Source organism: Plantibacter sp. LMC-P-059a (genome assembly GCF_030209505.1).
Lineage (GTDB): Bacteria > Actinomycetota > Actinomycetes > Actinomycetales > Microbacteriaceae > Plantibacter.
Window position 1 is genome coordinate 228,281 of the sequence record NZ_JARVRZ010000001.1, and the last position, 226,402, is coordinate 454,682.

The window sequence follows — 226,402 nt, forward strand, 5'->3', positions numbered from 1 at the left end:
CGCGTCCCGGTTCGCCGCGCTGCAGAGCGGTGACGTCGACATCATCGACAATGCGCAGCCCGACACGATCGCGCAGGCGAAGGATTCGAAGACGATCGTCGACCTGGACGCACCCCGTCCGGGCGCTTCGAACCGCATCGAGTTGAACTCCGGTCAGGCGCCGTTCGACGACCAGCGCGTCCGTGAGGCCTTCGTGCGGTCGACGGATGTGAACGCCGGGATCGAGTCCCTGTTCTTCGGGACGGCGAAGCGGTCCTACTCCCCGCTCTCGAGTGCCGAGACGACCTCCTACGGCGACGAGAGCCTGTTCGGATACGACGTGGACGCCGCGAACAAGCTGCTCGACGAGGCCGGTTGGACCGAGAAGGACGCCGACGGGGTCCGGACGAAGGACGGGGTCCGCCTCACCGTGCGGTTCCCGGTCAGCACCAACCAGTCGATCCCGGCCGAGCAGTCGTTGTTCGAGCAGATCCAGGCGGGCGCCGGCGACGTCGGGTTCGACGTACAGCTCGAACTGCTCGACCTCGCGAGCTGGTACGAGGCGCTCGGGAGCAACGCGTACGAGGCCGTCAGCGCGCCGTACACGAAGGTGGGCCCGGATGTGCTCCGCGTCCTCTACGACTCGTCAGGCATCGTGCCGGCGCCGAGCGGCTACTTCGCGAACCACGCCCAGCTCGTCGACCCGGCGCTCGACGACATCCTCAAGCAGGCCAGCGACACGCTTGACCCCGAGGAGCGCGCCTTCCTCTACGAGCAGGCGCAGCAGATCATCCTCGACGGCTACTACATCCTCCCGCTCTACGACCAGCAGAACCACTTCCTGCTGAGCACCTCCCTGCAGGGCGTCCGCGCCCTGCCGACGGTGTCGACGCCGGTCTTCGGGGACGCCTGGCTCGTGGAGTGACGGGCATCGGCCGCGAGGGACGCGACCTCCGCCCCCTGGCCGCGCGGATCGGGGCGCGTGTGGCCGGCGCGGTGTTCGTGCTCTGGGCGGTCGCGACGGTCACCTTCTTCGCGGTCCGACTGATCCCGGGCGACCCGGCGCAGGCCTATCTCGGCGGCCCGGGCTCACAAGCGTCCGCGGAAGCGCTCGAACGGGTTCGCGAACAGTACGGCTTGAACCAACCGCTCCTCGTCCAGTACCTCGCGCAACTGGTCCGACTGGTCCAGGGGGATCTCGGCGAGTCGGCGTCCCTCCGGACCCCGGTCGCCCAGGTGCTGGCCGAGCAGCTCGGCGGCACCCTGGTGCTCGCCTCGGCGTCGCTCGCCGTCGCCTGGCTCCTGGCTCTCGGGCTGGCGGTCTGGTCGACCCGTGGCGGACGGGTCTCCGCAGCGCTCGGATCGGCCGTCGAACTCGTGGCGGCGTCACTCCCCCAGTTCTGGCTCGCGACCGTCCTCATCACGCTGTTCAGCACCTGGCTCGGGTGGGTTCCCCCGGTGAGCACGGGTGATGCGGTCGGACTCGTGCTCCCGGTGCTGACCCTGGCGATACCCGTCGCCGGATTCCTGGCCCAGGTGATGCGCGAACCACTCCTGGACGCGGGTTCAGCGCCGTTCGCCGTCTCTGCGGCCGCGCGCGGCGAGACGACGACCGGTCTGCTCCTCCGGCACGGCCTGCGTCACGCCGCCGTGCCCGCCGTCAACCTCTCGGGGTGGGCGTTCGGGTACCTCATCAGCGGCGCGGTCGTCGTCGAGACCATCTTCGCCCGGCCCGGTCTCGGACGGACGCTGCTCCAGGCGGTGACGGCCCGCGACGTCCCGGTGGTGACCGGCGTCGTGTTGAGCTCGGCGGTCGCCTACGTCGTCATCATGTTCCTCGCCGACCTCGCGTCGGAGCTGCTCGACCCCCGCGACCGGATGCGGCAGGCCGGATCATGAGCGGGCTCGCGATCACGCCGGCGTCGGGAAGCCCGGACGCGAGGATCCGGCGCGGACGACGCCGTCCGTCCGGCTTCGGCACACCGGAGATCGTCGCGGCAGCGGTGGTGCTGTTCCTCCTCGGTTGCGCCCTCGCCCCGCAACTCTTCGCGACGCAGTCGCCGACGGCCGTCGACCCGCGGAGCGCGTTCTCGGCGCCCTCTCTCGTGCACTGGTTCGGGACCGACGAGTCCGGCCGCGACGTCTGGAGCCGGGTCGTCCACGGTGCAGGCACTTCGCTCCTCATCGGCGTGGCCGCGACCGGCATCGGGCTCGTCCTCGGCGCCGGACTGGCCACCGTCGCCGCGGTCGGCGGACGGATCGCCGATTTCACCGTCGGACGGGTGCTCGAGGTGCTCTTCGCGTTCCCCGGCCTCCTGCTGGCCCTCCTCGTCATCGTCATCGCGGGTCCTGGCCCGGTCACGGCCACGATCGCCGTCGGGCTCTCCACGGCCCCGGGATACGCCCGCCTCATCCGAGGCCAGCTCATCCAGGTCCGCTCCTCCGACTACGTCGAAGCCGCCCGCGTCCTCGGACACCGGCCCGCGCGGATCCTCATCAGACACATCCTCCCGAACGCGATCGCCCCGCTCTTCGTCCTGGCGACCCTCGGTATCGGCCAGGCGGTCGTCTGGGCGTCCGCGCTCAGCTATCTCGGTCTCGGCGCGCAACCGCCCGCCCCGGAGTGGGGTGCCATGCTCGCCGGAGCCCGCACCTACCTGTCGACGGCCTGGTGGCTCACGGCCTTCCCCGGCCTCATGATCGTCGCGACCGCTCTGTCGACGACGGTCCTCGGGCGCGGACTGCAGCGCAGGACACGGGGAGACGGCCGATGAACGCGACGACACCACTCCTGCGCGTGGACTCCCTCTCGGTCGCGTTCGGCACGACAGAGCCCGTCGTCTCGGGGGTCTCCTTCGACGTCGAGCGTGGCCGCTGCGTGGCCATCGTCGGCGAATCGGGTTCGGGCAAGAGCGTGACCGCCCGCACCCTCCTCGGGCTCGCCGGTGCGTCCGCACGGGTGGACGCGGCCCGGCTCGACTTCGACGGCGCCGACCTCAGGGGGCTCGGCGAGCCGGCTTGGAGACGCCTGCGCGGCCGCCGCATCGGCCTGGTCCTGCAGGACGCGCTCGTCTCACTCGACCCGCTCCGTCCGATCGGCCGGGAGATCGACGACGCCCTCCGGCTCGGGACCGGGCTCTCCCGGGGGGAACGCGCCGAGCGCGTCCTCGAGGTGTTGGAGGCCGTCGGCATGCCCGAGCCGTCCTCCCGCGTCGGTCAGCGTTCCGGTGAGCTGTCGGGCGGGCTCCGGCAGCGCGCCCTCATCGCTTCGGCGATCGCCCTGGACCCCGACCTCCTCATCGCAGACGAACCGACCACCGCGCTCGACGTCACCGTCCAAGCGCGGATCATCGGACTCCTCGACCGCATCAAGCAGCGCGGCGCTGGGCTCCTCCTCATCAGCCACGACCTGGCCGTCGTGTCGTCGATCGCGGACCACATCGTCGTGATGCGCGGCGGCGCCGTCGTCGAGCAGGGTCCGGCCGCTGAGGTGCTCACGACCCCGAAGCACCCGTACACCCAGGCCTTGATCGACGCCGTGCCCACCGATCGACCTCGCGGCACCCGACTGAGCAAGGGCCGCGCCACCACCCCCGACGCGATGGCCGGACGGACCCCTCGGACCCGGATCGAGCCCTCGGCCGTGCCCGCGATCGAGGTCCGCGGGGTGACCCGTGCCTTCGACCGTTCCGGAGGAGCGTCTCCGATCCGCGCGGTCGACGACGTCTCGCTCCGCCTGGAACCGGGGACGACCCTCGGCGTGGTGGGCGAGTCGGGCTCGGGCAAGACCACGCTCGCTCGACTCGCGCTCGGTCTCACCACACCGCAGTCCGGGACCGTCCTGTTCGAGGGCGGACCGTGGTCGGAAGCGCCGGAACGCGTTCGGCGGTCCCGACGCCACCGGCTCGGCTGGGTCTCGCAGGACCCCTTGAGCTCCTTCGATCCACGATGGCGTGTCGGCGCCATCCTCGCCGACGCCGCTCGTGGTCGCGGCACCGCCGACCCGGACACCGCGAAGCCCACCGTGGCCGAACTCCTCACCGACGTCGGGCTCGATCCGGCCCTGGAGCGGGCACGCCCGCGGACGCTCTCCGGAGGGCAACGCCAGCGTGTGGCGATCGCGCGGGCGCTCGCCGGCAGACCCTCGACCCTCATCCTCGATGAACCGGTGTCGGCGCTCGACGTGACCGTCCAGGCCAGGATCCTCGACCTCCTCGACGAGCTCCAGGAGCGTCATGGGCTGAGCTACCTCCTCATCTCGCACGACCTCGGTGTCATCCGGCACATGAGCGACCGGGTGGCCGTCATGCAGCACGGGCGCGTCGTGGAGTACGGCGACACCGAGCAGGTCTTCACCGCTCCGCGCCACCCGTACACCGCTCGACTCGCCGCCGACGCGCCGCGCCTCACACGACCGCCGACCGGATCAGGGGCCGACGCCGTCTGACGTCGGCGGCGGGAACCGATCCAGCATCGCTTGCACCGCCGGGGCGAGGGTCATGGCGTACACCCAGCTCAGATGGTGCGGATCCCGGTACGCCAGCACGCCACCGACCACCGGCGAACACCGCTCGGGCGCGCACAGGGCGTCGGTGAGATCGACGGGCGTGACCCGCGGATCGCGGCTCGCCACCGCCGCCTCGTACTGCGGGTCCTCGACGAAGGCGTCGCCCCGACTCCGGGCGCAGCCGTCCGCCGGCGCAGACGCGTCACGGACGCACGCCAGGACGTCCTCGGCCATGGTCGGGGTGTCATGCAGCACGAGGATCTGCTCGACCGTGCTCGGTACGCGTGCCCAACGCTCCGCGTAGGCGTCCTCGGCGACCTCGCGCCAGTCTCGATCCCCCTCGGCGACCACCGGGTTCCTCGCCCGGGAGGAGACGACGAGCGTGTCGATCCCGGGTTGGTCCTGCAGCAGGGCGAGCGCCTCGCGGTTCCAGCTCACGCAACCGACCCGCATCTCCGCGAGGACGGCCGCACTCGTCCCCGGTTCCGTGCGCTCGGCGTCGCTGAACGGGCACGAGCTCTTGGCCGCGACCAGCAGGCGCCACCCGTGCTCCTCGGCCGCCGTGGCGAACGCCGGCAACCACTGCTCGGCGTGGGAGTCCCCGAGAAGCACCACCGTCCTCGTCGCCCGATCCGCAGAGGCGCCGTAGGCACAGACCTCGAACGCCGACGCGCGGATGTCGGTGATGCAGCGCTCCGGCGGCACGTCGGCGAGGGAGAGATCAGGGATGACGCCCGTCGGCGCCTCGGTCGCAGGAGCGGCGCCCGCCGACGTCTCGCCGTCGGAGGGCCTGGCCGGGCCGGACGCGACGGCACCACGGGAACACGCCGGGGCGCCCAGGAGCACCGCGGCTCCGAGACACTCCGTCTGAGTCGTGACGAGCGCCTCGATGCGCTCCTGTTCGGCGGCGATGCGCGCCTGCGCGCCGGGCAGGATCCCGACCGAGGCGATCAGGACGACCGTCATCGCGACGGCGGTCGCGCCGAGCACGCGCCGAGGGGGCCAGTCGGCAGCTCGCCCGAAGCGGATCGGACGCTCCACGAAGCGCGTGGTCAGCTCGGCGAGGATGCCGGTGACGAGGAGCATGAGGAGTTGTTCGGGCACCGTGGCGGACCGGGCGAGGACGATCCCGCCGAACACGATGACGGGCCAGTGCCAGAGGTACACCGCGTAGGAGCGGTCCCCCAGCCACCGGACCGGCGCCCACCCGAGAAGCGACGTCGGTGACCACCGGACGGCTGGCGCTGACGCCCAGATCACGGCGATCGTCCCTCCCACCGGGAGCGCGGCCGTCAGCGCAGGGAACGGTGTCTCCCCCGAGTACGCCATCGCGGCCGTGCCGATGGCGACGAACCCGAGCCAGGCGACGGTCGTCCGAACCCCCGGTCGCACCGACTGCCGCCGGGCTCCCCCGGCCACCAGGATCGCCGTCAGCCCACCGGCGGCGAACTCCCAGGCCCTCGTCGTCGTCGCGAAGTAGGCGGGCGACGGGTCCTGCAGCGTGAAGAGGAGCGACCAGGCTCCGGAGGCGACGCAGACCGAGCCGAGAGCGACCGCCACACCCCGACGCCGCGTCGTGGCATCGGCGACAGCGTGTCGCGCCACCCGCGCCGCGATCCATCCGGCGAGCAGGACGAGGATCGGCCAGACGAGGTAGAACTGCTCCTCCACCGACAGCGACCAGAAGTGCTGCACGGGCGACGGTGCGTCGTCGGCGGCCAGGTAGTCGACCGCGGATCCCGCCAGCGCCCAGTTCTCGATGTACAGGGCCGACCAGGCGATCTCGCGCAGGAACCTGGGCAGGTCCCCGAGCGGGGCGAGGCACCAGCTCGCGACGACGGTCGCCGTGAGGACGGTGAGCGCCGCCGGGAGCAGCCGTCGCGCCCGCCTGGCCCAGAACCGTCCGAGACGCACCGTGCCGGACCGCTCGACCTCGGAGAGCAGGTGTGCCGTGATCAGGAACCCGGAGATCGCGAAGAAGACGTCGACACCGACGAACCCGCCGGGCACGAGCCCCGGCCACAGATGGAACAGGACGACGAGCGCCACCGCCACGGCGCGGAGGCCTTGGAGGTCGGCGCGGACGGTGCGAGGCGCGGCGCTGGTCGACACGGTCCGATGCTAGCGGCGGCGCGGATCCCGGGCGTCCGTCGATCCGGGCGGTGCCTGCGATAGCATGGGACGTTCCCACACACTCAGGCACGCAGACACGGTGCCGCACATATCAGCAGGAGATCCCCTCATGACCGCTGCCAGCATCCCGGACAAGCCGGCCCTCGAAGGTCTCGAGCAGAAGTGGGGCTCCTCCTGGGAGTCCGCGGGGACGTACCGGTTCCAGCGCGAAGGCGCGACCCGCGAGTGCATCTACTCCATCGACACCCCGCCGCCGACCGCCTCCGGGTCGCTGCACATCGGGCACGTGTTCAGCTACACCCACACCGACGTCGTCGCCCGCTACCAGCGGATGACGGGGAAGCGCGTCTTCTACCCGATGGGCTGGGACGACAACGGTCTCCCGACCGAGCGTCGTGTCCAGAACTATTACGGCGTCCGGTGCGACCCGACGCTCCCGTACGACGCGGACTTCACGCCGCCGTTCGAGGGCGGCGACAACAAGAGCACGAAGGCCGCCGATCAGATCCCGATCTCCCGCCGCAACTTCATCGAGCTCTGCGAGCGCCTCACCGTCGAGGACGAGCAGCAGTTCGAGGCCGTCTGGCGCGCGCTCGGACTCTCCGTGGACTGGACGCAGAGCTACCGGACGATCGGCGACGAGTCGATCACCGCCAGCCAGCTCGCGTTCCTCCGGAACCTCGAGCGGGGCGAGGCCTACCAGGCCATGGCGCCCACGCTCTGGGACATCACCTTCCGCACGGCCGTGGCCCAGGCCGAGCTCGAGGACAAGGAGCAGCCGGGCACCTACCGCCGTCTGTCCTTCCACCGCCCCGACGGTGGCACGATCGAGATCGAGACCACGCGTCCCGAACTCCTCCCCGCGTGCGTCGCCCTCGTGGCCCACCCCGACGACGAGCGGTTCAAGCCGCTGTTCGGCACCACCGTGACGACCCCCGTCTTCGGTGTCGAGGTCCCCGTGCTCGCGCACCACCTGGCCCAGCCCGACAAGGGCGCCGGCATCGCGATGGTCTGCACCTTCGGCGACATCACCGACATCGTCTGGTGGCGCGAACTCGACCTCCCGAACCGCGCGATCCTCGGCTTCGACGGTCGGATCATCTCGGAGGCACCCGAGGCGATCACGACCGAGGCAGGCCGCGACGCTTACACGCAGCTCGCAGGCAAGACGGTGTTCAGCGCCAAGCAGGCCGTCGTCGACCTCCTCGCCGCGTCCGGCGACCTCATCGGCGAGCCGAAGCAGATCACGCACCCCGTCAAGTTCTTCGAGAAGGGCGACAAGCCACTCGAGATCGTCTCGACCCGCCAGTGGTACATCCGCAACGGCGCGCGAGACGAACAGCTCCGCGGCCGACTGCTCGAACTGGGCGCCGAGCTGGAGTGGCACCCCGAGTTCATGCGGGTGCGCTACGAGAACTGGGTCGGCGGCCTGTCGGGCGACTGGCTGATCTCCCGCCAGCGGTTCTTCGGCGTCCCGATCCCGCTCTGGTACCCGCTCGACGGTGACGGCAATCCGGTCTACGACCAGCCGATCGCGCCGGACCACGCGTCCCTGCCGGTCGACCCGTCGAGCGACGCGGCTCCCGGCTACGACGAGTCCCAGCGCGGCGTCCCCGGCGGCTTCATGGGCGAGGTGGACGTCATGGACACCTGGGCGACGTCGAGCCTCACCCCGCAGCTCGCCGGCGGCTGGGAGCGCGACCCCGAACTCTGGGATCTGGTGTTCCCGTACTCCCTGCGCCCGCAGGGCCAGGACATCATCCGCACGTGGCTGTTCTCCACCATGCTCCGCAGCGTCCTCGAATACGACCGGAAGCCGTGGGAGCACGCGTCCGTGTCCGGCTTCATCGTCGACCCCGACCGCAAGAAGATGTCGAAGTCGAAGGGCAACGTCGTCACCCCGGCGGCGATGCTCGAACAGCACGGTTCGGACGCCGTCCGGTACTGGGCGGCCTCGAGCCGTCTCGGCACCGATGCGGCCTTCGACCCGCAGAACCCGACGCAGATCAAGATCGGCCGACGCCTCGCCATCAAGGTGCTCAACGCCTCGAAGTTCATCCTCGGCTTCACCGGACGTGAGGACGCCCCGGTGACGGAAGCCGTCGACCTGGCCATGCTCAACGTCCTCCGCAAGGCCGTCGCGGACGCGAGCACCGCGCTCGCCGGGTACGACCACGCACGGGCCCTTGAGCTCACGGAGGCGTTCTTCTGGACCTTCTGCGACGACTACCTGGAGCTCGTGAAGGAGCGCGCGTACGGCGAGGAGAGCCCCGAGCAGGCGTCCGCGGTGGCGGCGTTGCGGATCGCGCTGTCGACGCTGCTCCGCCTCTTCGCCCCGTTCATCCCGTTCGCCGCGGAGGAAGCCTGGTCGTGGTCGCACGACGGTTCGGTCCACGTCGCCGCCTGGCCGTCGGACGACGAGTTCGCCGGCCTCGCCACGGGCGAACCCCAGGTGCTCGCGCTCGCGAGCGAGGCCCTCACCGGCATCCGCCGCGCGAAGACCGACGCGAAGGCGTCTCAGAAGACGCCTGTCGACTCCGCCGTCATCGCCGGACCGGCGGCCTCGGTCGAGCTGCTCGCCCAGGTGGCGGACGACCTCCGTGCCGTCGGACGCATCGCCGTCCTCGAGTTCCGCACCGCGGACACCCTGTCGGTATCGGACATCGTCTTCACGCCGGCCGCCGAGAGCATGGAGGCCGGAGCATGAGCGTCGTCATCCGCCCCGTCGTCGAGAGCGACCTGTTCGCCTGGCACGCGCTGTACTCGGGGTACGGCGAGTTCTACGGCAACCCGCTCACCGATGAGAAGGCCGTCCTCGTGTGGGGCTGGCTGAGCGACCCGAACCACGGGTTGACGGCGCTCGTCGCGGAGGACACGCAGGGGGCTCTCGTCGGGCTCGCGCACTACCGGGTGTTCCCACGAGCCCTCGCCGGCGGCACCGGCCTGTACCTCGACGACCTCTTCGTCGCCGAGGAGGCACGCGCGGCCGGCGTCGGGACCGCGCTCATCGAGCACGTCCGCGAGATCGCGAAGGCCGACGGCCACAGCGTCGTCCGCTGGATCACCGCCGCCGACAACGAACGCGCGCAAGCCGTCTACGACAAGCTCGCCACCCGGACGAGCTGGGTCACCTACGAACTGGAGCCGTGATGCAGCTCGGAACGCGATGGGCGGTCGGAGCGGCCGCGCCCGAGGCGGTGCCGCCGGCCGTCCGTGTCGCCATCGCCAGCGAGGAGCAGATCCTCCGCGACCAGCAGGTGGACACCACCGCCTGGCGATGGACCCTCACCTGGCTCGAACGCCGACCGGTGGTCGAGCTCGACGACGGCACCACCATCCGTCAGCACGCCGACGGCTCCATCGGCCTGACCCGCCCAGACCCGGACGACGACTGAGCCGTCGCCCGGGCATGCTGGATAGGGTGAGGTATGGAATCACACACGAATCCGTTCCTCCAGCCGAGTACCCTCCCCTACCAGCTTCCGCCCTTCGCGGAGATCCGCGAGGAGCACTACCGACCCGCCTTCACGGCCGGATTCGAGCAGCAGCTCGCCGAGATCGCGGCGATCACCGCACAGACGGATCCGCCGACCTTCGAGAACACCTTCCTGCCGCTCGAGCGCAGCGGATCGATCCTGGGACGCGTCGCCGCCGTGTTCTTCAACCGGAGTTCGGCGGACAGCTCGGACTTCACGAACGAGCTCGAGGAAGAACTCGCCCCGCAGCTCGCAGCGCACGAGGACGCGATCCGGCTCGACCCGGCCCTGTACGCCCGCATCTCCGCCGTGCATGCGCAACTGGAGCATCTGGACCTCCCTGCTGAAGCCGCCTACCTCGTGCGGCGGGTCCACACCGAGCACACGCTGGCCGGGGCAGGCCTGGACGATGAGCAGAAACAGGAACTGTCGGAGCTGAACCTCCGCCTCTCGCGTCTCACCACCCGGTTCGAGAAGCAGCTCCTCGCCGACACCAATGAGCTCGCCGTCCACGTGACGAACGACGCCGACCTCGACGGACTCAGCGCGGGCGAGCGGTCCGCCGCAGCGCAGGCCGCTGCCGAGCGTGGACTCGAGGGCTGGCTCATCACGCTCGTCCTCCCGACGGGACATCCGGCACTCTCGGCGCTCACCGATCGCCGGGTCCGCGAACGGATCATGACCGCGTCCCGAGCCCGCGGCACACGCGGCGGACCCAACGACAACCGTGCGCTGGTGCTCGAGATCACCCACCTCCGTGCCGAGCGTGCGGCCCTGCTCGGCTTCCCGTCCCATGCGGCGGCCGTCACAGCGGACCAGACCGCCGGGACACCCGAGGCAGTCGCCGAGCTGTTGTCGCGCCTGGCGATCCCCGCCGCTCGCAACGCCGACCGGGAACAACGCGAGCTCGAGCGGGTGTCCGGCCTGGAGACCATCGAAGCCTGGGATTGGCCCTACGCGACGGAACAGGTGCGAGCCGACCGGTTCGACGTCGACACCGCCCGGATGCGCCCCTACTTCGAGGCCGAGCGGGTCCTCTTCGACGGGGTGTTCGCCGCTGCCACCAAGCTCTACGGCATCACCTTCGCGGAACGGCCGGAGCTCACGGGCTACCACCCGGACGTGCGGGTCTTCGAGGTCTGGAACGAGGACGGTTCGGGCCTCGGCCTCTACCTCCTCGACCTCTACACCCGTGACAGCAAGCGTGGCGGCGCCTGGATGAACGCGCTCATCTCGCAGAACCGCCTGCTCGACCAGCCCACCGTCGTGGTCAACAACCTCAACGTCCCGAAGCCGGCCGCCGGTGAAGCGACGCTGCTGAGCGTCGACGAGGTCACGACCTTCTTCCACGAGTTCGGTCACGCGCTGCACGGACTGTTCGCGGAGGTCGAGTACCCGCGATTCTCCGGGACGAACGTCTTCCGGGACTTCGTCGAGTTCCCGAGCCAGGTCAACGAGATGTGGATGCTCTGGCCGGAGGTCCTCGCCGGGTACGCACGGCACTACGAGACCGGCGAGCCGATGCCGGAGGAACTCGTCTCCAAGCTACAGGCGTCCGCGGGCTTCAACGAGGGCTTCTCGACCAGCGAGTACCTGGCGGCGGCGATGCTCGACCAGGCGTGGCACAGTATCGGCGCGGACGACCGTGTGGACGACGTCGAAGCCTTCGAAGCGGCCGCCCTGCGTTCCGCGGGGCTCGACAACCCAGCCGTCCCGCCGCGCTATGCGAGCACGTACTTCGCCCACACCTTCTCGGGCGGCTACGACGCCGGGTACTACTCCTACATCTGGAGCGAGGTGCTCGACGCCGACACCGTCGACTGGTTCACCGAGAACGGGGGCCTGACCCGGGCGAACGGCGACCGGTTCCGGACGAGGCTGCTCGGCGTCGGCGGATCGAAGGACCCTCTGGAGGCCTATCGCGACTTCCGCGGCCGCGACGCGGCGATCGAACCGCTCCTGCGGCGCCGCGGCCTCGAAGGCTGAACGACGAAGCCGCCGCGACGAAGCCGGAATCCGGTTCGTCGCGGCGGTTTCGCTCCGCAGCGTGTCGGCTAGGCCGACTTCTCCTGACGGCGCGCCGCGCGGGGAACGATGGTGGGGGCCGCGTTCTCGACGACGGACTCCCTGGTGATGACGACCCGGGCGACCTCGTCGGTGGAGGGCACTTCGAACATGATCGGCCCGAGGACCTCTTCCATGATCGCCCGCAGACCTCGTGCGCCGGTCTTCCGGAGGACGGCGAGATCGGCGATCGCTTCGAGCGCCGCCTGATCGAACTCCAGCTCGACCCCGTCGATCTCGAACATGCGCTGGTACTGACGCACGAGTGCGTTCTTCGGGACGGTGAGGATCTCCATGAGCGCGTGCTGGTCGAGTGGCGTGACGGTGGTGACCACCGGCAGACGACCGATGAACTCGGGGATCAGACCGAACTTGTGGAGGTCCTCGGGGAGCACCTCACCGAAGAGGTTCACGTCGTCGCCCTTGCTGTGCAGCGGGGCTCCGAAGCCGATGCCCTTCTTCCCGGCGCGGGAGGAGATGATCTCCTCGAGCCCCGCGAACGCACCGGCGACGATGAACAGCACGTTCGTCGTGTCGATCTGGATGAACTCCTGATGCGGGTGCTTCCGCCCGCCCTGCGGCGGCACCGAGGCGACGGTGCCCTCGAGGATCTTGAGCAGCGCCTGCTGGACGCCCTCACCCGACACGTCGCGCGTGATGGACGGGTTCTCGGCCTTCCGCGCGATCTTGTCGACCTCGTCGATGTAGATGATGCCGGTCTCGGCGCGCTTGACGTCGTAGTCGGCGGCCTGGATGAGCTTCAGGAGGATGTTCTCGACGTCCTCCCCCACGTAACCGGCTTCGGTCAGCGCGGTGGCGTCGGCGACGGCGAACGGCACGTTGAGCCGTTTGGCGAGCGTCTGCGCGAGGTAGGTCTTGCCGCAACCGGTCGGGCCGATGAGCAGGATGTTGCTCTTCGCGATCTCGATGTCGTCGTGCACCGTCTCGGCCGGAGCCAGGGTCGCACGCGAGCGGACACGCTTGTAGTGGTTGTACACCGCGACGGACAGCGCCTTCTTCGCGCTCTCCTGGCCGATGACGTACTCCTCGAGGAAGGCGAAGATCTCCTTCGGCTTCGGGAGGTCGAACTCGCTCACGGTCTCTTCGCTCGCCTCGGCGAGTCGCTCGGCGATGATCTCGTTGCACAGCTCGACACACTCGTCGCAGATGTACACGCCGGGACCAGCGATCAGCTGCTGGACCTGCTTCTGGCTCTTGCCGCAGAACGAGCACTTGAGCAGATCGGCGCTTTCGCCTATCCGTGCCATGTCTTTCCCTCTCCCTGGAGATTCGGTGCTCCGAGCCTAACCTGTCCCTGCGACAACTCGGCGCGCCACCCCGCTGGGATGACGCGCCGAGTCGTGAGCACGGGAACCGGGTCAGGCCGTGATGGCCGCGACCGGGTTCTTGCGCGAAGTGAGCACCTGGTCGATGAGACCGTACTCGAGCGCCTCGGCGGCCGAGAGGATCTTGTCGCGGTCGATGTCCTTGTTGACCTGCTCCACCGAACGGTTGGAGTGGTGCGACAGCGTCGACTCGAGCCAGCCGCGCATGCGGAGGATCTCGGCGGCCTGGATCTCGATGTCCGACGCCTGTCCGTGGCCAGCCTCGCCGACGGCGGGCTGGTGGATCAGGATCCTGGCGTTGGGGAGCGCCAGGCGCTTGCCTGGCGTGCCGGCGGCGGTGAGCACGGCGGCGGCGGAGGCCGCCTGACCGAGGACGACCGTCATGACGTGCGGACGGATGTACTGCATCGTGTCGTAGATCGCCGTCATCGCGGTGAACGAACCACCGGGCGAGTTGATGTACATGACGATGTCGCGGTCCGGGTCCATGCTCTCGAGCACGAGCAGCTGAGCCATGATGTCGTCGGCGGACGCGTCGTCGACCTGCACGCCGAGGAAGATGATGCGGTCCTCGAAGAGCTTCGCGTACGGGTCCTGGCGCTTGTACCCGTAGGCCGTGCGCTCTTCGAAGCTCGGGAGGATGTAGCGCGCACCCGGCATCTGCAGCGAGCGGCCCGCCGCACTGAACGTTGGAGTCTCCATGTGTTGCATTCCTGTCTGTCGAAGCCGGGTCACTTGTCGCTGTCGACGGTTCCGCCGCCGCCGGCCACGTCGAGCGCGGACTCACGGAGGTGGTCGACGAAGCCGTACTCGAGCGCTTCCTCGGCGTTGAACCAACGGTCGCGGTCGCCGTCGGCGTTGATCTGCTCGACGCTCTTGCCGGTCTGTGCCGCCGTGATCTCGGCGAGACGACGCTTCATGTCGAGGATGAGCTGCGCCTGGGTCTGGATGTCGCTCGAGGTTCCGCCGAACCCGCCGTGAGGCTGGTGGAGGAGCACCCGGGCGTTCGGGGTGATGTACCGCTTGCCCTTCGTGCCCGCCGTGAGGAGGAGCTGGCCCATGGAGGCGGCCATGCCGATGCCGACCGTGACGATGTCGTTCGGCACGAACTGCATGGTGTCGTAGATGGCCATGCCGGCCGTGATGGAACCACCGGGCGAGTTGATGTAGAGGTAGATGTCGCGCTTCGGGTCGTCCGCGGCGAGCAGCAGCAGCTTGGCCGCGATCTCGTTCGCGTTCTCGTCGCGGACCTCGGCGCCCAGCCAGATGATCCGGTCCTTCAGCAGGCGGTCAAAGACACTGGGCGAGAACTGTGGTTCGGCCATTATCGCTCCGTTTCGGTTGTGCAGTGGTTCGAATCTATCGGAGGCGACGCATGACCAACGCCCTGTTCGCCCTCGGCAGACTCCCGGGTGGCGGGGTTCGCCGGAGGCGGACGGAGCGTCCGGACCTCAGGGCTCAGCGGGGTGGTAGCTGCTCGAGTTCGTCGGCGTAGGCATGGACCGAGCGGTGGTAGCGGGGCAGATGGGGCACGAGGGCTCGCAGGGCGACCGCGGTCGCGCGGTGGGGGTCACCGGAGCTGGCGAGCGCCAGCGCCAGGAAGGCGGCCGTGGCGTCCGCGTAGGGACCTGTCGGCTGAGCAGCGAGCTGCTCTTCCAGCAGCTCGACGCTCTCCGCGACCCGGCCGAGGTTCCGCAAGGTGCTCGCCAACTGGATGACCGCCTGAGGACGATGCTCGTCGTCGAGTCCGGCGTCGAGGGCGGCACGGTAGAACGCCTCGGCCTCGACCTCGTGCCCAGCGGAATCGCGAGCGCCCGCCGATTCGAAGAGCGCTCGGGCATCTCCGTGAGGCCGTTCCGTGGCGAGGGCGTCGATCGCCACGATGCGCTCCTCGTCGCTGAGGACTGCCTCATCCCAGACCGCCGCGACCCGCGCGTCCCAGCCCTGCGTCTCGTCCATCCCGCGTTCCCTTCCGTTCGTGTCCGGAGACGACAGTAGGGGCGGAATCGCTTCCGCCCCTACTGTCACTGCTGGTGAGTGCTACTCGGCTGCAGCCTCGTCGGTCGCCGCCTTCTTGGCCGGAGCCTTCTTGGCGGGCGCCTTCTTGGCCGGAGCCTTCTTGGCAGCTGCCTTCTTCGGCTCAGCCTCGACCGGAGCCTCTTCGGCGGTGTCCTCGGACGCGGCCTCGGTGGTCTCGTCGGCAGCGGGCTCAGCCGCGGCGTCTTCGTCCTCGACGACGGCGACGAAGTCGCTCAGGTCGACGGGCTTGCCGTTCGAGTCGACGACCTCGGCCTTGCCGAGCGCGATCGCGATGGCCTTGTTGCGGGCGACCTCGCCGACCATGGCGGGGATCTGACCCTGCTGGCCGAGCGCCTCGATGAACTCGCCGGGCTCCATGCCGTACTGCGACGCGCTCTGGATCAGGTACTCGGTGAGCTCGTTCTGGTTGACCTGCACGTTGAGCGACTCAGCGAGGGCGTCGAGCAGCAGCTGCGTGCGGAGCGCCTTCTCGCTGGACTCGGTGACCTCTGCGCGGTGCTCGTCGTCCTCGAGGCGGTTCTCGCCCTCGAGGTGACGGTGCACCTCATCCTCGATGACGCTCTCGGGCACGGGGATCTGTGCGGCCTCGAGCATGGCGTCGACGAGCGCGGTGCGTGCGTCGCGGCCCTGCGTGATGACCTGCTGGCGCTCGACGACCTCGCGCAGCTGCGCCTTGAACTCGTCGATGGTGTCGAACTCGCTCGCGATCTGCGCGAAGTCGTCGTCGGCCTCGGGAAGCTCGCGCTCCTTGACGGCGGTCAGGGTGACCGTTACCTCGGCGTCCTCGCCCTCGTGCTCGCCACCGAGCAGCGGGGAGGTGAACGTGGTGGTCTCGCCGGCGGTGAGGGAGTCGAGCGCCTCGTCGATGCCGGTGAGCAGCTCGCCCGAACCGATCTCGTAGGAGACACCGCTCGCGCGGTCGACCTCGGCGTCGTTGATCGTGGCGACCAGGTCGAGCTGCGCGAAGTCGCCCTTCTTGGCCGGGCGGTCGACGGTCACGAGCGTGCCGAACCGGGCGCGGATGCGGTCGAGCTCGTCCTGGACGTCGGCCTCGCCGGCCTCCTGGGCGTCGACGGTGAGCTTGAGGCCCTCGTAGGCCGGGAGCGTGATCTCGGGGCGGACGTCGACCTCGATGTTGACCAGCAGGTCGCCGGAGAAGTCCTTCTCGTTCGGCCACTCGACGATGTCGGCCTGCGGGCGGCCGAGCGGACGGAGTTCGTTCTCCTCGAGCGCCTTGCGGAAGAAGCCGTCGAGGCCCTCGTTGACGGCGTGCTCGATCACGGCGCCCTTGCCGACGCGCTGGTCGATGATCGCCGGTGGCACCTTGCCCTTGCGGAACCCGGGGACGTTGATGTCCTCCGCGATGTGTCCGTACGCGTGGGTGATGCTCGGCTTGAGCTCCTCAGGCGTCACCGCGATGGCGAGCTTGACGCGAGTGGGGCTCAGCTTCTCGACCGTGGTCTTCACGTGATTACTTCTCCTGTGTCGGGGATTCTGCCTCAGTTGAGGACGCAAAACGGAGTCGGGGCGACAGGATTCGAACCTGCGACCTCCCGGTCCCAAACCGGGCGCTCTACCAAGCTGAGCTACGCCCCGGATCGGCGACAATCCGGCCAGCCGGACCGACCGACGAGCGGTGGGCGAAATGGCCTCGGTCAGTCTAGCCCAGAATCTGGGCGCGACCTGTGCGGTTTCCCGGGCTGCAGGCCGCGCAAGACCCATGCTGCACAGACGTACCTCCGGCATGCAGTAGCATTGCCAGGTGAGTTCGTCGCATCGCGGCGCCTCGGGGATGTAGCTCAATGGTAGAGCCTCAGTCTTCCAAACTGATTACGCGGGTTCGATTCCCGTCATCCCCTCTGTATTCATCAGAACCAGGCGGAGTTCCTCGGACCAGCGCCCCTCCGGCTTTCCTCGGAACCGGCGTGCCTGCAGAGGACCGGTCCCTGAGCCTGTCGAAGGGCCGCAGTGGTCGGATGATCGCGCGCGACCGACGCCCTAGGCTGAGCGCATGCGACTCGACGCCCTCTGGCCCCACGTCTGGACCGTGGCCGGCGCGGTCGTCTTCTTCATCGGCGTGTACGCCCTCGCCACCGGCCGCCTCGGCGTCGGGCTCATCTGCATGATCGGCTGCGTCGTCTGCCTGTCCGGCTCGCTCGCCGCACAGCGTCGTCTCAAGAAGCGCGACGCACGCCGCCGCTAGTCGTCATCCACCGCCGCTGCGTGGACCGCTCTCAGGGCCACATAGTGGGCGGCGTTCTGCCGGATCGCCTCCTGCTCATCGGCGGACAGCTCACGCCGCACCTTGGCAGGGACCCCGGCGACGAGCGAGCCGGGCGGCACGATCATGCCCTCGAGGACCACCGCTCCCCCGGCCACCAGCGACCCGGCCCCGATCACCGCGCCGCTCAGCACGACCGATCCCATGCCGATCAGACAGTCGTCCTCGACCGTGCAGCCGTGGACCACCGCGTTGTGTCCGACCGAGACGTTCCGCCCGATGACCGTCGGGTGGCCGCTGTCCGTGTGGACGGCCACGCCGTCCTGGATGTTGGACCCCGCTCCGAGGGTGATCGAGTCCGAGTCCGCGCGGAGCACCGCGTTGTACCAGACGCTCGAATCGGCGGCGAGGGTGACGGCCCCGACCAACACCGAGCCCGGCGCCGTGTAGGCGGTCGGGTCGAGTGCGGGCGCGCGTCCACCTGGGAGCTTCCTGACAGAACCGTGAAGAGTCATGGGCCCCACGGTACCCCAGGCGTCGTCGAGCGCCGGAGAACCGCGTCGTTCCGGCCCGGATCATCGGTATGGCCAGGTTTCCTTCGTGAGTGCAGCCTTCGTAAGCCGAGCCTCGACTTCCTTGCGGAATGTCTGGGCCTGAGTACCGTTATATCCAAGCAGACCGGCGAATACGCCCGACCAGGGCCTCACTCGTCAACGAAGGGGAACACCATGACCGACATCACCACCTCCATTCCGCAGGCCGTCGCCAACCCGGACGTCGCAGCAGGCACCGCGCAGTTCCTGAGCCCCGTCGTCCTCGACCTCACCGCCATCGTCGTCAACGGCAAGCAGGCCCACTGGCACGTGCGTGGCGCGAACTTCATCGGCGTCCACGAGCTGCTCGACGACATCGTCGACCACGCGCAGGAGTGGGCCGACCTCGCCGCGGAGCGCATCGTCGCCCTCGGCCTCCCCGTCGACGCCCGTCTCAGCACGGTCGCTGCCAAGACCACCACGCCGGAACTCAGCGAGGGCTTCCAGCAGTCCGACCGCACGATCGCCGAGGTCATCGCGCTGATCGACGCCGCTTCGGCCTCGGTCAACACCGCCGTCAACGAGCTCGACGAGCTCGACCAGACGAGTCAGGACATCGCCATCGAGATCGCTCGCGGCCTCGACAAGGACCGCTGGTTCCTCTTCGCGCACCTCAGCCGCTAGGCGAGCGCCGGGAGCGCCGGCACGCACCACCCGAAGGGGCAGTCATCCGTGACTGCCCCTTCGTGCTGTCAGAACCCTCGAAGGTCCCGCAGCCCGTCGCTCCGGATCGGGCTATCCCCCCGACGGCGGTGGCGCCAGGACGGCGGTCACTCGTCCCGCGAGCAGCGTGGCACGCACCGGCATGGTGCGGAGGACCTCCGGAGGGCAGGTGAACGGATCGGCGGACACGACGACGAGGTCGGCGGGGCTCCCCTCCGCCACGACATCGTCGTCGCCCCTGGTCGAGGCGGCCAACGCCTCCTCCACCGTGATGGCCTGCTCGCCGTGCCAGGGCTCGCGGCCGTCGCGACTCCGCGTCACGGCGGCGGCGATGGACACCCACGGGTCGAGGGGTGCGACCGGTGCGTCGGAACCGAGTCGCAGCGTCGCCCCGGCGTCGAGGAGGCTCCGGAGCACGAAGGCGCGGTCGGTGCGGCCGGCCCAGTGCACCTCCGCGATGTCCCGATCGTCCATCGCGTGTTCCGGCTGGACACTCGCGGCCGTGCCGGTCCGGGCGAACCGTTCCAGGTCCGACGCCCGCAGCAGTTGGGCATGCTCGATCGTCCCCCGCGCACCCGTGGTCTCGATGGCGTCGAGCGCGAGGGCGTTGGCCCGGTCGCCGATGGCGTGCACCGCGCAGTGGAGCCCGTTGGCAGTCGCCAGGGCGAGCAGGGCGGTCAGCCGCTCCGGTGGGACGTTGAGCATGCCGTGCGCATCCGACCCTGGAGCGGAACCCGGGTAGGGCGTGTCGCAACAGGCCGTGCGGGTGTTGAGCGAGCCGTCGGTGATGACCTTGAAGGGGCCGACCTGCACCAGCCCGTCCGTTCCCGCCAACACCCCGCCGGTGACGAGGCCCGCGTCGATCGCCCGCTCGAGGTGTTCGGCGTAGATGCCGAAGGAGATTCGGAGCGCACGCGTGCCGTTGCCGACTCGCCGGACCCAGTCCGCGGCGTTCCACCGCATCTCGAGGTCGACGACCCCGACGACGCCCCGTGACGCCGCCTGATCGGCTGCAGCGTCGACCCATCGGTCGGAGAGCTCGGCCGCCACCTGGTCGAGTTGTTTGAGGACGGCGAACGACTCCTCCTCCCGGAGCAACCCCGTGGGGTGGTCCCCGAAGCCCGTGGCCCGCAGCGCGGCGCTGTTCAACCAGCAACAGTGCAGGTCGGCGCTCACGAGCACGACCGCGCGGTCGGGAGCGATCTCGTCCAGCACCGCGAACGTCGGCAGGTCGGGCCAGAGGGCGTCCCGGAACCGGGCGCCCTCGATCCAGCCGTCGCCGTCGGGCTCCTGCGCGATGCGTTCGGCGACCAGCGCTGCGGCCTCGGTGGCGGACGCGGCCGACGACAGGTCCACGCGCCTCGCCGTGCGCGCCCACTGCGTGAAGTGCACGTGATGATCCCAGAGGCCCGGCAGCAGGAAGCCGCCGCCGCCGTCCAGGACGCCGGGGTCGCCGTTGCGCAGGACCTCGGGGTCCGCAGGACGGATCGCGACGATGGCACCGTCCTCCAGGAGGACGTCGACCCGTTCGGTGTCGGACGCGCCTCCGCGGCGCGGACCCGACAGGTGGACGTCGGCGATCATCGTGACGACGTCGCCGACGGATCCAGGGCGGTGCTCGGTCATCACATCGGTCCTCGTCGGTTCGTCGGGCGGGTTCGGATCAGCGTTGGCAGTTCGGGCACCAGTACAGCTTCCGGGCGCCCATCTCCTCGAGCAGGATGTTCGTCCCGCAGACTCGGCAGGGCAGCCCCTCGCGCTTGTACACCCAGTGCCGATCGGCACGGTTGGCCATCGCGAGTCGGTAGTCGGCCGGCGAGAGGTCGTCCATCGTCATCATCTGCCCGGTCTCCACCCCGATCGCGAGCAGTCGCGTCCAATCGGCCCAGAGCTCGCGGAGCGTCTCCTCCGGAACGGTCTTCCCCGTGCGGTGCGGATCCAGCCGCGCCCGGAACAGCAGTTCAGCCCGGTAGACGTTGCCGATGCCGCTGACGATCTGCTGGTCCATCAGCAGGAGCCCGATCGGCGAACCCTTGCGGTGCGCTCGGGAGACGAACCGTTCACCGGCCTCGGCGCTCGGGTCGAGCAGCGGGTCCGGTCCGAGCCGGTCGATGACCGCCTGGACCCCGGCCGAGTCGATCACCTCGCACGCGGTCGGTCCGCGGAGATCGGCGACGGTGGTGTCGGTCAGCAGCCGCACGCGTACCTGTCCGACGGGCTCGGGCGGGAACCGCTCGTCCAGCTCGGCGAGAGGACTCGACTGCTCGGACATCCGGACGCGGGCTCGACGAGGCGCTCCGATGCTGTGCAGTGAGTTCTCCCCGTCGAGGTCGAGGATCGGGTCGTCGTCGTCGACGGTCCCGCGCTGGTTCGTCTGGCCCATGCGCCCGTTCGCAGCGGCGATGGTGGGATCGGAGTGGATGTCGCCGGCGAAGTCCCACGCGCCGTAGAGCCCGAGGTGGACCCGCAGCCACAGCCCGTCGTCGAATTCGAGGAACATCTGCTTGCCCACGGCTTTGGCGTCGGTGACCGTCCGTCCGTCGAGCACCGAGGCACCTTCAGCGAACCGTCCCTGCGGTGAGGACACGGCGACGCGGTGGCCCACGAAGTTCTGCCGGAACTGGCGGGCGATGCGATGGACGGAGTGCCCCTCGGGCATGGTGACTCCTCACTCGGGTGGCGGCGCGGTCGAGCGGCGCCGCAATGGCGATGGCGGACGCGTCAGTCGTCGACGTGCTTGCCGGCGATGGTGCCGGTCGCCTCGTACTCCGCGAGTTGGGCGATACGACGGGCGTGGCGTTCCTCGAGGCTGAACGGTTCGGCGATGAACGCGTCGATGAACGACACCGCCTCGTCGACCGAGTGCTGGCGAGCACCGATCGAGATGACGTTGGCGTCGTTGTGCTGCCGGGCGAGCTGAGCCGTGCTCAGGTTCCAGACGAGCGCGGCGCGGACACCGAGGACCTTGTTCGCAGCGATCTGCTCGCCGTTGCCCGAACCGCCGAACACCACGCCGAGCGCGTCCACACCAGCCTGCTGGTCGCGCACGACGGCCTTCGCTGCGTTGATGCAGAAGGAGGGGTAGTCGTCCAGGGCGTTGTACACGGTGGGACCGTGGTCGACGACGTCGTGACCCGCGGCGCGCAGGTGGTCCTGGAGGGTGCGGCTGAGCTCGAGACCGGCGTGATCGGTGGCGATGTGGATGCGCATGGGGAAAGTCTAGGGTTCCGGACGCGCAGCTCGGGTCAGTCGAAGATCGGGTCAGCGGTGCGGCTGCGCTTGAGCTCGAAGAAGCCAGGGTAGGCGGCCGCGGCGACGACGCCGTCCCACAGGGCGAGGGCCTGGTCACCCTTCGGTGCGGGCGAGATGACCGGACCGAAGAAGGCGACGTCGTCGATCGCGATGACGGGCGTGCCGACGTCCTGGCCGACCCGCCCGATGCCGTCGAAGTGGCTCTCGCGCATGGGGCCGTCGTACGCGTCGGTCTTCGACGCTTCGGCGAGCGCCGCGGGGAGTCCGGTCTCCGCGAGGGCTTCGGCGATGACGGCGTCGACGTCCTCGGCGCGTCCTCCCGGGTGGATCCGGGTGCCCAGGGCGTCGTAGAGCGGCTTGACGACCTCCTGGCCGTGTTCCTGCGCCGCTGCGGCGACGAGCCGGGTGTACCGGAGCGCACGCGGGAAGAACGCGCGGTAGTCGTCGCTCACGTCCTGGTCCTCGTTGAGGACGGCCAGGCTCATGATGTGCCAAGTGACGTCGAGGTTGCGGGCCGCGGTGACCTCGTCGACCCAACGCGAGGTCATCCAGGCCCACGGGCAGGAGGGGTCGAACCAGAAGTCGACGCGGGTGGTCTCTGCAGCGGAAGTCGTCATGCCGCAACCCTACGCTCCACTCGCCCCGATCACTCCGGGACCGGACACACACCGGGTCTAGGCTGGTTGCTCGTGCCGGGGTCGTCACAAGCGACCACGTGCAGTCCACACGTCACGTGTCCATCAACACATCAGGGAGCAGCTGTGCCAGGAGAGAACCTCACCCGAGTCGAAGCCCAGGAGCGCAGGGCGCTCGTCGACACGTCGAGCTACGAGGTCGTGCTCGACCTCACGACCGGTCCTGAGGTGTTCCGCAGCACCACGACGGTCCACTTCGCGGGCGAACCCGGTTCCTCGACGTTCATCGACGCCATCACCCGCACGGTCCACTCCGTCATCCTGAACGGTGTCGAGCTCGACCCGGCGACGGTGTCCGACGGCATCCGCATCCAGCTCGACGGCCTCGCCGCCGAGAACGTGCTCGTCGTCGACGCGGACGCCGAGTACACCAACACGGGCGAGGGCCTCCACCGCTTCGTCGACCCGGTCGACGGCGAGGTCTACCTGTACAGCCAGTTCGAGGTCCCCGACTCGCGCCGGGTGTTCGCCGTCTTCGAGCAGCCTGACCTGAAGGCGACGTTCGCCTTCACCGTCACCGCCCCCGCGGCCTGGCAGGTCGTCAGCAACTCCCCGACGCCCGAGCCGGTCCCAGCACACGACGGCGCGGCGACCTGGACCTTCGCGCCGACGCAGCGCATCTCCTCGTACATCACCGCGATCGTCGCCGGCCCCTACGACGTGGTCCGCAGCGAGCTCACCTCGAGTGACGGCCGCACCATCCCGCTCGGCGTGTTCGCGCGGAAGAGCCTCGCCGAGTACCTCGACGCCGACTACATCTTCGAGAAGACGCGGCAGGGCTTCGCCTACTACGAAAAGAAGTTCGCTTACCCGTACCCGTTCGAGAAGTACGACCAGCTCTTCGTCCCCGAGTTCAACGCCGGCGCGATGGAGAACGCCGGTGCGGTGACGTTCACGGAGACCTACGTGTTCCGCTCGAAGGTGACCGACGCCATCAAGGAGCGTCGTGTCGTCACGATCCTGCACGAGCTCGCCCACATGTGGTTCGGCGACCTCGTCACGATGAAGTGGTGGAACGACCTGTGGCTGAACGAGTCGTTCGCCGAGTGGGCGTCGACGATCGCCACCGCCGAGGCCACCGAGTGGACCGAGGCCTGGACGACGTTCAACGCGATGGAGAAGACCTGGGCGTACCGCCAGGACCAGCTCCCCTCCACGCACCCCATCGTCGCGACGATCAACGATCTCGAGGACGTGCAGGTCAACTTCGACGGCATCACCTACGCGAAGGGCGGCTCGGTCCTGAAGCAGCTCGCGGCCTGGGTCGGGATCGAGGCGTTCTTCGCCGGTGTCGGCAACTACTTCCGGAAGCACGAGTTCGGGAACACGGTGCTCGACGACCTCCTGGTCGAACTGGAGGCGACGAGCGGTCGCGACCTCCGCGAGTGGTCGAAGCTCTGGCTCGAGACCTCCGGCGTCGGGACGCTCAGCCCCGAGTTCACGGTCGACGCCGACGGCGCGTTCACGGCGTTCGCGGTCCGTCAGACGGTTCCCGAGGAGTACGCCACCCTGCGGCCCCACCGCCTCGCGATCGGCCTCTACCGACTCCAGGACGGCAAGCTCGTCCGCACCGAGCGCGTCGAACTCGACGTCGACGGCTCCCTCACCGAGGTGCCCGAGCTCCTCGGCAAGACGCAGCCCGACCTCGTCCTGCTGAACGACGACGACCTCGCCTACGCGAAGATCCGTCTCGACGAGCGGTCCCTGGCGACGGCGATCGACCACCTCGCCTCGATCGAGGACCCGCTGGCCCGCTCGCTCGTGTGGGGCGCGGCGTGGGATGCGACGCGCGACGCCGAGTCCACCGCGTCCGACTACGTCGACCTCGTGCTCGGCAACATCGCGACCGAGACCGAGTCGACCACGCTTCGCACGACGCTCGGACAGCTCGGTCTCGCCGCGCGGAACTACGTGGCTCCCGAACGCCGCCTCGAGACCGTCGAGCGCGTCGGCGACGCCCTCTGGGCCCTCGCCCAGGACGCCGAGGCCGGATCGGACGCGCAGTTCCAGTTCGTGAAGTTCTTCGCGGCCCTCGCGTCGACGCCCGAGCACGGCGCGCACCTGAAGGCACTCCGCGACGGCACGGCCTCGCTCAAGGGGCTCGAGATCGACACCGATCTCCGTTGGGAGCTGCTCGAGGGCCTGGTGCTCCTGGGCCTCGCGGACGGCTCCGACATCGACGCGGCGTTGGCGGCGGACAACACGGCCAACGGCGCACAGGCGGCCGCCCGGGCGCGCGCGACCATCCCCACGAACGAGGGGAAGCGCGCCGCGTTCGACTCCGTGGTCGAGCAGGACGACCAGCCGAACGCCATCGTCCGGAACGTCGGGCTGGGGTTCGGCCACGTCATCGACCCCGCCGTTCTCGAGCCACTCGTGGAGCCCTACTTCGCCGCGTTGACGACGGTCTGGGAGTCGCGGAGCTACAAGATCGCCGAGTACATCGTCGAGGGCCTCTACCCTTCGGCGCTCGCCTCCACCGAGCTGCGGGACCGCACCCGTGCCTGGTTGGACGCCAACCCGGAGGTTCCGGCACTGCGTCGCATGCTCGTCGAAGCGCTCGCGGGTGTCGAACGGGCGCTCGCGGCGCAGGCACGGGACGCCGCGTGACGTCCGCCACCGGATAGCACCGCGGTACCAGACGCTTCACCCGAGAACCCCTCCACGGCACGACCCGCCGTGGAGGGGTTCTCCGTATCCTTGGAGGATGAGCGGCCCCGTGAACGATGTCCGGCCCACCGGGTCATCGTCGCGATGACCGATCCGGTGCAGCCGTCCGTCCACGACCGCTCTACGACAGAGGCCTCGCTGATGCTTCCCCGTCCACCGGGGGTCGTCCGGCGTTGGTGGTCGAGGCACCCCTGGACAGCCGACTCGCTGATCGCCGCCGGGTACCTCCTCGTCGCGCTCTCCGTCAGCACGGCGGAGTGGTTCGACGTGGACCTGGCGACCCAGCCGTCACGGATCGCCCTCGCGGTGGCCATCGTCGCCGTCACGACCCTCGCCGTCCTCCTGCGGCGCCGTCGGCCGCTCACGATGGCGCTGATCGTGATCGCGGTCGGACTCGTGTCGGTCGCGCAGACGGTGGCCGTCGACGCCTTCGCCGTGCCGGTCCTGCTGTACTCCGTGGCCGTCTACCGCGGGGTCGCCCACGGCTGGCGGGCGTTCGCGGCAGCGGCGGTCGTGGCGATCCTGGCTCCGTTCCTCCCATGGGCTGCGCCGCAATCGCCAGGCGAGCCGGAGCAGACGATCATCTCCGTCGTGCTCTTCGCCCTGTTCGGCCTCCTCGTCGGCATCAACGTCGGCAACCGGAAGCGCTACGTCCAGGCCCTCGTGGACCGCGCAGCCCAGCTCGCACGCGAGCGCGACCAGCAGGCCCAGCTCGCCGCCGTCGCCGAACGCACCCGCATCGCGCGGGAGATGCACGACATCGTCTCCCACAGTCTCACGGTGATCGTCGCCCTCTCGGAGGGCGCCCTCGCGACCAAGGACCCGACGGCGTCGCGAGCCGCCATGACCGCGGTCACCGACGCCGCGCGCACCTCACTGGTCGACATGCGACGCATGCTCGGCGTGCTCCGCGAGACCGGGAGCGCACCCCTCGCACCACAGCCTGACGCAGCTTCGATCCCCGCACTCGTGCAGACCTTCCGTGGGCTCGGACTCCCGGTCACCCTGACCGACTCCGGTCCGCCGACCGACGACCCCTCGATCCTGCTCGCCGTGCACCGCATCACACAGGAGGCGCTCACCAACGCCCTGCGGTATTCGGAGCGGCCGAAGCGGGTCGACGTCGTCATCACCTCGTACGACGACCGCATCGAGCTCATCGTCGAGAACGACGGCTCCATCCCCGACGCGCCCTCACTCGGCGCCGGGCAGGGCCTGCTCGGGCTGCGGGAGCGTGTCGCGTTCCAGGGAGGCTGCGTCACAGCCGGTGTGGTCGGCGATCGCCTGTGGCGCGTGCACGCCGTCCTCCCGAGAGATCCCGGTGCAGCACGATCCCGTCCGACCCCCGATCCACGAGGAACCACCCCATGACCGACCCCATCCGCATCCTGCTCGTCGACGACCAGCAGCTCATCCGTCTCGGCTTCGGCCTGGTCCTCGGCGCCGAGGACGACCTGAGCGTCATCGGCGAGGCGTCCAACGGTGCCGAGGCGATCGACCTCGCCGCCAGACTGCGACCCGACGTGATCCTGATGGACGTCCGCATGCCGGGCCTCGACGGGATCGAGGCGACCCGGCGGATCGTCGCGGCGCACCCCGACAGCCGCATCATCATCCTCACGACCTTCGACCTCGACGAGTACGCCTTCGGGGCGCTGCGGGCCGGCGCCAGCGGCTTCCTGCTGAAGGACGCCCTCCCCCACGAGCTGACGTCTGGGATCCGCGCCGTGCACGCCGGCGACGCCGCCGTGTCCACCCGGGTCACCAAACGCATGCTCGACCTCTTCGCGACAGCGCTCCCCGGCACTGCGGCCGACACGGCCGAGGGGTCGGCAGCCGGACTCGCCGACCTGACCCCGCGCGAGCACGACATCCTCGTCGCCATGGCGGAAGGACTCAGCAATGCGGAGATCGCGGCGCATTTCATCCTCTCCGAGTCGACCGTCAAGACCCACGTCGGGCGCGTCCTCATGAAGCTGCAATTGCGCGACCGCGTGCAGGCCGTCATCTTCGCCTACAAGCACGGGCTCGTCCGTCCATGACCGTCCGTCCGCTCGACGTGCGGCTCCCGTCCGGCCCGCTCACACGATTCACTCCAGCACGCTGAGTACACTGATCCGGATATGAACTGGGATGAACTCTGGCCGGACGTGACCGCCTTCCTCTGGACGGCGGGTTGGAAGATCATCGGCGTGGTGGTCGTGATCGGGTTGGCCTTCGCCGCCGCCTGGGTGTTGCGCTTCGTGATCCGGCGGGTCGTCGGACGCATCGTCAGCGGGGTCAAGAAGAGCGCCGACGTCACCGACACGCAGTCCCTGCTCGCCTCGCCGCTCGCGGCGGTCAGACTCGTGCAGCGCACCCGGACGCTGGGCACCGTCCTCAGCAACATCGTGAACGTGACGATCGTCATCGTCGCCGCCATCCTCGTGGTGAACGTGATCGATTCGAGCATCATCGGATCCTTCGCGCTCCTCACCGCCGCGGTGGGCGCCGGTCTCGGTTTCGGGGCACAGAACATCGTCAAGGACATCCTCAACGGGCTGTTCATGGTGGTCGAGGACCAGCTCGGGGTCGGTGACGTCGTCGACCTCGGACCGGCGACCGGCGTCGTCGAGACGGTGGGTATCCGGATCACCCAGGTGCGCGACGTCAACGGAACACTCTGGTTCGTCCGCAACGGCGAGATCCTCCGCGTCGGTAACATGTCGCAGGGCTGGTCACGGGTCATCATCGACCTGGCGATCCCCTACGACGCCGACGTCGAAGCCGTTCAGGAGCGCATGCTCACCACCGCGAACGACCTCGCCCACGACCCGAAGTGGCGTTCCCGCATCCTCGAGAAGCCTGAGCTGTGGGGCCTCGAGTCAGTCTCGGCCGACGCCCTCGTCATCCGTCTCGTCGTCAAGACGCGCACGAGCTCCAAGGACGACGTCGCCCGCGAACTCCGGATGCGACTGAAGCGCGCCGTCGACGAGATGGGCGTCAAGCTGCCGGCCCTGAACAGCATCGTCCTCTCCGGTTTCGAAGGCGCCGCGAGCGTCACCGGCTCGCGGCCACCGCGGACCCACCCGACCACGGTCGTCCCACCCAGGGCGCCCAAGACCAAGCGACCTCCGAGAGCGGAACGATGACCGACCAGCAACCGCCCGGGATGTCCTTCTACGAGCAGGTCGGCGGTCGCCCGACGTTCCAGCGACTCGTCGACGAGTTCTACCGCGGTGTCGCCGGCGACCCGGTCCTCAAACCGATGTACCCGGAAGAGGACCTCGGCCCGGCGGCCGACCGACTCATGCTGTTCCTCGAGCAGTACTGGGGCGGCCCGGGGACGTACAGTGCGGAACGCGGGCACCCACGGCTGCGGCTCAGGCACCAGCCCTTCCACGTGAACCCCGACGCCCGGGACCGCTGGTTACTCCACATGCGCAGCGCCGTCGACAGCCTCGACCTGGCTCCGGTCCACGAGGCGACCCTCTGGGACTACCTCGAGCGTGCAGCCCACGCGATGGTGAACACCTTCGACGACGATCCGGGGGCACCGCGCCGCAGCCTCCTCTGATTCCGACGCCGACACCACGCGTTCCGACACGGCGGCCGTAGGATCGGACGCACGTCCGTGCCGAAGGAGTCACCAGATGTCCGCAACCGCCCCGCCCTCCCCGTCCGCCGATCGAACCGAGGCCGATGCGATCGTCATCGGGAGCGGGCTGGCCGGCCTCGTCGCCACCGCCGAACTCGTCGCCGCGGGGAAGCGGGTCATCCTGGTGGAACAGGAGCCGGAGTCGAACCTCGGTGGACAGGCGCACTGGTCCTTCGGCGGCCTCTTCCTCATCGACTCCCCCGAGCAGCGCCACCTCGGGGTGCGGGACTCGCTCGAGTTGGCGACACAGGACTGGTTCGGTGCTGCCGCGTTCGATCGGCCGGAGGACCACTGGCCGAAGCGTTGGGCGGAGGCCTACCTCGACTTCGCCGCGGGCGAGAAGCGCGCCTGGCTGCACGAGCAGGGCATGCGGTTCTTCCCCGTCGTGGGCTGGGCGGAACGCGGCGGCTACGGCGCCATCGGACACGGCAACTCCGTCCCACGGTTCCACATCACCTGGGGCACCGGCCCCGGCGTCGTGGAGCCCTTCGTCCGCCGCGTGAACCAGGGTGTCGCCGACGGCTCGGTGTCTCCGCACTTCCGGCACCGCGTCGACGAGCTCCTCACCGAGGACGGCGCGGTCGTCGGCGTCCGAGGGTCCGTCCTCGCCCCGTCGGCCCCGATGCGGGGCGAGAGCAGCTCACGCGACGTGGTCGGCGAGTTCACCTGCCGCGCACCGGCGGTACTCGTGGCGAGCGGTGGTATCGGCGGCAACCACGACCTCGTCCGCGAGCACTGGCCCGCCCGTCTCGGCCAGCCGCCGACGACGATGCTGTCCGGGGTCCCCGCACACGTCGACGGTCGCATGCTGGGCATCAGCGAACGCGCGGGCGGCCGCCTCATCAACCGCGACCGGATGTGGCACTACGTCGAGGGCATCACCAATTGGGACCCGATCTGGCCGCAGCACGGCATCCGGATCCTGCCCGGGCCGTCGTCGCTCTGGTTCGACGCGACCGGTCACCGTCTCCCGGTACCGCTCTTCCCCGGGTTCGACACGCTCGGCACCCTGGAGCACCTGCGCGCCACCGGCCACGATCACAGCTGGTTCGTCCTCACCCAGCGGATCATCGAGAAGGAGTTCGCGCTGTCGGGGAGCGAGCAGAACCCCGACCTGACCGGCAAGGACCTCGGCCTGCTCGCGAAGCGCATCGGCCCAGGTGCCCCCGGCCCGGTCGAAGCGTTCAAGGAACACGGTGTGGACTTCATCGTCGCCGACACGATCACGGAACTCGTGGCGGGGATGCAGGCGTCCACCCCCGAGACGGCGATCGACGGCCGCAACATCATCGCGGAGGTCGAGGCGCGCGACCGTGAAATGGACAACCCGTTCACGAAGGATCTGCAGATCACCGCCCTCCGCGGCGCGCGCGCCTACCGAGGCGACAAGCTCATCCGCGTCGCGGCACCGCACCGATTGCTCGACCCGAAAGCCGGCCCGCTCATCGCGGTCAAGCTGCACGTGCTGACCCGCAAGAGCCTCGGCGGGCTGGAGACCGACCTCTCGAGCCGCGTCCTCGGCGCCGACGGGAACCCGGTGCCCGGCCTCTTCGCGGCGGGAGAGGCTGCCGGGTTCGGCGGAGGAGGCGTCCACGGCTACCGCGCGCTCGAGGGGACCTTCCTCGGCGGCTGCCTATTCACCGGGCGTGTGGCCGGCCGCGCGATGGCCGGCGTCTGAGCGTCAGGAAACGGCGTTGGCCAGCACGTGACCACGCCGGGTGCTCAGTCGCACCCACCCACCGGAACGGAACACCGTCGCTCGCTCCGGTTCCGCGATGAACCCGAGCCCCACCGCCGCGAACGCCGCCCCGGTCGGAAGACCGAAGCCGTCGCCGAGTGGCCTCGACCACACCTGCGACCGCACCTTCTGGACGATCTGGTCCCCGACAGCCGTCGGAAGCGCCTCGGCGATCTCCGTGGCGCCCGTCCTGGCGACGAGTTCGAGCTCGATCGTGTCCACGTCGCCGACGCGTTCCCAGCCGCCGCGCGGCGGCGCCTGGCCGACCCACGGGGCCGTCCTGGTCGACGGCGGGAGCTCGAGCGACGCCGACGCTGATCCGTCGGGTCGTCCGGTCGTCGAGCCGCCGAGTGTGCGCACGATCCGGTCGATGAGTTCGCGCGGGGTCGCCAGGACGTCGGCCGAGGCGGCGTGGGCGAGGGCGAAGGTGCGCATGCCGATGATCGTCGGGCTGCGATCGAGCAGACCCTGCGGGTGCAGCACCGGGGCGGAGACCGCCAGGACGTGGCCGGCGGCGAGGAGCCGGACTCCGGAATCGTCGATCCGGCTGGCTCGCGCGAGGAAGGTGCGGAGGTCGGCGAGCGAGTCGGCGTCGAGGAGGTGCAGGGTGGTGGACATCTCCTCTCAATGTACGCCACCGCCGCGTCGGCTCCGGGACATCGGGAGCCCGCCGTGGATAGACTCGGCGGGTCGGATCGGGCGTCGCTGTGGTGCGCCGGTCCCCGACGGAAAGGCGTGTCCCCGTGAAGGAACCGATCGAATCCCTACTCACCGCGCTCGACCTGAGCGCGCCCGGCGTCCGCACCGATGAGGACATCTTCACCGGACCATCGCAGTGGATGCCGCAGGGGCGGGTGTTCGGGGGCCAGGTCCTCGCGCAGTCCGTCGTGGCCGCGACGCGGACCGTCGACGCGGAGCGCATCATCCACTCGATGCACGGGTACTTCCTGCGTCCTGGCGACGTCGACCAGCCGATCACCTTCGCCGTCGACCGCATCCACGACGGCCGGTCGTTCGCGACGCGGCGCACCCAGGCCTACCAGAACGGCGTACCGATCCTCTCGATGATCGCCTCCTTCCAGACGCAGGACGACGGCCCAGAACACCAGATCAACCTCCCGGAGGGCCTTCCCGATCCGGAGACGCTGCCGTCCGCCGCCGAGATCCTCCACGGGATCGACCACCCGGCGGCCGAGGCCTGGGCCACCGGGCGACCGTTCGACCTCAGACACGTCGGCTCCCCCGTGTACCTCCGGGTGGACGGCGAACGCACGGCCCAGCAGGCGGTCTGGTTCAAGACCATCGGCGAGCTGCCCGACGACCCGGCGCTCCACCGCGCGGCACTGGCCTACGCGAGCGACTACACGATCCTCGAACCGGTGATGCGACGCCATGGTGTCCCATGGGCCACCCCCGGCATCAAGATCGCCAGCCTCGACCACGCCATGTGGTGGCACCGGCCGGCCCGGGTGGACGAGTGGCTCGTCTACCTGCAGGACTCCCCCAGCGCGACCGGTGGCCGCGGGCTGTCACTCGGCCGCATCTACGACCGGGCCGGGTCGCTCGTGGCGAGCGTGGCTCAGGAAGGCATGGTCCGCTTCCCGACACCCCGCTGATCCGGTGTCATGACGAGATGCCGCGCTCAGCGACGCGAGAACTCGATCGGGTCCTCGATGAACGGTTCCCACACGGCGCGCTCCGCATCTGAGATCCGTCGAGGCTTCATGGTCTTCGCATCGACCATGACGACCGTCGTCGCGGCGCGCGCGTAGAGCGTCTGCGGCTCGGTACCGCGCGGAGAGTAGACCTCGTAGGCGACCTGCAGGCTGGCTCCCCCGATCTTGCCCATCCAGAGCTGGACGTCGAGCGGATCGCGCTGATACGGGATCGGGGCCAGGTATTCGATCTCCTGATGGGCGACGAGCGTGATCGTCTCCGCGTCGAGGCTGGCGTCGATCACCGCCGTCGGCGGCGCCTCCTCCGATGAGAGCGTCGGGATCCAGAACACCCTCACGCGCGCCTCTTCGAGGAGCTTCAGCATGGACGCGTTGTTCACGTGGTTGAAGGCGTCGAGGTCGCCCCATCGCAACGGGATCGGCACGTGGAGTCTGGTCATCGGTGAACCTTCCCTGCTCAGGCTGGTGGGAGACGGACGAGTGACGGCCCATCAGCCGGAGCCGATGGGCCGTCCTCGTCACACTCAGTCGCGGGTGAGCTTCCGGTACGCGGAGCGGTGAGGCTTCGCGGCGTCCGGGCCCAGGCGCTTGATCTTGTCCTCTTCGTAGGACTCGAAGTTGCCCTCGAACCAGTGCCAGTTCGACGGGTTCTCCTCGGTGCCCTCGTAGGAGAGGATGTGGGTCGCGATGCGGTCGAGGAACCACCGGTCGTGCGTGATGACCACGGCACAACCCGGGAACTCGAGGAGCGCGTTCTCGAGGCTCGACAGCGTTTCGACGTCGAGGTCGTTGGTCGGTTCGTCGAGCAGCAGGAGGTTTCCACCCTGCTTGAGCGTCAGCGCGAGGTTGAGGCGGTTGCGCTCACCACCGGACAGGACGCCGGCCTTCTTCTGCTGGTCTGGGCCCTTGAAGCCGAAGGTCGACACGTAGGCGCGCGACGGGATCTCCTGGTTGCCGACCTGGATGTAGTCGAGTCCTTCGGACACGACCTCCCAGAGCGTCTTGTTGGGATCGATACCCCCGCGGGACTGGTCGACGTAGGAGAGCTTCACGGTCTCGCCGACCTTGAGCTCGCCGGCGTCGAGCGGCTCGATACCGACGATGGTCTTGAACAGCGTGGTCTTACCGACACCGTTGGGGCCGATGATGCCGACGATACCGTTGCGCGGCAGGCTGAACGACAGGTCGTCGATGAGGACGCGTCCGTCGAAGCCCTTCTGCAGCTTCTTGGCTTCGAGGACCGTCGAGCCGAGGCGCGGGCCGGCGGGGATCTGGATCTCTTCGAAGTCGAGCTTCCTGGTGCGCTCCGCCTCAGACGCCATCTCTTCATACCGGGCCAGACGAGCCTTGGACTTCACCTGGCGGCCCTTGGCGTTGCTGCGGACCCACTCGAGTTCGCTCGCGAGGCGCTTGGCGAGCTTGGCGTCCTTCTTCCCCTGGACGTTGAGGCGCTCGCCCTTCTTCTCGAGGTAGGTCGAGTAGTTGCCCTCGTAGGGGTAGAGACGGCCGCGGTCGATCTCGCAGATCCATTCCGCGACGTGGTCGAGGAAGTACCGGTCGTGGGTGACGGCGAGCACGGCGCCTGCGTACTGGGCCAGGTGCTGCTCGAGCCAGAGCACGCTCTCCGCGTCGAGGTGGTTGGTCGGTTCGTCGAGCAGCAGGAGGTCGGGCTTCTGCAGGAGGAGCTTGCAGAGCGCGACGCGACGCTTCTCACCACCGGAGAGGTGGGCGACGGTGGCGTCGGAGGGTGGGCAGCGCAGGGCGTCCATCGCCTGCTCCAACTGGGAGTCGAGATCCCAAGCGTCTGCGGCGTCAATCGCCTCCTGCAGCACGCCCATCTCGGCGAGCAGGGCGTCGAAGTCGGCGTCGGGCTCCGCCATCGCCAGGGAGATCTCGTTGAAGCGGTCGATCTTGCCCTTGATCTCGCCGACGCCCTCCTGGACGTTCTCGAGCACCGTCTTGTCCTCGTCGAGCTCCGGCTCCTGCATGAGGATGCCGACGCTGAAGCCCGGCGTGAGCTTCGCCTCGCCGTTCGAGGGGGTGTCGATTCCCGCCATGATCTTCAGGATCGTGGACTTACCGGCACCGTTCGGGCCGACGACGCCGATCTTCGCTCCGGGCAGGAACGCCATCGTCACGTCGTCGAGGATGAGCTTGTCGCCGACCGCCTTGCGGGCGCGGACCATCGAGTAAATGTATTCAGCCATGTCGCCGTCCAGTCTACGGGCGCACCCTCCGTTTGCGCTGCACGACGACGCCCAGGCGCCCCCGCTATGCCGTCGGCGCGGCCTCGCTATCCGGTACGGGCACCGGCAGAAAGGTGCCCACTTCTGTCGACCTTGAAGAAACTCCCTGCAGCATCCGAGTTCAAGTACGACGCTGATTTCCAAGGCCACATCACCGCCAAGATTGACGGCGAAGACGTCGACCTCGCGGCCGGCGTGCACCGCGACCTCAAGCGCGACTTCAAGCGGCGAGGACCTCGGCGCACAGGTTCTCAATTCGCCGACAGCCGCGATCTGCGCGGGCGGCGGGCGGTGCTTCGATGAAGGACATGCCCGCAAGGACGTCCGTGGCATGCGCAGCCGCCGTCCTCGCGAAGGACTCCACGTTACTCCGAACGGCGCTGCGGCCGCCCGTGTAATTGCCAACGCACGCCTGACCGCAGTTCGTGGCTCAGGGTTATATGGAGAATCTTCTCGACACCCCTGCAGGCACTTGAACCGCCGACGGCGAGGTCCGAGGCTTCCGCGTGTTTTAGGCGAAGCGCCTTGCCGCAGACGAGATCGCCGCCCTCGACCAGGATGGGTTCGCCCCGGCCATGCGAGCCCGCACCGTCCCCCGCGGCGCAAGTTTCGGCGCGTCGGACGTCGAGGCTGGCTTCGCGCTCCGATGGCTCAGGAGCGTGGACCCGGCTGTCGTCGCGGAACGCTCGCTCATGTCGACAGTCGTCGGCGTCCCGCCGCTCCCTCTCTCTGTCGACGGTGAATAACGGCACCATTGCCTTCGTCGAGCACAGTGGCACGACCCGCTCACTGACGAGCAAGTGAGTGACGGGCCGTGCTTTCGTAGTGATGGGTACGCCCCTTGTCTCGCCCTCCACGAGCATCGTCGACACTCTCCTGTTGCGGCTGCGGCGGAAAGTGCGCCGCCCGAAACCTCTACGCCGCAGCATGCCCGGCCTCCTGCATCGCGGTCTGAATGCACCCCGCGGACTCGGTGACTGACAACCTAGGTCGCGAACTATTTCCATGAAGACACTAAACGAGTCGACAACTTCAATACCGCGACGACCAGGTCCGCGAGATAGTCGAGTCCGGCCCGTCTCAGACTCGGCCGACCAGCTGTCCGCCCGGGGGCTTGCGGGCGTCTGAGTCGATTCACTGCGAAGCTCGGCGTCTCTCCTGACAAGGTGTTTCGCCGATTTCACGCAGATTTACGTGCGACAACCGTCGGTGTTTGAGAGCTCGACGGCGTCGCGCCAATGGGGTGCCACGGCGTGGATTCGGCCCGCGAACCTAAGCCCCACCCGACGCGAGCTGTGGGCTAGGAATTACCAGGGCTTTCGTATATCCGCAGGTGGAGACCAAGGCATGGTGGCGCAGAGGCGCCAAGCAACGCTGCCTACTAGCTGGAGTATCCGCCGAATCCATGTGCGCAGCCATGACGCGCGCCTCAGGCAAGCTCGAGAGCCCATAGTCGAGTGCACTTGATTCGCATCCGAGTGCTCAAGTTAGCACTCTGCATGAGTGATCCAGGTGTGCATCACACGGGTCGCGACGTTAATGCAGAGGCTCAGTCCGGCTGAACTGGCAAGTCCGGGAAGTGGTCCAGATCGGCTCGTTCAGCATTCCTGGATCGAAGTCTCTGGACGACAGATCGACCACGCAGAACCGCATCCTCGGCGGCGTCTATGTCAGGCAGCACCAGCAATGCCGCCACATCACGCCCCAGCTCAGTGAGAACAAAAAGCGGTACTTTCGACCAATCTCTGCGAATACGCTTGATTAAACCCTTTTCCATGAGTCGGGTGGGCCTTGACACGAACTTAATACCCGGACCGAGGCTTGATTCCTGGAATTCCAAGTGATCTTCAGCAAGCCCGATCAGCTCGTCTACTTCGTCTTCATCCAGTGCCTCGAGTGCCGAAACTGCCATCTCCCGCCGCTGCCCATTGGGTACCTGCAACGGGTCCCACTTCTTCTTCGGCGTTGCAGATCGGGCCGCGTCACCACTGCTGACGGGTGTAAAGGCGACATTCAACTCGGGTGAACTCAGGGTTGCCAAACCCAGCGCGCTAGATTCGTTCACCTCGCCGGGAGCAATTCCCTTCTGTAGGAGCGATTGGAGCACCCGATCCTGAAGGGTATTGACCATTTGCTTCGTACCCTCGGACTTTTCCTCAATACTGGCTAATGCCGCCATAGTTGCGCCATGAAGTTCTTGCGCACGGACACGCTGCGTGGCGCCGGATGTCTCCTGGATAACGAATACTAAAAGCTGAGCGATGAACGCCAGGATAGCTAGAGAGAGCGCGACGACGGAGAGGATATCCGCATCCTTTGTTGCGACCACCACGATGACCGTGGCAAGCGCTACCAACATTAGAAGGGTGGCAATCATCGCCACGATCTTCCAAGGGACAGTCAAGTTTGAATCGGATCCGGAGGAAGAGCGCATGGCCTTGATGATATCGGCCTCGGTCGATCAATGTCCCTACTCGACGGCAACCACCGAGAGTATTTTGGTCACTGACTTCAGCGCCATAGGTGCAGCGCTCCAGTGCTCCGCGAGAGGGCTGACTGCGCAAGAGGAGATCCGGAGGCGACGACGAGCCTGGCGTGGTCATCTCGCGAAGTCCGCCAACTAGTCCCGAATTGCAGTGCCCGCTGATGCGCAGGGCAAAACTACGACTGTCTAAATCGGTAGCTGACGCAGGAATCCCCTCCCCTCCGTTGCCGACCGCCGGTCAGGCTTGCCTAGCCAATCACCAGGCTCGGCCATGACTCGATGTGGTCGGAGGACGGTCGCCAGTGTCTCTCTGGGCACCTTCGCAGTCGCTACAGCTCGGTCTAGATGCATCGGATTGTATTCCGCTATGCCGACGTTCAGCCGCCGGGCGGACCCTCCGTTTGTGCTGCACGACGACGCCCGCGGCGACGGCCGCCGCCGCGATCGCGCAACTCGTCGTCACCTCGAGGAGCCGGGCGGGTCCGCCTAAGAACATCGACACCAGCAGCGCGACAAGCGCGACGATTACCACGACCGTGAGCCACGGGTGTCCCCATGCGGATCCCGCCGACGCGGTCGCTGCTCTCCGACGCCGAGATCTGATCGAACCGTCGGCTGCGCAGTTGGTCCACGGCGATCACGATCCACACGAAGATCGCGATCGCGCCGGTGGAGTCGACGAGGAACGTGAAGACCTCGTCCGGTGTGAGGTAGTTCAACGGGACGCGCACGAGCCCGATGACGGCCGAGCACAGGATCGCTACCGCCGGTGTGCCGCGTCGCGTCCTCGCGCGGACCGCTCGCGGGGCCTCCCCGCGGCCGCCGAGTGAGAACAGCATGCGCGACGCCGTGTACAGCGAGGCGTTGAGCGTCGACAGCAGAGCCGTGAAGACGATGATGTCCATCGCCACCCCGGCACCGGGGATCCCGACTGCGTGCAGCATGGTGACGAAGGGACTGATTCCCGGCGCGATCTCCGTCCACGGCACCACGATGAGGACGACCAGGATCGAGCCAATGTAGAACAGCAGGATCCGCCAGACGACCGAGTTCGCCGCTCGCCGGACGGCACCCTTCGGGTCCACCGATTCTCCCGCCGCGATCGTGGCGACCTCGGCACCGAACATCGAGAAGATGATCGGTAGCAGCGCCGCCAGGACGCCGCCGACACCCAACGGCAGGAAGCCCCCGTCGGTCGGAGTGAGGTTGGCGACGGTCGCCGTCTCGGCCGGGATGACGCCGACGATGATGAGCAAGCCGAGCGCGATGAACAGGATCACGGCCGTGATCTTGATCGACGAGAACCAGAACTCGAACTCTCCGAACGACTTCACCTAGACGAGGTTGGCGGCGAGGAACGCGACGGTGATCATGAGCGCCGGGATCCACTGCGGGAGACCGGGCACCCACTAGCTGACGATCTGCACCGCGGCCGTCGCCTCGATGCCGACGACCACAACCCAGAACCACCAGTAGAGCCATCCGATCGCGAGACCGGCCCATGGACCGATGAATCGCGAGGCGTAGGCGGAGAACGACCCGGTCTCGGGCGACGCGGAGGCCATCTCCCCCAGCATGCGCATGACGAGCACCACGACCACGCCGGCCAGGGCGTACGCGAGGATCACGCCGGGCCCTGCTGTGAGGATCGCCGTGCTCGACGCAACGAGGAGCCCGGCGCCGATCATGCCGCCGAGGGCGATCAGCGCCAGATGCCGAGCCTGGAGCGCGTGCGCTAGCGCCGTCGCCGCCACGTCCAGACATTCGTCGGCCAGGAAGACGGCCTCGGCGGCAGGTTCCCCACCAGGTGATGGGTTGGCGGTCATGCAAGCCCTCGATTCCGGATCGAGCCGCCCGGGAGGTGGCGATATCTGAAATGTCAGGTTATGGAATGCCCACCGCTTACATCAGCTCGGAAGCGGACGGCGGCTCTACCAGTCAATCGGACGCGTGGCGCCGATGAGGCACCGGCCGGTGTCGAGCAGCGGGACCACGGAGGAGTGATACCCCGTCGCCGGCCCGTTCTGCCCAAGGATGCACTGTCCCTGCCACCGGATGGAGAACTGGATCGAGTCCGCCGGCTCACCGATGCTCGTGGTGTCGGAGGAGACCTCCATCTCCGCCTTCGGGAACCCTGCCGCCACGAGCCCGTCGATGATGGCCTGGCCTCCGGCAGCCGGATTCGCCGCCAGGGTTTCCGCGTTCACCGTGTCGAAGAAGGGCAGGTTGTCGGCGGCGGTACCCCCCGGCTGCAGCACGGGTGCCGCTGCCGGCGTCTCGGTGGGCGTCGGCGCCTGGGTCGCCGTGGGCGTCGGGACTGGCGCAGGCTGCGCGCAGCCGGTCAGGCCGAGACCGAGGGCACCGAGCACCACGACCACGCCGAGTCCGACCGACGACGAGCGACGACGGACCGGGCTGACGACGGAGGCGGGGCGATCGCGAGGGCTCTTCTGCACGTCGAGCAGTCTACGCGGCGCGTCAGAACGGCGTGTCCTGGGGCGGTGCCGGCGCCCACTCCGCCGCCGCGCCGGCCGACGCCGGTCCTGCCGGAGAGCCCGCCGTGCTCGTCTCGCGCGCGCCGGACGACTCCGATGCGGCCCTCGGCTGCCAGGAGATGTCGGAGCCGAGGTGATCGGCTTCGATGTCGACCGAGGTCCCGCGTCGTTCACCCTGCTCCCAGTCGCGGATCCGCAGCCTCCCCAGCACGATGACGCGCTGGCCCTTCACCAGCGACTCGGTGGCCGCGGTCGCCAGGCCTCGGAAGGCGCTCACCGTGTACCAGTTCGTCTCCTGCGCGACCCACGTGCCCTGCTTCTGGTCGTAGCGACGCTGCTGGCACGCGAGACGGAAGCTCGTGATATCCAGCCCGGAGGCGGTTCGGTGGTGCTTCGGTTCCGTCGCGACGTGTCCGCAGACGGTGATCTGGTCATTCATCTGTTCCTCTCAGCTCGGTGTCTCGATCCATGCGGCGGACCGGCCGTGCGTCCGGGGCGGGTCCGTGCCGTTCACCGCCCCGGACGCACCGTCAGCCTCTCCGATCACGAGCGCCCACCGGTCGGCCAACCGCAGCTCGTCGACGTCCACAACCCCCGGCGCACCTGTGGAGGACGCTCGCACGATTCCGCCGAGCCCGATGTCGGTGGTCGGTCATACGCTGAGCCATACCAGCCGGCACTCGCCGGGAGGCCGCGCCGATCGATACACGAGGAGTCCCCATGCCCAACGCGCTGAGCATCCGTCCCGGGTACTGGCGCGTGACGAGCGCCGACGGCCGCGTCCTCGGCAACATCGAGGCCGTCGGTGCCGAGGGCGGGGCCGAGTACCGCGCCAGTCGGTTCCGCCCTGCCGCACTCGCCTACGCCCCGCTCGGTAGTTTCACCGATCTGGCGGTCGCGATCGACGCGTTCCGCAGCTGATCCCGGGCGCCAGGGCGGATCCCGTCGCCTGCGGGGCGTCGTCCGCGTTCACGCCCGAACGAGGGGTAACGTTCGGCGCATGCAATGGTGGAATGATCTCGTCGAGTGGGTGACCTCTTCGGAGGTCCGCCCCATGCTGTTCGCTGCGGCCCTCTTCATCGTGGCCGTCGTGGTGTCCTCCCTCGTCGCCGCCGGCGCCAGTCGTCGTGCGCTCCGTGGCATCGTCGATCAGCGCGATCGCGAGCAGAAGCAGGCGGCGATCATGGCGCTCGTCGACGCAGCCACCGAGGCGAGCGTCTGGAACTCGCTCACCCCGCAGGAGCAAGTGCTCAGCGATCGCGCGGTCGCGCAGACCGACACCCTCGTCCGGCTCAGCCCGGTCAAGGGCGCGGCGGTCGCCGCCGACTGGGCGAACCATCAGCTGCACGAGATGAAACGCAACTCCGCGACCTACGGGTACGAGCTCGACCCCGTGGTCGAGGAGTTCCGCGACCGTCTCGTCGAGTGGTCGAAGAAGCCTGCGCGGGCGCGGAAGGACTTCGAGGCGGACCTCCGTCGTTGGCGCGCCGAGTCGGCAGGGTCGGAGCAGGCCCTCATCGCCGAGCAGGAGTCCTGGGTCGCCAAGCAGCACCACGAGCAGTACGCCGAGGTGAAGCCGGCGGCCACCACAGGATCCCGGCCCGGGGACATCACCCGCTCCACCGGCGGCACCATCAACACCAGCACCACCCAGCGCATCATCGACGACGTCAAGGTCCTCGAGGCCGAGCGCAAGCCGTCCAGCGTCAGCTGACGACTCGACGACACGCGAGAACGGCGGCCCGATCATCCGATCGGGCCGCCGTCTTCATCTCAGGAGAACCGGCTCAGTGCCACCAGCTGTCGAACTTGCTCACCGGGAGCTGGCGCTTGTGCTCGGTGGTCGCGTAGCGAGCCTCGATCGCTTCCGCGGCCGCAGCATCGATGTCGTGTCCCTCGAGGAAGTCGTCGATCTGCTGGTAGCTGAGGCCCAGGTTGTCCTCGTCGGTCTGTCCGGGCGTGCCGTCGAGCAGATCGGCCGTCGGAGCCTTCAGGTAGAGCCGCTCCGGGGCGTCCAGCGACTCCAGGAGCGCCCGCCCCTGGCGCTTCGACAACCCGCTCAGCGGTAGGACGTCGGCACCGCCGTCACCGAACTTGGTGAAGAAGCCCGTGACCGCCTCCGCCGCGTGATCCGTACCGACGACCAGGAGGCCCTGCTGTCCGGCGATCGCGTACTGCGCGACCATCCGAGCGCGCGCCTTCGCATTCCCCTTCACGAAATCACTGAGCGGCTGACCGGTCGCGTCCGCGAACTCAGCTTCGAATCCATCGACCGCCCGTTGGATGTTGAACACGATCGACTCGTCCGGGCGGATGAACGACAGCGCCAGCTGGGCGTCCTCCTCGTCGTGCTGCACGGCGTAGGGCAGCCGTACGGCGACGAACCGCGCTTCGCCACCCTCTGCCCGGACCTCCTCGGCCGCGAGCTGGCACAACCTCCCGGCGAGCGAGGAGTCCTGCCCGCCGCTGATCCCGAGGACGAACCCCTTCGTGTGCGTGGCCTGCAGGTAGGACTTCAGGAAGTCGATCCGCGAACGGATCTCCGCCGCCGGGTCGATCGTGGGGCTGACATGGAGTTCCGCAATGATGCGGGCCTGGATCTCGCGCATGCGACCAGGCTACCCGCTCTACACGGACCGGCACGGAACTCCGAGGCAGCCGCAACACGCTGGAAACACTCGCCAGCAGACAGGACGACGGTCAGGCCCACCCGAGCTCGTGCAGGCGTTCATCGTCGATGCCGTAGAAGTGGGCGATCTCGTGGACGAGGGTGGTGTGGATCTCGTCGGCGAGTTCGTCGAGCGACTCGCACGCCGCCAGATGGGGCTCGCGGTAGACGATGATCCGATCCGGCATCTCACCGAAGCCGTAGCGGTCTCGTTCTGTCAGGGCCACACCGTCGTAGAGGCCCAGCGTGTCGAGCGTGCCGTTCTCGGGGCGATCCTCGACCACGAAGACGACGTTGTCGAGCCCGTCCACCATCTCATCGGGCAACCGGTCGAGTTCCTCGACGACCAGCGCCTCGAACGCCTCGGTGTCCAACTCCAGCATGCCTGTGCTCCCCGGATACGACAGAAGCCGGAGGAGTCCTCCGGCTTCTGTACGACATGGGGTGAGTAACGGGGCTTGAACCCGCGACCTCCTGGACCACAACCAGGCGCTCTGCCAACTGAGCTATACCCACCATGCGACCTGCTCCGCGGAGACCGCGTCACAAGCGACTGGACGAGTCTATTACATGTTCGGGGAGTATCGTGACACGACCGCCTCCGAAACCTGCTTCGCATCGTCCGAGCTCGGGCCGGGCAGGTCGACGAACAGCGCACCGCGGTAGTACGCGAGCTCGCGGACCGACTCCAGGATGTCTGCCAGGGCACGGTGACCACCGTGCTTGGACGGAGCGTTGAAGTACACCCGCGGGTACCAACGGCGGGCGAGCTCCTTGATGGAGGAGACGTCGACGTTGCGGTAGTGCAGGTGCGCGTCGAGACGCGGCATGTAGCGGGCGAGGAACGCGCGGTCCGTCCCGATGGTGTTGCCGGCCAAGGGCGCCTTCGACTCGTCGGGCACGAACCGCTGGATGTACTCGATCACCTGGAACTCCGCGTCGGCGACACTCACGCCGTTCGGGATCTCTTCGAGGAGCCCCGAGGTCTGGTGCATGTTCGTGACGAACTCGCCCATGTTGTCGAGAGCCGACTGGTCGGGCTTGATGACGACCGAGTAGCCCGGATCGAGGATGTTCAACTCGAAGTCGGTGATCACGACGGCGATCTCGACGAGTTCGTCGACCTCCAGCTCGAGTCCGGTCATCTCGCAGTCGATCCAGACCAGTCGGTCCCCAGCTGTGCTCATGGGTCGAGTCTACTCAGCACCACCGACGCGGCCGCTTCCGTAGACTCGAGCGGTGATCATCGCCGTCTCCGTCCTCCTGCTCATCAACGGTGTCTACAACGTCGTCGTCTGGCCGCGCTTCCTCAAACGGATCGTCGCCGACCCGCGCGCACGGGACGCACAGGGCCGCGCCACCACCTTCCTCCGCGTGCACGTCATCCTCATCAGCATCGCCCTCGTCCTCGCCGCCCTGTCGCTCGTGGCCGGCGTCCTCGGCATCGTCGTCGGCTGACGTCCCGCCGGCGTCACTCCGTCCTGCCCTGAGCGGAACGCCGCTCACACGGCGGAGGTGCGGAGACGGCTCCGGGTCGTGAGGATCCGCGGCGCCGTGTACAGACCCGGAACCCGGCGCGTCAGCCTCCAGACGACCAGGCTCGACACCACCGCGAGTGTCGCGACCACCGGCGGCAGGACCGCCTGGACGGGTGCGGGCACCTCGGGGAGCAGGAGCAGCGCCCTGGTGATCCCTCCGATGACCAGCACGTGGATCACGAAGACCGGGAGACTGTGACGCCCCACCGACTGCAGGATCCGGGCGACGGACGTCCCGTCGATGGCACGGAGCGCCAGCACGGCGGCGAGGACGGCCGGGACACCGAGAGCCGTCAGCACCCCGGGCACCTGGTCGAGGTCGACCGCGAAGATCAGCCCTGAAGCGAGGACCACTGCCGCGAGGAGACCGGCAGCGACGAGCGGGCGACGGCGCTCGGCCAGAGCGACGATCCGTTGACGCCCGTGCAGACCAAGCAGGAAGAAGAAGAGATAGCCTGCAGCGCGCTGATAGCTCCCGCTCTCACTCCCGAGGGCACCCAGGGCGACGGCCGACAGGACGGCGGCTCCCGACAACTGCAGCCAGACGGGCACTCTGCCGTTCATCACCTTGCCGGCGACGAGGTAGAGGGCGAGCGCCTGCAGGAACCAGAAGATGCCGGTCGGCCAGAGCGGGCTGATGAGCACGACGCCCGGGTCGGCGTAGTGCGGGAACGAATCGATCGGGAGGAGCGAGAACCAGGCGAACCGGATCACCGTCCACACCAGGATCATCCAGAGCAGCAGGGCGAGCCTGCGGTCCCAGAGGTCCTTCCACGGCCGGTTGACGATCCGGATGGCGAGCATCCCGGAGAGTGTGAAGAACAGCGGCATGCGAATGGCGAGCGCCAGCTGCGACAGGACATACCAGACCGGGGAGGACACCCCTTCCTCGACGAGGATCATCGTCGCGTGCCCGAGCGCGACGAGGACGACGGCGAACCCGCGAGCGGTGTCGAACCAGGGAATTCGATCTGTAGTCATAAATACTAATATATAGTATTCGCGAACGGCTGACAAAACGAGGTTGAGCGCGCCGTGCGGTATCGTTGGATGCCCGCCTCCGTAGCTCAGGGGATAGAGCAGGAGCCTTCTAATCTCTTGGTCGCAGGTTCGAATCCTGCCGGGGGCACCCAGAACATCTCGCGGACCCTTCTCATCTCTTGGTCGCAGGTTCGAATCCTGCCGGGGGCACCCCTTCGACAAGCTCAGGGACCGGAGATGGACCCTCGGCCCCGCGTCAAGCGTTGTATGCCCGTGTGCGGAGTCAGAAGCGAGACCGTCACCGGCCGCGTCCGCATCAGGCGCGGAGCCAGGGCCGCCAACGGTCGTCACGCTCGAGCACGCTCAACACGCGGGCACCGACCGCCGCCGCCGACCCCGTCGCCTCGACCACCAGATCGGCGTCGCGATCGGGACACTCCCGTTCAATGAACGTATCCTCCTGGAGCGTCCACGCTGCGAGCCAGTCGACGCCGTCGTCGCGGCCGACGAGCCGGTCGGTGCGCTGGTCCACCGGCGCGTCGAGCCACAGCACCGTGTCGGCGAGGACCCGCGACGCGCTCGACGAGGACCCGCAGCCCTCCACGATGAGCGGCCGGTCGGCCACGACGGTATGCCGCTCCGCACGCTCCGACCGTTCCCAGTCCCACCGCCACCACTCCCCCGGCCGCCGATCGGCGAACGGGGTCAGGATCCACTCCACGAGGAGGCGCGAGCCATCGTCGAGGCCGTCCCATCCCGGATACAGGTCGTCCATGTGGACGACGGTGCTCGCCGTCAACGATGCAGCCACCGAGGAGGCGAGCGTCGTCTTCCCGGTACCCGACCGCCCGTCGATCAGGAGGACGGGCGCTGGAGCACTCATTGACCCACGAACCGGAACGTGCCGGCGAGGACGGCCATGGACAGGGCGACGGCCATGATCGCGACCGCCACCAGGACCGCCACGAGATCGATCACGCCGAGCCGCGACGGCCTCGCCCACGTGCGTTCGACCGGGGCGCCGAAGCCCCGTGCCTCCATCGCCGTCGCGAGCTTGCTCCCCCGGCGGATGGCGAACACGAGCAGCACGAACGCCATCGATGCGAAGCGCCGGACAGCCCCACGGTCGCCGAGCCCTCGGGCACGGCGGGCGAGTGCCAGACTGCGCCAATCGTCGATGAAGAGTCCGAGCATCCGCGCCCCCGCAAGGATCCCGAGGACGAACCGCGACGGGAGCTTCGCGATCTGGGACAGCCCGTCGCCCAGGTCGGTCGGATCCACCCGCGCGAAGAGCAGGATCGTCGGCAGGCCGAGTGCCAGCACCCGGATGGTCACGGCGACGGCCAAGTCGATCGAGTTGTCGGTCACCCGAACGAAGCCGAGCGACAGGTACTCCGTCCCGCCCGGCTTGGCGTACAGCAGCATGCTGATCCCGCCGATGGGCGCGAAGACGAGCACCGGGATCGACCGCTTCAGGAACGTCGACAGCCGGAGACCGGACAGCGGGAGCAAGGCCATCTCGAGGAGGACCGCCGCGGTGGCGCTGACCCAGTCGAGCGTGAGCAGCAGCGGGATCGACAGGATGAGCACCGCGAGCACCTTCGTCACCGGGTTCACCCGGTCGAGCGGCGCTTGACGAGGCAGGGTCGAGCGACGGTCCGGTGCTGTGACGCGCGTCATGCGGCGCGCCCCGCAGCCGATCGCGGCTCGAGCAGGATCCGATGGTCGCCCAGATGCTCGATGACCCCTGGATCATGGGTGACCGACACGATCGTCGCGCCCCGTTCGAGCTCCAGCTGCAGCAGCCGCATGAGCGACAACCACGTCAGCCGGTCCTGGCCGAACGTCGGCTCGTCGAGGACGAGCACAGCAGGTCGTGCCACGAGCACGGTGGCGACCGACAATCGCCGCTTCTGTCCGCCAGAGAGACTGAACGGGTTCGCTTCGGCGAGTCCGGCCAAGCCGAGCGCTTCGAGGACGGCGGAGACCCGCTCGTCGATCGCGGCGCGTGTCCATCGCAGCGCCTGCAGGGCGACGCCGAGCTCCTTGCGCACGGTCGCGGCGACGAACTGATGCTCCGGGTCTTGGAAGACCGTCCCGATGCGGGTGAGCAGCTCGGTCGACTTCCAGCGGATGGGCCGTGGACCGATCCCCCCGGCGAGCCGGCGGCCAGCGTCCACGGTTCCGGCGAGCTCGGGCAGCAGACCGGCCAAGGTGAGGGCCAACGTCGACTTCCCGGCCCCGTTGGGGCCGACGATCACCGTGGCGGCGCCCTCCGGCACGGCGAGGTCCAGGTGCGCCTGCACCGGCTGGGAGCGGACCCGTCCGATCGTCAGATCGGACGTCGTCAAGACGGCTGCGTTCGGCTGCACTATCCGGCGGGGCGGCAGCCCCAGCGGGATGCCCGGTACCCAGACGCCGGCGTCGGCGAGCCTGCGCCCGACATCGTCGAGGACCACGGAGGGAGCACCGTCCGCGAGGACCCCTCCATCCGCATCGAGCACGACGACCCGCGTCATCAGATCGCGCCAGACGTCGACCCGGTGTTCGATGACGACCAGGGTCGACGAACCGTCGTCGACCACCCGCGCGACGGCGTCCCTGACCTCAGTGACGCCGATCGGGTCGAGGTTGGCGGTCGGCTCGTCGAGCAGGAGGAGCGAGGGCTGCATGGCAAGCACCCCGGCGAGGGCGAGCCGCTGCTTCTGTCCGCCCGACAGCGCCGAGGTCGGGTGGTCCAACGGGAGGTCGAGGCCGACGGCCTGCAGCGACGAGACGACCCGTCGCCAGATCTCCTCGCGCTCGACCCCGAGGTTCTCGCAGCCGAACGCGACGTCGTCGCCGAGCTTGGACAGGATGACCTGCGAATCGGGATCCTGCAGCACGAGGCCTATCCGACCCCTGGCCTGTTCCGGCGGGACCCCGTCCACAAGCAGCGACCCGCGAGCCTCACCCTCGTCCGCTCCCCCGAGGACACCGGCGAGCGCATGGATCAGGGTCGACTTGCCGGCGCCGGACGCGCCCAGGAGGAGGACCCGCTCCCCCGGTTCGATGACGAGGTCGAGGTCGCTGACCGCCCATGCCTTCCGACCGGCGTGACGCCACCCCCAGTCCTGGGCGACGACGCGCGCCGGACCGGTCGCACCGACCACGCTCAGACCTCGCGCCGCGCGTCCCGCCCTGAGGCGAACCGGCTGAGCGCGCCCGTAGAGGCGAGCGCCTTGACGAGGACCCAACCGACGACGCCAGCGAGGATCGCGCCGGAGACGAGCAGTGAGCCGAGGTAGATCGCGTTGAACTCGGCACCCTTCTCCAGGTTCGCCGACATGAACAGCTCGAGCAGCCATGCGCCGGCACCGGCGCCCGCACCGGCGAGGATGGCCGGGACGAGGCCGAAACGCTTGTAGGCCAGCGCGGCGAACATGAGCTCGGCTCCGAGCCCCTGGGCGAGGCCCGAGTACACGGTGGTGATGCCCCACGCGTTGCCGATGAGCGCGGAGACGACGGCCCCGATGGTCTCGACGAGGACGGCCGCGCCGGGCTTCCTGATGATGAGCCCGCCGAGGACGCCGCCGAGCAGCCAGATGCCGACGGCGATGCCGCCGAAGCCGGGCGTCACGGCACTCGCTCCGGCGTACCAGAGCGATCCGAGCGTGTTCCACGCCCAGAAGATGAGGCCGGTGGCGACGCCGAGGACGGCGACCACGACGATGTCGACGACCCTCCAGCGGAGGTTCCGCGCGGCGGCGCGTTCAGACGAGGAGATTTTGGTCGATGCTGACACGATACGTGCCCTTCCTGTAGACGGAAAAGAGCACGGGATAGCGAGAAATGGTCTCCCTGCGCTGGCATGATCCAGATCAGGTTCGACGGTCGAAGGCGAATACCTTCCTCTCAGCCCGGTTCACCGGACTCCCGTGGTGGCACGAGTCTAACCCCTGCCGCGCAGGATCACTCGACAGGGGTTCGACGGGGGAAGGCTACTTCTTGAGCGCCTTGATGAGCCCGGACAGGGCCTTGCCGCTCACCCAGATGAACGGGATGGCGACGGCGATCAGCGAGATGAGGTTCGGGTCGAACCGGAGGCCCTCGTCCGTCTTGATGTAGGCGCCGACGGGGATGGAGACGCCGCCGCCTCCACCGCCACTGGGCGCGTCGTCGCCGTCTCCCTCGGACCCGCCACCGAAGCCGTAGTACGTCAGCGCCACCGGCACGAGCTTGGTGCCGTCGATGTCCTGCTGCTCTCCGTAGGCCGCGGTCACGCCGAGCCCCTTGGTCTGTTCTGCCAGCTTCTCCACGAGATTCGTCATGCTGCCACGCTACCGCTGCGCATCCGCCGGTCCAAGGGGTTGATCCGTGCTCCCAGCACCCTGCGAGTCGCCTCGACTCCCGAGGCCTCGTCGCCGCGGTTTCCCGAGGAGCGAGGCTGGAGCGATCGCGAGGTCGCCGAAGCGGCTGGCCACCCGATCGATGGTCTGTTCGGCACCGCGCCACTCCTCGTCGGGATCCCACAGCGCCGAACCGGCCTCCTCGGCGGGCACCAGTTGATCGACCTTCACGCCGACGAGGCGGACCAGACGCCCACCCCGATCGAGGTCGTCGAAGAGCGACGCCGCCTCGTCGTAGACGCGGCGCCCGACGTTCGTCGCCTCGCCGATGGTCCGTGACCGGGTCACGAGGCTGAAGTCGGCGTAGCGGACACGGATGCTGATGGTCCGGCCGGCGTACCCGCCCTTCCGGAGGCGGATCGCGACGAGTCCGGCCAGGTTCAACAGCTCGCGTTTCAACACGGTGGGATCCGCGACGTCCGTCGGGAACGTCACTTCGTGGCTGACGCTCTTCTCCCGCCGCGCCAACTCGATCCCGCGCGGGTCGATGCCGTTCGCGAGCTCGAGGAGCCGGCGTCCGGACGCCTCGCCGACGGCGCGCTGCAGCATGGACAACGGAGTGGAGGCGAGCTGACCGATGGTCCTGATACCGCGGTTCGTGAGCTGTTCCTCGGTTCGTCCCCCGACGCCCCACAGCGCTCCCACCGGCAACGGGTGCAGGAAGGAGAGCGTCTCGGCAGCCGGCACGACGAGGAGGCCGTCGGGCTTCGACAGCCCGGACGCGAGCTTCGCCACGTACTTCGTCGCTGCGAGGCCGACCGAGCACGGGAGCCCGGTGGCGTCGAGGACCCGTTGCTTCACGAGCGCCGCGATCGTCCGCGGACTCCCGAGCAACCGGACCGCCCCGGAGACGTCGAGGAACGCCTCGTCGATGCTCAGCGGCTCGACGAGCGGCGTCACCGACTCGAAGACCTCCATGACGCGATCCGAGTACTCGCGGTATCGGCCGTGATGCGGCGGGAGGACGACCGCGCTCGGGCACAGCCGCATGGCCTGGGACACCGGCATCGCTGCGCGCACGCCGTACTTGCGGGCCTCGTAGCTCGCGGAGGTGACGACCGAGCGGCCCTCCTTGTTGCCGACGATGATGGGCAGGCCACGCAGCTCGGGCCGCTCCAACAGTTCGACCGAGACGAAGAAGGCGTCCATGTCCACGTGCAGGATCGGCGTACCGCTGTCGTCGGCATCGTCCGCCGACACGCGGCGCGACGCTCCATCCTGCCGACTCATGCCCCCATTGTCGCAGCCGCCACCGACACGCGGTCCACAGGGGCCGATACGCGACGCCCCGGCGGCGCTAGGCTGTCCGGCGATGAGCACGCCAACGACGACCGGGCAGGCCCCGGCGGTCCCAGATCTGTCCGGGCGGGACCTCGCCCTCGACCTCGTGCGCGTCGCGTGCGTCGTGACGGTCGTGATCGTCCACCTCCTCATGGTCGCGGTGGCGGTGGCACCGGACGGCACCATCGGCATCTCCCGAGCATTGGAGCAGCAGCCCTGGTTCGACACGGGCACCTGGTTCGGCCAGATCATGCCGCTGTTCTTCATCGTGGGCGGCTTCGCGACGATCACCGGCTGGCGCAGCACCGTCCGACGTGGTGGCGGGACCAGCGACTTCCTCCGGTCCCGGGTGTTCCGACTCGCCCTGCCGACGATCCCGGTCCTGCTCTTCCTCGCCGCGGGGCTGTGGCTCGCCGGGGCGCTCGGTGTCGACCCCGCCATCATCGAGGCCGTCGCCGCAGGCGTCGGGTCCCCGCTCTGGTTCCTGGCCGCCTACCTGCTGTGCCAGGCGGTCGCCCCGTTCCTCGCCACCCGCCACGACCGCCACCCCTTCCTGACCTGTGCGGCACTGCTGGCCGGCGTGATCCTCGTCGACGTCGTCCGTTACTCGACCGGCCTCCTGGGCATCGGTCTCGTCAATCTCGTGTTCGTCTGGCCGCTGTTGCAGCAGTTCGGGTTCTTCCTGGCCGATGGCCGGCTCCGCGCCGTTCCGCGTCTCGTCCTCGTTGCCGTGGTGCTTGCCGCCTACGGTGCGCTCGTGCCGATCACGACCTGGCTGCCGTACTCGACCAGCATGCTCGGCAACCTCAATCCGCCCACGCTCCCCCTCGTCGTCCTCGGCGTCGGGCAGCTCGCCCTGCTCGCCCTGGTGCACCCTCTGCTCACCGCCATCATGCGGACACGCGTGGCCCGGGCGGTCGTCTTCCTCATCGGGTCACGACTCATGACGGTGTACCTCTGGCACCTGCCCCTCATCATCGCCGTCGCGGGTCTGCAGCTCGCCCTCGGCATCCCCTTCGCGGAGCCGTTGACCGCCGCGTGGTGGTGGACCCGACCGGTCGTGCTCCTCGTCGTCGCGGTCCTCCTCGCGGGCGTCGGAGCGCTCCTCGGTCGCGTCGAGCACCCCAGGAGACTCCGCCTCGACCCGGAGCGGAAGCCGGCGCAGGCCGCCGTGTGGATCGCACTCGTGAGCGCGTTCATCATGCCCTTCGCGGAGATCTCCCACCCGCTCACCGCCCTGATGGCCGCTGCCGGAGCCGCCGGTTCGATCATCGCGGTCGCGCTCCTGAACCCGACCCGCAGGCCGGTCGCTCGCGTCTCGAGCGGATCAGACCAAGCCGTGGACCAGCGGGCGTAGCCACTCGCGAAACGCCTCCCGGTCGTCCCGGAGCGACTCGCTGACCACGATCGTGTCGGGTGCGACGACCCAGGCACCCGGTCGGCAGATCGGAAGCACCTCGAGGTCCAGTCGGAACGAGCTGGATTGCCGACGCAACTCGAACTGGCGCTCGCGGATGAGCTCGTAGACGTCGGCGAGTCTGCTCGGTGAGCGTGCGGCCAGAGCGATCTCGTACTCGCGGATCCTGTCCGTGGCCCACCGGTGGGCGTCATCATAGGCACGATAGGCGAGTTCCTGCAGTTCGAGGGCGCGATCGAAGACCTCGAAATGGGGAGGACGGACCTCCGGCATGAACAGCCGCGTGTCACGCCGCGCGATCCCCGTCCACCAACCGTCGAACTGGAGCGCCAGGGCCTCGCGGTCGAGGTCGGTGACGTAGACCGGATCAGGTGCGGGGGCCACTGCTGGGAGCTGGCCGACGCATCGGCTCCCGAGACCGGCCATGGAACGGAAGGCGAGCGCGAGCATGAGGGCCATCGGGGCGTCCTCGGTGACCTGCCAACGCATGGTGCCTTCGACCAGCATGGCCGAAGTGTATGCCGCACCCGAGACGCGCGCCAGGGCTTCCCAGCGGCGGAGAAACGGGCCCGGACGGCAGTGCGCGACTGCCGTCCGGACCCGATGTCGCTGGCGCGGGAGCTACTGCCCGGCGCGCTCCAGGACGAGCTCGCGGACCCGTGCGGCGTCCGCCTGTCCGCGCATCGCCTTCATCACGGCACCGATGACCGCACCGGCGGCTTGGACCTTGCCGTCGCGGATCTTCGCGAGGACGTCCGGCTGGGCGGCCAGCGCCTCATCGATGGCGGCGATCAGGGGGCCGTCGTCGGACACGAGCGCGAGGCCTCGCGCGTCGATGACCTCCTGCGGGGTCCCCTCGCCGTCGATGACACCCTCGAGCACCTGTCGGGCGAGCTTGTCGTTGAGCGTCCCGTCCTCGACGAGCGCAGCGAGGGCGGCGACGTGCTCAGGTGAGACCAGGCTCGTCGCCTCGACGTCGCGCTGGTTCGCGAGCCGGGAGATCTCGCCCGTCCACCACTTGCGCGCAGCGGTCGGCGTGGCGCCCGCCGCGACGGTCGCGGTGATCTCGTTCAGGAGGCCACCGTTCACGACGTCCTGGAACTCCAGGTCGGTGAAGCCCCACTCGCCCTTCAGGCGGCGCCGACGGACGGCAGGCTGCTCAGGGAGCGCTGCGCGCAGTTCCTCGATGAGCTCGGGCGACGGCACGACCGGGAGCAGGTCGGGCTCCGGGAAGTAGCGGTAGTCGTCGGCGTCGCTCTTCGGACGCCCCGCGGAGGTGGCGCCGGTGTCCTCGTGCCAGTGACGCGTCTCCTGGACGATGGACCCGCCGTCCTTGAGGATCGCGGCCTGACGCTGGATCTCGTAGCGCACGGCACGTTCCACCGACCGGAGGGAGTTGACGTTCTTCGTCTCCGTACGCGTGCCGAGCTTCTCCTGGCCACGCGGGCGCAGCGAGATGTTGGCGTCGCAGCGGAGGTTCCCGCGCTCCATCTTCGCGTCGGAGATGCCGAGCGCCACGACGATGTCGCGGATCGCGGAGACGTAGGCCTTCGCGATCTCCGGCGCCCGGTGCTCGGTGCCGTAGATCGGCTTGGTGACGATCTCCACGAGCGGCACGCCGGCGCGGTTGTAGTCGACGAGCGAGTACTCGGCACCCTGGATGCGCCCGGTCGAACCGCCGATGTGCGTGAGCTTGCCGGCGTCCTCCTCCATGTGCGCGCGTTCGATCGGCACGGTGACGATGGTGCCGTCGGCGAGCTCGACGTCGACGGAACCCTCGAAGGCGATGGGCTCGTCGAACTGCGAGATCTGGTAGTTCTTCGCGAGGTCGGGGTAGAAGTAGTTCTTCCGCGCGAAGCGGCTCGACGGGGCGATCGAGCAGCCGAGGGCGAGCCCGAGGCTGATCGAGTACCGCACCGCCTGCTCGTTGACCACTGGAAGCGAGCCGGGCAGACCGAGGCACACCGGCGAGATGTTCGTGTTCGGTGCGTCGCCGAATCCGTTGGGCGCCGAGGAGAACATCTTCGTCTTGGTGTTGAGCTCGACGTGCACCTCGAACCCGAGCACGGGCTCGTACAGTTCGAGGGCTTCCTCGTAGGAGAGGAGCTTGTCCTTGGCCATGGTTACCGACCTCCGAGAGCGGGTGCCTGCGAGATGAGGGTGTGCCCCCACGTCGATTCGAGGAGCGCCTCGAGAGCGGCGCCGACCCGGTAGAGCCTGGCGTCCTCTCGTGCTGGCGCCATGAACTGGATGCCGACGGGCAGGCCGTCCTCCGGGGCGAGCCCGATCGGGACGCTGATGCCCGGGACCCCGGCGAGGTTCGCCGGGATGGTGGTGACGTCGTTGAGGTACATCGCCAGCGGATCGTCGATGCGCTCGCCGAGCTTGAACGCCGTCGTGGGCGCGCTCGGGCTCACGAGGACGTCGACCTGGTCGAACGCCGCGGCGAAGTCGCGCTGGATGAGTGTCCGCACCTTCTGGGCGCTCCCGTAGTAGGCGTCGTAGTACCCGGCGCTCAGGGCGTAGGTGCCGAGGATGATGCGGCGCTTCACCTCGGGGCCGAACCCGGCCTCGCGGGTGGCGGACATCACCTGCTCGACCGTGCCGCCGCCCTCGGGGGTGACGCGCATACCGAACCGCACTGAGTCGAACTTCGCGAGGTTGCTGGACGCCTCGGCGGGGAGGATCAGGTAGTAGGCGGCGACCGCGTACTCGAAGTTCGGTGCCGACACCTCCACGATCTCGGCGCCGTTCGCCTCGAGTACCGCGAGGGCCTCCTGGAAGCGGCTCTTCACGCCGGCCTGGAAGCCGTCGCCGTTGAGTTCCTTGACGACGCCGACGCGGAGACCGCGCAGCACGTCGCCGCGGGCACCCTCCCGAGCCGCTGCGGCCATCGAGGGCCAGGCGTCGCGGAGGGAGGTCGAGTCGAGCGCGTCGTGCCCGGCGATGACGTCGTGCAGCAACCCCGAGTCGAGGACCGTCCGGCTCACCGGTCCGACCTGGTCGAGCGAGGATGCCAGGGCGATGGCACCGTAGCGGCTCACCGCTCCGTAGGTGGGCTTCACGCCGACCGTCCCGGTGACGTGCGCCGGCTGACGGATCGAGCCGCCGGTGTCGCTCCCGAGCGCGATGGGTGCCTCGAACGCGGCGACCGCTGCGGCCGAGCCACCTCCGGAACCACCGGGGATGCGGTCGAGGTCCCACGGGTTGTGGGTCGGGCCGTACGCGGAGTGCTCCGTGCTCGACCCCATGGCGAACTCGTCCATGTTCGTCTTGCCGAGCGGCACCAGGCCCGCGGCCCGCGATCGGGCGACGACGGTGGCGTCGAAGGGCGACAGGTATCCCTCGAGGATGCGGCTGCCCGACGTCGACGGCATGTCGGTGGTGACGAGCACGTCCTTAATCGCGAGGGGGACGCCGGCCAGTTCTCCGAGTTCCTCACCGGCTGCACGACGCGCGTCGATGTCGGAGGCGACGTCGAGCGCGTGGTCCGAGACGTGCAGGAAGGCGTGGACGTCGCCGTCGACCTGGGCGATGCGGTCGAGGTGCGCCTGGGTGACCTCGACGCTCGACACCTCACCGGCGCGGAGCTTGGACGACAGTTCGGCTGCCGTCAGACCGATGAGGCCGCTCACTGCTCCTCCCCCAGGATGGCCGAGACCTTGAACCGGCCGTCGGCCGACTCCGGTGCGTTCTGGAGTGCCTGCTCCCGGGTGAGCGTGTTGCCGACGACGTCGTCGCGGTACACGTTCTCGAGCGGGATGGGGTGGCTCGTCGCCGGGACGTCAGGTGTGGCCACCTGCTGCACCTTCGCGATGTTGTCCACGATGGAGTCGAGCTCCGTGGTGAGGTGGGCGATCTCGTCCTGGCTCAGGGCGATGCGAGCGAGGGTCGCGAGATGTGCGACCTGCTCGGTGGTGATTTCCGACATGCGTCTCCCGTACGTGTAGCGGTGGCGGTCGCTCCAGTCTATTCGCCAGGGACGTGGTCGTCGGTCGGCCTCCGCCCCTACAGTGGGACGGTGAGCCAGAACGACTCGAGCAGCCGTCCCCGTCCCCCGCACGAGCGTCCGTGGCTGGCGAGCTACGCCGCCGACGTCCCGGACGACATCCCCGAGCAGACCGGCAGCCTCGGCGATCTCGTGGAGGCCTCCGCGGCGAGCTACCCGGACGCGGTCGCGCTCGAGTTCTTCGGCTCGACGACCACCTACACCGAACTCGACGCCCTGATCGCACGGGCTGCGGCCGGCCTGCGAGACCTCGGCGTCCGGGCCGGCGACCCGGTCGCCCTCATGCTCCCGAACTGTCCGCAGCACATCATCGCGTTCTACGCCGTCCTCCGACTCGGTGCCGTCGTCATCGAGCACAACCCCCTCTACACGCCGCAGGAGCTCCGTCACCAGTTCGAGGACCACCGCGCCCGGTTCGCGATCGTCTGGGACAAGGTCGCCGGTCACCTGCAGGACTTCCCGGCAGATCTGGCGGTGGACGGGCTCGTGACGATCGACGTCACCCGTGCGATGCCGATCCACATGCGCCTGGCTCTGCGGCTCCCGATCGCGAAGGCTCGTGCCTCCCGCGCGCAGCTGACCGCGCCGGTCTCCGGCACGGTGGTGTGGGAGCGGCTCCTCACCGCCGGGTCACTCCCGGCGACGCACCCGAAGCCGACGACCGACGCGCTCGCGCTCATCCAGTACACCAGCGGCACGACGGGCTCGCCGAAGGGTGCGGCCCTGACCCACGGGAACCTGCTCGCCAACGCCGCACAGTCCCGCGCCTGGGTGCCGACGGTGAAGCGCGGGGAGGCCGTCGTGTACGCGGTCCTCCCGATGTTCCACGCCTACGGACTGACACTGTGCCTCACGTTCGCCATGAGCATGGGCTCGCGACTCGTCCTGTTCCCGAAGTTCGACCCGGCGCTCGTCCTCAAGGTCATGAAGAAGCACCCTCCGACCTTCCTGCCCGCAGTGCCGCCCATCGCCGACCGACTCCTGGCGGCCGCGACGGAGCAGGGCGTCTCGCTGCAGGGCACCGAGATCGCGATCTCCGGGGCCATGCCGCTGCCGCACGAGCTCGTCGTGCCGTTCGAAGCGGCGTCCGGCGGGTTCCTCGTCGAGGGCTACGGGCTCTCCGAGTGCTCGCCGGTGATCTCCGCCAACCCGGTGTCGGCCGCGAGGAAGCCAGGCACCATCGGTCTCCCGCTGCCGAGCACCGAGGTCAGGGTCGTCGACCCCGACGATCCGGAGACGGATCGGCCGGCCGGTGAACCCGGCGAGCTCCTCGTCCGCGGACCCCAGGTGTTCCGGGGCTACTACAACAAGCCCGAGGAGACCGCCGCCGTGCTCCTCCCTGGAGGTTGGTTCCGCACCGGCGACATCGTGTCGATCGACGACGAGGGGTTCATGATGGTCGTCGACCGCATCAAGGAGCTCATCATCACGGGCGGGTTCAACGTCTCCCCCAGCGAGGTCGAGCAGGTCCTCCGCGGGCACGCTTCCGTCGCTGACGCCGCCGTCGTCGGGATCCCCGACCCGCACTCCGGCGAGCAGGTCGTCGCGGCCGTCGTCGCCGCTCCGGGCGCCACGGTCGACACCGAGGCGCTCCGCGCGTGGGCTCGCGAGATCCTCACGCCCTACAAGGTGCCGAAGCGGGTGGTCGTCGTCGACGAACTCCCGAAGTCGCTCATCGGCAAGGTCCTCCGCCGCCAGGTCAGGGACGACCTCCTGGATGCCGCCGGGCACTGACCTCAGTCGGCCGCCGGAGCCTCGTCGGACGGAGCCTCGTCGCCGGGTGCCTCGTCGTCGGGTGCCTCGGGCTCGCCGAGGGCTGCCGGCCCCTCCGAGACCAGGATCGCGAACTGCTCCGCGTCGATGATCCGCAGGCCGAGCGCCTCGGCCTTGGCGAGCTTCGACCCTGCTCCGGGACCCGCGGCGACGAAGTCGGTCTTCTTCGAGACGCTCGATGCGGCCTTCCCCCCGGCCTGCACGATGGCCTCCAACGCGCCCTCGCGGGTGAACCCGTCAAGAGAACCGGTCGCGACGACGGTCACGCCAGAGAGGACGCCTCCCGCCGCGACGGCGGCACCCGGGCCGGGGTGGCCGGGCGTCGCCCACTGCACGCCGGCGGCCGTCCACTCGTCGACGATCTCGCGGTGCCAGTCGATCTCGAACCAGGCCATGAGGGCGTCGGCGATGATCCCGCCGACACCGTCGACCTCGGCCAGTTCCTCGCGGCTCGCAGCCCGGATGGCGTCGAGCGAGCCGAAGTACTCCGCGAGCGACCTGGCCGCCACGGGCCCGACGTGCCGGATGTTCAGCGCGACGAGCAAGCGGGCGAGCGGGCGCGTCTTGGCGGCGTCGAGATTGGCGAGCAACTCGACCGCGTTCTTCGAGGGCACCGAGGACTCGTCGCCGTCGAACTCCGACGCCTCAGGGTCGTGCACGCCGTCCTTCTTCGCCCGACGGCGGCGGAACGGCGTCACGCGCTTCTCGGAGCCGTCCTCGTTGAGCTTCGGCAGGCCGGTCTCGTTGTCGCGGACGACCACCGTCACCGGGAAGAGGTCGGCCATCGTCAGCGAGAAGAGCCCAGCCTCGGTGGTCAGCGGCGGCTCTGCGGGTTCCAGGGGCTGCGTCAGCGCCGCTGCGGCCACCTCACCGAGTGCTTCGACGTCGAGCGCTCCGCGTGAACCGATGTGCTCCACCCGGCCACGGACCTGCGCCGGGCAGCTCCGCGCGTTCGGGCAGCGCAGGTCGATGTCGCCCTCCTTCGCAGGGGCGAGCGTGGTACCGCATTCCGGGCAGTCGTCCGGCATCACGAACTCGCGCTCGGAACCGTCGCGCAGTTCGACCACGGGACCGAGGACCTCGGGGATGACGTCGCCTGCCTTGCGGAGGACGACGGTGTCGCCGATGAGCACCCCCTTCGCCTTCACGACGTCCTGGTTGTGCAGCGTGGCCTGGCGCACCTCGCTGCCGGCGACCAGGACCTTCTCCATGACGGCGAAGGGTGTGGCCCGGCCGGTGCGCCCGACGCTCACCACGATGTCGAGGAGCTTGGTGTTCACCTGCTCCGGCGGGTACTTGTAGGCGATGGCCCAGCGCGGAGCCCTGCTCGTCGCGCCGAGTTCCCCGTGGAGCGCCAGATCGTCGACCTTCACGACGACCCCGTCGATCTCGTGCTCGACGCTGTCGCGGTGCGCTCCGAAGTACTCGATGAACTCGGCCGCCCCCGTCGCTTCGTCGTGGACCCGGTAGTGCGACGAGGTCGGCAGACCCCACCGGTGGAGGAGCTCGTAGACCTGCGACTGACGCGCGACCGGCGGGCGCTCCCACGCGCCGATGCCGTGGACGAGCATCTGCAGCCGGCCGAGCCGGTCGTGCATGAGGGCGAGCTGCGCCGGGTTCTTGCTCTCCGCCTTCTGACGGAGCGACCCGCTCGCCGCGTTTCGGGGGTTCGCGAACACCCGTTCACCGGCGGCCGCCTGGTTGGCGTTGAGCTCGCGGAACGCCTCGACGGGGAAGAAGATCTCGCCGCGCACCTCCACGACCTCGGGGACCTCGACGTCTGTGTCGGCGGTGGTCAGCACGCTCGGGATGGAGCGGATGTAGCGGACGTTCTCCGTGACGTCCTCACCGACCACCCCGTCGCCGCGGGTCGCCGCACTCACGAGGCGCCCTCGCTCGTACCGCAGGTTGATGGCGAGGCCGTCGATCTTCAGCTCGCACAGGTACTGGACGGCGCCGTCCGCGTCGCGCTCGACCTTCGCCGCCCAAGCGAGGAACTCCTCGATCGAGAAGACGTTGTCGAGGCTCAGCATGCGTTCGAGGTGGGTGACCGGTGCGAAGAGGGTCGTCTCCGCCCGGCCGCCGACCGTCTGGGTCGGGCTGTCCTGGCTCTGCAGCTCGGGGAAGAGCCGCTCGAGCTCGTCGAGCCGCTTGATCATGGCGTCGTACTCCTGATCGGAGGCGAGCGACTCGTCCCGCTCGTAGTACGCGTCGCGCAGCTCGAGGATCCGCGAGGTGAGCTCCTCCGCCTCGGCCGATGCCTGCTGCAGGGTCTGTTCGTTGCTGTTCGCCACCTCGTCAGTCTATGAGCGCCCTCCGACACTCGAGAGCGCTTGACACACCGCACGTCCTCCCCGATCGGGGCAAGCGGGTCGGTGAGCCGCTGATCGAGGAGTAGGGTGTCGCAGTGCCGCAGGAACCATGCGCGCGGAATCGGAGGAACCATGTCCCAGTCCAGCAGGCCAGGAACGGGGGCGGCTCCTACCAGTAAGCAGCTGACCGCGCGCGTCATCGGCATCTCCGTCTCCGCCGCGGTCGGTGGCTTCCTCTTCGGCTTCGACTCCTCCGTGGTCAACGGCGCGGTCGACGCCATGCAGGACCACTTCCAACTGAGCGAGGGGCTCATCGGATTCGCCGTCGCCTCCGCACTCCTGGGCTGCGCACTCGGGGCCTACCTGGCCGGCCGGATCGCCGACAGCCGCGGACGCATCTTCACGATGCTCCTCGGTGCCGGCCTCTTCTTCGTCTCCTCCTTCGGCGCCGGCTTCGCGTTCTCCCCCTGGGACCTGATCCTGTGGCGGATCGTCGGCGGTCTCGGCATCGGCATCGCGTCCGTCGTGGCTCCGGCCTACATCGCCGAGATCGCGCCGAGCGCCATCCGCGGACGCCTCGCCTCCCTGCAGCAGCTCGCCATCACCCTCGGCATCTTCGCCGCCCTCCTGTCCGACTCCGTTCTCGCGGGCGTCGCCGGCGGCGCGTCCAACCCGCTGTGGTTCGGCGTCGAAGCCTGGCGCTGGATGTTCATCGCCTGCGCCATCCCCGCCGTCGTCTACGGCCTCCTGGCCATGCGGCTCCCCGAGTCGCCACGCTTCCTCGTCCGCAAGGGCAAGGCCGATGAAGCCCGCCGCATCTTCGCGACGGTGTGGCCGCAGGAGGAGGTCGACCGGGCCGTCAAGCTCGCCGAGCAGGCGGTGAAGGACGACGAGCAGCAGAAGAAGGCCTCGCTCTGGGGCGGCAAGTTCGGTCTGCTCCCGATCGTGTGGATCGGTGTCATCCTCTCGATCTTCCAGCAGTTCGTCGGCATCAACGTCATCTTCTACTACTCGACGACCCTCTGGAAGGCGGTCGGATTCCAGGAGTCCGACTCGCTGCTCATCTCGGTCATCACCTCGGTGACGAACGTCGCGGTCACGATCGTGGCGATCCTGCTCGTCGACCGCATCGGTCGCCGGCCGATCCTCCTCGCCGGATCCATCGGGATGACGGTCTCGCTCGGGGCCATGGCGATCGCCTTCACCCAGTCGGTCACCGACAGCGCGGGCGAGGTGTCGCTGCCGCAGCCCTGGGGCACGATCGCACTGATCGCTGCCAACGTGTTCGTCGTCGCGTTCGGCGCCTCCTGGGGTCCACTCGTCTGGGTCCTCCTCGGCGAGATCTTCCCGAACCGGCTGCGTGCCAAGGCCCTCGGTGTGGCGGCGATGGCCCAGTGGATCGCCAACTTCCTCATCACCGTGAGCTTCCCGGGTCTCGCCGCGTTCTCGCTCCCGGTGACGTACGGCATGTACGCGTTCTTCGCCCTGCTCTCGTTCGTGTTCGTACTCGCGAAGATCCCGGAGACGAACGGGCTCACCCTCGAAGAGGCCGAGACGCTGTTCGTCAAGAAGCCGAAGAAGGCCAAGGCGTCGAAGTCGGGGACGACCGCCGGAGCCTGAGCATCGGACGCGGAACGCCCGGCGAGCATCGCTCGCCGGGCGTTCGGTCGTTCCGGGGTGTCAGGCGCCGACGCCGGCGGGTACAGCGCTGACGGTGCGGTCGATCGTGAACTGTCCCAAGACGCGCGTTCCGCTGTAGAGCACCGCGGTCTGTCCGGGCGCGACCCCGTCGAGCGGCGTCTCCGGGTGGACGACGAGTTCGCCGTCGACCAGGGCCAGCGCGGCCGGGACCGGGTCGGCGTGGGCACGGATCTGGACGTCGCACGGGATCGGGTCCACGCCGACGGCCGGAGCACGGCCCGCCCAGGTGTACCGGGAGCCGGCGATCTCGCCGATGGCGAGAGCCTCCTTCGGGCCCACCACGACGGTGTTGTCCTTGGGACGCACCTCGAGGACGAAGCGCGGACGTCCGTCCGGGGCCGGTACGCCGAGGTGCAGCCCCTTGCGCTGTCCGACGGTGAAAGCGTGCGCGCCCTCGTGCGAACCGACGACCGCGCCGTCGCGGTCGAGGACCTGGCCGGTCTCGGTGCCGACCCGCTCCCCCAGCCAGCCCTTCGTGTCGCCGTCGGGGATGAAGCAGATGTCGTGGCTGTCGGGCTTGTTCGCGACGGTGAAGCCGCGCTCCGCGGCCTCGGCACGTACCTCGGCCTTCGACGGCGTCGCACCGAGCGGGAACATCGAGTGCGCGAGCTGCTCGGCGGTGAGCACGCCCAGGACGTACGACTGGTCCTTCGCCCAGGCGCTCGCGCGGTGCAGCTCGCGATCGCCCTCGGGGCTCGTGACGATCGTGGCGTAGTGGCCGGTCACGACCGCATCGAACCCGAGGTCGAGCGCCTTCTCCAGCAGTGCGGCGAACTTGATCTTCTCGTTGCAGCGCATGCAGGGGTTCGGCGTGCGGCCCGCACGATACTCCGCGATGAAGTCGTCGACGACGTCGAGCTTGAAGCGCTCGGAGAAGTCCCAGACGTAGTACGGGATGCCGATGAGGTTCGCCGCCCGCTGGGCGTCCATCGAATCCTCGATGGTGCAGCACCCCCGGCTGCCGGTCCGGAGCGTGCCCGGCATCCGGCTGAGGGCCAAGTGGACCCCGACCACCTCATGGCCCGCATCGACGGCGCGTGCCGCTGCCACGGCGGAATCGACCCCACCACTCATCGCTGCCAGAACCTTCACCGGGCAAGTCTACGCGCCAGTCGCCGGACAGCCACCCGCAAGTGACCGGGCGCGTGGCGACTCAGGGCCGAGCACCGAGCGCCGTGTCGCGATCCGCGGAGCCGGCCCGGCTCGCCTGTGCATAGGCCGAGGGAAGCGCCTGCAGGAAGCGGTCGACGTCGTCCTCGGTCGTCGTCCTGCCGAGCGTGATCCGCAGAGCCGCGCGGGCGTCCGACTCCGAGCGCCCCATGGCGAGCAGGACGTGGGACGGTTCGGGTACACCGGCCTGACACGCAGAGCCCGTGGACACCGCGACCCCGGCGAGGTCGAGGAGGAACAACATGGAGTCGCCCTGGGTCCCCGGGAGGACGAGGTGCACGTTCGAGGCCAGTCGTTCCACGGGGTCGCCGGTGAGCTCAGCCTCGGGCACCGCGGAACGTACGCCCGCGATGAGCCGGTCCCGGAGCGCCTGCAACCGCTGCTGCTCGGCAACCCGTTCCCGCTCCGTCGCCTCGGCGGCGACGGCGAACCCGATCGCGGCTGCGACGTCCTGGGTACCGGAGCGGAGGCCACGCTGCTGGCCGCCACCGTGCTGCAAGGGCTCCACGACCGCCGCCCGGCTGACCACCAAAGCGCCGACGCCCACCGGTCCGCCGATCTTGTGCGCGGACACGCTGATGGCCACGAGACCGCCGGCCCCGGTCGAACCGGACGCGGCACGCAGGCCGGCCAAGTCGATCGGCAGATGTCCGTATGCCGACACGGCGTCCAGGTGGAACGGCACGCCCGCTGCTGCGGCGAGCGCCGCGAGTCGTGCGGCGGGCTGGATGGTGCCGACCTCGTTGTTCGCCCAGAGGGCCGTGGCGACGGCGATGTCGTCGCCGTGTTCCGCGTAGAGCTCCTCGGTGCGTTCGAGCGAGACGGCTCCGAGGTGGTCGAGCGGGGCCCACAACGGCGTCGCGGCCTCGTGGCGTTCGAGCCATTCGACGGTGTCCAGGGTGGCGTGGTGCTCGCCGGCGGGTGCGAGGACCGCGGTGCGGCGACGGTCCCGTTGGCGGTGCCAGTAGAGCCCCTTCAACGCGAGGTTGATGGACTCGGTACCGCCCGAGGTGAAGACGAGTTCGATCGGATCGCAGCCGAGGGTCTGCGCGATCCGCTCCCGAGCCTCCTCGAGGAGCCGGCGAGCCTGTTGCCCGGGTCCGTGGATCGACGCTGGGTTCCCGACGGTGGCCATGGCGGCCGCGTAGGCGTCGATGACCTCGGGACGCACGGGGGTCGTGGCGGCGTGGTCCAGGTACACCACCATGCCGCCCCTCCTCTCGTCGCCGCGTCCGCGGATCTCGGCGACTGCTGCACTCACTACTGTAGAACCCATGAACGCTGGTGACCCCCTCCACGATCTCGGCGTCCGCCTCGGCCCGTCCGGTGGTGAGCTCCGTGTGTGGTCGGAGCATGCAGATGCACTCGAACTCGTGATCTTCGACGACAAGGATCTGAACTGGATCACCCAGTCTGTCGAGATGACCCGCGACGAGGGTGCGGTGTGGAGCGCCCGGTCCGAGGAGCTCGTGCACGGTCGACGCTACGCCGTCCGTGCATCTGGGCCGTCGACGCCGAACAACGCCTTCGACCCGCACCTGCTGCTCCTCGATCCGTATGCCCGCGGTCTCGCGCGGGTGTCCGCCGAGCAGTGGCGCTCCGTCGTCGTCGACGACGCGTTCGACTGGGGTGGTGTGCAGAAACCGCGTATCCCGCTCGACCGCACCGTGGTGTACGAGGCGCACGTCAAGGGGCTCAGTAAGTTGCACCCCGACGTCCCCGAGGAGCTGCGCGGAACCTACGCTGGTCTCGCCCATCCCGCGATGATCGCGCACCTGCACGAGCTGGGCGTGACGAGCGTGGAACTCCTGCCGGTGCACGCGTACACCTCGGAGCAGCGCCTCATCAAGCAGGGCCTCGTCAACTACTGGGGCTACAACACCCTCAACTTCTTCAGCCCACACGCCGCGTACGCCACGAAGGCCGCCCAGGCGGGTGGCGCCGACGCGGTGCTCCGTGAGTTCAAGGGCATGGTCAAACTGCTCCACGAGGCGGGGCTCGAGGTCATCCTCGACGTCGTCTACAACCACACCGCCGAGGAGGGGCCGGGCGGCCCACGCACGAGCCTCCGCGGGATCGACAACGCGAGCTACTACCGCCAGGATGCCACCGGCGCGTACATCGACGTGACCGGGTGCGGCAACACCGTCGACTTCGGCCACCCGGTCCCCCAACGCCTGGTGCTCGACTCCCTGCGCTACTGGGCGGACGAGGTGCAGATCGACGGGTTCCGCTTCGACCTCGCCGCGACGCTCGGTCGGAACGAGGCGGTCGAGTTCACCCCGGACCACCCGCTGCTCGGGGCGATCATCAGCGATCCGGCACTCGTCGACGCGAAGATGATCGCCGAACCCTGGGACGTCGGGATGGGCGGTTGGCAGACCGGCAACTTCCCGAGCGGTTGGCATGAGTGGAACGACCGGTACCGCGACCGCGTGCGCAACTTCTGGCTCTCCGACATCGACTACGCCAGACGCGCCGACGCCCCCGTGGGTATCGGCGGCTTCGCGACACGATTGGCCGGATCGAGCAACACCTTCTCGGCCGAGCGCGGGCCGCTCGCGTCGGTCAACTTCATCACGGCCCACGACGGCTTCACGCTCGCCGACCTCGTGTCGTACGACGTGAAGCACAACGTCGGCAACGGCGAGTCGAACCGGGACGGGACGGACAACAACCGGTCGTTCAACCACGGCGCCGAAGGTCCGACAGACGACGAGGCGATCCTCGCGGGCCGCCGGAAGGCGATGCGCAACCTGCTCGGGACGCTCCTGCTGTCGGCCGGCATCCCGATGATCACCGCGGGTGACGAGTTCGGACGCAGCCAGCGCGGCAACAACAACGCCTACTGTCACGATTCGGAACTGACCTGGGTCGGGTGGACGCGGGAACCCTGGCAGGATCAGCTCCTCGCGCACAGCCGCAGGCTCCTCGAGCTGCGGCGCGAGCATCCCGCGCTCCGCCCCGAGCACTTCGCGACCGCCGGCACGACGGTGCCAGGCGCGAGCGCCATGGACTGGTTCGACGCCACCGGCGGGACGATGAGTACGGACGACTGGACGAGCCCCCGGAACCGCACCCTGCAGTTCTTCTCGACGAGCACGCCGGAGTCCGAGGCGCTCGACCGCGTCCTGCTCATCGTGCACGGGGTCGAGCAACCGGTCGACGTCACGTTGCCGGAACACGACGGGGTGACCGCCTACCGACGCATCTGGAACTCCGCGGACGACGTCCCGGTGGCCGGCGAGGACGAGTTCTCCCCCGGACGCACGGTCTCGGTCGCCGCCACGTCCATGCAGCTGTTCCAGGCCGTCTGACGGTGGCGCGACGGAAGGCCGAGGGCGCGAGCACGCCGGCGACGCTGGCGTTGATCGAGCTCGGGATCGCCTTCACCCCGCGGCCGTACCAGCACGACCCGTCGACGACCGCGTTCGGGCTCGAAGCCGCCGCAGCCCTCGGCGTGGACCCGTCCCGCGTCTTCAAGACCCTGATGACCGAGGTCGACGGGTCGCTCGTCGTGGCCGTCGTCCCGGTCTCCGGGCAGCTCGACCTGAAGGCACTCGCCACGGCGGTCGGCGGGAAACGCGCACGTCTGGCCGATCCGGCTGTCGCGGAACGCAAGACCGGCTACGTGGTCGGTGGCATCAGCCCGATCGGGCAGCGGGCATCGCTACCGACCGTCCTCGACGCGAGCGCGACGGACCACGAGACGGTGTTCGTGTCAGGTGGACGGCGGGGCTTCGACCTCGAACTCGCCCCGGAGGGGCTGCGCACGGCGGTCTCCGCCCTCCTGGCCCGGATCGCGCGCTGACCCCGCCCCTACTGGTCCGCCAGGGCGACCAGTCCGAGCTCCGCCGGCGTGAGCAGCAACTCGTGCTTCGGAACGATGCGGACCGTGTACCCGAAGCCACCCGCGCGATCGAGTGGCAGGGTGCCCGCGTATTCGAGGGTGTGCTCCGGTCGGCTCGTGGACGGAGTCTGCTGCTGATCGAGCGGCTGCGAACGGACGTCGAGCAACTCGCCCGTGGCTCCAGGGACCCCGGAGACCACCTCGACGGTCACATCGTCCGGTGACAGCGAGCCGAGCTGGACGTACGCTCGCAATCGCAGCACGTCGCCGACCTGCGGCACCTCGTCGACACCGCCGCTCTCGACGTGGGCGACGGCCAACTGCGGCCAGGCGTCCCGCACGCGTCGTTTGTAGGCCGCCAGATCGCGGGCGCCGAGCTGATCGGACGCGGACAGCGCACGTTCCATCGCCGCCGCCGGAAGGTACATCCGCTCGGTGTACTCGCGCACCATCCGGTCGGCGCTCAGCGGCTCCGACAGCGTGGAGATCGTGTGCCGCACCATCTGCAACCAGCGCCACGGCGGTGCACCGTGCTCGCGGTCGTAGTACCGGGGCGCGAGCTGGTGTTCGATGACGTCGTAGAGCGACGCCGCCTCGAGGGCGTCGCGCTCGTCGTCGTCCGGCGTGCCGTCGGCGGACGGGATCGCCCACCCGTTCTCCCCGTCCGCGTACTCGTTCCACCAGCCGTCGAGGATCGACAGGTTGAGCGCTCCGTTGAGCGCGGCCTTCATGCCCGACGTCCCGCAGGCCTCGAGTGGCCGGAGTGGGTTGTTCAACCACACGTCGCACCCCGGGTAGAGGGTCTTGGCCATCCCGATGCCGTAATCCGGCAGGAAGACGATGCGTGCGCGCAGGAGCGGGTCCTGGGCGAACTGCACGAGTCGTTGGATGAGGCGCTTCCCCTCGTCGTCCGCCGGATGTGCCTTCCCGGCGACGACGATCTGGATCGGTCGATCCGGGTGCAGGAGCAGCGAGCGCAGTCGGTCGGGGTCGCGCATCATGAGGGTGAGGCGCTTGTACCCCGGCACCCGCCGGGCGAACCCGATGGTCAGGACCTCCGGGTCGAGGAGTTCGTCGATCCAGGACGGCACGACGGCGAGCGGATTCTGCGCACGGTATCCGTCGGCGATCCGACGGCGCACGTCGGCGACCAGCCGCTCGCGCATCCCCCGCTTGAGCGCCCAGAGCTCGTCATCGGAGACCGACGGACCGGCCCAGTCGGCGCGGCCCGGCTCGATCCCTCCCCACCGTTCGTCGGCGAACCCGATGAGAGCCGGGTCCGTCCAGCTCGGGGCGTGCACGCCGTTCGTGATCGAGGTGATGGGCACGTCAGAGACGTCGAATCCCGGCCAGAGGCCTCGGAACATCGCACGGCTGACCTCCCCGTGGAGTCGGCTCACGCCGTTCGCGCGCTGCGCCAGACGGAGTCCCATGATCGCCAGGTTGAACACCTCCGGCGAACCGCCGTTCGCGGTCTCGTCGCCGAGCGCGAGGACGTCCGGTGCGGCCACGCCGGGGAGCAGGTCGCCCGAGAAGTACCGCTCGATCGCGTCGTTCTCGAAGCGGTCGATGCCGGCGGGCACCGGCGTGTGGGTGGTGAACACCGTGCCGCCGCGAACGAGCTGCAGCGCCTCGTCGAAGGAGAGGCCGTTCCCGACCAGGTCGCTGATCCGTTCCAGACCGAGGAACCCGGCATGGCCTTCGTTCGAGTGGTACACCTGCGGGAGCGGGTGGTCCGTCAACTCGCTCCACTGTTTGATCGCCCGGACGCCGCCGATGCCGAGCAGGAGCTCCTGGTGGAGTCGATGCTCGCCGCCGCCGCCGTAGAGCCGGTCGGTGACCGCACGCAACTCCGCGACGTTCTCGGGGATGTCGGTGTCGAGCAACAGGAGTGGGACGCGGCCGACCTCGGCGATCCAGACGCGCGCGGACAGGCTGCGGTCCTCGGGCAGAGCGAGCGTGACGGTGACCGGCGTCCCGTCCGGTTCCCGGAGGACTGTCAGTGGGAGCCCGTCGGGGTCCTGCACCGGATAGGACTCCTGCTGCCATCCGTCGTTCGTGATCGACTGGGCGAAGTACCCCGAGCGGTACAGGAGACCGACACCGACGAGGGGCACCCCGAGGTCCGACGCGCTCTTCAGGTGGTCTCCGGCGAGGATCCCGAGCCCGCCCGAGTACTGCGGGAGCGCGGCGGCGACACCGAACTCCGGGGAGAAGTAGGCGATCGTCTGTGGCTTCGGGTCGGGGATGCCCTGGTACCAGCGCGGCTCCTCCAGATACCGGCGGAGGTCGGCGTGGAGCGCTTCGGCGCGACCGACGAAGTCGGCATCCGCGGCGAGCTCGGCCAACCGTTCGGGGGTGACGAGGCCGAGGCCCGTGATCGGGTCGTGCCCGGACTCCCGCCAGACGTCCGGGGCGATCTCGTCGAAGAGGCGCTGCGTCGGCTCGTGCCAGGACCAGCGGAGATTGGCCGCGAGGGCGGTCAGCGAGGTCAGGGACTCCGGGATGAGTGCACGGACGGTAAACCTGCGGATAGCCTTCACGCGCTCACTCTATGGCACCCCCACCGGCCGTCCGACCGGCCGCCGGCCCGGCCGCCGCGACGGCGCCACACCGGACGCCTTAGCATGACGCGCGACACCCCGCGCGGCCCTTCATCCGCCCACGTTTCGCGGTACGGTCGGACGAGTGGCACCGAAGGAGATGGAACGCACTATGCCGAAGTCAGTACCGCAGTCCTCCACCGTCGACGACGCCGGAACGGTGTCGCTCACACTCACCCCGAACATCGGGCGCATCCCGATCCTCGATCCGACCCCCTCCGTCGAAGGCGGACGTTGGCCGGCCAAGGCGTTCGCAGGAGAGGTGGTCCCCTTCGGGGCGACCGCGTTCCGAGAAGGCCATGACCTCATCGGGGTCGAACTCCTGCTCACCGACCCCCGCGGGAAGACGGCGGCCCATCGGATGGCGCCGGGCGCCGCCGGCACTGACCGCTTCGAGGTCCAGGTCCAGCTCGCCACCGAGGGGACGTGGAGCTACCAGGTCCGCGCCTTCGCCGACGAGTTCGCCACCTGGGAGCACAACGCCCGGGTGAAGATCGAGGCCGGCGTCGACGTCGACCTCATGTACCTCATCGGAGCGGAACTGCTCGAGCGGGCCACGACCGACAAGCTCCGACCAGCGAAGGACCGCCGGTTCCTTACGACGGCCGCCAAGCTGCTCCGCGACGCCGATGCCGATCCCGACGCGAGGTTCGCCGTCCTCGACGATGCGGAACTGCTCGCCATCGCCGCACGACGTCCGTTCGCCGGGCTCGCCAGCACCAGTGAGCAGCGACGCATCAGGGTCGAACGCACACGAGCCGGCGTCGGCTCGTGGTACGAGTTCTTCCCCCGGTCGGAGGGCGCCGAGCAGCGCCCAGACGGATCCTGGGCCTCCGGCACGTTCCGGACGGCCGCAGCGCGCCTCCCCGCCGTGGCCGCGATGGGCTTCGACGTCCTGTACCTGCCGCCGATCCACCCGATCGGCGAGACGTTCCGCAAGGGACCCAACAACACCCTGACCCCCGGCGAACAGGACCCGGGATCGCCCTGGGCCATCGGTGGTGCCGCCGGCGGCCACGACGCGATCCACCCCGACCTCGGGACCGAGAAGGACTTCGTCTCCTTCGTCCGTCAGGCGAAGAAGTTCGGCCTGGAGATCGCGCTGGACCTCGCCCTGCAGGCCTCGCCCGACCACCCCTGGGTGATCGAACACCCCGAGTGGTTCACGACGCTGCCCGACGGCACCATCGCGTACGCGGAGAACCCACCCAAGAAGTACCAGGACATCTACCCGGTGAACTTCGACAACGATCCCGAGGGCATCCGGACCGAGGTGCTGCGCATCGTCCGCCACTGGATCTCGCTCGGCGTCCGCATCTTCCGCGTCGACAACCCCCACACCAAGCCGCTCGACTTCTGGGAGTGGCTCCTCGCGACGGTCAACCGCACCGATCCCGACGTGGTCTTCCTCGCGGAGGCGTTCACCCGACCGGCGCTCCTGCAGGGACTCGCGAAGGTGGGCTTCCAGCAGAGCTACACGTACTTCACCTGGCGGAACACGAAGGAGGAACTCGAGGAGTTCCTCGGCGCGGCGGCCACCGAGACCGCCGACTTCCTCCGCCCGAACCTGTTCGTGAACACCCCCGACATCCTGACGGAATACCTCCAGTTCGGTGGACGCGCCGCGTACAAGGTGCGTGCGGCCATCGCGGCGACGGCAGCACCCACCTGGGGCGTGTACGCCGGATACGAGCTCATCGAGAACGTCGCCCGCCCGGGTGCAGAGGAGAACATCGACAGCGAGAAGTTCGAGTACCGTCCGCGGGACTGGGCGGCGGCCGAAGAGGCCGGGACGTCGCTGTCGCCCTATCTCACCCTCCTCAACCAGATCCGACGGACGCACCCCGCGCTCCGGCAGCTGCGCAACATCAGCTTCCACTGGAGCGACGACGACCAGATCCTCGTCTTCAGCAAGCATCTCGACGAGCGGTTCACCGGGACGGGCGAGCCGGACACGATCGTCGTCGTCGCCAACCTCGACCCGCACTCCGTGCGACAGACGATGGTGCACCTCGACCAGACGGTCTTCGGTGGCGTGCCAGGAGGCACCTTCGACGTCACCGACCTCGTGACCGGGGCCGAGTGGATCTGGTCCGACAGCAACTTCGTGCGCCTCGACGCCTTCACCGAACCCGTGCACATCCTGAGCGTGAGGATCCGACCATGACGACCATCCCCCCATCCGCCGACGGTGCCGCAGCTCCGAAGCGCTCGGGTCGCCGGGCTGCCGCTCCCCCGGCCGCCGAGGCGGCTCCCGCACCGCGCGAGCTCCCGCTGCCGTCCGTCGACGACTGGGTCCTCGACGCGGTCTCGGAGGGCCGCTACCACGATCCGCACCAGATCCTCGGGCAGCACCTCGTCGATTTGGGCGGGGTAAGCGACCCCCTCGTCGTGGTGCGCGCGCGTCGTCCCCTGGCCGAACAGGTCACGGCGGTCCTCGCGAACGGAGCACGCGTGGAGCTCGCCCACGTCCGCTCCGGCATCTGGCAGGGCTTCCACGTCGACGGCATCCTCGACTACACGCTCGACGCGCGCTATGGGGACGGCTCGACCTGGAACGCCGACGACCCCTACCGCTTCGCCCCGTCCATCGGCGAGCTCGACCTCCACCTCATCGGTGAGGGACGCCACGAGCGGCTCTGGGACGCCCTCGGTGCACACGTGACCGAGCAGCAGGGTGTCGCCGGCACCGCGTTCGCCGTGTGGGCACCACACGCGCGGGCCGTCCGCGTCATCGGCGACCTCAACTCGTGGGACGGCACCGCACACGCGATGCGGAACATGGGAGCCACCGGGGTCTGGGAGCTGTTCATCCCCGGCGTCGGTCCCGGAGAGCTGTACCGGTTCGAGATCCTGGCCCAGGACGGCCGCTGGGTCCGACGATCCGACCCCATGGCCCGGTTCACCGAACGGTCCCCCGCATCCGTGACGGGTGTCAGCGACCACCACTGGAACGACGCCGACTGGATGGAGCGTCGGGCCGCGAGCGACCCGCACAACGGCCCGATGAGCGTCTACGAGCTCCACGTGGGGTCGTGGCGCCCCGGCCTCGGCTACCGCGACCTCGCCGACCAGCTCATCGAGTACATCGGCGAGCTCGGGTACACGCACGTGGAGTTCATGCCGCTCGCCGAGCACCCCTTCGGTGGCTCGTGGGGCTACCAGGTGACCGGCTACTACGCACCGACGAGCCGCTTCGGTTCGAGCGATGACCTGAAGTACCTGATCGACCGACTCCACGGCGCCGGGATCGGCGTCCTCATGGACTGGGTGCCCGGCCACTTCCCGAAGGACGAGTGGGCCCTCGCCAACTTCGACGGCCAGCCGTTGTACGAGCACCCCGACCCGCGACGCGGCGAGCAGCCGGACTGGGGCACGCTCGTGTTCGATTTCGGCCAGCCGCAGGTCAAGAACTTCCTCGTCGCCAACGCCCTGTACTGGCTCGAGGAGTTCCACGTCGACGGTCTCCGCGTCGACGCCGTCGCCTCGATGCTCTACCTCGACTACTCGAGGAAGGAGGGCGAGTGGCTCCCGAACGTCCACGGAGGACGCGAGAACCTCGAGGCCATCAGCCTGCTCCAGGAAGCGAATGCGACCGCGTACCGCCGGAACCCCGGCATCGTGATGATCGCCGAGGAGTCGACCAGTTGGCCCGGCGTCACTGCGCCCACGAGTGAGGGCGGCCTCGGCTTCGGCCTGAAGTGGAACATGGGTTGGATGCACGACTCGCTCGAGTACATGCAGTACGACCCGCTCTACCGCTCGCACCACCACGGTGAGATCACGTTCTCGATGGTCTACGCCTTCAGCGAGAACTTCCTCCTGCCGATCAGCCACGACGAGGTCGTCCACGGGAAGGGCTCGCTGCTGGCGAAGATGCCGGGTGACCACTGGCAGCAGCTCGCCAACATGCGCGCGTACCTCGCGTTCATGTGGGCCCACCCCGGCAAGCAGCTCCTCTTCATGGGCCAGGAGTTCGGCCAGCCGTCCGAATGGTCGGAGGAGCGCGGTCTGGACTGGTGGATCCTCGACCAGCCGAGCCACCGCGCCCTGCTCGGGCTCGTCGCGCGGCTCAACGCGGTGTACACCGAGCATCCCGCGCTCTGGGCGCTCGACCACGACCCAGCGGGCTTCGAGTGGCTCGACGCCGGCGACGCGCAGAACAGCGTGCTGTCATTCCTCCGCTCCGACGATGAGGGCAACGTCATCGCCGCGCTCGTCAACTTCTCCGGAGCGACCGTCGGGCCCTATCGCGTCGGCCTCCCGCGCGCCGGCCGGTGGGAGGAGCTCCTCAACACCGACGCCGTCGAGTACGGCGGCTCGGGTGTCGGGAACTACGGATCGATCGAAGCGACGGCGGCACCGTGGGCCGGACGTCCGGCCTCAGCGGAACTCACCCTCCCCCCGCTCGGCATGATCTGGCTGAAGCACGTCGGCTGAGCCGGGGCGGTCGCATCCCGACCGCGGCACGAAGGCCCGCCTCCTGAGGGAGGCGGGCCTTCGTCGTTCGCTGGATCGGGACGGATCAGTAGAGCAGGCTGGTCAAGCGTGCCCGTGCGCGCATGACGCGGGGATCCGTGACGCCGGCGACCTGGAAGAGCTCGAGCAGGCGAGTCCGGACCGTGTCCATGTCGGTCTGGTCGAGCTCGGGGAACATCGTGAGCAGTCGGTCGAAGGCGTCGTCGACGTGTCCGCCGGACAGGTCGAGGTCGGCGACCGCCAACTGGGCGTCGAGGTCTTCGGGAGCCGCCGCAGCCCGACTGCGGATCTGCTCGAGCGTCTTTCCGCCGAGACGGTGCAGGAGTCTCACCTGAGCGAGGCCGGCAACGGCCATGTCGTCTTTCGGGTTCTGGGCGATGGCCTTCTCGTACGCGGCGATGGCCGTCGGGTAGTCGGCGCGCTCGATGGCCTCGTACGCCTCGGCGTGCAACGGCGGCAGGGGCGGTTCCACCGGCTCCGCCTCGGCTGCGGCCGCTCCGTCGGCGACGATGGCGCGGCCTGAGACACCGTTCTGCGCGGCCAGTTGGAGCAGCTGCTCGATGACCTCCCGCACCTGGGACTCGGGGATCGCACCGTTGAACATCGGCACGGGACGACCACCGACGACCGCGACGACCATCGGGATCGACTGGGCCTGGAACGCCTGCGAGAGCTGCGGGTTCGCATCGACGTCGACCTTGGCGAGCACGAACCGACCGGCGTACTCCGTGGCGAGGCGTTCGAGCACCGGCGAGAGCTGCTTGCAGGGCCCGCACCATTCGGCCCACAGGTCGATCACGACCGGGACGACGGAGGAGAGTTCGACCACCTGGCCGAATCCGTCGTCCGTCGCGTCGAAGACGAGGGACGGGACGTCGACGGTCTGTCCGGTGGTCGCGCCTGGTGCCTCGGCGGGGGCGCCCGGCTGGCCCGGCTGAGCCGGTGCTCCCGCAGGCGGTGCCTGGTGGCGACGCGCGAGGCCGGAGAGGTCGACGGCGCCGCGCAGGTGCGCCGCGCTCGGCTCCGCGGCGCTCACGGGAGCTCCGATGCGGCGGTGAGGGTCTGGGTGAAACCGAGCAAAGTGATCTTCTCTCCGGAATTGACGGCTGGCACGTAGAACAGGAGCTGGTCGCCATAGGTGGCCTGCGTGCCCTTCGCGCTCTCGGTGATCCCCGAGAGCGCGGCGACAGCACCCTGAGGTTTCACGGTAGCACCGGCGGTGACGACGCTGACCGTCTCACCCTCCTGGACGTTGACCGCCACGATCGCACCCGAGTCGTTGGTCGCCAGTGCGACGTTCGGACCGGTCCCGGCGGCGGCCGAGAAGGCGATGCTCGCGGTCGTCGGCAGGCCGGCGGCCTTCGTCGCGCGGTCGGCGGCGACCTGCGTGCGGAAGACGTCGCCGTCGGCGTCGAAGAGGCCGGCGAACGAACTCGCGTCACCGTTGGTGATGATGTCGGCGTACGCCGCCGCGATCTGCTCGGGTGGCATGACGAGCAGCTTCGAATCCGGCGGGACACTCGCAGCGCCGATCGTCGCCGGAGCCACGTTCTCGAGCCGTGCGCCTTCGAGGAGCTTCTCCGCGTAGACGACCTGGTAGTTCGACCGCGGGTCCTCCTGCGTCATGACGAGGACCGTCGGCGACACCGTCTCGTCCGACTTGTCCTGGATCGCGGTCATCACGGTGCGGGGCCAGGCGTCGGTCGCCTGCGGCAGGGTGAGGGTGACGGGCGACGCCGGGATGGGCGTCGCACCGGCGGCGTCGGCGACCTTCGCACGGAGGGCGTAGTTGGCGGTGCGTTCCGCGAGCGCCGGACCGGCGAACCGGACCGCTGCGGCGGTGCCGTCGAGCGCGGCGTCGGCCTCGGAGGCAGCGGTCGAGATGCGCGACACGATGCGCTCCACCTGCGGAACGGTGACGACGGGGGCAGCGAAGTCCTGGTCCTGGCTGTCGGCCGGGAGGTCGGTCGCGGTCACCGTCGGCGTCGGGGACGGCGCACCGATCGTGGGCCAGTAGTCCTGCGAACATCCGCTCAGCCCGAGCGTCCCGACGAGGACGAGGGGCACACCGACCACCAGGGAACGGCGGAGCGGACCGCGCTTGGTCTTGCCTGCACCGAGCTCTCGGGGACGACGCGGCTTCGGCTGTCTCGACATCTTGGTGAGGCCCTTCTGTCCTTGGCCGGGACCCTTGCGGCGCGGGCCGCGGGAGCGACGCATCCGCTGGATGCCCGAGAGGTACAACACGATGCCGGCCAGCAGGACGACGATGCCACCCGCGATCAGCGGCCCAGCCCACGGCGTGGCGTTGTCGAGCGGCCAGGAGAGGCGGAGGGAGTCCGGGGCGGCCGCGCTGCCGTCGGTCGCGATGAGGACGTCGATGTCCTTCGGAAGGTTCACCGTCGCGATGACGGCGCCCGCCTCGTCGTACTCACCGAGCCAGAGGTCCGACCCGCGCGGGTCTGGACCCTTGTCGTCGGTGGGGGTGGCTGCGGTCGGCTCCGGTGAGGGAGCGGTCGAGGGCTGGTCGCTCGGTGACGCATCGCCGTCGTCCGCGGAGTCGTCGGCGTCCGGGACGACGCTCGTCGTCGTCAGCGCGGTCCCGGCACTATTCACGCCGACCCGGCTGTACGGTTCGTCCCCCAGCCAGGCGGTGATGTCGTCCGCGCGTCCGTAGCTCATGAACACCTGGGTGTCACCGCCGGCACTCGCGACGATGGACTGCGCACCCGGCTGCGACTGCAGCACACTCCCGGGGACGACGATGAAGCGGTCGCCGTCGTCCACCGTCGCCGACAGGCTGAACGTGCCCGGTTGGAGGAACACGGTCCGTTGCGCGATGCCGGTCACGATCATGACGGCAGCCACGACGAACGCGGCGATGGCGAGAACGAAACGCACGGAATACTCTCCTCTGGCGCCGGGGAAGACGCGGGTGATCATGCGCCCGACGGGCTCCGGCGGGTCGGGCCGGCACGAGACGCAGGTGGTTCAGGCTATCGGACGTGACTGGGAGGCGGCTAGACGGCCGCTGAACGGTCGGGAGTCGGCCACTGCGTCGGCAGCGGTAACGCCTCGGGGTGCACCGCCGCCACGATTTCAGTGAGGACGCGTCGGGTCTGGCTCTCCCCCACCCAGAGGTGCTTCGCACCGTCGACCGGAACGAGTGTCGCCCGAGGGAGGACGCCGAAGCGCTCCGTCGCCTCCGGAGGCCGGAGGAAGTCGTCGAACTCCGGGACGAGCACGATCATCGGGCGTTCGTCGTCGGCCCACGCCCGCAACTCGTCGTCGGAGGTGCGGTGGAGCGGCGGCGAGAGCAGGATCACGCCGTCGACGGCCGCCTCGCGTCCGTACTTCAACGCCAGCTCGGTTCCGAACGACCACCCGAGCAACCAGGGGTGCGGGAGTCCGCGCTCCGCGACGAAGGCCAAGGCCGCCTCGACGTCCGCCCGTTCGGCGACGCCGCCGTCGAAGGCGCCGTCGCTCGTCCCGCGCGGCGACGAGGTACCCCGCGTGTTGAAGCGGAGGACGGCGACCCCCGCCAGGGCCGGCAGGCGCGCAGCGGCCTTCCGGAGCACATGGGAGTCCATGAATCCGCCCGCGGTCGGCAGCGGGTGCAGGGTCACCAGGGTCGCGACGATCGGGCCGTCCGCCGGCACGGCGAGTTCGCCGACGAGGGTCAGGCCGTCGCTGGTGCGCAACTCGATGTCCTCGCGGACGGCGGGCAGCTCGGTCCCGCCGCGGATCTCGATGGTGTCGGTCATGGGGTGTCTCCTCCTCGGAGCGGAACGTTCGCGTCTCCGGTCGACCGGACCGGGCTCAACGGATCCGCCAACAACGGTCATGCCAATGGCGACGGGCGGCGATGTCCGCCTGATCCCCCAGCACCCCGTCCGCACGCCAGGTCACCACGTGCGCGGTACCGGGCGGGATCGTCTGCCCGCAGCCCGGGCAGATGTAGGTCTTCTGGGCGCTGGAACCGGACACCGGCTGGACATGCCAGGAACCGTCCCGGTGGTCTTCGGTGCGCTTCCACCCCGCCAGCAGCCGGTCGAGCCCGTTGCCCTCGTCGTCGCCGGGCCGTGGCCGGTGGCGGTGATGTCGAGGCATGGGTCAAGTCTAGGCACAGCCTCTCCGACACCCGTCGAGCGGGCGCGCGGGTCGGATCAGTACCAGCCGTTCGACTCCGAATGAGCCCACGCACCGCAGGGCGTGCTGTAGCGGCTCGTGATGTACCCGAGCCCCCAGGTGATCTGCGTGGCCGGGTTGGTCGCCCAGTCCGCACCCGCGGAAGCCATCTTCGAGCCCGGCAGCGCCTGCGGGATGCCGGTCGCGCCGGAGCTCGCGTTATACGCGTACACGTTCCAGCCGGACTCACGGTTCCAGAGGGAGACGAGGCAGCTGTACTCTCCCTCTCCCCAACCGTTCGCCATGACCATGTCATACGCGATGGCCTGAGCCGTACCGGGGTCGGGCGTTCCTGCCGCAGGCGCACTGCCCGACGAGGAACCCTTGTCCGTCGCGGCCGGAGCGGCCACGGGTGGCGGCGGGGGCGGCGGGGCGACGACCTCGTAGCTGTCGCGAGCGAAGGTGTACTGGAAGTTCGAGCTGGCGACCACCGACTGCGCGGCGTTCCCGCCGAACTGCGCCTGCTTCTCAGCGTAGGAGGATGCCACCACGCTCGAGGTCGGGTCGACCATCGTCACCGCCACGAAGCCGAACGCCGCAGTGGCCGCGAAGATCCCGAGGACCTTCTTGCCACGCGAACGCGGACGACGGTAGGACTGAACAGCCTTGCCGGAGTTCGGCTGGGCTGATGGTTTCCACGGAGTCACGTCAGTTGAGTGTTGAGGCACGATGCATCGATGGTAGCCGAGAACGATGGAACAGGCCACCGGAGAGGAGGACCCTCAGCGAACCGCCAGCATGACGTCGACGACGCTGTCGAGGAGGGCGTCGACCTGCGACTCGCGATAGCCGGCCCATTCGTTGCGGAACACGGCGGTCCGGACTCGGTCGACACTGAGCGGCGTCCCGTCGTGGAAGTAGGCGACGAGGCGGTCGGCCAAGGCGTCGACGTCCTTCCGGCTGTACCCTCGCGCGAGGAAACTCACCCGGTTGAACCGTTGACCCTCGGGGCGGGTCAGCCGGTTGAGGATGACCTGCGCGGTGCCACGCGCGTCACGGAGCCACTCCTTGGCACCCCGCTCCTCCACGGACCGCTCGCGCTCTCGGAGGGAGAAGGCGTCCTCGAGACGCTCCAGCGCGGCGTCGACGTGCTCGGTGCTGTACCCACCGCGCACCAGTCGGAAGGCCACCTGGCGGATGTCCTCCGCGGAGAGCAGCGTGTCGGCGTCGGCCTCGGCGTCCTGTGCGTAGGCCGCGCGAGCGCGGTCGAGGAACTCGTCGACCTCGGCCGGATCGTAGCCACGCTTCGAACGCTTGGAGGTGGGGAAGATCGTGCTCACCGGACCATTCTCCCCCATGACGGACTGATCGGGCGAAACCGAGGTGGCCGACGGCTCAGCTCGCGAGCCCGCCGAAGAGCAGGTAGACCACGTAGGCGACGACGGCCGAGGGCAGGATGGAGTCGAGTCGGTCCAGGAATCCACCGTGCCCGGGAAGCCACGAACTCATGTCTTTGACGCCGATGTCGCGTTTGATGAGCGACTCCGCGAGGTCGCCGACCGTCGCGCTCCCGAGGAGCAGAAGACCGAGGAGGACGCCCACCCACCACGGGACGCCGAGCATCAGGATGGCGAGGAGGACACCTGCCACGACCGCCGCGACACCGGCCCCGGCGAAGCCCTCCCACGTCTTGTTCGGACTGATCACGGGCGCCATCTTGTGTTTGCCGAACGACAGACCGCTCGCATAGGCGCCGACGTCGACGCAGATGACAAGGATCAGGAAGGCGAGCGTCCACCACTCGCCGTCCGGTTGGGCGACGAGGTAGACGGCGAAGGACGCGAGGAACGGCACGTAGACCTGGATGAAGGTCCCCGACGCCAGATCCCGGACGAGTGTCGGGAGATCCGTGCGCCTGGTGGCGATGAGCTGCTCGGCCACCCGCCAGACGATGACCAGCAGGATGCCGAGGAGGACGACCGACCACCGCCACACGTCGTGCAGGAAGAAGGCGGCCGGTTGCATGGCGACCGCCGAGATCACCGTCGGGATCGCCGGAACCCGACGGCCGGTGTGCTCCAGGGCCTTGCGGAGTTCCAGCGTTGCGAAGGCCACGACGGCCGACGCGAGCACCACGAAGATCACCTTGAAGATGATGAGGCTCACGAGCATGATGCCGCCGGCTGCCACCCCGATGAGGATGGCGTTGACCAGGTTGCGTCCGACGCGAGCCTCGATGCGCTCGTTCGTCGCGTCGAACTGCGCCTTCGTGGCCTGGACCTGGCGCTCGATGTCGGCCCTGGTGACCTCGACCTGGCGCTCGAACTTCGCCCGACGGTCCTTCAGCTGCGACCGCAGCTCCTGCGATCCGAGCTTGCCGGCTTTGCCGGGTTCCGGCGTCGCCGGTTCAGTCGACCGCCCGGAAGCGACATCGTCTTCCACAGGTACCTCCAGCGGGCCGGCCGTCGATCGATTGACCGGGCGGCGAACGGAATCAGCAGACGGACAGCGGCTCAGATCGAGAGCAGCTCGGTCTCCTTGGCCTTCAGCGCGGCGTCGACGGCGTCGATGTGCGACTTGGTGACGGCCTCGAGCTCCTTCTCCCCGCGTGCGACGTCGTCATCGCCGACCTCGCTCTTGAGGGCTTCGAGGTCGTCCTTGCCCTTGCGACGGATGTTCCGGATGGAGACCTTGGCGTCTTCACCCTTGCCGCGGACGATCTTCACGTACTCTTTGCGACGTTCGGCGGTCAGCTCCGGCATCGTGACCCGGATGACCGTGCCGTCGTTCGTCGGGTTGGCACCGAGGTTCGGGATGTCCCGGATCGCCTGCTCGATGTCGCGCAGCGCGGTCTTGTCGTAGGGCGTCACGACGATGGTGCGCGCCTCCTGGTTCTGCAGGGAGGCGAGCTGGGCGAGCGGGGTCGGCGTGCCGTAGTAGCTCACCAGCACCTTCTGGAACAGCTGGGGGTTGGCGCGACCCGTACGCACCGTGGCGAAGTCATCCTTCGCGGCCTCGACGGCCTTCGACATCCGGGTACCAACATCCGAGAGGACATCCGCGATCACGAGCACTCCTTTGATTGCATTACTGGGTTCAGTCTAGTCGGGCGACGGCGCAGAGCCTGGCCGCCCTGCCGCCTATGCGGAGGTGACGAGGGTGCCGATCGCGGCGCCACGGATGGCCGCCGTCACGTTCCCGGCGGGTTCCATGCCGAAGACCCGCATCGGCATGCCGTTGTCCATGCAGAGGCTGAACGCCGTCGAGTCGACGACCTTGAGGCCCTGCTGGAGCGCCTCCTGGTAGGAGATCGTGTCGATCTTCGTCGCGGTCGGATCGACGCGCGGGTCGGCGGTGTAGACCCCGTCGACACCGTTCTTCGCGACGAGCACCTCGACGGCGCCGATCTCCAGCGCGCGCTGCGCGGAGACGGTGTCGGTCGAGAAGTAGGGCAGCCCGGCGCCGGCGCCGAAGATCACGACGCGACCCTTCTCGAGGTGTCGCTCGGCACGGAGCGGGATGTACGGCTCGGCGACCTGCGTCATGGCGATGGCGGACTGCACGCGGGTCGCGGCACCGGCCTGCTCCAGGAAGTCCTGGAGTGCGAGGGCGTTCATCACCGTTCCGAGCATGCCCATGTAGTCGGCTCGCCCGCGGTCCATCCCGCGCTGGCTGAGTTCCGCACCACGGAAGAAGTTACCTCCTCCGACGACCACGGCGACCTCGACCTCGGCGGTCGCTTCGGCGATCTCCCGGGCGATCGACCCGACGACGTCGGGGTTGACGCCCAGCTGGCCGCCTCCGAACGCCTCACCTGACAGCTTGAGCAGTACCCTGCGCTTCTTCTCCGGCATCCGCCTGTCCTCCCTCGTCCCTCACACAACTTAGTGCCCGGAGCCACCCGCTGTCCGCGACAACCGGCGACTCCTCGGCTGGATCATCACCGATCCGGCGTGCACGGATATGCCCGTGCACGCAAAGGGGTCCGGATCGCCACTGGCGATCCGGACCCCGTCACAACTGCTACGCGCCGACCTTGAAGCGGGCGAACCCGGTCACGGTGAGGCCCGCGTCAGCGAGCACCTTCTGCACGGACAGCTTGTTGTCCTTGGCGTAGTCCTGCTCGAGGAGCGCCACCTGCTTGAAGTACGAGGTCACTCGGCCTTCGACGATCTTCGGCAGAGCCGCCTCGGGCTTGCCCTCGTTCTTCGAGATCTCGGTGACGATCTCGCGCTCCTTCTCGACCTCGTCGGCCGGGACGTCGTCGCGGCTGAGGTAGGACGGGTTGGCGAAGGAGATGTGCTGCGCGATGCTGCGAGCCGTCTCCGCGTCGTCACCCGTGTAGCCGACGACCACGCCGACCTGCGCGGGCAGGTCCTTGTTGGTCTTGTGGAGGTACACGGCGAAGTGCTCGCCCTGGACCACCGCGAGGCGGCGGAGTTCGAACTTCTCACCGATGATCGCTGCGGAGTCCGCGATGACCTCGGCGACGGTCTTGCCGTCGGCCGGAGCCGCGTTCCCCTCTTCGACGGTGGTCGCGCCGGCGGCGACGACCGCGTCGAGGACGAGGTCGGCGAGGGCGAGGAACTTCTCACCCTTCGCGACGAAGTCGGTCTCGCAGGCGAGCTCGATGAGGGTGGCGGTGTCGCCGTTCTCCTTCGCGGCGACGAGGCCCTCGCTCGTGGAGCGGTCGGCACGCTTCGCGTTGCCCTTCGCACCCTTGAGGCGGAGGATCTCGGTCGCCTTCTCGACGTCGCCATCGGCTTCGACGAGAGCGTTCTTGGTGTCGACCATGCCGGTGCCGAGCTGCTCGCGCAGCACCTTCAGGTCAGCAAGAGAAAAGTTTGCCATTGCTGGGGATCTCCTTGATTACTTCTCGTCGGCGACGGGCTCGGCTGCAGCTGCACCCGCGGCGTCGTCGGCGGACTCGGTTGCGGCGACCTCGACGTCTTCGACGGCGGGGGCGGACTCGACGGCGTCGGTCGCGGCGATCGCCTCATCGGCGACCTTCGCGGTCTCGGCGGAACCCTGCTCGCCGCCCTGGAGCAGCTCCTGCTCCCACTCGGCGAGCGGCTCGGCCGGGGCGTCGCCCTCGGTCGGCTTCTGGTGGCGCTGGATGAGCCCCTCGGCGGCGGCGTCGGCGATGATGCGCGTCAGCAGGCCGACGGAACGGATCGCGTCGTCGTTACCCGGGATCGGGTACGTGACCTCGTCGGGGTCGCAGTTGGTGTCGAGGATGCCGATGACGGGGATGCCGAGCTTGCGCGCCTCGTCGATCGCGAGGTGCTCCTTCTTCGTGTCGACGACCCAGAGGGCGGACGGCGTCTTCGAGAGGTTGCGGATACCACCGAGCGACTTGTGGAGCTTGTCCAGCTCGCGCTTCTTGATGAGGAGTTCCTTCTTGGTGAAGCCGCTCTTGGAGGCGTCTTCGAAGTCGAGCTCCTCGAGCTCCTTCATGCGGGCGAGTCGCTTCGACACCGTCTGGAAGTTGGTGAGGAGGCCACCGAGCCAACGCTGGTTGACGTAGGGCTGGCCGACGCGCGTCGCCTGCTCGGCGATGACTTCCTGCGCCTGCTTCTTCGTTCCGACGAAGAGGATGGTGCCACCGTGGGCGACCGTCTCCTTGACGAAGTCGAAGGCCTGGTCGATGTAGCCGAGCGACTGCTGCAGGTCGATGATGTAGATGCCGGAACGCTCGGTGAAGATGAAGCGCTTCATCTTCGGGTTCCAACGGCGGGTCTGGTGCCCGAAGTGCACGCCGCTGTCGAGCAGCTGGCGGATGGTTACGACGGCCATGAGCCGTTCTCCTGTTCTGCGCTCGCCACCGCACCGCTGACGCGGACGGGTGGGAGTGCCTCGGTTGTCTGACGGACCGGATGGCCTCGTCCCTGGTGCCCGGCGCACGTCCGCCACGCTCCGGAGAGCGAGGACCGATTGGAAGTGGAGGCCGAAATGGCACGCGTAGTCACCCCGACGAGCGAGGTGCTCCGTTCAGCATAGCAGCAGGTCACTGCGACGACCGCGCTCCACAAGCGCCTCGACGTCTCGCACTCTGCGCTCCCCCGATCTCCTGAAGAACCAGGGTGTCCTACTTCCGGGAGCCTCGGACGATGACCATCTCCATCGCGCTCCGCCTGCTCTCCGTCTGCCTGCTGCTCGGCACGCCGTCGAGCGGCTCCGCCGCGACGCCGGCCTGGTCCTGGCCCGTCGCTCCCCCGCACCCGGTCGTCGCCCCCTTCGTGGCTCCTCCGGATCCGTACTCGGCTGGCCATCGAGGGATCGACATCGCAGCGAGTCCAGGAGCGCAGGTCCTGGCCGCGGCCGCCGGCGTCGTGACCTTCAGCGGGACCGTGGTCGACCGCCCGTTGGTCGTGATCCGGCACGACGACGGACACGTCTCCAGCATCGAGCCGGTGGTGGGTTCGGTGGAGGTCGGCAGCTCAGTGGCCCGCGGAGCGCCGATCGGGTCGGTCGGCACGGGCGGGCATTGCGCGGACGGCTGCGTGCACTTCGGGGTCAGGGTCAACGGCGTCTACGTCAACCCGATGCTGCTGCTCGGCGAGGTGCCACCGGCCGTCCTGCTCCCGCTGGCCCCGGCAGCGGCGGCTCAGGCCCGTGGGTGAGCGCTGCGGTAGCTCTCCTTGATGCGCTCGACGGAGACGTGCGTGTAGATCTGCGTCGTCGCGAGGCTGGCGTGCCCCAGGAGTTCCTGGACCGCTCGGAGGTCTGCCCCGCCGTCGAGGAGGTGCGTCGCTGCGGTGTGACGCAGGGCGTGGGGTCCCGCCGGACCGCCGCCTGGCACAGCGTCGAGGAGCCGGGCGACGAGCGTGTACACGGAGCGCGAGCCGAGCCTCCCACCGCGGGCGCCGAGGAACAGGGCCGCGCCGGGCGCCGGGCGACCGTCGCTCGAGCGGGACCGAGCCGCGAGCTGCGGTCGAGCGCTCGTGAGGTAGTCGACGATCGCCGACTGCGCGGGGACACCGAACGGCACCACGCGTTCCTTGTCACCCTTCCCGGTCACGCGGACGGTGAGTCGGTCGAGATCGAGGTCGTCCCGGTCGAGACCGCAGAGCTCGGAGACGCGGAGCGCCGACGCGTACAGCAGTTCGACGACGGCGAGGTCACGGAGCGCGTTCGGTTCCCCCGACGCTGCACGGTCCTCGAGCCCGGCGAGCAGCTCGTCGAAGGGCCCGCGGCCGACGACCCGGGGAAGGGTCCGACCGGTCTTCGGGCTCCGGAGGCGTGCCGCGACGTCCGCGTCGATCCTGCCCGTTCGGAGGAGCCAGGCGCTCCAGGCCTTGGCCGTGGCGGTCCGTCTGGCGAGCGTCGCCTTGGACGAGCCCGATTCGGACGCCATCCAGAGCCAGTCCCGCAGGAGGTCGAGGGTCACACCGCTCACGTCGTCGATGTCGCGCTCCGCGGCGAATGCGGCGAGCTGTCGCAGATCGGATGCGTAGGCGCGAACGGTCTGCGGCGAGAGCCGACGTTCGGAGGCGAGGTGCTCCGAGAAGGCGGCTGCGCTCGTCTCGATGTCCACCTGCACAGCTTGCCGCACGGGTGCGGCGCCGCGTCCCTCCCCCGCCGGTCGTGCAGGTCAAGCTCGTCCGGCGTCGAGCACCCATCCGTGTTCCCGCTCCGAGACCACCCCGGCGAGGTCCAGCGCGCCGAGCACGCCGGTCACCTCGCGCACGCTCAGACCGCTCTCCTTCGCGATCGCGTCGACGCTGCGCGCCGAGCGGACGCTCATGGCGTCACGGACACGGCGTTCCTCGACGGAGGCGTACGCCTCGCCCGTGTCGTCCGAGGCACTCCATCCGGCGAGTTCGGCCATCTGTTCGGCGTTGGTCACGCACGTGGCCGCGTACTCGCGGATCAGCCGGTGACAGCCCGCCGAGGAGGGACTCGTGACGGGGCCCGGGACAGCCCCGAGCGGCCGTCCGAGCGACGCCGCGTGGCCTGCCGTGTTGATCGACCCCGAGCGACTCCCCGCCTCGAGGACGACCGTCGCCGACGAGGCGGCGGCGATGAGTCGGTTCCGCTGCAGGAACCGCCACTTCGAGGGCACCGAGCCGCACGGAGACTCGCTGACCACGGCACCGCCCGATTCGCGGATCCGACGGATCAGGGCGTCGTGACCCGCCGGATACGGACGATCCACGCCTCCGGCGAGGTAGGCCACGGTCGTCCCGCCGCTTCCGAGTGCGGCCCGGTGGGCGGCGCCGTCGATACCGTACGCGGCACCGGAGACGATCGTGAAGGCCCGGTCGACGAGGCCTGCCGCAGCCTCCGCGGTCACGTGCTCGCCATAACCGGACGCGGCTCGCGCACCGACCATCGCGATCGAGCGGGCGGAGACGGGTGCTCCGGGATCGCCTCGCAGCCACAGCGCGTGAGGGGCATGCACGTCGAGATCCCCGAGACCCGGATGCCAGCCGAGACCCCCGGGCAGGACCAGCCGGGCACCGACGCTGATCGCCGTCTCGCAGGCGGCGACGAGGTCCGCGGACACGAGTCTGGGGCGCCAACGCTCGAGCGCGTTACCGAGCACCCGGGAGGCAGGAGGTGCTACCGGCTCATCGGCGTCCGATGACGCCGGGTTACCCGCTCCCGGCCAACCGCTCGCCAGGATCCGGCGCTGCAGCTCCGTCGGCCCTGCCCGCTCGATGACCGCCGAGAGCGCCTCCGCCGGACCGAGTGCGGCGACCACGAACCCGGAGACACCGTCGCCGGGTTCCGCGATCATCGTCCACGCGGCCCTGGCGAACGCCTCGCGCAGGCTGTCGGCGTCGGAGGCCATGCCTGCCGGGTCGGCATCCGGGCCGTCCCTGAGTCGCCGGACCAGTCCTTCGATCAGCGTGCTGTCCAATCCGAACCAGGAGCTCATGAGATGCCTTTCCGGAGGAAGAGGGCCCGCCCGAGATGCTCCGCCGTCGGGCTGTCGGCGCCATCAAGGTCGGCGAGCGTCCACGCCAGTCGGAGGATCCGGTCGTACCCGCGCATCGTGATCCCACCGCGCTCCAGCGAACGGTCGAGCGCGGCCGTGACCGATCTGGCGAGACGCATCCGCGGACTGCGGAGCCAAGTGCCGCTCGCCTGTGCGTTCGTCGTCCAGCCGGTGCCGGCCAATCGTTCGGCGCTCGCGCTCCGGACGGCTTCGACCCGGGCGCGGGCCTCGGCGGTCGAGAGTCCGCCCTCCTGCGAGAGTCCGGACAGCGCCGAGGTGATCCGTTGGACGCGGACCCGGATGTCGATGCGGTCGAGGAGCGGACCCGACACGCGTCCGAGATACCGCCGCCTGGCCTGCGGCGGACACGTGCAGACACCGTCCGCCGTGCCGTACTGCCCGCAGGGGCACGGGTTCGCAGCGAGGACGAGCTGGAAGGCGGCGGGGAACGTGGCGCTGCCGTGCGCGCGGTGGACGGTGACGGCACCCGACTCGAGCGGTTGCCGCAACGAGTCGAGGACGTCCGCCCGGAACTCCGGCGCCTCGTCGAGGAAGAGCACCCCGTGCGCCGCCCGCGCCGCAGCCCCCGGCCGGATCTGCCGAGAGCCTCCGCCGATGATCGCCGCAGCCGAGGACGAGTGGTGCGGGCTCTCCCAGGGCGGTCTCCGCACGAGGGCCCCGTCCGGCGGGAGGCCGATCAGGGACCGGAGACAGCTGACCTCGACGGCGGCGTCCGGGCCGAGATCCGGCAGGATCTCCGGCAGCCGGGCCGCGAGCATGGTCTTCCCCGCGCCCGGTGGTCCGACCATCATGACGTGGTGACCACCGGCGGCCGCGGCGACCATCGCGTCGACCGCGTCCGGCTGACCGACGACGTCGGCCAGGTCGAGCGGGTCCGGCTCCGGCAGTTTCTCGATGCGCTGCCGGACCGGCTCCAGATCGATGGGCGTCAGTTCGGCGCCATGCCAGATCGCAGCGTCGCGGAGCGACGTCGCGCCGATGACGGTGACCCCGGGGACGAGCTGTGCCTCCGCGACGTTGGCGGTCGGCACCATGACCGCGTCGTAGCCCGCGCGAGCCACGGCGAGCACCGCGGGGAGCACACCCGTGAGCGGCCGCAGCCGACCGTCGAGTCCGAGCTCACCGAGATGCACCACCCGCTCGGCGGACTCCCGGCGGACGAGGCCGCCGACGGCGAGACAGGCGATGGCGATGGAGAGGTCGAACGCGCTCCCCTGCTTCGGCAACGACGCCGGCGACAGGTTGATCGTGAGCTTGCCGCCCGGCAGCGGGCAACCCGAGTTCGCCGTCGCGCTCTTGATCCGATGCGCGGCTTCGCCGAGGGACTTGTCGGGGAGTCCGACGATCGCCATGCCGGGGACCGTCGCGGACGCCGACGCCTCGACCTCCACGATCGACCCCGTGAGACCGGCGAGGGCGACGGACCAGGTACGTGCCACGGCCATCAGGACACCCCTCGGAGGTGCTCGAGACGCACGCCGCCCTCCGGCGGCAGCACGATCCCGACGACGTCGACGCGCATCCGCCTCGAGCGTGGATGGTGCTCGGCGCACCAGGCCCCTGCCAGGCGGCCGATCCTCGCGAGCTTGCGAGCGGTGACCGCCTCCGTCGGGTCTCCGAACCCGACACCGGAGCGAGTCTTCACCTCGACGAAGACGAGGGTGCCGTCGTCGTCGGCGACCACGTCGAGCTCGCCCTGCGGGCATCGCCAGTTGCGATCGAGGATGCGGAACCCGCACGCCTCGAGATGTTCCGTCGCCACCTGCTCGCCGCGTCGGCCGAGCTCGTCCTTCCGTGCCATGTGCACCTCCTGGCACCCAGCCAAGCGGGGCGGAGGAGGCTCGGATGCGCGGAGTGACGTGGGAGCGAGGACCGGGGCGACGGACCGTCCTGTGGAGCGGAGTCGGCGGCGAGCGAGTGCCGGCTACTCGTCGAGCGTGAGTTCCTTCGGGAGCTCGAAGTCGCGCGAGGAGAGCTGCTCCACGTTGACGTCCTTGAAGGTGAGGACGCGGACGCTCTTGACGAAGCGGTCGGAGCGGTACACGTCCCAGACCCAGACGTCGGTCATCGAGAGCTCGAAGTAGAAGTCGTTCGCCGTGTCGCGTCGAACGAGCTCGACCTCGTTGGCGAGGTAGAACCGGCGCTCGGTCTCGATCACGTACTTGAACTGCCCCACGACGTCGCGGTATTCGCGGTAGAGGGCCAGTTCGACCTCGCGGTCGTAGTCTTCGAACTCGTCTTCGTCCATGGTCTCTCTATCCTACGTGTAGGCCGGCAGCCAGCTGCTCCGGTGGTGGAGCGTCAGGCCGTGCTCCGTCAGCGCCGCCAGGTGGTGGACCGAGCCGTACCCCTTGTTCCCCTGCCAACCGTATTCCGGCAGCGTCTCGTGCAGCTCGATCATGAGCCGATCCCGATGCACCTTCGCGAGCACCGACGCCGCCGCGACGGACGCGCAGTCGCGGTCCGCCTTCACGCGAGTGGTGATCGTGAGCGGGCGATGGAGCGAACGGCTCAGCCAGTCACTGTTGCCGTCGAGGAGCACGGTCGACCCCGTGACGTCGGCTCCGACGGCGTGGAGCTCGAGCAACGCGCGGCGCCCCGCCAGGCCGAGGCAGGCCGTGATGCCGAGTTCGTCGACCTCCGCCGGACTCGCCAGCCCGACCGCGCCGTAGAGCACCCACTCGCGCGTGAGCGGCTCCATGCGGGTCCGGGCTTGCTCACTCAACAGCTTGGAGTCGCGGAGCCCGACGGGGAACGGACCACACGCCGGGGCGACGACCGCCGCGCCGACCGCCACCGGTCCCGCTATGGCACCCCTGCCGACCTCGTCCATGCCGATGACCGACGGGACCCCGGCGGCGAACAGTCCGTGCTCGACCTCGAGGGTCGGTTCGCTGACCGCCATCACTCCTTCTCTGGAGCGGGGATGCCCTGGAACACCGAGGGGTAGTTGTCGAGCCAGGCCCAGTTGCTGGACGGCCAGGTGATGACGAACGCCCGCCCGACGACGTTGTCGATCGGGACGAACCCGCCACCGGGCGTGTCGGCGTTGTACCGGGAGTCCTTCGAGTTGTAGCGGTTGTCGCCCATGACCCAGAGCGAACCCTCGGGCACCACGATGTCGAACGCGTCGCCGGACACCTTCTCGGTACCCGCCGGGAGCTTCACGTACGGCTCGTTGAGCGGCACGCCGTTGACCGTCATCTGGCCGAGCGGATTGCAGCAGGTGACGTGGTCGCCCGGAAGCCCGATGACGCGCTTGATGAGGTGGTCGTCGCTGTCGGGGGCGACGAGGCCGAAGATCGACAGGACCCATTCGACGGCCGCGGTGGCCGGCGGCTGCGGGGGCTCGACCGTCTGCGGCAGCCAGCCGCCCGGGTCCTGGAAGACGACGACGTCGCCGCGGTTCAGGGCGACCACGTCGGGGACGAGCTCGTTCACCAGGATGCGGTCCTGGATCTGCAGGGTGTTCTCCATCGACCCGGACGGGATGTAGAACGACCGGACGAGGAAGGTCTTGATGAGGAAGGAGACCAACAACGCGACCACGAAGATGATGAGGAGGTCGCGAAGGAAGAGCAGCGCTCCGCGTTTCCCGCGTGGGCGCTGCTTGTGGTCGGGCGACGCGTCTGCCGCCAGGGAATTGTCTGTCATTTAACCGCCTGAGCTCCCCACCAGCTTATCCGGTGGGGAGCTCAGGAATGATCGCGCAGGCGACCGGGAGGACGACTAGTTGTCGCGCTTCTCCTTGATCTTCGCCTTCTTGCCACGCAGTTCGCGCAGGTAGTACAGCTTGGCGCGACGGACGTCACCGCGGGTGACGACCTCGATGTGGTCGATGTTCGGGGAGTGGACCGGGAAGGTGCGCTCGACGCCGACCTGGTAGCTCACCTTGCGAACGGTGAAGGTCTCGCGGACGCCCTCGTTGGAGCGGCCGATGACGACACCCTGGAAGACCTGGATACGGGACTTGTTGCCCTCGATGATGTTCACGTGCACCTTGACGTTGTCGCCGGCGCGGAAGTCGGGGATGTCCGACTTGAGGGATGCTGCATCGACTGAGTCGAGAATGTGCATGATGATTCCATCTCTGCGACCGCCACAGGTCGACCGCTGAATACGTTCGGAAGGAAGAGTGTGCCCGTTGCCGGCGTTCCCCTGTGGCAGAACTGCGGAGGCACAAACAGCAATTGTGTCATGAAAGCGTTCCGGATGGGTAACCGGGCCGGTCGGGGGCGGCGCGGCGGCGCGCGCCACGCCTTCCTCAGCGGCGTTCGTCGGGCTTCTTCTCCTCGATGACGATGAACTCGCCGCCATCGATCGGCCCGGGTTCGAACCGTTGCGCGGGCGGGATTGAGGATCCGGGTACGGTTCCCGGAGCGGCGGCGGCCATGCGCTCGAACTCCGCCATGGTCTCGCGTGCACGACGCGTCGTCTCGGAGATGAGCTGGGCGATGACGCCCCAGAACGCGGCGAGCCCGGCGACGACGCCGAGCACGGCCCAGAGGGCAACGCCCGAGCTGAACGACCCGAAGCAGATGATCGTGAGGTGCCAGAGGGCGAGCAGGCCGACGTCGGTCCAGGAGACGAGGCGTGTCGTGCGGACACTCGCACGCGCCGAGATGAGGAAGGCGATCGCGGCGAGCGCGATGGCGAGGATCGGCATCGCGATGAACAGCCCGAAGAGGCTCCAGCCGCTCTCGCCGAACAGGCCCCAGCCGACGAACGGCCAGGCGGGCAGGACGAAGATCGCGATGAATCGCCAGTAGAAGAACGCCCGCCGGATGATCATGTCCCCAGGGTACCGTCGGGTCCCCTGGCGTGCGCTGGGCGTTCGCTCACGGCCGAGCCGCGACACTCCAGGCCTCGGTCGGACCCGTCAGAGCAGTTTGCGTTGCAGCGCCCAGGCGGCGAGCTCGTGGCGCGAGGACAGCTGGAGCTTGCGGAGGACGCTCGAGACGTGGGTCTCGACGGTCTTGACGGAGATGAACAGCTCGGTCGCGACCTCCTTGTAGGCGTATCCGCGCGCGATGAGCCGCATGACCTCCTGCTCGCGGGCGGAGAGGCGGTCGAGTTCGTCGACGGACTGGGCCGTCTCCCCCGCCACGGCACCGAAGGCGTCGAGCACGAAACCGGCCAGACGCGGTGAGAAGACGGCGTCGCCGTCGTCGACGCGTCTCGCCGCCTCCGCGACCTCCGCCCCCGAGGAGCTCTTCGTGATGTAGCCCCGCGCTCCCGCCCTGATGACCCGGACCACGTCTTCGGCGGCGTCCGACACGCTGAGTGCGAGGAACCGCGTGGCGGGCACGATCGCAGCCGAACCGGCGATGACGTCGGCGCCACCACCGCCGGAGCCACCCGGCAGGTGGACGTCGAGCAGCACGACCTGCGGGCGGGTCTCGGCGATGACCCGGATCGCCTCCTCCACGTCTCCCGCCTCACCGAGGACGTCGATCCCCGGCCCGAGCTCGCTGCGGAGTCCGGAACGGAAGATCGAGTGGTCGTCGACGATCACGACGGTCAACTGTCGGGCACTCATGGTCGGCTCCTCAGCGGGGTCGGGACGGCGGGGGCAGGGGCGGCCGGCGGCGCCGCCGAAGCACCGTCGTGAACGGGCAGCACGAGGCGGACCTCGGTGCCTCGTCCGCCAGGCCGCGAACGGATCGTCGCCTCGCCACCGATCCGTTGCATGCGGCCGATGATCGACTCCCGGACCCCGAGGCGGTCCCGCGGGACCTGCTCCAGGTCGAAGCCGGGGCCGCGGTCGGAGATCGACACCTCGATCCGCTGCGGTGCCGTCTCGAGATAGACGGAGACGTCGCCGCCGGCATGACGTGCCGCGTTGAGCACGGCCTCCCGCGCGGCGGCGAGGAGCGGCTCCGGAGCGTCGGCGACCGCCTGCCCGACCGCCACGACGTCGACGCGCACCGCGTGGTCGGCTTCCACCGCGGCGGCGATGGTCCGCAGCTCGGTCGCCAGATCGCCCGTCGGTGCAACCCCGCCGGAGAAGAGCCAGTTCCGCAGCTCACGCTCCTGCGCCCTGGCCAGACGGGACGCTTCACTGCCGGGCCCGGCCTGCTGCTGGATGAGCGCGAGCGTCTGGAGCACCGAGTCGTGCAGGTGCGCCGCGATCTCCGCACGGTCGGCCTCACGCATCCGCGCGGCACGCTCGTCCGCGAGGTCGCGATTGAGCTGGAGCGCCCAGGGGGCGATCACCACCGCGACCCCGAGGAGTACGGCGAGCGCGGCGACGATGACCGTCCACATGTTCGGGCGATCGCCGGTCACGAAGAACAGGAGGATACCGAGGACGACGAGGACGAGCGCTCCGAGCACGCGGATCAGGAGCGCCCGGGAGCCCTCGCCACGACCACGCTCGCCGAACTGCCTCCATGCCAGCGCGGCACCCGCGAGGACCACGATGACCGGGATGACGGCCTCGAGCGGGATGTCCAGTCCGGTCCGCGTCGCGATCAGCGCGGTCCCGGCCGCGAGCAGGGCGATCCCGAGGAGCACCTCCGTGATCGGCGCCCGACGAGGGACGTCGGAGTCCGCTGCGCCATCAGTCGAGGCAGGCCGCAGCAGGTGCTCCCGGGGATCGATCGGTCCGTCGACACCCTGCGTCGGCGTCATCACCCACAGCCACACGTAGAGGAGCAGGCCCGCTCCGCCGCAGCAGGCAAGGATGACCGTCGCCGTCCGCACCGCAGCGACGGGGAGACCGGTGTGCTCGGCGAAGCCGGCGCAGACGCCGCCGAGCAGGCGGCGCCTCGGACGGATCATCACCTCGGTTCCCATGGAGCCATCCAAGCAGTTCAGGGTGAGGTCGGCACCCTGGGACGGCAGGTTCAGGGTGCGCTCAGGGTCATGCCGGATGGGCCGGACCCGGACGCTTCGCCAGAATCGGACCATGACGAACCACAGCACGCCACCCGCCGGAGCAGAACCGGGTGCACCCGCCCCGCAGGATCCGACGACCCGCTTCTTCGACTGGTGGCGGTCCACCGGTCTCCGTCGCTCGGCCGACTCCTGGCTCGGCGGTGTCGCCGGCGGTGTCGCGACCCGGCTCGGCCTCGATCCGATGATCGTGCGAGGTGCCCTCATCGTCATCGCGATCCTGGGCGGACCGGTCCTCTTCGTCTACGCCGCGGGCTGGGCGCTCATCCCCGACCAGCAGGGTCGGATCCATCTCGAACGCGCGATCCGTGGGGTGTTCGACCCGGCGATCATCGCCATCGGCGTCCTCGCGGTGCTCACCGCCGTGCCGTTCATGCGCGGACTCTGGTGGGACGGCGTGCCGCACGCCTGGAACCTTCCGGGCTGGTTGGAGTCGACCATGACCGCCGGCTGGGTCATCGCCCTGATCGTCGCATCGGTGTGGTTGATCGTGATGTTCGCGCGACGCGACCCCGAGCGGACGACTCCCCCCGAGACACCGCCGCAGCGCGACCCGTGGACCAGCGACGCCTCGATCCCGAAGCCGTCGGCACCTTCGGCAACGTTCTCCCCGTCCAGCCCTCCCGGTCAGGCGCCGGAGTCCCCCGGTGCCACGGCCCCGGTGTCGCTCGCGAAGGTCTCCGGTCCGCAAGGCGACCCTGGCGCGACCATGCCGCTCGCTGGCGCCACGCCCACCACCGTCTGGGACGGGGCTCCGAGCCAGCAGCGAGGCTGGACCAGCCAGGAGTTCCGGGACGAGATGAGCCGCCAGCGCGCCGAACAGCAGGCCGAGCGCGAGACGAAGGCTCGAGAGCGGCGCGCGCAGCACCCGGGGGCGGCCTTCGTGGCGATCACCCTCGGACTGGCGCTGCTCGCCGGTGCCGGCGCGGCCGTCGTCGCAGCGAGCGCCGGATTCTCGATCCCGGTCGTCGTCGTCATCGGCCTCGCCGCAGCGCTCGGTGCGCTCGCCGTCGCGACGATCATCGCGGGGATCAGCGGACGGGAGAGCGGTTGGCTCGGACTCTTCACCTGGGCCGCCGTGATCTCACTGCTCGCCACCGGGGTGTTCCCGCTCGGCTCCTCCTTCCTGCCCGTCGGACGCGCGACCTGGACCGTGACATCGACCGATGCGGACGACCGGCGCGGATACGTCATGATCGCCGGCCAACCCACGCTCGACCTCGGTGAACTCGCCGACGACGACGCGTTGCGCGGTGGGACGATCGACGTGTGGATCGTCGCCGGCGAGGTCGACGTGCTCATCCCCGAGGACGTGCCGGTGATCGTCGAGTTCTCGGCCATCGCGGGCACCCTGGACACGGGTCGCGGTGATCGGGACGGAACGGACCGACGCGGCGGAGCCCTCTTCCAGGACGAGGCCCGCTACGGACGGACGACGTCGGCGGACACGACGCGGGTCCGGGTGTGGACGATCGCCGGCAGCGCGGTCGTGACCGAGGAAGCGGAGGCGGGACGATGAGCGAGCAGGACGACCGGACCGAGCCGACGACGAAGTCGACTCCACCGGCGACCGACCAGACGACCACGTCCGAGCGGACGAGCCACGAGGCGGAGAGCGGTTCCGATCAGACGGGTCGAGGCGGTCGGGCGCCGCGGTTCGGCACCATCCTCTGGGGCGTGCTCCTGCTCGTCTTCGCCGGGGCCATGCTGGTCACCAACCTCACCGAGGTGCGCATCGACCCGCTCGGCTGGATCACTGGTGCGATCATCGCGACCGGAGCGGTCCTCGTCGTCGCAGGCATCGCGGCCGCGGTGCGCCGGCGACCCTGAGACCAGGACGCTCGAGCGCGAACCGCTCAGCCGCCGGTGACGTCGTCCGGCAGCAGGTCGGGCCGGACCTCTCGGGTCCGCTCGAGCTGCTGCTGGCGCCGCCACGACGCGATGGCCCCGTGGTTGCCACTCAGGAGCACCGGCGGTACCGGCAGCCCCCGCCATTCGGACGGCTTCGTGTAGCTCGGGTATTCGAGCAGACCGTCCTCGTGCGACTCCTCGACGAGGCTCTCGGGATTGCCGACCACGCCGGGGACCAGCCGACCGATCGCCTCGATCATCGCCATGACCGCGACCTCGCCGCCGTTGAGGACGTAGTCGCCGAGGCTCACGAGGCGGACACGAGCCCGGCTGGCCGTGTGCTCGAAGACGCGGTGGTCGATGCCCTCGTACCGACCGCAGCCGAACACGAGATGCGGCTCGAAGGCGAGTTCGCGGGCCATCGCCTGGGTGAAGACCTCACCCGCCGGCGAGGGGAAGATGACGAGCGGCTCGTCCTCGGTGTCGTCACCCAGGATGCCGTCGAGCGCCTCGCCCCAGGGCTCCGGCTTCATGACCATCCCGGCCCCTCCGCCGTACGGAGTGTCGTCGACCGTGCGGTGACGGTCGTGCGTCGAGTCGCGGAGATCGTGGACGTCCAGCTCGATCAGGCCGCTCTGCTTGGCCTTGCCGAGCAGCGAGAGGTCCAGGGCATCGAAGAAGGTCGGGAAGATCGTGACGATGTCGATGCGCATGAGGAGCAGTCTATTCGCGCGAGGGTCGGCCTCCCGGTCGCGTCGATCAGTCGGACAGCCCGGCCGACGCCTCCTCGTAGCGGTCGACCACGAGGTCGACGATGCCTGCGTCCGGCGCCTCGCCCGGGTGGAGGAGTGGAGGCGTCACCGCGTCGGCCCCGGCCTCCTCGAGCAGCCGCGCGAAGTACCCGGGTGCCAGGAGATAGGTCGCGATGACGACTCGACCACGCGGCCGGCTCGCTCGGGCGTCCGCGACCGCGTCGGGTACCGCCGGGCGGGCGGCGGAGACGAACGCGGTCACCACCGGGACACGCAACCGTGCCTCCAGACGCCGTCCCATCTCGAAGCAGTCCGCGACGGCACGCGCATCCGTCGAGCCGGCGGCGGCGAGGACGATGCGGTCGTCGGGTGTCACGCGCAGCGCCTCGAGCCGGCGGGCCAGCACCGCGACGAGGCGATCGTCAGGCCCCATGGCGCGTCCTAGGGCGGTCGATCGCTCCGTCGCCTCGAGGTCCTCCACGAGGTCGACGTGGACGTGGAAGCCCGCGGACAGGAGCAGCGGTACGACGACGGCCGGACGGCCCGACTCCACGGAGCCGAGCGTGGCGGGGACGTCGGGCTGCTGCACGTCCACGAAGCCACCGGCGACATGGAGGTCGGCCCTTTCGCGCTCGACGGCGGCGACGAGCGCGGCGACCGACGCTTGACCGATGGGACAGCTCGTGCCGTGCGAGACGGCGACGAGGGCCGGCGTCGTCAGGGTGGCGGGCCGAGCTCGACGGACACCTGGAGCGAGCAGGGTCATCGCTCCTCCCCCAGCTCGATCTCGACGAAGCCCCCGACGATGCGGGTGCTGAAGGTCCTGAGGAACAGGTTCGGGTCGGTGAAGCACTCGCCGGTTCCGAGGTCGTAGACCTGCTTGTGCAGCGGCGAGGCGATGGTCGGACGCTCTCCGCGGGAGCCGACGATGCCGCGGGCCATCACCGGTGCCGCCGTCTGGGGGTCTCGGTGGTCGACCGCGTACACCTCCTCGGCGCCGATGCGGAAGACGGCGATCTGGCGGGCGCGGAGCAGCGCCACCTCGCCCCACGACAGCTCGAGATCGTCGATGGCGCAGACCCGCCGCCAGTCGGCGAGCGCCGTCCGCGCGGTCTGCTCCGGTGTCGTCACGCTCATCGTCGGCCTCCTGCTGGTCGTGCGTCGGAGCACCGACGCTACGGGCGGGGTGTTTCGGCTGATCACCCACGAGGTTTCGGTGAGGTGAAACCGACCTCACATCGCGTCTCACCGTCTGTGCGGTCCTCGACCCGTCGGGGACACATCCGGGCAACGGTCCGGAAACGCCGCCTCAGTACGCTCGCTGGAACACGAGCCGAGGGGGCCCACGATGACCGATCGCACTCCACAGGGCGGACCACGCCGCATCGTCGTCGTCGGCGGCGGACCGGCCGCGCACCGGTTGGTCGACGCCCTGCACAGCCGTGACGGCGGGGAACGGACGCACATCACCGTCATCTGCGAGGAGCTGCACCGCCCCTACGACCGCGTCGCGCTGAGCAAGCGACTCGACGATGCCTCGATCGACCTCACGCTCACCCCGTCCGCCGTCTGGGACGAACGCCACGTGTCCCTGCTCCTGGGCGAGCGTGCGGAGCGCATCGATCGTGACGCACGGACGGTGCACACCTCGCTCGGTCGGCTCGTGGAATGGGACGAGCTGATCCTCGCGACCGGGTCCTCGGCGCCGGTGCCGGAGATCGACGGCGCGGAGCACGCACTCGTCTACCGCACGCTCGACGACGTGGACCTCCTCGTCTCCGAGATCGAGCGCATCGGAAGCCTGCGGGGACGTCCCGCTCGCGTGATCGTCGCCGGCGGTGGACTCCTCGGGCTCGAGGCCGCGGGCGGCGCGGCTCGCCTCGGCGCCGACGCGAGCGTCGTGCACTCCGGTTCGTGGCTCATGTCGGCACAACTCGACGAGGGTGCCGGGCGGGCACTCGGCCGGATCATCGGTGCGCAGGGCATCGCCTTGCATCTGGGGACCCGTCCTCGCTCCATCCTCCTCGACGAGGAGGGCGCCGTCTCGGGGGTGAAGTTCTCGAGCGGCCAACAGGTCGAGGTGGACATCGTGGTCTTCGCGATCGGCATCCGGGCGAGGGACGAACTCGCGCGTGACGCGGGGATCGCACTCGGCGAGCGCGGCGGCGTGGTCATCGGGACCGACTGCAGGACGTCAGCGGCCGGGGTCTGGGCGATCGGGGAGGTCGCCTGCTTCGAGGGACGCTGTACCGGGCTCGTGGCGCCGGCGAACGCGATGGCGGAAGTCGTCGCCGACCGGCTGCTCGGCGGCGAGGCGGAGTTCACGACGGTCGACGACGCAACGAAACTGAAGCTCTCCGGCGTCGACGTCGCGAGCTTCGGCGACGCCCTCGCGCGGACGGAGCACAGCCTCGAGATCGTCTACGCCGACCCGGCACGGGGGCTGTACCAGAAGCTCGTCATGACCGACGACGCGAAGACGCTCCTCGGTGGCATCTTCGTCGGCGACGCGTCGCCCTACGCCGCGTTGCGCCCGCTCCTCGGGAGTGAGCTGTCGAGCGAACCCGCGGCCTACCTGTCCGCCTCCGGCATCGAGGCACCGGCCGGGGACGAGCTGCCGGACGCGGCGCTCGTCTGTGCGTGCAACGCCGTCACCGCGGGCTCGGTCCGCGAGGCGATCGCCGGCGTGCACGGCGAGGCCTGCACGGAGCTCGGCCCGCTCAAGACCTGTTCACGGGCCGGCACCCAGTGCGGCTCGTGCGTCCCACTCGTCAAGAAGATCCTCGAGACGGAGCTGACGAAGTCCGGTGTCGCCGTGTCGCGCGCCCTCTGCGAGCACTTCGCCCTGTCTCGGCAGGAACTGTTCGAGTCCATCCGGGTGCTCGGCCTCACCTCCTTCGACGACATCCTCGCCCGGTTCGGCGTCGGTCGCGGCTGCGACGTCTGCAAGCCCGTGGTCGGCTCCATCCTCGCCAGTCAGCAGGGCGGCTACATCCTCGACGGCGGGCGCGGCACACTCCAGGACACGAACGACCGTGCGCTCGCGAACATGCAGAAGGACGGCACCTACTCGGTGGTCCCGCGGATCCCCGGCGGTGAGATCACGCCCAAGAAGCTCGCGGTGATCGCGCAGGTCGCCACCGACTACGGGCTCTACACGAAGATCACGGGCGGGCAGCGCATCGACCTCTTCGGGGCCCGACTCGAGCAGTTGCCGGAGATCTGGCGCATCCTGGTCGACGCCGGGTTCGAATCCGGCCAGGCCTACGGCAAGTCCCTCCGCAACGTGAAGAGTTGCGTCGGGTCGAGCTGGTGCCGGTTCGGGGTGCAGGACTCCGTCTCCATGGCGGTCTTCCTCGAACTCCGCTACCGGGGGCTCCGGGCGCCGCACAAGTTCAAGTTCGGCGTCTCCGGCTGTGCCCGTGAGTGCGCTGAGGCTCGTGGGAAGGACGTCGGGATCATCGCGACCGAACAGGGGTGGAACCTGTATGTGGGCGGGAACGGCGGGTTCCAGCCGACGCACGCGCAGCTCCTCGCGGGTGACCTCGACGACGAGACGCTCGTCCGGTACATCGACCGGTACCTCATGTACTACATCCGCACGGCCGACCGTCTCCAGCGCACGGCACGGTGGATGGAGGACCTCGAGGGCGGACTCGACCACGTCCGCGAGGTCGTCGTCGAGGACTCGCTCGGGCTCGCCGCCGATCTCGAACAGGCGATGGCCGCCCATGTCGAGGGCTACGAGGACGAATGGGCCGCCACCCTCGCCGACCCGGAGCGCCTCCGACGGTTCCGTTCCTTCGTCAACGAACCGGGCGAGGCGGAGCCCGGGTTGGCGCGCGTGGCCGAACGCGGCCAGTACCGACCGGCCACGGCTGCGGAGATCGAACGCGGCGAGGCCGTCTACGTCGCAGGGCCTACCATTCCAGTGAGAGAAGGGGCGTAGATGTCGCGTGTAGGCAGGGTCACCCTCGTCGGTGGCGGACCGGGCGATCCCGCGTTGCTGACCGTCGCCGCGGTGGAAGCCCTGCGCGACGCCGACGTCGTGCTCTACGACCGACTCGCCCCGCACGACGCCCTCCCTTCCCTCGCACCGAACGCCCTCCTCGTCGATGTCGGCAAACGCCCGGGCCACCACCCGATCGGGCAGGAGGGCATCGAGACCGTCATGGTCCAGCACGCCCTGGACGGTGCGACCGTCGTCCGGTTCAAGGGCGGCGACCCGTACGTCTTCGGCCGCGGCAGTGAAGAGGTGCTCGCCTGCCACCGTGCCGGCGTCCCCGTCCGCGTCATCCCGGGCGTCTCGAGCGCCGTCGCCGTGCCCGCCGCCGCCGGGATCCCGCTCACCCATCGGAACCTGAGCCGGCTCTTCACGGTGGTGAGCGGTCACGTGCCGCTCTCCGATGACGAACACCGTCACCTCGCCGGGCTGGGCGGGACGATCGTCGTCCTCATGGGTGTCGGCACCCTGCCCTCCGTCTCCCAGGGACTGCTCACCGCGGGGCTCGCCGCCGACACCCCGGTCGCGATCATCGAGCGCGGGTACAGCGAGACCCAGCGGACGACGATCGCGGACCTCGGTTCGATCCTCCACGTCGCGGCGGCTGCCGGGGTGCGATCCCCGGCGGTCATCGTGATCGGCCACGTCGTCTCCTTCGCGTTCGACGGCGACGCCGAGGCCGCCGAGCTCCTGGAGCGGGCAGAACGCCTGGCGGCGACGGTATGACCGACGCCACGGTGGGATCGCCGGACGCCGGCCCCGACGTGTCCTCGCCGGTACCGGGGTTCCGCGCGGACCAGCTCGAGGGGTTCCGGATCGGTGTGACGAGCGACCGCCGGTCGCAGGACCTCATCGACGCCTTCGAGCGGCGCGGCGCCACGGTCGTGCACGCCCCGACGCTCCGGATCGCCCACGCCCAACACGACGAACCTCTGATCGACGACACGCGCGACATCATCGCGGCACGTCCGGACGTCCTCCTCGCCACGACCTCGTACGGCGTCCGCCGGTGGTTCGAGGTGGCCGACGCCGCCGGACTCGGCGACGAGCTCGTCGATGCGCTCGCCGACACGGACATCCTCGTCCGCGGCCCGAAGGCGCGAGGGGCGGTCCGGGCTGCAGGCCTGAACGACGTCGGCATGAGCGACCGCGAGACCACCGCCTCCCTCGTCGACAAGGTCCTCGCCGAGTACCCGGCCGGCCTCCGGGTCGCCGTCCAACTACACGGGTACACCGACGAGCGACAGCTCGAGCGCCTCCGCGCCGTGCATCCGGAGGTGCACACGGTCGCCCCGTACCGGTGGACGGACCCGGACGCCACCGACGAACGCGTGCGCCGGCTCGTGGACGCCATCGTGAGCGGATCGCTCGACGCGGTCACATTCACGAGTGCACCATCGGTCGTCGCCCTCTTCACCGCCGCCGAGGCCCTCGGACTCGAGGACGCCGTCGTCGACGCCTTCAGGCACGATGTCCTCTGCGCGGCGGTCGGCCCCGTCACGGCCGCACCCCTGCTGGCGCAGGACATCGAGCCCATCGTCCCCGAGCGGTTCCGCATGGGGGCGCTCATCCGACTCCTCTGCGAACACCTGAAACAGCACGCGATCCTGCGCGCCGAGACGCTGCACGGTCCCATCGCCATCCGTGGTGCCATCGTCGAACTCCCCGGGTCCCGCGTGCGGCTCCCCCCGAACTCGCTCGCGCTGCTGCGAGCGCTCGTGCGCGCCAACGGCGCGGTCCTCTCACGGTCTGCCCTCGCCGACGCCCTGCCGGCGGCGGCCGACCACCACGCCCTCGAAGTGCAGATGAGCAGACTGCGCCAGGCACTCGGGGTCCCCGGCCTCATCAACACCATCGTCAAGCGCGGCTACCGACTCGACGTCTGACCCGTTCGAGCCGACGCGCGCGTCCGACCGAGCCCGACCGCGTCCCGACGGTCCGCGTCCTCACGGTCGTCGACGAGCGGTGTGAGCAGGAGGTGACGCAGGTGTTACGTGGGCGGTCGGACGCCGAAACACGGCGTCGATAGCGTCGGAGACAGCACCTCTCCCGCTTCACCGAACGCTCGGAGCAGTCATGACCACGAACCTCGACGCAGCAGACACGACGCCGACCACCGCCCCGACGGCCGGAGCCCCGGTCGCCCTGATCCACCGCCCGGGGCGCTGGATCGACGGCTGGAACCCTGAGGACACGGCCTTCTGGGAGCGTGAAGGTCGGAGCATCGCCGGGAGGAACCTCCGGTGGTCGATCTTCGCCGAGTTCCTCGGCTTCGTCGTCTGGCAGCTGTGGAGCATCGTCGTCGTGATGCTGCCGAGCGCGGGGTTCTCCTTCTCCACCGCCGAGACGTTCTGGCTGATCTCCATGCCGAGTCTCGTCGGCGCCACCCTGCGGTTCCCGTACTCGTTCATGGTCCCGAAGTTCGGCGGACGCAATTGGACGATCATCTCCGCCGGGCTGCTCCTCATCCCGTCGATCGCGCTCGCGCTCTGCGTGGGCAATCCGGACACCCCCTTCGGCGTCATGCTCGTCGTCGCCGGACTCGCCGGCTTCGGCGGCGGCAACTTCGCCAGCTCCATGTCGAACATCACCTACTTCTACCCGCAGCGGGAGAAGGGATGGGCGCTCGGCTTGAACGCGGCCGGCGGCAACCTCGGCGCCGCCGTCGCACAGTTCGTCGTGCCCATCGCGGTCACGATCGGTGCAGCGGCCACCCTCAACCTGAGCCTCGCCGGATGGATCTGGGTGCCGCTCATCCTGGTGGCGATGGTCGGCGCGTACCGTTCCATGGACAACCTGTCGTCCGCGAAGGCCGATCTCCGCGGGTCCGCGGCCGCACTCCGCGAACCGCACCTCTGGCTCCTCGCCGTGCTCTACATCGGCACCTTCGGATCCTTCATCGGCTTCGCGAGCGTCTTCCCGAAGCTCATCGCGGACCAGTTCCCCGCATTCTCGACCTTCGCGGTGGGTTCCGCCTCGATCTCCCTCGCGTTCCTCGGAGCCTTGATCGGCTCCCTGGCGCGGCCCTTCGGCGGACGGCTCGCGGACCGCTTCGGCGGCGCGGTCGTGACGATGAGTGCGTTCGCGGTCATGGCGCTCGGAGCGCTCGCGGTGCTGTGGACCCTCCCGATGGCGAACTTCTGGCTGTTCCTCGGGTGTTTCCTGCTCCTGTTCGTGGCCGCCGGCGTCGGCAACGGCTCGACGTACCGGATGATCCCCAGCGTGTTCGCCGCCCGTTCCGGTCTGCACGACGCCCACCACCGGGGTGGTGACGTGACGACGCAGCGGAAGGCGGCGGCCGCCCTGGGACTCATCTCCGCGATCGGCGCGTACGGCGGTTTCGTGATCCCGCAGATCCTCGGCCTCTCCCACGGCGCCACCGGCAGCTACTCGTCCGCGTTCATCGGGTTCGTCGGGGCGTACGTCGTCCTCTTCGCGATCACCTTCCTCGTCTACTTCCGGAGGAACGCCTCGCTGGCCGGTCAACGGCTGTGAGCGACCGTCCCGTCCACGTCTGACCGAAGGACACCGCATGCCGCGTTCCACCGCCCCGGCGACCGACACCCACTGCCCCTACTGCGCCCTCCAGTGCGCGATGTCCCTCACCCGGGCACCCACGGTGGACGGCGTGGCTCCGCGGCTCCCACTCGAGGTCTCGGGACGGGACTTCCCGACGAACCGGGGAGGCCTCTGCAAGAAGGGGTGGACGTCCGGCGAGCTCCTCGGGCGGGGCGACCGCCTCACGGCCCCGCTCGTGCGGAACGCCGCCGGGGCGCTGGTCGAGACGAGCTGGGACACCGCGTTGGATCTCGTCGCCTCGACCATCCTGCGGATCCGCGAGGCACGCGGAGCGGACGCCGTCGGGGTGTTCGGAGGCGGCGGACTCACGAACGAGAAGGCCTACCAGCTGGGCAAGTTCGCGAGGATCGCGATCGGCACGAGTCGGATCGACTACAACGGGCGGTTCTGCATGTCGTCCGCGGCGGCCGCGGGCAACCGGGCGTTCGGGATCGACCGGGGGCTGCCGTTCCCGCTCGAGGACCTCGACGGCGCATCGACCGTCCTCCTCCTCGGGTCGAACGTCGCGGAGACCATGCCGCCGTTCATCGGTCATCTCACGGGTGCGCAAGCCGCCGGCGGTCTCATCGTCGTCGACCCGCGTCGTTCGGCGACCGCCCGACTGACCGAGCAGCAGCGTGGCATGCACGTGCAACCCGCCCCGGGCACCGACCTCGTCTTCCTGCTGGGGCTGACGCACCTCGTCCTCGCCGAGGGGCTCGCCGACCTCGACTACCTCGAGCGCCGCACGACGGGGCTGGGTGCGCTTCGGCGCAGCGTCAGCGCCTGGTGGCCGGAACGGGTCCAGTCGGTCACGGGCGTGCCCACCACGGTGCTCCGCGAGGTCGCGCATCGACTCACCACGGCCGGCGGGGGCACCTACATCCTCACGGGTCGGGGCGTCGAGCAGCATGTCGACGGCACCGACACGGCCACCGCGGCCATCAACCTCGCGCTCGTCCTCGGCCTGCCTGGCCGGCCGGGGTCCGGCTACGGCACCCTCACCGGTCAGGGCAACGGCCAGGGCGGTCGGGAGCACGGGCAGAAGTGCGATCAGCTGCCGGGGTATCGGAAGATCACCGATCCCGAAGCGCGCCGTCACGTCGCGGGTGTCTGGGGCGTCCCCGTCGAGTCGATCCCCGGCCCCGGTCTCCCGGCCGTCGCCCTGCTGAACACGCTCGGAGATGCCGACGGCGTGCACGCGCTCCTCGTCCACGGCTCGAACGTCGTCGTCTCGGCACCCAACGTGCAGACGGTCCGCGATCGCCTGGAGCGTCTCGAACTCCTGGTGGTGTGCGACTTCTTCCTCTCCGAGACCGCCGCGCTCGCCGATGTCGTCCTCCCCACCACCCAATGGGCTGAAGAGGAGGGCACCATGACGTCCTTGGAGGGCCGGGTCATCCGCCGGCGGCTGGCCGTCGATCCTCCGGCGGGTGTCCGGAGCGAACTCTGGATCATGCGCGAGCTGGCGCGTCGACTCGACGCCCCCGGTCGGTTCGACGTGGACCCGGCCCTGGTCTTCGACGAGCTGGCGGCAGCGTCGGCCGGTGGTGTCGCCGACTACTCGGGTCTCAGCCATGCCCTGCTCGACACCGGCATCGCCGCCCATTGGCCGTTCCCGGCGGGCGGTTCCGGCACCCCACGGCTGTTCAGCGAACGGTTCGCCCACGACGACGGTCTGGCGCGTCTCGTCCCCGTCCGTCCCGCCGTCGGATCGGAGTCCGTCGACGCGGAACACGAGCTCACCCTCACGACCGGTCGGCTGCTCGAGCACTACCAGTCCGGGACCCAGACACGCCGCGTCCCGGAGCTCGACGACGCCCGCCCCGCCGTGTTCGTCCAGCTCCACCCGGCGACCGCTGCACGTCTCGGCATCGTCGAGGGCGGAATGGTCGAGTTGTCGAACCGTCGTGGAACCCTCACTGCGCGGGCGAGCATCGACCTCGACATCCGTCACGACACCGTGTTCCTTCCGTTCCACTTTGCCGGTGCGGCCTCGGCGAACCTCCTGACGCAGGACGCCGTGGACCCGGTCTCCGGCATGCCCGACTTCAAACGCGCGGCGGTCCGCGTGCGTCCGGCCGTCCACGGCGGATCCCCCGTGCCCGCTGCCGCCGGGGTCGGTGCACGATCATGAACGCCCAGCGTCGCGGCCCACTCCGGATCGTCCTCATCGGCTTCGGGCCGGTGGGCGCGCGGTTCGCCGAGGAGCTCGCCCCCGGTGTCCGCGCAGGCGACGTCGCGCTGACCGTGATCGGCCAGGAGCCCGTCGACGCCTACAACCGTGTCCTCGTCGCCGAACACGCCACCGGTTCCGCACAGCTCGCCGACATGACCCTCGTCAGCGCCCGGGACTTGGCCGACGACGGCATCAGGGTGCTTCTGGGAGCAACCGCGACCCGGATCGATCGCGCGGGCCGGACAGTGGAACTCGACCGTGGAGACGCACTCCCCTACGACCATCTCGTCCTCGCGACCGGAGCACGGGCGAACGTCCCGACCCTCGACGGCGTCGATCGGTGGAGACGCGACCTCCCGGCACTGGAGAAGTACGGTGCGCGTCTCATGGGGTCGGATCACGCCCTCCCGGCCGGGGTGTGCGCCATGCGCGACCTCGACGACGCCGACACCGTCGCTGCGGTCGTTCGGACTGGCGGACGGATCGTCGTCCTCGGCGCGGGTGTGCTGGGCCTCGAGACGGCTCTTGCGGCGGCGAGGGCCGGGGCCGACGTGGTCGTCGTGCACCACGGCCCGACGCCCATGCCACGCAACCTCGATCGCGGTGCGGGCTCCGTCCTGTCCACAGCGCTGCGCGCGGCGGGTGTCGAGGTCGTGGCGAACAGTCGAGCGGAGGCGGTGGGCTACCGGGACGACCCCACCGGCGGTCGCCGGTTCGACGCGCTCATCACCGCGGACGGCAAACGGATCGCGGGAGACCTGCTCCTGTTGTCGTGCGGCGTGAGCGCCAGGTCCGACCTCGCGGTCCTCGCCGGGCTCCGAGTGGGCGCTGGCGTCCTCGTCGATGAAGCGCTCACTAGCTGGTCCGACGAGCGGATCTCGGCGATCGGAGACTGCGCGCATGTCCTCACCCCGACGCCGGAGCGCCGCACTGAACGGGTCGTGCCCGGTGGCCCCTCCGGGCTCATCGGTCCGGGGTGGCGGCAGGCGGAGTGGCTCGCCGCCCACCTCCTCCGAGCGGGTGCGGCGGCCGACGACCGGCGAGGTCTGCTCACGCCCCCACCCGTCGAGCGATCGAGTCCGGTCGCACTCAAGGCCACAGGAGTCGACGTGGTCGCGGTCGGGGACGTCCAGGTCGACCCCTGGGACGTCTCCCCTGAGGCTGCGGACCCGTGCGGGCTACACGTCTCGGCGAGGCGCAGCATCTCGGTCTGGGCGGACCCCGACCACGGCCGGTACGTGAAGATGGTCACCCGCGCCGGCGTCTTGAGCGCGTTCGTGGCGGTCGGGATGCCTCGGGCCGCCGCCGAGCTGACCCTGCTCTACGAGAGCGGTGGCGAGCTGCCCGCGGACCGTTCCGTGCTGCTCCGTCTGGACGGGCCGGACGCCGTCGGCGCGACGTCAGCCGACGCCTTCGCGCCGACCACGACCGTCTGCAGCTGCAACGGCGTGACGGTCGGCAGGATCCGGGAGGCTGCGGAGGCCGGCAACATCACGGTCTCCTGCATCGGGAAGGCGACCCGCGCCGGCACCGGGTGCGGCGGGTGCACCGACCGGATCACAGCGGTGTTGGAGCGGGTCGCGGCGGGCGAGCACCAGGGCGAGCCGATCGCTGTCTGAGGCCCCCGGGGACGACGACGGCGGAGGCGCCTGCTGTTTCCAGCTGACGACTCCGCCGTGCGGTTCGAGCCGGTGTACGGCTCGGAACGGTGTTACTCGGGCTTCGGCGTCCCGGTCTCCTCCGGAGCCGTCTCCGACTCCTCGGATGCTTCTGCCTCCGGGGCGTCCGGGGCATCGGCAACCGATGCGTCCGGAGCGTCGTCCGCCTCGGGGAGCTCTTCGAAGAGCCCGGTCGGCGGCGTGACCGTCACGATCCCGGCAGCGACGTCCACAGCCGGAACGATGGCCTTGACGAACGGGACCATGACCTCGCCGTCTCGCGTCTTGACGATCAAGAGGTCCTGCGACGGGAAGTGCTCGACCCGCGCTACGGTTCCGACCGACGCACCGTCACGATGCACTGCCAGACCGACGAGCTGGTGGTCGTACCACGCGTCTTCCTCGGCCGGCAGCTCCGTGGGGTCCTGCTCGACCCACAGGATGGCCTTGACCAACGTCTCGGCCTCGCTTCGATCGGTGATCCCGACGAAGAACGCCACCGGCTGGCTGTTGTACCAGCGGAGCTCGATGAGCTCGAGCGACTTGCCCCGCCATTTCGAGCCTGCAGGGACCTGCAGCGTGAAGCTCGCACCCGGGGTGAACCGGTGTTCCGGCTCGTCCGTGTAGAGCTCGACCTTGAGAGCGCCCTTCAGCCCATGTGCCTTCGTGAGCCGGCCGACCCGCAATTGGGTCTTCGGCTCCGTCTCCTCGGCCACCTAGGCGCTTGCGCCGGTGGCGTCCGTGTCGACCACGTCGACGCGGACCCGCCGGCCGTCCGCCAACGCAGCCACGAGGGTGCGGAGGGACTTGGCCGTCCGGCCGGCACGACCGATGACCCGGCCGAGGTCCTCGGGGTTCACACGAACCTCGAGGACCTCGCCACGGGCGGAGTTCTGTGCCGTGACGCGAACGTCATCCGGGTGATCCACGATCCCCTTGACGAGGTGTTCGAGCGCGGGAGCGAGCAAGACTACGCCTGCTCTGCTTCGGCGGCGTCAGCGGCGGGAGCCTCGGCCTCGGCCGGAGCAGCCTTGGCCGGAGCCTCGGCCTTCGGCTTGAGGACGGGCTTCTTCTTCTCGTCGGCGACGAAGGCGGCCTTCGGCTCCTTGACGCGGACGGTGCTGACCGCGTCCTTGTCGCCCTTGAACTTGCCCCAGTCGCCCGTGAGCTTGAGGAGCGCTGCGACCTGCTCGGTCGGCTGCGCGCCGACGCTCAGCCAGTACTGTGCGCGCTCGGAGTCGACCTCGATGAACGAAGGCTCCTCGGTGGGGTGGTACTTGCCGATCTCCTCGATGACACGGCCGTCGCGCTTCGTGCGCGAGTCGGCGACGACGATGCGGTAGAACGGCGCGCGGATCTTGCCGAGACGCTTGAGACGGATTTTGACAGCCACGATTCTCCTGAATGATGTGATGTTTGATGTGCTCGCTGCCGAAAGGTGGGGCCACACGCTCGACGCGAAAACTGTGGTTGCTGCGGGCGTCGGATAGAGGGTCGAACTCCGCGCAGACTCAACTCTCTATTCTGCCAGACATCGGGCGATCTGGGTAATCCTGCGACACGGGGGCGGAAGGACCGCTGTGCCGCGTGGAAGGATGGGCTGGCGCGCGGCACCCGGCCGTGCCCTGCGGGAGGTCGACGCCAATGCCCATCGAGTTCGCCAACTCCGAGCGTTCGACCGTCGGCCTCGAGTGGGAGGTCGCCCTCGTCGACCGCGACACCGGCGATCTCGTCGCATCCGCCGACACCGTACTCTCGGAACTGCGCGGCGAGGACGGTTCCGACCACACCCAGATCACGAACGAACTGCTGCTCAACACCCTCGAACTCGTCTCCGGGGTGCACCACACGGTGCCGGAGGCGATCGCGGACCTCGAGGGACAGCTGGCCGAGGTGCGCGCCATCACCGATCCCATGGGCGTGGAGCTCATCTGCAGCGGTTCCCACCCGTTCGGGCAGTGGTACGACCAGCAGGTGACCGACAAACCGCGGTACCACAAGCTCATCGACCGCACGCAGTGGTGGGGCCGGAACATGATGATCTGGGGCGTCCACGCCCATGTCGGCGTCGAGACGGTCGACAAGGTCCTCCCGATCATGAACGGACTGCTGACGTACCTCCCGCACCTCCAGGCGCTGTCCGCGTCGAGCCCCTACTGGGGTGGTGTCGACACGGGGTACGCGTCGAACCGCGCACTCATGTTCCAGCAGCTCCCGACGGCAGGCCTCCCCTATCAACTCTCCGACTGGGAGCAGTTCGAGGCGTACGTCGACGACCTGACGGTGACGGGCATCATCGAGGACCACACCGAGGTCCGCTGGGACGTGCGCCCCTCGCCCCAGTGGGGCACCGTGGAGATGCGCGCCTGCGACGGCGCGTCGACCGTGGGCGAGTTCGCCGCGCTCGCCTCCCTCATCCACTGTCTCACCGAGCACCTCTCCGATCGCCTGGACGACGGCGAGCGGCTGCAGACCCTGCAGCCCTGGTACGTCCGGGAGAACAAGTGGCGCGCGGCGCGGTACGGGCTCGACGCCGAGATCATCCTCGACTCCTCCGGTCACGAACGGTTGGTGACGGACGACCTGCACGACCTGCTCGACACCCTCGCGCCGATCGCGCGCCGGCTCGGCTGCTCGGAGGAGCTGGCGAGCATCGCCTCGATCATCGACCACGGCGCGAGCTACCAGCGTCAGCTCGCCGTCGCCCACGCGAACGGCGGCAGCCTGCAGGCCGTCGTGAGCGCGCTCGCGAAGGAGCTGCGACACGGGGTCCAGCCGACCACCTGACGAGGCGGCGTCACTCGTCGCGGTCGAGCGTTCCGATCCGCGTGCCGGCGTCGTCGGTCACGATCAAGCGCTCGCCGTCGTCCGAGAGGGCGACCTCGGCGACGCCCCGGAGCCACGTGTCGACATCAGGGCACGCCATGAGTGTGCCCGCGACATCGGAGACCGCGACCGAGTCGTCCTCGGCCCGCCAGGAGCCGGAGAGGCTGTTGCACCCGTCGGAACCGGTGACCCGACCGTCGTCGGAGAAGACCAGGTGGGGCTCCGCTGCGCCGGTACCGTCGCCCCACGTTCCGACGACGCGCTCTCCGACGCCACCGGTGGAGCAAGCGGCGAGCAGCGCGGCCACGAGGACGACGCCGATCGCCGTCGCCGGCACCCTCAGCGCACGCATCCAGCCACCGCCGGTGTCAGCGACCCAGGAACTTCTGGAGTTCGGCGAGTTCAGCCTCGGTTGGGGCCTTCGTGCCCGCCGACGCGCCGCCACCGAGTCCGAAGCCCGCACCGGTCGCCGGGGCCTGCGCCTCGACGACACCGGCGTTCTCCGCTGCCCGCTTGGCCGGGTTCCCTGACCGGGAACCCTTCTTCTTCGCCTGGGGCTTCGGACGGTTCGTCCGTGCGCCGGGGACCGGGCCCATGCCGGGGATGTTCGGAACGCCGCCCTTGGCGACCGTCTTCATCATCTTGGCGGCCTGCTCGAACCGGTTCACCAGGGCGTTGACCTCGGTCACCGTCATGCCGGAACCCTTGGCGATCCGCAGCCGGCGCGAGCCGTTCAGGATCTTCGGGTTGGTGCGCTCGGCGGTCGTCATCGACTGGATGATCGCCTCGGTGCGCACGATCTCCCGCTCGTCGAAGTTCTGGAGCTGCTCCTTCATCTGGCCCATGCCAGGGAGCATGCCCATCATCTTCTTGATGGAGCCCATCCCCCGCAGCTGCTGCATCTGCTTGAGGAAGTCGTCGAGCGTGAACGAGTCGGTCGCGAACTTCTCGGCGACCTTGCGCGCCTCGTCCTCGTCGAAGTTCTGCTGTGCCTGCTCGATGAGGGTGAGGATGTCACCGAGGTCGAGGATCCGGCTGGCCATGCGGTCGGGGTGGAAGGGCTCGAAGTCGTCGAGGCCCTCGCCGGTCGACGCGAACATGATGGGACGGCCCGTGACCGAGGCGATCGAGAGGGCGGCTCCACCGCGGGCGTCGCCGTCGAGCTTCGACAGCACAACACCGGTGAAGTCGACACCGTCGAGGAAGGCCTTGGCCGTCGCGACCGCGTCCTGTCCGATCATCGCGTCGATGACGAAGAGCACCTCGTCGGGGTCCACCGCCTTGCGGATGTTCGAGGCCTGCTTCATGAGCTCGGCGTCGACACCGAGTCGACCGGCGGTGTCGACGATGACCGTGTCGTAGAGCTTCTGCTCGGCGAACTTGACGCCGTCGCGCGCGACCTTCACGGGGTCGCCGACGCCGTTGCCCGGCTCGGGGGCGTAGACGGGGACGCCCGCCTGTTCACCGACGACCTGGAGCTGCGTGACGGCGTTCGGCCGCTGGAGGTCCGAGGCGATGAGCAACGGAGTGTGGCCGTCCTTCTTGAGCCACTTGGCGAGCTTGCCCGCGAGCGTCGTCTTTCCGGCACCCTGGAGGCCGGCGAGCATGATGACGGTCGGTGGCTTCTTCGCGAACTCGAGCCGGCGCTGCTGGCCGCCGAGGATCGTGATGAGCTCGTCGTTGACGATCTGCACGACCTGCTGCGCCGGGTTCAGCGCCTTGCTCACCTCGTCGCCGAGTGCGCGTTCGCGGACGCGACCGGTGAAGTCCTTGACGACGTCGAGTGCGACGTCCGCGTCGAGGAGTGCGCGGCGGATCTCGCGGACGGTGCCGTCGACATCGGCAGCGGAGAGCTTGCCCTTGGTGCGGAGGTTCTTGAACGTGTCCGCGAGGCGGTCAGAGAGGGTACCGAACGTTGCCATGATCCCTCCAGTTTAGGGCAGTCGGCGTCCTGGTCCCGTCGAACGGCAGGAACCACCTTCGGCGAGTATTTGTACGGCGTCCAAGAATGCTATCGTGGCCGCCATGACAGAGCTCCTCCTCGCCGGGCTCGCCCCGGCGTTCGTCCCCTACCTCGACGGCTGGGCGCTGCAGCGCCGGGTACATGCGGCCGTGGTCGCCGGCACCGGACCCGAACAGTTGATCCTCTGCGAACACGAGCCGGTGTACACGGCAGGCAAGCTGACGCGCGCCGACGAACGCCCGGACGACGGAACTCCGGTCGTCCCGGTGGACCGCGGTGGGCGGATCACCTGGCACGGCCCCGGACAGCTCACCGGCTACCCCATCGTCCGCCTGCCGGAGCCCGTCGACGTCGTCGCCCACGTGCGTCTGCTCGAGGAGGTCATGCTGCGGACCATCGCCGAGCTCGGGGTCACCGGGCGGCGGATCGAGGGACGATCCGGTGTCTGGGTGGATCCCGCGGGCGGCGGCCCCGCGGCGAAGATCGGCGCCGTCGGCGTGCGCGTCCAAGCCGGGGTCGCGATCCACGGCTTCGCCCTGAACTGCAGCAACTCGCTCGAGCCGTTCGAGCACATCGTCGCCTGCGGCATCGCCGACGCCGGTGTCACCACGATCAGCAAGGAGCTCGGCCGCACGGTCACGCCGGGTGACGTGGCTCATCGCGTGGCGGAACGGTTCGCAGACCTCCAACACGGTTGGCGGTTCACCTCCGCCCCTGCGGTCGGAGCGGTCGCGTGAGCGCCTGTGGTGCACCGGCACCCGATGCCGCGGCGGACACCGGCGGTCGCAAACTGCTGCGGCTCGAGGTCCGCAACGCGCAGACGCCCATCGAGCGGAAGCCCGACTGGATCAAGACCCGCGCGACGATGGGCCCCGAGTACCGGCAGCTCCAGACCCTCGTGCAGGAGGAGGGGCTGCACACGGTGTGCCAGGAGGCCGGGTGCCCGAACATCTTCGAGTGCTGGGAGGACCGCGAGGCGACCTTCCTCATCGGCGGCTCGCAGTGCACCAGGCGGTGCGACTTCTGCCAGATCGACACCGGCAAACCCGCCGACTACGACCGCGACGAGCCGCGCCGGGTCGCCGACTCCGTGCAGCGCATGCGGCTCCGCTACGCGACCGTGACGGGTGTGGCTCGCGACGACCTCCCCGACGAGGGCGCGTGGTTGCACGCCGAGACCGTCCGCCGCATCCACGAGACCAACCCCGGCACGGGTGTGGAGATCCTCGCGACCGACTTCTCCGGCAACCCCGACCTCCTCGGCGAGGTGTTCGCCTCACGTCCCGAGGTGTTCGCGCACAACGTGGAGACGGTGCCCCGCATCTTCAAGCGGATCCGGCCCGCGTTCCGGTACGAGCGGTCGCTCGACGTCCTCACCCAGGCCAGGGCCGCGGGGCTCATCACGAAGTCCAACCTCATCCTGGGCATGGGCGAGGACCGGAGCGAGATCAGCCAGGCGCTCGAGGACCTGCACGAGGCGGGCACGGACATCATCACCGTCACGCAGTACCTGCGCCCGACGCCTCGGCATCTCCCCGTCGACCGATGGGTGAAACCGCAGGAGTTCCTCGAGATCAAGGAGGAGGCCGAGGAGATCGGGTTCCTCGGCGTGCTGGCCGGTCCGCTCGTCCGCTCCTCCTATCGGGCCGGTCGCCTCTGGGCGCAGTCCATGACGGCGAAGGGTCTGCCGGTCCCCGAGGGCCTGCGCCATCTCGCGGACTCCTCGCTCGGGTTCGCCCAGGCGGTCTGAACGCCTGGGCTGCGTCCTGGGGCTGAGGCTCCGGGGCTCAGTCCTCGCTCGTGACCCCGGTGACCTCGCCGTCGGAGCTGTACGCCACCATGAGCACGCCGTCGAGCTGGTCGGCGTCGAGCGAGTACTCGAAGATCGCGAACGCCTCGTCGCCGTTGTGCTGATGCGGAGCGAACCCGACGCTCAGCAGGGTCATCGATCGGATGACGTCGACGTCGCGGTCGCCGGACTCGTCGACGAGGACGTCCGGCAACGACTCACCCAGCTCCTCGACGGCCTGGATGATGTACTCCGTCACCTCGGAGGTGCGGTCGTCGACCTCGCTCAGCATCGCCTCACGGGAGCGGAGGTCGAAGCCTTCGAGGGCCAGGATCATCGCGGCTGCGAGATCGAGCGCATCGGCCGGGATCTCGTCCTCGTCGGGCGCGCTGAGCGAGATGGACACGGACTGCTCGCCCACGTCGATGTTGTCCGACCAGTACACGCCGCCGCCCGGCTCGGTCGCGATGATGCCGAAGTAGTCGTGCTCGATCGCCATCAGTTGCCCACCAGGTTCTGTGCGAAGACGTGGGGCGTGAAGCCGGTGAGGTCCCCGATCCCCTCACCCTGTCCGACGAGTTTGATCGGGATGCCGGTCTTCTCCTGGACGGCGAGGACGAACCCGCCCTTCGCGGAGCCGTCGAGCTTCGTCAGGACGAGCCCCGTCACGCCGGCGTGCTCGATGAACGCCTGCGCCTGCGACAGGCCGTTCTGCCCGGTCGTCGCGTCGAGGACGAGGAGCACCTCCGAGATGGGCGCCTGCTTCTCGACGACGCGCCGGATCTTCGACAGCTCGTCCATCAGCCCGCCCTTGGTCTGCAGCCGGCCCGCGGTGTCGATGATGACGATCTCGGTCCCCGTCCGCTTGGCGTACTCGATCGTCTGGAACGCGACCGAAGCCGGATCCTGACCCTGCTGCTGGGGGCGCACGATCTGTGCCCCGGCGCGCTCCGCCCAGGTCGCGAGCTGTTCGACCGCCGCGGCACGGAAGGTGTCGGCCGCACCGACCACGACGCTGCGATCGTAGTTGCGGAGGAATTTCGCGAACTTGCCGATGGTCGTGGTCTTGCCGACCCCGTTGACGCCGACGACGAGGACCACCGCCGGACGCTCACTGAGCTTCAGGGTCGTGTCGAACTTCGACAGCCGCTCCTCGACCTCCTCGCGGAGCATCCGCTGCAGGTCGCGCGGGTCGGTCGTGCGGTAGCGGTCGACGGATGCGTGCAGACCGGTGACGATCGACTCCGTGACGTCTGGGCCGAAGTCGGCGCCGATGAGCGCGTCCTCGAGGTCTTCCCACGTCGTCTCGTCGATCGTCGGACGTTGGAACATGCCTTTGAGGGCACCGGAGAGCGACCAGGGTGTGCGTGCAGCCATGGTCTCAGCGTAGCCGTCGGCGAGGCGGTCCCGTCGCGGGACGGGGAACGATCAGCCGGCCCGTTCCTCGGCGACGCGTTGACCGACCACGGCCGAAACGCCGTCTTGACGCATCGAGACGCCGTAGAGGGCGTCCGCGATCTCCATCGTGCGCTTCTGGTGGGTGATCACGATGAGCTGACTCGTCTGTCGGAGGTCCTCGAAGATGGTGAGGAGCCGCCCGAGGTTCGCGTCGTCGAGGGCCGCCTCTACCTCGTCCATGATGTAGAACGGGCTCGGCCGGGCTTTGAAGATGGCGATGAGCAGAGCCACCGCGGCGAGCGAGCGCTCACCACCGGACAGGAGTGACAGGCGCTCGATCTTCTTGCCGGCGGGCTTCACCGACACCTCGATGCCCGTGGTGAGCATGTGCTCGGGGTCCGTGAGCGAGATGCTGCCGGTGCCGCCGGGGAACAGGATCGGGAACACCTCGGTGAACGCGGCTTCGGTGTCGGCGAACGCCGAGGCGAAGATTACCTCCATCTTCCCGTCGATGTCCTCGATGATCGACAGCAGGTCGGCGCGGGTGCTGGTGAGGTCGGCGAGCTGTTCGGTGAGGAAGCGGTGCCGTTGTTCGAGCGCGGCGAACTCCTCCAGGGCGAGCGGGTTGACCCGGCCGAGCTGCGCATAGGTGCGCTCGGCCGCGGCGAGTCGTTTCTGCTGCTCGGCGCGGACGTACGGGGTCGTCGGCACCTCGGACGCGTCGGGGTCCGACGTCTCGGCGGCCGGCCCCACCTCGGCAACCGGGTCCGCAGGAGTGTCCGTCGCCTCAACGGAGGGTTCGGCGGGACCGGCATCCTCGGGTTCCGGAGCCGTCCGGGCGGTTGCTCGCGGTGTCGGAGGGTCGACCGGCACCGGGACGTCGGGCCCGTACTCGGCGACCAGGATGTCCTCGACGAGTCCCAGCTCCGAGCCGGCGCGCTCGAGGAGACCGGACAGGTGCAGCTTCTTCTCGTAGATCTGGAGCTCGAGCCCGTGGACGCTCTCGGTGACGACCTGCAACCGTTGCCGGAGCGTGTGCTCCTCTCCTCGCAGGCGCACGAGTTCGGCGTTCCGGCTGGATCTCGTCGCCTCGGCTTCCGCGAGGGCGACCCGCGCCTCGGTGACCGAGCGGTCGACCGAGTCGAGGACGGGCGGCAGCGCGTCGGTGACGGAGGTGGCCGCCGCGGCCTGCCGCGCCCGGATGACGGCCCGCCGTGCCGCCTCCTCCGCGGCGGCCTCGTCGGCCTGCCGCTGCCGCTCGAGGTTCGCGACCGCGAGCTCCTCCGCCCTGACGCGTTGCCGAGCGGTCTCCAGGAGCAGTCGATGCTGCACCTCGGACTCGCGCGCCGCGTCGAGTTCGGCGGACAACGCGTCGCGGACCGTCACGTCGAGCAGCGGGCGTGGACGCGCCCGGGCGGTGTCGTGTTCCTGCCTCGCGCGGTCGGCCGCCACGACGGCATCGGCGACGGCGGCGTCGGCGTTCGCCGCAGCCGCGAGGAGACGGTCGTGTTCCGCCTGGGCGGATTCGTATCGGACGGTCACCCGGTTGACCCGTTCGGCCTGCGAGGCGCGGTTGGCGTCGAACTCGCGCAAGGCGTTGAGGGCGGCCTGCGCCGTCTGCTTCGCCTCCTGCAGGATCGTCCGCTGCTCGCCCAGGGCGAAGCGGGCCCGTTCGATGAGCGACTCGACCTCGCCGTGTCGATCGGCGGCCGCATCACGTTCGGCCAGGAGCTCGATGCGACTCTGCGCGCCGCCGCTCCCCCCGCGGACGATGCTCTCCGTGACGACGGCGCCGTCCCTGGTCACGATCGTGAACGCCGCCAGGGCTGAGCCGAGCCGGTCGTACGCGTCGATCGCCTCGTCGAGGGAGTCGACGACGAGGACCGTCGCGAGGATGCCGAGGACACCGGGAGGTGCGTCCACCAGTTCGGCCGCCGAGGTGAAACCGGCCGGAGCGTCCGGCACCTCGCGGATGCCTTCCGCGATGACGATCTCGACCCGACCCAGCCCGCGGTCCGCGGCGTGGTCGAGCGCTCGGCGCGCGGCCTGTCGGTCGACCGCGACCGCCGCCTCGGCGAGCGTCCCGAGCGCTGCCGCAACGGCCGCCTCGTTGCCGGGCCGGACCTGCACGCGGTCCGCGACGATCCCGTCGATCCCGTGGAGGCCGCTGCCGGCGAGTTCCGCCGACCCGGTCTTGAGGTCGAGGGCACGCGAGAGCGCGCTCGTCTTGGCACCGAGCGAATCGCGTTCGCGTTCGAGCGTGTGCAGCTGCTCGCGCAAGCCCTCGATCTCACCCTCCGCGGCGGTCGCACCGCGCTGGGCCGCCTCGTAGGCGTCGTCGAGGCCGGAGTCGGCGGCGTCGGCGAGGGTCGGGTCGTCCCCGAGCGCTTCGACCTCCAGCCGGGCGGCGTCCAGACGGAGGACAGCCGCGTCGATGGCGTTCTGCTGCCGCAGCGCCTCGCCGCGGACCGCCGCCAACTTGGACGAGGCGGCGTCCACCGCACCAGCGAGTTTCGACAGTTCCAGGTCGTGCCGCGACACGAGGGCGCTCTGCGCGGCGATCTCGACGTCCACCGCGTCGAGCGCGGCGCGCTGCTCGGCGGTGGTCGCCTGCGCCTGTCGCAGGGCGAGTTCCGCTTCGACGACCGCCGCGCGAAGCCCGTCGATCTCCGCGGTGGCGTCGGCGACCATCTGTCTCGTGATCCGTGGTTCGGCAGTGACCTCGTCGGTCGCGGGTCCGAGCAGCGCGAGCCGCTGATTGGCGAGCGTGTAGAGGTTCCGGAGCCGCTCCTGCACGCTCTCGAGCTCGAAGGTGATCCGTCGCGCGTCGTCGACCGCATCGCCCAGTTGCGTCTGCTCGATCCGGCGGATCCGCGACTCCGCCTGCTCCAACTGCTCCTGGAGCACGAGGCGCTCGCTGTGCCGTTCGCTCTCCGACCGATTGTGCTCGTCGAGCGAGCGCCGGAGCCCGACGACGTCGTCCGCGAGGATCCTGGCGCGGGCGTCACGCACGACCGCTGCGATCGTCTGTGCCTCCCGTGCGATCTCCGCTTGGCGTCCGAGCGGCTTCAGCTGCCGCCGGATCTCCCCGGCGAGGTCGCTCAACCGGGTGAGGTTGGTCTGCATCGCCTCGAGCTTCCGGAGGGTCTTCTCCTTGCGGCGACGATGCTTGAGGATCCCAGCGGCCTCCTCGATGAAGCCGCGCCGCTCCTCGGGCGTCGCACGGAGGACGGCGTCGAGCTGTCCCTGGCCGACGATGACGTGCATCTCGCGACCCAGGCCGGAGTCGCTGAGCAGCTCTTGGACGTCCAGCAACCGGCAGGTGTCGCCGTTGATGGCGTACTCGCTGCCGCCGTTCCGGAACAGGGTCCGGCTGATCGTCACCTCGGTGTACTCGATGGGCAGGGCACCGTCGCTGTTGTCGATGGTGAGCGTGACCTCGGCCCGTCCGAGCGGTCCCCTCGTCGACGTGCCGGCGAAGATGACGTCCTCCATCTTGCCGCCGCGGAGGGTCTTCACCCCCTGCTCCCCCATGACCCAGGCGAGTGCGTCGACGACGTTCGACTTGCCGGAACCGTTCGGGCCGACGACGCAGGTGACGCCTTGCTCGAACGCGAAGGTGGTGGGGTGCGCGAAGGACTTGAACCCTTTGAGCGTCAGGCTCTTCAGGTACACGCGCACCTCCTCTCCCGCGTCGCGGATGCTGTCCACTACGCTAGCGAATCCCTGGCCAGGGCAGGGACACCACGCTGTGCCACCCGGTGGCGCCGGTCGTAGCATGGACGCCACCGCCCATGACGGTCGGCCGAGGACGGGGAGCAGGCATGCTGGTCGAGATCGACGAAGTGGACCTCACGACGGCCGGTGCGTCGGTGGGGTCGGACGGCGCGGTGTTCGACGCCGTCCAAGCGGTCGCCAACACCCTCGAAGCCGAGGTCTGGAAGAACGATGACTTCTCCCTGACCCCGACCATGGTGCTGCCGGAGTACCTCGACCAACGGTTCAACCGCCGAGTCCTCCTCGCTGCACGACTGGACGGAGAGGTCGTCGGTCGAGGCTGGCTGGGCTACGGGCTCGAACCGGCTGCAACGACCGCGTCGCTCAGTGTCGGTGTGTTGCCGCCTGCCCGAGGGCGCGGTGTCGGAACGGCACTCCTCGGCGAACTCGAGGCGCGCGCGGCCGCTGCCGGGCGTCCGACCGTGACGACGTTCACCCAGCACGCCCTCGCGGACATCCCCCTCGACGAGCCGCTCCTCGGCGCGAGCGTCGGCGATCGGGTCGTCCCCGCACGCGCCGAGGCGACCCGCTTCGCGCTGGCACGCGGGTACACGCTCGGGCAGGTGGAACGCACGAACCGATGCGAGCTGTCGGACATCGCCGATGAGCTCCCGTCGATCCTCGACGAGGCTCGCTCGCGGGCCGAGCCCGAGTACGCACTCGTGCACTGGATCGACAGGACCCCGGACGAGTTCCTCGCGTCCCTGGCGACGGCCCGAGAGCACATGGCCACCGACATCCCCGCCGCGGACCTCGAGATCGATCCGGAGGTCTGGACACCCGAACGGATCCGAGCCCGCGAACGACAGTTGGCCGATGCCGGGGATCATGCCCTCGTGGTCGCAGCGGTGCACCGCGCGAGCGGATCGGTGGCCGGGTACAGCGAGCTCGTCCTGACGGAGGGCAAGGAGCACGCGGAGCAGTGGGACACCCTCGTCCGCTCGACCCACCGCGGACACCGACTCGGGCTGTGGATGAAGGCTGCCAACCTGCTGGCGCTGACCGAGCAGGCGCCGGAGCGGTCGCGGGTCTACACCTGGAACGCGGACGAGAACGACCACATGCTCGCCATCAACGACCGACTCGCGTTCCGCATCATCGGCTACTCGGCCGAATGGCAGCGACGACTCGACTCCTGATCGTCAGGTGCGGCGCTGGCACACGGGACAGCGATGCGAGCCACGGTTCATGAACTGCTCGCGCACGATGAACGTCCCGCAGCGCGCGCACGGCTTCCCCTGCCGGCCGTAGGCGTTCAGGCTGTGTGCGAAGTAGCCGGCCTGCCCGTTGACGTTCACGTACTGGGCGTCGAAGCTCGTGCCGCCCTCCGCCAGCGCCTTCGCGAGGACCTGCCGCACCTCGTCGAGCAGGCGCGCTGCGCGCGGACGGCTCAACCGGGCGGTCTCCTGCTCGGGATGGATGCGCGCTGCCCAGAGCGACTCGTCCGCGTAGATGTTGCCGATCCCGCTGACGAGGGTCTGGTCGAGCAGCGCCCGCTTCACCCCGGTCCGTTTCTCGCGCAGCCGCCGGAGGAAGACGGCGTCGTCGAAGGCGGGGTCCATCGGGTCTCGGGCGATGTGCGAGACCTGATCGGGCACCATCGCGACGTCGTCCCCGAACCCTCCGGCAGCTCCGTCTGGCGTGGGGACGAGCGCGGTCACCGCCATGGACCCGAAGATCCGCTGGTCCACGAAGTGCAGCCAGAGCTCGCCGTGCTCGGGATGCTCCAACTGCAAGCGGATGCGCAGCAGTCGGTCGGCGTCGTCGCCGGGCGACCGGAGCAGCATCTGCCCGCTCATGCCCAGGTGGCCGACGATCGCCTCGTCGTCGTCGAGGGGGAACCAGAGGAACTTCCCGCGCCGGACGGCTGATCGGATCGTCCGACCCGTCAGCCGCGCCGTGAAGTCGGCGACACCACTCGCGTGACGGCGCAGGGAGCGTTCGTCGAAGACCTCGACGCCGGCGATGGTCGCTCCGCTGACGGCGGGCTCGAGGCCGGCGCGGACGACCTCGACCTCAGGGAGTTCCGGCACTGATCCTCGACCAGGCTTCCAGGGCGGCCGCCATCTCGGCGTGCTTCTTGCTCGTGCCGGAGCCCGTCGCCGTGACGGCGGTGCCCACCGTGACCGTCGCGACGAACCGACGGTTGTGGTCGGGACCGGAGCTGGCGATCTCGTACACGGGTGCCGGTGCACCGATCGCGGCGGCGGCCTCCTGCAGGCTCGTCTTCGGGTCCATGGCGGCCCCGAAGCGCTCCGGGTTCTCGAGCAACGGTGTCACCAGGCGCAGGACGAGCGCCGTGGCCGCGTCGGGACCGGCGGACAGGTAGGTCGCGCCGATGACGGCCTCCATCGTGTCGGCCAGGATGGACGCCTTGTCGCGGCCGCCGGTCTGGTCCTCGCCCTTGCCGAGCTTGATGCGTTCGCCCAGCCCGACCGAGCGGGCGACCTCGGCGAGGGCGATCGTCGACACGAGGCTCGCCCGTCGCTTCGCGAGCTGCCCCTCGTCGAGGTGCGGGAAATCGCGGTAGAGCATCACCGTGACGGCCTGCCCGAGGATGGAGTCGCCGAGGAACTCGAGGCGTTCGTTGTGCGGGAGCCCGCCGTGCTCGTACGCGTACGAGCGGTGCGTCAGCGCGAGGTCGAGGAGCTCGTAGGAGACGTCGACACCCAGCTGCCGGGCACAAGCGACGACACCGGGGTCGGGCTCCGAGATGGAGCCGACCCCGGTGTGGTCGGAATGATTCGTGTTCACGCTGTTCGAACGCGGACGTTCAACAGAGCGATCAGACGTCTGCGACCTTGCGGCCCTTGTACTCGAGGTAGAGGGCGGCGCCCTGCGAGTCCTCGACGACCTTGGCGCGGTGCGGCAGGCTGTACGTGACGCGGCCGTTCTCCACCGTCTTCACGAGCGTCGGCACGGCGGCCTTCCACTGCGAGCGACGCGAGCGGGTGTTCGAGCGCGAGACCTTCCGCTTCGGGGGGTTTCCAGCCATGATCTATCTCTCTTCTGTGTCTGCAGCCGCGCCCGGGGCGCTGCTGGCGTCTGTGTCAAGTTCGGAGTCTGAGGACAAGCCCGCGAGCGCAGACCAGCGAGGATCTGCGACGTCTTGGGGGTGTCGTTCCGGACGTTCGGCCAGCCGCTCACCGGTCTCGGGATCGAGTCCGGGGCAATCCGGCTGGCACACCGGCTGAAACGGTAATGCGAGAACTACCGCATCTCTGACCAGAGGTTCAAGATCCACGTGGTCGTCGTGAACCTCGAAGTCAGACGCTTCCGAATCAGGATACGCGAAAAGTTCCTGAATCTCGACTTCGACGGGCAGTTCGATGTCGCGGAGGCACCGACCGCACTCGCCGGTCGCCGTCGCATCGACGTCCACGGAGACGAGGATGCCCTCGTGCACAGACTCGAGACGGACCTGCTCGGAGAGCGTCGTGCCCTCCTGGACGGCGACGAGACCCTCGCCCCAGCGCTCGGCGAGCACCACCTCGAGGTCGTGCTCGCGCATCTCCCCAGGACGGTTCACCAGATCGCGTACGTTGACGCTGAACGGGGAGTTGTTGGTTCTCTTTCTAGCCACGATCGACGATTCTACGCCGAACAGGACGGATGGGACGCCCTAGCCCTCCTGCAGGAAGGAGGCGACGACCGGCGGGACGTACGGGCTGACGTCACCGCCGAGTGCGGCGACCTGCCGGACCAACGAACTCGAGACGTGGGCGTGCGCCGGGTCCGGGAGGAGGAAGACCGTCTCCACGCCGGCGAGGCTGCGGTTCATGATGGCCATGGGCGTCTCGTAGGCGACGTCGACCTGCGAACGGATGCCCTTGACGAGCACACTCGCGCCCACATCGGTGCAGTAGTCGACGAGCAGCCCGACGTTCCACTGCGCCACCACGATGTTGTCCGGCAGGCCGCCACCCGTGATGGAGCGTTCCAGGAGCGACACCCGCTGCGGCATCGGCAGCAGCGCCGACTTGTCCGGGTTGTGCACGACGAGGACGTGGAGTTCGTCGAAGATCCGCGCCGCCCGCTCGATGACATCCAGGTGCCCCAGGGTGACGGGGTCGAACGATCCGGGGACGACGGCGATCCGCTTCATGGAGCCAGCCTAGCCGTGCTCAGTTCTTGGCGAGGGCGGCGCGGTCGGATTCGTCGAGGCGGCGCTGCAGGGCCTCCGCCAGGGCAGGGTGGTCGACAAGGTCCGGATCCGTGGCGAGGAGCTCGGCGGCGTCCGCCCGAGCCTCGATGATGACCTCGCTGTCGTGCACCACCCGCAGCAGCTTGAGGGATGACCGACCACCGGACTGCGTGCTGCCGAGGACGTCGCCCTCCCGCCGGAGCTCGAGGTCGACCTGCGCGAGGTCGAACCCGTCGAGCGTCGCGGCCACGGCATCGACGCGTTCGCGGGCGGTGCTCTCCATCTCGGCCGCGGTGACGAGCAGACAGAGTCCGGGCACTCCGCCTCGCCCCACGCGGCCGCGGAGCTGGTGCAACTGGGAGACGCCGAAGCGGTCTGCGTCGAGGACGACCATGGTCGAGGCGTTCGGGACGTCGACGCCCACCTCGATGACGGTGGTCGCCACCAGGACGTCGATGTCTCCGGCCGCGAAGGCACGCATCGTCCGGTCCTTCTCCTCGGCGCTCATGCGTCCGTGCAGGACCTCGATCCGCCGGGCGGCGAGGAGCGGATGGACGCGCAGCTCCTCCACCGTCGTCAGGACGGAGGCGACCGGGCGTGCCGGATCGACGTCCTCCTCGAGGGCCTCCCCCGGTTCGACCTCCTTGGCGTCGATCGCCGGACAGACCACGAACCCCTGCCGGCCCTGGGCGAGCTCCTCGGCCAGCCGCTCCCACACGCGCGAGATCCAGCGCGGGTGGTCCGCCAGGGCCACCACGAAGCTCTCGATGCCCTGGCGCCCCTGCGGCAACTCCTTGATCATGCTCACGTCGAGATCGCCGAAGACGGTCATGGCGACCGTGCGCGGGATCGGTGTCGCCGTCAGGACGAGCACGTGCGGCGGGGTGCGCCCCTTCTGGCGGAGCTGATCGCGTTGCTCCACGCCGAATCGGTGCTGCTCGTCGACGACCACCAAGCCCAGGTCGGCGAAGCTGACGGCATCACCCAGCAGCGCGTGCGTCCCGATCACAATGCGCGCCTGGCCGGCGACGATGCGGAGCAGCGCTCGTTTGCGTTCGGCCGTCGGCAGCTGCCCGGTGAGCAGGGTCGGCATGAGTTCCGCAGCGAGGTCGGGGCCGAGGGATCGGACGATCGACCGTAGGTGCTGAGCCGCCAGCACCTCGGTGGGCGCGAGAAGCACGGATTGTCCGCCGCTGTCGGCCACCGCCGCCATGGCCCGCAGCGCGACCAGGGTCTTGCCCGAGCCCACCTCGCCCTGGACGAGGCGGTTCATGGGATGGCGCTGCGCGAGGTCGGCGGCGATCTCCGCTCCGACCGTCTGCTGGTCGCCGGTCAGCTCGAACGGCAGCGCCGCATCGAGCCGCGCGAGATATCCGCCGGCACGGGGCGTGCGCGGCTCGGCCGCGAGGGCTCTGGTCGCCGCACGTTGCTGGAGGAGGGCCGTCTGCAGCAGATACGCCTCCTGGTAGCGGAGGCTGCGGCGCCCCCGCTGCCAGTCGCGGTCCACGGCAGGACGGTGCACCGCACGGATGGCGGCGTCGAAGGACAGCTCGCTCCTCGCCGAGCGGACGGACCGCGGCACGGGGTCTTCCTGAGGCGGCAACGCGTCGAGGACGAGCTCGACGGACTGTCGGAGGTTCCAGCTCGTGATCGTGCTCGTGGCCGGGTAGATCGGGATGGGAGCCTCGGACCACGCCTTGGCCTGCGCGTCGGCGAGCGCCGGCGCTTCAGCGTCGTCGGGGAAGAGCTGGTACTGGGGGTGCGCGAGTTGATAACTGCCGCGGTAGTCGCCGACCTTGCCGGCGAAGATGCCACGGAGACCCGGTCGGAGCTCGTTCGCCCGCCACTTCTGGTTGAAGAAGGTGAGGTTGAGTCGGCCCTGGCCGTCGGAGATGACCACCTCGAGGATGGAGCCCTTGCGCTGCTTCATCTCCCGGTCGCGCACCTCGACCACGTCGGCGACGATCGTGACGTCCTCACCCAACGGCAGCTGCCCGATTGCCGTCAGCTCGCCGCGTCTCGCATAGCGCCGGGGGTAGTGCTCGAGCAGGTCGCCGACGGTCTCGATGCCGAACGCCTTCTGCAGTGCCGTCGCGGTGCGCCCACCGAGGACGCCGCCGAGCTTCGTGCCCAGCTCGATCCCCGTCATGCCCTCGATTCTATTCGGCACCTCGGACACCGACGGTTCGCCTCGTCCCGTGCAGCCTGCGAGGATGGATCCATGGCCGGCATCAGGATCATCTCGGGTTTCGCGGGATCACGCACGATCCGGGTTCCGGGCAGCGGGACACGACCCACGAGCGATCGCGTGCGCGAAGCGCTCTTCTCGGCGCTGGAGGCCCGCGACGTCATCGCCGGGGCCGAGGTGCTCGACCTCTACGCCGGATCCGGGTCCCTCGGACTCGAGTGCGCGAGTCGGGGCGCGACCGTGGTCACCTTGGTCGACCGGTCTTCGGAGGCCGCGAAGCTGTGCCGCGACAACGCCAGGATCGTGACGTCGGCGGCCCCTCGTGGCGCGGCTCCACGGATCACGGTGCAGGCGAAGTCGGTCGGCGCCTACCTGGCGGGGGCGACGGTCCCGTCCGACCTCGTGTTCATCGATCCGCCCTACGACCTGCCCGAGGCCGAGCTCACCGCCAACCTGGCGGCACTCGTCGGCCTCGTGGCAGAGGACGCTCTGATCCTCGTGGAACGCAGCTCCCGGTCGCCGGAACCCACGCTCCCCGCCGAGCTCGAGATGTTGCGGAAGAGCACCTACGGCGAGACCCTCATCTGGTGGATCGTTCCGGCCTGATCCGTCCCACCGAGGCCGTCGACGCCGCACCTCAGCCGGCGGCGTCGTCCCAGTCGCGATACGGGTCCCATCCCGCGTCGCCGTCGTAGAGCCTGCCGTCCACCAGGACACCGGCCCCCGGTCGCACCGTGCCGATGACGCGGAACCCGGCAGGGACACTGCCCGACGCTGGGAAGGTCGCCAGCAGCGCGTGGTCCTCTCCGCCGGACAGGGCGAGCGCGGCGTCGGCGCCCAGCGCGTCGCTCCGCAGGTCGATTGCGACACCACTCGCCCGAGCGAGACGGCCGGCGTCCAAAGCGAGGCCGTCGGAGAGGTCGAGCATCGCCGTGGCTCCCTCGACGGCCGCGACGACGCCGGCACCGATCGGTGGACGCGGGGCCAGCTGCGCCTCGACCAGGGCCCGATGCTCCACGCGCAGCACGGCTGCAGCCTCCGCCGACGGGACTCCCGCCTCGTCGACCGCCCGATCGAACAGCAGCCGGAGGCCGGCCGCCGCCGCGCCCAGCTCCCCGGCGACCGCGACGGTGTCACCGACCTGCGCGCCATCGCGTCGGACGGGAGCTCTGCCCTCCAGGTCCCCGAACGCCGTCACCGCAATCATGAACACGTCCGAGACGGCCAGATCACCACCGACGACGCCACATCCCGGCGCGAGGGCGGAGCAGGCGTCGCGGAGGCCCTCGGCGAACCCGTCGAGGACGGCGACCGGCAGGTGCTTCGGCATCGCCAACGCCACCACGAGGGCCGTGGGCCTGGCACCCATGGCGGCGACGTCGGCGAGGTTGCTGGCCGCGGCCTTCCAGCCCAGGTCATGGCCGCTCGACCACGCCAGCCGGAAGTCCGGGCCGTGGATCATCGTGTCCGTCGTCACGACGAACCGGCCATCCGGCGCCTGCACGACCGCTGCGTCATCGCCTGGCCCGAGGAGTTCGGCCTCCGCGTGCGGCAGGCGGGGGAAGATCCGTTCGAGCAGCTCGCCCTCAGCCAGGTCACCGACGGACGTCCCGTGCATCGCACCAGCGCCGGAGGCACTCCCAGACTCGTTCATGGGATCAACGGTAGCCTGGTGTGCGATGTCCCCGACCCGCGCCCTCCTGGCCGCCGCCCTCGCCGCGGTCGCCGCCCTCGCCCTCGCCGGCTGTGCCCCCGCCGTCGCGCTCGAACCAGCCGACGACGCGAACAACCCACAGTGCGCCGAGGTGACGGTGCGCCTCCCCGACGTGGTGGCCGAGCTCCCGGAGCGCACGACCGACGCACAGGCCACCGGCGCCTGGGGCGACCCGTCGGCCGTCCTCCTGCACTGCGGCGTCGCCATCCCCGGCCCCACCACGCAGCAATGCCAGTCGGTGAACGGGGTCGACTGGATCATCGACGACAGCGACGCGCCGCGCTACCGCTTCACGACCTTCGGCCGCACCCCCGCGGTCGAGATCGTGCTCGACGGAGACGCCGTCGCCAGCAGCACCGTGCTCGCCGACCTCGCGCCGGCCGTCTCGGTCCTGCCCATCACGGGCAAGTGCACGGCCCTCGGCGACGCCGAGCTGCCGATCCCCACTGACGGCTGACACCGAAGGCCGACGCCCGAGGGCACCCGCACGGTCACGACCTGGCGCGCGCGACCTCGATCAACTCGGTGATGAGTTCCGGATAGCTGAGCCCCGAGGCGAGCCAGCAGCTCGGGAACATCGAGATCGGTGTGAAGCCGGGCATGGTGTTCACCTCGTTGACGACGAAGCCGTCTGCGGTCAGGAAGAAGTCGACCCGCGCGAGCCCCGCGCACCCGAGGGCGTCGAACGACCGCCGCGCGAGGTCCTGCATCTCGGCGAGCTGCGCGTCGGGGATGTCGGCGGGGCAGACCAGCTCGATGCCGGGGGCGTCCAGGTACTTGGCCGCGAAGTCGTAGAAGTCACGTCCGGTGATGACGACCTCGCCGGCCACGGACACCCGCGGAGCAATGCCGGGCAGCGACTCCAGGACGGCACACTCGACCTCTCGCCCGACGAGGCCGGTCTCGACGAGCACCGTCGAGTCCTCGGCGAGGGCGACCTCGATCGCAGCGGCGAACGCCTCGGGCGAGGACACCTTCGAGACACCGACACTTGATCCGGCGCGAGCCGGCTTCACGAAGGCCGGAAGCCCCAGGGAACCGAGTGAGGACAGGACCTGCTCCGGTGCGGACGCCCACTCGTAGGCGGAGAACCGGACCCAGGGGGCGACGGCGATGCCCGCGGCTTCGAGCACGGTCTTCGTGAAGTGCTTGTCCATCCCGAGCGACGACGCCAACACCCCCGACCCGACGTACGGCAGGTCGACGAGCTCCAGCATCCCCTGCACGGTCCCGTCCTCGCCGAACCGGCCATGGAGGATCGGGAAGACGATGTCGATCGGTCCGAGCGTCGACTCGACACCGTCGGGGCCGACGACGGTCAGCTCGCGGGAGCCGATCCGATCAGGCCACCGCACGGCGGGACGCGAGGCGTCGACCTCCGGAAGGTGCTCCGGATCGAGCGCGTACCGGCTCGGGTCGTCGACCTCGAGGACGTAGGACCCGTCGTGGGCTATGCCGACCGGGTAGACGTCGTATCGTTCACGGTCGATCGCCGCGAGGACGCCGCCCGCCGTTGCGCAGCTGATCGAGTGCTCGCTTGAACGGCCTCCAAAGAGCACCACCACTCCGGTCTTGTGCGTCATCGTTGCTTCTCTCCCCCTGGGGTTCGTCGTCGTCGGTCGTCAAGTGTGGAGCGATGTCCTTCGGGTCGAGCGTGCCGTCGAGCACCTGCTTGACCTGTTCGACGATGGGCATCGCCACACCCTTCGCGCGGGCCAGCTCGAGGACCGGGGCGACGGAGGCGAGGCCCTCGGCCGTCTGCTGCATCTGCTTGACGACGTCGTCGAACTGATATCCCTGCCCGAGCAGTCGGCCCGCCGTGTTGTTGCGGGACAACGGGGACTGGCAGGTGGCGATGAGGTCGCCGAGCCCGGCCAGGCCCGACAGGGTCTCGGGCTGGGCGCCGTGGGCGACCGCGAAGTCGGTCATCTCGACCAGCCCTCGCGTGATGATGGACGCCTTCGTGTTCTCGCCGTAGCCGACGCCGTCGACGATGCCGATCGCCACGGCGATGAGGTTCTTCAGGACCCCGCCGAACTCGGTCCCGATCACGTCGGTGTTGACGAAGCTGCGGAAGTAGCGGTTGCGCGCCAACAGCGCGACCGTCTGCGCGGTCTCGAGACTCTCCGAGGAGATGACCGCCGCGGTCGGCTGCTCACGGGCGATCTCGAGGGCGAGGTTCGGGCCGGAGGCGACGGCGATGCGCGAGGGGTCGATGTCGAGCGTCTCCCGGATGACCTCGCTCATGCGCGAGCCGCTGCGTCGCTCCACACCCTTCATGAGCGACACCACGATCGTGCCCTCCTCGAGGTGCGGGCGGAGCGCGATGAGGTTGTCCCGCAGGGACTGACTCGGAACCGACAGGAACACAACCGCAGCCCCGCGCACGGCGTCGACCATGCTCGCCGTGGCCGTCATCCGCATCGGCAGGTTGATGCCGGGCAGGTAGTCGCTGTTGCGCTTCGCCTCCGTGATCTCGCGGGCGAGTTCGGGTCGTCTGGCCCACATGACCACGTCGGAACCGCCGTCCGCGAGGATCTTGCCGAAGGTCGTGCCCCAGCTGCCCGCTCCGAGGACCGCGACCTTCGTGGCGGCCGGCGTCGCCGGAACGTTCCTAGGACTCAAAGCGGCCCGTCTCCTTCTGCTGGTGTTTGGAGGGGTCCCAGCGCTCCGTGGGAGCCTGGGCACCGCGGAGTTCCTCGCAGAGGGCGGTGATGGCCTGCATGACGACCTCGGTCGCCTCGTTCAGCGTCTTCGAGTCTAGCGGCCGGCCCGCGAACGCCGAGAGGTCCACCGGCTCACCGATGGCGACGTCGACGCGCTTCCTCAGCGGGAACACCCGCAGCTTGCCGTACCGCGGCATGACCTCCTGCGTACCCCAGTGCGCCGCGGGGATGATCGGCAGCCCGTGGGTGAGGGCGATCCGCGCAGCGCCCGTGCGTCCGCGCATGGGCCACAGCCCCGGGTCGCGGGTGAGCGACCCCTCCGGGTACACGATGACGCCTTGACCGCGACGGGCGAGGTGCGCTGCGGCGCTCACCGGATCCATGCCCCTGGCCGAACCCTCGCGTTCCACCGGGATCTGCCCCGACCGGCTGAGGAGCCAGCCGACGACCGGGACGCGGAACAAGCTGCCCTTGGCCATGAAGCGGGGCTGCCTGCCGAGCCGCCAGACGGCGGCACCCATGATCAACGGGTCGAACTCGCTGTCGTGGTTGGGCGCCAGGATGAAAGCACCCTCCTGCGGCAGTCGTTCCCCGTGCCGGATCCGCAGCTTGACGAGGACACTGAACGGCGGGATAGCTATCGACGACAACAGCCAGTAGATCGACGGTCTCGACCGCTCCACCCCCACAGCGGACTACTTCGTTTCGAGGACGAAGTCAGCACCGAGCTGCTGGAGCTTGACGATGAAGTTCTCGTACCCGCGGCTGATGATGCCGACGTTGCTGACCGTGGACTTGCCCTCCGCCGTCAGCGCCGCGATGAGGTGGCTGAAGCCACCGCGGAGGTCGGGGACCTCGATGTCGGCGCCGTGCAGCGGCGTCGGTCCGTTGATGACGGCGGCCTGCTCGAGGTTGCGACGAGGCACCCGTCGGGGCGTGCCGGACAGTCCGTTCGGGTGCACGACGATGTTCGCGCCCATCGTGTTGAGCGCGTCCGTGAAGCCGAAGCGGTTCTCGTACACGGTCTCGTGGACGATGGACTCACCCTTGGCCTGCGTCAGTGCCACGATCAGTGGCTGCTGCCAGTCCGTCATGAAGCCGGGGTGCACGTCGGTCTCGATGACGACGGGCTTCAACTCCTCCTTGCGGTAGAAGCGGATGCCGTCGTCGGTGATGTCGAACCCGCCGCCCGCCTTCCGGAAGATGTTGAGGAACGTCATCATGTCCTGCTGCTTCGCCCCGCCGACGAACACGTCACCGTCGGTGGCCAGGGCCGCCGATGCCCAGCTCGCGGCTTCGTTGCGGTCGCCGATCGCCGTGTGGTCGTAGCCCTCGAGCTTGTCCACGCCCTCGATGAGGATGACGCGGTTGGGCTCGTAGGAGATGATCGCGCCCATCTTCTGGAGGACCGCGATGAGATCCATGATCTCGGGTTCGATCGCGGCGCCCTTGAGCTCCGTCGTGCCCTTCGCGCGGACCGCGGTGAGGAGCACCTGCTCCGTCGCGCCGACGCTCGGGTAGGGCAGGTGCACCGTCGTGCCGTGGAGACCGTTGGGTGCCGAGAGCCGGATGCCCTGCGGGAGCTTCTCGACGACCGCGCCGAACTTCCGGAGCGCGTCGAGGTGGAAGTCGATCGGACGGTCGCCGATGCGGCAGCCACCGAGGTCCGGGATGAAGGCCGCGCCGAGGCGGTGCAGCAGCGGGCCGCAGAACAGGATCGGGATCCGTGAGAAGCCGGCGTGTGCGTCGATCTCCTCCATGTGCGCGGACTCGACGTTCGTCGGGTCGAGGCGGAGCTCGTTGGGGTTCTCCCCCTCGGTGACGTCGACGCCGTGGATCTCGAGCAGCGACCGGACGACGCGGACGTCGCTGATGTTCGGCACGTTGCGCAGGACGCTGACGTTCTCCCCGAGCAGCGACGCCACCATGGCCTTGGTCACGAGGTTCTTGGCACCCTTGACCTCGATCCGGCCGGTGAGCGGGATGCCGCCGTTGATCGTGATGCGGTCGACATCGAGTCCGACCGACGAGCCTGCCGCCTGTGACGCCTGGACGAGTGAATTCAAACCGGTACCTACTGCCTTGCTACTTGACGGGAATGGTGCGGGGCAGCCAGTTGGGCCGCCGGGCTTCGAATGCGGTGATCTGCTCCTCGCTACGGAGCGTCAACCCGATGTCATCGAGTCCTTCGATGAGCCGCCACCGAGTGTAATCGTCGACCTCGAACGAAACCGTGAGATCGCCGACCGTGATCGTGCGGTCGATGAGGTTGACGACGGTGTCGGAGCCCGGTGTCGCCTCGATCGCCGCCCAGAGGTGTTCCAGCTCCTCCTCGGTGACCTGGGCCGCAAGCAACCCCTGCTTCCCCGAGTTGCCGCGGAAGATGTCGCCGAAGCGGGACGACACGACGACGGTGAAGCCGAAGTCGCGGAGCGCCCACACGGCGTGCTCGCGCGAGGAGCCCGTCCCGAAGTCGTGCCCGGCGACGAGGATGCTCGCGCCCTGGTAGGCCGGCTGGTTGAGCACGAAGTCCGGGTCCTGACGCCACCCGGCGAACAGCGCGTCCTCGAAGCCCGTCTTCGTGACGCGCTTCAGGTAGACGGCGGGGATGATCTGGTCGGTGTCGACGTTGGAGCGGCGCAACGGTGCTGCGACGCCGGTGACGGTCGTGAACTTGTCCATCAGGCGTGCACGCCTTCCTGCTCGGTCGCCGCGTGTCTGCCGGGGCCGACCTCCAGATCGGCGGGGCTGGAGAGCGTTCCGCGGATGGCGGTGGCGGCGGCGACGAGCGGCGAGACGAGGTGCGTCCGACCGCCCTTGCCCTGACGACCCTCGAAGTTGCGGTTGGAGGTGGACGCACAGCGTTCGCCCGGGGCGAGCTGGTCGGGGTTCATGCCGAGGCACATGGAGCACCCGGCGAAGCGCCACTCCGCGCCGAAATCGGTGATGATCTTGTCGAGGCCCTCGGCCTCCGCCTCGATCCGCACGCGAGCCGACCCGGGGACGACCATGACCCGCACACCCTCGGCCTTCGTGCGGCCTTCGATGATGGACGCGAACGCCCGGAGGTCCTCGATGCGGCTGTTCGTGCAGGAACCCATGAAGACGGCGTCGACCGGGATGTCCTTCATCGGCGTACCGGCCTCGAGGGCCATGTACTCCAGGGCGCGCTCGGCGGCCGACCGTTCGTTCGGGTCGGCGATGGCGGCGGGGTCCGGCACGTTCTCGCTCAGCGAGACGCCCTGTCCGGGGTTGGTGCCCCAGGTGACGAACGGCTCGAGGGTGTCCGCGTCGAGGAAGACCTCGGCGTCGAAGGCGGCGCCCTCATCGGTCGCGAGGGTGTCCCAGTAGGCGACGGCCTCGTCCCAGTCGGCTCCGGTCGGCGCGTGCGGGCGACCCTGCAGGTAGTCGTAGGTGGTCTGGTCGGGGGCGACCATGCCGGCACGTGCTCCCGCTTCGATCGACATGTTGCAGATCGTCATGCGCCCCTCCATCGAGAGCGCACGGATCGCGGAACCGCGGTACTCGAGCACGTACCCCTGCCCGCCGCCGGTGCCGATCTTCGCGATCACGGCGAGGATGATGTCCTTCGCGGTGACGCCGGGACGCAAGGTGCCCTCGACGGTGATCGCCATGGTCTTGAACGGCTTCAGCGGAAGGGTCTGGGTCGCCATGACGTGCTCGACCTCGCTCGTGCCGATGCCGAAGGCCATCGCGCCGAACGCGCCGTGCGTGGAGGTGTGCGAATCACCGCAGACGACCGTGATCCCCGGCATGGTGAGGCCGAGCTGCGGGCCGACGACGTGCACGATGCCCTGATCGAGGTCGCCGAGCGAGTGGATGCGGACGCCGAACTCCGCTGCGTTCCGCCGCAGCGTCTCGATCTGCGTCCGGCTCGTGAGGTCGGCGATCGGCTTGTCGATCGCGAGCGTGGGCGTGTTGTGGTCTTCGGTCGCGATCGTGAGGTCCACGCGGCGGAGCGGGCGGTCGGCCAGGCGCAGCCCGTCGAACGCCTGCGGGCTCGTCACCTCGTGGACGAGGTGCAGGTCGATGTAGATGAGGTCGGGCGTGCCGTCCTCGCCCTTGACGACGAGATGGTCGTCCCAGACCTTCTCGGCCAGCGTCCGCGGGTGCTCGGGGATGCTCGGGATGGACGGATCGGCGTTCAGCTGCGACATGTCGTGGAATTCCTTCAAACGATGAGTGGACAGGCGTCAGCGACCTCCGCGACGAGGGAGCCTGGGTCTAGGCCTCGTCGCGGCATGGAAGGAGGAGCAGCCCGGACAGCATGGGCCCAGCGTACCACCCTGGACACGCCCGGCCTGGCCCTGGAGCCGGGCCACCGACGCCCCGATCCCCTACTTCGGCGCGTCGACCCCGACGCGGTACTGCCCCTGATCGTTGATGACCTCGACGGCCACCGGGTAGCTCTTCGCGTTGTAGGAGAAGGTGCATTCGAACTGTGTCCCGGTCGTGGCCGGCTGGTCGCTCGGGCACTCCACCTTCTCGACGTCGGCCAACCCGAAGTCCTGCTTGAGCACCTCGGCCACGCCGGTCTGCACCGCCCCGCGGTCGAGCATCGGGGTGAACAGGCGGCCGACCGACAGCAGGGTGAGCGGCACCGCGATGAGTGACGCCGCCACGGCACCGATGACGACACCGGTCCAGAGTTTGCGGCCGAGCGGCTTGCGTGGCGCCTTCGGCGTCGAGGCGGACTGCTGGGCCGGGCCGCCGTACTCTGGCCCGGGACGGAACGGGCCCGTGGACGGACCGAGCTGCTGCTGCCCGGGTCGCTGAGACGGCCCCTGCTGCTGCGGACCCTGCGGCTGCCCTGCCGGGAACAGAGCGCCCGGGTGCTGGGCCTGTCCCGGCCCGAAGGGCTGGGGTCCCGGAGGACGCCCCTGACCGAACGGCTGGTTGCCCTGCTGGCCGTTCGGCGCACCCGTCGGACGTGCCTGCGGTCCCCCGTGCGGCTGGTTGGGCTGCGACGGCTGCTGGCCCTGGCCGGACTGACCGTAGGGCGCCGGAGGACGGTATCCGTCCGGACCCTGCTGCTGTCCCTGAGCCGGCGGCCGACCAGCGGGAGCGCCCGACGGCGGCCCCTGCTGAGGCCACGGCCGCCCGCCCGCGTCGGGTGCGGCCTGCTGACCCTGGTTCGTCTGCGGAGAACCGGTGGGCTGCTGCCCCGGGGCGCCGTTCGGCCGCCCGTTCGGGTACGACGGCGATCCGGACGACGAACTGTTCCCGGGCGTGCCGTTCTGGGCGGGGCCGCCCTGAGACGGACCGCCCTGACCGTTCTGCGTGGGTCCGGCCTGGGACGGACCGTGCTGGCCGTGCTGCGCGGTGCCGTTCGTCGGCGGCGTCTGCAGCTGCGGGCTTCCCGGTCCGAACTCGAGACGCGGTGCGTTCGGGTCGGGGAACCCGGGTGGCTGCTGGTCCGGTCGCAGCGGTCCGCCGACCGGGGGTCTTCCGAGGTTCTCGGGCTTCTGGTCGTCGGTCATTTCCGCAACTCCTCGATCCGATCCCAGAACGCGGCCTGATCGGCCGCCGGGATCACCGTCGTGTCGAATCCTGATGGTGACGTGGGCACGTCCTCGAGGGTCGACGTCCCCGACACCTCGAAGCCGGCTTGCAGCTGCAGCGGGGTGTCACCGTCGACCGTTCCGCTCAGCTCCATCTTCACGAGCCCGCCCTCCGCGTTCTGGAAGATCGTGACCGGCAACTGCGTCGCCAGCTCGTCCTCGCTGAACGAGGAGACGACATCGTCCGGCAGGTCGAAGAGCGTCCCGACCGCCAGCACGCTCTCGAGGGTCGCGCTCGTCGAGATCTGCGAGGACCCGTCGTTTCGCATCGAGACGACGACGCTGCTGGGCACCCCCTCCTTGGCGCTGCGGGTCGCTTCGACCGCCGTGTAGATGTCGCACGCGATCGAGATCCCGGGGTAGACGCACGCGGGCCCGAGCGAACCCTCCGTGTCCTCGTCCGCCGCGTACTGCGTCTGGACGGCCACCCACTCCGTCGGAGCGAGTTCTTTGAGCTCACCCCCCAGGAGGAGCAGGTCGTAGTCCACGCCCGCCGGGTGGTAGATGTCGACCGTGTTGCCGTCGGCCGAACCCTTGTCCTGGCTGAACGAGGCGGTCGGGTCACCGAACAGGACCACCGAGTCGTTCTCGTGCGACTCGAGGTCGCCGGAGACGGCGTGTACGTAAGCAGACCCGATGACGTCCGGCGCCTGGCCGATCTGGGCGGCGAGGAGTTCGAACCTGGCCTCGGCGAGATCCTGCATGTAGCTCTGCTGGGCGGCTGCGTCGGGGAATGCCGAGCCTGGCGTCGTACACGCGGTCAAAGCGAGTGCGGCCCCGCCGGCGATGACGAGGAGGCGGATCGACCCGGTGCGTGGCGTCGTCCGCAGGTGGGCGGTCACGATCCCTCCGCCAGAGCGTCGTTGTAGAGCGTGAGCGCCCGCTGGCCGAGGACCGGGCCCTCGAGCCAGGATCCGTCGCCGCGGGAGGTGACGGAGGTGACGTACCCGGCGCCGGTGGCGGGGTCGAGCCTGGTGAGCCAGCCGCCACCCGAACATCCCGGCGTCATGAGGCAGTCGACCCGGTAGCCCGAGTAGCCCTTGGTGGCCGCCTGGCTCGCGCAGTACCGCTGCGACTGGCCGTCGAACGGAGCGGCGGACGGGTACCCGATCACGGTGATGCCTTCCGGCGGGGTTCCGAAGGAGATGCCCTGACCGCCGGTGACCTCCTGGATCTTCTGACCCGACGCGTTCGGAGCGAGCCGGATGAAGGCGAAGTCGTACGCCCAGCCGTTCCCGCTCGTCGCGCCGCTGGCGTCGGAGGTCGCCTCACTGGTGAACTCGTCGGGGACGTAGGTGCTGACACCCGCCCACTGGCCGTACGGCTGGGTCTGACCGTTGGCCGCGTCGGCCGGGATGAAGATGATGTTCTCGGCGAGCTGCTTGCCGTAGGTGTCCCACACGCAGTGACCCGCGGTCAGCACGAGGTCCATGGTCGGCGCGTTGACGACGCTCGCGGAGCAGACGTAGGTGGCACCACCGATGGAGAAGTAGAGGCGCCCCTGCGTCGCTGCGGCGAGCCCCGTCGCCGGGTAGGGATCGCCCGCGGCAGTCGGCGCGATGGCCTTGACGTCGACGTCAGGGCCGACCCCGGTGCTCGGGTGCACGACCACGCCGGTGGCCTGGTCGCCCGTGAGGGTGTCCTCGCCCGGCTTCAGGTCGGGGGCCTTCGCGCCACCGAACTTGTCGTCGGTCCAATAGTCGTTGACCTCCTGCGGGCTCGCGTCGAAGTCCTTGCGCAGGGTGTCGTCCGTCCCGCCGGCGACGTCGATGACGGGGCCGGCCTCACCTGCGACGGGCTCCCCCGTGACCGGGATGGAACATCCCGTCAGCAGGGCGGCGAGGATCAGGACGGCGGCTGTCGCCGGAGCGCGGCGCTTCTGCTTCACGATCACCCGGCCAAGCTAGCACGCAGTGACGTCCGCGGAGATCGGTGCGAACCCTGCTGCCGCCTCGCATCTCCCCGAACAGCGGACGGCCTCGCCGCGAACCCGGCATCGCGAGGGAGGCCCTCGACCCCACGACGAAGAAGCCCCGCTCCCTGTAGACACAGGAGAACGGGGCTTCTTTTCGGTGTTGTGACCCCAACGGGATTTGAACCCGTGCTGCCGCCGTGAGAGGGCGGTGTCCTAGGCCGCTAAACGATGGGGCCGTAAGCAACGGATATGAGTATGCCATACGATTTCGAGCCGTACAAATCGACGCCCTGACAGGCCTCCGGCGGGCGTGTCACCACCGCTCCCGGCTGTGTCGCCGGGCCTCAGGCGAGGACTCGGAGCGCCCCCGGCACCACTTCGACCACCACCGGGAGGGGTCCGATCCGTTCCCCGTCCGCGTATGCCGAGATGTCCGCCGCTGCGATCGTCACGGAGCGGACCCGCGAGAGTCGGACGATGTCGAGTTCGGTGTGCGCGCCGGAGAACACCTTCGGGAACAGGCGGAGGAACCGCGACCGCGACACCGGCGCGACGACGAACAGGTCGAAGCGTCCGTCGGCGAGGTCGGCCTGCGGGGCGATCAGCATGCCGCCCCCGATCGAGGTGTTGTTCGCGACCGCGAGGAGCACCGCCTCCACCGACTCCGCCACACCGTCGACCACCAAGTCGTACCGGCGGGGACGCAGAGCGATGAGTTCTCGGAGGATCGCGATGGAGTAGCGACTGCGACCGCGCGGACGCCGCATCCGGTTCGCCCGCTCGTTCACCAGCGCGTCGAACCCTGCGGACACGGCTCCGACGAACCAGGTCGTGCGATCGCCGACCGTCGCGGTGCCCGCGTCGATGGTGCGCGGCTCGCGGTCCAAGGCCCCCACCACCAGGTCGACGGCCGCCGCGGGGTCGTCCAAGGGGATGCCGAGGCCTCTGGCGATGTCGTTCCCCGTACCGGAGGGGACGACGCCGAACGGCAACCCGGAGTCCTGCACCGCCTCGACCGCCAGGCTCACCATCCCGTCGCCTCCGACGACGACGAGCGCGTCCAGGCCCGCGTCGATCGCGGCACGCACCGACACCCGGAGCCCCTCGACGTCGCCCTCCTCCAGGCGGACCGTCCGGTGGCCGGCGGCACGGAGCGCGTCGAGCACCATCGGGCCGACCGCTCGGGTCTTGCCGAAGGACGCGGACGGGTTGATGGCGACGCCGATGCGTCGTTGCTGCGTGGTCACGTGCCGATTCTGACAGGAGCGGGGCCGAGCGAGGCCCGATGGACCGGGTTGCCCTGGACGCCGGCACGGTATTCACTCGTCCTATGAGACTGACGAAGTTCGAACACTCAGCATTCCTCCTCGAGACCGACGGCGCCAAGCTCGTCGTGGACCCCGGGTCGTTCACGGCGCCGATCGCGGACGTCGAGCACGTCGTGGCGGTCCTGATCACGCATCTCCACCCCGACCACTGGACCGGAGAGCACCTCGACCGCATCCTCGCGGCGAGTCCCGAGGCCGTCGTCTACGGTCCTGCCGGCGTGGCCGCCGCAGCAGAGGGATACGACGTCACCGTCGTCGCACCGGGCGACCGGGTCGAGGTCGGACCGTTCGCGCTCCGGTTCTTCGGCGGCACCCACGCGGTCATCCACCCGTCGATCCCCGTCATCGACAACGTCGGCGTCCTCATCAACGACCGGGTGTACTACCCCGGGGACTCCTTCGCCGTGCCGGAGGGGGTCGAGGTCGACGTCCTCGCAGCACCGGCCGGGGCCCCCTGGATGAAGATCTCCGAGGGGATGGACTTCGTCACGGCCGTGGCGCCGAAGCGGGCGTTCGGGACGCACGAGATGGTGTTGTCCGGGCCGGGGCAGAACATGTCGCACGATCGCCTGCGATGGGCGACCGAGCAGGGCGGCGGAAGGTACTTCGCGCTCGCCCCGCTCGACACCCTCGAGATCTGACGGGCGCCGACTACCGGCGGCGGAAGTTCGCCGCCGCCGGGCAGTCGAACGGGTCGCGAGCCGAGAGGCCGACGCGGTTCAAGTACTCGATGACGATGGCGTACGACTGCAACAGCGTGGTCTCGGTGTACGGGACCTGCTGGGTCTCGCAGTGCTCCCGCACGATGACGCGGGCACGGGCGAGAGCCGGTCGGGGCATGCTCGGGAACAGGTGGTGCTCAATCTGGTAGTTGAGGCCGCCCATGAAGGTGGCCATGCCGAAGCCGCGGACGTTGCGCGAGGTCAACACCTGCTTGCGGAGGAAGTCGAGCTTCATGTCGGCCGGGATGATCGGCATGCCCTTGTGGTTCGGGGCGAAGGACGCTCCCATGTAGACGCCGAAGACGGCGAGCTGGACACCGAGGAACGCGAACGCCATGCCCAGCGGCAGGAAGAGGAAGATCGCTGCGAGGTACAGGCCGACGCGGGCGACGATCATGCTGATCTCCGCGATACGACCGTCGACCTTGCCCGGCCCGAAGAGGGTCTTGAAGGACAGCGCGTGCAGGTTGATGCCCTCGAGCATGAGGAGCGGGAAGAAGAGGTACCCCTGCTTCCGGGTGATGAGGGCCTGGAGACCCTTGGCCTTCGCCGCGTCCTCCTCGATGAAGGAGATCGTGTCGATCTCGATGTCGGGGTCCTTGGTGACCTGGTTCGGATTGGCGTGGTGACGCGTGTGCTTCGTCATCCACCACGAGTAGCTGATGCCGACGATCCCGGCGGCGAGGAAGCGGCCGGCGCGGTCGTTCGCACGACCGGACTCGAAGACCTGACGGTGCGAAGCCTCATGGGCGAGGAACGCGAACTGGGTCAGGATGATGCCGAGCGCTCCGGCGATGAGGAGCTGGAACCAGGACTCTCGCAGCAGGATGAACCCGGTCACGCAGCCGAGGAGCGCGATCACGAGGAACGAGAACGTGAGGATGTAGAACATGCGGTGGCGGCGCAGCAGCCCCGCTTCACGGACCGTCTTCAACAGCGACGAGTAGGAGCTGGTGACGTTCGTGGCGCCTGGCTTGCGGGGGCTCGTGGCACGAACCGGGCCGAGGATGGCTTCAGTTGACATGGGCACTCCGGAGGAATCGTGTCGACTTCCCAGCCGGGGGCGATGAGCGGACGCTCGGTCGAGCGGAAGCTCTGCAGATGGCCTCAGCCTAGGGTCGGCGGCTGGGGAATCACCTCACATCTCGGGATCCGCACAGGTTCCCCGGCTCAAGACGGGCGATCCGGGGAAAAGTCGCAGAATTCGTCAATCCGTTACCTGTTTGAGTTCCCCTTGCGTGCCCACATGGGCTAACGTGGATCGAAGTTGTTGTGTTGCGCAGGTATTTCAAGCCGCGTTTCCACCGATGGATACGCTGCTTTTCTGAGGAGCGAGCAAAGAACACCGCGACGAACGGTCCCGAAAGTCGGGAACGGTCACTCATGAAAGAGGAAATACATGTCAACTGGAACTGTGAAGTGGTTCAACGCCGAAAAGGGCTTCGGATTCATCACCCCTGACGACGGCAGCGCCGACGTCTTCGCACACTTCTCCGCCATCGCGACGAGCGGCTACCGCTCGCTCGAGGAGAACCAGAAGGTCGAGTTCGAGACCAACCAGGGCCCCAAGGGCCTGCAGGCTGAGAACATCCGCCCCCTCTGATTCTCTGATCAGCCGGAGCTGACGATCCGAGCGGCCGGTCTTTCCAGCCCTCGCGTCTGAGACACCGAGAACCGCCCCTGACGTTCGCGTCAGGGGCGGTTTTGTGTTTCCCCGGCACGAGCCGCCGCAAGGCGATCCACCGCAGCCCGGATGCCGACAGCTCCGCCCCGGATCGGAGCGCGGGTCCGATCCGCGAAGAAGTGGTCAGTCCTGGATAGGGACGATGAGCTCGGGCCCGTCGCCCTGCAGCGGGGCGACACGGTGGAACACGAGTTGCTCCGCGACGTCGGTGGCGGCGAGCACCATCTCGTCGACGTCGTCCTGATCCGCCTCATGGTGCGGGTCGAGCCAGGCGTCCCAGCACTCCGGGGGCAGGGTCACAGGCGTCCTCGGGTGCAACCCCTGCAACGAGCCGACCGCCGGGCGGGTGAGGATGGTCGCACTCAGCACCCATCGCCTCGGATCGTCGTCCGGGAGCGAGCGGTCCCGCCACCACGAGTAGAGTCCGGCGAAGACGATCGGCTCGCCGCCGGCCGTCTGCACGTAGTACGGCGTCTTGTCCGTCCCCTCGGTGTGCCATTCGTAGTACCCGGCGGCGGGGATGAGCGCACGACGCCGCTTGACCGAGTCCGCGAAGGTGGGCTTCGTGGTGATCTCCTCCGAGCGGGCGTTGAAGGTCGGGTACTGGCTCTTCAGCTCCGTGGCGAACGCCGGCACGAGCGACCATCGTGCGGATTCGAGACGCCGGACCGCCGGCTCCGTCTTCGCCGAGTCGAGGATGATCGGGATCTGCTCCGTCGGGCGCACGTTGTACGAGGGCCCGGGCAGCTCGGCAGCCGCATGGTCGATGTCGAAGAGCTCGATCAGCTCTTCGGTGGATTCGGTCACGACGAAACGTCCGCACATGGGCCCAGCGTACCGGCCACCGGCGACACACCACGGCCGCGTGTCGGTGGCGTCGGGGACCATGGTCCGACCGAGCGACATCCGACGGCGACCCGGATCGACCCGGTTGACTTGTTCGAAGATATGTTCGAATATTGAGCCATGGCCCTCCACGCACTCGTCGACTCCCCCGTCAGGGCGGACACCGCGACGGAGCTGCACGAACTCCAGGGCCGCATAAAGCGGATGCAGGGGACACGACTCGACACCAGGTCCTTGCCGACCGCCCCGGAACTCTCCCGGCTCCTTCCCGGGGGTGCGCTCCAGGCCGGCGGGAGCTACTCGGTCCTCGGTTCCACGGCACTCGCCATGTCCCTCATGGCCGGACCGTCCGCGGCCGGCACCTGGTGTGCCGTCATCGGCCTTCCGGCGTTCGGGATCGAAGCCGCGGCTTCCTCGGGGATCGACCTCGAGCGGCTCGTCCTCGTCCCCCGCCCTGGGCCAGACTGGCTCACGGTCACCGCCGCCATGGCCGACGTCGCCGGGGTGCTCATCACGGCTCCCCCCGGGCGGATCGCACCGAGCGACGCGGCACGACTCGCCGCCCGGCTCCGTCAACGCGAGGCGGCACTCATCGTCCTCGGCTCCTGGCCGCAGAGCGACGCGACGCTCCGCGTGACCGAGAGTTCCTGGAGCGGCCTCGGCACGGGTCACGGGCATCTCCTGCGCCGACGACTCACGGTCAGCTCGATGCTCGGGCAGGGCGGGGTCGGCAGGCCTCGTACGGCGCATCTCACCCTGCCCCTGGGGCCGCCCGACGACCGGACCGTGCAGCCCTCCCGCACCGGGCTCGCCGACGACGACACGGTGGCCCGGCTCCCCATGGTGGTGAACCGATGACGGTCGAAGCACCTGCAGGACCCGTCGAGCGCACGATGGTGCTCTGGTGCCCCGACTGGCCGATCGTGGCGGCGAGACTCTCCGGGACCCTGCCTCCGGACACCGCCGACGGTCCCCTCGCGCTGGTGGAGCACGGCGAGGTCCTCGCCTGCGACGCGATCGCACGCCGAGCCGGAGTCCGGAGGGGCCTGCGCATCCGCGAGGCGGAGGCCCGGTGCCCGGAGTTGGTCACCTCCGACTACGACCCGGTCATCGACGCCCGGGCGTTCGAACCGATTCTGCTCGGCATCGAAGCACTCATGCCGGGTGTCCAGCCCTATCGCGCCGGGCTCTGCGCCATCCGCTCCAGAGGCCCGAGCCGCTACTACGGCGGAGAGTCGGCTGCGGCGGACGTCCTCCGTGCCTGCCTCGACGACCTCGGCGTGCCCGACGCCCGGATCGGTATCGCCGACGGCCCGTTCGCCGCAGAACAGGCGGCACGATCCACCGTGGCCTTGCAGGACGACGCCCGGATCCTGATCATCCCGCCGGGAGCCTCCTCAGCCTTCCTGGCCCCACTGCCGTTGACGACACTCGGACGCCCCGAGCTCAGCACCCTGCTGCACCGACTCGGGATCAGCACCCTGGGAGCGTTCGGGTCGTTGCCCGCGACCGAGGTCCGCGACCGCTTCGGCGTGGACGGCGCCCGTGCGCACCGTCTCGCCACCGGCGCAGACGCCAGGAGCGTCGTCCCCCGCATCCCGCCCACCGAGCTGACCGTCGCCATCTCCTTGGAACCCCCGCTCGACCGCATCGATCAGCTCACCTTCGGGTTCCGCCAGTCCGCGGAGCGGTTCATCGCCGGATTGACCGCGGCTGGACTCGTGACCACCGCGATCACGATCAGCATGCGCAGCGAACGTGGCGAACGTTCCACCCGCACCTGGTTGCACCCGCGGTGGTTCACCGCCGGTGACGTCCTCGACCGGGTGCGCTGGCAGCTGCAGGGCTCATCGAACATCGACCACGGACTCGCCTCCCCCGTCGAGCTCGTCGAGGTCGTCCCGGAGACCCTCGACGACGCTGCGGAACACGAGGAGGGACTCTGGGGCAGTGGTCCGGACGAACGCATCCACAGCGGGCTCGCCCGCGTCCAGAGCATGCTCGGTCACGACGGTGTCCTGACGGCGGTGCCGTCCGGGGGACGTCTCCTCCTCGACCGCCGGATCCTCGTCCCCTGGGGCAGCGTCCCGCCGGGTGGCGGAACCGCCGTGGCCGAACGTCGGAGCCGGCCGTGGCCCGGGACCATCCCCGGAGCAGCTCCCACGACCGTGTTCGACAGCGCGGTTCCGGTCGAGGTGGTGGACGCGACGGGCAGGACGGTGGAGGTCGGCGAGCGCGGCACGCTGAGCGCACCACCAGCACGATTCTCAGCCTTCTCCCACTGGCACGTCGTCGACGGTTGGGCCGGCCCCTGGAGCATCGACGAACGGTGGTGGGACGACGACGCCCACCGACACGTCCACCGCCTCCAGGTGGTGGACGACGAAGGCGACGCCTGGCTGCTCCTCCTGGAGGAGCAGCACTGGAGGGCCGAAGCCCGCTACGACTGACCCGCATCCAGCCAGACCCCAGCAGCATGACGAGAGGAACCCCCATGGGATGGAACAATCCCCCGGTGTCGTGGTCGGAGTTCGAGCGTCGCCTGTCCGACGCGAGCCGGCCGGCCGCCCTCCCGCTGGGGGCGGACGGTGGCGACAGCCCGGCCTGGTCGCGGAAGCGGGAGCCGTACGCCCCGGAGCCATCCAAGCCTCGGGCGGCGCCGACGACCGTCCCGTACGCGGAACTCCACGCGCACTCGAGCTTCAGCTTCCTCGACGGCGCGAGCCCCCCGGAACGTCTCGTCGAGGAGGCCGCCGCACTCGGGCTGCACGCCCTCGCCCTCACCGATCACGACGGGTTCTACGGGGTCGTCCGCATGGCCGAGGCGGCGGAACGGTTCCCCGGTCTCCGGACCGTCTACGGCGCGGAGCTGTCCATCGGACTCGACCGACCGCAGAACGGCGTCCCGGATCCCGTCGGTCATCATCTGCTCCTGCTCGCCCGTCGTGCCGAGGGCTATCACCGCCTCGCCGGCGCGATCACGGACGCGCAGCTCGCCGAGGGCGCCGAGAAGGGGCACCCGATCTACGACCTCGAGCGGCTCGCCGCGTCCGTCGCGGGCTTCGTGACCGTCCTCACCGGATGCCGGAAGGGATTCGTCCGCACGGCATTGCGCGAGCAGGGTATGGAGGCCGCGGCCGCCGCAGTCGACCGACTCGTCGCGCTGTTCGGTCCGGAGCACGTCGTCGTGGAACTGAGCGACCACGGTCATCCGGAGGACTCCGCGGAGAACGACGCACTCGCCGAGATCGCCGCCCTGCTCGACCTCACCGTCGTGGCGACCGGGAACGTCCACTACGCGACGCCTGATCAGCATCGACTGCAGACCGCGCTGGCCGCCGTCAGAGCCCGTCGGAGTCTCGAGGAGCTCGACGGTTGGCTGCCCGCCGCCGGGGCTGCTCATCTCCGGAGCGGTGAGGAGATGGCGGCGCGGTTCGCGAGATACCCCGGGGCGGTGGCACGAAGCGTCGAACTGGCCGACGAACTCGCTTTCAGCCTGCGGGCCGTCCGCCCGAAGCTCCCCCGCCAACGTGTCCCGGAGGGGCACACCCCGATGAGTTGGTTGCGGCACCTCGTCCTCGAAGCCGTGCCCGTCAAGTACCCGAACGCCACACCGGAGCACCTCCGACGCATCGACCGCGAACTCGAGGTCATCGAGCAGAAGGACTTCCCCGGGTACTTCCTGATCGTGCACGACATCGTGAGCTTCGCCCGAAACCGTGGCATCCTCTGCCAGGGCCGCGGCTCGGCCGCGAACTCGGCCGTCTGCTACCTGCTCGGGATCACCGCCGTCGACTCGATCTTCTACGAGTTGCCGTTCGAGCGGTTCCTCTCCAGCATGCGAGAGGAGGAACCCGACATCGATGTCGACTTCGACTCGGACCGTCGCGAAGAGGCCATCCAGTACGTGTACGAGACCTACGGACGCCGCAATGCCGCCCAGGTCGCCAACGTCATCAGCTACCGGCCGAAGTTCGCCGTCCGGGACACCGCGAAGGCCCTCGGCTACAGCCCAGGCCAACAGGACGCCTGGTCGAAGCAGGTCGAGCGCTGGGGCGGCGTGATGTCGAGCACCGACCACGACATCCCGGATCGCGTCGTCGGACTCGCCCAGGAGATGCTGACCCTGCCGCGGCACCTCGGCATCCACTCCGGCGGCATGGTGCTGACCGACCGCCCGGTCGGTGAGGTGTGCCCGATCGAGCACGGTCGGATGGACGGCCGTACGGTCCTCCAGTGGGACAAGGACGACTGCGCCTGGATGGGGCTCGTGAAGTTCGACCTCCTGGGCCTCGGCATGTTGTCGGCCATCCAGTACTGCTTCGACCTCGTCGCCGAGCACACCGGGGAGCGCTGGACGTTGGAGACCATCCCGAAGGACGAGGCGGGTGTCTACGACCAGCTCTGCCGGGCCGACACCATCGGCGTGTTCCAGGTGGAGAGCCGTGCACAGATGGGGATGCTGCCGCGACTCCTCCCCCGACGGTTCTACGATCTGGTCATCGAGGTGGCCATGATCCGCCCCGGCCCGATCCAGGGTGGTGCCGTGCACCCCTACCTGCGACGGAAGACCGGCCAGGAACCCATCACCTACCTCCACCCGAGCCTCGAGCCGGTCCTCGAACGCACCCTCGGCGTCCCCTTGTTCCAGGAGCAGCTGATGCAGATGGCGATGGCCGTCGGCGGGTGTTCCGCCGAGGACGCCGACCTCCTCCGGCGGGCGATGGGATCCAAGCGGGGCGAAGAGAAGATCGAGAGCCTCAAGGACACGCTGTACCTGGGAATGGCCGGCAACGGTATCGTCGGCGCGGACGCCGATGCGGTCTACGCGAAGATCCAGGCCTTCGCGAACTTCGGGTTCGCGGAGAGCCACTCGCTGAGTTTCGCCCTGCTCGTCTACGTGAGCGCGTGGTTGCGACTGCACTACCCCGGTGCCTTCCTGGCCGCCCTGCTCCGAGCGCAGCCGATGGGGTTCTATTCGCCCATGACCCTCGTCGCCGATGCCCGACGACACGGCGTCTCGGTCCTCCGCCCCGACCTGCACCGCTCAGGGGCTCAGGCTGGTCTCGAGGCGGTCGATCCGGACGCGACCCCGGGCACACCGATCGCCCCCGGGGGTCGTCCTCGCTGCCTCGAGCAGGAGCAGGGGCCGACCGGAGACTTCGACCCGCACCTTCCGGACGACTCCGCCGGGCACCGGCGCGACGGTGGACTCGCCGTCCGTCTGGGGCTCTCCTCCGTCCAGGGGATCGGCGAAGCACTCGCGGAGCGTATCGTCGCCGAACGGGAACGCGGCGGGCTCTTCTCCAGCCAAGCCGATCTGGCGAGGCGGATCGGCCTCAGCTCGTCCCAATTGGAGGCGCTGTCCGCGGCCGGTGCCTTCGAGGGGTTCGGCCTCACGCGTCGCGAGGCCATGTGGGGTGCCGCCCAGGCGAGCAGACACCGGCCCGACCAGCTCGAAGGGACGTTCACGACGGTGCAACCACCGCTGCTGCCGGTCCCGACACCGGCCGAGCAGCTCATCTCCGACATCTGGGCGACCGGGATGTCGACCGACGACCATCCCATCCGCCATGTGCGGACGGAGCTGCAGCGTCGAGGCGCGTTGCGATCCGACGAACTCCAGACGGCGCAGACGGACCGCCGGGTGGAGGTGGGGGGCATCGTGACGCATCGGCAGCGACCGGCGACAGCGAGCGGGATCACGTTCATGAACCTCGAGGACGAGGCCGGGCTCGTCAATGTGATCTGCAGCGTCGGCGTCTGGAACCGGTACCGCCGGGTGGCGCGGGAGGCACCGGCCATGGTGGTCAGGGGCATGTTGGAGCGCTCTCCGGAAGGGATCGTCAACCTGGTGGCGGATCGCCTCGAGGCACTGCGGATCGGGGCGAACACCCGTTCGCGGGACTTCCAATGAGCGGTCCCGACCAATCCGCCCCCCGGTTGGATTCCGAACTCCTTCTACAGCAGAACACGAAACTCATGGGATTCCCAGGCACGGCCGGGGAAGGAATGGCCGGGACCTCCCGGGCGTTGTCCCCAGTGTTGAGTAGACCAGAAGGGGGTCACCCATGGCGAGAGTGTACGAAGAGATCGAAGGCCGCACCGGTGAGGTGGAGCGATACCGCCACCACCCGAACGGCAAGGGCATGGTCGCAGCTCGTGCACTGATCGATCCGACCGCGTTCATCGAACGGACCACGTTCGTCGAGGCGGACGCGGACATCCGTGCAAACGCCTGGATCGGCGCCGGAACCTGGATCGATCGGTCCGCAGTGATCGGTGAAGGCGCCTTCATCGGTGCGAACGTCCACATCGGCGAACGTTGCGTCATCGGTCGTGGTGCGAGGGTCGGAAGCGATGCGCGCCTGGGGGCCGACGTCCACGTCGCGCACGGCGCAAGCGTCGACCGAGACGCCAGGGTCGCCGATCGCGCGCTCGTCGGCGCCGAACGTCCCGTCATGACGGAACCGACCGTCCGGCAGACGAACCGCGCGCCACGTCGGCCTCGCGCGAGCGGCACCGACCGGTTCGGCAAGGCCGCCTGAGCACTCGTACCGCACCCCGAGAAGGGCCCGGACTCGATGAGTCCGGGCCCTTCGTCGTTTCAGCACCCAGATACCCTGCACGCGATATGCTAATATACCAGCATGGAGCTCAAGGACTATCTGCGCATCTTCCGCCACCGATGGCTGCTCATCGTCGCCATCACGGCCGGGATCACCGCGCTGGCCCACGGGTACACTCTGGTCACCGAGCCCGTCTATCAGTCGACGGCTCAGCTGTTCGTCGCCGTGAAAAGCGGTGATTCGGTGGGTGAACTCAACCAGGGCAACACCTTCGCGCAGAGCCGTGTCTCGTCCTACGTCATCCTGGCGACCGGCTCCACCGTGCGCACCATGGTCGCCGAACGGCTCGACCTCGAGCCCGCCACCCTGGTCGGCACCATCGCCGCCACCAACCCCGCCCAATCGGTGTTGATCAACATCTCGGCCCTGCACAGCGACCCGGTGGCGGCGGCCCGCATCGCCAACACCGCCTCCGAAGTCCTCGTCGACCTGGTCGACGACGTCGAGAGTACGGACGCCGCATCGTCGACGGACGCGACCGGAGGTGCGACCCCGGTCGGACTCACGATCGTCGAGCAGGCGTCACCGCCCTGGTCCCCTGTCGCACCCAACCCCCTCCAGAACCTCGCCGTCGGCGTGTTCATCGGTCTCGCCCTCGGCGTGGGAACCGCTCTCCTCATCGAGGTCCTCGACACCCGGCTGCGCGGCCGAGCCGCGATCGAGAAGCTCACGGACACCAGCATCCTCGGAACCTTCACGGCCGAGCCCGCCGATTCACCGCAGCTCATCCTCGGCTCGACGGAGAGCTACAGCCGTCGCGCCGAGAGCTTCCGTCAGCTCCGGACCCACTTGCAGTTCGCCTCCATCGACGGCGGGCTCCGAAGCGTCATGGTCACGTCCTCGATCCCCGGCGAGGGGAAGACCACCACGGCGGCGAACCTCGCTCTCGTCCTCGCCGAGGCAGGGAACTCGGTCCTCCTCGTCGATGCAGATCTGCGACGCCCTCGCCAGCACGAGCTGTTCGGACTGGAGGGCTCGGTCGGGCTGACGACGGTCCTCACGGGGCGGATCAGCCTCGACGAGGCGGCGCAGTCCGTCAACGGTGCCGGGCGCCTCGCCGTGCTCACCTCGGGCGAGCTCCCACCCAACCCCAGCGAACTCCTCGGATCGGCGGCCATGGAACGGGCCCTGGCCGAGATGGAACGCACCTTCGACGTGGTCGTCGTCGACACCCCTCCACTCGTGAACGTGTCCGACCCCACCGCGCTGTCGACGCTCGCGAGCGGTGTCCTGCTCGTCGCCTCCGCCGACGGACGTCTTCACCGCGACCAGCTCCGCCAGTCCCTCGAGAACCTGAGCTTCGTCCAGGCCAAGCTGCTCGGCGTCGTCCTCAACCGTGTCGAGGCGACACGTGGCGGGCAGTCGTACTCGTACTCCTACTACGACCGGATCCCGGAACCCGGGAAGACCCCCGTGAAGCGCCGGAGTCGCCGCAGCATCGCGCCGACCGACGCTCCCGACACCCGGCGCCCCGCCGCGGCACCGACGCTCCGGCGTGCACCCGAACAGCAGCAGGCACAGCGCGAACGTCCCGGAAGGACTCCTGCGGTGGACGGCTCGTCGACGCGGCGATCACGACGGGCACGGGCATGAGGGCGACTCCGGAGTCGACGCCGACTCGGATCCTCATGGTCTGCACCGGCAACATCTGTCGTTCACCGTACGCCGGGTTCCTGCTCGCCGGAGGGCTTCGCGACATCGACGCATCCGGCTTCGAGGTGCGGAGTGCGGGGACGAGGGCGCTGGGCGGGCAACCGATCGATGCCTCGAGCATGGCCCTCCTCGGACCACTCGCCGCAGCGACCGGTGGGTTCGTCGCGACACAGTTGACTGCGGAGTTGATCGGCCGCCAGGACGCCGTCCTGACGATGACGAGGGAGCAGCGCGGCGCCGTCCTCCGCCTCCGGCCCGATGCCCTGCGGAGGACCTTCACCCTGCGGGAGTTCGGTCGACTCCTCGACACCGTGGAGGTCGCCGAACTCCCTCGCGATCGCGCAGAACGATGGCGACGGCTCCTCCCCGAACTGGCGGCCAACCGGACGAGCGCACGCATTCCGGACCCGGCCGAGGACGACGTCATCGACCCCTACGGTCAGGACGAGGCAGCTTTCCGGGAGATGGCCCGGCAGATCGCACCGGCGACGGAGCGCATCATCGCCTTCGAGCACACCGCCGCCGACCTCGCCGAGCGGGGTAACCGATGAACGCTCAGTCGGTGGTCCGGCCCGATCCGGTCTCGGATCGCCGGCTGCTGCGCCAGAACGTCTTCGAGCGTCTCCTGGCGGAGATCATCGACGGCCGACTGGCACCGGGACGCCGCCTTCGGGACGACGAGCTCACTGCGCTGCTCGGCGTGTCGAGGACGCCGCTCAGGGAAGCCCTGGCCCGACTCGATGGGCTCGGCCTCGTCCAGACGGCTCCCAATCGGTTCACGCGGGTGGCTCCGCTCGCCAGCGGGACGCTGCTCGAGGTGATCGACCTGCTCGACGCGCTCGTCCCGCTGCTGGTGCGGCGCATCGTGGAGCGGCTCGACGACGACACCCTCCTCGAGGCGGAGTACCTCGAGCGACGGATCGCCCGGCTGCCGGTCGAGGAGACGACGCGGGCGGTGGGTCTGCTGTTGAGCTTCGGCGAACGGCTGCTCGACGACCTCGAACTCATCCCCTCCGTCATCAGGTCGGCGATGATCGCGCTCGTCCGGTACGCGGTGCAGCGACCGGTGGTCCTCATCGACGCGGGCGGGATCGGAGCCGTGCAAGCGGTTCTGCAAGCGCTCCTCGACGACGACGCCAAGATGATGAGTGACCACGCCGAGGAGTTCCTGCGTCGACTCGCCGAAGCGATCCGCGCGAGCTGGTCGGACGCGGGATCGGCCGCTCCAGGCGAGGAGCCCAGGGATCAGCGCGAAGGTCCGGATCGGGTCGAGTCGTCCTGACCCTCCGGGACGCCACCCACCCCAACGACGAAGGCCCGCGATGTTCGCGGGCCTTCGTCGTGATGATGCTGTCTTGCTGGGGTACCTGGACTCGAACCAAGAACAACTGAACCAGAATCAGTCGTGTTGCCAATTACACCATACCCCACTGTCTGAACCGAAGCCCCGACCGAAGAACAACACTAGCCTACGGAGCCGATCGTCTCAAATCGGCACACCTCGGGCGCGTCGTGACGACCTCAGCTGGGGACACCGGCGAGGTCCCGGTTGAGCGCCCGAGCCACCCGCGCACCGTTTCCGGCTGCCACGATGAGCTGTTGCGGGCCGGGTGGAGTGATGTCGCCGGCGGCGTACACCCCGGGCACGGTCGTGCGGCCCCAGGCGTCGACGACCACATAGCCGTCGGTGTCGCGGTCGAGCGCGAGCGGCAGCAGGTACTCGAGTGGAGCAGACCACTCCGGCCGAACGAACCCGCCGGACCGCTCGACGAGCGTGCCGTCCGCGAGCATGACGCCGGAGAATCCGTCCCGACCGCCGGCCAGCTCCGCGACCGCACCGCGCTCGACCCGGATGCCCGCGGACGCCAGCGCGGCCTCCTCCGGCTCGGTGACGGTGTCGGCCCCGTTGGTGAAGACGATGAGATCGGACGACCACTGCGCGACGAGGATCGCCCACTCCGCCAGGTCCCCGGACTCGCCGATGAGGGCGAGTGGCGCGTCGGCCTTCTCGAACCCGTCGCATTCGACGCAGCTGTGCAGGTCCGTCCCGTAGAACGCGCGCATGTTCCCGACCTTCGGCAGGGTCTCCGTGAGCCCGCTCGCCACGACGACGGTGCGCGTCACCACGTCGCGGTCCGGCTCGCCACGGACGCCTTGGGCGACGACTCGGAAGCCGTCGGGCGTCGCCTCGACGGACTGGACCGATGCGAACTGGACCTCGGCGTTCGCATAGCTCGCGACCTCATCACGCCCCAGGCGCCGCAGATCGAGCGGCGGGACACCGTCGCGCGTCAGGAAGCCGTGGGAGCGGAGCGTCGCCGCGTGGCGCGGCCGGTTGCCGTCGAGCACGAGGACCCGACGCCGCGCCCGAGCGAGGTTCAATGCGGCCGAGAGCCCCGCCGGGCCTCCGCCGATCACGACGACGTCGTAGGCGTCGCTCATGACGCGAGGTGCGCGGAGAGCCGATCCAGTCGCGCGATCGACTCCGTCTTCCCGAGGATCTCGAGGGACTCGAAGAGCGGAGGTGAGATCCGGCGACCGGATGCCGCGACGCGAAGCGGACCGTAGGCGATCCGGGGCTTCAGTCCGAGCCCCTCGATGAGCGCGCCGGCGAGCGCCTCCTGGATCGAGGCCGCGGTCCACTCGGCCTCGGGGATGAGCTCGAGCGCACCGATGGAGGCCGCGAGGACCTCACCCGCGTTCGCCGGGAGACCGCGCAACGCGTCGTCCTGGTAGTCGAGCTCGGCAGCGCCCACGAACAGGAACCCGAGGAGCGCCGGGACCTCGCCCAGCAGCGCGATGCGCTCCTGCACGAGCGGTGCGGCCTGTTCGAGGATCGCCTGATGAGCGGCTGCAACGGGCTCACTCACCACACCGGCCTCCACCAGGTAGGGGACGATGCGGCCGAGGAAGTCAGCCGGTTCCAGCAACCGGATGTGGTCCCCGTTGATGGACTCCGCCTTCTTGAGGTCGAAGCGCGCCGGGTTCGGGTTGACGTCGACGACGTCGAACGCGGCGATCATCTCGTCGATGGAGAAGACGTCGCGGTCGCCGCTCAGCGACCATCCGAGCAGCGCGAGGTAGTTGATGAGCCCCTCCGGCACGAACCCGCGGTCCCGGTGGTGGAAGAGGTTCGCCTCAGGATCGCGCTTCGAGAGCTTCTTGTTCCCCTCCCCCATGACGTAGGGCAGGTGTCCGAACTTCGGGACGAAGGTGGTGAGGCCGATGTCGATGAGCGCGTGGTAGAGCGCGATCTGACGAGGCGTCGACGGGAGCAGGTCTTCACCGCGGAGCACGTGGGTGATCTGCATGATGGCGTCGTCGACGGGGTTCACGAGCGTGTAGAGCGGCTTGCCGTTCGGACGCACGAGGACGAAGTCGGTGAACGAGCCGGCCGGGAAGGTGATCTCGCCGCGGACGAGGTCGTCGAAGCTGAGGTCGTCGTCCGGGACCCGGAGGCGGAGCGCGGGCTCACGCCCCTCGGCACGGAAGGCCGCGCGCTGCTCGTCGGTGAGGTCGCGGTCGAAGTTGTCATAGCCGAACTGCTTCGGTCGCCCGGCCGCCTCGTTGCGTGCGTCGATCTCCTCGGCGGTCGAGAAGCTCTCGTAGAGGTGCCCGGCCGCGGTGAGTCGCGCGATGACGTCGGTGTAGATGTCGCTCCGCTCGGACTGCCGGTACGGCGCGTGGGGTCCGCCGACACCGACACCCTCGTCCCAGTCGAGCCGCAGCCAGGTCAGCGCATCGACGAGCTGTTCGTAGCTCTCCTCGCTGTCGCGGGCGGCGTCGGTGTCCTCGATCCGGAAGACGAGCTTGCCGCCCGTGTGACGGGCGTAGGCCCAGTTGAACAGCGCCGTGCGGACGAGGCCGACGTGCGGCGTACCGGTCGGCGACGGGCAGAACCGGACGCGGACGTCGGAACCGGAAGCCGTGGAGAAGGGGTGCGTAATCGTGTCAGACATCGACTGTCATCCTACTCGGGACACCCACGGACGCGGCGATCCGCAGGAGCGCCGCGACCGCCGGGATGCGGTCCGCGTGCGCCGCACTCACGAGGTGCAGGGCGCGATCGTCGGCGTTCCCGGTCGGCCGGACGACGACGCCGTCGGGAAGCCGGGACGCCGAGAGGGCGAGCGACGGGAGCAGTGCGACGCCGAGGCCGGCCGCGACCAGCGCGGTGACGGCGATCACGTTGTCGGTCTCGTGGGTGATGTCCGGTTCGAAGCCGCTCGACCGACAGAGCCCCAGGAGGTGACCACGACAGCGCGGGCAACCGGCGATCCATCGCTCGCCGGCGAGGACCGCGAGGTCGACCTGCTCGTCGTCCGCCCTCGGGTGGTCTGTCGGCAGCACGAGACGCATCGGATCGGTGCCGAGGCGGTGCACCTGCAAGCCGGCGGCACTCGCGCGGTGTGGATCCTCGGGATCGCCCGGATAGCTGAAGGTGATCGCCACGTCGGCCTCGCCGGCGCGGACCGCCGCCACGGCTTCCGGAGGCTCCGCCTCGACGAAGGAGACCCCCAGACCCGGAACCTCCTCCGACACGCGCGCGAGCAACCGCGGGACGAGCATGGAGGAGGCGGAGGGGAAGGCGACGAGGCGCACCCGCCCGCTCCGCAGTCCGGCGAGCGCCGCCACCTCCTCCGTGGCCGCCCGGAGCGCGCGGTCCACCGCTTCGGCGTGCTCGGCGAGGATCCGGCCAGCGTCGGTCAGGCGGACCCCGCGACCGATGCGCTCGACGACCGGCATGCCGAGCCGTTGTTCAAGACGCCGGAGGTGCTGGCTCACGGCCGGTTGACTCGATCCGAGCTGGTGGGCGGCTGCCGTGATCGAGCCGGTCGAGGCGATCGCCCCGACGACGAGCAGGGAACCCGCGTCGAGCGACGCTGAGGCGGGGAGCGGGGTGAGGGCCGACATGGGAAGAAGCATAATGCAGCGTTATGGATGGCATCGAGACCCTGCTCTTGTCGTATGGATGGCGGCCGAAGAGACTGGACCCATGGCCACCCTGACCTTCGACGAAGCCCGGGCATCCTTCCCCGCGGTCTCCGGCTATCTGGCCGCCTGCACGCTCGGGCTACCGACGACCGGGACCCTCGAGGCCCTCTCCGCCGATCTCGCAGCCTGGCAGGAGACCCGCACGGACGCCGCCTCGTACGGCGCGGTCGTCGAAGGGGTCCGCCGGTCGTACGCGGACCTCGTCGGCGTCTCCGTGCGTGACGTCGCGATCGGTTCCCAGACCTCCTCCATGGTCGCGATGATCGCGGCGTCCGTCCCCGACGGCGCCGAGATCCTCTGCGTCGAAGGCGACTTCAGTTCGCTCGTCGCGCCGTTCCTCATGCAGGCACACCGAGGCGTTAGGGTACGTCACGCACCCCTCGCCGAGCTCGCGGAACACGTCGACGCGTCGACCTGGCTCGTCGCCTATTCCGCGGTCCAGTCCGCGACCGGGGCGGTCGCGGATGCGACGGCGATCCGTGCAGCCGCACGGGCACACGGCGCTCTGACGCTCAACGACCTCACGCAGGCCGCCGGCTGGCTCCCCGTCGAGGCCGCCGACGACGACATCACGGTGTGCCACGCCTACAAATGGCTGTGCTCCCCCCGAGGGGTGGCATTCCTGACCGTGCGCGACACCGTCGTCGACCGCCTGCGACCCAGCCAGGCCGGCTGGTACTCGGGCGAGGACGTCTGGTCCTCGTGCTACGGCCCATCGTTGCATCTCGCCGACAGCGCACGGCGCTTCGACGTCTCCCCCGCCTGGCAGGCCTGGGTCGGCGCCGCGCCGGCCATCGCCCTGTTCGCCGCGCTCGATGCGACGGCCGTGTACTTGCACGACACCGAGCTCGCAGCGTTGCTCCGATCGGGTATCGGCGATCGCCGACCGCTCCTCACCGGCACGCCCTCGGCCATCGTGACCTGGCTGGATCCGGCTGGCGAGGATCTGCGCGCCATGCAGGCGGCAGGGATCTCAGCCTCCGGCCGGGCCGGCCGGGCCAGGGTCGCGTTCCACCTCTGGAACACCGACGACGATGTCGCCGCGGTGCTCGAGGCGCTGGAGACCCGGCCGACCCGGATGCTCTAGGGGCGGCGGCCGGTGTTCCGCAGGATCCCGATGCCGGAGACCTCGATCTCCACGACCTGGCCGTCGGTGAACGCTCCGACGCCTGCCGGTGTCCCGGTGAGGATGACGTCGCCCGGCAGGAGCGTCCAGACGGACGAGGCGTACTCGACGATCGCACCGATCGAGTGGACCATGTCGGACAGCGGTGCGTGCTGGCGGACCTCGCCGTCGACCCGCGTCTCGATGGTCGCGCCGTCGAAGGAGAACTCGGTCTCGATGTAGGGACCGAGCGGGCAGAAGGTGTCGAAGCCCTTCGCCCGGGCCCACTGACCGTCGGTCTCCTGCAGGTCGCGTGCCGTGACGTCGTTGGCGATCGTGTAGCCGAAGATGACCTCGTCGGCGCGCTCGGCGCTCACGTTCTTCGCGACACCGCCGATGACGATGGCGAGCTCACCCTCGAAGTCGATGCGCTCGGACTGCTTGGGGAAGACGACCGCGTCGCCAGGACCGACCACCGAGGTGTTCGGCTTCAGGAAGAGCAACGGCTCATCCGGAGCCTCCCCACCCATCTCAGCTGCGTGGTCGCGGTAGTTCTTGCCGACGGCGACGACCTTGGAACGAGGGATGACCGGCGCGAGCAGGACCGCATCCGCGAGCGGGACGCGCTCCCCCGTCGGTTCGAAGCCCGAGTAGAGCGGATCGCCGTCGAGGACGACGAGGTCCGCATCGTCGATGATGCCGTAACGGATGGCCTGATCGTGACTGAAGCGAGCGATTTTCACCAGGCCAGCCTATCCCGAGCCGCGTCAACGACACGGAAGCCCCGCACGAGGTGCGGGGCTTCCCAGGGTGCTCGGAGCCTACTCGGCGCTCGAGGACGGCTCGGCGTCGAGTCGGGTCATCCACCCGTGGCGGTCCGGCAGGCGTCCGTACTGGATGTCCGTCAGTTCCTGCCGCAGGGACATCGTCAGCTCGCCGGCGGGCGCGTCCGCGTCTCCGACGGTGAAGTCCCTGGCCTTCAGCTGCGCGATCGGGGTGACGACCGCGGCGGTGCCACAGGCGAAGACCTCGACGATGTCGCCGCTCTCGACGCCCTCCCGCCATTCGTCGATCGTGACCCGGCGGCGCTCCACCCGGTGCCCGCGGTCCTCCGCGAGCTGGAGGATGCTGTCGCGGGTGATGCCCTCGAGGATTGAGTCTGACTCCGGCGTGACGAGCGTGCCGTCCTTCTTGACGAGCACGACGTTCATCCCGCCGAGCTCCTCGATGTAGGTCGCCTCCTGCGCGTCGAGGAACAGGACCTGAGCGCAGCCCTGCTCGTAGGCCTCAGCCTGCGGCAGCAACGACGACGCGTAGTTCCCGCCGGTCTTCGCTGCCCCGGTGCCACCCTTGCCGGCGCGACTGTAGTCCGTCGACAGCCAGATCGACACGGGCGTCACGCCTCCGGTGAAGTAGGCGCCGGCCGGGCTGGCGATGACGTAGTAGTTCACCTTCTTCGCGGGGCGGACGCCGAGGAAGGCCTCCTTCGCGAACATGAAGGGCCGCAGGTACAGGCTGGTCTCCGGTGCGGACGGTACCCACGAGCCGTCGACGGCGATGAGCTGCTTGATCGACTCGACGAAGTACTCGACGGGGAGCTCCGGCAGCGCGAGTCGCTTGGCCGAGCGCTGCAGGCGTCGGCCGTTGGCGTCCGGCCGGAACGACCAGATGGACCCGTCGGCGTGACGGTAGGCCTTCAGCCCTTCGAAGATCTCCTGGGCGTAGTGCAGGACCGCGGCGGCCGGGTCGAGCGAGATCGGACCGTAGGGCTGGACGCGAGGCCGGTGCCAACCGCCGTGCTCGGACCAGCAGATGTCGACCATGTGGTCGGTGAAGTGCTGACCGAACCCGGGGGCGGCGAGGATCGCGTCGCGCTCGGCAGCCGGCACGGGCTGCTCGTTCGGGGTCACGGTGAAGGCGAGTTCGCGCCGCGCCATGGGGAGGTTGATCGTCATGATGGTGTCTTCCGTCTGGATCTGCGTGTCAGGTGGGCGTCGTCTACCGCTTCGCCGCGAGGGCGGCGATGGCGTCGCCGACCTCGGTCGTCGAGCGCGCTGCGCCCGTCCGGGCGGCGATGTCGGCGGTGACGGCAGTGGCGACTCGTGCCGCCTCCGTTTCGAAGCCGAGATGCGACAGCATCAGGGAGACGGAGAGGATGGCGGCGGTCGGGTCGGCCAGCTGCTTCCCGGCGATGTCGGGCGCCGATCCGTGGACGGGCTCGAACATGCTCGGGTACGTGCCGTCCGGGTTGATGTTTCCCGAGGCCGCGAGACCGATGCCGCCGCTGATCGCGCCGGCCAGATCGGTGAGGATGTCGCCGAAGAGGTTGTCCGTGACGATGACGTCAAACCTAGCAGGATCGGTGACGAGGAAGATCGTGGCGGCGTCGACGTGGAGGTAGTCGACCGCGACGTCGGGGAACTCGACGGACACGGCGTCGACGATGCGCTTCCAGAGCGACCCGGCGAAGACCAGGACGTTGGTCTTGTGCACGAGGGTCAGCTTGCTCCGGCGAGCGGCCGCGGCGGCGAACGCGTAGCGCACCACACGCTGCACGCCGTAGGCCGTGTTCACCGAGACCTCGTTCGCGACCTCGTGCGGCGTCCCCGGGCGGATCGTCCCGCCGTTGCCGACGTAGGGGCCTTCGGTCCCCTCGCGGACGACGACGAAGTCGACTGCTCCCGGCTCGCGCAGCGGGCTGGGCACTCCCGAGTACACGACGGTCGGCCGCAGGTTGACGTAGTGGTCGAGGCTGAAGCGGAGCTTCAGGAGCAGGCCCCGTTCGATGTTCGCGTTCGCGAGCCGGGGGTCGCCTGGAACGCCGCCGACGGCGCCGAGCAGGATGGCGTCGTGCGAGGCGATCGCGGCGAGGTCTGCTTCGGTCAGCACGTCGCCCGTCTCGAGGAACCGGGCGGCACCGAGGGAGAACGGGGTCTGCTCGAACCGTGTGTCACCGCCCTCGACCGCGGCGTCCAGCACCTTGAGCGCCTCACCCACGACCTCGGGACCGATCCCGTCGCCGGGGATGACTGCGAGCTTGACGGTGCGGGACATGGGACTCCTGAGGGTGCGACGACGGTGTGCGCCCAGCTTAACGCCTGGCACCACGAGGCGGTCGTGCCACCCGGGCCCGGGTGGCACGACCGACGAGCGCCTTATCGGACCCGGCGCAGACCGATCGCCGCGACGAGCATGGCGGCGACGATGAGGCCGACCCCGATCCAGGCCGCGACGCCGACGCCGCTGTCGAAGGCGTGCCGCGCGGACTCCATGAGCGCACCGGCGAGGTCGCCAGGGAGCTGCTCGGCGACGGTCGCCGCCCCACCGAGCGTCTCCCCCGCGGCCTGCTGCTGGACGGCGGTGAGCCCGTCCGGCAACATCACCGACGAGCGGTAGGACGCGGTGAGCACCGTCCCGAGGGTCGCCGTGCCGAGGACCGCGCCGAGTTCGTAGGCGGTCTCGGAGACCCCGGACGCCGCACCGGCCTTCTCCGGCGGTGCGCTCGCAATGACGAGTTCGTTCGACACCGTCTCGGCGGATCCGATGCCGAGCCCGAGCGCGACGAACGCGAGTCCGATCCCGAAGGCCGAGACGTCCCCACCGGTGATCGCGATGGACGCGTACCCGACGGCCGAGACGACGAGGGCGACGGGGACGACGATCCCCGGCCGGACCCGCTTCGAGATGGGCACGATCACGAGACCGGCGACGATCATCACGATGAGACCTGGCAGGAGGACCAGGCCGGCGTCGAGCGGCGCCAGACCGAGGACCAGCTGCAGGTGCTGCGACACGAAGAACAGACCACCGACAAGCGCGGTCACACTGAGGAGGTTGATGACCACCGCGCCGCTGAACGAGGCGCGCCGGAAGAGACTGAGATCCAACAGCGGGTGCTCGAGCCGGAGCTGCCGGCGGATGAACAGGATGCCGCTCGCGACGCCGACGACCATCGAGACGACGGTGACGACGTCGAATCCGGCCTCGGCGAGGTGCTTGACGCCGAAGACGAGCGGAGTCATCGTCACGAGGATGAGCACGATGCTCGGGACGTCGATGCGACCCGGATCCGGGTCCTTGGACTCGGGGATCAGGAACGGTGCGAGCACGACGAGCGGCAACAGCACCGGCACCGCCAGCAGGAACACCGCGCCCCAGGCGAAGTGCTCGAGGATGACACCACCGACGATCGGTCCGAGCGCGCTGCCGGCGGCGAACCCACTGGCCCACACGGCGATCGCGAACCGTCGCTGGTCGCGGTCGAGGAAGATGTTCCGCAGGAGCGAGAGCGTGGACGGCATCAGCATCGCGCCGAAGAACCCGAGGGCCGCCCGGGCCGCGATCAGGAGCTCCGCGCTTGGCGCGAAGGCGGCAGCGACGGAGACGACACCGAAGCCGATGGACCCGATGAGGAGGAGCCGACGGCGACCGATCCGGTCGCCGAGGCTGCCCATCGACACGAGCAGGCCGGCGAGGACGAGCGGGTAGACGTCGACGATCCAGAGCAGCTGGGTTCCGGACGGCGTGAGTGCGCTCGAGATCGCGGGCAACGCGAAGTTCAGGACCGTGTTGTCCACCGACACCAGGAGCACGGGGAGCATGAGGACGGCGAGTGCGAACCAGGCTCGTCGGCCGGCGCGCGGGGCGAGGACGGCGGTGGGTTCGGTTGCGGTGGACACGATGACCTCTTTCGGAGCGTGGAGAACGGCGCCGGTCGGGCGCCGCCTGCTCGACTATACCGTCCAGCCGGTATAGTATCAATCCGAACCCGACCAGCCGAATACGATGGAGCCATGGCGAAGCAGACCGCAGCCCGAGAACGCGTCCTCGACGCCTTCGCCGACCTGCTCATCGAACAGGGCGAACGCGCTGCGACCCTCGATGCCGTCGCCGCCGCGGCCGGGGTCTCCAAAGGCGGGCTGCTCTACCACTTCGGGAGCAAGGACGCCCTCGTCGACGGCCTCATCGAGCGGCTCTCGGAGATGAGCGAGGCCGACACGGCGCGGATGCTCGCGGCCCCGGAGGGCGTCGTCGAGTACTTCGTGCGGACCTCCGTCGACTGCGGCACCCCGTTCGACCGGACGATCATCGCCGTCGCGCGGCTCGCGCAGGGGCAGCACGCGCAGGCGAGTGAGGCCATGTCCGACATCCGGCGGAGCTGGCTGCGCACGGTGGAGGACGCCGTCGGCGATCCCGACACCGCCCGCGCGATCGTGCTGATGTCGGACGGCCTCTACGCCAACACCGCACAACTCGGCATGGGGGTCAGCGACCCCGACGAGGGCAGCGACAAGTCGATCGAACGGCTGCTGGCCGTCATCGCGCGGCTCCTGCCGGCGGCGTCGCGCTGATCTGCCGAGACGACGAACGCCCCACCCGCGATACCGGGTGGGGCGTTCGTCGGTGGGTGCTACTGCTCGGTGATGTCGATCTCACGCAGGAGCGTCGCGTCGATCGTCTCGCGGATGACCTCGAGCACGTCGTCGGCCACGGGTGAGTCGACCGTCAGCACGCTGAGCGCCGGGCCGCCGGCCTCGTGCCGGGCGATCTGCATGCCGGCGATGTTGATGCCGGCCTCGCCGAACCGCTGGCCGTAGACGGCCACGATGCCGGGACGGTCCGTGTAGACCATGACGATGTGGTGCTTGGCGAACGGGACCTCGACGTCGTACCCGTTGATCTCGACGATCTTCTCGATCTGCTTCGTCCCGGTCAGGGTGCCGGAGACGGAGATCTGCGATCCGTCGCTCAGGGCACCGCGGAGCGTGATGACGTTCCGGTACTCCTCGCTCACCTCGTCGGTGATCAGTCGGGCGACGACGCCGCGCTGCTCGGCCAGCAGGGGCGCGTTCACGTAGGACACCGTCTCGCTGACGATGTTCGTGAAGATCCCCTTGAGGGCGGCGAGCTTGAGGACGCTGACGTCGTAGCCGCTGAGCTCACCGTGCACCTCGACGTCGACGCTCGTCAGTGACGAAGTCGACAGCGAGGCGAACACCTGTCCGAGCTTCTCCACGAGGGGGATGCCGGGACGGACGTACGGGTCGATGACGCCACCCGCGACGTTGACCGCGTCCGGGACGAGTTCGCCACCGAGCGCGAGCCGCACGGACTTGGCGACGGAGACGCCGGCCTTCTCCTGCGCTTCGTCCGTCGAGGCGCCGAGGTGCGGCGTGACGATGACGTTCTCGAGGCCGAGCAGCTTCGTGTCCGTGGGCGGCTCAGTGACGAAGACGTCGAGACCGGCACCGGCGATGACGTTGTTCGAGAGCGCCTCGTAGAGCGCGTCCTCGTCGATCAGTCCGCCGCGGGCGACGTTCACCACGTAGGCCGTCGGCTTCATGAGCGCGAACTGCGGACCGGCGATCATGCCCGTGGTCTCCGGCGTCTTCGGCATGTGGATCGTGATGAAGTCGGACTGCGCGAGCAGTTCGTCGAGGGTGACCAGCTGCACGCCGAGCTGCTGGGCGCGGGCGGACGTGACGTAGGGGTCGTAGGCGATGACGTTCGTGCCGAACGCCTGGAGGCGGGCGGTGATGAGCGCGCCGATCCGACCGAGACCGATGATGCCGATCGTCTTCTCGTACAGCTCCGTGCCGGTGTACTTGGACCGCTTCCACTGGCCCTGGGCGAGCGCGGCGTGGGCTGCCGGGATGTGGCGAGCCAGGCTCAGGATGTGACCCACGGTGAGTTCGGCCGCGGAGATGATGTTCGACGTCGGGGCGTTGACGACCATGACACCCGCCGTCGTCGCCGCCTTGATGTCGACGTTGTCGAGGCCGACCCCGGCACGGGCGATCACCTTGAGACGGGTCGCCGCCTGGATCGCCTCCTCGTCCACCTTGGTGGCGGAACGCACGAGGATCGCGTCCGCATCGGCGATGGCGTCGAGCAGCGCAGGGCGGTCCGTCCCGTCGACGGAGCGCACCTCGAAGTCGGGCCCGAGGGCGTCGACGGTGGCTGGTGAGAGTTCTTCGGCGATCAGTACGACCGGTTTCGACACGGAACGGTTCCTTCGCAGTAGCAGTGGGGTGGGCAGCGCGTCGGTGTCCGGCGGCCGTCGCAAGCCTATCGGAGGCGCACTCCGCGGTTCGTCGTGTGACGCTGCTGCCGGCGCCTCAGGCGGAGAGGTCGATGAGCTGCTGGGCACCGAACATCGCCAGGATGGACAGCGAGACGGCCGCGACCACGCAGAGTGCGACGAGGTATCTGACCGCCTGCTCCCCCAGTGAGCGCCCGCGACCCGTCCGGTACGCGATCGCGAAGGCCACGATCGGCAGGAGGAGGCCGCCGATGAGGACCACCCAGCCGAGCGGGAGGACCGGGACACCGAGGCCGTCCGCCGTTCCGAGGATGCCGACGAGGTTGCCGACACCTTCGAAGACGTCGTACGCGAAGAACAGGCCGAACAGCACGGCGATGCACCAGCTGAGCCAGGAGGGGCGAGGGTCGGTGGGCTGCGGGGCGGAGTCAGCACGGGTCGAGGGCATCGCGATCACACTCCTCGGAGGAACGGCCAGGGCAGGATGAGCAGGACGCCGAGGAGGAGCATGGCGATCCGGACGAACGGCCTGCCGCCACGCGTCAGCCAGAGGGTCGCCGCCATCCAGACGGGGCCGGCGGCGACGGCCAATCCCTGTCCGAGGTCGAACATGAAGCGGCCGACCGCGTCGCTCGGGGGTGCGGCGTCCGGTCGGAACGCCGAGATGAGCCAGCCGACGCTGTAGAGCAGGAACACGCCGCCGAAGATGCCGAGGGTCACGAGCATGACGGAGCTCATCTGCTCCCGCTCCGCGACGGCAGGCTCGGCCGGCGTCCGGTCGGTTGCAGCCACCTCGTCCGGCTCGGCCTCCACGGGGGTCGCCGGAACGGGGATCGGCGGGACCGGCTTGTCGAGCCGTCTGGCGGGCGGGGCTGGGGTCTCGAGCACCTCGTTCGAGGTCGCTTCCCCTCGGCTTCGCTCGCCTGACGCTGAGGGGTCGAGCGTCGGATCGTCGTCTCCGGCCCAGCTCAGCGCGTCGTCGTCCCGCTGCTCCGTCATGCCGTCAGCCTATCGTCGCCGAAGCGTCCCCAGGTGCGGCGACCGGCGCACGACGGAGCACAATGGCACGGTGAACCCGTTCTCCATCCTGCAGTCCGTCCTGACGATCGCCCTCGCGCTCATGTTCATCGGGATGGGGACGCTCCACTTCGTCCCCGGTCCGGCGAGGACCATGGCCGCGATGATCCCCGACCGCCTTCGCGGCACCACCGTCACCCCGCGGATGCTCGTCGTCTTCACCGGCGTCTGCGAGATCGCCGGCGGTCTCGGCCTGCTGATCGCGCCGACGAGGATCGCGGCCGTCTGCTGCCTGATCGTGTTCCTCGTCGCCGTCTTCCCGGCCAATGCCGCCGCCGCCCGACAGCCCGCCCGGTTCGGTCGCCTCGCGGTCCCCCTCGTGCCGCGACTGATCGGTCAGCTCGTGCTGATCGCCGCGCTCGTCGCCGTGGCGCTCTGACGACCCGGACCGATCACGCTCCTGCCGACCGACGGCCGGCGACCCTCACACTGCGACAGCGGCGCGGCGGACCGCTGCGACGGCTCGGGCGACCGTCGTGGCGTCGGTGATGTCGTAGCTCGGGGATCCGCCGCCCGGACCCGTCTCCGTGACCCGCCCGGCTCGGCGTCGGGCGGAGAGGTGCACCGCGTCGACCCCGGCTCTGGCGAGCGTCGGGATCGCGTCGATCGTCACTCCCCCGCCGGCCATGATCTCCATCGAGCCGTCACCGTTCGACGCCATCGCCGCGAGCTTCTCCGCGCCGTCGATGCTTGCGCGCGCACCACCCGACGTCAACAGGCGGTCCACCCCGGCGTCGCGGAGCTCGTCTGCGGCGCGCACCGGGTCGAGCGTCGCATCGACAGCACGGTGGAAGGTCACGGCCAGCGAACCGGCGGCCTGACGCAGTTGTGCCAGCGCCTCCATGTCGATCGTGCGATCGGCCCGGAGGGCGCCGACGACGATCCCTGCGGCACCCGCCGCCTCCAGCGCGAGGATGTCGCCCGACATGACCTCGATCTCGGCCGGCGTGTAGACGAACCCGCCCTCACGAGGCCGGACCAGGACGTGGACGAAATCCCCGAGCCCGGCCTCGTCCGCCGCCCGGACCGCGGCCATGACGAGGCCGATGGACGGGGTGAGTCCGCCCGACCCGAGGGCTTGGCAGAGTTCGACCCGCTGTGCACCCTCGCGGATGGCGATGCGGACCCCCTCGAGGTCCTGGACGGCGATCTCGACGGCGATTGGCGACTGGGAGCTCATTCGGACCATTGTTCCAGGGTTCCCCTCGGAGGCACGTCGCGCACGCCGACGCGCTACTTGTCCGTGCCCTGCGAAACCGAACCCTGCAGCTGACGCTGGAAGATCAGATACACGATGAGCACGGGGACGACGGTGATGACGGAGGCCGCGAAGAGCGCACCGAAGTCGACCGAGTACCCGGCCTGCGCCGCGAACGACGCCATCCCCTGCGTGAGGACGTAGTTCTGCGGGTTCGAGTTGAGCGCCACCGGCAGGAGGAACTGGTTCCACAGGCCGACGAAGTTGAGGATCGCGACGGTCGCGAGCCCCGGGCGAGCCATCGGCAGCATCACCTGGAAGAACGTCCTCCACTCCCCGGCCCCGTCGATCGCCGCAGCCTCGGCGATGGAGACCGGCAGCGATTTGAAGAACGAGAAGAGGAAGAACACGGTGAACGGGAAGGCGAACGCCGCATAGGTGAGGATGAGCCCGGGAAGCGAGTTCAACAGTCCGAGGCTCTGCAGCACGAAGAACAACGGCACGATCGCGAGGAACACCGGGAAGGTGAGACCCGCGAGCATGAGGTAGTAGATCGCTCGGCTGCCGAAGAACCGGAACCGGGCCAGCACGTACGCGCACATCGAACCGAACAGCATGGTCACGATGAGCGCGCCGAACACCACCACGATCGAGTTGAGGAAGAAGCTCCCGATGCCGGCGGTCGTCCACGCGTTCACGTAGTTGTCGAAGTTCCAGTTCGACGGCAGGGAGAACGGCGAGGCGAAGATCTCCGAGCTCGTCTTGAACGACGACATGACGGTCCAGAGCAGCGGCACCACCACCACGATGGACCAGATGATCAGCACCGTGTGGGATGCCGTCCCGACGACGCGGTCACCCGTGGTCGGTTTGCGGCTGGCCGGTGTGCGCGTGCCGGGCTTCCCGACGACCGCCGGGTTCGCGGTCGTCGCCGTGGTCTGGACGGTCATTCCGCCACCCCTTCATCGTTACCGCCGGTGAGCCGGCTGACCAGGAAGACGACACCGGCGAACATCAGGGTGACGAGCGCGAGCACGACCCCCATGGCGCAGGCGTAGCCGAACTGGCCCTTGGTGAACGCCGTCGTGAACAGCTGCTGCGACATCACGAGCGTGGTGTTGGACGGACCGCCGCCCGGGTTCAACGCGGCCATGTACACGAACGCGTCGAGGGCGAGGATGCCCATGTAGATGTACGCCGTCTGGATGTTGTCCCGGATCAACGGGATCGTGATCGTGAGCGCAGTCCGCAAGCGACCCGCGCCGTCGATCCGTGCCGCCTCGTACACCTCGGCAGGCACCCCCTTGATCGCCGCGATGAAGAGCACCGTGTAGAACCCGATGAGTCCCCAGACGATGACGAACATGGTGGCGACCATCGCCGTGTCCGGCGATCCGAGCCAGGCGAACGAGGCGAACTGGTCGAGACCGATGCCGGTCAGGAAGCCGTTCAGCAGCCCGGACGACGGGTCGTAGATCTGCTTCCAGATGAGGCCGATGACGATGGCCGGCACGACGTACGGGAAGAAGGTGATCACGCGGTACACGCTGGAGTTGCGCAAGCCGCGGATCGGTCCGTTGCTCGGTCCGCCGATCGTGATGAGGGAGGCGAAGAGGAACGCGATCCCGAGGGTCACGAGCGGCAGGACGATCGCGAGCGCGACGCTGTTGCCCATGGACTGGAGGAAGGTCTGGTCCTGGAAGAGCTTCGTGTAGTTCGACAACCCGACGAAGTCCATGCCCGGGGAGAACCCGGACCAGTTCGTCAACGAGTAGTACGCCGCTTGCGCGAACGGTGAGACCACGAAGACGACGTACCCCACCACCGGCACGATCAGGAAGACCAGGAAGAACGAGACCCGGTCGAACGTGAAGTCCCGGCGGCGCAGCCGCCGGGCGGCGGGAGGGGTGGCCCCTCCCACCTTCCCGATCGGCGTGCCGACCGCCGTCATTTGACGGTGACCTTGTCCACGGAGTCGTCGTTGCGGACCTTGTCGGAGATGTCCTGCATGCCCTTGGTGAGCGTGGCGACGTCGGAACCACCCTGGAGGAACGTGTTCCACAGGACGAGGAGGTCCGTGTTGAGCCCGTACAGGTCGATGAAGTTCCACGAGAACACGTCGGTCCCGGCGTCGCCCAGCATCTTGACCTGCGACACGAGCGCCGTCGAACCGAAGCCGTCCTCCGGGATCGTGTCCTTCACGATGGTCGACGAGAAGGTCGTCTTCGCGAAGTTGACCGCAGCGTCGTTGGACAGCATCGCCCGCAGGAACTCCTTGCCACCGCCGACGTTCTTGCCCTGCGACGGGACGATGAACCCTTCACCGGCCGTGCTGTGCAGCGCCGAGTACGGCAGAGCGGAGTCGGCGGAGACCGTCGGCTCGGGCGCGCCGGTCATCTTGAAGCCGTCCTTCGTCTGGGTCTTCATCTCGTTCTCGATCCAGCCACCCGAGGGGTAGAGGATGAAGTCCTCCGAGTTGCTCCACTGCGCCTGCGCCGCGGTGAACTGCGTTCCGGCACCACCGGGCTTGACGTACCCGGCGTCGATGATCGCCTTGAGCCCCTTGAGCACGTCCTGGACGGCCGGCTTCGACCAACAGTCCGCCTCGAGGTTCTCGAGCGCCAGACGGACCTCGTCGCCGCCCTCCTTGATCGCCGAGGCGATGGCCATCGTCAGGTAGTAGGTCGCCGCCTCGGTGCCCCAGCCGAACAGGTACTTGCCCTGCTCCTTGGCCTTCGCACCGAGATCGAGGGCCTCAGCCCACGTCTTCGGCGGAGTCCAGCCGTTGGCCTCGAAGAGCGCCGCCGAGTACCAGACCGCGTAGACGGTCAGTACGTAGTTCAGCTGGACGAACTTGCCGTCGAAGGTGCCCGGCTCGACGACACCCGGGTAGAGGGTGTCCTTGATGACCTTGCCCTCGTAGTTCTTCGCCTCGATGACGTCCGTCAGGTCGGCGAGCTGCTCGCGGATGGTGTTGATGCCGATGAGGCCTGCACCGCTGTTGTCGATGACGTCCGGCGGGTTGCCTGCGACGAATCGCGGCTGGAGGGTCTGCGCGATGTTCGTCGCCGCGGTGACCTTGACGGTCGAGCCCTTCTGCTGCTTCTCGACGAGCTTGCCGGCGAACTCGGTGTACTCGATGCCGTACCCGCCCTTGAAGATGACGGCGTCGACCGTCGAGTTTGCCGCCATGCCGAACGGGTTGTCGGCCGAGACCGGTCCACCGGTGGTGGTCGCCCCGCCTCCACCGCCGACACAGGACGCGAGCGTCCCGCCGAGCGGGAGGAGGATCGCGGTCGCGAGTGCCCCTCGGAGGAAATCGCGGCGTTGGAGCGTTGCTGGCTGCTTGTCCATCGGTCTACCTTCCAGTGATTCGTGTCGTGCCCGGGTGTGGTGCTGTCGGGGTGGTGCGGTCGGGTGTGTGGTGCGGGTGTCGGGGCGCCTCAGGCTCAGGCGTCACGTCGGATCCGGCCTCGGTAACGGTCTTCGAGCACACTGTTGTGCTCGTCGCCGCCCGGGATGTTGGCCGAGATGTAGAGCGGTGGGGTCTCACCGGTCGCCGCGATCCTGGCCGCGACGCCGATGGTGAGCAGTTGCGCGAGGTACGCGGCCGTGATCGAGGAGACCGCGCCGACCGGGACGCCGTCCTGGACCTCGATGGTCGCGTCGCCGAAGGGGGCGCGGTTGTCGAGGACGACATCGGCGACCTCGGAGAGCCGGAGGCCGCTCGGGTGCTTGGGCTCGACGCGCGAGGTGTGCTCGAGCGAGGTGACCGCGATGACGGGGTGGCCGTGCTCCTTCGCGATCAGGGCCAGCCCCACGATGGACCCGTTGACGCCGGAGTTCGAAGCGATGATGAACACGTCGCCCGGCCCCACGGGGGAGATCGCGAACAGTTCCGCCGCGACGTCGCCGCTGCGTTCCAGTGCGGCACCACCGAGGTCGTCGACGGACCGGTCGCCGCGCAGGACGACGTCGCGCAGGGCGATCTTGTTCGTCGGGATCAGCCCGCCAGCGCGACCGGCGATCTCCATCGCGAATGCCTCGGAGTGGCCGGTCCCGAACGCCTGGATGACCGCGCCCTGGTCGAGCGCCGTGACCAGGAGATCGATCGCCGGGTCGAGCTCCCCGGAGCGCGCAGCCCGGGTGATGTCGGCCAGGCGGGAGGTGACCTCCTCGGTGTAGTGGTCGAGGTGATCCGTCCAGCTCGTGGTGGATGCGGTGCTCATGCGGTTCCTCTCAGACGCCAACGGGCGACGGGGTCTCGGAGAGGGCTCCCGCCCTCGTCGGTCGGCGATGTGGGGCGACGGCGAGTGCTGAGGCCGCGAGGCGCTTGGTCGTGCGTTCGAAGTTCTGCTGGGCGACGAACAGGTAGAGCAGGTCGAGGACGAACAGCTGGCCGTGCTTGGCGGAGAGGTCGTCCGGTTGGAGGAACCGTTCGTGGGCCGAGGTGATGATGGCGAGGGTCGACTCGGCCACGAGCGGGGAGTCCGGGTTGTTGCTGATCGCCACGGTGAGCGCGCCGGAGCGGCCGGCCTGGCGGAGCATCTGGATGGTCTCCTCGGTGCGTCCCGTGTTGCTGATGCCGAGGGCGACGGTGTCGGGTCCCTGGATCGCCGCGCTCGTGAGGCCCGCGTGCACCTCCGACCAGGCGTGCGTGCTGATGCCGATCCGGTAGAGCCTCGCCTGCATCTCGTCGGCGAGCATCGCACTCCCACCGACACCGTAGATGTCGACGTTCCGACTCCGCGCGATCGCTCCGGCGATCTCGAGCATGACGTCGAGGTCGATCACCTCGGCGGTCTCGCGGAGCGTCCGCGTGTGCGCGTTGAGCAGGGTGCTCAGGACGTCCGGCGCCGAGTCGTCGGGACCGAAGGCCCGTCCGATGTCGGTGCGCCAGGAGTCGCGGGCCGTGCTGCGTCCGAAGTCCTTCGCGAGGTCGACCCGGAACGGCGCGTACCCCGTGTAGCCGATGATGCGGCAGAAGCGGGTGATGGTCGCCGCCGAGACACCGGAGTCGGCGGCGAGTTCACCGATCGTGAGGGTGAGGGGGGCGTCGGGGTTCTCCAGGAGGTAGTCCGCGATCCGCAGCATGACCCCTGACATCTCCGGCATCCGCGACCGAATCCGGTTGGTCACGCCGGTGGCGTGCTCGACCGGTGGGTCGGTGCGGACGGAAACAGTCATGGAAATTCCTTTTCTCCTTCGTTGGAGGGACGCGAAACTGATTCTTACAGTACGTTGTGGCCCACGGCAACATGTTTCGAGATGATGACGATGATGAAAACAACACTGGCGGTCGATGCCGGCGGCACCTCGTCCCGCGCGGCGCTCGTCGACGCCTCGGCGCGGCGACTCGGCTCCGGTCGCGCGGGCGGCGGGAATCCGACCTCATCGGGCGTCGACGCCGCTGCCGCGCAGATCGCCCTCGCGGTCCGGGCCGCGCTCGACCAGGCTGGGAACACGCCGTCCGGCCCGGCCGCAGGAACAGGGTCGCCCGTGGTGATCACGCAGGCGGGACTGGTGTCCGACGCCTACCGGCGCGCCCTTGATGCACACCTCCGTCCGCTCGGACTCGGACCGGTGGTGATCGAGCCGGATCTCCTGGGCATGTACGGATCGGGCTCGGCGTCGCCCGACGGCATCGTGCTCGTCGCGGGGACCGGGAGCGTCGCCGGCCGGATTAGTGACCACAGGGTCGTCCGTGAGGTCGGTGGCGCCGGGTGGCTCCTCGGTGACGGCGGTTCCGGGTTCTGGATCGCCCGTCGGGTGATCCGCGCGGTCGCCGCCGACCTGGACGACATCGGACCGAGAACTGCGCTCACCCCGTTGCTCTGCCAGATGATCGGCACCACACCGGAGACGACGATCTCCGACCACACGCACCGTCGCCGATCGTCGGCGCTCGACGCGCTCATCCGGTCCGTGAACGACGGTCCGCCCATCGCCATCGCACGCCTCGCGCCGCTCGCCTTCCTCGCCACTGACGACGAGGTCGCGCTGGCGATCCTCGACGCCGCGGTGGACCGATTGGCGCGCCTCGTGGAGCGCGTCACGGGTCCCGAGTCGGACGACCGCGACGCCACGCTCGTCGTCGGAGGGAGCGTGCTCGTGGACGGCCTCCTCCCGGCCGTCGGTTCGGCCAGGGAGCGGCTGTCAGCCGCGGCGGCGGGAGCCCCACTCGTCCCGGTCGCCGACGGCCTCGTCGGTGCCGCGGCGCTCGGCCTCAGGATGCTGGGCGAGGACGTCGACGACGCGACGCTCGGCCGGTTGCGCCGCGACCTGGCGGCAGGTGCGACCCGATGACGCCGGGGCGCATCGCCGTCATCGGCACCGGTGCCATGGGGCAGGCGCACGTCCGCGCCCTCGCCGGACTCGGCGCAGCGGACCGGATCGCGTACCTGTGCTCGGCGCGCTCGCCGAGACCGATGCCGGAGGCACCACGTGCGCAGCTGACGACCTCCGTGGACGAGGTGCTGCACGACGCCTCGGTCGGCATCGTCGTGATCTGCACGCCGACCGACACCCACCGGGACCTCGCGGTCCGCGCGCTCCGAGCCGGCAAGCACGTGCTGCTGGAGAAACCCATCGCCCTCGAACTCTCCGACGCCCACGCGATCCTCCGTGCCGCCGAGGAGGCTGGACGCATCCTCATGGTCGCGCACGTCGTCAGATTCTTCGGCGGGTACGAGGCGATCGACGACGCCGTGCGCGCCGGCGCCGTCGGTACACCCCTCGCGGTCACGGCCGAACGGTTGAGCGCCCCCGCTCCCCCATCCCCGTGGTGGCAGGACGAGCGGCGCTCCGGTGGACCGTTGGTGGACTTCGCCATCCACGACTTCGACCAGCTGAACCGGCTCCTCGGCACGCCGCGAGCCGTCTCGAGCCGTCGGACCGGCTCAGGCAGACCGATCGAGACGACCGTCGACTACGCCGACGGCGGCATCGGGCGCGTCCTGACGTCGATGGACCTCCCGCCCGACTTCGGATTCAGCTCGGCCATCGAAGTGCTCGGCAGCACCGGTCTCCTCGCGCACCGCTTCGTGGGCGCGTCCCCGACGCATCGCGCACCTCTCTCGATCGAGGCGCTCGGCTCCGCGGCGCCGAGTCGGCCGTACGAGCTCGACGAGACCGACCCCTATCAGCGACAGATGGCCTCGTTCCTCGAGTGCGTGGAACGAGACGTCGAACCGGTACGGGTGACCGGGCCGAGCGCGATCGCGGCACTCATGGTCGCGCTGGCGGCGAAAACCTCACTGGACACCGGGAAACCGGTGCAGCTCGCCGAGCCCACCGACGGCTGAACCGCCCGCGGTACGCCGCCGGCGTGTGCCGCTGGTACCACCCCATGCGGCCAGACATCCGACCTTTCGTGTTAGCCTGCCCGCATCGCCGTGAACCCGCTCGACGATCGAAAGGCCGCCGTGACCGAGACCACCACCCCCAGACCCGACGCCGCCTGGTTCGACGAGGCGAGATTCGGACTCTTCCTGCACTGGGGCCTGTACGCGCTCCCCGCCCGGCACGAATGGGTGCAGACGCGGGAACACCTGTCCGCCGCACACTACGAGCGCTACCGCGAGCACTTCGACCCCGACCGCTTCGACCCGCGCGCCTGGGCCAGGCAGGCGAAGGCGGCCGGCTTCCGATACGCCGTCCTCACGACGAAGCACCACGACGGCTTCTGCCTCTGGGACTCGGCGCTCACCGACTTCACGTCGATGCACACGCCCGCCGGCCGTGACCTCGTGGCCGAGTTCGTGGAGGCCTTCCGCGCCGAGGGGCTCCGCATCGGTTTCTACCACTCGCTGATCGACTGGCATCACCCCGACTTCACCGTCGACGGGATCCACCCGCTGCGCAACGACCCTGAGGCGCTCGCTGCCAACGTCGACCGTGACTGGGACCGCTACCGCGACTACCTCCACGGTCAGGTCCGCGAACTCCTCACCGGGTACGGCACGGTCGACTACCTGTTCTTCGACTTCAGTTACTCGCAGGGCATCGAAGGGCTGCCGGGTAAGGGTGCGGCGGACTGGGGATCCGAGGAACTCGTCTCGATGATCCGCGAGCTGCAGCCGGACATCCTCATCAACGACCGACTGGAGCTTCCGGGTGATGTCACCACTCCGGAGCAGTACCAACCGGTCGAGACACCGGTCGACGCGGACGGCGGACCGCTCCGCTGGGAGGCGTGCCAGACGTTGAACGGGAGCTGGGGGTACGACCGGGACAACCTCGACTACAAGTCACCGGAACTCCTCCTGCGGATGCTCGTCGACTCCGTCTCGAAGAACGGCAACATGCTCCTGAACATCGGACCGACGGCCCGCGGGACGATCGATCCTCGGGCCGTCGAACGCCTGGAGGTGCTCGCCGACTGGTTCGCGCTGCATGAACGTGCGATCCGCGGGTGCGGTCCGTCCGAGTTCGCGAGCCCGTCGGATGTCCGGTACACCCAGCGCGGCGACCGCCTCTACGTGCATGTCTTCGCCTGGCCGTTCGTGCATCTGCACCTGCCGGGACTCGGCGGCAGGGTGCGCTACGCGCAGCTCCTGTCGGACGGCTCCGAGGTCCCGTTCCAGGTGCATCGACCGGAGCACGACCTGCCGAACCAGCACACCCAGCCGAAGGGGCTCGGTGCGGACACGGTGACGCTGCATCTGCCGATCGGCGAACCCGCCACCCCGATCCCCGTCATCGAGATCTTCCTCGAACCACGCGACGGCGAGCAGCTGCCTTGCTGAACCGCCGATGACGACAGAACGCCCGCCCCGTGATCACGGGGCGGGCGTTCTGATCGGTGCCGTCGGACGGCCGATCCTGCTGACTAGCGGGCGACGCTGCCGTCGACGTAGTCGTCGTCGTTCGAGGCGTTCCACGCGAAGAGCTTCCGCAGCTCGCGACCGGTGGCCTCGATCGGGTGGTCCTCACCCTTCTTGCGCAGCTCGAGGAACTCGGGCGCGCCGGCGTCCTGGTCCTCGATGAAGCGCTTCGCGAAGGTGCCGTCCTGGATGTCCTTGAGGACCGCCTGCATGTTGGTCTTGACGCTCGGGTCGATGACCCGCGGGCCGGAGACGTAGTCGCCGTACTCGGCCGTGTCGGAGACGCTCCAACGCTGCTTCGCGATGCCACCCTCCCAGATGAGGTCGACGATGAGCTTCAGCTCGTGGAGCACCTCGAAGTACGCGATCTGCGGCTGGTAGCCGGCCTCGGTCAGAGTCTCGAAGCCGTACTGGATCAGCTGCGAAACACCACCGCAGAGGACGGCCTGCTCGCCGAACAGGTCGGTCTCGGTCTCCTCGGTGAAGGTGGTCTTGATGCCGCCGGCACGCAGGCCGCCGATCGCCTTGGCGTACGACCAGGCGAGCGCCCAGGCGCTGCCGGTCTCGTCCTTCTCGACGGCGACGATGACGGGGACGCCACGGCCGGCCTCGTACTCGCGACGCACGGTGTGACCCGGGCCCTTCGGGGCGACCATGAAGATGTCGACGCCCTCGGGAGCCTCGATGTATCCGAAGCGGATGTTGAAGCCGTGGCCGAAGACGAGGGCCTTGCCCGGTGCGAGCTGGTCCTTGATCGACTCGGCGAAGATCGTGCGCTGGAACTGGTCCGGCGCGAGGATCACGATGACGTCGGCCCATGCGGAGGCGTCGGCCACGTTCTTAACGGTGAAGCCCTGCTCCTCGGCCTTGGCGACCGACTTGGAGCCGTCCTTCAGGCCGACGACGACCTCGACACCGGAGTCGCGGAGGTTGAGCGCGTGTGCGTGCCCCTGCGAGCCGTAGCCGATCACGGCAACCTTCTTGCCCTGGATGAGCGACAGGTCTGCGTCCTGGTCGTAGAAAATCTCAGTCACTGGTGGTTCTCTCCTTGGTTGTGGTTTCGCACGATGTCGCCGAGGCGACTAGTTCTTGAAGACGCGTTCGGTGATGGACTTGGAGCCGCGTCCGATGGCGAGGAGGCCCGACTGGGCGATCTCCTTGATGCCGTAGGGCTCGAGCACCTTGAGGAAGGCCGTCGTCTTCCCCGAGTCACCCGTGACCTCGATGACGAGCGCATCCGTGGCCACGTCGACGACGCGGGCGCGGAACAGGTTGACGGCCTCGAGCACCTGGGAACGGGTGGAGTTGTCGACACGGACCTTGATGAGCAGGTGCTCGCGCTGGACCGACTGTGCCGGATCGAGTTCTACGATCTTGATGACGTTGATGAGCTTGTTCAGCTGCTTCGTCACCTGTTCGAGCGGGAGCTCCTCGACGTCGACGACGACCGTGATCCTGGAAAGACCCTCGATCTCGCTGTGGCCGACCGCGAGGCTCTCGATGTTGAAGCCCCGGCGGGCGAACAACCCGGCGACGCGGGTCAGCAGACCGGGCTTGTCCTCGACGAGGAGGCTCAGGACGTGGCTGCTCATGCTCAGGCCTCCTCATCGAACGACGGACTGTGGTCCTTGGCGTACTGGACGTAGCTGTTGCTGACGCCCTGCGGCACCATCGGCCACACCATCGCGTCGGCACTCACGACGAAGTCGATGACGACCGGGCGGTCGTTGGTCTCGAGCGCGAGCTTGATGGCCGCGTCGACCTCCTCCTCCTTCGTCACGCGGATCGCGAGGCAGCCGTAGGCCTCCGCGAGCTTGACGAAGTCGGGGATGCGGATGGTGTCGTGGCCGGTGTTGAGGTCGGTGTTGGAGTACCGGCCGTCGTAGAAGAGCGTCTGCCACTGGCGGACCATGCCGAGCGAGGAGTTGTTGATGATCGCGACCTTGATCGGGATGTTGTTGATCGTGCAGGTCGCGAGTTCCTGGTTCGTCATCTGGAAGCAGCCGTCGCCGTCGATCGCCCACACGTGGCGGTCGGGCTGGGCCACCTTGGCGCCCATGGCGGCCGGGACCGAGTACCCCATGGTTCCGGCACCACCGGAGTTGAGCCAGGAGTTCGGGCGCTCGTACTTGATGAACTGGGCGGCCCACATCTGGTGCTGACCCACACCGGAGGCGAACACACCCTCCGGTCCGGTGAGCTCGCCGATGCGCGAGATCACGTGCTGCGGGGCCAGCAGACCGTCGGTGGGTGCGGCGTAGCCGAGCGGGAACTCCTCGCGGAGGCCGTCGAGGTACGCCCACCACTCGGTGATGTCGGGCGTGACCTCGCGGGACGCCGCCTCGAAGGCCGCCTGCAGGTCGACGATGACGTCCTTCGCGTCGCCGACGATCGGGACGTCCGCGATGCGGATCTTCGAGATCTCGGCGGGGTCGACGTCGACGTGCACGACCTTCGCGTTCGGTGCGAACAGCGACGCCTTCCCGGTCACGCGGTCGTCGAAGCGGGCGCCGAGGGACACGAGCAGGTCGGACTCCTGCAGGGCGAGCACGGCGGGGACGGTGCCGTGCATGCCGGGCATGCCGAGGTGCTGCTGATGGGAGTCCGGGAACGCTCCACGGGCCATGAGGGTCGTGACGACCGGCGCGCCGACGGCTTCGGCCAGGGCGAGCAGTTCCTCCGAGGCCTTCGACCGGATGACGCCGCCACCGACGTAGAGGACCGGCTTCTTCGCGTTCACCAGGAGCTGTGCTGCTGCCTGGATCTGCTTGCCGTGCGCCTTCGTCACCGGACGGTAGCCCGGCAGGTCGACCTTCGGCGGCCAGATGAACGGCGCCTCGGCCTGCTGGGCGTCCTTGGTGATGTCGACGAGCACCGGACCGGGACGGCCCGTCCCGGCGATCTCGTACGCCGCCGCGATGGCGGCCGGAACGTCCTCCGGCGTCTTCACGAGGAAGGAGTGCTTCGTGATCGGCATGGTGATGCCGACGATGTCCGCCTCCTGGAACGCGTCCGTGCCCATGAGCGTCGAGAACACCTGACCGGTGATCGCGACCATGGGCACCGAGTCCATGTAGGCGTCGGCGATGGCCGTGACGAGGTTCGTCGCGCCAGGACCGGACGTCGCGATGCAGACGCCGATCCCGCCACCGGCCGCGGCGTAGCCTTCAGCGGCGTGGCCGGCGCCCTGCTCGTGCCGGACGAGGATGTGACGGAGTTTCGTCGAGTCCATCAGCGGGTCGTACGTCGGCAGGATCGCTCCGCCGGGCAGACCGAAGATGTCGGTGACCCCGAGCAGCTCGAGCGATCGGACGATCGCCTGTGCTCCGGTCAGGATCTCCGGGGCAGCCGCAGCCGCCGGTGTTCTGGGGTGAGGCACGGGTTGGGACTCCGTGGGCATGATGATTCCTTCAGCGATGAGATGCACGAACGAGATGCTCGGTTACCCCGTGATCGCGCCCTCCGCTGCGGAGTGCACGAGACGAGAGTACTTTGCGAGAACGCCACGGGTATAGCGCGGGGGAAGAGGCGCCCAGCCTTCGCGGCGGGCTTCCAGCTCTGCGTCGTCGACGAGTAGGTCGAGCGAGCGGCCAGCGATATCGACCCGTATCAGATCACCATCGCGCACGAAGGCGATTGGACCTGCGTCCACCGCTTCGGGTGCTATGTGGCCGATGCACAGTCCGGTTGTGCCGCCTGAGAATCGACCGTCCGTCAAGAGTAGTACATCTTTGCCGAGCCCGGCGCCCTTGATGGCTGCCGTGATCGCGAGCATCTCGCGCATTCCCGGCCCACCCTTCGGGCCCTCGTAGCGGATGATGACGACGTCACCCTTGTTGATCTTGCCCTCGGTGAGCGCGTCCATGGCACCGCGTTCACGTTCGAAGACCCGCGCGGGTCCTTCGAAGACCTCGGCGTCGAAGCCGGCGGTCTTGACGACGGCTCCCTCGGGGGCGAACGAGCCCTTGAGGATGGTGATGCCGCCGGTCGCGTGGATCGGGTTGTCGAGCGTGCGGATGACCGTGCCGTCGATCGGGTCCGGGTTGATGTCGGCGAGGTTCTCGGCGACCGTCTTGCCGGTGACCGTGAGGCAGTCGCCGTGCAGGAGTCCGGCGTCGAGCAGGGCCTTCATGACGACGGGGACGCCGCCGTGACGGTCGACGTCGTTCATGACGTACTGGCCGAACGGCTTGAGGTCGCCGATGTGCGGGACCTTGTCGCCGATGCGGTTGAAGTCGTCGAGCGTGAGGTCGACCTCGGCCTCGCGGGCGATCGCGAGCAGGTGCAGGACCACGTTCGTCGAGCCGCCGAAGGCCATCGCGACGGCGATGGCGTTCTCGAACGCCTCCTTGGTGAGGATGTCGCGGGCGGTGATGCCGAGACGGAGCATGTTGACGACGGCTTCACCCGAACGGTGCGCGAAGTAGTCGCGGCGGCGGTCGGCCGAGGGCGGCGACGCCGAGCCGGGAAGGCTCATCCCGAGTGCTTCGGCGACCGAGGCCATGGTGTTGGCCGTGTACATCCCGCCACAGGCGCCCTCGCCAGGGGCGATGGCGCACTCGATGCGCTTGAGGTCTTCCTCGCTCATGTTCCCGGCCTTGCAGGCCCCGACCGCCTCGAAGGAGTCGATGATCGTGACCTCCTTCTCCGTACCGTCGCTCAGCTTGACCCACCCTGGAGCGATCGAACCGGCGTACAGGAACACCGAGGCGAGGTCGAGACGCGCGGCCGCCATGAGCATGCCGGGCAGCGACTTGTCGCAACCCGCGAGCAGGACGGTGCCGTCCAGGCGCTCGGCCATGACGACGGTCTCAACGCTGTCGGCGATGACCTCTCGCGACACGAGCGAGAAGTGCATGCCCTCGTGCCCCATCGAGATGCCGTCGGAGACGGAGATCGTGCCGAACTGGAGCGGGTACCCGCCACCGGAGTGGACGCCTTCCTTGGCGCCCTGTGCCAGGCGGTCGAGCGAGAGGTTGCAGGGCGTGATCTCGTTCCACGAGCTCGCGATGCCGATCTGGGGCTTGTCCCAGTCCTCGTCGCCCATGCCGACGGCGCGGAGCATGCCGCGCGAGGTGGTCGCCTCGATGCCGTCGGTGACGGCACGACTGCGTGGTTTGATGTCGATCTCTGGCATTTTAAGAGTCTACGGCTTCCTTGTTGCTTCGATATTCCGCGAGCATGCCGAGGACTCGCGCGATCTCCGATGGTCCTTCGACCCGGAAATCCGCGGCGGTCACGCCGGTGCCGCTCTTCACCCCGAGGTCTCCCGGGCCGAGCGCACCGAACGCGTCCTCATCCGTGACGTCGTCGCCCGCATAGAACACGGCGTCTGCTTTGGTGTACCGCCGGAGGTGTTCGACGGCTTCGCCCTTGGTCGCGCTCCTGAGCGAGAACTCGAGGACGTTCTTGCCCTCGCGAACCGTCAGGGCGCCGAACTCATCCTTGGTGTGGGCGAGTGCTTCGAGGTGGGCGATCCTGGAGTCTTCTTCACTGGCGAGCCTGGTGTGCAGGGCGAACCCTGCCGGCTTCCGCTCGATCCAGACATTATCGTAACCCCCGGCGACGTCCTGGAGGATCCGCTGCAGCGTCTCCCGCTGCTCGCGTTCCTCGTCGTCGAGGGCGAGCGCGTCGTCTGGGTTGTCGAGGCGGATCTCGACGCCATGCGAGCCGGCGAACAACGCGTGGTCGGGCAGCTCCGCCACCGCCACGAGGCTGTCGATCGCGCGTCCGGACACGAGCGCGACCCGGGTGCCCGGCAGGTCCATGAGCGCGAGGACGGCTTTGCGCGCGGCCGGCAGGGCTCTGGCCTGATCCGGGTCGTCGACCTCCGGCGCGAGGGTGCCGTCGAAGTCGAGGGCGACCAGGAGGCTCGGGACGTCGGCCAGGCGGCGCAACTCCGCGCGCAACCCGAGGGGAAGCCCCCCGAGGGTGTCGGTGGGCTCGTCGGTGGTGCTCATGACTGGGTGGTGCTCCCCTGCTCGGTGGTCGATGCCGTGTCGCGGACGCGGTGCAGCTCATCGAGGAAGGACGCGGACCAGCGGGCGACGTCGTACTCCATCACGCGCTTACGCAACGCACGCATCCTCCGGCCGCGTTCCGCCTTCGTCATGTGGACCGCCTGCAGGATCGCGGACTTGAGTCCCTCGATGTCGTGCGGGTTGATCTTCAACGCCTGCTTCAGCTCGTCGGATGCCCCGGCGAACTCGCTCAGCACGAGGACACCGTCGTTGTCGTAGCGTGCCGCGACGTACTCCTTGGCGACGAGGTTCATCCCGTCGCGGAGGGCCGTCACCAGCATGACGTCGGCGGCGAGGTACAGGGCGGCCATCTCCTCGCGCGGGTACCCGTGGTGGAGGTACTGGATCGCGGTGTGGCCGATGGTGCCGAAGTCGCCGTTGATCCGGCCCACCGTCTGCTCGATGTCGTCGCGCAGCTGGCGGTAGGTCTCGACCCGTTCGCGGCTGGGGCTCGCGACCTGGACCAGCGTGACGTCCTCGACGGCGAGCTTGCCCTGCTCGAGGAGTTCACCGAAGGCCTTCAGACGGTGACCGATGCCCTTCGTGTAGTCGAGCCGGTCGACCCCGAGCATGATCGTCTCGGGATTGCCGAGCTCCTCACGGATCTGCTTGGCCCTCGCGATGATCTCCGGGCGCTGCGCGAGCGCCTGGTAGCCCTGGCTGTCGATCGAGATCGGGAAGTGCCTGGCGATCACCGTGCGGTAGGGAGCGCCTCGCTTCGACGCGGCCGGCGCGGCATCCGTCGTGACGGACACGAGCGCGGCGTCGAGCGGGACCTGGATCGCGGCCCCCTTCGTCTCATAGCCGAACAGACGGCGGACCGCCCGGGAAAAGTTGCCGGCGTCCGCGACGCGCTGGAACCCGATGACGTCCGCCCCGAGCAGCCCCTCGATGATCTGGCGTCGCCACGGGAGCTGCGAGTAGATCCCGTAGGCCGGGAACGGGATGTGGTTGAAGAACCCGATCGTGAGGTCGGGACGGAGCTCGCGGAGGATCTTCGGTACGAGCTGCAGCTGGTAGTCCTGCACCCACACGGTCGCGCCATCGGAGGCGGCGGCCGCAGCGGCCTCGGCGAAGCGGCGGTTGACGGCGACGTAGGAGTCCCACCATTCGCGGTGGTAGCTCGGCGGCGCGATGACGTCGTGGTAGAGCGGCCAGATCGTGTCGTTCGAGAATCCCTCGTAGTAGCGGGCGATCTCCTCCTCCGACAGCGGCACCGGGATGATCCACATGTCGTCGTTGTCGAACGGCTCGATCTCGAGGTCGGCCGATCCGGCCCACCCGATCCAGGCACCGTCCGCGCCGCGCATGACGGGTTCGAGGGCGGTGACAAGTCCGCCGGGAGAGGTCCGCCAGCTCTCGACTCCGTCTGCGTCGATGACGCGGTCGACCGGCAGTCGGTTGGAGACCACGATGAAGTCGAAGGTCGACGCTGATCCGCCGTCAGGCGCGGAATATCTGGTGATGATGACCCTCCCGGGTTGCTCGGGTTCGCCCTTCAGGCTAGCAGCGTTCCGCACGGCGAAACCGCGTGTTCAGACGGCGAGCATATGCTTGCGCTGATGATCCGCCATGGCATGAGCACCTCCTGCGTCTACCCCTCCGGCACCCGGCGCGCCTTCGAACTCGCCGCGGAAGCCGGCTACGACGGCGTCGAGGTCATGGTGACCGAGGACCGGATGACGCAGGACGCGGTCGCGCTCCGGTCGCTGGCCGACGAGACCGGGCTGGACATCCTCTCGATCCATGCGCCGGTCCTCACGAGGACGGCGTTCGTGTGGGGGCGGGACCACCGCGTGAAGCTCCGTCGCTCCGCGGAACTCGCCGACGCCGTGGGCGCCTCGACGGTCGTCGTCCACCCGCCGTTCCGTTGGCAGCGACGGTACGCAGCGTCGTTCGTCGACCTCGTCGCGGAGCTCAGCGAGCAGTACGGTCTGGAGATCGCGGTCGAGAACATGGCGTGCTTCCGAAGCCGGGGGCTCCGCGTACAGCCGTTCGCGTTCGGATACGACCCGGGCCCGCTCGCGTGTGCGGCGCTCACCCTCGACTTCTCGCACGCGGCTCTCGCCGGCGAGGACTCGCTGGAGATCGCCACCCGGTACGGCGACCGCCTGCGCCACATCCACCTGTGCGACGGCACGTCCCCCTCGCCCCGTGCCGCCTTCCTCGACGAACACCTCCTGCCTGGCGACGGCGACCAGCCGGTCGCGGCGGTGCTCGAGCGGCTCCGGGCGGCGGAGTGGTCGGGCAGCATCGTCGCCGAGGTGCACCTTCCGAGCGGCGAGGACGACGCCAGCCGGGTGGCGCAGCTCCGGGCGTCGCTCGCCTTCGCCAAACGCGCCTTCGCTAGCACAGGCCGGGTGTCGGATGAAAGCCCGGATGCGGGGGGCCTCCCCTACCGGCTAGCGTGAAGGCATGCGCAAATACCTTTTCAACGGCAGCATGATCTCCGCGGTCTTCGGCGGCATCTCGGCACTCCAGGCCACGCGTCAGGGTCCCCGCGACTGGAAGCTCATCCTGCTGTGGCTGAGCTGGGGCATCTCGCTCGCCCTCGCGATCAGCACGGTCCTCGACGAGAGCAAGCAGGCCGAGATCGGTCGCTGACACGCCGCTACCACGGACGCTCCGGAATGCCGTGAACCCCGGCGTCGTCCGCGTGTCTCCGCGGCGTTCCGCACTCGGTGACCGACAATGAGGGCAGTCCTCCTCAAGGGACGATCCGCTTTCGATGAAGGGCCCGCCATGTTCGGTCGCCGACGCCACGCTGCACCTGTCTCCGCATCGAAGTTGACCGAGAAGCAGCTGTTCGACCTGGTACACGCACGACTGGCGTCCGAACTCGGCGCGAACGGCGCCTGGGTGCTGTCGCGACGCACGCCGAGCTCCGGCGACGAGATCTTCCATGAGGTCTACGCGCAGCAGCTCGCCCATGAGATCGCCACTGACATCGACCTCGAACAGGCCGCCGTCACTATCCGCGCCGAAGCCGCACCGGCACGCGGATGGCGACTCTGGTCGCGTTCCCAAGAGCAGCTCGACACTGTCGAGGTCGAAGCCGCCGAACTGGAAGCGACCATCGAGCTCGCCTCGCCGGTCGTCGAGCCGGTCGAGACGCTCGCGCCGGCCGCTGCGGCGACCGAGCCGGTCGAAGCCGAGGACTCCCCCGCACAGGACGTCGACGAAACAGAGCCCGAGGCCGAACCCACGCTCGTGGAGCGGACCCTGCTGGAGCCGCAGCACTACCCGATCACCGTCTGGGCGGAACCCGAGTTCATCGACGCCAGCCTCGTCAACCCGGTTCCAGCGCGGCGCAGCTCCGTCGCCTGAACCACCGCACCGTCACGAACGGCCGTCCACTCCGGTGGGCGGCCGTTTCGCCGTCGTGAGCCACGAGCGGGCATGACGCCTCATCGAACCCGAATCGATGAGGCGCCACGGCGGCGGCGGGCACTGGTGCGCGCTGTCGCTGCGCCCCGGGCGGTGGGGTGACCACACGGAGGCCGTCGTCGGCAACGGCAGGACCCGATCCCGCCAGGTCACCGACCCTTCCAGGCTCTCACGGCATTGCGGCTCGACGCGCCAATGACGCGAATCGGACGCGGGCTGGCGCAAAACGTTGCAAAATCGGTTCAGCTCCGCGACACGAGCGGAAAACGACGACGGCCCCATCCGAAGATGAGGCCGTCTCTGTGGTGGTGCACCCCCCCGGACTTGAACCGGGAACCCACTGATTAAGAGTCAGTTGCTCTGCCAATTGAGCTAGAGGTGCGTGGTTTCGGAGTGTTCCGAACCGAGATATGACACTATCACCGAACCTGCCCCGGCGCGAAATCGAGGCCGTCGGCGTGTCGCGCGTGCGGCCCCTCGCGCCCGCACGTCCGAGGATCTGACCCGCGCGACCCTATCCTGGACTGGTGACCGACCACTCCCCAGCGTCCCCTGCAGACCTCGAACTCGCCCTCCGACTGGCCGACGCGGCGGACCGCATCGCCATGGACCGGTTCGAGGCTCGCGACCTCGAGATCTCGACCAAGCCGGACCGCTCGCACGTCACGGACGCCGACCTCGCCGTCGAACGGGCCATCCGCGGCATCCTGGAGACCGAGCGGCCCGATGACGGGGTGTTCGGCGAGGAGTACGGCGCGCAAGGACCGACGGACCGCCAGTGGATCATCGACCCGATCGATGGCACGGCGAACTTCCTGCGGGGCGTCCCCAACTGGGCGACGCTCATCTCCCTCGCCGTCGACGGGGTACCGGTCGTCGGTGTCGTCAGCGCACCGGCCATGCACGCCCGCTGGTGGGGCGCCATCGGGCACGGGGCATGGGGACTCCGGTTCGGCGAGGTCGAACCGCGCCGACTCGCGGTCTCCGCGGTCGCAGACCTCGCCGACGCGTCGTTCAGCTTCCAGAGCATCGCACAGTGGGCCTCCGTGGGGCGTATCCCCCAGCTCCTGGCCCTGTGCGGCTCGCTCTGGCGCGATCGGGCCATCGGAGACATGTGGCCCTACATGCTGCTCGCCGAGGGCTCGATCGACGCCGTGGCGGAGTTCGGTGTCCAGGAGTACGACCTCGGCGCCCACGTGCCCATCGTGCTGGAGGCCGGGGGACGCTTCACCGACATCGACGGCGCCCGGTCCATCTCGACGCGGAGTTCCCTCGCGACGAACGGGCACCTGCACGACGCCTTCCTCGCCGAGCTGCCGCCGGTCGGCTGACACGACCGTCCGGCACCGCGCAAGCCCGGAGGGTGGCCGGAACAGGAGTCGTACGCTGGGCGGATGGTACGACTCAGGCGCAGCGACGTCAGCGGGCAGGGCATCCGACGGGTTCGCTCCGGACGCGGCTTCAGCTATCGGCTGCCCGACGGTTCCCTCCTCGAGGACCAGGAGATCCGAGCCCGCATCGACGGCCTGGTGATCCCGCCCGCCTGGAACGAGGTGTGGATCACCCCCTACGCGAACGGGCACATCCAGGCGACCGGCATCGACACGGCCGGCCGACGCCAGTACCTCTACCACCCCTCGTGGCGCGAACGACAGGATCGGAACAAGTTCGACCGGGCCCTGGCGCTCGCGGAGGCCCTGCCGGCGGCACGAGGACGGGTCACCCGCGACCTCCGTCTCGAAGGCTACCCGCTGGCTCGGGTCTCGGCCGGCGCGTTCCGCATGCTCGACACCGGGTCGCTACGCGTCGGCGGGGAGCAGTACGCGGAGGCGAACGGGAGCCACGGCCTGTCGACCCTCGAAGGCGCCCACGCACGGGTCAGCGGCGACACCGTCGCCCTGAAGTTCCCGGCCAAGAGCGGACAGCCCTGGGAGTCGGACATCGTCGACGCCGACCTCGCCTCACTCATCCGTTCGTTGAAACGGCGAGGCCCGCACGCCCGGCTGCTCGCCTGGAAGGACGGCAACCGATGGCGACACCTCCAAGCGAGCCAGATCAACGACTACGTCCGGGCGCAGACCAACGGTGCGTTCACGGCGAAGGACTTCCGCACCCTCCACGGCACCGTCGCGGCGGCCGAGAGCCTCGCGAAGGCCGGTCCGGTCCGGAGCAAGACCGCGCGGTCGAAGGCCGTCGCCCAGGCGATGCGAGACGCGGCGGCCGTCCTCGGCAACACCCCCGCGATCGCCAAGTCGAGTTACGTCGATCCGCGCATCGTCGACCGCTACGCAGATGGGGAGACGATCCCGCCGGACGGCCGAGGATCCCCTGAGCTGGCCCTCCGCGTCCTGCTCGTCGGGTCGGACGACGGGTCCTAGTCCTCGCCGTGGTCGTGGTTGCCGTCGCCGTCATGCGACAGCCGACCGCCGGCGAGGTGCCTCTCGACCTCTGATTCCGGGATGAGCTGCAGCCCGCGCGGCGAATGGGACGTCTCCGAGAGCACCTCGAGCCAGGCCCGGTTGAGTTCCGGCGGTCGACTGCCGAAGAACCGGAACTGCAGGGGGATGCTCGGCGACAACCACAGGGAGCGACGACCGGACCCGTGTTCGGCGTCGTTCGCCCAGCTGAGGAAGAATCCCTCCTGCCGGCGGAGCTTCGCTCCGATCACAGCTTTCAGGTGCGCCAGCGCGCGGTCGTCGATCTCGTACTCGTCACCGGACCCGTAGATGAGCATCCCCATGAGGACATTGTGCCGCTACTCGGGCGTATGTCCCGGATGCCGTTCCTCGCCGAGCTCTTCGCGTCCGGCGAGCTCGTCCCGGACGAGCAACGTCTCGTCGAAGTTCCCGCTCCGATACGCCGCGCGCGCGACCATGTGCGCCGAGATGGGCGCCGTCAGACTCTGGAAGACGATGATCGCGATGGCGATCGTGATCGTGCCGACCGTCGGGCTCGACACAGCGACATCGGCCATGATGGCGATGAGGCCGAGGATCTGCGGTTTCGTCGCCGCGTGCAGTCGCGAAAGGACGTCGGGGAACCGCAGGAGACCGACCCCTGCGGCGAAGCACATGATCGCCCCGACGATGACGAGCGCACCGGTGACGATGTCGCGGATGAGATCGACGGTCATGCGTCGTCCTGCTTCGACATGAACCGCGCAACGCTCACCGAACCGACGATCGCGAACATCGCGAGCGCCAGGAGGACCGGGAGACCATCGGTGTGACGGTTGACGGCCATCTCCGCTCCGATCGCGCACATCACCGTGGCGACCAACACGTCGGACGCGATCACGCGGTCGAGGAGGCTCGGCCCGCGGATGATGCGGTAGACCGCGGCGAGGGCAGCGGCGGCGAACAGCACGGACACGACGATGATGACGACGAGCATCACGCACCCCTTCCGGTCGAGACGTGGTCGTGGTCATGGCGGAGCGCGTCCGCCTCGGTGCGGGATCCGATGGCGAGGATGAGACGCCGCTCCGTTCCGAGGACCTCGGCGACGACCTGCTCGATGTCGCGGTCGTCGTGCACGTTCAGGGCGTGCAGGTAGAGCGTCGACGCGGTGCGGTCGAGGTCCACCACGATCGATCCGGGCACGATCGAGACTGCTTCGGCCGTCCAACTCATGATGAGGTCGGACGACGTCCGGAGCCGCACCGCGATGAGGGCGTTGCTCGACCGGAAGGACGGACGGAGGACGAGCCAGGTGATCTCGGCGCTCGCGCGGACGATGTCCACGAGCAGGCGGCCGAGGAACACCGCGGTCCGCCAGACGTTGATACGACCGCTCAGCTCGACGGCCGGGAGGTAGAACAGGAACGAGACCAGGAGGGCGACCCCGAGCCCGGTCACGAGCGTGAGGAGGTCGAACATGCCCCATAGGAGGCACCAGAGCAGGACCAGTCCGGCCGTCAGGAGGGCCTGGCTGACGAACGCGCGACGACGTGACGGTTGCATTACTTCAGGTGCTCCGTTCCGTCGGGGAAGACCGCGGTGATGTAGTTGTCCGGGTCTTCGATGTTCTCGGCGGCCCGCGTCGCGAGGCCGAACAACGGCCCGGCGAACACGGTGAGCGCGAGGGTCAGGGCGACCATGCCGGTCGTCGCGCCGATCATCGGGCGGGAGATCGTCTTGGTGTCGACCGACCCCGAGTCCTCCGGGCTCTCGGCGAGCTGGTCGAGGAGCGGCGAGGAGTACCCCGCGACCTCGTCCTTGCCACGCCAGAACCCCATGTTCCAGACTCGCGCCAGCGCGTAGAGCGTCAGGAGCGAGGTCGCAGCACCGGCCGCGATGAGGATGTAGGAGAGCGGGTCCCCCAGGGCGACACCGGCCTGGAAGAGGCCGATCTTGCCGAGGAACCCGGAGAACGGCGGGATGCCGCCGAGGTTCATCGCCCCGATGAAGAACAGCACGCCGACGATCGGCGAGGCCTTCAGGATCCCGCCGAGCCGGGAGATGGAGGTCGTCCCGCCGATCCGCTCCACGAGCCCGGTCGTGAGGAACAGGGTGGTCTGGACGACGATGTGATGGACGATGTAGTAGATCGTCGCAGCGGTGCCGGCGACCCCGCCCACCGCTATGCCGAAGATCATGTACCCGATGTGGCTGACGAGCGTGAACGACAGCAGCCGTTTGATGTCCGCCTGCGCGACGGCGCCGAAGATCCCGATGAGCAAGGTCAGGAAGGCGATCACCATCAAGGGCGTCGCGAGCGGGACCTCCTTGAAGATGAGCGTGTCCGTGCGGATGATCGCGTACACACCGACCTTCGTCAGCAGGCCGGCGAAGACGGCGGTGACCGGTGCCGGAGCGGTCGGGTACGAGTCGGGGAGCCAGAACGAGAGCGGGAACACCGCCGCCTTCACGGCGAACCCGAGGAGGAGCGCCGCGCAGAGGATCGCCTGGACCTCCATGGGCAGATCACGGACGCGGTCGGCGACCAGGGCGATCGTGACCGTGCCCGTCGCACCGTAGATGAGGGCGATCGCCGCCACGAAGAGGAGGGACGACATCAGGCTGATGACGATGTAGGTCACGCCCGCACGGATCCGCGCACCGGTCCCGCCCAGCGTGAGCAAGACGTAGCTGGATGCGAGCAGCATCTCGAACCCGACGTACATGTTGAAGAGGTCGCCGGCGACGAAGGCGTCGAACAGACCTGCCGCCAACACCAGGTAGGTGGGGTGGAAGATCGACACGGGGGTCTCGCGGTCGCCGTCGACGATGCCCTGGCCGATGGCGAAGATGAGGACGCCGAGCAGCATGAGCGCGGCGATGAGCAGCATGATGGCCGACAGACGGTCGACGACGAGCACGATGCCCCACGGCGGGGACCACCCACCCAGTTCGACCACGATGGTGCCGCTCTGGTCGACCGCCGCCAGGAGCACGGCACTGATCACGGTCACCGCGGTGAGCGCGACGACGCTGATGAGGACCTGGGTCTTCCGGCGGTTGCGGAACATGAGCGCAACGGCGGAGCCGATCAGCGGGATCATGACCACCAGGGGCACGAGTGCGTTCATTCGCCCGCTCCCTTCCTGGTCGTGTTCCGATCGTCGCCGTGCTCGTTGCTCTCGTCGAGGACCCGTTGGATGGCCTCGTCGTCCAGGTCGACCTGGTTGAAGACCGCGTCCGTCGCCGCCTCCGTGTCGTCCGCGTGCTCGTCGCTGAGGGTGTCACCCTCGTCGCCGAGCTGCGCCAGCCACCAGGTCCGGTAGATCAGGGCGAGGATGAACGCCGTCACGCCGAAGTTGATGACGATGGCCGTCAGCATGAGCACCTGCGGCACCGGGTCGACCATCCGATCATCCGAAGCCGTCCCGGTGACGAGCGGCGCGGTGCCGCTCGGACCGCTCATGATCAGGATCAGGAGGTTCGTCGCGTTGCCGACGAGGACGAACCCGATGAGGAACCGCGTCAGGCTGCGTTCGAGCATGACGTAGACGCCCGTGCCGTACATGACGGCCATCAGGACGACGAGGGTGAGGGAGGCGCTCATCGTTCGGCCTCACTCGCCGAGAACTCGTCCGTGCTCTGCTCGTCGATGTCGGCTTCCTCCTGTTGACGGTCCACTTCGGCTCCGAGACTGCGCAGGATGTCCAGCGCGAGCCCGACGACGACGAGGTAGACACCGATGTCGAAGATGCTCGACGTGCCGAAGGAGAGGTGGCCGAGGATCGGGACGTCGGCGGAGAAGTACGCGGACTGCAGGGCTTCCCCACCGAAGAACAGCGACCCGACGGCGGTGCCGACCGCGAGGAGCAGGCCGACGCCGAGCACCTTGCCGGCATCGATGGGAACCGCCTCCCCCAACTCGTACCGGCCACCGGCCAGGTACCGCATCACGAGCGCCAGTCCGGCGAGCAGGCCACCAGCGAACCCGCCACCCGGCTCGTTGTGTCCGACGAAGAGGAGGAAGATCGAGACGACGATCGCCGGGTGGAACAGCAGTCGGACGAGCACCTCGAGCAGGATCGAGCGGTTCGCCTCGGCGATGGCACGGCCGCCGATGAGCCACGAGTGGCGTCCGACGGCGTCGCGGGGAGCCTCCATCTCGCTGTCCGCCAGATGCGGGTCCGACACGACCTGCGAGCGCAGGCTGGGCGTCCGACGGCGACGGGCGCCGCTCAAGCGCGGCACCTCCGCACCGCGCTGGGAGACGAACAACAGGCTGGCGATGCCGGTGGCGACGACGACGAGGACGGAGATCTCGCCCATCGTGTCCCACGCGCGGATGTCGACCAGCATGACGTTGACGATGTTCTTGCCATGTCCTTCCTCGACGGCGAGGCGGGGCAGTTCGGTCGCGATGCTCTCCGCCTGACGTGCGCCGAGGGCGATCACCCCGATGAGCCCCATGACGGCCCCCGTCAGGGTTCCGATCACGACGCGGCGGGTCCGGTGGACCGGAGCGTTCCGCTGGGCGATCTTGGCGGGGAGCCGACGGAGGACGAGGACGAAGACGACGATGGTGATGGTCTCCACCAGAGCCTGCGTGAGGGCGAGGTCGGGGGCGCCGTGCAGGGCGAACAGCGCCACGAGGCCGAAGCCGGTGACACCCACGAGGAGGACCGCCGCCATGCGTTGCTTCGCCCTGGCCGCAGCGATCGCCGCGGTCGCCATGATGATGGCGATCGCCACCTGTGCCGGGTAGTCCCACAGGCGGACCTCGGCGGGCCAGGCTCGGCCGACGAGCGCGATCGTGCCGAGCGTCAGGACGAAGACCACGAGGATCGTGGACAGGTACTGGACGAGCCCGCCGCGCTGCGCGAAGAGCGTGACCTTCGCCGAGAGCCGATCGATCCCCTGTGTCGCAGCCCAGTAGCCCTTCGACGAGTCGATGACCGACGGGAGGCGGTCCTGGAGACGGGCCACCGGCAGACGCCACCGGAAGAGCAGGAGGCCGAGGAGCACCACGACCGCCGAGATCCCGAGGGCGGGCTCGAAACCGTGCCAGAGCGCGAGGTGGTACCCGCCCTCCCCCACGGAGTCCGCGTAGGGCGCGAGCACCGTGTCGATCGGGGTGGTCGCGAAGCCGAGCGCCACGGTGGCGACCGCGAGGACACCGGGAGCGATCATGATGCTGCCCGATTCGGCATGCAGCTCCGTCGGCGCCGCGCCGCGACGGTCGCCGAACGCACCCCAGAGGAACCGAGCGCTGTAGGCGACCGTCAGGACGGAACCGACGGCGGTCCCGATGATCGCGACCCACCCCCAGACGTCGCCCTCGAGTGCGCCCTCGAGCAACGAGGTGAACACGGCCTCCTTGGCGACGAAGCCGAAGAGCGGAGGGATACCAGCCATCGACGCGACCGCGATCGCGGCGATCACCGCGAGGACCGGCGTCTGGCGCCCGACACCGGAGAGGTGCCGCCAGTCGCGGGTCCCGGCCCGATGGTCGATGATCCCGACGACGAGGAACAGGGCGGCCTTGTAGATCGCGTGAGCGAGCAGCAGCGCGACCGCCGCCAACGCCGAATCGCGCGTCCCGTAGCCGGAGACCACCATGAGGAACCCGAGCTGGCTGACCGTGCCGTACGCCAGGACGAGTTTGAGATCGTACTGGCGGAGCGAACGCCAGGCTCCGGCCACCATCGTCAGGACGCCGAGACCGACGAGCATCGCATCCCAGCCCGGGGTGTCGGCGTACCCCGGCGCGAACCGCGCGACGAGGTAGATGCCGGCCTTCACCATCGCCGCGGCGTGCAGATAGGCGCTCACCGGCGTCGGGGCGGCCATCGCGGCGGGCAACCAGAAGTGGAAGGGGACGAGGGCGGACTTCGAGATCGCACCCACGAGGATCAGGAGGATCGCGACGGTCGTCGCCGGACCGGTGAGGCCCTGCTCGACGATCGACGCGAGGGAGGTGCTCTGCGCCTGCACCGAGATCATGATGACGCCGACGAGCATCACGAGCCCACCGAAGGTGGTCACCAGCAGCGCCTGCAGTGCCGCTCCCCGGCTCTCCTTGCGATCGGTGTAGTGCCCGATCAGCAGGTAGGAGAGCACGCTCGTGATCTCCCAGAACATGAACATCACGATGATGTCGTCGGCCGTGACGAGCCCGAACATCGTTCCGGCGAAGGCGAAGAGGAACGCGGCGAACCGCCCGAGGCCGGGCTCGTCCGCTGAGAAGTACCGCGCGCAGTACACGAGCACGAGGGCGCCCACGCCGGTCACGACGAGGGCGAGCAACCAGGCGATGGTGTCCATCCGGAACGACAGCGCGATGCTCAGCTGAGGGATCCACTCGATGGTCTCGACGACGGTACCGCCTGCGGTCACGGTAGCCGTCTGGAACAGCGTCCAGATGAATGCCGCCGCGGGAATACACGCGATGACGTAGAAGACCTTCGTCGACAGCACTCTCGTGAGTGTGGGCGTGGCGACGGCGATCGCAGCAAAAACAAGCAGGATTGTCGCCATGCAGGTCTCCCGGGTGGTGGCGGCCTCTGGACTCCCAGGCTAGCAGCCCGCCGGGGGCCGCCCGACCTCAAGCACGACGAAAGGCCCCCGCCGAAGCGGAGGCCTCACGTCGAACCGACGGCGTGTGACAACGACCAGGTGTGGAGATGGGGGGAATTGAACCCCCGTCCACTGCTGTGATTCTGCGCCTTCTACGGGCGTATCCCTTGACACGTTCTACTCGGCCCCGACCATTGACAAGGGCATCTTGGTCGACAGGCCCAGCCGAGGAAAAGTCCCGGATGACGTCGCGGCTCCGTCATCCAGCAAGTCCCCTAGATGACGCCAGGATCCGAGACGGGGACACGCTCGGTCTGACGGACTATCGGGCTCGCTTAAGCAGCGAGGGCGAAGTCAGTGCGCTTAGAGTTGGCACTTGTTGTTTTGCAGAGATCGTTAACGAGATAACCCTGCATCCTCGACCCGCTTCTCGCAGTTTCGCAGGCAATGTCGAAACCGATCATCCCCATGCGCTCAACTCCCCGTCGCCGAGGTGAAGAGGGTCGTTGTCACACGCTGTCGAGTTGTCAATCCGCCGCGAGCGGCGAACGAGCACCTTGCGGTGCAGCTTTCAAGTGTACTGCGCGGCGGCGGCGGTGTCACCCTATTCGCCGAGTCGGTTCCTGGTGGCCATCGCCCGAGCCGCCTCGCGGGTGTCCTGCTTCTCGCGCAGGGCATGCCGCTTGTCGTACTCCTTCTTGCCCTTCGCCACCGCGATCTCGACCTTGGCCTTGCCGTCCTTGAAGTAGATCTTCAGTGGCACCAGCGTGAACCCACCCGGGGCGATCTTGTGCGCGATCTTGTCGATCTGCTCGCGGTGCAGGAGGAGCTTCCGCTTGCGTCTCGGCGGATGGTTCGTCCACGTCCCCTGTCCGTACTCGGGGATGTGCACGGCGTCGAGCCAGGCTTCCCGCCGGTCGATGAAGGCGTAGCCGTCCACGAGCGACGCTCGGCCGGCCCGAAGCGACTTGACCTCGGTACCCGTCAAGACCATGCCGGCCTCATAGGTGTCCTCGATCGTGTAGTCGTGTCGGGCCTTGCGGTTCGTGGCCACGACGTTCTCGCCGCGTTCCCTCGGCACGGAGTACTCCTGACGTTCTGGTTCGGATCCGTCGGAACGGACCGGCCGCGATCGCGGCAGCCTGTCAGTCTAACGCACGTCCGGATGGACGGGCGACACCGGCCGCCGACTCAGACCTTGAGGTACCGGGAGATCGCGAAGTTCGCTGAGATCGCCGCCAACAGCACGCCGACGAGCAACAGGATCGGCAACACCACGAAGGCGTCTCCGAGATCGACGAAGTTGACGTACCGCATGCGGTCCGCCAGGTATCCCTGGACGAACACCTGGACGATGGTGATCACCGCCCCGGCCGCGAGGACGGAGCCGATGAGTGCCGCGAACACGCCCTCGAGGATGAACGGTGTCTGGATGAACCGGTTCGACGCACCGACGAGCCGCATGATCCCGAGTTCCCGGCGTCGGGAGTAGGCCGACAGCCGGATCGTGGTCGCGATCAGGAGGGCCGCCGCGACGAGCATGAGCGCGGCGATCCCGATCGCCGTGTAACTGGCGATGTTCAGGACCGAGAAGATCTGGTCGAGATACTGGCGCTGATCCGTCACCTGCTCCACGCCCGCGACGCCGGAGAACGCCTCGACGAGCACGTCGGACTGCGATGCGTCCTTCATGTTCACCCAGAACGTCTCGGGGAGCTGATCGGCGGTGACGAACTGCGCGATGTCGTTGCCCTTGAACTGCTCCTGGAAGTTGGTGAAGGCCTGCGCCTGGTCCTCGAAGTAGAACTTGTCGACGAAGGGCGCGAGGGTGGACGACTCCAGCGCGCTCTGCACAGCTGCGCGCTGTTCCTCGGTGGCGGCACCGGCGGCGCAGGTGTCGCCTGCGCTGTCGGCGGTGCACAGGTAGATGGCGACCTGAGCGCGGTCGTACCAGTAGTTCTTCATCTGGCCGATCTGCATCTGCAGGAGCACGGCCGTTCCGACGAAGGTCAAGGAGATGAAGGTCACGAGTACGACGGAGACCACCATCGAGACGTTGCGGCGCAGGCCGTTCCAGACCTCGGACCAGATCAGTGCGAGTCTCACTTGGTCGGCCCCACGTTCTGCTCTCCGTCTTCAGAGCCGCGCGCGGCGGCACGCAGGCCGAGCCGCTCGGCGAGCGACAGGTGTTCGACCTCGATCGGGTCGATCTCGTTGCGCGCCGGGAGCCCGATGGGTCCGGTGGCATTGCTCAGGCGTTGTGGCGGCGCGACCTCCGGGACCGCGTCCGCCGGGGGCAGTGCGGTCTCGTCGTCCGGCGTCGCCGCCTCGGCCTCGGTCGTGTCCAGCACCGGTTCTTCGGCTCGCTCGACCGCTGGTTCCGGCTCGACGACGGGCGTGACGGCCGGTTCCTCGATCGGCGTCGCGACGGAGCCGCGGGTCGTCGACTCCTCTGCGGCGGTCTGCGGCGAGGAGTCTCGCGAGACCGCGATGGACGGGGCTTCTGCGGCCGGAGCCGTCGGCGTGGCGGCCGTGGCGGCGACCGCGGCTGCAGCCACCGCACTCGTCGTGGGCTCGGAATTCGCTGCGACGGAGGACGTCGTGGTCGTCACCAGGACCGACGGAGTGTCTGCGACAGGCACAGCCGACGTCGATGACGCGGTCGGTGCCTGCTGGGCGGACGGCGCGGCGGCCTTCGACGACCCACGGACGAGCCCGGGGATGGCAGCGGTCGTGCCGTACCCGCCGTGGCGTTCGTCGCGGACGATCTGGCCGTCCTGCAACTCGATCACCCGACGCTGCATCTGGTCGACGAAGCCGGCCTCGTGCGTGGCCATGACGACGGTCGTACCACCGGCGTTGATGCGTTCGAGCAGCTGCATGATCCCCGCGCTGGTCGCCGGGTCGAGGTTTCCCGTCGGTTCGTCGGCGAGGAGGATCTGCGGCTTGTTCACGATCGCTCGGGCGATCGCGACACGCTGCTGCTCACCACCGGAGAGCTCGTGCGGGAGTCGCTGCGCCTTCCCGTCGAGACCGACCATCTTGAGGACGTCGGGGACGGCCTCCTGGACGAATCCGCGTGACTTGCCGATCACCTGCAGGGTGAAGGCGACGTTCTGATAGACCGTCTTGCTCGGGAGCAGCCGGAAGTCCTGGAAGACGACACCCAGGCTGCGACGGAAGTAGGGGACCTTGCGGTTCGAGATCGAACCCAGGTCGTGGCCGAGCACATGGATCTTGCCCTTGCTCGGCTTGTCCTCCTTCAGCATCAGGCGGAGGCAACTCGACTTCCCGGATCCCGAAGCACCGACGAGGAAGATGAACTCTCCGCGAAGGATCTCGAAATCGACGTCGTTGAGGGCGGGACGCGAGGTTCCCGCATACTTCTTGGAGATGTGATCAAACCGAATCATGGCTCCTTGAGCTTAAGGAGCGGCGTGCCGATTACGGGCAGGACACGCCCGCGATCCGTACCCTGTACGAGGGCTGGGCGAACACTATGTCCGCCGCCGACTACTCGGCTTTCGACATCGAGCGCCACCGGATCCCAGCGGCGATGAACCCGTCGAGATCGCCGTCGAACACGGCGGCCGGGTTCCCCTGCTCGTGCTCCGTCCGCAGGTCCTTGACCATCTGGTACGGCGCGAGCACGTACGAGCGCATCTGATCGCCCCAGCTCGCGGTGATGGTGCCGGCGAGCTCCTTCTTGGTGGCCGCCTCCTGCTCCTTCTGGATGAGGAGGAGTCGTGACTGGAGCACGCGCATGGCCGCGGCACGGTTCTGGATCTGGCTCTTCTCGTTCTGCATGGACACCACCGTGCCCGTCGGCAGGTGGGTGATCCGCACCGCGGAGTCGGTCGTGTTGACCGACTGGCCGCCGGGGCCGCTCGATCGGAAGACGTCGACCCGGATGTCCGACTCGGGGATCTCGACGATCTCCGTCTCCTCCATGAGCGGGATCACCTCGACGGCGGCGAAGCTGGTCTGCCGCTTCCCCGCAGCCCCGAACGGGCTCATGCGGACGAGCCGGTGCGTGCCGGCCTCGACGCTGAGGGTGCCGAACGCGTACGGTGCGTCGACCTCGAAGGTGGCCGACTTGATACCGGCCTCCTCCGCGTAGCTCGTGTCCATGACGGTGACCGGGTACTTGTGCTGCTCAGCCCATCGCAGGTACATGCGGAAGAGCATGTCGGCGAAGTCGGCGGCGTCGACACCGCCGGCGCCCGCACGGATGGTGACGACGGCCGGACGCGGGTCGTACTCGCCGCTCAACAGGGTCTGGACCTCGAGGTCGCCGAGCACCTTCTGGAGGCTGATGAGCTCCTGGCGGGCCTCCTCGGCCGACTCCTCGTCCTCGGCGTCCGTGGCGAGCTCGATGAGCACCTCGAGGTCGTCGAGGCGGTTCGCGATGCTCGTGATGCGGGCGAGTTCGGACTGGCGGTGACTGAGCGCACTCGTCACCTTCTGCGCGTTGGTCGTATCGTCCCAGAGATCCTGGGCCCCCGCCTGCTCGCTCAGGGTCGCGATCTCGGCTTCGAGACGGTCGACGCCGACGACGCTGCGGATGTCGTCGAAGGTCGAGCGGAGGGTACTGATCTGTGTGGAGAGGTCCAAGTCAAACATTTGGCATCAGCCTACCGCGCAGTGCCGCGGGCGTACGATCGAGCAGATGACTTCCGAAGAACGCCCGTTCAACCTGCGCTCCGTCGCGGTCGCGGTCTTCCTCCCCACCCTCCTGTTCTCGATCGGCGAGGGCGCGATCATCCCGATCATCCCCGCTGTGGCGGGGAACCTCGGCGCGACGCTGGCCGTCGCCGGTGTCATCTCGTCGCTCATCATGCTCGGGGAGCTCGTCGGGGACGTGCCGTCGGGGTGGATCGTCAGCCGGATCGGCGAGCGCTTCGCGATGATGTGGGCCGCCCTGCTCGCCGTCGTCGGTGTCGCGACCGCGGCGATCTCGCCGAACCCGTTCGTCCTCGCGCTCGGGATCTTCTGCATCGGCGTCGCGACAGCGGTGTTCGGCCTCGCGCGACATGCCTTCATGACGACGTACGTGCCGATCCGCTACCGCGCGAGGGCCCTCTCCTCGCTGGGCGGGGTCTTCCGCGCCGGCACCTTCATCGGCCCCTTCCTGGCCGCAGGTGTCATCCACCTGACCGCCACCTCGCAGGCCGCCTTCTGGGTCATGGTCGTGTGCTGCGTCGGGTCCGCGGTCACGCTGCTGGTCCTCCCCGACCCGGCCGAGATGTTCGGTCGGCCGAGCCCGACCCGCAGCACCGACGGCGAAGCCCGGACCGAGGGTGAAGAGCTCGCGGCAGCGGAGTCGAGCGGGCTGCTCGCCGCGATCCGTACCCACGGCGCCGTGCTCACCCGGATGGGGACCACCGCAGCGCTCGTCGGGGCGATGCGGTCGTGCCGTGCCGTGCTCCTCCCCCTGTGGGCGGTGAGCATCGGCCTGTCCGAGACCGAGACGGCGCTCATCATCGGCGTCGTCGGAGCGGTCGAGTTCGCCTTGTTCTATGCCAGCGGACAGATCATGGACCGTTGGGGCCGGATCTGGACGGCCGTCCCCTCGATGGTGGGCCTGGGCTCCGGGTTCATCATCCTGGCGTTCACGCACGACCTCGACAGCGCCGCGGTGTGGTTCATCGCCGTCGCGCTGGTGCTCGCGCTCTCGAACGGTCTCGGCAGCGGGATCCTCATGACGCTCGGATCGGACCTCGCGCCGCCGGACCGACCGGCGCCGTTCCTCGGCGCCTACCGTTTCCTCGGAGACGCCGGCACCGCCGCCGCTCCGCTGGCGATGTCCGGAATCACCGCGGCCGCGTCGATCTCCCTCGCCGCGGGCACGATCGGCGGTGTCGGGCTGATCGGCGCGTTCCTCCTGTTCCGGTTCATCCCCCGGTTCATCGACCGCGGTTCGCGGCCTTTCCCCTGATCGCTCGCGCGCGTCCGGTCGCGGTCACCAGAACACGCTGCGGGCGCTCGCCGTCGCCTCGATCCGTAAGCCGGCCGGCACGAACAGCGTCAGCATCGGTGGGCGCCACTCGGATGCCAGCGAGACCTCCGCACTTCGCCCGTCCGGGGTGGCGGCCTCGAGGATCTCGACGCCGGTGAGCGCGCCAGGGCCCTCGGCTGCCAGTGTCGCGTGGGCGCTCGACGCCACGGCGGCGTCGTCGAGGACGGGCCGGAACGAGCCGTCGGGCAGCATGACGACGTCGTCGATCGAGAACGACTCGGCAGCCGTGGCGGCCAGTCGATCGGCGAGCCCGAGGAGGCGTTTGTGCTCGACGTACAGCGAGGTCGCGGCGATCCCGACGAGCACGACCGCGAGTGTCACCGCGGCGAAGCCGATCGTCAGGAGGATGGTGGAGCCGTCATCGGTGCGGAGGTCACGGCTTACCTTCCCCGGTCGCGCGCCCGTCATCCTGCCTCCCCGTCGCGGTCGTCGAATCGTGAGATCGGGGCCGTCGCGGATCCGGACACCGGGACCGCCGCCCACGACCCGACGACGTCGGGCATGAGCGGCAGGGCCACCAGGATGTCGATCCTTACGCTGACGGATCCGGCCCGTTGGCCGCACGGCAGGCCGGCTGGCAGGCAGCCGAGCTGCGCCGAAGCGGCCGATCGGTCGAGCCCGAAGTCGGCCAGCGCCAGTGCGAGTGCGTCGTCCACACGAGTCCGACCCGTCGTGTCGTCCGGTGCTCGTGCGTAGGACTTCGCCGCCTGCACGGCGGCACCGTCTGCCGCCAGCACCGCCGCCTGGATCTCCGCGAGGGCCACGATGAGGTAGACCAATGGGACGAGCAGGACCAGGCCGACGGTGATGAACTCCAACGATGCCGAACCGTCGTCGTCCCGTGTCGTCGCCGATCGGCCGGCCCGGTCACTCGAGCGTCTCCACCACGGCACGGCCCTCCACCTCCAACGCGCCCGGGAGCCCGAGCAGCCCGATGACGGGCAGCGGCGCTCGGACGGTCACGGTGACGACGTCGACGCCACCACGATCGGCAAGCGACGCCCGGATGTCACCCGTGTAGGCCTCCCCCACTGCCACGGCGACGAGATGCCGTGTCCGCTCGGCACCGTCGAGCAGTTCGGTGTCGGCGAGGGCTCCGAGACGGGCTCCCTCGGCGGCAGCGTCGATCAGCGTGTTCCGCACGTGCAACGCGAGGGCGAGCTGCACCACGGACATCATCAGGATCGTCAGCATCGCACCGACGAACACGAACTCGGCGACGGCTGAACCGTCCTCTTCCCGAGCGCACCGACGACGCAGGCGTCCTCCGCCGGATTCAGATACCGGACACACGCTCGATGGCCTGCTCGAACACCTGCGTCAGGGCGGGGCCGGCGACGCCCCAGATCAGGAGGACGAGCCCCGCCGTCATGAGGGTGATGAGCACCCAACCGGGCACGTCGCCGCGGTCCTCGTCGAGGAGGGTCCGGCCTCGGTCGCGGAGGCGTTGCGGGAGGAGGGGGGAGGACATGTGGGACCTTTCGTTAGAAGCCGGTGCGGAGCACGAAGACTCCGGGGAAGACGGCGATGATGATGGACAAGGGCAGGATCAGGAAGACGAGGGGCACGAGCATCGCGACCTCCTTCTTCCCGGCGGACTCCAGCAGGCGGCGTTTGGCGGTGTCGCGTCCGTCGTGCGCGTGGTCGAGGAGCACCGCGGCGACGGGGGTGCCGCGTTCGAGCGCCCCGAGGATCTGGTCCACGCACCGGGAGAGCGTCGGCATCGCGAGTCTGGCCTCGAACTGACGGAACGACTGCGCGAACGGGATGCCCGTCGAGACCTCCGCCATAACCCGCCGGAACTCGTTGCCCAGTTCGCCGCTCGACCCGATGCGCGCGACGCGCTCCATCGCGTCAGTGATCGCCTCGCCAGCGGCCAGGCTGAGGCTGAGGAATTCGAGGACCGTCGGGAGTTCCTCCTCGATGCGTGCCAGTCGGCGGCGGGCGGTGAGGTTGAGCAGCTGATCACGCAGGACGATGCCTGCCACCGCGCCCAGCGCGGGCAACGCCGCCGCCAACGGGAGTGGGAGTCGGCCGCCGCTGAACGCGAGCACGGCGAGCGCCGCTCCGATGGCGAAGCCGCCGAGCCCCCACAGCAGTTGCATGAGGCGGTAGCGCTCCAGCGTGGGACCTCCGGCCTGCCCGAGTCTGCGGACGACGAGTTCCTGGTCCGCGCCGACCAGGCCGAGCAGCCAGCGCAGCGCGCGGAGGACCGGGACCAGCAGCGTCCCGATCACCGGCAACGGGTCCGTCGACTGTCGTGCGGCCCGCTGTCGGGCCTCGCTGGACAGGTCGACCAGATAGGGAGCGATGCGATCCGCCAACCGGGGCCTGCCGAGCGCGGGGAGCAGCATCGCGAGTGCCCACAGGCCGATGCCCAGCGTCGCGCCGAGACAGAGCGCCCAGGCGCCGTCGGCGCTCATCGGAACCACCGACGTTCGGGTTGCAGGCGACCGACCCGGAGCATGGCCTGGTAGGCGAGCGCCGAGACGACGACGCCCGCGACGATCAGGACCGCGCCCTCGCGCGAGTTGTACGCCGCCGAGGTCTCAGGCCGGGAGGAGAGCAGCAGGAGGATCGCCCACGGCGCGGCGACACCGAGCCGTGCCGCGTTCACGACCCACGATTGGCGGGCCTCGGCCTCGGCGCGGATGGCCGACTCCTCACGGAGTCCGGCGGACAGTGCTCGCAGCACCGCTGGGAGTTCCGTGCCGCCCACATCGCGCGCCATTCTGACCGTCTCGAGGATGCGGTCGGCGACGGGGTCCGCGAGTGCGGTCTTGAGGTCGTCGAGGCCGTCCGCGAACCGTCCCGCGGCTCGGTAGTCGGCGCTGAACGCCGCGAAGGCGGGGCGGAGCGGCGCTGGTCCGACGGTGTCGAGCGCGGCGACGGCGTCCGGGAGGGAGAGTCCCGACCGGATGGCGGAGAGCAGGTGGTCGACGACGTCGGGCCAGAGCCCGCGTTGCAGGCGTCGACGTGCGGCGGCACGGGCTCGCAGCACGATCACCGGCGCGACCAGTCCGGCGACGGCGACGACCGCGCTGAGCGGCATGACCCGGCAGAGGGCCTGCACGACGGCACCCGAGACGAGACCGGCGAGCACGGCGACCACGAGGGTGGCAGCCCAATACCGGCCGGGGAGTCCGGCCAGGATGAGGAGCTCTCGAAGGGCGGCGACGGGGCGCCACCGCTCGAGCCTCGCCCGCAGCGGTTCGGGTTCGGGCCACCACCAGGGCGCGAGCGTGAGGAGCAGCCCGGCCGCCAGCAGTGCTCCGAAGACGAGACTCATCGCTCACCGGCAGCGAGGATCGAGGCGAGCGAGATGCCTGCCGCCCGGTACTTGTCGTCGCGGAGCGGGAACCGCCCGGTCGCGCGCAACTCGCCGTCGCGGTGTTCGAACAGCGTGGAGGCCTCGATCGTGTGGGACTCCCCGCTCCCGCCCACCGCGATGATCTCGGCCACCCTCCGACGACCGGTGCGGTCGAGCTCGCAGTGCACGACCAGGTCGACGCAGGACGCCACGGCTGGTCGGACGAACCCGGAGTCGATGTTGCGCCCGGCGAGCAGCGGCAGGGTGCAGAGCTTCCCGATCGCGTCGCGAGCGGAGTTCGCGTGGATGCTGCAGAGTCCGGGCAACCCGCTGTTGAGGGCGATCAGGAGGTCGAGGCTCTCCGCCTCGCGGACCTCCCCGACGACGATGCGATCGGGCCGCATCCGCAGGGCCTCTTTGATGAGGCGCCGGAGGGTGATCTCCCCGGTCCCTTCGAGACTGGCTTGTCGGCACTGCATCGCGACGACGTCCCGATTGCCCGGCGCGAGCTCGAAGGTCTCCTCCACGGTGACGATCCGGAGGGCGGGATCGAGTGCCGCGATGAGCGCGCCGAGCATGGTGGTCTTCCCGGCCTGCGTCGCCCCGGACACCAGCAGGTTGGCACCGGCGATCATGCTGGCCCGCAGGAACTCCGCGGCCTGATAACTGATCGATCCGGCGGCGACGAGCTGACCGAGGTCGCGGATCCGTGCGGAGAACTTGCGGATGTTGATCGACATGTGGCGCCGGGTGACGTCCGGGATGACGACGTGCAACCGGGACCCGTCCGGCAGCGACGCGTCGACGAACGGGTTGGCCAGATCGACCCGACGTCCGGTCGCTCGGAGCATCCGTTCCACGAGGTCGCGGACGTCGCCCTCGCCGAGCATGACGTCGGTGAGCTCCGACACCCCTGAACGTGCCACGAACACCTTGGTCGGTTCGTTGATCCAGATCTCCTCGACGCTCGGGTCGTCCAGCAGGGGCTGGATCGCCCCGAAGCCGGTCACCGCGGCGAGCACCTCACTCGTCATGCCGTGCTCGTCGTCGATGAGCGGTGTGGCGTCGTTCAACGCGTGCTCGTTGTACCGACGCACCTCTTCACGGGCGATCCGCCCTGCTCCACCGCGCCGGCTCGGTTCACCGAACTCCTCGCGCACCCGGTCGCGCACGCGCGCCGTGATGATCTCAGCCGCTGTCCCCATGCCGCCATCCTGACGAAGACGCGCCACTGCCCGCAGAAGTTATCCACAGCACCACGACCCGAGGTGTCAGGGACCGCTCGATAGGCTCGGAACGTGCCGACCACCTTCCGCATCGACGGGTCCGAGATCCACGACATCGCCTCGTTCTACGACGTGATGAACGCGCTGCTCATGCAAGACGAGGACTGGGATCTCGGCCCGAGCCTCGACGCCCTCGACGACGTCCTGTACGGCGGGATCGGTGCGCTCCGCGAGCGCAGTGACGTCCGCTTCATCTGGACCGAGCACGAGCGGAGTCGCACAGCGCTCGGCGTCGCGGCCACGCGGGCGTGGTTGCAGGAGAAGATCGACCGAGGCGCACCGTTCGACACCGCCCGCATCACGAAACAGCTGCACGACCTCGACACGGGTCGCGGAACGACGTACTTCGAGCTGATCCTCGACGTCTTCGCCGGTCACCCCGGGCTTCGACTCGACCTCGCCTGAACCCACACACCCCGACCGCAACCGCTTGCGGCCGACAGGATCAGCGGGAAGAGTGGGCGCCATGATGAACGGCTACACCGCAGACCAGGTCCGAGCCGCCGAGGCACCACTGCTGGATGCGGGTGAACCGCTCATGGCGCGAGCCGCCCACGGCCTCGCCGAGGAGCTGCGGGCCGTCCTGGCGGACCGCGCGGCGGGACTCGACGGCACCGCGCCGGAGGCCTGGAGGATCCTTCTCCTCGTGGGCTCCGGCGACAATGGCGGGGACGCCCTGTTCGCCGCCGCCGAGCTGGCCGGCTCGGACGGCCCCGAAGGGGTCCCGCTCGACCTCGTCGTCGCTCGCACCGGCGACCACGTGCACGAGGCCGGCTACGCCGCCGCCGTCGAGGCGGGCGTACGCTTCCTCGTCAACTCCCCCGCCGAACCGGACGACGCCGCGGACGAGGCGAAGGGCGCGGCGCTCGTGGTGGACGCGGTCTTCGGCATCGGCGCGAGCCGGAACCCGAGCCTCCGCGGCGCACCCAAGGCGATCGTCGAGGCCGTCCTCCCGGTCGTGCAGAGCACCGGCGGACCCACGGTGGTGGCCGTCGACGTCCCGAGCGGCATCGACCCCGACGAGGGAAGCGTGCCCGAGGGCGCCGTCCTCCCGGCCGAGGTCACGGTCACCTTCGGCGCGGTGAAGGCCGGACTCCTCATCCCGCCCGGCTCCGCGTACGCGGGAGACGTGCGGCTGATCGACATCGGCCTCGGGCCGCAGCTCGCGGACGTCACCCCGTTCACGACGCTCGACCAGGCCGACGCCTGACACCGCCTCGAGCAGTCATCCCCAGGCGGTCGCGGAGCGCGGCGTCGGGATGCGGTCAGGCGTCGACCGGCGCGGCCGACACCCCGGACGCCACGCCGGCGAGCGCGTGGCCCGCGAGCGAACCGAGGGTGCGGAGCCCGTCCCTGGACAGCACCGATTCCAGGTGTCCCTGCACCGAGGCGAATCCCCGACCGCGCATGGCGAAGACGTCGCCGGAGACCGGGTCCGCGGCGATCTCGACCCCGCCCACCGGCGCCTCTCCAGACGAGCGGGCCGTGAAGGTGTTGTAGAACCCGATGAGCGACTGCTCGCCGAACAGGTCGAGGTCGAGCTGCAGTCCCTGGCGGGGTGCGTCGAGTCGGGCGATCGGCAGGCCGAGCTGGATCGCCAGCACCTGGTGGCTCAGGCAGACCGCGAGCAGGGGCGCGCCGGCCGCGAGGCGTGCTGACACGATCTCGTGGAGGCGGCGGACCCGGGGCTCGGCGAGGTCGAGCGGGTCGCCTGGTCCGGGTCCCGCGACGAGGAGGTCGGCTTCCAATCGCGAGTCGCTCACGGTCGACCAGTGCTCGACGTCGACGGTCATGCCGAAATGGCGCAGTTGGTGGGCCAGCATCGCGGTGAACTCGTCCTCGGCGTCGACGATGATCGCGGAACGGCCGGACAACGGACCCGTCGGCGCCGCGTGCTGGGGCTGCAACCAGAAGGGCGCGAGTCGCTCGTTGCGGGCCCGGAGCGCCTCCTCGACCCCCGGCTCGGCGGCGAGGTCGACTGTCGGGCCGAGCTCGGGCGGAGCCATGACGCCGAGCGCCGTCAGCACACCGGCCGCCTTCGCAGCCGTCTCGGCCACCTCGGACACGGGATCCGAATGCCGGACCAGCGTCGCCCCGGCGGGGACCCGGACGAGGCCGGCGTCGTCGAGGTAGGCCGTGCGGATGAGGATCGGGGCATCGAGTTCGTAGTCGCCGTCGTCGAGGGGGGTGAACAGCGCGAGGACGCCCGAATAGTAGCCGCGGGGGTTGCGCTCGTGCCGGGCGATCACGGCGCAGGCGTTCTGCATGGGCGACCCCGTAACCGTCGGCGCGAACATCGTCAGCCGCAGCACCTCCCGAACGTCGAGGTCGCTCGTTCCGGCGAGCAGGTACTCGGTGTGCGTCAGGCGCGACATCTGCTTGACGTAGGGACCGAGGATGCGTCCGCCGGATGCACACACCCGGCTCATCATCTTCATCTCCTCGTCGACGACCATGAAGAGTTCCTCGGTCTCCTTGACGTCACCCAGGAACGCGCGGAACTCGTCGCCGGTCGCGCCGGAGCGCGGGTGGCGGAAGGTCCCGCTGATGGGGTTCATGGTCACGGTCCGTTCGCCCGTCGACGCGTCGCGGGAGACCGCGACGTGCCGTTCGGGCGTCGCACCGGCCATCGAGACCCCCGGCGTGTGCACGGCGAACGTCCAGTACGCGCCGGTCTCCCCGGAGAGGAGCGCCCGCAACCAGGCGAGGACCGCGCGTTCGGCGGGTATCTCGGTCGTCGCGGTGAACTCACGGCGGATGACGAAGTTCGCGCCTTCACCACGGCCGATCTCATCCTCGATCACGCGGCGGACGATCGAGGCGTAGTCCTCGTCGGAGACGTCGAACCCGCCGTCGAGCAGCGGGACCACGTCGATCGGCAGCCGGTCCAGCAACTCCCCGAGGGCGACCGACTCCCGTTCCTCGACGACGAGGCATCGCAACGGCGCGCCGTCGTCCATCGCGGCGAAGCCGCGCTCACGCACCTGGCGGTACGGCACCAGGGTGAGGACTTCCGGTCGGTGTGCGTCGCCGGCCGCTCCGAGCGGGATGTCGGCGAGCGAGTCGACGTCGACGACGTCGCCGGTGTAGAGGTCGACGGTGTCGCTGCCGTGGCGCCGGATCACCGCGAACGGGAAGTCGGGGCCGGCGTTCAGCACGCGGTTGAGCAGGGTGGTCATGGTGGTGTCCTCAGGCTGGGACCGATCCGACAGGGCCTCCGAACGAGAACGACCGCCCTGTCAGGCGGTCGAGTCGTCGTGTGTGCACGTGCGCGGTCCGCCTAGGAGGCGGGCCACCAGCTCGTTGCACACGTCGTTCGCATGGAGCCGAGCATACACGGCGCGGCACCGGCTCTGCTGGGCGTCGGAGCGGCCGCCGCGGCGCCACGAAGCACAGGACGTTCCCGACCTCGCTCCCGTAGACTGAGCCGAGCCGCGGGAGTGGTGGAATTGGCAGACACGCAGGATTTAGGTTCCTGTGCTTTCGAGCGTGAGGGTTCAAGTCCCTTCTCCCGCACGCGACACCGTCGTACGCCGTTCCATCCCTCCCCCGACAGCAGGAGCTCCGCATGGTCCACACCGCCCTCATCCCCTGGCTCGACCCGGAGGGCATCATCACGGCCGTCGGTCCGTGGGCCCTGGTCGTCGTGTGCGCGATCGTCTTCGCCGAGACCGGCCTCCTCGTCGGCTTCCTCCTGCCCGGCGACACCCTCCTCGTCATCACCGGCCTCCTCGCGTTCGGATCCGCTCGCGTCATCGAGATCGACATCTGGTGGGTCTGCCTCGCCATCGGATTCGCGGCGTTCCTGGGCGGTGAGGTCGGGTATCTGATCGGGCACAAACTCGGGCCCAAGGTCTTCGAGCGGAAGGAGTCCGGTCTCTTCAGCATCAAGAACGTCGAGCGGACGAACGCCTTCTTCGAGCGCTTCGGCGCCCTCGCGGTCATCCTGGCCCGCTTCGTCCCGATTGTCCGGACCTTCGCACCGGTCGCCGCGGGCATCGGGCACATGAACTACAAGAAGTACTCGCTCTACAACCTCGTCGGCGCGTTGATCTGGGGCGCCGGCCTGACCTTCTTCGGCTACCTGCTCGGCTACATCCCCCCGGTCGCCACCTTCGTGCAGAACTACATCGACGTCATCCTCATCGGCGCGGTCGTCCTCACCCTCATCCCGACCAGCTGGCACTACATCCAGTCGAGCCGCAAGGCGAAGGCGCTCCAGGGCACGATCTCCGAGGAGGAGCGTCGCGCGGCGGCGTCGAAGCTGGCCAACCAGGACGTCTTCAACCGCGACCGCGGCAACGACCCGGCCTGATCACAGGCCTGATCACAGCGGCACCGGCGGCGCACTGCTGAGACCGTCCCGCAGCGTCAGCGGTGGTGGGACTCCTCGTGTGAGGCGTGCTCCTCGGGCTCCAGCTGGAACGTGGAATGCTCCACGTCGAAGTGGTCGTGAAGGCATGAGCCGAGGCGGTCGAGCAGCTCTCCCGTCCCGCCGAGCGCGAACACCCGCTGCTCGACGACCACGTGTGCGGAGAACACCGGCTGCCCGGAGGTGATCTGCCAGACGTGGACGTCGTGCACGGCGACGACCCCGTCCGCACCGATCAGGTGGTCCCTGATCTCCTGCACGTCGGTGTCGGAGGGGGCGGACTCGCTGAGGACGTGGACGACGTCGCGGAGCAACGCCCAGGCGCGCGGCACGATCATCGCGGCGATCGCGAGCGACGCGATGGCATCCGCCTGGGCGAATCCGGTCAGCAGGATGACCACGGCGGCGATGATGACGGCGATCGAACCCAGGAGGTCTCCGAGGACCTCGAGGTACGCACCGCGCATGTTGATCGAGGACTCACGACCTCCCCTGAGGATCCACAGCGCCGCGAGGTTCGCGACGAGGCCGATGACCGCGACGACCAGCATCGGCAGGCTCTGGACTTCGCCCGACGACGGCTCGACGAGTCGGGCGACGCCCTCGAGGAGCACCGACACGGCGACGGCGATCAGGATCAACGCGTTGATCAACGCGCCGAACACCTCGGCCCGCTGATACCCGAACGTCTGGCGGTCGGTGGCAGGACGGGCGGCGACGATCGTCGCCACGAGCGCGATGACGAGCCCGGTCAGATCCGACAACATGTGTCCGGCGTCCGCGAGCAGCGACAGCGAACCGCTCACCCACGCTCCGACCAGTTCGACGACCAGGATGGTCGCGATGATCGTGATCGCCGCCACCAGCCGGGAACGGTTGGTGGTGCTGTCGGCGTGCGCGTGATCGTGACCCATGATGTGACCACCGTACGAGCTTCCCGGGGCCCCGGGAAGGGTTCATGCCGAGATAGGAATGGTCCTGAGTATCATGCTCAACTGGCGGCCGAGGGCGCGGGCAGGAGGCCGCGCAACACCGGTACGAGTTCGCGGAAGGCGATCGCCCGGTGGCTCGATTCGTTCTTCTCCGCTGGCGACAACTGGGCCGCCGTGCGGTGGTCGCCACTCGGGATGAACGCCGGGTCGTAGCCGAAGCCGTTGGTACCGGTCGGCTCCGTGGCGAGCGCGCCGTGCCAGGTGCCGACCGCGACATGCTCGAACGGTTCCGTCCCAGGGATCCCCGGCGGCACGACGAGCGCGAGGTGGCACGCGAACCAAGCCGAGCGGTGCTCCTCGTGCACGTCGCGCAACTGGTCGAGCAGGAGCGCGAGATTCGCCGACGAGTCGTGCTGCGACCCCGCCCATCGCGCCGAGAAGATGCCGGGCGCGCCGCCCAGGATGTCGACACCGATCCCCGAATCGTCCGCGAGGGCGATGGAGCCTGTGTGGGCTGCAGCGACGCGCGCCTTGATCAGGGCGTTCTCGCTGAACGAGGTACCGTCCTCGACGGGCTCGGGACCGTCGTAGCCGAGGACCGTGATGCCCGGCACGTCGCGGCTCACGAGACGCTGGAACTCCTCGACCTTGTGCTGGTTGTGCGTCGCGAGGACGATCTCGACGGACATCAGCGGCCGAGTGCCTCGAACTGGATCGTCTTCAGCGACGCCGCGCCACCGACGGCGAGGTCGAGCAGCGAGTCGAGCTCTCGGCGGTCGAACGGTGCCCCCTCGGCCGTCCCCTGCACCTCGACGAACGAGCCCCCACCCGTCACCACGACGTTCATGTCGGTCTCGGCGCGCACGTCCTCGACATAGGCGAGGTCGAGCATCGGGACGCCGTCGATGATCCCGACGGAGACCGCGGAGACGCTGTCGGTAAGGGGTGAGGCCTTCTGCGAGATGAACTTCTTCCCGCGCGCCCACTCGATGGCGTCGGCGAGGGCCACGTAGGCGCCCGTGATCGCGGCGGTCCGGGTCCCGCCGTCGGCCTGCAGCACGTCGCAGTCGATCACGATGGTGTTCTCGCCGAGCGCCTTCGTGTCGATGACCGCGCGGAGACTGCGTCCGATGAGCCGGGAGATCTCATGGGTCCGGCCGCCGATGCGCCCCTTGACCGCCTCACGGTCCATCCGCTCGTTGGTGGATCGCGGCAGCATCGAGTACTCGGCGGTGACCCAGCCCCGACCCTTGCCGTTCAGCCACCGGGGCACCCCGTTCGTGAACGACGCGGTGCAGAGCACCTTGGTGCGTCCGAAGCTGATGAGCGCCGACCCCTCGGCCTGCTCGCTCCAGCCCCGCTCGATGGTGATGGGACGCAGCTGGTCGTTGGTGCGGCCGTCGGCGCGCTGGGTGTCACTCATGGATGTGCTCCTCGAACTGGTGGGATGGAAGGTCGATGACGCCGGTCTGGACGAGCGAGACCGTCGAGATCTCCCTGCCCATCAGACGGTTGGCGAGGGCGATGAAGTCGTCGGCACTGCTCCCGGTCGCCTCGTACCGGTGGACGGGCGGTTCGCCGCTGTCGCGGAGCAGGTCGCGCGTGACGAGGACCCGGTACACGTCGTTCGCGGTCTCCGTGTCGCTCGACACGAGGGACACCTGCGGGCCCATGACATAACTGATCGCACCCTTCAGGAAGGGGTAGTGGGTGCACCCCAGCACGACCGTGTCGACGCCGGCATGGCGGAGCGGTGCGAGGTACTCCTCGGCGGCCTCCAGGAGGTCCGGACCGGTCGTGACGCCCGCCTCGACGAACTCCACGAACCGCGGGCAGGCCTGGCCGAAGACCGTCAGCTCGGGGTTGACCTCGAACAGGTCCTGATAGGCGCGCGAGTTGATGGTGCCCTCGGTGCCGATGACCCCGATCCGGCCGTTGCGCGTGCTGCGGACCGCGGTCCTGACCGCGGGCTGGATGACCTCGACAACCGGGACGGAGTAGCGTTCCCGCGCGTCGCGCAGCATCGCCGCCGAAGCGGTGTTGCACGCGATCACGAGCATCTTGACACCCTGGTCGACGAGGGTGTCGAGGACCTCGAGCGAATAGCGCCGGACGTCGGCGATGGGCTTCGGCCCGTAGGGCGAATGCGCGGTGTCGCCGATGTAGATCACGGATTCGGCGGGGAGTTGGTCGCTGACCGCTCTCGCCACCGTGAGTCCGCCGACGCCTGAGTCGAAGATGCCGATGGGTGCGTCGTTCACGATGGTCCAGCCTACCGCGCATGACCCTCGTCATGCCGGACCGCCCGATCACCCCGTTCCGTGCACCCGCGCGGCTAGGCTGAACGGGTGCACGAGTCCTCAGCTCTCCTCACCGACCGTTACGAACTCACGATGCTGGACGCCGCGCTCCACCGCGGCACCGCTGATCGGGAGTGCCTCTTCGAGCTGTTCGCCCGTCGACTCTCGGGCGGACGCCGCTACGGGGTGGTCGCCGGTACCGGCCGGTTCCTCGAACTGCTCAAGCGGTTCCGGTTCGGTGAGGCGGAACTGGAGTGGCTGCGCGAGGAAGGCGTGGTCAGCACCGCCGCACTCGACTGGCTCGCCGACTACCGCTTCTCCGGTTCGATCTGGGGGTACCGGGAGGGCGAGGTGTTCTTCCCCGGTTCGCCGATCCTCGTCGTGGAGGGCACCTTCGCGGAGGCCGTCATCCTCGAGACCCTCGCGCTCAGTGTCTTCAACTACGACAGCGCGGTCGCCACAGCAGCCGCACGGATGACCTCGGCCGCCGGGACGCGCCCCCTCGCCGAGATGGGTTCGCGCCGGACCGGTGAGCGATCGGCGACCGCGGCCGCCAGGGCCGCCTACATCGCGGGCTTCAGCGCCACCTCCAACCTCGAAGCCGGCCGCAGCTGGGGTATCCCGACGATGGGCACCGCCGCACACTCCTTCACCCTCCTGCACGACTCGGAGGAGGACGCGTTCCGGGCACAGATCGACACGATGGGCGCTGGGACGACCCTGCTCGTCGACACCTACGACATCGAAGCGGCGGTGCGTCTCGGCGTGCGCCTCGCCGGACCGGAGCTCGGCGCGGTCCGCATCGACTCCGGCGACCTGCCGATCGTCGTCGACCAGGTGCGGCGACTGCTCGACGAGCTCGGCGCCACCACGACCCGCATCACGGTCACCAACGACCTCGACGAGCACGCCGTCGCCGCCCTGGCCGCCTCGCCCGTGGACTCCTACGGCGTCGGGACGTCCGTCGTCACCGGATCGGGATCGCCGGCCATGGGGATGGTCTACAAACTCGTGTCCCACCGCGACGACCAGGGCGACTGGATCAGCGTCGCCAAGAAGTCCGCCGAGAAGGCGACCGTCGGCGGCCGCAAGTCCGCAGCACGCGCCTACGACCGGAACGGCGTCGCCCGGGAGGAGCGCATCTACCTCGGCGACGGGCCGGCCGGCCGGCACGAGGGGGCAGCCGACGCCGATACGGAACGCCCGCTCATGGTCCCGCTCGTGGTCGGCGGTCTCGTCGACGAGCAGTACCTGGGTGCCGCAGGCACGCGGCAGGCGAGAGAGCATCGCGAGCGTTCGGTCGCGGAGCTGCCGCCCCGCGCCGTCAGCCTGACGCGCGGAGACCCAGTGCTTCCGACCGTCTACCTCGAGGGCTGACGACCACTTCGCACCGGGCCACGTTCTGACTCGGCGGGCGGATCAGTCGCGCAGGAGCTTCTCGTAGATCTCCTTGCACGACGGGCAGATCGGGAACTTCTCCGGGTCGCGACCCGGGGTCCACTTCTTGCCGCACAACGCCTTCACGGGCTTCCCGCTGAGCGCCGACTCGAGGATCTTCTCCTTCTTCACGTAGTGCGAGAAGCGTTCATGATCGCCGGGTTCGATGTTCTCGCTCTCGATGAGCTCCTCGAGCTCGCGATCCATGATCGCGGTGCTCCCCCCGTCCGGTGTCCCGCCGGGGTCGATCGTGCTCATCTGCTGCTTCGTGCTGTCATGCTGCGCCATGGCTCCATGGTACCGCCGCAGACGAGCCGGGGCTCCTGTGGTCCTGTCGGAGCCCGCCGGGGGCCTCGGATCAGTGGGAGCTGGCGAAGCCGACGATCTCGGGGCTGCGGCGGTCGAAGACCCGACCGCCGGCGAGGATCCCGATGACCAGGACGAGTAGCCCGGTCCCGACGCCCACCGCGAGCGCGCCGAAGTTCCAGTTTGGCTCGCCGGTGAGGCCGAGCACCGCCAACCAGGCGGCCGGGACCGTGAGGACCACGGTGCCCAGCAGGCTCATGAACTGCGCGGACAGGCCGCTGCTGCCGGGGACCTGCGGCTGCTGGAACGGGCTGTCACCGGGCAGGGAGGTCGGGTACGGGAACCGTGCGGAGACGAAGCTCGCGATGCCGGCACCGCTCAGCAACAGACACGTGCTCACGCCGATCATCGACGGCAGGGCGTCCCAATCGCCGTAGAACAGGATGCTGAGCGTCGATCCGACGGCGATAAGCGGGATGCCGATGAGCAGCACCGGGAAGAGGCGGCCGATGCGGTCTGCCCGCCCGCGGACCCCCGAAGCCACGTGCAACCAGACCGCGGTCGAGTCGAAGGCCAGGTCGTTGTGCAGGAGCCAGCCGAGGAACCAGCACACGACCGGGAGCGGCACGAGCGCGAGGACGTTCAACGGGATGCCGGCGACCAGCAGCGGGACGAAGAAGATGAAGGGGGCGATCGGGATGATCACCAGGGAGACGAGGTACCGCGGGTCGCGCAACCAGTAGGTCATGCTGCGGGCGGCGATGACGCCGGCCGGGCGTCCCGGCAGGAGATCGAACCATCCCAGACCGGTGCTCTCGCGACCGGTTCCGATGCGCTCCGGTGCGACGAGCAGCCGGGCGACGAAGGCCTGCCAGGCGAACCAGAGGAGCGCGATCGTCGCCGCGGTCAGCAACAGCTTGACCACGGCCGGCACGATGTCGCCGATGGCCGCGTCGCCGGGGAAGGACCACACGGCACCCAGGGGGGTCCAGCTCAGGATGTCGGCCACCCGGCCGAGCACGGCGAAGCCGTCACGCTGCCAGTCGACCGTGGTCAGGGCGATGATGGCCGGGCTCACGGCGATGATGAGCACGAGTCCGAGCACACCCATGACCTCCTTGGCGCGCCGCGTCGACAGTAGGCTCGCGGAGATCGACGTCGCGATCCGCGCCAGGAGTGCGCACAGCACGACACCGAGCACGGCCGACATGACGGCGAGGACGGCCGGGAGGGGCGACCTCGACCAGGTGACGACGGAGGACGCCGCGAGTACCGCGAGCACGATCGACGGGACGGAGACGAGCGCGGCGACGATCAGGCCAGCTGACAGGGTCCGGTTGGGGAGACCGTAGAGCGAGAACGCCCTCGGGTCGAGCTGATCGTCCACGCCGAACACGAGCGGCAGCACGATGAAGCCCAGGACGATGACGGAACCGACGAGCACGAGGAGGTTCCTGGTCACCTCCGGATCGGTCGTCCGGAGCGCGACGAGCCCGGTGCTCGCGAGCACCACGACCCAGACGCCGAGCGCGATCGCCAGGACGAGTCCGACCAGTCGCCAGGGACTGCGGCGGAACGCGTTCAGCGTCAGCTGCAGTTTCAGTCGGAGAAGCTGTGCAACCATTCCATTCCCTCTGCCGACTTGCGGCCCCCGGCGAGTTCGACGAAACGCTCTTCGAGCGTGCCCGTCCCCCGCACCTCGTCCACGGACCCGGCGGCCAGCACCTTGCCTTGGACGATGATGGCCACGTGATCGCACACACGCTGGATGAAGTCCATGCCGTGACTCGAGAGCACGACGGTTCCGCCGTTGGCGACGTAGCGCTGCAGGATCTCGATGACGTTGGCCGCCGACACCGGGTCGACCGACTCGAACGGCTCGTCGAGGATGAGGAGACGGGGCGAGTGGATGAGGGCCGCCGCGAGCGCGATCTTCTTCGTCATGCCGGCGGAGTAGTCGGACACGAGGCGACCGAGCGCGTCATCGAGACCGAACGCCCGTGCCAGGTCCGTGGTCCGCGACTTCACCGTCGCCGGGTCGAGTCCGCGGAGGACGCCGGAGTAGTAGAGCAGCTGGTTGCCGGTGAGGCGGTCGAAGAGTCGGAGACGGTCTGGGAGGACACCGATCGCACGCTTCGCCTCGGCCGGGTCCTGCCAGACGTCGACGCCCTGGACCCGGATGGATCCGGCGTCGGGGCGGAGGAGGCCGGTGACCATGGACAGCGTCGTCGTCTTTCCGGCGCCGTTCGGACCGACGATGCCGTAGAAGGAGCCGCGTCGGACCTCGAGGTCGACGCCGTCGACGGCGACCGTGTCGCCGAACTGCTTCACGAGCCCGGAGATCGACAACACGATGGGGTTGGCCTCGGGTGCCGCGGTGTCGGCGCCCGTGCCGGCGGCCGGCGACTCAGCGGGCGTCGACGGCGGCTTCGTCGTCGTGGGACGGGCGACCGGACGCTTCGGCGCGACCGGAGCGGCGGCCACGGACGACGGGGCGGCCTGCGCGTCGGAGGCCGGCTCGGTGCGCGCCGAGTCGGCGGACGGGCGAGCGTCTTCCGTCGTGGTCGTCGAGGTGGTCTCGGGAGCGGTGATCGGGACGGCCGTCGTCGCGCTCGTCGGTTCTGAACCGGCGGTGGTTCCGTCACGGCGGTCGGGCTCGGTCGGCGTCACGATGGTGTCGACGTCCTGGGTGGACGCGGCCTCGGCTTCGGGCGCGGACGCGTCTCCGATCACCGGTGCACGGACCTCGTCGAGGACGCCGGCACTCGCGGCCGCCGTCTGTTCGGTCTGCTTCGGCGCTGTGGTGCGAGCGGTGCCCGAACGGGCCGGCGTCCGCTTGGCGGGCGTCCGGGTCGTCGTGGACTTCGCGGCGGTGGTCCGGCTCGTGCCGGTCTTCGCGGCAGGGCTCTTGGTGCCGGACGAGGCTCCGGTCGTGCGCGGCGTCGTCCTGGGAGCCCGCGGCGTCGATGCCGGCGCCGCGGGGGTCGATGCGTCGTCCGGTGACTCGGGCGTCGCGGTGCTCGGGTCCGTCTCGGGCGCGGCCTTGGCGGGCGTGCGCTTCGCCGCGGTGGTCCGGGCCGTGCCGGTCTTCGCCGCGGTGGTCCGAGCCGTTCCGGCCTTCGCCGCCGTGGTCCGCGAACCCGTCGACCGGGTCGTGGTCGTCTTCTTCGCCGCGCCCGTGGCGTCGGTCGAGTCCGCCCCGGTGGCGGTGCGCGCAGCACTCGGGCGCTTCGCGGGGGCCTTCGTCGTACCGGAGGTTCGCGGTGTCGTGGTCCTGGGTGCGCGCTTCGCGGCAGACGGTGCCGGCGCGGACTGATCGTCTGCGGCACTCGGCTGCGTCACCCCTGGCGCGTCGGGAGCGGACGCCGCCGGCGGACTCGTCGACGGCCCGTCGGCAGGCGTGGGCTGCTCGGCGGGATCTGGCGGAGTCGTGGAAGTCACCAAGCAAACCTACCAACAGCAGCGCCCGCAGCGGACAGCGGAGTCACAGGATGAACAGTTGACACATCTCCCCCAAGCTGTGTAAACGCCGGGTGGTCGATCACGAAACGACAACGGACCCTGGGAACCCATGACAGACGGAGTTCACCGCGGCTAGCCTGTATTTTGGCATGACGGAGTGTCTTTCAATGCACGTCTTGGTAAATCCTCGGTGAATTGTCCACAGCATCGTGGCACCGCGTGATTCCATACCCACACTGAGGAGAACAACGTGACCACCCAGGTAGTGATCCTTGCCGCCGGAATGGGCAGCCGTCTCGGCCGCTCGCTCCCGAAGCCCCTGACCGAGCTCAGCGACGGCCGCACCATCATGCAGCAGCAGTTCGACAACATCCACCACGCGTTCGGCGCGAGCGCCAAGGTGACGATCGTCGTCGGCTACAAGCTCGAGCACATCATCGAGGCCTTCCCCGACGCGTCCTTCGTCTACAACGAGCAGTACGACCAGACCAACACCTCGAAGAGCCTCATGCGTGCCCTCGCCGCATCGCAGGCCGGCGGTGTGCTCTGGATGAACGGCGACGTCGTCTTCGACCCGGCCGTCCTCGACCGCGCCGCAGCGATGATCGCCAAGGACCGCTCCTTCGTCACCGTCAACACCTCGAAGGTGTCCGACGAGGAAGTGAAGTACACGACCAGCGCCGAGGGGTTCATCAAGGAACTCTCGAAGACGGTCGTCGGCGGTCTCGGCGAGGCCGTCGGCATCAACTACATCTCCTCGCAGGACAAGGCGATGCTGCACCGCTACCTCGCGAAGGTCGGCGACCAGGACTACTTCGAGCGCGGCATCGAGCTCGCCATCGAACGTGAGGGCATGCTCGTCGAACCGGTCGACATCTCGGACCTGTACGCGGTGGAGGTCGACTTCGCCGAGGACCTCGAGCGAGCGAACCTCTTCGTCTGAGCATCCCGTCCGCTCCGCACCCGAACGCCGTCCCGACGCTGAGCGTCGAGGACGGCGTTCCTGCGCGACCTCGATAAGGTTGGTCCCGTGAGTTCTTCAGCTGAGACGCGGCCAAGGATGTCGCGTTCGGCCAGATACCGCCACGCGCTCTGGATCCTGACGGTCCGGGATCTGCGCGTGCGCTACTCGACGAGTGCGCTCGGCTACGTGTGGTCCATCCTCGACCCGCTCGTCATGAGCGGGATCTACTGGTTCGTCTTCACACAGGTGTTCCGGCGCGATGTCGGCGAGGAGCCGTACATCGTCTTCCTCCTCGCGGCGCTCCTGCCGTGGATGTGGTTCACCGGGTCGGTCTCGGACAGCACCCGTGCATTCCTCCGCGAGGCGAAGCTGGTGCGGTCGACGACGATCCCCCGGACCATCTGGGTCAATCGCATCGTGCTGTCGAAGGGCATCGAGTTCCTCGCAGCGCTCCCCGTCCTCGCGGCGTTCGCCGTCTTCAGCGGTGCGTCGGTCAACGTCGACATCCTGCTCTTCCCGCTCGCGATCGCGATCCAGACGGTCCTCACCGTCGGGCTCTGCCTGATCGTCGCTCCCCTCGTCGTGTTCTTCCGCGACCTGGAACGGGCGGTCAAACTCGTGCTGCGCTTCATGTTCTACGCCACGCCGATCATCTACAGCACGACCGCCCTCCCGGACCGCATCGAGCCCTTCGCCGCGCTCAACCCCTTGAGCGGCATCTTCGCGCTGTACCGATCCGCGTTCTTCCCGCAGGAACTCGACTGGTACCTCGTGGGCGTCTCGGCCGGGATGTCCGCGGTGATCCTGGCGCTCGGCCTGCTGATCTTCAAGCGGTGCGAGCGCTCCGTGCTGAAGGAGATCTGATGTCGACCGACAGCTCCCCCGCGACCCGCGCCGCCATCTCGGTGACCGACGCCGGCATCCGATTCCGCCGGAACCGCGGTGGCCGCCGCAGTTTCAAGGACCTCTTCGCCGGCCGCGACCGCCGTTCGCGCCCGGGCGAGTTCTGGCCGTTGCGCCATGTCTCGTTCGAGGTCGCTCCCGGCGAGGCGATCGGCGTGGTCGGCCGGAACGGGCAGGGCAAGTCGACGCTCTTGAAGCTCGTCGCCGGCGTCGTCCTGCCCGACGAGGGCACCGTGGGCGTCCGCGAGGGTGTCGCGCCCCTGATCGAGATCACGGGCGGCTTCGTCAACGACCTCACCGTCCGCGACAACGTCTACCTGACCTCGGGACTCCACGGCATGTCGCGCCGCGAGATCGACGAGCGCTTCGACGACATCATCGCCTTCGCCGAGATCGCCGACTTCGTCGACACCCCGTACAAGCACCTCTCCAGCGGCATGAAGGTCCGCATCGCGTTCGCGGTCATCGCGCAGCTCGAGGAACCGATCATCCTCGTGGACGAGGTCCTGGCCGTCGGTGACCGGGCCTTCCGCGAGAAGTGCTACCGCCGGATCGAGGAGCTCCTCGAGGGCGGGCGGACGCTGTTCTTCGTCTCACACAACGAGAAGGACCTCCGCCGGTTCTGCACGCGCGGCCTGTACCTCGACAAAGGTGCGCTCGTCCTCGACGCCTCGATCGACGACGTGCTCGACCGCTACAACGCCGACTACAACAGCTGAGCCGCCGCAGCAACCGTCGGCGATCCTGCAGGACCACGACGTAGACTGGCCGCCCCGCCCACGAGGAGGCCGTCATGACCGGACCGCAGCAGGGACCGGTTCCCGGTCCCGCCCACTACCCGAACCCCGCAGCGCAGCAGCCAATGCTCCCCGAGCCGGGGTGGGTGCGGGCGCTCGACCGCGTCCTCTGGGTGCAGCGGCCGGTGGTCGTGGCCCACATCCGGTCGATCCGACGCATGTACCCCAACGCGACGGCCGATCAGCTGATCCGGGTCCTGGAACGTCGGTACCTCGCGACGGTGACGACGACCGGTGCGGCCGTCGGTGCGACCGCCGTCGTGCCCGCCATCGGGACCGCGACGACCCTCGCACTCTCCGGCGTCGAGACGGCCGGCTTCCTCGAGGCGACCGCGCTGTTCGCGCAGTCGGTCACGGAGGTCCACGGCATCGCCCTGGCCGATCCGGTCCGGTCCCGCGCACTCGTCATGACGATGATGCTCGGGAAGGCCGGCACCGACCTCCTCCGCAACTTCGGCTCCCAGGCAACCGGGAAGGGCATCCCCCGACAGGCGTTCTGGGGTCAGACGATCACCCAGGGGCTGCCGTCGATGATCGTGGGACCGGTCGCGGACCAGCTGCGGGTGCGATTCGTCAAACACTTCGCGGCGAGCGGTGGAGCCGGCGTGATCGGCAAGGCCCTCCCCTTCGGTGTCGGCGCGGCCGTCGGCGGTATCGGCAACCACCTCCTGGGTCGGCAGGTGGTCCGCGCAGCCCGTCAGGCGTTCGGACCGGCGCCGTTCGTGGTCCCGCTGGACCTCGAGCCGCGGATGCGCGTGGTCACCGGCACGTCTCGCCTCGGCAAGTTCCGTGACCAGGTGTTCCGCCGACGCGGGCAGCAGGCCATCGAGTCCGGCCCTGGCGCGTCGGGTCACCCCGAAGGCCCCGCCCAGGACCCGCCAGTCGGCCCGTGAGTCGCTGGAGGCGATGCGGCATCTCTCCAGGTCCGTCGCGTAGCGTCGAGCCGTGAAACTTCCCTTCCTGCGCCGTTCCCAGAGCCTCCTCCCCGAAGGTCGTCACTTCGCGGTCACCTGGGGCCTGACGGACGACTTCGGCGGGATGACCGAGGCGATGTTCCACCGTTCGCGTGCGTTCGTGCGTCTGGCCGGTACGCCCGTCGACATCCTCACCTTCGACCAGCGACCGGACTACCCCGCGCTCGAGGAGCGGCTCCGATCCCGAGGTGACCTCGTGGACGGCATGCACCTCGTCAACCTCTACGACTGGCTGCGCGCGAACCCGCTGCCGGGTGGTTCCCTCGACCTCGACCGGTATCCGTTCACGCCGCTCCCCACCGTCGACGACGGCACCGAACGGCGCCGCGGCGAGGCCGTGCTGAGCCGGGAGCGCCGCGACGACGCCGGCCAGGTGCTGCAGGTCGACGTCTACCGAACCGACGGCACCCTCCTCCTCTCCGACCGCCGCGACACCAAGGAGCTGGGCACCAAGGGCGGCCGCTCCGTCGTGCTGTGCGACGACCATGGCCGACCGGTGCGCACCTGGGGCCGGATCTGGTCGCTGTACCGCGCGTGGTTCGACGCGATCACCGCAGGCGCCCCGGCCTGGATGATCGTCGACAGCAAGACCACCGCCCCGTTCGTCCTGAGTTACCGCAAGCGGAACGTCGTCACGGCGCACGTCGTGCACGCCTCCCACCTCCAGGGCACCGAGCGCCCGCACGGTCGTCTGCGGGAGTCGCGTCGCGCGGTCTTCGAGGCTCTGGACGACTTCGACCTCGTCGCCCTCCTGAGCGAGCGTCAACTGGCCGATGTGCGGACCATGCTCGGCGACCACGCCTCGCTCGCGGTCATCCCGAACTCGCGTGACCTCGTCGACAAGCACGTCGCGCAGGCGGCGCGTCCCCGTCATCGTGGGATGTTCCTCGGGTCGCTCACGGCGCGCAAGCGCCCCGCAAACGCCATCCGTGCCGTGCTGGCGGCGACACCCGCCGTCGGCACGCCTCCGACGCTCGACGTCTACGGCGGCGGCGAGCTGCTCGGCGAGCTGCAGGCCATCCTGAGCGCGGAGGATCCCGAGCACCGCATCGTCCTCCACGGCTATGACCGCTCGGCCCGCGAACAGCTCGGGTCCGGCTCGTTCCTCGTCATGACCTCGACCTCGGAGGGCTTCCCACTCGTCCTCGTCGAGGCGATGGCGGCGGGCTGCCTGCCGATCGTCGTCGACGTGCCCTACGGGCCCGCCGACATCGTCACCGATGGACGGAACGGCTTCCTCGTCCCGTCCGCCGAACCGGCCGTCGTCGCCGCCGCCATCGAGCGGCTGCTCGCCCTCCCAGACCACGAGGTGGACGCCATGCGCCGCCACGCGCGGTCCACCGCCGAGCAATACGACGACGAGGCCGTCACCCGTCGGTGGGCTCAGGAGTTGCGCGCGGCCGATCGTCGGAAGAAGCGGAAGGCGCTCGTCCCCCGCGTCGGCTGACGGCCCAGGAACGCACCGCTTCCGACTGCGCCTGGACGGCCCGGCCGACGCGACGCGCGAGGCCGTGCGAGGGCCGCTCGACGAGCTGGAAGAACGCGGCGGCGACCACCAGGCTGAGTGGGACACCCACGATGCCCACCAGCCACCAGCGTGCGTCCCCGAAGGAGAACGCCAGCGTCGCGAGGATCGGCGCGTGCACGAGGTAGAGGCTGAACGACACCTTCCCGAGCCACAGGATCGGGCGGACCTCGAGCAGCCGTCGGGCGAGCGGGCTTCCGATGGCGACGACGATGAGTCCGGCCGCGCCCACCCCGGAGAGCCCCCAGAGCGCCTGGCCGAGCGTCGAGGAAGACTCGACGAAGGGACGGGACAACCAGCTGGCCACGAGGAGCAGGGCGGAGACGCCCGTCAGGACGCCCCACTGCCACGGACGTGGCCGCGCCGCCGCCCAGTCCCGGAGGCTGTCGAGCCGGACCGCGATCAGCGTGCCGATGAAGAAGGCCGGGAGGTACACGGCGGCGTCGAGGCCCGCGACGCGACCGACGACCATCACGACCGACATGAGTGCCGCGATCGGCCACGCCCAGCGACGGAGCAGCCGTGCGAGCAGGACCGCGACCGGCAGGAGGAGCGTGAAGATGAGCTCCCACCGCAACGACCAGAGCGTGTTGACGAGCGTGTAGCTGACCGGCGTGAGGGTGGCCTCCGACAGGAGGTGCAGCGGATCGACGCTCGTCGCGTTCGCGTTGGCGATCCACTCACCGCTCGTGACCGAGGCCTGATCCCGCGGGATGAGCAGGATGAGCGCCGCCGCGAACAGCAGCGCTCCCCAGACCGGCAGGTAGAGCCGGACGAAGCGGGCGGCGAAGAAGCCCGGCCAGCTCGCGCCACCGCGCAACAACGGCAACGCCACGACGAGGCCGCTCAGGACGAAGAACACCTGCACGGCCTCGGTTCCGGCGAACAGGAGCTTGAGTGGCGTCTCCGTCGCGATGTCCCAGGCCGGTTCCGAGATGCTGCCGGTGGCGAAGGGTCGCGCCAGCAACGACACGTGGTAGAGCACCACGACGACGCTGGCGACACCACGGACTCCGTCGAGGGAGGCCAGTCGCCCGGAGGACGGATTCACCTGCCCGACCCTACGTGGTTCTCCTGGGCGCGGACTCAACGATCCAGCGCGCCTCAGGCGCGATCCTCGTCGTCGTCCTCGTCCTCGTCGTCCTCATGCTCGTCGAGCTCCGGGCGGTCACCTGCGTGGAGGAGCGCGAACCGGTCCCATTCCGCCATCAGGTGCTCGATGGCCTCGTGGAACCGGGCGGTCGTGACCCCGGGTGTCGTGTCGCCGAAGTAGTACTCGACCCAGTGCTGCAGGCGTGCGACCGTGTCCGGATCCTGGAGGAGGCGGTCGATCCCGCCCACGATGTCCGGCGCGTCCGACGCGTCGAGCCACTCGCACGCCGAGAGGTATCCCCCGGTGTCGATCTCGGCCTCGGGATGCACCGGACGTGTGATCATGAGCGGCTTCCCACTGGCCAGCCGGTCGTACACCATGGCGGAGATGTCCACGATCGCCGCATCGGCCGCCGCCAGTTGCCAGCCGAGTTCCGCGCCGGTGTCGACGACGTGCTGAGCGCTCGGGTCCGCGCGGTTCGCCTCCTGCAGCGCGGACATGATCTCGCGATTGGCGCTGGCGTAGGACGCGTCGACGACACCGCTGCGCGGGTGCGGCCGATACAGGACGCGGTGACGCCCGGTGGCGATCAAGGCTCGGACGAGGGCGACCCCGTGACTCGCGATCGACCCGTACGCGGCCGCGGCGCGGTCGCCTTCCCAGGTCGGGGCGTAGAGCACCACGATCCGGTCGTCGGGTGTGTAGGGCAGCGCTCCCGAGTAGTGGTCGGCCTGGGGACGGCCGATCATGATGGCGCGTTTGTCGAAGTCGTAGTCCCAGAGCACCCGCTCGAGTCGGTTCCTCGCTGCCTGACCGGCGATGAGGCTGTAGTCGTAGGCCTTGAACTGGTTCGTGGTCATGTACATCTTGTCGCTCTCGCCATGGTTGACGAAGACGTGCCAGCGGGAGCCGTAGCGGAACATCTGGAAGTTCCTGGCGTTCTGGTTGACGTACAGCACGACGCGGATGTCCTGCTCGGCGAGCGTCCGTTCCAGCGCGACGACCGTCCGGACGTAGGCCGTGGGGACGGGCGACTCCTCGAACAGCTTCGCGGCCGCCGTCGCCCCGCGGCTGAGGATGAGGACCGGCCAGCGCTTGGAGAGCTCGGCGAGCGGGCGGTACCACTGCCGGATCTGGTACATGTTCACGGCGCCGTCGGCGAAGTACACCGCCACCTTGTAGCGGCCGGGTTCGATCACGGGAGCCGCCTGCATCTGGACGGCGAGGACGGCTCTCGCCCGCCGATTGGCGAGCAGGTCCCGCGCCAGGGTGATGGCGCGACGACCGTCTCTGATCAGTCCCATGTCAGCTCCAGCATCCGTCAAGCGTAACGACGCCAGGTCACGGTGGGGTCACGACGGCACCCGGTGGTCAGATGACGGGCGGCCGGCCCGCTCTGGCCATCCGCCAGACCGTGCGCCACCGCAACGGTCGGCGTCCACCCGGGTCGGTCCGCCAGCCCTCGCGCCACCCGCCGAACCAGGGCCGGAGCGCCTCGGGCTTGCGCCACCACCGGGCGACCTGGATCAGCGTCCAGGAACCCACGTAGAGCGGGATGAGCGGGAGCGGGAGGTTCCGTCGGGCGAGCCAGACACGGTTCCGTGCGTTCAGGCGGTAGTACGCGGTGTGCCTGGTCGGCTCGGTGACCGGGTGGTTCGCCTCGAGCGACGCCTCGTACCAGGCGCGCCTCCCCTGATCCCAGACCCGCCAGGCGAGTTCGATGCCCTCGTGCGCGTAGAAGAAGGGATCGGCCCAACCGCCGACGGCGTCGAACACCCGGCGAGGCAGGAGGACCGCCGCCTCGAGGCAGGAGAAGACCGCGCTCGAGTGACGGGGATCCTTGTCGCGGGTCCTGGGCACCCAGCGGGACGGCGTCGGGACACCGGTCGCGTCGGCGAGCCTGGGCTGGAGCAGCCCGATCGACCGGTCGGCGTCGAGCATCGCGATCGCGTCCTGGAGGAACGTGGTCGACGGGATGGTCGCGTCGTCGTCGAGGAAGAAGATGAACTCGCCGTTGACCGCGGCGGCACCGCGGTTGCGACCGGCGGGGATACCGAGGTTCTCGGCCAGCGCCAGCCCACGCACCCCCGAGGGGAGCCCGGACGGTTCCCAGCCGTTGCCGACCACCACGACATCGAGTTCGACGCCACGCTGGGCGAGCAGGCTCGCGACACCGGCGGCGAGCTCGACGGGCCGGGTCCCCTGTGTCAGCACGACGACGCCGACGGATCGGGTGACCGGGATCGGTCCCGACATCACGCGCGCAGTCGATTCGACGAGACGATCGCGACGAAGTGGCCGACGACCGTCAAGAGGGCGAGCGGCACGAGGACCGCGAGGGTCCACCGCATCGCCTCGACGTCGCCGACGAAGAGCCCGACCACGGAAGCCGCGAAGACGACCATCGTGAGTTCGACCGAGTGGAAGAGGCGGTGGAAGGGCAGGAACCGCGCGACCCGTCTGGCCATCGCGAGGACTCCCCCACGTGGTGCCGACTCCTCCGTCGAGTACGTGAGCTTGGGCGCACCGAAGCCGGCGCGGGCCACGCGCACCATGTCGTTCAAAGCCTTGTTCAGCACGACGAACAGGGCGAGCGCGAACCCGAGCGTGATCCAGGTGAGGTCGACCGGTGCGTCGACCGGCCATCCGGCTGCCCGGACACCGAGCGCGATCGCGATGAGCGACTCGGTCGAGTAGTGTCCCACGGAGTCGAGGAACGCCCCTGCTGGGCTGGACGTCCTGCGCCACCGCGCGACCTCGCCGTCGCAGCAGTCGACGAGCATCTGCGTCTGACCCAGGACGAGGGCGAGCGCGGCGCCGCCGAAGCCCGGGATGAGCAACGCGGCAGCAGCAGCCCAACCGGTCAGGATCATGAGTCCGGTCACGCCGTTGGCGCTGATGCTGGTGCGCAAGAGCAGCCACGTGACGTACGGCGACAGGTCGCGGAGGTAGAGGTCCGCCGTCCAGTGCTCCGCATTCTTCCGGGCTCGGACCTCGGGGGGCTGCGCCACAGCCCGGAGTTCGGCGATCGTCCGCGGCGGGGTGAGCCGCGGACCCGGAGCGTCCGCACGGGGATCCGACATCTAGACCGCCTTCGGTGGGTTGCGCAGCGCGGAGATGTCCTTCGCGAGCGAGCCGTAGCCGAGCACGAAACCGGTGCCCCAGCAGAAGTGGATGCACGGAAGTACGACGAGCATCCA

The 226,402-nt window shown here is 69.2% G+C and carries 214 protein-coding genes, 8 tRNA genes, 1 other RNA gene, 1 pseudogene and 1 riboswitch (2 of these 225 cut by a window edge); of the genes and pseudogenes, 77 read left to right on the forward strand and 147 right to left on the reverse strand.

Annotation, left to right across the window (positions count from 1 at the left end):
* The 4 genes in view from QRN27_RS01080 to QRN27_RS01095 are tightly spaced (each overlapping or abutting the next) and all read left to right on the forward strand, a layout consistent with a single transcriptional unit that may run on beyond the window.
* Positions 1 to 904 carry the 3' portion of an ABC transporter substrate-binding protein gene (locus tag QRN27_RS01080; RefSeq protein WP_502929455.1) on the forward strand. The gene continues 773 nt to the left of window position 1, outside the view, so 904 of the gene's 1,677 nt are visible here — the last part of the coding sequence; its start codon lies off the left edge, out of view; it ends in the stop codon at positions 902 to 904.
* Positions 901 to 1,878 carry an ABC transporter permease gene (locus tag QRN27_RS01085; RefSeq protein WP_502929456.1) on the forward strand — a complete coding sequence of 326 codons (978 nt, stop codon included), beginning with the start codon at positions 901 to 903 and terminating at the stop codon, positions 1,876 to 1,878. Before QRN27_RS01080 ends, QRN27_RS01085 begins: the two co-directional genes overlap by 4 nt.
* A complete protein-coding gene (locus QRN27_RS01090) occupies positions 1,875 to 2,753 on the forward strand; it encodes an ABC transporter permease (RefSeq protein ID WP_285040400.1) in 879 nt (292 codons plus the stop codon). Before QRN27_RS01085 ends, QRN27_RS01090 begins: the two co-directional genes overlap by 4 nt.
* Positions 2,750 to 4,426 carry a dipeptide ABC transporter ATP-binding protein gene (locus QRN27_RS01095; RefSeq protein ID WP_285040401.1) on the forward strand — a complete coding sequence of 559 codons (1,677 nt, stop codon included), beginning with the start codon at positions 2,750 to 2,752 and terminating at the stop codon, positions 4,424 to 4,426. The genes QRN27_RS01090 and QRN27_RS01095 overlap by 4 nt, the downstream gene beginning before the upstream one ends.
* Here the strand turns inward: QRN27_RS01095 and QRN27_RS01100 are convergent.
* Positions 4,406 to 6,598: an acyltransferase family protein gene (locus tag QRN27_RS01100; protein WP_285040402.1), complete on the reverse strand. Its 2,193-nt coding sequence runs from the start codon at positions 6,596 to 6,598 to the stop codon at positions 4,406 to 4,408. The two genes, QRN27_RS01095 and QRN27_RS01100, sit on opposite strands and share 21 nt — an antisense overlap.
* Before the next feature lie 130 nt (positions 6,599 to 6,728).
* Here QRN27_RS01100 and valS point away from each other — a divergent pair, with 130 nt between their 5' ends.
* Genes valS through QRN27_RS01120 form a run of 4 tightly spaced genes read left to right on the forward strand, consistent with a single transcriptional unit; the run spans position 6,729 to position 12,081 of the window.
* On the forward strand, positions 6,729 to 9,326 hold the full coding sequence (gene valS / locus QRN27_RS01105; RefSeq protein ID WP_285040403.1) for a valine--tRNA ligase: 2,598 nt from the start codon (positions 6,729 to 6,731) through the stop codon (positions 9,324 to 9,326).
* Positions 9,323 to 9,769, forward strand: a complete 447-nt coding sequence (locus QRN27_RS01110; RefSeq protein WP_285040404.1) for a GNAT family N-acetyltransferase — start codon at positions 9,323 to 9,325, stop codon at positions 9,767 to 9,769. Before valS ends, QRN27_RS01110 begins: the two co-directional genes overlap by 4 nt.
* On the forward strand, positions 9,769 to 10,014 hold the full coding sequence (locus QRN27_RS01115; RefSeq protein WP_285040733.1) for a hypothetical protein: 246 nt from the start codon (positions 9,769 to 9,771) through the stop codon (positions 10,012 to 10,014). The genes QRN27_RS01110 and QRN27_RS01115 overlap by 1 nt, the downstream gene beginning before the upstream one ends.
* 33 nt (positions 10,015 to 10,047) lie before the next feature.
* On the forward strand, positions 10,048 to 12,081 hold the full coding sequence (locus QRN27_RS01120) for a M3 family metallopeptidase (RefSeq protein WP_285040405.1): 2,034 nt from the start codon (positions 10,048 to 10,050) through the stop codon (positions 12,079 to 12,081).
* A 68-nt stretch (positions 12,082 to 12,149) separates the two neighbouring features.
* On the opposite strand, the gene clpX is transcribed toward QRN27_RS01120, so the two are convergent.
* The 6 genes from clpX to QRN27_RS01150 form a co-directional block, all read right to left on the reverse strand.
* Positions 12,150 to 13,427, reverse strand: a complete 1,278-nt coding sequence (gene clpX, locus QRN27_RS01125) for an ATP-dependent Clp protease ATP-binding subunit ClpX (RefSeq protein WP_056006673.1) — start codon at positions 13,425 to 13,427, stop codon at positions 12,150 to 12,152.
* 111 nt (positions 13,428 to 13,538) lie between these two features.
* Positions 13,539 to 14,207 (reverse strand): ATP-dependent Clp protease proteolytic subunit, encoded by a 669-nt coding sequence (locus QRN27_RS01130; RefSeq protein ID WP_285040406.1) that lies wholly within the window; start codon positions 14,205 to 14,207, stop codon positions 13,539 to 13,541.
* A 29-nt stretch (positions 14,208 to 14,236) separates the two neighbouring features.
* A complete protein-coding gene (locus QRN27_RS01135; RefSeq protein ID WP_056006680.1) occupies positions 14,237 to 14,830 on the reverse strand; it encodes an ATP-dependent Clp protease proteolytic subunit in 594 nt (197 codons plus the stop codon).
* A 133-nt stretch (positions 14,831 to 14,963) separates the two neighbouring features.
* A complete protein-coding gene (locus tag QRN27_RS01140; RefSeq protein ID WP_285040407.1) occupies positions 14,964 to 15,464 on the reverse strand; it encodes a tetratricopeptide repeat protein in 501 nt (166 codons plus the stop codon).
* Between the two features lie 81 nt (positions 15,465 to 15,545).
* Positions 15,546 to 17,012 carry a trigger factor gene (tig, locus tag QRN27_RS01145; protein WP_285040408.1) on the reverse strand — a complete coding sequence of 489 codons (1,467 nt, stop codon included), beginning with the start codon at positions 17,010 to 17,012 and terminating at the stop codon, positions 15,546 to 15,548.
* A gap of 55 nt (positions 17,013 to 17,067) precedes the next feature.
* Positions 17,068 to 17,141, reverse strand: a tRNA-Pro gene (locus tag QRN27_RS01150).
* Positions 17,142 to 17,333: 192 nt separating this feature from the next.
* On the opposite strand from QRN27_RS01150, the gene QRN27_RS01155 reads away from it, so the two are divergent.
* Together QRN27_RS01155 and QRN27_RS01160 are read left to right on the forward strand one after the other, a co-directional pair.
* Positions 17,334 to 17,404 (forward strand) — tRNA-Gly (locus QRN27_RS01155).
* A 152-nt stretch (positions 17,405 to 17,556) separates the two neighbouring features.
* Positions 17,557 to 17,748, forward strand: a complete 192-nt coding sequence (locus QRN27_RS01160; protein WP_285040409.1) for a hypothetical protein — start codon at positions 17,557 to 17,559, stop codon at positions 17,746 to 17,748.
* Here the strand turns inward: QRN27_RS01160 and QRN27_RS01165 are convergent.
* On the reverse strand, positions 17,745 to 18,281 hold the full coding sequence (locus tag QRN27_RS01165; protein ID WP_285040410.1) for a gamma carbonic anhydrase family protein: 537 nt from the start codon (positions 18,279 to 18,281) through the stop codon (positions 17,745 to 17,747). The two genes, QRN27_RS01160 and QRN27_RS01165, sit on opposite strands and share 4 nt — an antisense overlap.
* 213 nt (positions 18,282 to 18,494) lie before the next feature.
* Between QRN27_RS01165 and QRN27_RS01170 the strand changes: the two genes are divergently transcribed.
* Positions 18,495 to 18,983 carry a Dps family protein gene (locus QRN27_RS01170; protein ID WP_194669767.1) on the forward strand — a complete coding sequence of 163 codons (489 nt, stop codon included), beginning with the start codon at positions 18,495 to 18,497 and terminating at the stop codon, positions 18,981 to 18,983.
* Positions 18,984 to 19,094: 111 nt separating this feature from the next.
* Here QRN27_RS01170 and QRN27_RS01175 read toward each other — a convergent pair whose 3' ends face one another.
* The 4 genes from QRN27_RS01175 to QRN27_RS01190 all read right to left on the reverse strand — a co-directional run bounded on the left by QRN27_RS01175 (position 19,095) and on the right by QRN27_RS01190 (position 22,891).
* Positions 19,095 to 20,648 carry an amidohydrolase gene (locus QRN27_RS01175; RefSeq protein WP_285040411.1) on the reverse strand — a complete coding sequence of 518 codons (1,554 nt, stop codon included), beginning with the start codon at positions 20,646 to 20,648 and terminating at the stop codon, positions 19,095 to 19,097.
* Positions 20,649 to 20,685: 37 nt separating this feature from the next.
* Positions 20,686 to 21,681 (reverse strand): Fpg/Nei family DNA glycosylase, encoded by a 996-nt coding sequence (locus QRN27_RS01180; protein ID WP_285040412.1) that lies wholly within the window; start codon positions 21,679 to 21,681, stop codon positions 20,686 to 20,688.
* A 62-nt stretch (positions 21,682 to 21,743) separates the two neighbouring features.
* Complete coding sequence (locus tag QRN27_RS01185; protein WP_285040413.1) at positions 21,744 to 22,232, reverse strand: ribose-5-phosphate isomerase; 489 nt, start codon at positions 22,230 to 22,232, stop codon at positions 21,744 to 21,746.
* A gap of 35 nt (positions 22,233 to 22,267) precedes the next feature.
* Positions 22,268 to 22,891, reverse strand: coding sequence for a mycothiol-dependent nitroreductase Rv2466c family protein (locus QRN27_RS01190; protein WP_285040414.1), 624 nt, complete (start codon positions 22,889 to 22,891; stop codon positions 22,268 to 22,270).
* A 144-nt stretch (positions 22,892 to 23,035) separates the two neighbouring features.
* Here QRN27_RS01190 and pepN point away from each other — a divergent pair, with 144 nt between their 5' ends.
* The 6 genes from pepN to QRN27_RS01220 all read left to right on the forward strand — a co-directional run bounded on the left by pepN (position 23,036) and on the right by QRN27_RS01220 (position 30,954).
* The gene (pepN, locus tag QRN27_RS01195) at positions 23,036 to 25,579 is read left to right on the forward strand and encodes an aminopeptidase N (protein WP_285040415.1); all 2,544 of its coding nucleotides are present in this window, start codon (positions 23,036 to 23,038) and stop codon (positions 25,577 to 25,579) included.
* Between the two features lie 201 nt (positions 25,580 to 25,780).
* Positions 25,781 to 27,010, forward strand: coding sequence for a sensor histidine kinase (locus tag QRN27_RS01200; protein WP_285040416.1), 1,230 nt, complete (start codon positions 25,781 to 25,783; stop codon positions 27,008 to 27,010).
* Positions 27,007 to 27,681: a response regulator gene (locus QRN27_RS01205; RefSeq protein WP_285040417.1), complete on the forward strand. Its 675-nt coding sequence runs from the start codon at positions 27,007 to 27,009 to the stop codon at positions 27,679 to 27,681. Before QRN27_RS01200 ends, QRN27_RS01205 begins: the two co-directional genes overlap by 4 nt.
* Before the next feature lie 81 nt (positions 27,682 to 27,762).
* A complete protein-coding gene (locus QRN27_RS01210; RefSeq protein ID WP_285040418.1) occupies positions 27,763 to 28,770 on the forward strand; it encodes a mechanosensitive ion channel family protein in 1,008 nt (335 codons plus the stop codon).
* Complete coding sequence (locus QRN27_RS01215; protein WP_285040419.1) at positions 28,767 to 29,195, forward strand: globin; 429 nt, start codon at positions 28,767 to 28,769, stop codon at positions 29,193 to 29,195. Before QRN27_RS01210 ends, QRN27_RS01215 begins: the two co-directional genes overlap by 4 nt.
* Before the next feature lie 76 nt (positions 29,196 to 29,271).
* Positions 29,272 to 30,954, forward strand: coding sequence for an FAD-binding dehydrogenase (locus QRN27_RS01220; RefSeq protein ID WP_285040420.1), 1,683 nt, complete (start codon positions 29,272 to 29,274; stop codon positions 30,952 to 30,954).
* 3 nt (positions 30,955 to 30,957) lie between these two features.
* On the opposite strand, the gene QRN27_RS01225 is transcribed toward QRN27_RS01220, so the two are convergent.
* Positions 30,958 to 31,632 (reverse strand): DUF8185 domain-containing protein, encoded by a 675-nt coding sequence (locus tag QRN27_RS01225; RefSeq protein ID WP_285040421.1) that lies wholly within the window; start codon positions 31,630 to 31,632, stop codon positions 30,958 to 30,960.
* A gap of 125 nt (positions 31,633 to 31,757) precedes the next feature.
* Between QRN27_RS01225 and QRN27_RS01230 the strand changes: the two genes are divergently transcribed.
* Positions 31,758 to 32,630, forward strand: coding sequence for an acyl-CoA thioesterase (locus tag QRN27_RS01230; RefSeq protein WP_285040422.1), 873 nt, complete (start codon positions 31,758 to 31,760; stop codon positions 32,628 to 32,630).
* Between the two features lie 26 nt (positions 32,631 to 32,656).
* Here the strand turns inward: QRN27_RS01230 and QRN27_RS01235 are convergent, their stop codons facing one another.
* Positions 32,657 to 33,130, reverse strand: coding sequence for an acyl-CoA thioesterase (locus QRN27_RS01235; protein WP_285040423.1), 474 nt, complete (start codon positions 33,128 to 33,130; stop codon positions 32,657 to 32,659).
* An 84-nt stretch (positions 33,131 to 33,214) separates the two neighbouring features.
* A complete protein-coding gene (gene ettA, locus QRN27_RS01240) occupies positions 33,215 to 34,897 on the reverse strand; it encodes an energy-dependent translational throttle protein EttA (RefSeq protein ID WP_192018106.1) in 1,683 nt (560 codons plus the stop codon).
* Positions 34,898 to 35,029: 132 nt separating this feature from the next.
* Here ettA and QRN27_RS01245 point away from each other — a divergent pair, with 132 nt between their 5' ends.
* Positions 35,030 to 35,239: a hypothetical protein gene (locus QRN27_RS01245; protein WP_285040424.1), complete on the forward strand. Its 210-nt coding sequence runs from the start codon at positions 35,030 to 35,032 to the stop codon at positions 35,237 to 35,239.
* Positions 35,240 to 36,485: 1,246 nt separating this feature from the next.
* Here the strand turns inward: QRN27_RS01245 and QRN27_RS01250 are convergent.
* The 4 genes and pseudogenes from QRN27_RS01250 to QRN27_RS01265 all read right to left on the reverse strand — a co-directional run bounded on the left by QRN27_RS01250 (position 36,486) and on the right by QRN27_RS01265 (position 40,355).
* Positions 36,486 to 37,370, reverse strand: coding sequence for a hypothetical protein (locus tag QRN27_RS01250; RefSeq protein WP_285040425.1), 885 nt, complete (start codon positions 37,368 to 37,370; stop codon positions 36,486 to 36,488).
* Positions 37,371 to 37,798: 428 nt separating this feature from the next.
* Positions 37,799 to 39,247: pseudogene (locus tag QRN27_RS01255) on the reverse strand (amino acid permease).
* A gap of 105 nt (positions 39,248 to 39,352) precedes the next feature.
* On the reverse strand, positions 39,353 to 39,877 hold the full coding sequence (locus tag QRN27_RS01260) for a DUF6993 domain-containing protein (RefSeq protein ID WP_285040426.1): 525 nt from the start codon (positions 39,875 to 39,877) through the stop codon (positions 39,353 to 39,355).
* A 22-nt stretch (positions 39,878 to 39,899) separates the two neighbouring features.
* Positions 39,900 to 40,355, reverse strand: coding sequence for a single-stranded DNA-binding protein (locus QRN27_RS01265; protein ID WP_285040427.1), 456 nt, complete (start codon positions 40,353 to 40,355; stop codon positions 39,900 to 39,902).
* A 281-nt stretch (positions 40,356 to 40,636) separates the two neighbouring features.
* Between QRN27_RS01265 and QRN27_RS01270 the strand changes: the two genes are divergently transcribed.
* Both QRN27_RS01270 and QRN27_RS01275 read left to right on the forward strand, forming a co-directional pair.
* Complete coding sequence (locus QRN27_RS01270; RefSeq protein ID WP_285040428.1) at positions 40,637 to 40,837, forward strand: hypothetical protein; 201 nt, start codon at positions 40,637 to 40,639, stop codon at positions 40,835 to 40,837.
* 79 nt (positions 40,838 to 40,916) lie between these two features.
* On the forward strand, positions 40,917 to 41,630 hold the full coding sequence (locus QRN27_RS01275) for a hypothetical protein (protein WP_285040429.1): 714 nt from the start codon (positions 40,917 to 40,919) through the stop codon (positions 41,628 to 41,630).
* Positions 41,631 to 41,703: 73 nt separating this feature from the next.
* Here QRN27_RS01275 and nadE read toward each other — a convergent pair whose 3' ends face one another.
* The 4 genes from nadE to orn form a co-directional block, all read right to left on the reverse strand.
* On the reverse strand, positions 41,704 to 42,525 hold the full coding sequence (gene nadE, locus QRN27_RS01280; protein WP_285040430.1) for an NAD(+) synthase: 822 nt from the start codon (positions 42,523 to 42,525) through the stop codon (positions 41,704 to 41,706).
* A 91-nt stretch (positions 42,526 to 42,616) separates the two neighbouring features.
* Positions 42,617 to 42,967, reverse strand: a complete 351-nt coding sequence (locus QRN27_RS01285; protein WP_285040431.1) for a metallopeptidase family protein — start codon at positions 42,965 to 42,967, stop codon at positions 42,617 to 42,619.
* Between the two features lie 57 nt (positions 42,968 to 43,024).
* Positions 43,025 to 43,100: transfer RNA gene (locus tag QRN27_RS01290), tRNA-His, on the reverse strand.
* Positions 43,101 to 43,150: 50 nt separating this feature from the next.
* The gene (orn, locus tag QRN27_RS01295; RefSeq protein ID WP_285040432.1) at positions 43,151 to 43,771 is read right to left on the reverse strand and encodes an oligoribonuclease; all 621 of its coding nucleotides are present in this window, start codon (positions 43,769 to 43,771) and stop codon (positions 43,151 to 43,153) included.
* A gap of 52 nt (positions 43,772 to 43,823) precedes the next feature.
* Between orn and QRN27_RS01300 the strand changes: the two genes are divergently transcribed.
* A complete protein-coding gene (locus QRN27_RS01300; RefSeq protein ID WP_285040433.1) occupies positions 43,824 to 44,042 on the forward strand; it encodes an SCO4848 family membrane protein in 219 nt (72 codons plus the stop codon).
* A gap of 44 nt (positions 44,043 to 44,086) precedes the next feature.
* On the opposite strand, the gene QRN27_RS01305 is transcribed toward QRN27_RS01300, so the two are convergent.
* Complete coding sequence (locus QRN27_RS01305; RefSeq protein WP_285040434.1) at positions 44,087 to 45,103, reverse strand: acyltransferase family protein; 1,017 nt, start codon at positions 45,101 to 45,103, stop codon at positions 44,087 to 44,089.
* Positions 45,104 to 45,178: 75 nt separating this feature from the next.
* Here QRN27_RS01305 and QRN27_RS01310 point away from each other — a divergent pair.
* A tRNA-Arg gene (locus QRN27_RS01310) sits at positions 45,179 to 45,251 on the forward strand.
* A gap of 168 nt (positions 45,252 to 45,419) precedes the next feature.
* Here the strand turns inward: QRN27_RS01310 and QRN27_RS01315 are convergent.
* The 6 genes from QRN27_RS01315 to dinB all read right to left on the reverse strand — a co-directional run bounded on the left by QRN27_RS01315 (position 45,420) and on the right by dinB (position 50,721).
* The gene (locus QRN27_RS01315; protein ID WP_285040435.1) at positions 45,420 to 45,986 is read right to left on the reverse strand and encodes a nucleoside/nucleotide kinase family protein; all 567 of its coding nucleotides are present in this window, start codon (positions 45,984 to 45,986) and stop codon (positions 45,420 to 45,422) included.
* Positions 45,983 to 46,783, reverse strand: a complete 801-nt coding sequence (locus QRN27_RS01320; protein WP_285040436.1) for an energy-coupling factor transporter transmembrane component T family protein — start codon at positions 46,781 to 46,783, stop codon at positions 45,983 to 45,985. Before QRN27_RS01320 ends, QRN27_RS01315 begins: the two co-directional genes overlap by 4 nt.
* Positions 46,780 to 48,255, reverse strand: coding sequence for an ABC transporter ATP-binding protein (locus tag QRN27_RS01325; protein WP_285040437.1), 1,476 nt, complete (start codon positions 48,253 to 48,255; stop codon positions 46,780 to 46,782). The genes QRN27_RS01320 and QRN27_RS01325 overlap by 4 nt, the downstream gene beginning before the upstream one ends.
* Positions 48,256 to 48,257: 2 nt before the next feature.
* Complete coding sequence (locus QRN27_RS01330) at positions 48,258 to 48,887, reverse strand: ECF transporter S component (protein ID WP_285040438.1); 630 nt, start codon at positions 48,885 to 48,887, stop codon at positions 48,258 to 48,260.
* A 36-nt stretch (positions 48,888 to 48,923) separates the two neighbouring features.
* Positions 48,924 to 49,032, reverse strand: a riboswitch (TPP riboswitch).
* A 51-nt stretch (positions 49,033 to 49,083) separates the two neighbouring features.
* The gene (locus tag QRN27_RS01335) at positions 49,084 to 49,413 is read right to left on the reverse strand and encodes a hypothetical protein (RefSeq protein WP_056778008.1); all 330 of its coding nucleotides are present in this window, start codon (positions 49,411 to 49,413) and stop codon (positions 49,084 to 49,086) included.
* Between the two features lie 9 nt (positions 49,414 to 49,422).
* Positions 49,423 to 50,721, reverse strand: coding sequence for a DNA polymerase IV (dinB, locus tag QRN27_RS01340; RefSeq protein ID WP_285040439.1), 1,299 nt, complete (start codon positions 50,719 to 50,721; stop codon positions 49,423 to 49,425).
* A gap of 82 nt (positions 50,722 to 50,803) precedes the next feature.
* Here dinB and QRN27_RS01345 point away from each other — a divergent pair, with 82 nt between their 5' ends.
* Complete coding sequence (locus QRN27_RS01345; protein WP_285040440.1) at positions 50,804 to 52,129, forward strand: acyltransferase family protein; 1,326 nt, start codon at positions 50,804 to 50,806, stop codon at positions 52,127 to 52,129.
* Here the strand turns inward: QRN27_RS01345 and QRN27_RS01350 are convergent.
* The 4 genes from QRN27_RS01350 to gatC form a co-directional block, all read right to left on the reverse strand.
* Positions 52,100 to 52,696: a hypothetical protein gene (locus QRN27_RS01350; RefSeq protein WP_285040441.1), complete on the reverse strand. Its 597-nt coding sequence runs from the start codon at positions 52,694 to 52,696 to the stop codon at positions 52,100 to 52,102. The two genes, QRN27_RS01345 and QRN27_RS01350, sit on opposite strands and share 30 nt — an antisense overlap.
* Before the next feature lie 114 nt (positions 52,697 to 52,810).
* Positions 52,811 to 54,310 carry an Asp-tRNA(Asn)/Glu-tRNA(Gln) amidotransferase subunit GatB gene (gatB, locus tag QRN27_RS01355; RefSeq protein ID WP_285040442.1) on the reverse strand — a complete coding sequence of 500 codons (1,500 nt, stop codon included), beginning with the start codon at positions 54,308 to 54,310 and terminating at the stop codon, positions 52,811 to 52,813.
* Between the two features lie 2 nt (positions 54,311 to 54,312).
* Positions 54,313 to 55,824 (reverse strand): Asp-tRNA(Asn)/Glu-tRNA(Gln) amidotransferase subunit GatA, encoded by a 1,512-nt coding sequence (gene gatA, locus QRN27_RS01360; RefSeq protein ID WP_285040443.1) that lies wholly within the window; start codon positions 55,822 to 55,824, stop codon positions 54,313 to 54,315.
* Positions 55,821 to 56,120, reverse strand: a complete 300-nt coding sequence (gatC, locus tag QRN27_RS01365) for an Asp-tRNA(Asn)/Glu-tRNA(Gln) amidotransferase subunit GatC (protein ID WP_056006781.1) — start codon at positions 56,118 to 56,120, stop codon at positions 55,821 to 55,823. Before gatC ends, gatA begins: the two co-directional genes overlap by 4 nt.
* Before the next feature lie 90 nt (positions 56,121 to 56,210).
* On the opposite strand from gatC, the gene QRN27_RS01370 reads away from it, so the two are divergent.
* Complete coding sequence (locus QRN27_RS01370; RefSeq protein ID WP_285040444.1) at positions 56,211 to 57,932, forward strand: long-chain-fatty-acid--CoA ligase; 1,722 nt, start codon at positions 56,211 to 56,213, stop codon at positions 57,930 to 57,932.
* Positions 57,933 to 57,934: 2 nt separating this feature from the next.
* Here the strand turns inward: QRN27_RS01370 and ligA are convergent, their stop codons facing one another.
* Positions 57,935 to 60,265: an NAD-dependent DNA ligase LigA gene (gene ligA / locus QRN27_RS01375; RefSeq protein ID WP_285040445.1), complete on the reverse strand. Its 2,331-nt coding sequence runs from the start codon at positions 60,263 to 60,265 to the stop codon at positions 57,935 to 57,937.
* 150 nt (positions 60,266 to 60,415) lie between these two features.
* Between ligA and QRN27_RS01380 the strand changes: the two genes are divergently transcribed.
* Positions 60,416 to 61,903 carry a sugar porter family MFS transporter gene (locus QRN27_RS01380; RefSeq protein ID WP_285040446.1) on the forward strand — a complete coding sequence of 496 codons (1,488 nt, stop codon included), beginning with the start codon at positions 60,416 to 60,418 and terminating at the stop codon, positions 61,901 to 61,903.
* A 60-nt stretch (positions 61,904 to 61,963) separates the two neighbouring features.
* On the opposite strand, the gene mnmA is transcribed toward QRN27_RS01380, so the two are convergent.
* Together mnmA and QRN27_RS01390 are read right to left on the reverse strand one after the other, a co-directional pair.
* Positions 61,964 to 63,076, reverse strand: a complete 1,113-nt coding sequence (gene mnmA / locus QRN27_RS01385; protein WP_235526745.1) for a tRNA 2-thiouridine(34) synthase MnmA — start codon at positions 63,074 to 63,076, stop codon at positions 61,964 to 61,966.
* A gap of 61 nt (positions 63,077 to 63,137) precedes the next feature.
* Complete coding sequence (locus QRN27_RS01390; RefSeq protein WP_056778030.1) at positions 63,138 to 64,361, reverse strand: cysteine desulfurase family protein; 1,224 nt, start codon at positions 64,359 to 64,361, stop codon at positions 63,138 to 63,140.
* A gap of 67 nt (positions 64,362 to 64,428) precedes the next feature.
* Here QRN27_RS01390 and glgX point away from each other — a divergent pair, with 67 nt between their 5' ends.
* The gene (glgX, locus tag QRN27_RS01395) at positions 64,429 to 66,471 is read left to right on the forward strand and encodes a glycogen debranching protein GlgX (RefSeq protein ID WP_285035967.1); all 2,043 of its coding nucleotides are present in this window, start codon (positions 64,429 to 64,431) and stop codon (positions 66,469 to 66,471) included.
* Positions 66,472 to 66,473: 2 nt separating this feature from the next.
* On the forward strand, positions 66,474 to 66,965 hold the full coding sequence (gene ybaK / locus QRN27_RS01400) for a Cys-tRNA(Pro) deacylase (protein ID WP_285035966.1): 492 nt from the start codon (positions 66,474 to 66,476) through the stop codon (positions 66,963 to 66,965).
* Between the two features lie 8 nt (positions 66,966 to 66,973).
* Here the strand turns inward: ybaK and glgP are convergent, their stop codons facing one another.
* Positions 66,974 to 69,547, reverse strand: a complete 2,574-nt coding sequence (glgP, locus tag QRN27_RS01405; protein ID WP_285040447.1) for an alpha-glucan family phosphorylase — start codon at positions 69,545 to 69,547, stop codon at positions 66,974 to 66,976.
* 172 nt (positions 69,548 to 69,719) lie between these two features.
* Between glgP and QRN27_RS01410 the strand changes: the two genes are divergently transcribed.
* Both QRN27_RS01410 and glgB read left to right on the forward strand, forming a co-directional pair.
* Positions 69,720 to 71,774, forward strand: a complete 2,055-nt coding sequence (locus QRN27_RS01410) for a maltotransferase domain-containing protein (RefSeq protein WP_285040448.1) — start codon at positions 69,720 to 69,722, stop codon at positions 71,772 to 71,774.
* Entirely contained in the window at positions 71,771 to 74,047 is a 2,277-nt protein-coding gene (glgB, locus tag QRN27_RS01415; protein ID WP_285040449.1) for a 1,4-alpha-glucan branching protein GlgB, read from the forward strand. The genes QRN27_RS01410 and glgB overlap by 4 nt, the downstream gene beginning before the upstream one ends.
* 85 nt (positions 74,048 to 74,132) lie before the next feature.
* Here the strand turns inward: glgB and QRN27_RS01420 are convergent, their stop codons facing one another.
* The 11 genes from QRN27_RS01420 to rpsB all read right to left on the reverse strand — a co-directional run bounded on the left by QRN27_RS01420 (position 74,133) and on the right by rpsB (position 84,010).
* Positions 74,133 to 75,122 (reverse strand): tetratricopeptide repeat protein, encoded by a 990-nt coding sequence (locus QRN27_RS01420; protein WP_285040450.1) that lies wholly within the window; start codon positions 75,120 to 75,122, stop codon positions 74,133 to 74,135.
* On the reverse strand, positions 75,119 to 76,987 hold the full coding sequence (locus tag QRN27_RS01425) for a DUF8094 domain-containing protein (protein ID WP_285040451.1): 1,869 nt from the start codon (positions 76,985 to 76,987) through the stop codon (positions 75,119 to 75,121). Before QRN27_RS01425 ends, QRN27_RS01420 begins: the two co-directional genes overlap by 4 nt.
* Positions 76,988 to 77,106: 119 nt before the next feature.
* Positions 77,107 to 77,850: an alpha/beta hydrolase gene (locus QRN27_RS01430; protein WP_285040452.1), complete on the reverse strand. Its 744-nt coding sequence runs from the start codon at positions 77,848 to 77,850 to the stop codon at positions 77,107 to 77,109.
* Positions 77,851 to 77,905: 55 nt separating this feature from the next.
* Positions 77,906 to 78,196, reverse strand: a complete 291-nt coding sequence (locus QRN27_RS01435) for an Rv1322 family protein (protein WP_194669728.1) — start codon at positions 78,194 to 78,196, stop codon at positions 77,906 to 77,908.
* 56 nt (positions 78,197 to 78,252) lie between these two features.
* A complete protein-coding gene (locus tag QRN27_RS01440; RefSeq protein ID WP_200921020.1) occupies positions 78,253 to 78,921 on the reverse strand; it encodes an aggregation-promoting factor C-terminal-like domain-containing protein in 669 nt (222 codons plus the stop codon).
* Between the two features lie 75 nt (positions 78,922 to 78,996).
* On the reverse strand, positions 78,997 to 79,554 hold the full coding sequence (locus QRN27_RS01445; RefSeq protein WP_285040453.1) for a DivIVA domain-containing protein: 558 nt from the start codon (positions 79,552 to 79,554) through the stop codon (positions 78,997 to 78,999).
* A 55-nt stretch (positions 79,555 to 79,609) separates the two neighbouring features.
* Positions 79,610 to 80,656, reverse strand: a complete 1,047-nt coding sequence (locus QRN27_RS01450) for a phosphatidate cytidylyltransferase (protein WP_285040454.1) — start codon at positions 80,654 to 80,656, stop codon at positions 79,610 to 79,612.
* A gap of 71 nt (positions 80,657 to 80,727) precedes the next feature.
* On the reverse strand, positions 80,728 to 81,282 hold the full coding sequence (frr, locus tag QRN27_RS01455; protein WP_056006819.1) for a ribosome recycling factor: 555 nt from the start codon (positions 81,280 to 81,282) through the stop codon (positions 80,728 to 80,730).
* Positions 81,283 to 81,354: 72 nt separating this feature from the next.
* Positions 81,355 to 82,068: a UMP kinase gene (pyrH, locus tag QRN27_RS01460; protein WP_285040455.1), complete on the reverse strand. Its 714-nt coding sequence runs from the start codon at positions 82,066 to 82,068 to the stop codon at positions 81,355 to 81,357.
* Positions 82,069 to 82,237: 169 nt separating this feature from the next.
* Positions 82,238 to 83,065 (reverse strand): translation elongation factor Ts, encoded by an 828-nt coding sequence (gene tsf / locus QRN27_RS01465; RefSeq protein WP_194669724.1) that lies wholly within the window; start codon positions 83,063 to 83,065, stop codon positions 82,238 to 82,240.
* A gap of 18 nt (positions 83,066 to 83,083) precedes the next feature.
* Positions 83,084 to 84,010 (reverse strand): 30S ribosomal protein S2, encoded by a 927-nt coding sequence (rpsB, locus tag QRN27_RS01470; protein WP_056006828.1) that lies wholly within the window; start codon positions 84,008 to 84,010, stop codon positions 83,084 to 83,086.
* Between the two features lie 314 nt (positions 84,011 to 84,324).
* On the opposite strand from rpsB, the gene QRN27_RS01475 reads away from it, so the two are divergent.
* Positions 84,325 to 84,837 (forward strand): murein hydrolase activator EnvC family protein, encoded by a 513-nt coding sequence (locus tag QRN27_RS01475; RefSeq protein WP_285040456.1) that lies wholly within the window; start codon positions 84,325 to 84,327, stop codon positions 84,835 to 84,837.
* Here QRN27_RS01475 and QRN27_RS01480 read toward each other — a convergent pair.
* The 11 genes from QRN27_RS01480 to QRN27_RS01530 all read right to left on the reverse strand — a co-directional run bounded on the left by QRN27_RS01480 (position 84,822) and on the right by QRN27_RS01530 (position 93,977).
* Positions 84,822 to 85,751, reverse strand: coding sequence for a tyrosine recombinase XerC (locus QRN27_RS01480; RefSeq protein WP_285040457.1), 930 nt, complete (start codon positions 85,749 to 85,751; stop codon positions 84,822 to 84,824). The genes QRN27_RS01475 and QRN27_RS01480 overlap by 16 nt on opposite strands.
* Before the next feature lie 57 nt (positions 85,752 to 85,808).
* Entirely contained in the window at positions 85,809 to 87,098 is a 1,290-nt protein-coding gene (gene dprA, locus QRN27_RS01485) for a DNA-processing protein DprA (protein WP_285040458.1), read from the reverse strand.
* Positions 87,095 to 88,624, reverse strand: coding sequence for a YifB family Mg chelatase-like AAA ATPase (locus QRN27_RS01490; protein WP_285040459.1), 1,530 nt, complete (start codon positions 88,622 to 88,624; stop codon positions 87,095 to 87,097). Before QRN27_RS01490 ends, dprA begins: the two co-directional genes overlap by 4 nt.
* Entirely contained in the window at positions 88,624 to 88,980 is a 357-nt protein-coding gene (locus tag QRN27_RS01495; RefSeq protein ID WP_056006838.1) for a YraN family protein, read from the reverse strand. Before QRN27_RS01495 ends, QRN27_RS01490 begins: the two co-directional genes overlap by 1 nt.
* Positions 88,981 to 89,103: 123 nt before the next feature.
* A complete protein-coding gene (locus QRN27_RS01500) occupies positions 89,104 to 89,427 on the reverse strand; it encodes a DUF2469 domain-containing protein (protein ID WP_056006841.1) in 324 nt (107 codons plus the stop codon).
* Between the two features lie 12 nt (positions 89,428 to 89,439).
* Entirely contained in the window at positions 89,440 to 90,084 is a 645-nt protein-coding gene (rnhB, locus tag QRN27_RS01505) for a ribonuclease HII (RefSeq protein WP_056006844.1), read from the reverse strand.
* A complete protein-coding gene (gene lepB / locus QRN27_RS01510; protein WP_056006848.1) occupies positions 90,084 to 90,833 on the reverse strand; it encodes a signal peptidase I in 750 nt (249 codons plus the stop codon). The genes rnhB and lepB overlap by 1 nt, the downstream gene beginning before the upstream one ends.
* Positions 90,834 to 90,908: 75 nt before the next feature.
* Positions 90,909 to 91,256: a 50S ribosomal protein L19 gene (gene rplS, locus QRN27_RS01515; protein WP_056006851.1), complete on the reverse strand. Its 348-nt coding sequence runs from the start codon at positions 91,254 to 91,256 to the stop codon at positions 90,909 to 90,911.
* Positions 91,257 to 91,443: 187 nt separating this feature from the next.
* Positions 91,444 to 91,971 carry a hypothetical protein gene (locus QRN27_RS01520; RefSeq protein WP_285040460.1) on the reverse strand — a complete coding sequence of 176 codons (528 nt, stop codon included), beginning with the start codon at positions 91,969 to 91,971 and terminating at the stop codon, positions 91,444 to 91,446.
* Positions 91,972 to 92,058: 87 nt separating this feature from the next.
* Positions 92,059 to 92,718, reverse strand: a complete 660-nt coding sequence (locus QRN27_RS01525) for a LuxR C-terminal-related transcriptional regulator (protein WP_285040461.1) — start codon at positions 92,716 to 92,718, stop codon at positions 92,059 to 92,061.
* Positions 92,715 to 93,977 carry an ATP-binding protein gene (locus QRN27_RS01530; protein WP_285040462.1) on the reverse strand — a complete coding sequence of 421 codons (1,263 nt, stop codon included), beginning with the start codon at positions 93,975 to 93,977 and terminating at the stop codon, positions 92,715 to 92,717. The genes QRN27_RS01525 and QRN27_RS01530 overlap by 4 nt, the downstream gene beginning before the upstream one ends.
* A gap of 112 nt (positions 93,978 to 94,089) precedes the next feature.
* Here QRN27_RS01530 and QRN27_RS01535 point away from each other — a divergent pair, with 112 nt between their 5' ends.
* Positions 94,090 to 95,595: a PspC domain-containing protein gene (locus QRN27_RS01535; protein WP_285040463.1), complete on the forward strand. Its 1,506-nt coding sequence runs from the start codon at positions 94,090 to 94,092 to the stop codon at positions 95,593 to 95,595.
* Positions 95,592 to 95,906: a hypothetical protein gene (locus QRN27_RS01540; RefSeq protein ID WP_285040464.1), complete on the forward strand. Its 315-nt coding sequence runs from the start codon at positions 95,592 to 95,594 to the stop codon at positions 95,904 to 95,906. The genes QRN27_RS01535 and QRN27_RS01540 overlap by 4 nt, the downstream gene beginning before the upstream one ends.
* 26 nt (positions 95,907 to 95,932) lie before the next feature.
* Here QRN27_RS01540 and trmD read toward each other — a convergent pair whose 3' ends face one another.
* From trmD to nirD, 3 genes are read right to left on the reverse strand one after another with little or no spacing between them, the layout of a single operon-like run.
* The gene (gene trmD / locus QRN27_RS01545) at positions 95,933 to 96,640 is read right to left on the reverse strand and encodes a tRNA (guanosine(37)-N1)-methyltransferase TrmD (RefSeq protein WP_285040465.1); all 708 of its coding nucleotides are present in this window, start codon (positions 96,638 to 96,640) and stop codon (positions 95,933 to 95,935) included.
* Between the two features lie 46 nt (positions 96,641 to 96,686).
* Positions 96,687 to 97,445, reverse strand: a complete 759-nt coding sequence (locus QRN27_RS01550) for a sirohydrochlorin chelatase (RefSeq protein WP_285040466.1) — start codon at positions 97,443 to 97,445, stop codon at positions 96,687 to 96,689.
* Complete coding sequence (gene nirD, locus QRN27_RS01555; RefSeq protein ID WP_056006869.1) at positions 97,442 to 97,816, reverse strand: nitrite reductase small subunit NirD; 375 nt, start codon at positions 97,814 to 97,816, stop codon at positions 97,442 to 97,444. The genes QRN27_RS01550 and nirD overlap by 4 nt, the downstream gene beginning before the upstream one ends.
* A 211-nt stretch (positions 97,817 to 98,027) precedes the next feature.
* Between nirD and nirB the strand changes: the two genes are divergently transcribed.
* The 6 genes from nirB to QRN27_RS01585 all read left to right on the forward strand — a co-directional run bounded on the left by nirB (position 98,028) and on the right by QRN27_RS01585 (position 108,038).
* A complete protein-coding gene (gene nirB / locus QRN27_RS01560) occupies positions 98,028 to 100,628 on the forward strand; it encodes a nitrite reductase large subunit NirB (RefSeq protein ID WP_285040467.1) in 2,601 nt (866 codons plus the stop codon).
* Entirely contained in the window at positions 100,629 to 101,408 is a 780-nt protein-coding gene (gene cobA, locus QRN27_RS01565) for a uroporphyrinogen-III C-methyltransferase (protein ID WP_285040468.1), read from the forward strand.
* Positions 101,405 to 102,568 carry a uroporphyrinogen-III synthase gene (locus QRN27_RS01570; protein ID WP_285040469.1) on the forward strand — a complete coding sequence of 388 codons (1,164 nt, stop codon included), beginning with the start codon at positions 101,405 to 101,407 and terminating at the stop codon, positions 102,566 to 102,568. Before cobA ends, QRN27_RS01570 begins: the two co-directional genes overlap by 4 nt.
* A 190-nt stretch (positions 102,569 to 102,758) precedes the next feature.
* Positions 102,759 to 104,177 carry an MFS transporter gene (locus QRN27_RS01575; protein ID WP_285040470.1) on the forward strand — a complete coding sequence of 473 codons (1,419 nt, stop codon included), beginning with the start codon at positions 102,759 to 102,761 and terminating at the stop codon, positions 104,175 to 104,177.
* Between the two features lie 37 nt (positions 104,178 to 104,214).
* Positions 104,215 to 106,377: a molybdopterin oxidoreductase family protein gene (locus QRN27_RS01580; protein ID WP_285040471.1), complete on the forward strand. Its 2,163-nt coding sequence runs from the start codon at positions 104,215 to 104,217 to the stop codon at positions 106,375 to 106,377.
* The gene (locus QRN27_RS01585) at positions 106,374 to 108,038 is read left to right on the forward strand and encodes an FAD-dependent oxidoreductase (protein ID WP_285040472.1); all 1,665 of its coding nucleotides are present in this window, start codon (positions 106,374 to 106,376) and stop codon (positions 108,036 to 108,038) included. Before QRN27_RS01580 ends, QRN27_RS01585 begins: the two co-directional genes overlap by 4 nt.
* Positions 108,039 to 108,130: 92 nt before the next feature.
* Here the strand turns inward: QRN27_RS01585 and rimM are convergent, their stop codons facing one another.
* Genes rimM through rpsP form a run of 3 tightly spaced genes read right to left on the reverse strand, consistent with a single transcriptional unit; the run spans position 108,131 to position 109,470 of the window.
* Complete coding sequence (rimM, locus tag QRN27_RS01590) at positions 108,131 to 108,793, reverse strand: ribosome maturation factor RimM (protein WP_285040473.1); 663 nt, start codon at positions 108,791 to 108,793, stop codon at positions 108,131 to 108,133.
* Entirely contained in the window at positions 108,794 to 109,045 is a 252-nt protein-coding gene (locus tag QRN27_RS01595) for an RNA-binding protein (protein ID WP_056006893.1), read from the reverse strand.
* Between the two features lie 2 nt (positions 109,046 to 109,047).
* Positions 109,048 to 109,470, reverse strand: a complete 423-nt coding sequence (gene rpsP / locus QRN27_RS01600) for a 30S ribosomal protein S16 (protein WP_056006896.1) — start codon at positions 109,468 to 109,470, stop codon at positions 109,048 to 109,050.
* Between the two features lie 251 nt (positions 109,471 to 109,721).
* On the opposite strand from rpsP, the gene QRN27_RS01605 reads away from it, so the two are divergent.
* The gene (locus QRN27_RS01605; protein ID WP_285040474.1) at positions 109,722 to 110,864 is read left to right on the forward strand and encodes a glutamate--cysteine ligase; all 1,143 of its coding nucleotides are present in this window, start codon (positions 109,722 to 109,724) and stop codon (positions 110,862 to 110,864) included.
* 10 nt (positions 110,865 to 110,874) lie between these two features.
* Here the strand turns inward: QRN27_RS01605 and QRN27_RS01610 are convergent, their stop codons facing one another.
* Both QRN27_RS01610 and ffh read right to left on the reverse strand, forming a co-directional pair.
* Positions 110,875 to 111,255 (reverse strand): META domain-containing protein, encoded by a 381-nt coding sequence (locus tag QRN27_RS01610; RefSeq protein WP_285040475.1) that lies wholly within the window; start codon positions 111,253 to 111,255, stop codon positions 110,875 to 110,877.
* A gap of 16 nt (positions 111,256 to 111,271) precedes the next feature.
* Positions 111,272 to 112,825 (reverse strand): signal recognition particle protein, encoded by a 1,554-nt coding sequence (gene ffh, locus QRN27_RS01615; protein WP_056006905.1) that lies wholly within the window; start codon positions 112,823 to 112,825, stop codon positions 111,272 to 111,274.
* 103 nt (positions 112,826 to 112,928) lie between these two features.
* On the opposite strand from ffh, the gene lipB reads away from it, so the two are divergent.
* Together lipB and lipA are read left to right on the forward strand one after the other, a co-directional pair.
* Positions 112,929 to 113,603, forward strand: coding sequence for a lipoyl(octanoyl) transferase LipB (gene lipB, locus QRN27_RS01620; RefSeq protein ID WP_285040476.1), 675 nt, complete (start codon positions 112,929 to 112,931; stop codon positions 113,601 to 113,603).
* Positions 113,600 to 114,616, forward strand: coding sequence for a lipoyl synthase (lipA, locus tag QRN27_RS01625; protein ID WP_235522553.1), 1,017 nt, complete (start codon positions 113,600 to 113,602; stop codon positions 114,614 to 114,616). The genes lipB and lipA overlap by 4 nt, the downstream gene beginning before the upstream one ends.
* A 37-nt stretch (positions 114,617 to 114,653) precedes the next feature.
* Here the strand turns inward: lipA and QRN27_RS01630 are convergent, their stop codons facing one another.
* The 3 genes from QRN27_RS01630 to smc are packed head-to-tail and all read right to left on the reverse strand — an operon-like array spanning position 114,654 to position 119,728.
* Complete coding sequence (locus QRN27_RS01630) at positions 114,654 to 115,154, reverse strand: DUF2004 domain-containing protein (protein WP_194669694.1); 501 nt, start codon at positions 115,152 to 115,154, stop codon at positions 114,654 to 114,656.
* Entirely contained in the window at positions 115,154 to 116,032 is an 879-nt protein-coding gene (gene ftsY / locus QRN27_RS01635; protein ID WP_056006913.1) for a signal recognition particle-docking protein FtsY, read from the reverse strand. Before ftsY ends, QRN27_RS01630 begins: the two co-directional genes overlap by 1 nt.
* A gap of 51 nt (positions 116,033 to 116,083) precedes the next feature.
* On the reverse strand, positions 116,084 to 119,728 hold the full coding sequence (gene smc, locus QRN27_RS01640; protein ID WP_285040734.1) for a chromosome segregation protein SMC: 3,645 nt from the start codon (positions 119,726 to 119,728) through the stop codon (positions 116,084 to 116,086).
* A gap of 149 nt (positions 119,729 to 119,877) precedes the next feature.
* Between smc and QRN27_RS01645 the strand changes: the two genes are divergently transcribed.
* The gene (locus QRN27_RS01645; RefSeq protein WP_285040477.1) at positions 119,878 to 120,969 is read left to right on the forward strand and encodes a GNAT family N-acetyltransferase; all 1,092 of its coding nucleotides are present in this window, start codon (positions 119,878 to 119,880) and stop codon (positions 120,967 to 120,969) included.
* Between the two features lie 3 nt (positions 120,970 to 120,972).
* Here QRN27_RS01645 and mutM read toward each other — a convergent pair whose 3' ends face one another.
* The 6 genes from mutM to QRN27_RS01675 all read right to left on the reverse strand — a co-directional run bounded on the left by mutM (position 120,973) and on the right by QRN27_RS01675 (position 126,123).
* A complete protein-coding gene (mutM, locus tag QRN27_RS01650; protein WP_285040478.1) occupies positions 120,973 to 121,863 on the reverse strand; it encodes a bifunctional DNA-formamidopyrimidine glycosylase/DNA-(apurinic or apyrimidinic site) lyase in 891 nt (296 codons plus the stop codon).
* Entirely contained in the window at positions 121,847 to 122,545 is a 699-nt protein-coding gene (gene rnc / locus QRN27_RS01655) for a ribonuclease III (protein WP_285040735.1), read from the reverse strand. Before rnc ends, mutM begins: the two co-directional genes overlap by 17 nt.
* A gap of 70 nt (positions 122,546 to 122,615) precedes the next feature.
* Entirely contained in the window at positions 122,616 to 122,825 is a 210-nt protein-coding gene (gene rpmF, locus QRN27_RS01660) for a 50S ribosomal protein L32 (protein ID WP_285040479.1), read from the reverse strand.
* 3 nt (positions 122,826 to 122,828) lie between these two features.
* Positions 122,829 to 123,341, reverse strand: coding sequence for a YceD family protein (locus QRN27_RS01665; RefSeq protein ID WP_285040736.1), 513 nt, complete (start codon positions 123,339 to 123,341; stop codon positions 122,829 to 122,831).
* Positions 123,342 to 123,452: 111 nt separating this feature from the next.
* Positions 123,453 to 123,935, reverse strand: coding sequence for a pantetheine-phosphate adenylyltransferase (gene coaD, locus QRN27_RS01670; protein WP_194669690.1), 483 nt, complete (start codon positions 123,933 to 123,935; stop codon positions 123,453 to 123,455).
* Between the two features lie 19 nt (positions 123,936 to 123,954).
* On the reverse strand, positions 123,955 to 126,123 hold the full coding sequence (locus tag QRN27_RS01675; RefSeq protein ID WP_285040480.1) for an ATP-dependent DNA helicase RecG: 2,169 nt from the start codon (positions 126,121 to 126,123) through the stop codon (positions 123,955 to 123,957).
* Positions 126,124 to 126,195: 72 nt separating this feature from the next.
* Between QRN27_RS01675 and rsmD the strand changes: the two genes are divergently transcribed.
* Positions 126,196 to 126,768 (forward strand): 16S rRNA (guanine(966)-N(2))-methyltransferase RsmD, encoded by a 573-nt coding sequence (gene rsmD, locus QRN27_RS01680; protein ID WP_285040481.1) that lies wholly within the window; start codon positions 126,196 to 126,198, stop codon positions 126,766 to 126,768.
* A gap of 31 nt (positions 126,769 to 126,799) precedes the next feature.
* Here rsmD and thiL read toward each other — a convergent pair whose 3' ends face one another.
* On the reverse strand, positions 126,800 to 127,816 hold the full coding sequence (thiL, locus tag QRN27_RS01685) for a thiamine-phosphate kinase (protein WP_285040482.1): 1,017 nt from the start codon (positions 127,814 to 127,816) through the stop codon (positions 126,800 to 126,802).
* Between the two features lie 25 nt (positions 127,817 to 127,841).
* Between thiL and QRN27_RS01690 the strand changes: the two genes are divergently transcribed.
* Positions 127,842 to 128,333 carry a DUF3515 family protein gene (locus QRN27_RS01690; RefSeq protein WP_285040483.1) on the forward strand — a complete coding sequence of 164 codons (492 nt, stop codon included), beginning with the start codon at positions 127,842 to 127,844 and terminating at the stop codon, positions 128,331 to 128,333.
* Positions 128,334 to 128,367: 34 nt separating this feature from the next.
* On the opposite strand, the gene QRN27_RS01695 is transcribed toward QRN27_RS01690, so the two are convergent.
* The 11 genes from QRN27_RS01695 to QRN27_RS01745 form a co-directional block, all read right to left on the reverse strand.
* On the reverse strand, positions 128,368 to 129,459 hold the full coding sequence (locus QRN27_RS01695; RefSeq protein ID WP_285040484.1) for a D-alanine--D-alanine ligase family protein: 1,092 nt from the start codon (positions 129,457 to 129,459) through the stop codon (positions 128,368 to 128,370).
* Complete coding sequence (locus QRN27_RS01700; RefSeq protein WP_056778115.1) at positions 129,356 to 130,501, reverse strand: NAD(P)H-dependent glycerol-3-phosphate dehydrogenase; 1,146 nt, start codon at positions 130,499 to 130,501, stop codon at positions 129,356 to 129,358. The genes QRN27_RS01695 and QRN27_RS01700 overlap by 104 nt, the downstream gene beginning before the upstream one ends.
* Complete coding sequence (locus QRN27_RS01705) at positions 130,491 to 131,231, reverse strand: lysophospholipid acyltransferase family protein (RefSeq protein ID WP_285040485.1); 741 nt, start codon at positions 131,229 to 131,231, stop codon at positions 130,491 to 130,493. Before QRN27_RS01705 ends, QRN27_RS01700 begins: the two co-directional genes overlap by 11 nt.
* A 6-nt stretch (positions 131,232 to 131,237) precedes the next feature.
* Entirely contained in the window at positions 131,238 to 132,608 is a 1,371-nt protein-coding gene (gene murA, locus QRN27_RS01710) for a UDP-N-acetylglucosamine 1-carboxyvinyltransferase (RefSeq protein ID WP_056006959.1), read from the reverse strand.
* Positions 132,609 to 132,627: 19 nt separating this feature from the next.
* Complete coding sequence (gene leuD / locus QRN27_RS01715; RefSeq protein ID WP_285040486.1) at positions 132,628 to 133,224, reverse strand: 3-isopropylmalate dehydratase small subunit; 597 nt, start codon at positions 133,222 to 133,224, stop codon at positions 132,628 to 132,630.
* Entirely contained in the window at positions 133,224 to 134,720 is a 1,497-nt protein-coding gene (leuC, locus tag QRN27_RS01720; RefSeq protein WP_056778120.1) for a 3-isopropylmalate dehydratase large subunit, read from the reverse strand. The genes leuD and leuC overlap by 1 nt, the downstream gene beginning before the upstream one ends.
* A 180-nt stretch (positions 134,721 to 134,900) precedes the next feature.
* Positions 134,901 to 136,043 (reverse strand): DUF4333 domain-containing protein, encoded by a 1,143-nt coding sequence (locus QRN27_RS01725; protein WP_285040487.1) that lies wholly within the window; start codon positions 136,041 to 136,043, stop codon positions 134,901 to 134,903.
* Positions 136,040 to 136,966 (reverse strand): hypothetical protein, encoded by a 927-nt coding sequence (locus tag QRN27_RS01730; protein WP_285040488.1) that lies wholly within the window; start codon positions 136,964 to 136,966, stop codon positions 136,040 to 136,042. Before QRN27_RS01730 ends, QRN27_RS01725 begins: the two co-directional genes overlap by 4 nt.
* On the reverse strand, positions 136,963 to 138,018 hold the full coding sequence (locus QRN27_RS01735; RefSeq protein WP_285040489.1) for a trypsin-like serine peptidase: 1,056 nt from the start codon (positions 138,016 to 138,018) through the stop codon (positions 136,963 to 136,965). The genes QRN27_RS01730 and QRN27_RS01735 overlap by 4 nt, the downstream gene beginning before the upstream one ends.
* Positions 138,019 to 138,202: 184 nt before the next feature.
* Positions 138,203 to 138,275, reverse strand: a tRNA-Glu gene (locus QRN27_RS01740).
* Between the two features lie 108 nt (positions 138,276 to 138,383).
* Positions 138,384 to 139,286 carry a diacylglycerol/lipid kinase family protein gene (locus QRN27_RS01745; protein WP_285040490.1) on the reverse strand — a complete coding sequence of 301 codons (903 nt, stop codon included), beginning with the start codon at positions 139,284 to 139,286 and terminating at the stop codon, positions 138,384 to 138,386.
* An 83-nt stretch (positions 139,287 to 139,369) separates the two neighbouring features.
* Here QRN27_RS01745 and QRN27_RS01750 point away from each other — a divergent pair, with 83 nt between their 5' ends.
* Positions 139,370 to 140,008 (forward strand): MBL fold metallo-hydrolase, encoded by a 639-nt coding sequence (locus QRN27_RS01750; RefSeq protein WP_285040491.1) that lies wholly within the window; start codon positions 139,370 to 139,372, stop codon positions 140,006 to 140,008.
* A gap of 10 nt (positions 140,009 to 140,018) precedes the next feature.
* Here QRN27_RS01750 and QRN27_RS01755 read toward each other — a convergent pair whose 3' ends face one another.
* The gene (locus QRN27_RS01755; RefSeq protein WP_285040492.1) at positions 140,019 to 141,113 is read right to left on the reverse strand and encodes a fatty acid desaturase family protein; all 1,095 of its coding nucleotides are present in this window, start codon (positions 141,111 to 141,113) and stop codon (positions 140,019 to 140,021) included.
* Between the two features lie 375 nt (positions 141,114 to 141,488).
* Here QRN27_RS01755 and QRN27_RS01760 point away from each other — a divergent pair, with 375 nt between their 5' ends.
* Positions 141,489 to 141,692: a cold-shock protein gene (locus QRN27_RS01760; RefSeq protein WP_056006986.1), complete on the forward strand. Its 204-nt coding sequence runs from the start codon at positions 141,489 to 141,491 to the stop codon at positions 141,690 to 141,692.
* Between the two features lie 204 nt (positions 141,693 to 141,896).
* On the opposite strand, the gene QRN27_RS01765 is transcribed toward QRN27_RS01760, so the two are convergent.
* Positions 141,897 to 142,598, reverse strand: coding sequence for an SOS response-associated peptidase (locus QRN27_RS01765; RefSeq protein ID WP_285040493.1), 702 nt, complete (start codon positions 142,596 to 142,598; stop codon positions 141,897 to 141,899).
* A 141-nt stretch (positions 142,599 to 142,739) separates the two neighbouring features.
* Between QRN27_RS01765 and imuA' the strand changes: the two genes are divergently transcribed.
* The 7 genes from imuA' (at position 142,740) to QRN27_RS01800 (ending at position 152,183) form a co-directional block, all read left to right on the forward strand.
* Entirely contained in the window at positions 142,740 to 143,477 is a 738-nt protein-coding gene (imuA', locus tag QRN27_RS01770; RefSeq protein WP_285040494.1) for a DnaE2-dependent mutagenesis accessory factor ImuA', read from the forward strand.
* On the forward strand, positions 143,474 to 145,069 hold the full coding sequence (locus QRN27_RS01775) for a DNA polymerase Y family protein (RefSeq protein ID WP_285040495.1): 1,596 nt from the start codon (positions 143,474 to 143,476) through the stop codon (positions 145,067 to 145,069). Before imuA' ends, QRN27_RS01775 begins: the two co-directional genes overlap by 4 nt.
* Positions 145,070 to 145,113: 44 nt before the next feature.
* On the forward strand, positions 145,114 to 148,536 hold the full coding sequence (locus QRN27_RS01780; protein ID WP_285040496.1) for an error-prone DNA polymerase: 3,423 nt from the start codon (positions 145,114 to 145,116) through the stop codon (positions 148,534 to 148,536).
* Between the two features lie 154 nt (positions 148,537 to 148,690).
* Positions 148,691 to 149,167 (forward strand): DapH/DapD/GlmU-related protein, encoded by a 477-nt coding sequence (locus QRN27_RS01785; protein ID WP_285040497.1) that lies wholly within the window; start codon positions 148,691 to 148,693, stop codon positions 149,165 to 149,167.
* A gap of 102 nt (positions 149,168 to 149,269) precedes the next feature.
* Positions 149,270 to 150,841: a tyrosine-protein kinase domain-containing protein gene (locus QRN27_RS01790; protein WP_285040498.1), complete on the forward strand. Its 1,572-nt coding sequence runs from the start codon at positions 149,270 to 149,272 to the stop codon at positions 150,839 to 150,841.
* Positions 150,838 to 151,452, forward strand: a complete 615-nt coding sequence (locus QRN27_RS01795) for an arsenate reductase/protein-tyrosine-phosphatase family protein (RefSeq protein ID WP_285040499.1) — start codon at positions 150,838 to 150,840, stop codon at positions 151,450 to 151,452. Before QRN27_RS01790 ends, QRN27_RS01795 begins: the two co-directional genes overlap by 4 nt.
* Positions 151,449 to 152,183: a GntR family transcriptional regulator gene (locus QRN27_RS01800; protein WP_285040500.1), complete on the forward strand. Its 735-nt coding sequence runs from the start codon at positions 151,449 to 151,451 to the stop codon at positions 152,181 to 152,183. Before QRN27_RS01795 ends, QRN27_RS01800 begins: the two co-directional genes overlap by 4 nt.
* Before the next feature lie 76 nt (positions 152,184 to 152,259).
* Here QRN27_RS01800 and QRN27_RS01805 read toward each other — a convergent pair.
* From QRN27_RS01805 to QRN27_RS01820, 4 genes are all read right to left on the reverse strand, one after another.
* Positions 152,260 to 152,331, reverse strand: a tRNA-Gln gene (locus tag QRN27_RS01805).
* 91 nt (positions 152,332 to 152,422) lie between these two features.
* Positions 152,423 to 153,343 (reverse strand): NAD(P)/FAD-dependent oxidoreductase, encoded by a 921-nt coding sequence (locus QRN27_RS01810; RefSeq protein WP_285040501.1) that lies wholly within the window; start codon positions 153,341 to 153,343, stop codon positions 152,423 to 152,425.
* Positions 153,340 to 154,860 carry a glutamate--tRNA ligase gene (gene gltX, locus QRN27_RS01815; RefSeq protein WP_285040502.1) on the reverse strand — a complete coding sequence of 507 codons (1,521 nt, stop codon included), beginning with the start codon at positions 154,858 to 154,860 and terminating at the stop codon, positions 153,340 to 153,342. The genes QRN27_RS01810 and gltX overlap by 4 nt, the downstream gene beginning before the upstream one ends.
* Positions 154,853 to 155,815 carry a LysR family transcriptional regulator gene (locus tag QRN27_RS01820; protein WP_285040503.1) on the reverse strand — a complete coding sequence of 321 codons (963 nt, stop codon included), beginning with the start codon at positions 155,813 to 155,815 and terminating at the stop codon, positions 154,853 to 154,855. Before QRN27_RS01820 ends, gltX begins: the two co-directional genes overlap by 8 nt.
* 82 nt (positions 155,816 to 155,897) lie before the next feature.
* Between QRN27_RS01820 and QRN27_RS01825 the strand changes: the two genes are divergently transcribed.
* Positions 155,898 to 156,983, forward strand: a complete 1,086-nt coding sequence (locus tag QRN27_RS01825; RefSeq protein ID WP_285040504.1) for an aminotransferase class V-fold PLP-dependent enzyme — start codon at positions 155,898 to 155,900, stop codon at positions 156,981 to 156,983.
* On the opposite strand, the gene QRN27_RS01830 is transcribed toward QRN27_RS01825, so the two are convergent.
* The 4 genes from QRN27_RS01830 to QRN27_RS01845 all read right to left on the reverse strand — a co-directional run bounded on the left by QRN27_RS01830 (position 156,980) and on the right by QRN27_RS01845 (position 161,680).
* Positions 156,980 to 157,744, reverse strand: coding sequence for a fumarylacetoacetate hydrolase family protein (locus QRN27_RS01830; protein ID WP_285040505.1), 765 nt, complete (start codon positions 157,742 to 157,744; stop codon positions 156,980 to 156,982). The genes QRN27_RS01825 and QRN27_RS01830 overlap by 4 nt on opposite strands.
* A gap of 78 nt (positions 157,745 to 157,822) precedes the next feature.
* Complete coding sequence (locus QRN27_RS01835) at positions 157,823 to 158,956, reverse strand: branched-chain amino acid aminotransferase (protein ID WP_502929457.1); 1,134 nt, start codon at positions 158,954 to 158,956, stop codon at positions 157,823 to 157,825.
* A 43-nt stretch (positions 158,957 to 158,999) separates the two neighbouring features.
* A complete protein-coding gene (locus tag QRN27_RS01840) occupies positions 159,000 to 160,055 on the reverse strand; it encodes a 3-isopropylmalate dehydrogenase (protein WP_285040506.1) in 1,056 nt (351 codons plus the stop codon).
* A 101-nt stretch (positions 160,056 to 160,156) separates the two neighbouring features.
* Complete coding sequence (locus QRN27_RS01845; protein ID WP_285040507.1) at positions 160,157 to 161,680, reverse strand: MFS transporter; 1,524 nt, start codon at positions 161,678 to 161,680, stop codon at positions 160,157 to 160,159.
* Between the two features lie 114 nt (positions 161,681 to 161,794).
* Here QRN27_RS01845 and QRN27_RS01850 point away from each other — a divergent pair, with 114 nt between their 5' ends.
* A complete protein-coding gene (locus tag QRN27_RS01850; RefSeq protein ID WP_285040508.1) occupies positions 161,795 to 162,352 on the forward strand; it encodes a TetR/AcrR family transcriptional regulator in 558 nt (185 codons plus the stop codon).
* A 59-nt stretch (positions 162,353 to 162,411) separates the two neighbouring features.
* On the opposite strand, the gene serA is transcribed toward QRN27_RS01850, so the two are convergent.
* From serA to QRN27_RS01865, 3 genes are all read right to left on the reverse strand, one after another.
* Positions 162,412 to 164,004 carry a phosphoglycerate dehydrogenase gene (gene serA, locus QRN27_RS01855; RefSeq protein ID WP_285040509.1) on the reverse strand — a complete coding sequence of 531 codons (1,593 nt, stop codon included), beginning with the start codon at positions 164,002 to 164,004 and terminating at the stop codon, positions 162,412 to 162,414.
* 115 nt (positions 164,005 to 164,119) lie between these two features.
* On the reverse strand, positions 164,120 to 164,491 hold the full coding sequence (locus QRN27_RS01860) for a hypothetical protein (RefSeq protein WP_285040510.1): 372 nt from the start codon (positions 164,489 to 164,491) through the stop codon (positions 164,120 to 164,122).
* A gap of 5 nt (positions 164,492 to 164,496) precedes the next feature.
* A complete protein-coding gene (locus tag QRN27_RS01865) occupies positions 164,497 to 165,042 on the reverse strand; it encodes a hypothetical protein (RefSeq protein ID WP_285040511.1) in 546 nt (181 codons plus the stop codon).
* 70 nt (positions 165,043 to 165,112) lie between these two features.
* On the opposite strand from QRN27_RS01865, the gene QRN27_RS01870 reads away from it, so the two are divergent.
* Positions 165,113 to 165,499 carry a DoxX family protein gene (locus QRN27_RS01870; RefSeq protein WP_285040512.1) on the forward strand — a complete coding sequence of 129 codons (387 nt, stop codon included), beginning with the start codon at positions 165,113 to 165,115 and terminating at the stop codon, positions 165,497 to 165,499.
* 45 nt (positions 165,500 to 165,544) lie between these two features.
* Here the strand turns inward: QRN27_RS01870 and QRN27_RS01875 are convergent, their stop codons facing one another.
* The 6 genes from QRN27_RS01875 to QRN27_RS01900 all read right to left on the reverse strand — a co-directional run bounded on the left by QRN27_RS01875 (position 165,545) and on the right by QRN27_RS01900 (position 171,505).
* Positions 165,545 to 166,300 (reverse strand): copper homeostasis protein CutC, encoded by a 756-nt coding sequence (locus QRN27_RS01875; protein WP_285040513.1) that lies wholly within the window; start codon positions 166,298 to 166,300, stop codon positions 165,545 to 165,547.
* Positions 166,301 to 166,353: 53 nt separating this feature from the next.
* Positions 166,354 to 167,268 carry a carbohydrate ABC transporter permease gene (locus QRN27_RS01880; RefSeq protein ID WP_056007049.1) on the reverse strand — a complete coding sequence of 305 codons (915 nt, stop codon included), beginning with the start codon at positions 167,266 to 167,268 and terminating at the stop codon, positions 166,354 to 166,356.
* A complete protein-coding gene (locus QRN27_RS01885) occupies positions 167,265 to 168,269 on the reverse strand; it encodes a carbohydrate ABC transporter permease (RefSeq protein ID WP_285040514.1) in 1,005 nt (334 codons plus the stop codon). Before QRN27_RS01885 ends, QRN27_RS01880 begins: the two co-directional genes overlap by 4 nt.
* Positions 168,266 to 169,672 carry an N-acetylglucosamine/diacetylchitobiose ABC transporter substrate-binding protein gene (gene ngcE / locus QRN27_RS01890; protein WP_194669654.1) on the reverse strand — a complete coding sequence of 469 codons (1,407 nt, stop codon included), beginning with the start codon at positions 169,670 to 169,672 and terminating at the stop codon, positions 168,266 to 168,268. Before ngcE ends, QRN27_RS01885 begins: the two co-directional genes overlap by 4 nt.
* A 95-nt stretch (positions 169,673 to 169,767) precedes the next feature.
* The gene (locus QRN27_RS01895; protein WP_285040515.1) at positions 169,768 to 170,547 is read right to left on the reverse strand and encodes a sugar isomerase domain-containing protein; all 780 of its coding nucleotides are present in this window, start codon (positions 170,545 to 170,547) and stop codon (positions 169,768 to 169,770) included.
* 10 nt (positions 170,548 to 170,557) lie between these two features.
* Positions 170,558 to 171,505, reverse strand: coding sequence for a MurR/RpiR family transcriptional regulator (locus QRN27_RS01900; protein ID WP_285040516.1), 948 nt, complete (start codon positions 171,503 to 171,505; stop codon positions 170,558 to 170,560).
* 90 nt (positions 171,506 to 171,595) lie between these two features.
* On the opposite strand from QRN27_RS01900, the gene QRN27_RS01905 reads away from it, so the two are divergent.
* The 3 genes from QRN27_RS01905 to QRN27_RS01915 all read left to right on the forward strand — a co-directional run bounded on the left by QRN27_RS01905 (position 171,596) and on the right by QRN27_RS01915 (position 175,065).
* Positions 171,596 to 172,624 (forward strand): N-acetylglucosamine kinase, encoded by a 1,029-nt coding sequence (locus QRN27_RS01905; protein WP_285040517.1) that lies wholly within the window; start codon positions 171,596 to 171,598, stop codon positions 172,622 to 172,624.
* Positions 172,621 to 173,622, forward strand: a complete 1,002-nt coding sequence (locus QRN27_RS01910; RefSeq protein ID WP_285040518.1) for a Gfo/Idh/MocA family protein — start codon at positions 172,621 to 172,623, stop codon at positions 173,620 to 173,622. Before QRN27_RS01905 ends, QRN27_RS01910 begins: the two co-directional genes overlap by 4 nt.
* Before the next feature lie 120 nt (positions 173,623 to 173,742).
* A complete protein-coding gene (locus QRN27_RS01915; protein WP_285040519.1) occupies positions 173,743 to 175,065 on the forward strand; it encodes an alpha-L-fucosidase in 1,323 nt (440 codons plus the stop codon).
* An 83-nt stretch (positions 175,066 to 175,148) separates the two neighbouring features.
* Here the strand turns inward: QRN27_RS01915 and ilvC are convergent, their stop codons facing one another.
* The 6 genes from ilvC to otsA are packed head-to-tail and all read right to left on the reverse strand — an operon-like array spanning position 175,149 to position 182,629.
* Positions 175,149 to 176,177, reverse strand: coding sequence for a ketol-acid reductoisomerase (gene ilvC / locus QRN27_RS01920; protein WP_194669648.1), 1,029 nt, complete (start codon positions 176,175 to 176,177; stop codon positions 175,149 to 175,151).
* A 48-nt stretch (positions 176,178 to 176,225) separates the two neighbouring features.
* Positions 176,226 to 176,735, reverse strand: a complete 510-nt coding sequence (gene ilvN / locus QRN27_RS01925) for an acetolactate synthase small subunit (RefSeq protein ID WP_056007074.1) — start codon at positions 176,733 to 176,735, stop codon at positions 176,226 to 176,228.
* A 2-nt stretch (positions 176,736 to 176,737) separates the two neighbouring features.
* The gene (locus QRN27_RS01930) at positions 176,738 to 178,543 is read right to left on the reverse strand and encodes an acetolactate synthase large subunit (RefSeq protein ID WP_285040520.1); all 1,806 of its coding nucleotides are present in this window, start codon (positions 178,541 to 178,543) and stop codon (positions 176,738 to 176,740) included.
* Positions 178,544 to 178,585: 42 nt separating this feature from the next.
* Complete coding sequence (ilvD, locus tag QRN27_RS01935; protein WP_285040521.1) at positions 178,586 to 180,280, reverse strand: dihydroxy-acid dehydratase; 1,695 nt, start codon at positions 180,278 to 180,280, stop codon at positions 178,586 to 178,588.
* A 1-nt stretch (position 180,281) separates the two neighbouring features.
* On the reverse strand, positions 180,282 to 181,103 hold the full coding sequence (otsB, locus tag QRN27_RS01940) for a trehalose-phosphatase (RefSeq protein WP_056007081.1): 822 nt from the start codon (positions 181,101 to 181,103) through the stop codon (positions 180,282 to 180,284).
* Positions 181,100 to 182,629 (reverse strand): alpha,alpha-trehalose-phosphate synthase (UDP-forming), encoded by a 1,530-nt coding sequence (gene otsA, locus QRN27_RS01945; protein ID WP_502929463.1) that lies wholly within the window; start codon positions 182,627 to 182,629, stop codon positions 181,100 to 181,102. The genes otsB and otsA overlap by 4 nt, the downstream gene beginning before the upstream one ends.
* 111 nt (positions 182,630 to 182,740) lie before the next feature.
* Here otsA and QRN27_RS01950 point away from each other — a divergent pair, with 111 nt between their 5' ends.
* The 3 genes from QRN27_RS01950 (at position 182,741) to QRN27_RS01960 (ending at position 184,490) form a co-directional block, all read left to right on the forward strand.
* Complete coding sequence (locus QRN27_RS01950; RefSeq protein WP_285040522.1) at positions 182,741 to 183,574, forward strand: sugar phosphate isomerase/epimerase family protein; 834 nt, start codon at positions 182,741 to 182,743, stop codon at positions 183,572 to 183,574.
* 4 nt (positions 183,575 to 183,578) lie between these two features.
* Positions 183,579 to 183,767 carry a hypothetical protein gene (locus QRN27_RS01955; protein ID WP_194669644.1) on the forward strand — a complete coding sequence of 63 codons (189 nt, stop codon included), beginning with the start codon at positions 183,579 to 183,581 and terminating at the stop codon, positions 183,765 to 183,767.
* Between the two features lie 183 nt (positions 183,768 to 183,950).
* On the forward strand, positions 183,951 to 184,490 hold the full coding sequence (locus QRN27_RS01960) for a hypothetical protein (RefSeq protein ID WP_285040523.1): 540 nt from the start codon (positions 183,951 to 183,953) through the stop codon (positions 184,488 to 184,490).
* A gap of 366 nt (positions 184,491 to 184,856) precedes the next feature.
* Here the strand turns inward: QRN27_RS01960 and QRN27_RS01965 are convergent.
* Positions 184,857 to 184,932 (reverse strand) — tRNA-Lys (locus QRN27_RS01965).
* A 145-nt stretch (positions 184,933 to 185,077) separates the two neighbouring features.
* Between QRN27_RS01965 and QRN27_RS01970 the strand changes: the two genes are divergently transcribed.
* A complete protein-coding gene (locus QRN27_RS01970; protein WP_285040524.1) occupies positions 185,078 to 185,881 on the forward strand; it encodes an inositol monophosphatase family protein in 804 nt (267 codons plus the stop codon).
* Positions 185,882 to 185,944: 63 nt separating this feature from the next.
* Positions 185,945 to 186,928 (forward strand): DNA topoisomerase IB, encoded by a 984-nt coding sequence (locus tag QRN27_RS01975; RefSeq protein WP_285040525.1) that lies wholly within the window; start codon positions 185,945 to 185,947, stop codon positions 186,926 to 186,928.
* Here the strand turns inward: QRN27_RS01975 and QRN27_RS01980 are convergent.
* The 12 genes from QRN27_RS01980 to prfB form a co-directional block, all read right to left on the reverse strand.
* Positions 186,925 to 187,290, reverse strand: a complete 366-nt coding sequence (locus QRN27_RS01980; RefSeq protein ID WP_285040526.1) for a DUF7882 family protein — start codon at positions 187,288 to 187,290, stop codon at positions 186,925 to 186,927. The genes QRN27_RS01975 and QRN27_RS01980 overlap by 4 nt on opposite strands.
* 15 nt (positions 187,291 to 187,305) lie before the next feature.
* Positions 187,306 to 187,683, reverse strand: a complete 378-nt coding sequence (mnhG, locus tag QRN27_RS01985; protein ID WP_056778195.1) for a monovalent cation/H(+) antiporter subunit G — start codon at positions 187,681 to 187,683, stop codon at positions 187,306 to 187,308.
* Positions 187,680 to 187,943, reverse strand: a complete 264-nt coding sequence (locus QRN27_RS01990) for an MrpF/PhaF family protein (protein WP_285035884.1) — start codon at positions 187,941 to 187,943, stop codon at positions 187,680 to 187,682. The genes mnhG and QRN27_RS01990 overlap by 4 nt, the downstream gene beginning before the upstream one ends.
* Positions 187,943 to 188,512, reverse strand: coding sequence for a Na+/H+ antiporter subunit E (locus QRN27_RS01995; protein ID WP_285040527.1), 570 nt, complete (start codon positions 188,510 to 188,512; stop codon positions 187,943 to 187,945). Before QRN27_RS01995 ends, QRN27_RS01990 begins: the two co-directional genes overlap by 1 nt.
* Positions 188,512 to 190,080, reverse strand: coding sequence for a Na+/H+ antiporter subunit D (locus QRN27_RS02000; RefSeq protein ID WP_285040528.1), 1,569 nt, complete (start codon positions 190,078 to 190,080; stop codon positions 188,512 to 188,514). Before QRN27_RS02000 ends, QRN27_RS01995 begins: the two co-directional genes overlap by 1 nt.
* Positions 190,077 to 190,556: a sodium:proton antiporter gene (locus tag QRN27_RS02005; protein WP_285040529.1), complete on the reverse strand. Its 480-nt coding sequence runs from the start codon at positions 190,554 to 190,556 to the stop codon at positions 190,077 to 190,079. The genes QRN27_RS02000 and QRN27_RS02005 overlap by 4 nt, the downstream gene beginning before the upstream one ends.
* Complete coding sequence (locus QRN27_RS02010) at positions 190,553 to 193,483, reverse strand: Na+/H+ antiporter subunit A (RefSeq protein ID WP_285040530.1); 2,931 nt, start codon at positions 193,481 to 193,483, stop codon at positions 190,553 to 190,555. Before QRN27_RS02010 ends, QRN27_RS02005 begins: the two co-directional genes overlap by 4 nt.
* A gap of 138 nt (positions 193,484 to 193,621) precedes the next feature.
* Positions 193,622 to 193,990, reverse strand: a transfer-messenger RNA (tmRNA) gene (gene ssrA / locus QRN27_RS02015).
* A gap of 136 nt (positions 193,991 to 194,126) precedes the next feature.
* The gene (gene smpB / locus QRN27_RS02020) at positions 194,127 to 194,603 is read right to left on the reverse strand and encodes an SsrA-binding protein SmpB (RefSeq protein WP_056007115.1); all 477 of its coding nucleotides are present in this window, start codon (positions 194,601 to 194,603) and stop codon (positions 194,127 to 194,129) included.
* A 110-nt stretch (positions 194,604 to 194,713) separates the two neighbouring features.
* On the reverse strand, positions 194,714 to 195,628 hold the full coding sequence (ftsX, locus tag QRN27_RS02025) for a permease-like cell division protein FtsX (protein ID WP_056007118.1): 915 nt from the start codon (positions 195,626 to 195,628) through the stop codon (positions 194,714 to 194,716).
* Positions 195,625 to 196,935, reverse strand: coding sequence for a cell division ATP-binding protein FtsE (gene ftsE, locus QRN27_RS02030; RefSeq protein WP_285040531.1), 1,311 nt, complete (start codon positions 196,933 to 196,935; stop codon positions 195,625 to 195,627). The genes ftsX and ftsE overlap by 4 nt, the downstream gene beginning before the upstream one ends.
* A gap of 100 nt (positions 196,936 to 197,035) precedes the next feature.
* Positions 197,036 to 198,145, reverse strand: a complete 1,110-nt coding sequence (gene prfB, locus QRN27_RS02035; protein WP_056007124.1) for a peptide chain release factor 2 — start codon at positions 198,143 to 198,145, stop codon at positions 197,036 to 197,038.
* Between the two features lie 46 nt (positions 198,146 to 198,191).
* On the opposite strand from prfB, the gene QRN27_RS02040 reads away from it, so the two are divergent.
* Positions 198,192 to 199,460 carry an MFS transporter gene (locus QRN27_RS02040; protein ID WP_285040532.1) on the forward strand — a complete coding sequence of 423 codons (1,269 nt, stop codon included), beginning with the start codon at positions 198,192 to 198,194 and terminating at the stop codon, positions 199,458 to 199,460.
* A gap of 24 nt (positions 199,461 to 199,484) precedes the next feature.
* On the opposite strand, the gene QRN27_RS02045 is transcribed toward QRN27_RS02040, so the two are convergent.
* The 7 genes from QRN27_RS02045 to QRN27_RS02075 are packed head-to-tail and all read right to left on the reverse strand — an operon-like array spanning position 199,485 to position 204,056.
* Entirely contained in the window at positions 199,485 to 199,949 is a 465-nt protein-coding gene (locus QRN27_RS02045) for a hypothetical protein (RefSeq protein WP_285040533.1), read from the reverse strand.
* A complete protein-coding gene (locus tag QRN27_RS02050) occupies positions 199,946 to 200,434 on the reverse strand; it encodes a TadE family protein (protein ID WP_285040534.1) in 489 nt (162 codons plus the stop codon). The genes QRN27_RS02045 and QRN27_RS02050 overlap by 4 nt, the downstream gene beginning before the upstream one ends.
* Positions 200,409 to 200,834, reverse strand: a complete 426-nt coding sequence (locus tag QRN27_RS02055) for a TadE/TadG family type IV pilus assembly protein (RefSeq protein WP_350224081.1) — start codon at positions 200,832 to 200,834, stop codon at positions 200,409 to 200,411. The genes QRN27_RS02050 and QRN27_RS02055 overlap by 26 nt, the downstream gene beginning before the upstream one ends.
* On the reverse strand, positions 200,818 to 201,012 hold the full coding sequence (locus tag QRN27_RS02060; protein ID WP_285040535.1) for a hypothetical protein: 195 nt from the start codon (positions 201,010 to 201,012) through the stop codon (positions 200,818 to 200,820). The genes QRN27_RS02055 and QRN27_RS02060 overlap by 17 nt, the downstream gene beginning before the upstream one ends.
* 13 nt (positions 201,013 to 201,025) lie before the next feature.
* The gene (locus QRN27_RS02065) at positions 201,026 to 201,964 is read right to left on the reverse strand and encodes a type II secretion system F family protein (RefSeq protein WP_285040536.1); all 939 of its coding nucleotides are present in this window, start codon (positions 201,962 to 201,964) and stop codon (positions 201,026 to 201,028) included.
* Positions 201,961 to 202,830 (reverse strand): type II secretion system F family protein, encoded by an 870-nt coding sequence (locus QRN27_RS02070; protein ID WP_285040537.1) that lies wholly within the window; start codon positions 202,828 to 202,830, stop codon positions 201,961 to 201,963. The genes QRN27_RS02065 and QRN27_RS02070 overlap by 4 nt, the downstream gene beginning before the upstream one ends.
* The gene (locus QRN27_RS02075; protein WP_285040538.1) at positions 202,827 to 204,056 is read right to left on the reverse strand and encodes a TadA family conjugal transfer-associated ATPase; all 1,230 of its coding nucleotides are present in this window, start codon (positions 204,054 to 204,056) and stop codon (positions 202,827 to 202,829) included. Before QRN27_RS02075 ends, QRN27_RS02070 begins: the two co-directional genes overlap by 4 nt.
* 93 nt (positions 204,057 to 204,149) lie before the next feature.
* On the opposite strand from QRN27_RS02075, the gene QRN27_RS02080 reads away from it, so the two are divergent.
* Together QRN27_RS02080 and QRN27_RS02085 are read left to right on the forward strand one after the other, a co-directional pair.
* A complete protein-coding gene (locus QRN27_RS02080; protein ID WP_285040539.1) occupies positions 204,150 to 204,542 on the forward strand; it encodes a barstar family protein in 393 nt (130 codons plus the stop codon).
* Positions 204,543 to 204,603: 61 nt separating this feature from the next.
* Complete coding sequence (locus QRN27_RS02085) at positions 204,604 to 205,347, forward strand: NAD(P)H-hydrate epimerase (protein WP_285040540.1); 744 nt, start codon at positions 204,604 to 204,606, stop codon at positions 205,345 to 205,347.
* Between the two features lie 55 nt (positions 205,348 to 205,402).
* On the opposite strand, the gene QRN27_RS02090 is transcribed toward QRN27_RS02085, so the two are convergent.
* On the reverse strand, positions 205,403 to 207,316 hold the full coding sequence (locus tag QRN27_RS02090) for an anthranilate synthase family protein (protein WP_285040541.1): 1,914 nt from the start codon (positions 207,314 to 207,316) through the stop codon (positions 205,403 to 205,405).
* A 255-nt stretch (positions 207,317 to 207,571) separates the two neighbouring features.
* Between QRN27_RS02090 and QRN27_RS02095 the strand changes: the two genes are divergently transcribed.
* Together QRN27_RS02095 and QRN27_RS02100 are read left to right on the forward strand one after the other, a co-directional pair.
* Positions 207,572 to 207,653: transfer RNA gene (locus QRN27_RS02095), tRNA-Leu, on the forward strand.
* Between the two features lie 52 nt (positions 207,654 to 207,705).
* On the forward strand, positions 207,706 to 208,452 hold the full coding sequence (locus QRN27_RS02100; RefSeq protein WP_285040542.1) for a DedA family protein: 747 nt from the start codon (positions 207,706 to 207,708) through the stop codon (positions 208,450 to 208,452).
* Positions 208,453 to 208,508: 56 nt separating this feature from the next.
* On the opposite strand, the gene QRN27_RS02105 is transcribed toward QRN27_RS02100, so the two are convergent.
* From QRN27_RS02105 to murI, 4 genes are all read right to left on the reverse strand, one after another.
* A complete protein-coding gene (locus QRN27_RS02105; protein ID WP_285040543.1) occupies positions 208,509 to 209,423 on the reverse strand; it encodes a cation diffusion facilitator family transporter in 915 nt (304 codons plus the stop codon).
* Between the two features lie 77 nt (positions 209,424 to 209,500).
* Positions 209,501 to 210,130 (reverse strand): non-canonical purine NTP pyrophosphatase, encoded by a 630-nt coding sequence (locus tag QRN27_RS02110; RefSeq protein ID WP_285040544.1) that lies wholly within the window; start codon positions 210,128 to 210,130, stop codon positions 209,501 to 209,503.
* A complete protein-coding gene (gene rph, locus QRN27_RS02115; protein WP_194669598.1) occupies positions 210,130 to 210,864 on the reverse strand; it encodes a ribonuclease PH in 735 nt (244 codons plus the stop codon). The genes QRN27_RS02110 and rph overlap by 1 nt, the downstream gene beginning before the upstream one ends.
* On the reverse strand, positions 210,857 to 211,702 hold the full coding sequence (gene murI, locus QRN27_RS02120) for a glutamate racemase (RefSeq protein ID WP_056007165.1): 846 nt from the start codon (positions 211,700 to 211,702) through the stop codon (positions 210,857 to 210,859). Before murI ends, rph begins: the two co-directional genes overlap by 8 nt.
* An 87-nt stretch (positions 211,703 to 211,789) precedes the next feature.
* Between murI and QRN27_RS02125 the strand changes: the two genes are divergently transcribed.
* Entirely contained in the window at positions 211,790 to 213,118 is a 1,329-nt protein-coding gene (locus QRN27_RS02125; protein WP_285040545.1) for a nicotinate phosphoribosyltransferase, read from the forward strand.
* A gap of 42 nt (positions 213,119 to 213,160) precedes the next feature.
* Here QRN27_RS02125 and QRN27_RS02130 read toward each other — a convergent pair whose 3' ends face one another.
* The 3 genes from QRN27_RS02130 to QRN27_RS02140 form a co-directional block, all read right to left on the reverse strand.
* Complete coding sequence (locus QRN27_RS02130) at positions 213,161 to 213,436, reverse strand: DUF3039 domain-containing protein (protein WP_086473833.1); 276 nt, start codon at positions 213,434 to 213,436, stop codon at positions 213,161 to 213,163.
* Positions 213,437 to 213,536: 100 nt separating this feature from the next.
* Entirely contained in the window at positions 213,537 to 215,108 is a 1,572-nt protein-coding gene (locus QRN27_RS02135) for an ABC transporter permease (protein ID WP_285040546.1), read from the reverse strand.
* The gene (locus QRN27_RS02140) at positions 215,084 to 216,217 is read right to left on the reverse strand and encodes an ABC transporter ATP-binding protein (protein WP_502929458.1); all 1,134 of its coding nucleotides are present in this window, start codon (positions 216,215 to 216,217) and stop codon (positions 215,084 to 215,086) included. The genes QRN27_RS02135 and QRN27_RS02140 overlap by 25 nt, the downstream gene beginning before the upstream one ends.
* A gap of 79 nt (positions 216,218 to 216,296) precedes the next feature.
* Here QRN27_RS02140 and QRN27_RS02145 point away from each other — a divergent pair, with 79 nt between their 5' ends.
* The 6 genes from QRN27_RS02145 to QRN27_RS02170 all read left to right on the forward strand — a co-directional run bounded on the left by QRN27_RS02145 (position 216,297) and on the right by QRN27_RS02170 (position 222,031).
* Complete coding sequence (locus QRN27_RS02145; protein WP_285040547.1) at positions 216,297 to 216,800, forward strand: hypothetical protein; 504 nt, start codon at positions 216,297 to 216,299, stop codon at positions 216,798 to 216,800.
* 396 nt (positions 216,801 to 217,196) lie between these two features.
* Entirely contained in the window at positions 217,197 to 217,889 is a 693-nt protein-coding gene (locus tag QRN27_RS02150; RefSeq protein ID WP_056778242.1) for a phosphocholine cytidylyltransferase family protein, read from the forward strand.
* Positions 217,890 to 218,006: 117 nt separating this feature from the next.
* Positions 218,007 to 218,774, forward strand: a complete 768-nt coding sequence (locus tag QRN27_RS02155) for an ABC transporter permease (RefSeq protein WP_285040741.1) — start codon at positions 218,007 to 218,009, stop codon at positions 218,772 to 218,774.
* Positions 218,774 to 219,532 carry an ABC transporter ATP-binding protein gene (locus QRN27_RS02160; protein ID WP_285040548.1) on the forward strand — a complete coding sequence of 253 codons (759 nt, stop codon included), beginning with the start codon at positions 218,774 to 218,776 and terminating at the stop codon, positions 219,530 to 219,532. The genes QRN27_RS02155 and QRN27_RS02160 overlap by 1 nt, the downstream gene beginning before the upstream one ends.
* Before the next feature lie 74 nt (positions 219,533 to 219,606).
* A complete protein-coding gene (locus tag QRN27_RS02165) occupies positions 219,607 to 220,503 on the forward strand; it encodes a hypothetical protein (RefSeq protein ID WP_502929459.1) in 897 nt (298 codons plus the stop codon).
* Between the two features lie 52 nt (positions 220,504 to 220,555).
* Positions 220,556 to 222,031, forward strand: coding sequence for a glycosyltransferase (locus QRN27_RS02170; RefSeq protein WP_285040549.1), 1,476 nt, complete (start codon positions 220,556 to 220,558; stop codon positions 222,029 to 222,031).
* Here the strand turns inward: QRN27_RS02170 and QRN27_RS02175 are convergent.
* The 5 genes from QRN27_RS02175 to QRN27_RS02195 form a co-directional block, all read right to left on the reverse strand.
* Positions 221,952 to 223,160, reverse strand: coding sequence for an acyltransferase family protein (locus QRN27_RS02175; protein ID WP_285040550.1), 1,209 nt, complete (start codon positions 223,158 to 223,160; stop codon positions 221,952 to 221,954). The two genes, QRN27_RS02170 and QRN27_RS02175, sit on opposite strands and share 80 nt — an antisense overlap.
* Positions 223,161 to 223,213: 53 nt before the next feature.
* Positions 223,214 to 224,506 carry a CDP-glycerol glycerophosphotransferase family protein gene (locus QRN27_RS02180; protein ID WP_285040551.1) on the reverse strand — a complete coding sequence of 431 codons (1,293 nt, stop codon included), beginning with the start codon at positions 224,504 to 224,506 and terminating at the stop codon, positions 223,214 to 223,216.
* Positions 224,507 to 224,573: 67 nt separating this feature from the next.
* Positions 224,574 to 225,458 (reverse strand): glycosyltransferase family 2 protein, encoded by an 885-nt coding sequence (locus tag QRN27_RS02185; protein ID WP_285040743.1) that lies wholly within the window; start codon positions 225,456 to 225,458, stop codon positions 224,574 to 224,576.
* Complete coding sequence (locus tag QRN27_RS02190; protein ID WP_285040552.1) at positions 225,458 to 226,285, reverse strand: CDP-alcohol phosphatidyltransferase family protein; 828 nt, start codon at positions 226,283 to 226,285, stop codon at positions 225,458 to 225,460. Before QRN27_RS02190 ends, QRN27_RS02185 begins: the two co-directional genes overlap by 1 nt.
* Positions 226,286 to 226,402, reverse strand: partial view of a glycosyltransferase family 2 protein gene (locus QRN27_RS02195; RefSeq protein ID WP_285040553.1) — the 3' portion only. 951 nt of this gene lie beyond the right edge of the window; the window shows 117 of its 1,068 coding nt (coding positions 952–1,068); the start codon falls outside the window, past its right edge; the stop codon is at positions 226,286 to 226,288.

Bases quoted from the DNA above. Each gene is read 5' to 3' on its own strand.
- QRN27_RS01090 (WP_285040400.1), top strand. From the start codon at position 1,875: ATGAGCGGGCTCGCGATCACGCCGGCGTCGGGAAGCCCGGACGCGAGG.
- QRN27_RS01095 (WP_285040401.1), top strand. From the start codon at position 2,750: ATGAACGCGACGACACCACTCCTGCGCGTGGACTCCCTCTCGGTCGCG.
- valS (WP_285040403.1), top strand. From the start codon at position 6,729: ATGACCGCTGCCAGCATCCCGGACAAGCCGGCCCTCGAAGGTCTCGAG.
- QRN27_RS01110 (WP_285040404.1), top strand. From the start codon at position 9,323: ATGAGCGTCGTCATCCGCCCCGTCGTCGAGAGCGACCTGTTCGCCTGG.
- QRN27_RS01115 (WP_285040733.1), top strand. From the start codon at position 9,769: ATGCAGCTCGGAACGCGATGGGCGGTCGGAGCGGCCGCGCCCGAGGCG.
- QRN27_RS01120 (WP_285040405.1), top strand. From the start codon at position 10,048: ATGGAATCACACACGAATCCGTTCCTCCAGCCGAGTACCCTCCCCTAC.
- clpX (WP_056006673.1), bottom strand. From the start codon at position 13,427: ATGGCACGGATAGGCGAAAGCGCCGATCTGCTCAAGTGCTCGTTCTGC.
- QRN27_RS01130 (WP_285040406.1), bottom strand. From the start codon at position 14,207: ATGGAGACTCCAACGTTCAGTGCGGCGGGCCGCTCGCTGCAGATGCCG.
- QRN27_RS01135 (WP_056006680.1), bottom strand. From the start codon at position 14,830: ATGGCCGAACCACAGTTCTCGCCCAGTGTCTTTGACCGCCTGCTGAAG.
- QRN27_RS01140 (WP_285040407.1), bottom strand. From the start codon at position 15,464: ATGGACGAGACGCAGGGCTGGGACGCGCGGGTCGCGGCGGTCTGGGAT.
- QRN27_RS01160 (WP_285040409.1), top strand. From the start codon at position 17,557: ATGCGACTCGACGCCCTCTGGCCCCACGTCTGGACCGTGGCCGGCGCG.
- QRN27_RS01165 (WP_285040410.1), bottom strand. From the start codon at position 18,281: ATGACTCTTCACGGTTCTGTCAGGAAGCTCCCAGGTGGACGCGCGCCC.
- QRN27_RS01170 (WP_194669767.1), top strand. From the start codon at position 18,495: ATGACCGACATCACCACCTCCATTCCGCAGGCCGTCGCCAACCCGGAC.
- QRN27_RS01175 (WP_285040411.1), bottom strand. From the start codon at position 20,648: ATGACCGAGCACCGCCCTGGATCCGTCGGCGACGTCGTCACGATGATC.
- QRN27_RS01180 (WP_285040412.1), bottom strand. From the start codon at position 21,681: ATGCCCGAGGGGCACTCCGTCCATCGCATCGCCCGCCAGTTCCGGCAG.
- QRN27_RS01185 (WP_285040413.1), bottom strand. From the start codon at position 22,232: ATGCGCATCCACATCGCCACCGATCACGCCGGTCTCGAGCTCAGCCGC.
- QRN27_RS01190 (WP_285040414.1), bottom strand. From the start codon at position 22,891: ATGACGACTTCCGCTGCAGAGACCACCCGCGTCGACTTCTGGTTCGAC.
- QRN27_RS01200 (WP_285040416.1), top strand. From the start codon at position 25,781: ATGCTTCCCCGTCCACCGGGGGTCGTCCGGCGTTGGTGGTCGAGGCAC.
- QRN27_RS01205 (WP_285040417.1), top strand. From the start codon at position 27,007: ATGACCGACCCCATCCGCATCCTGCTCGTCGACGACCAGCAGCTCATC.
- QRN27_RS01210 (WP_285040418.1), top strand. From the start codon at position 27,763: ATGAACTGGGATGAACTCTGGCCGGACGTGACCGCCTTCCTCTGGACG.
- QRN27_RS01215 (WP_285040419.1), top strand. From the start codon at position 28,767: ATGACCGACCAGCAACCGCCCGGGATGTCCTTCTACGAGCAGGTCGGC.
- QRN27_RS01220 (WP_285040420.1), top strand. From the start codon at position 29,272: ATGTCCGCAACCGCCCCGCCCTCCCCGTCCGCCGATCGAACCGAGGCC.
- QRN27_RS01225 (WP_285040421.1), bottom strand. From the start codon at position 31,632: ATGTCCACCACCCTGCACCTCCTCGACGCCGACTCGCTCGCCGACCTC.
- QRN27_RS01235 (WP_285040423.1), bottom strand. From the start codon at position 33,130: ATGACCAGACTCCACGTGCCGATCCCGTTGCGATGGGGCGACCTCGAC.
- ettA (WP_192018106.1), bottom strand. From the start codon at position 34,897: ATGGCTGAATACATTTACTCGATGGTCCGCGCCCGCAAGGCGGTCGGC.
- QRN27_RS01250 (WP_285040425.1), bottom strand. From the start codon at position 37,370: ATGCGCTCTTCCTCCGGATCCGATTCAAACTTGACTGTCCCTTGGAAG.
- QRN27_RS01265 (WP_285040427.1), bottom strand. From the start codon at position 40,355: ATGAATGACCAGATCACCGTCTGCGGACACGTCGCGACGGAACCGAAG.
- QRN27_RS01270 (WP_285040428.1), top strand. From the start codon at position 40,637: ATGCCCAACGCGCTGAGCATCCGTCCCGGGTACTGGCGCGTGACGAGC.
- QRN27_RS01275 (WP_285040429.1), top strand. From the start codon at position 40,917: ATGCAATGGTGGAATGATCTCGTCGAGTGGGTGACCTCTTCGGAGGTC.
- nadE (WP_285040430.1), bottom strand. From the start codon at position 42,525: ATGCGCGAGATCCAGGCCCGCATCATTGCGGAACTCCATGTCAGCCCC.
- QRN27_RS01285 (WP_285040431.1), bottom strand. From the start codon at position 42,967: ATGCTGGAGTTGGACACCGAGGCGTTCGAGGCGCTGGTCGTCGAGGAA.
- orn (WP_285040432.1), bottom strand. From the start codon at position 43,771: ATGAGCACAGCTGGGGACCGACTGGTCTGGATCGACTGCGAGATGACC.
- QRN27_RS01305 (WP_285040434.1), bottom strand. From the start codon at position 45,103: ATGACTACAGATCGAATTCCCTGGTTCGACACCGCTCGCGGGTTCGCC.
- QRN27_RS01315 (WP_285040435.1), bottom strand. From the start codon at position 45,986: ATGAGTGCTCCAGCGCCCGTCCTCCTGATCGACGGGCGGTCGGGTACC.
- QRN27_RS01320 (WP_285040436.1), bottom strand. From the start codon at position 46,783: ATGACGCGCGTCACAGCACCGGACCGTCGCTCGACCCTGCCTCGTCAA.
- QRN27_RS01335 (WP_056778008.1), bottom strand. From the start codon at position 49,413: ATGACGAATCTCGTGGAGAAGCTGGCAGAACAGACCAAGGGGCTCGGC.
- dinB (WP_285040439.1), bottom strand. From the start codon at position 50,721: ATGAGTCGGCAGGATGGAGCGTCGCGCCGCGTGTCGGCGGACGATGCC.
- QRN27_RS01345 (WP_285040440.1), top strand. From the start codon at position 50,804: ATGAGCACGCCAACGACGACCGGGCAGGCCCCGGCGGTCCCAGATCTG.
- QRN27_RS01350 (WP_285040441.1), bottom strand. From the start codon at position 52,696: ATGCTGGTCGAAGGCACCATGCGTTGGCAGGTCACCGAGGACGCCCCG.
- gatB (WP_285040442.1), bottom strand. From the start codon at position 54,310: ATGGCCAAGGACAAGCTCCTCTCCTACGAGGAAGCCCTCGAACTGTAC.
- gatC (WP_056006781.1), bottom strand. From the start codon at position 56,120: ATGTCGGAAATCACCACCGAGCAGGTCGCACATCTCGCGACCCTCGCT.
- QRN27_RS01380 (WP_285040446.1), top strand. From the start codon at position 60,416: ATGTCCCAGTCCAGCAGGCCAGGAACGGGGGCGGCTCCTACCAGTAAG.
- QRN27_RS01390 (WP_056778030.1), bottom strand. From the start codon at position 64,361: ATGGTGGTGTACCTGGACCACGCCGCCACGACCCCCGTGCGTCCCGAG.
- glgX (WP_285035967.1), top strand. From the start codon at position 64,429: ATGAACGCTGGTGACCCCCTCCACGATCTCGGCGTCCGCCTCGGCCCG.
- QRN27_RS01410 (WP_285040448.1), top strand. From the start codon at position 69,720: ATGCCGAAGTCAGTACCGCAGTCCTCCACCGTCGACGACGCCGGAACG.
- glgB (WP_285040449.1), top strand. From the start codon at position 71,771: ATGACGACCATCCCCCCATCCGCCGACGGTGCCGCAGCTCCGAAGCGC.
- QRN27_RS01430 (WP_285040452.1), bottom strand. From the start codon at position 77,850: ATGACCGACACCATCGAGATCCGCGGCGGGACCGAGCTGCCCGCCGTC.
- QRN27_RS01435 (WP_194669728.1), bottom strand. From the start codon at position 78,196: ATGCCTCGACATCACCGCCACCGGCCACGGCCCGGCGACGACGAGGGC.
- pyrH (WP_285040455.1), bottom strand. From the start codon at position 82,068: ATGCCGGAGAAGAAGCGCAGGGTACTGCTCAAGCTGTCAGGTGAGGCG.
- tsf (WP_194669724.1), bottom strand. From the start codon at position 83,065: ATGGCAAACTTTTCTCTTGCTGACCTGAAGGTGCTGCGCGAGCAGCTC.
- rpsB (WP_056006828.1), bottom strand. From the start codon at position 84,010: ATGGCCGTCGTAACCATCCGCCAGCTGCTCGACAGCGGCGTGCACTTC.
- QRN27_RS01475 (WP_285040456.1), top strand. From the start codon at position 84,325: ATGACCATCTCCATCGCGCTCCGCCTGCTCTCCGTCTGCCTGCTGCTC.
- dprA (WP_285040458.1), bottom strand. From the start codon at position 87,098: ATGAGCTCCTGGTTCGGATTGGACAGCACGCTGATCGAAGGACTGGTC.
- QRN27_RS01490 (WP_285040459.1), bottom strand. From the start codon at position 88,624: ATGGCCGTGGCACGTACCTGGTCCGTCGCCCTCGCCGGTCTCACGGGG.
- QRN27_RS01495 (WP_056006838.1), bottom strand. From the start codon at position 88,980: ATGGCACGGAAGGACGAGCTCGGCCGACGCGGCGAGCAGGTGGCGACG.
- QRN27_RS01500 (WP_056006841.1), bottom strand. From the start codon at position 89,427: ATGGACGAAGACGAGTTCGAAGACTACGACCGCGAGGTCGAACTGGCC.
- rnhB (WP_056006844.1), bottom strand. From the start codon at position 90,084: ATGGCGGTCAGCGAACCGACCCTCGAGGTCGAGCACGGACTGTTCGCC.
- lepB (WP_056006848.1), bottom strand. From the start codon at position 90,833: ATGACAGACAATTCCCTGGCGGCAGACGCGTCGCCCGACCACAAGCAG.
- rplS (WP_056006851.1), bottom strand. From the start codon at position 91,256: ATGCACATTCTCGACTCAGTCGATGCAGCATCCCTCAAGTCGGACATC.
- QRN27_RS01520 (WP_285040460.1), bottom strand. From the start codon at position 91,971: ATGATCATCCGGCGGGCGTTCTTCTACTGGCGATTCATCGCGATCTTC.
- QRN27_RS01525 (WP_285040461.1), bottom strand. From the start codon at position 92,718: ATGAGTGCCCGACAGTTGACCGTCGTGATCGTCGACGACCACTCGATC.
- QRN27_RS01530 (WP_285040462.1), bottom strand. From the start codon at position 93,977: ATGGGAACCGAGGTGATGATCCGTCCGAGGCGCCGCCTGCTCGGCGGC.
- QRN27_RS01535 (WP_285040463.1), top strand. From the start codon at position 94,090: ATGACGAACCACAGCACGCCACCCGCCGGAGCAGAACCGGGTGCACCC.
- QRN27_RS01540 (WP_285040464.1), top strand. From the start codon at position 95,592: ATGAGCGAGCAGGACGACCGGACCGAGCCGACGACGAAGTCGACTCCA.
- trmD (WP_285040465.1), bottom strand. From the start codon at position 96,640: ATGCGCATCGACATCGTCACGATCTTCCCGACCTTCTTCGATGCCCTG.
- QRN27_RS01550 (WP_285040466.1), bottom strand. From the start codon at position 97,445: ATGACCCTGCTCGCTCCAGGTGTCCGTCGAGCTCGGCCCGCCACCCTG.
- nirD (WP_056006869.1), bottom strand. From the start codon at position 97,816: ATGAGCGTGACGACACCGGAGCAGACCGCGCGGACGGCGCTCGCCGAC.
- nirB (WP_285040467.1), top strand. From the start codon at position 98,028: ATGACCGATCGCACTCCACAGGGCGGACCACGCCGCATCGTCGTCGTC.
- cobA (WP_285040468.1), top strand. From the start codon at position 100,629: ATGTCGCGTGTAGGCAGGGTCACCCTCGTCGGTGGCGGACCGGGCGAT.
- QRN27_RS01570 (WP_285040469.1), top strand. From the start codon at position 101,405: ATGACCGACGCCACGGTGGGATCGCCGGACGCCGGCCCCGACGTGTCC.
- QRN27_RS01575 (WP_285040470.1), top strand. From the start codon at position 102,759: ATGACCACGAACCTCGACGCAGCAGACACGACGCCGACCACCGCCCCG.
- QRN27_RS01580 (WP_285040471.1), top strand. From the start codon at position 104,215: ATGCCGCGTTCCACCGCCCCGGCGACCGACACCCACTGCCCCTACTGC.
- QRN27_RS01585 (WP_285040472.1), top strand. From the start codon at position 106,374: ATGAACGCCCAGCGTCGCGGCCCACTCCGGATCGTCCTCATCGGCTTC.
- QRN27_RS01605 (WP_285040474.1), top strand. From the start codon at position 109,722: ATGCCCATCGAGTTCGCCAACTCCGAGCGTTCGACCGTCGGCCTCGAG.
- QRN27_RS01610 (WP_285040475.1), bottom strand. From the start codon at position 111,255: ATGCGTGCGCTGAGGGTGCCGGCGACGGCGATCGGCGTCGTCCTCGTG.
- ffh (WP_056006905.1), bottom strand. From the start codon at position 112,825: ATGGCAACGTTCGGTACCCTCTCTGACCGCCTCGCGGACACGTTCAAG.
- lipB (WP_285040476.1), top strand. From the start codon at position 112,929: ATGACAGAGCTCCTCCTCGCCGGGCTCGCCCCGGCGTTCGTCCCCTAC.
- QRN27_RS01630 (WP_194669694.1), bottom strand. From the start codon at position 115,154: ATGGCGATCGAGCACGACTACTTCGGCATCATCGCGACCGAGCCGGGC.
- ftsY (WP_056006913.1), bottom strand. From the start codon at position 116,032: ATGGCTGCACGCACACCCTGGTCGCTCTCCGGTGCCCTCAAAGGCATG.
- QRN27_RS01645 (WP_285040477.1), top strand. From the start codon at position 119,878: ATGCTGGTCGAGATCGACGAAGTGGACCTCACGACGGCCGGTGCGTCG.
- rpmF (WP_285040479.1), bottom strand. From the start codon at position 122,825: ATGGCTGGAAACCCCCCGAAGCGGAAGGTCTCGCGCTCGAACACCCGC.
- QRN27_RS01665 (WP_285040736.1), bottom strand. From the start codon at position 123,341: ATGCGCGAGCACGACCTCGAGGTGGTGCTCGCCGAGCGCTGGGGCGAG.
- coaD (WP_194669690.1), bottom strand. From the start codon at position 123,935: ATGAAGCGGATCGCCGTCGTCCCCGGATCGTTCGACCCCGTCACCCTG.
- QRN27_RS01675 (WP_285040480.1), bottom strand. From the start codon at position 126,123: ATGACGGGGATCGAGCTGGGCACGAAGCTCGGCGGCGTCCTCGGTGGG.
- rsmD (WP_285040481.1), top strand. From the start codon at position 126,196: ATGGCCGGCATCAGGATCATCTCGGGTTTCGCGGGATCACGCACGATC.
- thiL (WP_285040482.1), bottom strand. From the start codon at position 127,816: ATGAACGAGTCTGGGAGTGCCTCCGGCGCTGGTGCGATGCACGGGACG.
- QRN27_RS01690 (WP_285040483.1), top strand. From the start codon at position 127,842: ATGTCCCCGACCCGCGCCCTCCTGGCCGCCGCCCTCGCCGCGGTCGCC.
- QRN27_RS01695 (WP_285040484.1), bottom strand. From the start codon at position 129,459: ATGACGCACAAGACCGGAGTGGTGGTGCTCTTTGGAGGCCGTTCAAGC.
- leuD (WP_285040486.1), bottom strand. From the start codon at position 133,224: ATGGACAAGTTCACGACCGTCACCGGCGTCGCAGCACCGTTGCGCCGC.
- leuC (WP_056778120.1), bottom strand. From the start codon at position 134,720: ATGTCGCAGCTGAACGCCGATCCGTCCATCCCGAGCATCCCCGAGCAC.
- QRN27_RS01725 (WP_285040487.1), bottom strand. From the start codon at position 136,043: ATGACCGACGACCAGAAGCCCGAGAACCTCGGAAGACCCCCGGTCGGC.
- QRN27_RS01750 (WP_285040491.1), top strand. From the start codon at position 139,370: ATGAGACTGACGAAGTTCGAACACTCAGCATTCCTCCTCGAGACCGAC.
- QRN27_RS01755 (WP_285040492.1), bottom strand. From the start codon at position 141,113: ATGTCAACTGAAGCCATCCTCGGCCCGGTTCGTGCCACGAGCCCCCGC.
- QRN27_RS01760 (WP_056006986.1), top strand. From the start codon at position 141,489: ATGTCAACTGGAACTGTGAAGTGGTTCAACGCCGAAAAGGGCTTCGGA.
- QRN27_RS01765 (WP_285040493.1), bottom strand. From the start codon at position 142,598: ATGTGCGGACGTTTCGTCGTGACCGAATCCACCGAAGAGCTGATCGAG.
- imuA' (WP_285040494.1), top strand. From the start codon at position 142,740: ATGGCCCTCCACGCACTCGTCGACTCCCCCGTCAGGGCGGACACCGCG.
- QRN27_RS01775 (WP_285040495.1), top strand. From the start codon at position 143,474: ATGACGGTCGAAGCACCTGCAGGACCCGTCGAGCGCACGATGGTGCTC.
- QRN27_RS01780 (WP_285040496.1), top strand. From the start codon at position 145,114: ATGGGATGGAACAATCCCCCGGTGTCGTGGTCGGAGTTCGAGCGTCGC.
- QRN27_RS01785 (WP_285040497.1), top strand. From the start codon at position 148,691: ATGGCGAGAGTGTACGAAGAGATCGAAGGCCGCACCGGTGAGGTGGAG.
- QRN27_RS01790 (WP_285040498.1), top strand. From the start codon at position 149,270: ATGGAGCTCAAGGACTATCTGCGCATCTTCCGCCACCGATGGCTGCTC.
- QRN27_RS01795 (WP_285040499.1), top strand. From the start codon at position 150,838: ATGAGGGCGACTCCGGAGTCGACGCCGACTCGGATCCTCATGGTCTGC.
- QRN27_RS01800 (WP_285040500.1), top strand. From the start codon at position 151,449: ATGAACGCTCAGTCGGTGGTCCGGCCCGATCCGGTCTCGGATCGCCGG.
- QRN27_RS01810 (WP_285040501.1), bottom strand. From the start codon at position 153,343: ATGAGCGACGCCTACGACGTCGTCGTGATCGGCGGAGGCCCGGCGGGG.
- gltX (WP_285040502.1), bottom strand. From the start codon at position 154,860: ATGTCTGACACGATTACGCACCCCTTCTCCACGGCTTCCGGTTCCGAC.
- QRN27_RS01820 (WP_285040503.1), bottom strand. From the start codon at position 155,815: ATGTCGGCCCTCACCCCGCTCCCCGCCTCAGCGTCGCTCGACGCGGGT.
- QRN27_RS01825 (WP_285040504.1), top strand. From the start codon at position 155,898: ATGGCCACCCTGACCTTCGACGAAGCCCGGGCATCCTTCCCCGCGGTC.
- QRN27_RS01835 (WP_502929457.1), bottom strand. From the start codon at position 158,956: ATGACGATCAACCTCCCCATGGCGCGGCGCGAACTCGCCTTCACCGTG.
- QRN27_RS01840 (WP_285040506.1), bottom strand. From the start codon at position 160,055: ATGTCCCGCACCGTCAAGCTCGCAGTCATCCCCGGCGACGGGATCGGT.
- QRN27_RS01850 (WP_285040508.1), top strand. From the start codon at position 161,795: ATGGCGAAGCAGACCGCAGCCCGAGAACGCGTCCTCGACGCCTTCGCC.
- QRN27_RS01860 (WP_285040510.1), bottom strand. From the start codon at position 164,491: ATGCCCTCGACCCGTGCTGACTCCGCCCCGCAGCCCACCGACCCTCGC.
- QRN27_RS01865 (WP_285040511.1), bottom strand. From the start codon at position 165,042: ATGACGGAGCAGCGGGACGACGACGCGCTGAGCTGGGCCGGAGACGAC.
- QRN27_RS01875 (WP_285040513.1), bottom strand. From the start codon at position 166,300: ATGAGCTCCCAGTCGCCAATCGCCGTCGAGATCGCCGTCCAGGACCTC.
- QRN27_RS01880 (WP_056007049.1), bottom strand. From the start codon at position 167,268: ATGACCGTCCAGACCACGGCGACGACCGCGAACCCGGCGGTCGTCGGG.
- QRN27_RS01885 (WP_285040514.1), bottom strand. From the start codon at position 168,269: ATGACGGCGGTCGGCACGCCGATCGGGAAGGTGGGAGGGGCCACCCCT.
- ngcE (WP_194669654.1), bottom strand. From the start codon at position 169,672: ATGGACAAGCAGCCAGCAACGCTCCAACGCCGCGATTTCCTCCGAGGG.
- QRN27_RS01895 (WP_285040515.1), bottom strand. From the start codon at position 170,547: ATGAGCACCGCATCCACCACGAGCTGGACGGATCACCTCGACCACTAC.
- QRN27_RS01900 (WP_285040516.1), bottom strand. From the start codon at position 171,505: ATGACTGTTTCCGTCCGCACCGACCCACCGGTCGAGCACGCCACCGGC.
- QRN27_RS01905 (WP_285040517.1), top strand. From the start codon at position 171,596: ATGATGAAAACAACACTGGCGGTCGATGCCGGCGGCACCTCGTCCCGC.
- QRN27_RS01910 (WP_285040518.1), top strand. From the start codon at position 172,621: ATGACGCCGGGGCGCATCGCCGTCATCGGCACCGGTGCCATGGGGCAG.
- ilvN (WP_056007074.1), bottom strand. From the start codon at position 176,735: ATGAGCAGCCACGTCCTGAGCCTCCTCGTCGAGGACAAGCCCGGTCTG.
- QRN27_RS01930 (WP_285040520.1), bottom strand. From the start codon at position 178,543: ATGCCCACGGAGTCCCAACCCGTGCCTCACCCCAGAACACCGGCGGCT.
- ilvD (WP_285040521.1), bottom strand. From the start codon at position 180,280: ATGCCAGAGATCGACATCAAACCACGCAGTCGTGCCGTCACCGACGGC.
- otsB (WP_056007081.1), bottom strand. From the start codon at position 181,103: ATGAGCACCACCGACGAGCCCACCGACACCCTCGGGGGGCTTCCCCTC.
- QRN27_RS01950 (WP_285040522.1), top strand. From the start codon at position 182,741: ATGAGCACCTCCTGCGTCTACCCCTCCGGCACCCGGCGCGCCTTCGAA.
- QRN27_RS01955 (WP_194669644.1), top strand. From the start codon at position 183,579: ATGCGCAAATACCTTTTCAACGGCAGCATGATCTCCGCGGTCTTCGGC.
- QRN27_RS01975 (WP_285040525.1), top strand. From the start codon at position 185,945: ATGGTACGACTCAGGCGCAGCGACGTCAGCGGGCAGGGCATCCGACGG.
- QRN27_RS01980 (WP_285040526.1), bottom strand. From the start codon at position 187,290: ATGGGGATGCTCATCTACGGGTCCGGTGACGAGTACGAGATCGACGAC.
- mnhG (WP_056778195.1), bottom strand. From the start codon at position 187,683: ATGACCGTCGATCTCATCCGCGACATCGTCACCGGTGCGCTCGTCATC.
- QRN27_RS01990 (WP_285035884.1), bottom strand. From the start codon at position 187,943: ATGCTCGTCGTCATCATCGTCGTGTCCGTGCTGTTCGCCGCCGCTGCC.
- QRN27_RS01995 (WP_285040527.1), bottom strand. From the start codon at position 188,512: ATGCAACCGTCACGTCGTCGCGCGTTCGTCAGCCAGGCCCTCCTGACG.
- QRN27_RS02000 (WP_285040528.1), bottom strand. From the start codon at position 190,080: ATGAACGCACTCGTGCCCCTGGTGGTCATGATCCCGCTGATCGGCTCC.
- QRN27_RS02005 (WP_285040529.1), bottom strand. From the start codon at position 190,556: ATGAGCGCCTCCCTCACCCTCGTCGTCCTGATGGCCGTCATGTACGGC.
- QRN27_RS02010 (WP_285040530.1), bottom strand. From the start codon at position 193,483: ATGGCGACAATCCTGCTTGTTTTTGCTGCGATCGCCGTCGCCACGCCC.
- ftsE (WP_285040531.1), bottom strand. From the start codon at position 196,935: ATGATTCGGTTTGATCACATCTCCAAGAAGTATGCGGGAACCTCGCGT.
- prfB (WP_056007124.1), bottom strand. From the start codon at position 198,145: ATGTTTGACTTGGACCTCTCCACACAGATCAGTACCCTCCGCTCGACC.
- QRN27_RS02040 (WP_285040532.1), top strand. From the start codon at position 198,192: ATGACTTCCGAAGAACGCCCGTTCAACCTGCGCTCCGTCGCGGTCGCG.
- QRN27_RS02045 (WP_285040533.1), bottom strand. From the start codon at position 199,949: ATGACGGGCGCGCGACCGGGGAAGGTAAGCCGTGACCTCCGCACCGAT.
- QRN27_RS02060 (WP_285040535.1), bottom strand. From the start codon at position 201,012: ATGTCCTCCCCCCTCCTCCCGCAACGCCTCCGCGACCGAGGCCGGACC.
- QRN27_RS02065 (WP_285040536.1), bottom strand. From the start codon at position 201,964: ATGAGCGCCGACGGCGCCTGGGCGCTCTGTCTCGGCGCGACGCTGGGC.
- QRN27_RS02070 (WP_285040537.1), bottom strand. From the start codon at position 202,830: ATGAGTCTCGTCTTCGGAGCACTGCTGGCGGCCGGGCTGCTCCTCACG.
- QRN27_RS02075 (WP_285040538.1), bottom strand. From the start codon at position 204,056: ATGGGGACAGCGGCTGAGATCATCACGGCGCGCGTGCGCGACCGGGTG.
- QRN27_RS02085 (WP_285040540.1), top strand. From the start codon at position 204,604: ATGATGAACGGCTACACCGCAGACCAGGTCCGAGCCGCCGAGGCACCA.
- QRN27_RS02090 (WP_285040541.1), bottom strand. From the start codon at position 207,316: ATGACCACCCTGCTCAACCGCGTGCTGAACGCCGGCCCCGACTTCCCG.
- QRN27_RS02100 (WP_285040542.1), top strand. From the start codon at position 207,706: ATGGTCCACACCGCCCTCATCCCCTGGCTCGACCCGGAGGGCATCATC.
- QRN27_RS02105 (WP_285040543.1), bottom strand. From the start codon at position 209,423: ATGGGTCACGATCACGCGCACGCCGACAGCACCACCAACCGTTCCCGG.
- QRN27_RS02110 (WP_285040544.1), bottom strand. From the start codon at position 210,130: ATGTCCGTCGAGATCGTCCTCGCGACGCACAACCAGCACAAGGTCGAG.
- rph (WP_194669598.1), bottom strand. From the start codon at position 210,864: ATGAGTGACACCCAGCGCGCCGACGGCCGCACCAACGACCAGCTGCGT.
- QRN27_RS02130 (WP_086473833.1), bottom strand. From the start codon at position 213,436: ATGAGCACGATCGACCCCGGCGGGACACCGGACGGGGGGAGCACCGCG.
- QRN27_RS02135 (WP_285040546.1), bottom strand. From the start codon at position 215,108: ATGGTTGCACAGCTTCTCCGACTGAAACTGCAGCTGACGCTGAACGCG.
- QRN27_RS02155 (WP_285040741.1), top strand. From the start codon at position 218,007: ATGTCGCGTTCGGCCAGATACCGCCACGCGCTCTGGATCCTGACGGTC.
- QRN27_RS02160 (WP_285040548.1), top strand. From the start codon at position 218,774: ATGTCGACCGACAGCTCCCCCGCGACCCGCGCCGCCATCTCGGTGACC.
- QRN27_RS02165 (WP_502929459.1), top strand. From the start codon at position 219,607: ATGACCGGACCGCAGCAGGGACCGGTTCCCGGTCCCGCCCACTACCCG.
- QRN27_RS02180 (WP_285040551.1), bottom strand. From the start codon at position 224,506: ATGGGACTGATCAGAGACGGTCGTCGCGCCATCACCCTGGCGCGGGAC.
- QRN27_RS02185 (WP_285040743.1), bottom strand. From the start codon at position 225,458: ATGTCGGGACCGATCCCGGTCACCCGATCCGTCGGCGTCGTCGTGCTG.
- QRN27_RS02190 (WP_285040552.1), bottom strand. From the start codon at position 226,285: ATGTCGGATCCCCGTGCGGACGCTCCGGGTCCGCGGCTCACCCCGCCG.